Origin of the sequence: Mergibacter septicus (assembly GCF_003265225.1) — a bacterium.
Taxonomy (GTDB): Bacteria; Pseudomonadota; Gammaproteobacteria; order Enterobacterales; family Pasteurellaceae; genus Mergibacter; species Mergibacter septicus.
On the sequence record NZ_CP022013.1, the window covers coordinates 1,443,090 to 1,673,775 of the forward strand.

The window sequence follows — 230,686 nt, forward strand, 5'->3', positions numbered from 1 at the left end:
TGGTGGTAAGCGGATTCGTCCTTTAATTGCTGTACTTGCTGCAAAAGCACTAGGCATTGCAGGTACAGAACATATCACTTGTGCTACCTTTATTGAGTTTATTCATACCGCAACCTTATTACATGATGATGTAGTAGATGAATCAACACTAAGACGAGGAAAAGAAACAGCAAATGCATTATTTGGTAATGCTGCGAGTGTTTTAGTAGGTGATTTTATCTATACCCGAGCTTTCCAATTAATGACAAAATTAAATTCCTTGGAAATCTTAGCCGTTATGTCAGATGCAGTAAATGTCATTTCTGAAGGTGAGGTCTTACAATTAATGAACTGTAACGATCCTAATACCACTGAAGCGAGTTATTTACAGGTAATTTATAGTAAAACAGCACGTTTATTTGAAGTTTCTACGCAATGTGCTGCAATTTTAGCTAAAGCGGATATCGCACTCCAAACTGGATTAAGAGATTATGGACGTTACTTAGGCACCGCATTTCAGTTAGTCGATGATGTCTTAGACTATAGTGCAAATGCTCAACAGCTAGGAAAAAATCGAGGTGATGATCTTGCTGAAGGAAAGCCGACCTTACCGCTATTACATGCAATGCACAACGGTAATCCAGAACAAGCTAAATTAATTCGCCAAGTGATTGAACAGGGTAATGGTCGAGAAGTCTTAGAGCAAGTCTTAGCCATTATGCAAGAACACGGTTCTTTAGACTATGCAATGCAAAAAGCACGAGAAGAAGCACAAAAAGCCGTTGATGCCATTAGTATTCTACCTGAAAGCGAATATAAACAAGCCCTAATCTCTTTAGCCTACTTATCCGTTGAGAGAACATATTAAGAGTAAATTATGCAACAATCTAAATTAGATCAACAAAATAGTCCTGCACCAGTGGAACCCCAAAATCACCATAGATCACTTCAAGCCAACGGCAAAAGACGAAAACAGAAAAAAGATCCCAATGCACCTTTTGTACGTCCTAAATTAACCTTACCCAACGGGCATAATAAATTACTCCTCCATTCTTGTTGTGCTCCCTGCTCAGGTGAGGTAATGGAAGCTATTTTAGCCTCTGGAATTGAGTTTACTATCTATTTCTATAACCCTAATATTCACCCATTAAAAGAATATATTTTACGCAAAGAAGAAAATATTGCATTTGCAAAGAAATTTAATATTCCATTTATTGATGCTGATTATGATCGTGCAGAATGGTTTGAACGTGCGAAAGGAATGGAAAATGAACCTGAACGTGGAATTCGTTGTACAATGTGTTTTGATATGCGTTTTGAAAAAGCTGCACAATATGCGTATGAAAACGGCTTTCCTGTTTTTACCAGTTGTTTAGGTATTTCACGTTGGAAAGATATGAATCAAATTAATGGATGTGGTCATCGTGCGGCTGAAAAATACGATAATCTGATTTATTGGGATTATAACTGGCGTAAAGGCGGTGGATCACAACGTATGATTGAAATCAGCAAACGTGAACGTTTCTATCAACAAGAATATTGCGGTTGTGTTTACTCTTTACGTGATACAAATCGGTGGCGAGAATCACAAGGCCGAGCAAAGATCGAGATTGGAAAATTATATTACACGCCAGATTGATAGTTTTTAGTCTTTCTATTTCAACCTAAAAAGCGTAGAATAATCAAGATAACTCTTTTTAAAATAGACTATTAAAGGAAAAGGATAAGAAATGAAACGTATTAGTCAAATTTTTACACTTTGTGTTTTAGGCTCAATGTTAGTTGCTTGTGGAGATAAACCCGAAGAAAACAAAACTGAAACAACAAAAGCACCAGAAGTAGCTCAAGTTGAAACAGTTAATCAGGAAAATTTAATCCAAACAGAAGCAACTCAATTAAAAGATATTACAGAAAAACAAATTCAAAGTGATAATTTTAAACAACTCTTTACTGCCATTTCAGAGGCAAAAACAGTTGAAGAACAACGCCAAGTATTTGCTAACTTTGTTGCTCTATTTAAAGCCAATAAACAACAAATCTTAACGTTAGAATTAAAAACTAAAGAAGTACAAGATATTAGAAATAAACTTGTTGATGGTTTAGATGATTTTATTCAATTAATGCAATTTGTTGCAGAGAATGCTGGTAAACAATTAACGGAAGAGCAACAAGCTCAAATTGGTCAGTTACAACAAAGCTCCCAAGAAAAAATTAACGCAGCGACAGCAGAATTAACGACTATCTTAGCACCAGCGACAACCCCTGCTGAAGCACAATAAAAATAATCTTTTCATTATTATAAAAACACCTACTATATAGTAGGTGTTTTTTTATCATCAATATTAAGCTAACATTAATAAGACTTACATAAAAGGAAGCTATTGTAAGAGGCAAATATTAACATCTCCTATTAACTTCAATTTTAAAATGACTCATTAATTTTATAGCGTATTTCCTAATCTTTATTTGTCAAAAAGGGGAAGCATTATCTCCCCCTTCTGATTTTATTATTGTGCTGCTTTCAATTTCTGATAGTAATTTTCATAATATTGAATCGCATCTCCGACATCATCTTGCCAGTAACTATTTTGTAATACTTCTGCTGGCGGATAGATTGCTGGATCTTCTGTGATTTCTTTTGGTAAAAGTGCTTTAGCCTTTAAATTTGAAGTTGGATAGCCAATTTCAGTTGCTAAACGTGCTGCCACTTTTTCACTTAAAAGATAGTTAATTAATTTATGTGCCGCATCAGGATTTTTCGCTGTTGCTGGAATTGCAAGCGTATCAACCCATAATACTGGGCCTTCTTTTGGATAGATCGCATCAAGTGGTACACCTTCTTTTTTTGCAATGCGGATTGATCCATTCCAAAGTTGTCCCACTTCCGTTTCACCTGAAATAAAAGAATTAGCCGGATTATCTGATGTGAAAGCTAAAACATTTGGGCGTAATTTTAATAATTCTTCATAAGCTTGCTTAATTTCAGCAGGATCGGTGGTATTAGGATTTTTACCTAATTTTAAGAGAGCAATATTAAATACTTCACGTGCATCATCAAGTAATTGTACTTTTCCTTTAAATTCAGGTTTCCATAAATCTGCCCATGAATTAAATTGTTTTGCATTGTAACTATCTGTATTAAAGGCAATCTCAGGTGCACCAAGCAGTTGGGGTAAAGAATATTTATTACCTTTATCATAAGGTTTATCCAACATATTTGGGTCAAGATCTTTCATTACTGGTAATTTACTGTGATCTAATGGCATTAACATCCCTTCTTTTGCCATTTTTGATACAAAGTAATTAGATGGTGCAATAACATCATAACCTGCACTATTACCTAACGTTTTTAATTTAGCATACATTGTTTCGTTAGACTCAAGACTGGAAACATTTACTTTAATGCCCGTTTCTTTCGTAAAATCATCTAATAAACCATCAGGCACATATTCTGTCCAAGTGTAAAGATAAACAGTATCTCCTTCTGCATGAGCTGTTTGTAACGTTGTCATCATCATTCCCGCAAGTAATAAAGCGGCAAATTTTTTCATAATTAGACTCCTTTAGTCCAAAATATTAAGTTATAAGCTAACGATTTAAACGCCCTTTTTGGGCGTTTGTGAGGTATCAGGTCTAGTTATTCTTTTTACCGATCAACTGGCTAAGAATGACTAAACTTAATGAAAATACAATCATTATTGAAGCAAGTGCATTAACTTCTGGTGTTACACCTGTTTTTACTAAAGAGAAAATTTTCAATGGTAAAATTTCATAGCTTACTCCCGTTACAAATGATGATACAACCACATCATCAAGTGAAATAGTAAAGCTAAGTAGCCAACCAGAGATAATTGCAGGTAATGCTAATGGAAAAATAATTTTGCGTAAAATCGTTACTTCACTAGCCCCTAAATCTCTGGCGGCTTCAAGCATTTTGATATCAAAACCTTTCAAACGTGAGAAAACGGCAACCACAACATAAGGTAAACAGAAAGTAACATGCGAAAAGAGTAACGACCAAAAACCAAGAGAAATTCCTACAATTAAGAAAAGTGAAAGGAGCGATACCGCCATCACAATATCGGGAGACATCATGACAACAAAAAGCATACCACTTACAAATTGTTTTCCCTTAAAACGATAACGATATAATGCAATTGCCGTTAAACTACCAATTAAGGTTGCCATTGTGGCAGAAAAAAATGCAATGGTAACTGAATGCCCCGCTGCTTGAATAAGGGTATCGTTATTAAATAAACGCCCATACCAATTTAAACTAAACCCCTTCCAAGTTAAGCCATAACGATCTGCATTGAAAGAATTAACAATTAAAATGACAATCGGGATATATAGATAGGCATATACCACAAACATAAAAATATTACGTAAAGAACGTGCCATTATTACTCCAACTCCGATTTTTTATTAAGCAGCTTTCCTGCTCGATAATAAACAAAAATTAGCAATGCCATTAAAATGGTTAAAGTAACACTGATACTTGAACCAAATGGCCAGTTGCGTGAAATTAAAAACTCACTTTTAATGACATTACCAACTAATAAAACTTTCGCACCACCGAGTAGATCGGCAACATAAAACATTCCCATTGCAGGTAATAATACTAATAAGCATCCTGCTATAATGCCCGGCATAGTGAGTGGAATAATGATTTTAATAAAACGTTGCAGTGCATTTGCACCTAAATCTTTTGCTGCCTCAAGCAAACGATAATCTAGTTTCTCAATTGCAGAATAGAGCGGTAAAATCATAAATGGTAATAAAATATAGACTAAGCCAATTATAACAGCCACTTCCGTATTTAAGATACGGATTGGTTTATCAATCACACCCAACCAGAGTAAGCTGGAGTTAAGAATACCACGAACTCCTAAAAAGATTTTTAAACCATAGATGCGAATTAAAGAGTTGGTCCAAAATGGCAAAATCACCAAAAAAAGCATTATTGGACGATATTTTGCTTTCATTTTGGCAATCATAAATGCAAAGGGATAGCCAATTAATAAGCAAAACAAAGTTGCCAGACCTGCCATATAAAGTGAATTCCAAAACACTTGAGCGTAAAGCGGTTCAATTAAGCGTTTATAGCTCTCAAGTGAAAAGGTAAATTCAATTAAATTGCTACTATCTCGGGTCAAAAAACTTGTACCTAATACCAGTAAATTTGGAATTAGAATAAAAAAGATTAACCAAGCAAAGATAACAGCAACAGTAAAGTTCTGAAACTTACGAGTTGTCATCTTCATCTTTTAACACCACTTCCCAACTTTCAACCCAAGTTACGGCAACTTTTTGATCAAGTGAATGATCAACATCAGGATCATCTTCATTAAAAAATTCACTTACCAAAACTTTTTTGCCACTTTCTAATTCAATTGTTGATTCAAGGGTCATACCTTTATAGTTACGTTCACGCACATACCCTATAAAGCCTTCCGCACTTTCATTGCCGTGTACTTCAACAATACGAACATCTTCAGGACGTAACAATACTTTCAACACCATATCAGCAGTAACTGGTAAAGTAGTTGCAATATCACATTCTCGTCCTTCAATCACTACTCGCACTCGTTTTTCATCAATACGATGTAATACCGTTGCATCAAAAATGTTAATCTCACCAATAAATTTTGCGACAAAAAGATTGGTTGGTTCTTCGTAAATTTCTCGTGGTGTACCATCTTGCTCAATATTGCCTTTTTTCAGCACGATAATTCGATCTGACATTGTTAAGGCTTCTTCTTGATCGTGAGTAACAAAAATAAAGGTAATACCTAATTGTCGTTGTAATGCTTTTAATTCATTCTGCATTGTTTGGCGTAATTTATAATCTAATGCAGAAAGGGATTCATCTAATAATAAAACCTTAGGTTTATTGACAACCGCTCGAGCAATAGCAACACGTTGTTGTTGTCCACCCGAAAGTTGTGTTGGCTTACGATCGGCAAAATCTTCTAATTGCACCATACGTAATGCCTCTAATACACGAGGTTTAATTTCTTCTTTTGCTACTTTTTGCATTCGCAATCCAAAAGCAACATTTTCGAAAATGGTCATATGAGGGAAAAGAGCATAACTTTGGAAAACAGTATTAATATGGCGTTGCTCGGCTGGAACTTGAGTAATATCCTGCCCATCTAAAATAATCTGTCCGCCATTTACTTCTTCAAAGCCTGCAATTAAACGTAAAATTGTCGTTTTACCACAACCCGAAGGGCCTAAAATTGTTAAAAACTCACCATTGTTAATCGTTAGATTAATATTTTCAATAATGGTCTTACCGTCATAAGCTTTAGTCAACGAACGTAGCTCTATAATCGGTTTTTTTGGCACTGGCTTTTCCACTAGCTTTGGTTTTCTCCCTAAATACTAAAATCACGATAAATAAAAAAGCAGGTAGTTTTATCTTTAATAAAAAGAGTTGCTACCAGCTTGAATTGAACCGTGAATGATATAATCAACTTAACAAAATTGAAAGAAATTAATGTAAATTTTTTTTGTAAAGAGAAAAGAATAATAGCTGTAATTTCATAAATTAGACCTATAATACCTTTCAATCTAAGTCGATTCATTGAGGTAAATAATATGAAAAAATTTTCTCTTATTCGCCCTTCTTTTTTACTCATTTCAATCTTAGTCATCACTAGTTGTGGGAGTAAAATAGAAACACAGTCTGTTGAAAATCAAATTGATCCCACCCCACCATCGGAAAAAGTCGGCGTATTATTAGGTGCTGTGCCGACTCCCCTACCAGAGAAGCAAGTAAAAGCCACAGTAAAACGAAGAACCCCACCGACAGTAAGTATTATGAGTCCAACCTCAGGCATCATCACCGTATGGGCATTAGAAGAAGGTAACTGGTTATGGGGCTATTCCCCTTATGACTCAAAAAACTTTGGTGATTCTCGTAATTGGAGAGTCATTGATAATCCAAATGGTTCTGTTACCTTCCGTAACAAACGTACGGATACCTGTATGGCGGCTCACGGTAACGGGATTATTCATCGCTATTGTGATCCCAATAATTTAGATCAGCAATTTGACTTAGTCCCACTAACAAATGGTGCAATGCTAATAAAAAGTGCTTCACAATCACGCTGTTTACGCACAGATTTATTCCGTAAAACAACCTATATGTCCTTAGTCTTTGCAAATTGCATCACAGAAGGTCAAACAACCCTAGACCAGCAATGGTTTATCGCACCACCCATTTCACAAGCTTATCCACGTTAGTAAAGGGAGAAAGTAATATGTTACATAAAGCATTCACGAAAAGTTTATTGATACTTTTAAGCTGTATCTTGTTAACACAAACTGCTTCGGCTAACTTAGAAAATTATTTGATTACCACTTGGAACTTACAAGGCTCTGGTGCTACCAGTGAAAATAAATGGTCGGTCAGTATTCGCCAATTAATTACTGGGGAAGGTGCTGCCGATATTTTAATGGTTCAAGAAGCGGGAAGCCTGCCTGATACAGCAGTAATGACCCAACGAATGGTTCAACCTGGTGGTATTCCAATTCACGAGTATATCTGGAATCTAGGATCAATGTCTCGTCCTGATAATGTTTACATCTATTATTCACGTGTTGATGTCGGTGCAAATAGAGTAAATTTAGCGATTGTTAGTCGCCAGCAAGCAGAAGAAGTTATTGTTATACCACCACCAACAACAGTATCTCGCCCTATTATTGGCATTCGTATTGGTAATGATGCTTTTTTCACAACACACGCAATCGCTAACCGAGGATCTGATTCCCCAGCAATCGTAAATGCCGTTTTTGAGTATTTTAATCAACACCCAACACAACGGGATACTAATTGGATTATTGCCGGTGACTTTAATCGTTCTCCGGCAAGATTGCAAAGCACGTTAGAACCGGGTGTTCAACGCCATGTTGCGATTTTAGCCCCAACAGCCCCAACCCAACAAAGCGGTGGCGTATTAGATTATGCGGTAGTAGGAAATTCAAACAACTTCTTAGGCACTGCACTACTTGCCTCCCTGTTATTTGGACAAGTTCGTAGCCAATTACTTTCAGACCACCGCCCAGTTGGTTTCTTTGTACCCTAGTTTGTAACGTCTCAAGGATCTGATTATGCAAAAAATTATAGGCTTATTTATCGCATTGTTTAGTCTAGTTTGCCATTATGCTTTCGCAGCAAACAAACAAGATATACTCTTAATTGATGACAGTGTGCAATTTAACCCAGCTATTTCATTACGTAGCTTAGAAACAGGCGTACCTCTGAGTAATCAACAATACCAAGATAACCGACAATTTGTCTGGCATATTGAAGAAATTGATGCAAAGAAAACTCCTTTTAAGCTATCTCACGGTTTAAGCCAATTTAAAGCGCTCGGTTTTGATCATTGCCTTTATACATTTAAAACCCGATTAATCGTCAGCCACTGCGATCCGCTAGATAGTAATACCTTATGGGCATTATTACCAACCGATACAGGGGCATTACAAATTGAATCAATTGGAAGCGGAAAATGCTTAACTGCGGGAAATAGCTATTCTGATTTTCGTTTAGGTGACTGTGTAAAAAATCAAAACACAAGTATTAGTGTCAAAAATTTGTGGTTCTTAGCACCACCTTTTACACCAGCAAAAATTTCTCCCGCTTTTGCTCCAAATAGCCCAGAAAATTAATCAACCATTATAGGGCGGTTAAATAGGACTTTAACCGCCTATCTTTTTTTGCTAGAATACCAACCTCTTATGGGGCTGATTCTGGATTCGACGGGATTAGCGAAGCCCAAGGTGCATGTCGAGGGGCGGTAGGCCTCGTAAATAAACCGCAAAAAAATAGTCGCAAACGACGAACAATTTGCTTTAGCAGCTTAATAACCTGCTCATAGCCTTCTCTCCCCAGCTTTCGCTCGTAAGACGGGGATCAAGAGGAGTCAAGCCGAAACGAGATCGTGTGGAAGCCGCTGCTTGAGGATCGAAGCACTAAATTAAACCAAGCTAGCTTAGTTATCGCGTGTCTGTCCGCAGTAATTAAGTGAAATAAAAGACGAGACTAAACATGTAGGACTGAAGGTAGAGTAATTTCGGACGCGGGTTCAACTCCCGCCAGCTCCACCAAATCTAACTTTCTATAAATCTCCCGAATCATCAAATTTTAACTGTTTAATTCTTATCTCTTTTATTCATACCACACAAAGCAGAATACTTTGAAAGTATAATCAAATTCCTCAATACAGTGCCAAAATAATCACAAGAGATTGGTATAATCCGAAAACTTACCCTTTAAATAAGATACAAATCAGAAATAACGACTAAAACTTACTGTTTAGATACTGGTACGACCACTCATACGATTTTACTATTGCTAAATGTACTACTTAAAAATTTATCGCTATTTTGTGGTGTTTTCTGTTTGATGGATAAAAAATATTTAGGCGGTAAATTTACCGCCTAAATATCAAACTTAATTATTGATGGTTTTGAACATAATCAATCGCTGATTGAACAGTAGTGATTTTTTCAGCTTCTTCATCAGGAATTTCAATATCAAATTCTTCTTCTAAAGCCATCACTAATTCTACTGTATCTAAAGAATCAGCACCTAAATCTTCTACAAAAGAAGATTCTGGTTTTACTTCATCTTCTTTAACACCTAACTGTTCAACGATAATTTTTTTTACGCGATCTTCAATACTCATTTCTAGTTTCCTATTTGCTAATTGTCTATGCGATAAGGATAAATGTATACATATAAATAAGTTGCAACTCCTATCAGAAAATCTAATAAGGCTGGTCATTCTATGTATACCTGACCAAGTTACATACTCGGCTTAATTTTACCATTAAGCTTATATACTTGCCATTATTTTATCCCCTATTTATCTGTATATTAGATAAAATCTTATTTTTACCAACCAAAGGTTGACAAAAATTAATTCATATACATACCACCATTTACATGTAAGGTTTCCCCAGTGATATAACTTGCATCATCAGATGCTAAAAAAGCAACTGCTTTGGCTATCTCTGCGGGTTCTCCCAAACGCCCTGCTGGTACTTGTGCTAAAGTCACTGCCTTTTGTTCATCAGTTAGAGACTCTGTCATATCTGTTGCAATAAATCCAGGTGCAACAACATTAACAGTAATCCCACGTGAAGCTACTTCTTTTGCAAGTGCTTTTGAAAAACCAATCAATCCCGCTTTAGCTGCACAGTAGTTTGCCTGTCCTGCATTTCCCATTGAACCTACTACTGATCCGATGGTAATAATCCGCCCAAAACGTTTTTTCATCATACTGCGTAACATTGCTTTGGATAAATGAAATACAGAAGTTAGATTCGTCTGCAAAATAATATCCCAATCTTCTTCTTTCATTCGCATCATTAAATTATCACGTGTAATACCAGCATTATTCACTAATACATCAATATCACCAAATTCAGCTTTAATCTGAGCTAATGTCGCATCAATCGATTCAACAGAAGTAACATTTAGGACTAATCCTTTCCCATTCTCACCTAAATAAGCTGAAATGGCTTCAGCACCTTTCTCTGATGTTGCTGTACCAATAACCATCATACCTTTTGCAACTAATTCTTGAGCTATCGCTTTTCCAATCCCACGACTAGCACCAGTCACTAATGCAATTTTTTTCATCTTAATCTTCCTTATAAAATCCAAATAAAACTTAGTCTTCCAATAAACTTGTGACTTTCGCTAAAGAGCTAGGATCATTGACAGCTTGAGCTTGTAAATCAGCAACAATCCGTTTTGTTAAACCTGTTAATACTTTATTCGGTCCAATTTCAAATAAAGTCGTTATGCCATTATTTGCCATTTTTTCAACAGTTTCTGTCCAACGAACAGGGCTGTATAATTGACGTACTAATGCACTTCGCACAGCTTCCACAGAATTTTCAGTTTTAACATCAACATTATTTATCACTGGTATTTTTGGTTCTTTTAATGTGGTAGATTCCAAAGCTATTGCGAGTTGATCTGCCGCTGGTTTCATCAAAGCACAATGAGAAGGTACACTTACAGCTAAAGGCAATACGCGTTTTGCACCTGCTTCTTTACATAAAACTGCCGCACGTTCCACCGCTGCTTTTGTACCTGCAATCACAACTTGTCCCGGTGAATTAAAGTTTACTGCAGATACTACTTCACCTTGTTCCGCCGCTTTACAAGCATCCATAATACTCTGGTTATCTAAGCCAATAATGGCATACATCGTACCTGTACCTTCAGGCACGGCTTTCTGCATTAATTTACCACGCAATTCAACCAAGCGAACTGCATCTTGAAAATCTAACACCCCAGCACACACTAAAGCAGAATATTCACCTAAACTATGTCCAGCCATGATAGTTGGTACTAATGTTGGGTATTGCTGTTGCCAAACTCGATAAATTGAAACAGAGGCAGCAAGCAATGCAGGTTGAGTCCGCCAAGTTTGGTTTAACTCCGCCGCTTCTCCACTTTGCACTAACTGCCATAAATCATACCCAAGAACATCGGAAGCTTGTGCAAAAGTCTCCTCAACAATTGAAAATTCCTGAGCTAATTCTGCTAGCATACCTATCGCTTGCGAACCCTGTCCCGGAAATACCATTGCAAATTTTTTCATTTTTATTCCCTTTTTCAAAATCACACTAGTAACGGATCAATGCAGATCCCCAAGTTAAACCACCACCAAAAGCTTCTAATAACAATAATTGCCCTCGTTGAATTCGTCCATCTCTAATTGCTTCATCTAATGCAGTTGGAATACTTCCAGCAGAAGTATTGCCATGCCGATCTAAGGTGATCACCACTTGAGATAAATCCATATCTAACTTTTTGGCTGTCGCACTGATAATACGTAAATTAGCTTGATGAGGAACTAACCAATCAATTGCTTTCTTATCTAATTGATTGGCTTCTAATGTTTCTTCTACCACATTAGCTAACTCTCGAACAGCAATCTTAAATGTTTCATTGCCCTGCATAGTTAAAAATGCAGGATCTGCCATTTCACGGCTCGGTATTGCATTCGCTAAACTTAAAACCTCTGCTTTTTCACCACTTGCGTGTAAATGGGTAGAAATAATTCCTGCTTGTTCTGAGGCTTCTAAAATCACAGCACCAGCACCATCACCAAAAAGAATAACGGTTCCTCGATCTTGATTATCTAAACTGCGAGAAAAGAGATCTGCACCAATCACTAATGCTTTTTTCACTTTTCCTGCTCGAATAAATTGATCAGCGGTACTCAATGCATAAACAAACCCAGAACACGCCGCCGCAAGATCAAAACTAATCGCATCTTGAATACCTAATAAATGTTGAATCTGACAAGCTGCACTAGGAAAAGCGTGGGAATTTGTTGTCGTTGCAACTAAAACTAACTCGATCTCATTAGGATCTAACCCTGCCATTTCTAAGCTTTTTTTAGCCGCTTCAAATCCCATTGTTGCGACAGTTTCATTCTCAGCCGCAATACGTCTTTCCTTAATGCCAGTACGAACGGTAATCCACTCATCAGAAGTATCAACCATTTTTTCTAGATCTGCATTCGTACGAATTGTTTGTGGTAAATAGCTTCCTGTGGCTAAAATTTTACTATACATAATATTTCCATTTATTAAATTATTTTGAAATAATACCGCAATTTTAGCGATTATTAAAATGTCCTTGCTGTAACCCAGTAAGAATTTTATTTGGTATTTGTTGCCGAACTTGCCAAGCTGCCTGTTCTATTGCTCGGGTAAAAGCAACCGCACTTGCACTACCATGGCTTTTAACCACAACTGAACGTAAACCTAACAAAGATGCGCCATTATAATCATCAGGGTTTAATATTTGCAGTTGTCGATGATATGGTTTTAATAAAGGTCTAGCGAGTAATTTTAATCCTTTTTCCCACCAAGAAGGATTAGATAACGGTTGTTTAATTAGCGTAACAATATTTTTTAATGCACCTTCTAAGGTTTTAAGTGCAATATTTCCAGAAAAACCATCACAAACAATAACATCAGCATAATGATTTAATAACTTATTTCCTTCCACAAAACCGATGTAATTCAGCATATTTTGTTGGCGTAAAAAATGATCAGTCTCCCGTATCACAGGCAAACCTTTAGTTTTCTCAATACCAATATTTAATAACGCAACTCTTGGATAAACCAAATTAAACTGATTCTCAGCTAATACCGTTCCCATTAAGGCAAATTGGCTTAAAATTTCAGATGTCACACTTACATTTGCTCCGAGATCCAACATAATTGAATATTTTCCATTTATTGTTGGTAATATAGAAACTAATGCTGGACGTTGTATCCCCATTAAAGGTTGAACTAAAACTTTTGCCAATCCCATTAAAGCGGCGGTATTCCCACCACTAACACAAGCTGCAGCATCACCTTTCTGCACAGCTTCTAATGCAAGTCGCATTGATGTCCCTTTACTGTAACGTAGAGCTTGAGTAACACCTGTATCGGATGAAATATATCTATCAGTATGGACTAATGTAAAACGTGAAGTTATAGAAGAAGAAAGAGAAGGAATGAGTGGTTGTATTTGTCGTCTATCACCAAATAAAAGCAAACTCAGCCTTGAATCATTTTTCAATGCTTGCAAAGCTGCTGGGATAGTAATACGGGGACCTACGTCCCCGCCCATTACATCTAACGCAAGGGTTAGATTCAACGAATGACCTCTAAATCAAAAATTATTTGATTTTACGACCACGGTAATAACCGTCAGCAGTAACATGGTGACGTAAGTGAGTTGCACCAGTTTCTTTATCAATAGATACTGCTGCAGTAGTTAAAGCATCGTGAGAACGACGCATATCACGTCTAGAACGAGATTTTTTATTCTGTTGAACAGCCATTGGCTATACTCCTAAATTATTTTTGCTTTTTCAAATTAGCTAATACAGCGAACGGGTTTGGTTTTTTTGCCAACTCTTCTGGCAATTCACCAAAGACCTGCACCGCCACGGACACTTCACAGTGTTCAGCTTGATGAATCGGAACTAATGGTAACGATAAAATCAATTCATCTTCTATCAATGCCAACAAATCTATTTCACCAAATTGATCAACTTCAATCGGCTCATAAATGTCAGGTAGTACATCAGCTTGATCCATATTAGACACTGGACTGTAACAAAAAGTGCAATCCAACGCATATACAAACGGCTTTCCACATCGCTGACAAATCAATTCTACTTCTGTTTTAGCAGAACCCTTGATTACCGCTAACTTTTGTGAATCAATTGAAAACGAAAGTGAAACTTGTATATCGCTTAGCACTTTACTGACCGCTTCCGCCAAACGCTCAACTTGACTAATAGTGTAATAGCCAACATAGTCTGATCGTCGTTGGGCATCTTTGACTGGGTCAACAGTCAGGGGTAGTTTTACCTTTTGCATAGGGTGCAAATATTAACGTTAGATGCAACAATAGTCAAAGGGAATACAAACTTTTTTTCTAAGTTTTTTTACTTCATAGGCTTAACAAATCTGAAATAAGCTAAGCCTATAATTGCACTCTAAGTACAAGTTGTTATAATCGCCTTCCGTTTCTTTCTCAGGAACGCCGCATTGCAGAAAAGTTTTTAATCAATTTGAAAGGATAACTCTTTGAATATACAAACAAATCAATATTTACAAAAAGTAAAAGTTGCTTGCCATTATTTACTACCGCATTTATTACTTACTCGCCTTGCTGGCTGGTTTGCGGAAAAAGAATGGGGAATTGTTACTCACACAGTTATTAAAGCTTTTGTCAAAAAATATCAAATCAATATGGCTGAAGCCAAAGAACCTGAAATTGAAAACTATCAGAGCTTTAATCAATTCTTCATTCGTCCACTTGCAGATCATGCAAGACCAATCAATCAAGATCCTAATGCACTCTCTTTACCTGCTGACGGACAAATTAGTCAATTTGGTGCTATTAATCAAAATCTGCTGATTCAAGCTAAAGGGCATTATTTTGAATTAGAGGCATTAATCGCTAACGATCCTCAGATGAACACACTATTTCGTGATGGTCAGTTTATCACGACCTATCTCTCACCAAGAGATTATCATCGAGTGCATATGCCTTGTGATGCCACCTTACGTAAAATGATCTATGTTCCGGGCGATCTTTTTTCAGTCAATCCTTTTCTTGCTGCAGAAATTCCAAACCTTTTTGCCCGCAACGAGCGTGTCATCTGCTTATTTGAAACCGAATTTGGTTATATGGCACAAATACTGGTTGGAGCAACAATTACTGCCAGTATCAGTACGAACTGGGCTGGGGTAATCAATCCGCCACGTTCAGGTCAAATTCAAACTTGGAGTTACCCAGCAAAAGGTGAAGCTGGTAGTATTAGTTTAACTAAAGGGCAAGAAATGGGGGCTTTCCAATTAGGTTCAACAGTTATTAATTTATTCCAAAATAATAAAATCCAGTTTGCAACCTATTTAGAACAAGGCAGTATGGTAAAAGTAGGAGAAATCCTTGCCCATAAAATTGAAAAAAAACACGATTCACTTTAATCACTCAATAATAGGAAACAATATGAGTAAGACATTTTTTGAACAAGTAAAACTTGAAAGTACCGAAGCGAAAGGTAGCTATGGTATTGGATTACAAATCGGACAACAACTACTTGGTAGTCAATTAGCAGTTGAAATTGACAGTGTAGCAAAAGGGATTTTCGATGCGTTACATCAAAACCCACCCGCAATTGAACAAACTGAAATTGCACAAGCAGTACAACAACTTTATCAACAAGTTGAAGAATTAAAAAAAGCCCAATACAAAGAAATTGAAGAAGCAGGTAAAGCTTTCCTAGCTGAAAATAAAAAACACGAAAATGTGGTTGAAACCGAAAGCGGTTTACAATACGAAATTTTAATCAAAGGTGAAGGAAAAATTCCAACCAAAACAGATAAAGTACGTGTACATTACACAGGCTCTTTAATTGATGGCACCGTTTTTGACAGCTCTATCCAACGTGGGCAACCAGCCGAATTCCCTGTAAATGGTGTTATTGCAGGTTGGACTGAAGCACTAACGGCAATGCCTGTCGGTTCAAAATGGCGTTTAGTTATTCCACACCACCTAGCTTATGGTGAACGTGGTGCAGGCAATGCCATACCACCATTTAGTACATTAGTATTTGAAGTTGAACTATTAGATTCTTTATAATATTGATTCTAACTATAAATAATCGCCGAAGCTTATTGCTTTGGCGATTATTTATCTTGGGATAACATTTATTGTAATGAGGTTCATAATGACTCAAATAGCCACCCCTTATTATTTGATTGATAAAAGCAAACTATTAAAAAACTTACAAAAAATTGCCTATTTACGCCAACGTTCAGGTGCTAAAGCCTTATTAGCCTTAAAATGCTTTGCCACTTGGAGTTTGTTTGATTTTATGCATGAATATATGGATGGCACAACCTCATCTTCGCTGTATGAAGTGAAATTAGGCAGAACTAAGTTTGGTGGTGAAACCCACGCTTACAGTGTCGCTTATAGCGATGCTGAAATAGATGAAGTGATTGAACAAGCAGATAAAATTATTTTTAATTCAATAAGCCAACTCAATCGCTATGCAGAGAAAGCGAAAAATATCCAACGAGGTTTACGTCTAAACCCTCAAATCAGTAGTTCTGATTTTGATCTCGCCGATCCAGCCCGCCCCTTTAGCCGTTTGGGTGAAACAGATCTGGATAAAATCCGTCAAATTATGCCATTAATCAATGGTTTTATGATCCACAATAATTGTGAAAATGCCGATTTTGACCGTTTTAATCAACTCCTCACTCAAATAGAACAGCAATACGCTGAAGTTCTCGCTCAAGTTGATTGGATTAGTTTAGGAGGAGGAATCCATTTTACCGCCGATAACTACCCACTGGATCAACTAGCAGATCGCTTAAAACAATTTGCTGAAACTTATCAAGTACAAGTTTATTTAGAACCGGGTGAAGCCGCTATTACACTAAGTACTAGCCTAGAAGTGACGGTATTAGATACCCTTTATAACAAAAAAAATCTTGCGATTGTCGATAGTTCAATCGAAGCCCATATGCTCGATCTCTTAATCTATCGCCAAAATGCAAAATTATCCCCAAATCAAGGCGATTACCAATATATGATCTGCGGTAAATCCTGCCTCGCTGGTGATATTTTTGGTGAATACAACTTTCCTAAACCACTACAAGTAGGCGATCGCTTATCTTTCAATGATGCAGGCGGCTACACAATGGTGAAAAAGAATTGGTTCAATGGCGTCAATATGCCGTCTATTGCAATCAAAGAATTGAATGGTGAGATTAAATTAATCAAACAATTCAATTTTAACGATTACGTTGACAGCCTATCTTAATAGGTCAAGCAACGAATCAAATTCGTTTTGTACTAGCTGTTTTTAAAGTAACAAAACATATCGACTATGCCAATTATGATAGACAAAGTACTACCATAATTTGACATTAAGGAGGACTATGCAAAAATGAAAAAAAACATCTTAATTATTGGTGCTGGTGGTGTAGCACAAGTAGTTGCTCACAAATGTGCCCAACACAATGATATTCTCGGTTCTATTGCTATTGCATCTCGTAGCCTAGAAAAATGTCAAGCTATCGCACAAAGTGTGATTGAAAAAAAAGCCTTTAAACTTCCTGCCAAAATTGATTGCTACGCATTAAATGCACTCAATCTTGATGAGATCAAACAACTGATTCAACACACAAACTCACAAATTGTGATTAATGTTGCTTCAGCATTCGTTAATATGACCGTACTACAAGCTTGTATTGAAACTGGAGCAGCTTATTTGGATACGGCAATTCACGAAGAACCGCATAAAATTTGTGAAACCCCACCTTGGTACAATAATTACGAATGGCAACGCCGTGAAGCCTGCGAAAAAAATAAAATTACCGCCATTTTAGGTGTAGGCTTTGATCCCGGTGTCGTCAATGCCTATGCTGCATTACTCGTTAACGACTATCTAGATCAAACGGATAGCCTAGATATCATCGATATCAATGCGGGCAATCACCATCACTATTTTGCCACTAACTTCGATCCTGAAATTAACTTCCGTGAATTTACAGGCCAAGTATGGAGCTGGCAAAACCGCCAATGGGTAAGCAATAAAATGTTTGAAATTAAACGAACAGATGATCTACCTATTGTAGGAAAACAAACTTCCTATATGACAGGACATGATGAAATTCATTCCCTATCCCAACATCTCAATGTACCAAATATCCGCTTTTGGATGGGATTCGGCGAACATTATATTAACGTTTTCACCGTACTAAAAAACCTAGGGCTACTTTCTGAACAACCTGTTAAAACAGCCGAAGGACTCGAAGTTGTCCCATTAAAAGTGGTGAAAGCCATATTGCCAGATCCGTCCTCTCTTGCACCAAATTACACAGGAAAAACCTGTATTGGCACACTAGCAAAAGGCATCAAAGACGGCAAAGAAAAAGAAATCTTTATTTACAACGTTGCAGATCATGCCGAAGCTTATGCAGAAGTTGGTAGTCAAGGCATTTCCTATACCGCTGGCGTACCACCCGTTGCTGCAGCAATACTAGTGGCACAAGGTATCTGGGACGTAGAAAAAATGGTGAATGTTGAACAACTCGATCCAAAACCATTTATTAACCTTCTCAATCAAATCGGCTTACCAAACCGCATAAAAGAAGGTGATAACGATCAAGCATTAAGCTTTGAATAACAAAAAGTAAGTGCAGTGGCAACCACTGCACTTTATCTTTTTATACACTGTAATTCAGTTCAATAGCTCTAATAAGCCAATACCCTCTCGCTAAAATATCATTTAAAAACTTGAACCACTTCACACTTTAAAAAAAAGCACATTGTTTTTTAGATTTTCTTACATAAACTAACATTAAATCCCTATCGAAACGTTTCGATATACCTAAAAACTGATGTATTAAATAATACTAAGGTAAATAAAATGAAAAAAACCGCAGTTTTAAATGCCCCACTTTCAAATCTTATTGCCAGTTTAGGGCATACTCAAAGCCTTGTGATCTGTGATGCTGGTCTACCAATTTCTCGACAAACCCCCTCTATCGATCTCGCTTTAACCTCTGGCGTTCCTGATTTTATAACGACCTTAAAAACAATAATCAGCGAACTATTTGTAGAAAAAGCCTTACTAGCTGAAGAAATTAAACAACATAATCCACTTATTCATACAACCCTATTAACCATTTTAAAACAATTAGAACAGCAGCAAGGCAATAAAATCAGCATTGAATACACACCTCACACAGATTTTAAATTCCATACTGGGCAAAGCCAAGGAATTGTGCGCACAGGTGAATGTAGTCCTTATGCAAATGTAATCTTATATTCAGGTGTCCCCTTTTAATTAATAACCTTTAGGTAACTATAATGGCTGAAAATCTCCAAACACTGCTACAACTTTCAGGAATTGAGAAAAGTTTTCCCGGAGTTAAAGCACTTAATCAAGCAGGACTAAACGTCTATGCTGGGCGGGCAATGGCATTAATGGGGGAAAATGGTGCAGGAAAATCCACCTTAATGAAAGTCCTAACAGGAATTTATTCTCAAGATGCGGGGGAAATTTATTATTTAGGTAAGTCAGTCAAATTTAATAATCCCAAAGAATCCCAACTTGCAGGTATCAGCATTATCCATCAAGAACTCAATCTCTTAGGTAATCTGACCATTGCCGAAAATATTTTTTTAGGGCGAGAATTCACGAATAAATTTGGTGGTATTGATTGGCAAAAAATGCAACAAGAAGCGGATAAACTGCTTGCGAAACTCGGTGTAAAGCATAGTAGTTTAACACTCGCTAACCAACTCTCGATTGGTGAATTGCAAATGGTTGAGATAGCAAAAGCATTAAGTTTTCAATCTCAAGTCATCATTATGGACGAACCAACAGATGCGTTGACCGATACCGAAACAGCCTCTCTTTTTAACGTCATTCGAGAATTAAAAGCAGAAGGAAAAGGTATTGTTTATATTTCCCATCGTTTACCAGAAATTTTTGCTATTTGCGATGATGTTACCGTTCTCCGTGATGGTCAATTTATTGCTGAAAATAACATCAGTCATTTGACTGAGGATCAACTGATAGAAATGATGGTTGGACGTAAATTAGATGAGCAATATCCTCATTTAGACAAACAACGTGGCAAACTTATTCTGGAAGTAGATAACGTAGCAGGAACAGGCGTAAACAATGCGAGTTTTAAACTTTATGCGGGTGAAATTCTAGGGATTTCAGGCTTAATGGGTGCTGGACGAACAGAATTAATGAAACTGCTATATGGTGCTAATCCTAAACAAAGTGGGCATATTTACTTACACGGTAAAGAAATTGATATTCGTACTCCGCAACAAGGCTTAAACGCAGGCATCGTTTATATTTCTGAAGATCGCAAAGGTGATGGTTTAATTCTTGGTATGTCAGTAAAAGAGAATATGTCACTTACCGCCCTCAATTATTTTTCAAGATTAGGACAGATCAATCAAGCGGCAGAAACAATGGCGGTTGATGATTTTATCTTATTATTCAACATTAAAACGCCTCACCGAGAACAAGCCATTGGTTTATTATCTGGCGGTAATCAACAAAAAGTAGCCATTGCCAAAGGCTTAATGACCCGTCCTACAATTCTCATACTAGATGAACCTACACGAGGCGTAGATGTTGGTGCTAAAAAAGAAATTTACCACCTAATTAATAAATTTAAAGATGAGGGTATGAGCATTATCCTAGTCTCATCCGATATGCCTGAAGTATTAGGTATGAGCGATCGCATCATTGTGATCCAAGAAGGAAAAATTAGTGCTGAATTTGAGCGAAACCAAGCAACTCAAGAACAACTTCTTGCTGCTGCAATTAATAACCATAATCACAATTAAGGAACGAAACAATGAAAAAGCATTTGCCAAATCACTTTCAATTAAAAACATTCTTAATCGAACAGCGTTCATTAATTGCCCTCTTAATATTAATTTTTATTGTTTCCGTCATTAATCCTAACTTTTTTAGCCTTGATAACCTTTTAAATATCTTAAGACAAACCTCAGTCAATGCAATTATCGCCGTTGGAATGACCTTTGTTATTTTAACCGCAGGGATTGATCTCTCAGTTGGTTCGGTGCTAGCCCTCACTGGTGCAATTGCAGCCACTCTAGTTAGCTTAGAACTTCCAATCAGTCTTGTGGTAATAACAACCTTATTCTGTGGTCTTTTATTAGGGAGTATCAGTGGTTTAATTGTGGCAAAAGGAAAAGTACAGGCCTTTATTGCAACGTTAGTTACAATGACCCTATTAAGAGGGATAACTCTGGTGTACACCGATGGACGCCCAATTAATACTGGTTTTTCAGATAGTGCCGATACTTTCGCTGAAATTGGTTCAGGTTATCTTTTCTCTATACCAACCCCAATTTGGCTAATGGCACTGGTATTTACTATTGCTTGGTATATCCTCAAACACACCCCGATTGGACGCTATATCTATGCCTTAGGTGGTAACGAAGCAGCCACTGCACTTTCTGGTATAAATGTCAATAAAATCAAAATTTTCGTATATGCAATTAGTGGCTTACTCTCTGCCTTAGCTGGTTTAATCGTTACTTCTCGCCTTTCCTCTGCTCAACCAACTGCTGGTATGTCATATGAATTAGATGCTATCGCCGCTGTTGTCGTAGGTGGAACAAGTTTAATGGGAGGTAAAGGACGAGTAATGGGAACATTAATTGGTGCATTAATCATTGGTTTTCTTAACAATGCACTAAATTTATTAGATATTTCATCATATTACCAAATGATTGCTAAAGCTTTGGTAATTCTAACTGCTGTTTTAGCGGATCACTATTTAGGCAACCAAAAACGTTTATCTTAACCTAGAAGGAAACTAATAATGAAAAAACTCTCTCATTTAGCAACCAGTCTTTTACTTGCATTGAATATAGCAAGCGTAGCTCAAGCAAAAGAAACTATCGCCTTAGCGATTTCAACTTTAGACAATCCATTTTTTGTTACCTTAAAAGAAGGGGCAGAAAAAGAAGCAACTCGGTTAGGTTATCAATTATTAGTACTCAATGCCCAAAATGATCCAACCAAAGAATTAGCTAATGTCGAAGATATTAGTGTGCGAGGTGCTAAAATACTGTTGATCAATCCAACTGATTCAGATGCCGTAGGCAACGCAGTAAAAATAGCCAATCAAAAAAATATCCCTGTTATCACCTTAGATCGAGGTGCATCACAAGGTTATGTAGTCAGTCATATTGCCTCTGATAACATTGCAGGTGGTAAAGCTGCTGGCGACTATATCGCTGAGAAATTAGGCGATGGTGCAAAAGTTATTCAACTTGAAGGCATTGCGGGGACATCTGCTGCAAGAGAACGAGGAGAAGGATTTCTTCAAGCAGCCAAAGCACATCATTTTGATATTTTAGCTAGCCAACCTGCTGATTTTGACCGAAGTAAAGGTTTAAATGTAATGGAAAACTTACTTACCTCTCATCCAGATGTTCAAGCTGTTTTTGCACAAAACGATGAAATGGCTTTAGGTGCATTACGAGCAGTCAAAGCCGCAAACAAAAAAGTATTAGTAGTTGGTTTTGATGGAACGGATAATGGAATTAAAGCCGTTAAAAGCGGTAAAATGGCTGCAACTATTGCTCAACAACCTGAAAAAATTGGAGAATTAGGTGTTCAAACTGCAGATAAAATCATTAAAAAAGAGTCTGTTCCTGCTAAAATTCCTGTCGATCTCAAAGTGATTACTCAATAACAAAAACAGGGGGAAAATCCCCCTGTTATCTTTCAAGTAATCTAATCAAGTTTATCTATACCAAAAAGTTATGGTGAAATTATGGTGATAACTAATCAAACAAAAAAAAATTTAGTCGTTTTAGGTAGTATCAACGCAGATCATGTTATCCAAGTTCCAAATTTTCCCCGAGCAGGAGAAACCTTATTCGGAGAAAATTATCGTATTGCTTATGGTGGTAAAGGTGCTAATCAAGCTGTTGCAGTGGCGAGATCTGTAGATAAAAATCAAATTCAACCTCACTTTATCGGCTGTATTGGACAAGATCCTATTGGACAAGAAATGTGTCAAGCCTTTACTAAAGATGGGATAGATACTTCTTATATCTTTGTTGAACCTAACCAAACTACAGGCATTGCAATGATCCAAGTCAGCCAAAGTGGAGAAAATAGCATTGTGATTTCCGCTGGTGCAAATGGTGATTTAACACCTAAAAAAGTAGAACAAGCCACCGATCTACTCTGTCAAGCTGACTGGTTATTAATCCAACTAGAAACACCACTTAATAGCCTTATCCACGCCAGCAAGATTGCGAAAAAAGCAGGGGCAAAAATTGCTCTCAACCCAGCACCAGCACAAAAACTCCCCCCTGAATTGCTTAGCTTAATTGACTTAATTACCCCAAATGAAACAGAAACAGAATTACTGACACAAATCAAAGTCTGTGATTATACCTCTACCTGCCAAGCTGCAAATATTTTTCACCAACAAGGTATTCCACAAGTTATCATCACCTTAGGTGCAAAAGGCGTGTTTTTCAGCCAACAACAAGGAGAGCAAATTTATCAACAACAATTTGATGGCTTCAAAGTAATTGCTAAAGATACCACTGCCGCAGGCGATACCTTTAATGGTGCCTTACTTAGCCAATTATTAGAACAAGATGATTGGCAAAAAGCGATCCGCTTTGCTCAAGCCGCCGCTGCAATTTCTGTTACCCGTCATCAAGCACAGCCATCTATTCCGCAACGAGAAGAAATTTTCGCTTTTTTAGCACAACAAGATTAAAATTTAGCGAAAAATTTTTATTCTTAAGGAAGTCATAATGGCAACGATGAAAGATATTGCTCGGCTAGCAAAAGTTTCTACTTCAACCGTTTCGCATGTGATCAATAACAGTCGATTTGTTAGCGAAGAAATTCGAGAAAAAGTCCTTAAAATCGTTGCCGAACTCAACTATACTCCTTCTGCCCTTGCTCGCAGTTTAAAGGTACGAGAAACACGCACTTTAGGTATGCTTGTTACCGCAAGTAATAACCCTTTTTTTGCTGAAGTGATTCGCAGTGTAGAACGCTACTGCAATCAACATAACTACAATTTACTGCTTTCATATACAGACGGAGATAGCCAACGTTTACATAAAAATCTGCAAACATTAATCCAAAAACAAATTGATGGTTTGCTACTAATGTGTACTGAATCCGATTGGCAACTTAGTCATAATTTACCTGCATTAGAGCCTATTCCCAAAGTAGTTATGGACTGGTGGCCATTAGATATAAATGCAGATAAAGTCTTTGATAATTCTGAATTAGGGGGCTATTTAGCAACTAAAACCTTGTTAGAACAAGGACATCGACAAATCGCCATTATAACAGGTAGTCTAACAAAATCACTTGCTACACAACGCCTAACTGGCTACCAAAAAGCGTTAGATGAAGCAAAAATTACGCTCAACCCTGATTGGATTATCCAATCACAATTTAATTTCAACGGTGGTTTAGCTGGTATGCAACAATTGCTCACGCTAAAAAATCGTCCAACGGCAGTATTTGCCAGTTCAGATACTATTGCTGTGGGAGCATATCAAGCTTTATGGCAAGCAGGTTTAAGTGCCGGGAAAGATCTTTCTATTATTGGCTATGATAATATTGATATTGCTCAATATTTAAGTCCACCACTTGCTACTATTCACCAATCTAAAAATCGTTTAGCAAAACTTGCGGTACAACAATTGATTAAGCGGATTAAAAATCCAAATACCCCAACTGAAAATATTATTCTAACTCCAGAAGTCTATCTTAGAGATTCAATTCAACCATTTCTGACTAGTGAACAAAATAAAAAAACTGTGGAATAAAAATATTCCACAGGCTTTCTTATTTCTGTTTTGAACCTTGCAGATAAAGCATTTCTAGTGCAATCGTTGCTCCTGCTAAAGCGGTGATATCTGCTTTATCATAAGCGGGGGATACCTCGACTAAATCCATACCGACAATATTGAGATCTTTTAATCCTCGTAAGATTTTTAATGCCTTATCGGTGCTAAGCCCACCACAAACTGGTGTGCCTGTACCGGGAGCATAGGCAGGATCGAGGCAATCAATATCAAAGGTGAGATAGATCGGTAATTCATTGCCAACCACTGCTTTAATTTGTTCAACTGTTGCCTGTACGCTTTGTTCATTGACTAAAGGTGCATCTAAAACCGTAAAATCTAGATCCCGATCATATTCAGTCCGAATACCTATTTGCACTGAATGTGCAGGATCGATTAAGCCTTCTTTTGGTGCGTGATAAAACATTGTGCCGTGATCAAAACAACTTCCGTTTTGATAAGTATCTGTATGGGCATCAAAATGGATCATCGCCAGTTTACCAAAATGCTTAGCGTGGGCTCGCAATAACGGCAAGGTAATAAAATGATCACCACCTAAAGTTAAACAACGCTTTCCTTGTTGTAATAATTCAAAAGTATGGGCTTCTAATTTCTCGACAAAGTCTTGGTTATCACCATATGCATAAACCAGATCACCGCAATCGACTATTTTTAGCTTTTCTCGAACATCGAAATCCCACGGAAAACGGCAATGTTCCCAAGCTAAATTGACTGAAGCACGGCGGATAGCTTCTGCACCAAAGCGAGTACCTGCTCGTCCTGAAACAGAGGCATCAAAAGGGACACCTGTTATTACCCAATCAGCATCACTGTTTTGAGGCATAAAATGCAGTGGTAAACGTAAAAAACCAAAATTATTTGCAACTAATGAAATATCTTCTTGATGTCTAAGTGTGTTATACATAATCAATCCTTTTCAAACAGCGTTATTCTTCTTCCAAATAAGTATAGCCATTTAAGCCTGCTTCTAACTCTTTTAAGAAATGTATCGCCTCTGAAGCAGGTAAATTGGAATGCTCAATCTGTTCCCGATAGCGGTCAAGTAATTTATTAGGATCGAGATAAACATAATGCAACATATCTGCAACCGTATTCCCTTCGTCATAATCTAAAATCTGTACTTGGCCGTTTTCATCTAACTCAATATCAATCGTGGTAGTATCACCAAACAGATTGTGCATATTGCCTAAAATCTCTTGATATGCCCCGACCATAAAAAAGCCAAGTAATGGTGGTTGATCCGCTGGATAATCTGGCATTGGCATCGTTGTTGCAATCCCATCACCATCAATATAATGTTCAACCGCACCATCAGAATCACAGGTAATATCTAGCAAGACGGCTCGCCGTGCCACAGGTTGATTCAGATGGGTAATTGGAAAGACAGGAAACAGTTGATCAATCCCCCACGCATCGGGTAAAGATTGAAAGAGAGAAAAATTAACATATAATTTGTCGGCAAAACGTTCTTGCAATTCATCAATAATACTACGGTGAGAACGGTGTTTCTCACTAAATAATTCTCCGACTTCATGGCAAATATTGAGATATAACTGCTCTGCCCACGCTCGTTGGGTTAAATTCAATAAGCCAACATTGTATTGATTATGGACATCAGCTAAGTCAAATTGACTTTCGTGAATCCAACTACGAAGGGAACGTTTTTCTCGTGAGGTCTGAATATCCGTCCAAGTTTCCCACATACTATGTAACACGGTCGGATCGTCTTCTTTCGGTGGAGATAAACGAATTGGTAAACAGCGTTCAACCCCGATTACATTCGAGATTAACACAGCGTGATGAGCCGTTACCGCCCGTCCAGATTCAGTAATAATGGTTGGATAAGGTAAGTCATACTCTCGACATACTTGCCCAATACCCCAAACCACCGTTTCAGCATATTCATTTAAACCATAATTAACCGAGCAATCAGATTGGGTACGGTTACCATCGTAATCAACCCCTAAACCACCACCAACATCAAAGCATTGAATGTTGACGCCTAAGCGATGCAACTCAACATAAAATCTAGCACTTTCACGCACCCCAGTTGCAACATCACGAATATTGCCAAGCTGTGAACCCAAATGAAAATGAAGAAGTTGCAAACAATCAAGGCTATTATGTTGGCGTAAACGCTCGATCAACTCCAATACTTGTGAGGCGGAAAGCCCAAATTTTGATTTTTCACCACCCGAGGATTGCCATTTACCTGACCCTTGCGAAGCAAGTCTAGCTCGTACGCCCAAACGTGGCGTAACCCCAAGTTTAGCCGCTTCATCTAAAACCAATTCAATTTCAGATAGTTTTTCAATCACCAAATAGACTTTATGCCCCAGTTTCTCGCCCATTAAAGCAAAACGGATATATTCTCGGTCTTTATAGCCATTACAAACTATCACCGTTTGTGTTAGCCCTGCATGAGCTAATACCGCCATCAATTCCGCTTTTGAACCAGCCTCTAACCCTAATGGCTGACCAGAATTAATTAACGCCTCAATCACACGGCGATGCTGATTTACTTTAATCGGATAAACTAAAAAATAATCTCCATCATAGCCAAAACCTTCTTTGGCTTTAGAAAAAGCGTGATTAATCGAATATAAACGGTGTTGAACAATTTGTGGAAAACAAAAAAGAGCGGGTAATTTAGCGTGTTTTTTCTGCATTTGTTGGGTCAGTGCAGATAACGAAATGCGATTCTGTGGCTGTTCTGGATTAGGGCAAACATAAATTTCCCCATTCTCATCGACATCGTAATAACGCATTCCCCAGTATTGAATATTACTTATCTCTTTTAAACTATCCACTGGTGGTACTATTCCTGATGGTTGACAAGTTGTCTCAACAGTTGCAACTGTTTCATTGTCGAGTGGGATCATTTCCAACGTTGGTATCCTCTAAATAAATATAAAAATTGTCTCTTCAAATCCCTGATTTATCGCAAAACAACAGAATCACTTTCGCAATAAAGCGGCTATTGTATAGATGAAACCTAGAGAACAAAAGAATTTTTAATTCGGTTTTGCCTATAACTTCAGCAAAGTAATTTCTAATGCAAACGATTAAATAATCATCAATATTATTGTGAATGATAATAATTCTTATTGCTAACAAATTTAATTTAAAATACAATACCCACTCTTTTATTACCCTTTTTTAATTACTCCATTCTAATTAGTGTGAGTTTTAAGGAGAATTCCGTGAAATTACATAAGCATTACTTAGCTATTCTATTATCAGCCAGTTTAACTGGTTGTCTTTCTGGTGGCGGTAGTTTCGATGTAGAAGAAGTGGAACCAACAAAAGTTATTAATAATCCAGCCGATAAAAAAGTTACCTATAAACAAGCTGAAAAACCTGATCCGCAAAATTTTAGTGAAATGGGTGCAACCTTTAATAGTCCGATTCCAATTAATTTGCTAAGGATAGGTGAAACGGGGGAATTATATACAGTAAACCCAGCTGAACAGCATATCCATATAGATGAAAACTATGATCAATTAATTATTCGCTACCCAGCTAAAGAAAATAATCAAAAAGTAATTAAAGAAGAAAAAATTAACATAAATATCAAACCTGAAGGTACAACAAATGGTAAATGGGGTTATTTAACAGAGAAAGGAAAAACACAATATGGTGTTATTGAAATAAAACACAATCAAAAATTAGTAGGTAAATATTATGCTGACAGTAGCTTTGAAGAAGCACGATTAAAACTTTTTACATTTGATAACACTAAAGTCGGCTTTGTACGAATCAAAAATCCTACATCTAATAATTCATGGATAAGCTCAATTTTCTACCGAGGAAAAGATAAAACCACTGATGTTCCTATTTCAGGAACTCTCACCTATAAAGGTTACTGGGCATTTGCAACCCAATTAGCAACTAACGATTATGAAAAAACTATGGGGGGAAATGGACAAGACTTAACAATTTATACTGCTGATTTCAAGGCTGATTTTTCTACTAAACAACTCACTGGTGAGCTAAAAGGATCTGATGAAGATTTTAATTTTGACTACAAGATTAATGCTAATATAAAAGGCAATGGCTTTACAGGAAATGCCACAGGTGAATATGAGTATAAATTTAATCGAGAGAAATATAAATCTCCTGCCACAGTATCTGGTTCATTCTTTGGTAAAGGAGCAGCAGAATTAGCAGGAAAAGCGATTGCAAATGATAATGCTTGGGCTGGGGTCTTCGCTGCGAAGAAAGAAAATGGTGGAACAGACATTAAAACTGATGGCGATCTCTTCCAAGCTGGGGTGATGACCTTTACTGCCGTTCCTTCTAACTCCGCCGCCAGCACCCAACCAGCCTCAATGGATAGTTCCTCTGCTTCTAATTCTAAATCACCTAATTATCAATTAGGGAAATATCAAAAAGTTAACTACTCAGGCGATATCGAAAAATTACAAGTTGACGGTATGTTAATCGACCTCACCAAAAATTCTGACTTAAACAAAGCTTGTTGTTCTGCAAAAGAAGGCGAAGAAAATGGTTTAACCACTCAATCAGTTAAATTCGGCAAATATGGTTACACCAAACAAGCTCAAAATGGTTCTAATACTAGTAACGAAGATAATAAAGTTGGTGGTTATTTTGTTCAAGGTGTCTTAACCCCTACCTCAGAAGTTCCTACAACAGGTACCAGTAAGTACGATGGGCGTTGGTATGGTTATGCTAGCAGTGATAAAGGTGTATTTAGTGGTGAAGCATTAGATGCAAAATTTACGGCTAAATGGCAAGAGAAACAATTAGAAGGAAAACTGTTTAATAAAAATCAAACAGGCGATGGTTCCTTAAATTTTACAGCAACAATTTCTGGTAATTCTTTCACTGCCAATAATTCAAAACTTGAAGTTGCTACAGATACATCAAAAGATAGCCTAAATGATACAAAAATTACAGTAAATGATATCAAAGTTGAAGGGCATTTTTACGGCAAAAATGCAAATGAATTAGGTGGGCATTTTTATTCTGAAGATAAAAAAGCTGGCGGTGTCTTTGGGGCAAAACAAATTGAAACCCAATCTAAGTAAATTTTATCATTAAAGGAATTTTGACTATGTATAAGCATACTTTTCATTCTCGTTTTTTATTAAACATCATAACGTTTTCTTTACTTGGATTGGCACTACCAGCAATGGCAGAAGATAGCGAAAAAAATCAAGAAACGCCCTTAAATACCATTCAAGTTTTCGGTTCAAAAAAAACTCAACCTCTGAATTATGACGTAACAGGTTTAGCTGAATTGAAAAAAACAGCAGAAAAACTACAAGCCGATCAAGTAGAAAATATCCGTGATTTAACCCGTTATGATCCAACCATTGGTGTCAATGAATCTGGTGGACGAGGCACCTCTCGTGGCTTTTCAATGCGTGGGGTAGATAAAGAAAGGGTTGGAATTACAGTTGACGGGTTTTCTTCTGCCCCTATTTTACGCCGTTACGATCGTAAATATCTACATTCTGCCTCAACCCAAAGTTCATCTATCGGCGAAGTTGAATACGAAAACTTAAAATTGGTGGATATTCGTAAAGGTTCTGCCTCAACAGAAACAGGAAGTGGTGCGTTAGGTGGTTCTGTCAGTATGACAACAAAAGATACCGCTGATTTCTTCTCAAATGATACAGATAAATTAGCTGGGCGTGTAAAACTCGGCTATACCTCAAAAGATTTACGTAAAGTATCTTCCTTTGCTTTAGCTGGCAGAGAAGGAAAATTTGAAGGGTTTATTCAATATACCATTCGTGATGGGCATGAAATTAAAGCACACGGGGATTTATATGATACGGGCAATTTAGTTCGATATTATGATCCAAATGGTACAGGTAATATTTTAGAAAGCTATTTCAAAGCGAATGAAGTTAGTGGTTCAACCAGAAAAATCCCTAATCCATTAGACTATCATAGTGAAGCCTTACTCAGTAAATTTGGCGTCCATTTAACCCCAGAACACTATCTTGGTTTAATTCTTGATCATAGTAAACAACGTTATTTCATTCGTGAAATGAGCTTGCCAAACTACCATACTGATCAAAACACCCCTAAAATCTTCGATGATCAAGTTACAGATAGTCAGATTGTTAAATATACACCAACCTTATTTTATACCGATAAACATTCCAATAATCGGATAGGGTTAGAATATAAATTTACACCAGTCAATAATACTTATCTTGATTCTGCAATCGTACATTTAGATTACCGTAAATTAAAACTGAGAAGTAATGTTGCAAGATTAAACTGTGCGACATTCCCTAATGTTAATTCAAATTGTTCAGTTGTAAATGATGTCAATATCTACGGTCAACGGAAGTCGGTTGATGACGCCTTACTATCAGAAAATGATATAAAAATTGATTTCTACACAAATAAAAAAATGCAAATTATGAATCGCAATCATAATGTGTCATTTTTTGGTGGTACGATTTACTCAACTTATATGGTTGACGATAATTCGCATTACTCATTAAATAAAGTTGAAAGCAGCCAACCAAAACCAAATGAATGTACCTATACTACACCTATAGACTCGGAAAAATTTGGCAAGGCTCATTACTGCTATAAAAATCAAAATGAATTCTATTCGACTGGGAAGCTGAAAAGTAAAAATTACTTTGTTGGCTTAAGTGATAAGTTTGATTTTAACCAATACTTACGCTTAAGTTTAGCGGGTCGATTTGATAGTACTCGTTTCTTTGCCAATCCAACGGAACAACAAAAATTAAGAGGTAATCATAATATTAATTCTTCTTATAATAATTATTCCTATGATATTGGGATTGCAATTAAACCGATACGATCTTTTTCAATTAACTATCGCCTAAGTTCTGGCTTCCGTGTTCCAAGTATTATTGAGCAGATTGGACCATTCTTTAACACTGATGAAACGGTAAAAGGTTTTGAACAAGGCAAATTGAAAGCAGAACAATCCTTTAATCAGGAGATTGGTTTCAATTATATTGCCCCTGCGTTTAAGTTATCTGTAAGCTATTTTAATACCGATTATAAAAACTTAATTGATTGGGCAGCAAAACCAGCGGCAGATCGTGTAGGGGATCATTATGCGTTTTATAATATCCATAATTTTAAAACACACGGTATTGATGCAAAATTATCACTTGATGCCTATTCATTGTGGAATAAATTACCTGAGGGCTTAGAATATTCTATTAATGTCGGTGTGAATAAATTAAAAAAACTGTACTTACCAAGTGCAGAGTTTAGTTCCTTCAAGACTTATCCTTTTGATGCGATTTCTCCACTAAAAGTGGTTCAGGTATTAAGTTATAACAGTAGCGATGAAAAGTATGGTTTCAACATTATTCATACTTATTCAAAAGGTAAAGATCCAAAAGAATTAATCAGTTATACACGAACAGGTGGCTATGAAGCAGAAGGGGCTCGCTTTGCGAATATCCGTACCCGTAGCTGGTTCACCACCGATTTAACTGGCTATTATCGCTATAACAAAAACATAACGGTACGTGCTGGTGTATATAACCTGTTTAACTATCGCTATATCACTTGGGAATCCGCCCGCCAAACAAGTTTTAGCCCTGAAGCACGAATCAGTACCAATAATTACAGCATACTTGCTGCTCCGGGTAGAAACTTCCTTATCAACTTAGAAGTGAAATTTTAGTTAACACAAAACAGGCAGGTTAAGTTTGTTAAACCTGCCTTAGGTATCAATAATGAAAAAAAGTTGTAGTATTATTTTACTCACTCTCATTGCCAAATCAGGGGTAGCAAATGGCAACTTAACGCCTTTACCTCCACCAAATAATTATTTAACGACACCTATTTGGTCGTCTGATAAGCAAATTAAAAAACCTAATTTAGCTTTTGATCGTGAAAGCAAAACCTTAACGCTTGATAGCCAAACATTAAGCAATGATCCAGCACTTTTACGCCAAGCGATGATTGCAGTTATTCGACAACGTTATTTAGCTGGGATTGAAAAAATATTACCGTTATATCGACAAAGTCCCATCGCCAACCCTGAATTGATTGCCTATGCACAAGGACTATTATTTTTAGGGCAAAATAAAGCCAGTGAAAGTGCGGCTGAATTTGCTAAGATATTACAAAAATATCCTCAAGCACAAACTGCACGCTTTTATTATGCGGTTGCTACTTTTGAGAATAACCATTTTTATCAAGCAAAACAGTTATTTGAGCAATTATTGCAACAAGATCCACCGCCTTCTATTCAACAAGAAATTAACCAATTTTTAGCGGCGATTGATGGGCAACAAGCTTGGCGTTTTCGAGCTAATCTAAATTGGAGCTATGATCGCAATATTAATAACGCTCCAGATGAACGTTACTCAGGTGGTTTTACTTTTCCAGAAAAAGTGAGTGATACAGGGATTTTCTATCAATTTGGGTTAGAAAAAAAACTGGTTGCTAATAAAGGGGTCTATTTTCAACCTGCTTTTGAGTTATTCGGTAAATACTATCTGAAAGAAAAAGCCTATAACGATACTAAAGCTAATCTTAGTTTTGGAATTGGGCTAGAAAATCAAACTCAAGATTTTCTCTTACAACCTTTTGCACTAAAACGTTGGTATGGCAACAAACTTTATAGTAATACCAGTGGCTTACGCTTAGGTTGGTTACAACAATGGCAACCTCAATTTTCTACCTATGCAGGCTTAGGCTATGAAACAGAAAGGTACTTAACCTCCTCTTTTCTCAATGGGCATAAGCAAAGCTTTAGTTTAAGAGAAAATTACCGCTTAACCCCAAATCAGACGATTAGTTTTGGCCAAGATTTTAGTCGTAAATATGGTACCAGAGATCTTGATGATAGTTATCGAGAGTGGGGATTAATCGTTAATTGGTATCAACAATGGCACAATGGGTTAGCGTCACGGCTGGGATTAAACTATTTAAAAACAAATTATCAAGGTGCTACTCTCTTAACAGGAAATCAGAAACGCCGAGATCAGGAGTGGGGAGTCACCACCACTTTCCATCACCAGAAAGTAGCAATTTATGGTATTCGTCCTAAATTAACCTTGCGTTATCTCCGCCACAATAGTAACAGTGCGTTACATCGTTTTAGTAAAAAAGAACTCTTTCTAACTTTTGAACGTACATTTTAGATGAGGCGTGAATTGTGAATGATCTGAATTCAGAAAAAAATGGTTGGTTAGCGATAACTCTATTTTGTGTAGTCATTGCACTACATAGTTTGGCTATCTATGCCATCTTAAGTACACGTACCCCACAACTGCAAATTGCTTCAATGTCAACCTCGGATTCAACTGAAGGGGCTTCAGTCAATGAATTACTAGAGATTGTTGCGATTGAAGATTTCGTCCCAGAAGTGAGTCAACAACCGCCTGAACCACCGAAAGAAACTTTTTCTGTTACCGCAACTGAACCAGAACAAGCGGATTTAGTTGAACCCTCAATAGAAAATACCACCGAACAGGTGGTTGAAAAACCTATTGAGCCTGTTCAAGCTGTAACAAAACCACAAAAAATTGAAAACAAAAAAGAGGAGCCACAAAAGATAACCAAAACACCTCGTCAGCCTGAAAAAACAGTAAAAACAAAACCTAAGAAGGAGGTAAAACCTTCTCAACAAAAACCACAAGAGGGAAATAGTAACCAAACGGTGAAAGGTGAGAGTGGTAATTCTCGCTTAGCTCGGGGTAAACAAGGGGAAGGTGTTGCGAGTGAAACCTCTGCTTCACACCGTGGTAGTTACCTACACAACCCAAAACCACCTTATCCAGCAGTTTCGATTGAAAAAGAGGAAGAAGGTACTGTTACTTTGCGTGCTATCGTTGAACCTAATGGACGTCCATCAAAAGTTGAAATCGTCCATTCGAGTGGATACCGCCGTTTAGATCAAGCCGCCCTCAAAGTGGTAACCGAAAAATATCAATTTATTCCAGCGACTAGACTAGGTAAACCTGTACAATCTAGTTATGTTTTTAATATCCAATTTTCATTAACAGATAGGTAAGTAGTTATGAATGAAAATACACAACAAAGCCAAAATACACTTTCAGATATCGCTACTCAGCAAGTTATACCAGAAACTAATATTGCTGAAACAGCAATTACGCCAGATCCTGCTTTAGCCTCTCCCCCTATAACAGGTGCTGAAAACAATACTCCACCTGATGTACTTGATTTACTCTTTGGACACGGTGATCTTGTTTTGCAAGGAACATTTTTATTAATGTTAACTATGAGTATAGTCAGTTGGACTATTCTGCTCTATCGCACTTTTTATGCGATTCAAGTGCGTGTACAAATAAAACGGCATTTAGCGATTTTCTTTAACCAACAAGAACTCTCTTTTAAAGAAAGATTAGCACTGATGAACGGAAAATCGCCGATAAAAACGCTCTTAACTTTAGCCATTAATAGCCGAGAAGAATTATTAAATAGTTCAAATAAAGAAGATCTTAATTATGCAGATTATTTAATGAGTAATATTCGCCACGGTTTAGACAATACGATAAATGCCCAAGATGGAGGATTAACCGTATTAGCCTCAGTCGGTGCGACCGCACCATTTGTTGGCTTATTTGGTACAGTATGGGGAATTTATCACGCTTTAATTAATATTTCAGTGATGGGAAGTGTGAATATTGCAACAATTTCAGGCCCGATTGGAGAAGCATTGATTGCAACCGCATTTGGGCTTTTTGTTGCGATTCCTGCAGTATTAGCCTATAACGCTTTAAACCGCAGTAATCGGGTTTTAGGACGAAAATTAGATAGTTTTGCACACAATTTATATCGACTCTTTTTACACCAAATAAAATAAGGAAAAACAATGGCATTTGGTAATTTTAATCAAAATGATAATGAAATGGCGGATATGAATGTAACGCCATTGGTCGATGTTATGCTGGTATTGTTAATTGTATTTATGATCGCAATGCCTGTTTTTACTTCATCAATTCAAATTCAACTGCCACAATCAACAACCGTCAGTGAAAACGTGAAATCCCCTAATATCATTCGGGTGATTATTGATGCTGATGGCAAATATTATATTGCCGATCAACCTTATCATTTAGATGAATTAAAACAAGAATTACAACGACTTTATCAACAACAAAAAGAAAGTGTAATTGCTATTCGTGCTGATCAAAAAACTAATTATCAGTTTGTAGCAGGCTTATTAGATCTCGCACGCCAAGTTGGTATTAGTAAAATTGGTTTTGTAACCGAAGTTACCCCAACTAAGTAGTCTATTCATTATTACCAAAGCTTAGCCAAATTAGGTTAAGCTTTTAATCAAATAAAAAAACGTACAGACAAAGCTGTACGTTTTTTAATGAATCAAATTAATTAGCCCTGATATCGCTTAAATACTAATGTTGCATTAGTACCACCAAAGCCGAAACTATTTGACATTACTGTCTGTAAGCCTGCTTTGTGACGTGTTTCAGTGATAATGTTGCAACCTTCCGCCTGCTCGTCAAGGGTTTCAATATTGATACTTGGCGCAATAAAATCATTATCTAACATAATTAAAGTATAAATGGCTTCATGCACCCCTGCTGCACCAAGTGAATGCCCAGTCATTGATTTAGTCGAAGAAATTGCTGGCATTTTATCGCCAAAAACAGTTTTAATTGCACTTAACTCTTTTACATCACCAACTGGTGTTGAAGTACCGTGAACATTTAGATAATCCACTGGGGTATCAACATCTTTTAATGCTTGTTGCATACAACGAATAGCCCCTTCACCACTTGGTGCCACCATATCATAACCATCAGACGTTGCACCATAGCCAACAATCTCAGCATAAATTTTGGCACCACGTGCTAATGCGTGTTCTAACTCTTCAACAACAACGACACCGCCACCACCAGCGATAACAAAGCCATCACGAGCGGCATCATAAGCTCGAGATGCTTTAGTTGGCGTATCATTATATTTGGTGGATACTGCTCCCATTGCATCAAATTCACAAGTACATTCCCAAGAAAGCTCCTCTGCTCCCCCAGCAAAAACAATATCTTGTTTACCTAATTGAATTAATTCCCAAGCATGCCCAATACAATGTGCTGAAGTTGCACAGGCAGAACTTAAGCTATAGTTTACCCCTTTAATTTTATACGGTGTTGCAAGACAAGCAGAAACACTTGATGCCATTGTTTTCGTTACAGCATAAGGACCAATCGCCTTCACACCACGTGGACCACGCATTGCATCGCAAGCAACAATCTGATTATGTGCAGAACCTGTCCCTGCTCCGATTACTAAGCCAGTACGCTCATTTGAAACCATCTCTTCGGTTAATCCTGCATCTTCAATTGCTTCACGCATTGAAAGATAAGCATAGGCAGCAGCATCTCCCATAAAACGATAAATTTTGCGTTCAATATGTTCAGCTGGATTAATTTTTAATGTTCCAGCTACTTGTGATCTTAAACCCACTTCTGCAAATTCTGGTACGTATTCAATCCCTGACTTCCCTTCAGCCAACGCTGCTAATACTTCTTCTTTATTGTTACCAATACTGGAAATAACACCTAATCCAGTAATAACCGCTCTTTTCATACTCAATCCTTATTATGTAGTTTAGAATTCGGGTTATGAGCAATATCAATAAAACTCGCCCTACATTATAATATGATAAAAATCCTCAATAAAGTAGCGATATACAGATCAGACCACATAAGTAACACAATGAAAAAGAAAAGTTTAACCGTAATTAAACCTGCAAACCTGACGTTTAATGAAAAAAACACCCCAATTTCAACCCTTTTTGATGATGTTTATTTTTGTCAGCAAAATGGTTTAGAAGAAAGTTATTATGTTTTTTTTGTAGGTAATGATTTATGGCAACGCTGGCAACAATGCCAGAAATCGCATTTTGTGATTGCTGAAACTGGCTTTGGAACAGGGCTTAACTTTCTTTTGATAGCAGAACAGTTTAAGCGTTTTCGCCAACATTATCCCAATGCGACCTTACAACAGCTTTTTTTTATTAGTTTTGAAAAATACCCTTTAACACCTGAAGATTTAGCAAAAGCCCACCAAGCATATCCGCAATTTTCAGCTCTCTCAGAAAAATTAGTTCAACAGCTCGACCAACCTATTTCAGGTTGTCAACGTGTTATCTTTGATCACCTTTATTTAGATCTTTGGTTTGGTGATATACAAGAAAATCTCCCTCAACTTGGGGATTATATGCACAATAAAATTGATGCTTGGTTGCTTGATGGTTTTGCACCTAGCAAAAATCCAGCAATGTGGCAGGAAAGTTTATATCAGCAAATGTATCGTTATACTCGCCCTGATGGTACATTTGCGACTTTCACCGCTGCATCTAGTGTTCGGAAAGGATTATTACAAGCTGGCTTTGAAGTGAAGAAACGTAAAGGCTATGGTAAAAAACGAGAATGCTTACACGGTTACAAAGATCAACAGAAAAACAACTCAGATACCACCTATACTGCACCTTGGTATTTGGCACAACCTGCTAATTTTTCTCACTCTCCTGCGGATATTGCCATTATTGGTGGTGGTATTGCTTCACTTTGTACCGCTGCATCACTCTTACAACGAGGGGCTAAAGTAACACTCTATTGTAAAGATGCTGAAACCGCATTAAATGCGTCAGGAAATAAGCAAGGGGCTTTTTATCCTCAACTTAGTGATGATGATTTACACATTTGTCAATTTTATGCTCAGGCGTTTATTTTTGGACAACATTACTACCGTCAACTAGCACAACAAGGGGTTGAGTTTGAACACCAATGGTGTGGTGTAACGCTATGTGGTTATAACCTCAAAGCACAGCAAAAATTAGATAAAATCGCAGCATTAGGCTTACCACCCACTATTTTTGCCCGTTATTCGGCACAACAACTGAGTAAACTAGCTGGCTTGCCATTAGCTTGTGATGGCGGATTCATTCCCAATGGGGCTTGGATTAATCCACGTCAATTAGTACAAAATTTCTTTACTGCATTACAAAAACAGGGGCTAATCCTCAAAACTGAAACCCAGATCGTTGAATTGCAACAACAAGAGGAAGATTGGCTGCTACGAGATCAACAACAAAATACCTATTCTCATCGTTGTGTTATTCTTGCCAATGGGCATTTATTAACCCAGTTTAAACAAACTGAAAATTTACCGCTTTATCCCGTACGAGGGCAAGTCAGTCAAATTCCAACAACCCCTCAATTAAGTCAATTACGCACGGTACTCTGTTATGATGGTTACCTCACACCCGTTGATCTGGCTAAACAATCGCATTGTATTGGCGCAAGTCATATACGAGATAATAGTGATACGGATTTTTCACCTCTTGAACAACAGCAAAATCAACAAAAAATCCAACAAAATCTTAACCCTGATAGTACGATCCAGTGGGTTAAAGAGGTGGATACCAGTGCAAATCTTGCAAGAATGGGGGTGCGTAGCAGTGCCCGAGATAGGGCGCCATTAATAGGTAATGTTGCTGATATTGAACAACAATACCTTGATTACCATAATCTCTATAATTTACGGCGGCGACGTCAAACGGTTCCGATTGCAAAATCTTTTCCAAATTTATTCTTAATCGGTGGCTTAGGCTCTCGTGGTTTAACCTCTGCACCTTTGCTTGGAGAAACGCTAGCCTCTTTAATTTTCAATCACCCGTTACCTTTAGGGAAAGATATTTTGCATACATTAAGCCCTAACCGTAATTGGATCAGAAAATTACTCAAAGGTATGGCAATTAAAGATCTTAAACAAACAAAAACACCTTCAGAAAATTAAGTGGTATTTATGCATAACACTCAACCAATCCAATCAGAGATCTCTCGCCCACAAATTATGGGTATTTTAAATGTTACGCCTGATTCTTTCTCGGATAATGGAAAATTCTTCAATTTAGATTCTGCTCTTTTTCACGTTGAAGAAATGTTAAATGCAGGGGCAGATATTATTGATGTTGGAGGAGAATCCACTCGTCCACAAGCAAATGTTATTTCACTACAACAAGAGTTAGATCGTGTTCTCCCTATTATTGAAGCCATAACACAACGCTTTGATTGTCTTATTTCAATAGACACCTCAAAAGCTGAAGTTATGCAACAAGCAATTGCTTTAGGTGCGGATATGATTAATGATATTCGAGCATTACAACAACCTAATGCGTTAGAGACAGCCGCTAGATTAAATGTTCCTGTATGTTTAATGCATATGCAGGGAACACCACAAACAATGCAGCATAATCCACAGTATCAAGACGTGGTAACGGAAGTAGAAACTTGGCTAATAACACGAGCTACACAATGTATTGCCGCAGGCATCAAGCCAGACAACATTATTCTTGATCCGGGCTTAGGCTTTGGTAAAACGGTACAACATAACTACCAACTCTTAAAACATTGTCAACGTTTTGCCGCCTTAGGTTTTCCTGTCCTCATCGGCTTATCTAGAAAATCTATGCTAGGTGCAGTATTAAATAAAACCGTTGAACAACGCTTGATTGGTAGTGTCGGTGGTGCATTATTAGCCGCAGTTAATGGTGCAAAAATCTTACGTGTTCACGATGTTGCAGAAACAGTCGAAGCAATCAAAATCTTTGAAGCGATGACACTTGCCGATCAAAGTAACTTTCCCTATTAAAGTGGAAATTTAGTAAGATACGCATAAAACATCATTAAAATAAATATATTGGCAAATTCAAAATAGTTAAAAATGTATTAAACAGAGAAGGATTTTTTCTTATGACAACAGAACGCAAATATTTTGGTACTGATGGGGTTCGTGGCAAAGTCGGGGCTTATCCTATCACACCAGATTTTGCCCTAAAATTAGGTTGGGCTGCAGGCAAAGTATTAGCCGGACAAGGAACAGGCAAAGTTTTAATTGGTAAAGATACTCGAATCTCTGGCTATATGTTGGAATCCGCTTTAGAAGCAGGCTTAGCTGCTGCTGGACTTTCTGCCGCTTTTGTTGGCCCAATGCCTACCCCTGCTATTGCTTATCTTACACGCACTTTTCGTGCCGAAGCAGGAATTGTTATTTCAGCCTCACACAACCCATTTGATGATAACGGCATTAAATTCTTTTCCTCTCAAGGCACAAAATTACCTGATGAAATTGAGTTAGCAATTGAAGCAATGTTAGAACAACCTATGACCTGTGTTGAATCCGCCCAATTAGGAAAAGCAAGCCGTATCAACGATGCAGCAGGACGTTATATCGAATTTTGTAAAAGTACCTTTCCAACAGAAATGAGCCTTGAAGGATATAAAATTGTTGTCGATTGTGCCAATGGTGCAACTTATCATATCGCTCCAAACGTCTTACGAGAACTCGGTGCAGAGGTAATTGAAATTGCGACTAAGCCTAATGGTATGAATATCAATGATCATTGTGGTGCAACTGATATCACTGCATTACAAAATGCCGTTATCCAAAACAAAGCAGATGTCGGTTTGGCTTACGATGGAGATGGTGATCGGATCATTATGGTTGACCATTTAGGTAATAAGATCGATGGTGATCAGATTCTATTTATTATTGCACGAGAAGATCTCCGTTCAGGCAAACTTTCTGGTGGTGTGGTTGGAACACAAATGAGTAATATGAGCCTAGAACTTGCTTTAAAAATGTTAGGTATTCCATTTGTGCGAGCCAAAGTAGGGGATCGCTATGTATTAGAGTTAATGCAAGAAAAAGGCTGGAAACTAGGGGGGGAAAATTCAGGGCATATTATCACCGATAAAAATACCACTGGTGATGGTATCATTGCCTCATTACAAGTGCTAGCGGCAATGGTACGGCATAATATGTGCTTAAACGATTTAGCGAGTGCCGTCCAACTCTTTCCACAAGTGTTAATTAATGTCCGTCTTGAACAGGGAACAACTGCTAATAATTTAGAAAGCGAAGCAGTAAAACGTGCTACCGCTGAAGCAGAGCAATGGTTACAAGGTAAAGGACGAATTTTATTACGCAAATCAGGCACAGAACCACTAATCAGAGTGATGGTTGAATGCCAAGATCACGCCTTAGCAGAAAAAAGTGCACAACATATCGCCGCCGCAGTAAAACATTGTTAAAAAGAAAAAGCTGGAAATATTCCAGCTTTTTTCATTAAAACAACTCATTCTGACTAAAAAAATAGGCGATTTCACGTTCTGCTGATGCTTGGCTATCCGAACCGTGAACACTATTTTGACGTCCATTGAGGGCATAATCATGCCGAATAGTGCCGACTGCCGCTTCAGTAGGATCGGTTTTTCCTATCAGTTCTCGATAAGCTAAAATCGCATTTTCTCGTTCTAATACAACCACCACGACTGGGCTAGATGTCATAAACTCGACTAATTGGGGAAAAAATGGCTTATCTTGATGCTCAGCATAAAAGCCTTCCGCTTGTTCTTGGGTTAAATGTACCATTTTTAAACCAACAATACGGAATTTTGCCGTTTCAAAACGTGCTAAAATCGTACCGATTAACTGTCGTTGGACAATATCAGGTTTTAAAATCGATAAAGTTCGTTCTAATGCCATTACTTTGCTCTCAATATTCACTCAGAATGTGGTAATCCCTTTTCTTCATTAGGATAAATTAAGCGGTGAATAATAAATTTGCTAATGTTTTCACCCCTATACCCGTTGCACCAACTGCCCATAACGCATTTCCTGTTTTACGGAATGTTGCAGAACAATCAATATGTAACCAATTTTGCTGATAATTTTCCACAAAATAAGATAAAAATGCGGTTGCTGTGCTTGCTCCTGCTGGTGTGGAAATACTTGCTGTATTTGAAATATCTGCAAATGAAGATTTAATTTGATCACGATGAAAGGCTTCAAAAGGTAAACGCCAGAACGCTTCATTTTCTTCTTTCGCTGCATTCAACAGTGCATTAACAAGATGATCGTCCATAGAGAGAATTGAGTGGTAATCATTCCCGACAGCTGCTTTTGCTGCACCTGTTAAAGTTGCACAATCCACAATAAATTGTGGGTTTTGTTTTGACGCCTCGATCAAGCCATCAGCCAGCACTAATCGCCCTTCGGCATCTGTATTCAACACTTCAACTGTAACACCGTTACGATAAGTAATAATATCCCCTAATTTAAAGGCGTTATGGCTGACCATATTCTCAGCACAACACAGATATAATTTAACACGATGTTGTAAACCTCGTGCAATGGCAAACCCTAATGCACCAGTAACTAACGCTGCACCACCCATATCACTACGCATACTGTCCATATACTCACTTGGTTTCAAGCTATATCCACCTGTATCAAAGGTAATGCCTTTCCCAACAAGGCAAGCTCTGACTGGTGCATCAGGATCACCACTTGGATTAAAATCAAGTTGCAACATTGCAGGCGGATTTTCTGAACCTTTTCCTACCGTCCAGATCCCTTGATAACCTAACTGTGCTAATTCTTCCCCAGTAATAATGTTAAAAGTAACTGCATTTTTTTCAGCATAAGTTTCAGCTTGTTCGCTAATAAATGCTGCGGCACGTTGTGCTAAAGCTAACGGTGTAATCACATCTGAAGGTAAATTAATTATTTCACGGACAAAATCGCCACAACGCATTCGCTCGTAAAGTTCAGCTTCATCATCACCTTCTAAATGCGGAAATTCAATCGCATAGGTATTCTTAGCCGAATAAAAACCTTGATAAAACGCCCAACATTGTTCTAAGTCCCAATCACCGACAAGTTCAACATCATCTATCCCTTGACCACGTAATTTACGAGCTGCCTGCTGTACTCGTTGATAATCATTTGCTTGCTGAAGATGAATAATCGCCTCATCAGCAGAAAAACTTAATATGGCTGCTTTTCCCCACTGTTGTGGTGCAGCTTGAGTAGAAAGACGAACGATCATAGTCATAATCTATCCTTTTGGTTAATTGTTGTGATGCATAGTCATTCTGCTTGAACGACTTGTTCTATACTATAAGGATGGATTTTAATACATAAATTAAGATCCGCTCCTTGCTTAAATTTACTTTTTTCAATCGTTAAAGGGTTAAAACGTATCGCTATTGATGGGTTAGGTAATTGTTCTCCCTTCACCTTAGGCTGGCTAACTTTAAAACAGAGGTATTCTTTTTCGGTTAACTGAAATAAAGTATCAATTCGTTGTTGCCATTCAAAAATCGTTTCATCAGGTAAAAAAGGCAAAACAACTTCAAAATGTTCCCAGCCTTCCTCAGGGTAGGTTTTATCATTCGGATAAGGTAATTCAACAATATCAATTAATTGTTGACAAAAATCGATGGCTTGATCAAGTTTAAAAAGATAAATAGGTCTGCCATTGACTTGATTCTGGCTTAATATTTTTGCGTTTTGACAAAATACTGCTCGCCATTTATCTGCTTGAGATTGATGATTAGTGCGTAATGCTAGGTGATCAATTTGAACTTGCTTGAGATCTAATCCAATCGCTTCCGCCAAATGAATAAAAGCACGTTTTTTCTGTTCTAATTGTTGTAATAAAGTAGCAATACTTACTGGAAAGTTGTCACTGGTTATCATAAAGAGAACTTCATACTTATCTTGATGAGTTATACCCATTAATCCTAATATTTATTTTTTAATCTTATACTTTATCTTGGCTTTTAGCTTTTCTCAACACAAGATCCCTTGTATTATAAGCAAATTAAGAAGAAACAGTAGAATTTTATGCTACTAATATATTGAAATAATAATCAAAGGATATTTTGTGAATATTCAAGCTATTTTATCTGAAAAAATTAAAGCGGCAATGCTCGCTGCTGGTGCAAATACCGATTGTGAAGCCTTAGTACGTCAATCTGGAAAAGTACAATTTGGCGATTATCAAGCCAATGGTATTATGGCAGCAGCAAAAAAATTAGGTCTTCCACCACGTGAACTCGCACAAAAAGTAGTCGAAAAATTAGATTTAGCAGATTTAATTGAGAAAGTTGAAATTGCAGGACCGGGATTTATCAATATTTTCCTAAAACCAAGCTGGCTTGCCCAACAAACTAACCTCGCATTAACAGATGAGAAATTAGGCTTAACCCAAGTTCCCCCTCAAACAATCGTGGCAGATTATTCGGCTCCTAATGTTGCCAAAGAAATGCACGTCGGGCATTTACGTTCTACCATCATTGGCGATGCGGTTGTTCGGGTTTTAGAATTCTTAGGGCATAAAGTGATTCGAGCCAATCACGTTGGAGATTGGGGAACGCAATTTGGTATGTTAATTGCTTACTTAGAAAAAATGCAAAATGAAAATGCCTCAGCAATGGAATTAGCTGATCTAGAAAGTTTCTATCGTGAAGCCAAAAAACATTATGATGAAGATCCTGCCTTTGCCGAAAAAGCACGTGGTTATGTGGTAAAACTCCAAAGTGGTGATGAATATTGCCGTCAAATGTGGCGGAAATTGGTTGATATTACAATGCAGCAAAATCAACGGAACTATGATCGTCTAAACGTTACCTTAAGCGAAAAAGACGTTATGGGCGAAAGTTTATATAACCCAATGTTGCCTGAAATTGTTGCTGATTTAAAAGCAAAAGGCTTAGCCGTTGAAGATCAAGGTGCAGTGGTAGTCTTCCTTGATGAATTTAAAAATAAAGATGGTGAACCAATGGGAGTCATTGTACAGAAAAAAGATGGCGGCTATCTTTATACCACCACCGATATTGCCTGTGCAAAATACCGTTATGAAACCTTAAATGCCGATCGTGCTTTATATTTTATTGATACTCGTCAAAGCCAACACTTACAACAAGCGTGGACGATTGTCCGCAAAGCAGGTTATATACCTCAAGAGATGAGTCTTGAGCATTTCAACTTCGGTATGATGTTAGGGAAAGATAACAAACCTTTCAAAACACGTTCTGGCGGAACAGTTAAACTCTCCGATCTTTTAGATGAAGCGGTAAAACGTGCTACCACCTTAATTAGTGAAAAGGCTACCGATTTAACCGAGCAAGAACTTACAGATGTTGCGGAAGCCGTCGCAATTGGTGCGGTTAAATATGCGGATCTATCAAAAAACCGTACCACCGATTATGTCTTTGATTGGGATAATATGCTGACCTTTGAAGGCAATACCGCACCTTATATGCAGTATGCTTATACTCGAATTCATTCGATTTTCTCTCGTAGTGGGATTGATCCTACACAACTAGAAGGCGATATTTGCCTAACAGACGAAAAAGAGCGTACCTTAGCCCTTAAACTCTTACAATTTGAAGAAGCAGTAAATAGTGTTGCAAAAGATGGGACACCACATATCTTGTGTAGTTATCTCTATGAATTAGCAGGTATTTTCTCATCGTTCTATGAAAGCTGTCCAATTCTTAATAATGATAATCTAGCCGTAAAACAAAGTCGTCTGAAACTGGCGGCACTCACTGCTAAAACCTTAAAACAAGGGTTGGATCTACTTGGAATTAGAACCGTAGAAAAAATGTAATTACCTCTCAAAAGTATAAAAAGTACAGTGACTAGATCACTGTACTTTTTTTAATAAAATAACCTCTTAGGCGATACTCTTTTAAAACTTCATTTATTCATTCTCCTAAAATAAAAATAAGCCGATAATTTTAGATAAATTACGATTATTCTAAGCAACAAAATTTCTATTTTGTGATCAATCTCTCAGCAATGAAAAAATACTTCATTTATAATCAAAAAAAGATAGTTTTACTTTAAAATGGATTTAAGTAAAACCTCTTTTTCTTTATCTAATGGCATAATCACAACATTATGGGAGAAAAGTATGAAATTTAAAAAATTACTACTTGCAACGCTATGCTTAGGTCTATCTTGCGTAGCTTATTCTGCTGAATATGACTTAAAATTTGGTATGGTTGCAGGTTCAACCTCAAACGAATACAAAGCAGCAGAATATTTTGCTAACGAAGTCAAACAAAAATCCCACGGAAAAATTGATATTACCCTTTATCCTAGCGCACAATTAGGCGATGATCGTTCAATGATCAAACAACTAAGTGATGGTGCATTAGATTTTACCTTTGCTGAATCTGCTCGTTTCCAACTTTTCTTCCCTGAAGCTGAAGCATTTGCTTTACCTTATTTAATCACTAACTTCGATGCAGCTAAAAAAGCCTTATTCGAAACGAAATTTGGGCAACAATTATTAGATAAAATCTATAATCAATTAAACATTACCGTGCTTGCTGATGCATATAATGGAACACGTCAAACCACTTCCAACCGTCCAATTAACAATATTGACGATATGAAAGGTTTAAAATTACGTGTACCTAATGCAGCCTCAAACTTAGCTTTTGCGAAATATGTTGGGGCTTCACCAACACCAATGGCATTCTCTGAAGTTTATCTCGCATTACAAACAAATGCCGTTGATGGACAAGAAAATCCACTGCCTACCATTCAAGCACAAAAATTCTATGAAGTACAAAAATATCTCGCCTTAACTAATCATATTCTCAACGATCAACTTTATTTAGTTAGTAACGATACAATGAATGAGTTACCAAAAGATTTACAAGAGGTGGTAAAACAGGCAGCGGTTGATGCGGCTAAGTATCATACGAAATTATTTGAAGATGGTGAAAAAAATCTTATTGCAGAGTTTACCAAGAAAGGCGTTACCATTACCAAACCTGATTTAACGGCATTTAAAACCGCAATGAAACCATTCTATCAAGAATATATCAAGAAAAATGGCACCACTGGAGAAAAAGCAATCCAAGAAATTCAAGCGATCAATCAATAATGTTTTAACCTTAACCTTGGCTTAAAAGGTTAAGGTTTTTTTATCTATCTCGAGATTTTTATGAAAAGATTTAATCAACTAGAAGAATGGCTAGGTGGTACATTATTTTTGGTTACTTTTGCCATTCTTATTACACAAATTGTCGCACGTCAACTTTTTAACTCCCCATTAATTTGGAGTGAAGAATTAGCCAGATTACTGTTTGTCTATGTTGGAATGCTTGGTATCAGCATAGCTATTCGTCAACAACAACACGTCTATATTGATTTTATCACTAATTTAATGTCGCCAAAGGTAAAAAAAATTGCCTTTAGCTGTGTACAAATTTTAATTTTTATTTCATTAATTCTTTTTATTCACTTTGGTATTCGCCTTTTTAATAAGGCAACCTTTCAGTTAGTTTCGCTTGGGATCTCAGAAAAATGGCTTTATGCGTCACTTCCTCTGATTGCTGGGTTAATGCTAATCCGTTTTTTCCAAGCACAACATCATAATTATCAAAATCAAATTAGCTACCTTCCCGCAACATTTTTCATCATTGCTAGCGTTATATTGTTAGCCATCTTATTGATTGAACCTGATTGGTATAAAACTCTTAGAATCACTAATTATGTCAAATTTGGTCAAAATGCTGTCTATATTTCTCTGGTCGCTTGGCTCGTGATTATGTTTATTGGTACTCCTGTGGGGTGGTCATTATTCATTGCAACCATTCTTTACTTTTCTATGACTCGTTGGAATATCGTCAATCCAGCGTCTGAAAAATTGGTCGCAAGCCTCAATAGCTTTTCACTCCTAAGCGTACCTTTCTTTATTCTCACTGGTATCTTGATGAATACTGGTGGTATCACCACCCGAATTTTTGATTTTGCAAAAGCGATGCTCGGCCATTATCGTGGAGGAATGGGGCAAGTTAACATTGGTGCTAGTTTAATTTTTTCTGGAATGTCAGGTTCAGCCTTAGCTGATGCTGGTGGTTTAGGTCAGCTTGAAATTAAAGCTATGCGAGATGCGGGTTATGATGATGAAATTTGTGGTGGAATTACTGCAGCTTCTTGTATTATCGGTCCTTTAGTCCCGCCAAGTATTGCTATGATTATTTATGGCGTTATTGCCAATCAATCTATTGCTAAACTCTTTGTTGCTGGTTTTGTTCCGGGAGTCTTAATTACTGCTGCATTAATGACAATGAATTGGTATATATCCAAAAAACGGGGTTACCCTCGTTCCCCTAAAGCAACCTTACAACAACGCTGTACTGCATTTAAAAATGCAATTTGGGCAATCCTTACTCCGCTATTAATCATCGGTGGTATTTTTTCTGGACTATTTACCCCAACAGAAGCAGCAGCAATTGCTGCACTCTATTCCATTATTATTGGTATGTTTGTCTATAAGGAGCTTGATGTAAAAGGCTTATTTAAAAGCTGTATTGAAGCCGTAGCAATCACTGGTGTAACTGTATTAATGGTAATGACCGTTACTTTTTTTGGCGATATGATCGCTCGAGAACAAGTGGCAATTCGCATTGCAGATTTCTTTATTACCTTTGCTAACTCACCATTAATGGTGCTGGTTATGATCAACCTGCTGCTACTGTTTTTAGGTATGTTTATCGATGCTTTAGCACTACAATTTTTGGTTTTACCAGTCTTAATTCCAATTGCAATTCATTTCAATATTGATTTAATTTTCTTTGGTGTGATGACTACTTTAAATATGATGATAGGGATTCTCACTCCGCCAATGGGAATGGCATTATTTGTTGTTGCTCGAGTTGGAAATATGTCAGTAAGCACGGTAACAAAAGGGATATTACCTTTCTTAATTCCAATCTTTATGACATTGGTTTTAATTACCCTCTTTCCTGAAATTATCACTTTTGTCCCAAATTTATTACTGCCTTAAGTATAAATATCTTGTATTAAGCCTACCATTTGTAGGCTTTTCTTTTGAGTAGTACTCAATATATCGGTGATATTCTTGCAATAAATACTGGGTTAAAACAGAGAATTCAAGAAAAAAAGCCTAGAACCACAAGGCATTTTAATGCAAAATATCTGCCATTTACTGAACTATCACAAGGAAAAAAGAAGTTAATGAATACTCAAGACTATTTAGATTTTGAACTTCCAATTGCAGAGCTTGAAGCAAAAATTGAAGCCCTACAAACTGTATCTGGGGACGATACCAAAATTAATCTTGATGAAGAGATCGCACGCTTACGGCAGAAAAGTGAAGAATTAACTAAAAAAATCTTTGCTGATCTCACACCTTGGCAAGTCTCAAAAATGTCTCGCCACTCACTACGACCTTATACACTCGACTATATCAAACATATTTTCACTGAGTTTGAAGAATTAGCAGGTGATCGTGCCTTTGCTGATGATAAAGCGATTATTGGTGGTCTTGCCCGTTTAGATGGTAAACCCGTGATGGTTATAGGGCATCAAAAAGGACGTAGTGTAAAAGAAAAAGTATTACGCAACTTTGGTATGCCTGCCCCTGAAGGATATCGGAAAGCCTTACGCTTAATGCAAATGGCAGAAAGATTTAAACTACCAATTATTACTTTTATTGATACCCCCGGTGCCTATCCCGGTGTGGGAGCTGAAGAACGAGGACAATCTGAAGCGATTGCACGTAACTTGCGAGAGATGTCAATGTTAAAAGTGCCAATTATCTGTACTGTAATTGGAGAAGGTGGTTCAGGTGGTGCATTAGCCATTGGCGTTGGTGATAAAGTCAATATGTTACAATATAGTACTTACTCTGTTATTTCGCCCGAAGGCTGTGCCTCTATTTTATGGAAAAGTGCAGAGAAAGCGTCAACTGCTGCAGAAGTAATGGGATTAACAGCCGATCGTCTGAAAAAATTAGAATTAATTGATAATATTGTTGATGAACCTTTGGGTGGTGCACACCGAGATGTTAAGGCAATGTCGGCTAATTTAAAACAACGCTTACTCATAGATCTAAATACACTAGAAAATTTAGACACAGAAACACTCCTCAATCGCCGTTATCAACGCTTAATGAATTACGGTTACTGCTAATTTTGACTATAAAAGGCAAACACAAGATGAAAAACGTTCTTTCAATCCAATCTCACGTTGTTTATGGTTACGCTGGCAATAAAGCTGCAATCTTACCAATGCAATTACTCGGGGTTGATGCTTGGGCATTAAATACCGTCCAGTTTTCAAACCATACTCAATACCAAAAATGGAAAGGAATGGTTATTCCTAAAGAACAAATCGCTGAAATTACGCAAGGAATAGAAGAGATTAACGCTTTACACGAATGTGATGCTGTATTATCAGGTTATATTGGTGCCGCAGAACAAGGACAAGAAATTCTCAATACCGTTGCAAAAGTCAAAGCGGCTAATCCTCAAGCAATTTATTTTTGCGATCCTGTAATGGGACACCCAGACAAAGGTTGTATCGTTGCACCGGGGGTGGCGGAATTTCTGGTCGATCAAGCGATGGAAAAAGCCGATATTATTGCGCCAAATTTAGTTGAATTACGTGAATTATCACAATTACCCGTAGAAAATTTTGCACAGGCATTAAAAGCAATAGAAGTAATTTTATCCAAAGGTCCTAAAAAAGTATTAGTGAAACATTTAAGCAAAGTTGGCAAAGATCCTGACAAATTTGAGATGCTATTAGCTACAAATGCAGGTATTTGGCATATTAGCCGTCCATTACATCAATTTATTGGACGAGATCCAGTCGGAGTCGGTGATCTTACCAGTGCAGTTTTTTTAGCCAACTTACTCAATGGTAAAGATGATCTGAGTGCTTTTGAGCATACTGCCAATGCGGTAAATGATGTGATGAGTGTTACCTGTGAGAGTGGTAAATACGAATTACAAATTATCAAAGCAAGAAATTTAATTGTTAATCCTCAGAGCCAATTTAAAGCTGTAAAAATTGCCTAATCATAGGCACTTAAAACAATTATTCTCTTGTGAGATCAAACCGAGCTATGTCAAACCTCGTTGCATATTTACGACAACAAATCGAACAAAATGCTTTAACTGATAAAGCCTTTTTAATCGCATTTAGCGGTGGTGCAGATTCCACCGCTCTACTTGCTCTTTTTGCACAACTACGACAAACCTTACCAAGCCTAAAAGTAAGGGCAATACATATCCATCACGGTTTAAGTCCTAATGCAGATGATTGGGCACAACACTGTGCTACCCTTTGTCAACAGCTAAACATTGACTTTCTATGTCAAAAAATACAGCTACAACAGTCCAAAAATTTGGAAGAAAATGCTCGTATAGCCCGCTACCAAGCGATTGCACAAATACGGTACAACAATGAAATTGTGGTTACGGCACATCATTTAGATGATCAAAGTGAAACTTTCTTCCTTGCCTTAAAACGTGGAAGTGGTGTTCAAGGATTAGCAGCAATACCAACCCTAAGTAAGGTATTTGATCTGCCTCTATTTCGCCCATTATTGGCTTTTGATAAACAAAGACTAGAACAGTATTTAACCGAAAAAAAATTGCCCTTTATTTATGATGAAAGTAACCATAATCCTCACTTTGATCGTAACTTTTTACGCCAACAAATCTTGCCTTTACTTCGACAACGTTGGCATAACTTTGATCGAGCTGTACAACGCTCGGCTGAACATTGCCTAGAACAGCAACAACTCATTAATGAATTATTGGCAGATTGTCTTGCTTCGCATCTTGATACCCAATTCAACTTTAAATTAGCGAATTTTTCTCACTATTCGATCGCTAAACAAAAACAATTATTGAGATTATGGCTAGCGAAACAACAACAAATGATGCCAACGCAAACTCAACTTGAACAAATTCTCAAGAATGTTATTCAAGCACGCCTTGACGCAAAGCCACAATTTAGATTGGGTGATAAAATGATTCGCCGCTTTCAACAAAAATTGTATTTAACCGAAATCTTTGCTGAAACAAGATCCTTTTCCTGCCAATTAAATTATGGGGAAACAATACAATTACCTGATAATTTGGGCGAACTCTCTTGTTTGTTACAACAACAAAAAGTAGCTATCCATTGGCAACAACAACACCTTCTTTTAGACCGACCTAAAGCACAAGAAAGTATTTACCTACGCTTTCATTACAGCGGAAAAGTCCGCTTAACCCCCAAAAGTAAAAATAAAGATATTAAAAAAATTTGGCAAGAATATAATATCCCACCTTGGCAAAGATACCGTATCCCATTGATCTTTTATGCAGAACAACTGCAAGCTGCCGTTGGTATTTTTCAATGCCAATAGGACTTTAACAAAAAAAACCGTATATAAAGTTCACTTTATATACGGTTTTATCACAAAATTAATCAACTATTTTTTTAACTTCTCTGCATGAGCAAGCGTTTGAGACTTCATCGCCTTACTAATTTCTTTCCGCTGTTTTGATGCTTCTGCATTACGAATCATATAATCATCAACCCGAGCTTCATAATCATCACGCATATTCGCAATAATAGCTCGAATATCCGCAACACTCATTTCATCGGTAATATATTGATTCAGATTATCTAATAATAAAACACGTTTCTTATTATCACGAATTTTACGATCATTATCGGCAATTTCTCGTAATAATTTATTTTTTAAGCGGTACATACGAACATATTCCAAAACGTCTTGGAAACTCTGTTTATTTACATTTTCCATACTTTTTTCTCTTAAATAAAATTAAACATTCTGTTGATAGAGTAGCCTGTTTTTTCTAGCTCGTCAAAGTTTGCTAACCGCTAAAATGAGATTAATCAAAATAATTCTCAGATAATTGATGAAAACACCATAAAATTCATTGCGTCAATAAAACTGAAGTGATAAAACTACTTGAATGAATCTCAGTAAAAAGGTCAAATTATGTCAAATATTTTTAATTTTAGTGCAGGTCCAGCAATGTTACCGCCAAAAGTATTAAAACAAGCACAAACAGAACTTTTGGATTGGGAAGAACTAGGCACATCGGTTATGGAAGTAAGCCATCGAAGTAAACACTTTATGGATCTTGCACAACGCTCGATTGAAAATTTACGTAAACTCTATGCTATCCCTGATAATTACCAAATTCTTTTTACCCAAGGCGGTGCGAGAGGCCAATTTTCAGCCATTCCAATGAATCTACTTGGCGATAAAGGTAAAGCCCTCTATCTTACTAGTGGTTACTGGTCTCATTCTGCCGCTAAAGAGGCAAGATTATTTGCGGAGATTGATGAAATCAATATCCTCACAGAACAAAATGGGCAAACAACGATTAAACTTCCCGACCTCAGCACAGCCAGCGAACAATATGATTATGTTCACTACTGTCCGAATGAAACCATTAGTGGTATTGAAATTTTTGACATACCTGATGTTGGTGATGCTGTATTAGTGGCGGATATGTCTTCTAATATCCTTTCTCGTCAAATTGATATCAGTCGTTTTGGAATGATTTATGCTGGTGCTCAAAAAAATTTAGGCCCTTCAGGAATTACCTTAATCATCATTCGTGACGATTTGATCGGTAAAGCAAAAATGGCTGTCCCTTCAATCTGGAATTATCAAATCTTAAAAGATTTTGATTCTATGTTTAACACACCACCTACTTTTGCGTGGTATTTATGTGCCTTAGTTTTTGAACAATTATTAGCTGATGGTGGGTTAGAACCTGTCGCACAACATAATCAAACCAAAGCACAATTATTATATCAAGCGATAGATGATAGTGATTTTTATCATAATACAGTAGCACCACAATATCGTTCTTTAATGAATGTTACCTTTACCACCAATAATGATGAACTCAACGCACTTTTTGTTGCAGAAGCAGATAAAGCTGGATTACGAGCATTAAAAGGGCATAAAGTTATCGGCGGAATGAGAGCATCAATTTATAATGCAATGCCACTTGAAGGGGTCAAAGCATTAATTGATTTTATGCATCACTTTGAACAAAAATATAAAACAAAATAAACAAACTTATTATCAACTCAACTAAGTGCAAACACAAAAGAGTAAAAGATGAAATTTATTGATGTTGTCAATACAGGAGTAAAACAACTTTCTCCTTATCAAGCAGGTAAACCTACCGAAGAATTAGAACGAGAATTAGGCATTACTAATATTGTTAAATTAGCCTCAAATGAAAATCCTTTAGGTTTTCCTGAGAGTGCCAAAAAAGCCATTTTAGCAGAGCTCGATCATCTAACACGCTATCCTGATTCAAATGGCTTTTACCTCAAACAAAAAATTGCTGAAAAATTTGTGGTGAAACCTGACCAAATTACCCTAGGAAATGGATCAAATGATTTATTAGAATTAATTGCCCACACTTTTGCCAGTGAAGGTGATGAAATTATCTATTCTGAATATGCTTTTATTGTCTATCCACTGGTAACCCAAGCTATTAACGCTACTCCTGTTGTTGTACCAGCAAAAAATTGGGGGCATGATCTTGTTGCCTTTGCTCAACATTTAACGGATAAAACTAAACTGATTTATATTGCAAACCCTAATAATCCAACAGGCACTTTCTTAAATTGTAGTGAAATTGAAACCTTTCTCGCTAAAGTTCCACCTCAAGTGATCGTTGTACTTGATGAAGCTTATACTGAATTTACACCACCAGAAGAAAGAATCCCGTCATTTGAACTGCTAAAAAAATATCCAAATCTTGTCATTTGTCGCACTATGTCAAAAGCCTATGGCTTAGCAGGACTGCGTATTGGCTATGCTATTTCTAGCAGTGAAATTGCCGATTTATTTAACCGAGTGCGTCAACCCTTTAACTGTAACAGTTTGGCATTAGCCGCTGCTACAGCCGTAATCAATGATCAAGATTTTTTAGCTAAAACAGCAGAAAATAACCGTCAAGGATTAGCACAACTTTGCCAATTCTTTGAACAATACGGACTTGACTATATTCCATCAAAAGCAAACTTTATTACTTTAGATTTAAAACAACCGGCACTCCCTATCTATCAAGCCCTATTGCAAAAAGGTGTGATTGTTCGCCCTATTGCTGGTTATGGAATGCCAAATCATCTACGTATCAGTATTGGATTAAAGGAAGAAAACCAAAAGTTTATCCAAGCATTAACTGAAATACTCGGACTATAATATAAAGTTACACAGAAAAAATAAAAACAGAGTTGATTATGATGGAAATTACACTTAACCCAGTCACCAAAGTTGCTGGTAATATCACTTTACCGGGTTCAAAAAGCTTATCAAACCGTGCCTTACTCTTAGCCGCTTTGGCTGAAGGTACAACTAAAGTTACTAACTTATTAGATAGTGATGATATTCGGCATATGCTCACTGCATTAAAAAGTTTAGGAGTTAAATACCACCTATCCGAAAATAATACTGTTTGTGAGATTGAAGGTTTAGGTAAAGCCTTTCAAGCCCCAACTGGATTAGCACTCTTTCTTGGCAATGCTGGCACCGCAATGCGTCCCTTAACTGCCGCACTCTGTTTATCCAATCCTGAAAATCAAAACACACAAGAAATTGTTCTAACTGGTGAACCAAGAATGAAAGAACGCCCAATCGGGCATTTAGTCGATGCTTTACGTCAAGCTGGTGCAGAAATTGACTATTTAGAACAAGAAGGCTATCCCCCTCTTGCGATCCGTAACAGTGGTTTACACGGTGGTAAAATAAAAATTGACGGCTCTATTTCCTCACAATTTCTCACTGCCTTTTTACTTGCTTCCCCAATGGCAACCGCTGATACAGAAATAGAAATTATCGGTGATTTAGTCTCTAAACCTTATATTGATATTACGCTTAACATAATGAAGATCTTTGGCGTTGAAGTAACCCATAACAACTACCAAACCTTCCAAATCAAAGGTCAACAACATTATCGCTCACCGCAACACTTTATGGTTGAAGGCGATGCCTCATCAGCCTCTTATTTCCTTGCTGCTGCAGCAATTAAAGGAAAAATTCGAGTAAATGGTATCGGTAAAAATAGCGTACAAGGTGATCGATTATTTGCAGAGGTATTAGCTAAAATGGGTGCAAAGGTTACTTGGGCAGATGATTACATTGAAGTAGAACAAGCTAAACTCAATGGGATTGATATGGATATGAACCATATCCCTGATGCTGCAATGACAATAGCAACAACCGCACTATTTGCTCAAGGCGAAACCATCATTCGTAATATCTATAACTGGCGAGTGAAAGAAACCGACAGACTCCACGCTATGGCAACAGAATTACGCAAAATAGGTGCAGAGGTTGAAGAAGGAGAAGACTATATTCGGATCCAACCCCTCAACTTAGATCAATTCCAACACGCAAAAATCGAAACCTATAACGACCATCGTATTGCAATGTGTTTTGCTCTAATAGCACTTTCAAATACTGCCATTACGATTTTAGATCCCAAATGTACTGCAAAAACCTTCCCTACATTCTTTGAACAATTTTCTCAGATTTGTTACCAAGAATAGTTTTCGAACTTACTACCATAAAAATTAAATTATTTCTAAAAAGCAGCAATTTCAAACTGCTTTTTAGAATTTTCTTTTTAGAAAAATTTATTTTGATAAAAAAGTGAGAATTGCTGCAGAGGCTTGATCTAGCATTTGATAGCGGCGGCGGTACATTGCACGTTTTTTACTACTAATTTCATCAAACGCTTTACGAGTTGCAGATAGTGGTAAGATAAAAAATGGACGTATTGGATTATGTTGTTTTTTACCCGCAAATTCTTGCCAAAAATCATCGTAGCTAAACAACACGTGATTACGTTTAAAACGTCTTAATTTAACCTGTAAATTTTGTGGAATACCATATAATGCTGTACAACCTAAATGGGAAGCAAAAAGTTGCATAATATTAACCATCAACTGCATAGGGCGTAAACCATGTAATTGTTTAGTGAGATCCCTTACTTCCTCTTTACTCCCTCCTCCTTGCACTGAGGTAAGTAAGATTTCTGATTGACTAAGAAAAACAAACGTACAGTTGTATAAACGATTCATTTCTTTATCACGTAAACTTACCGACCATAAGGCTTCTAATAAACAAAGATCATTTTTATGCAAATATAATGCAATGTCATCGGTTAATTGTGCTAATTTTAAGGGTTTATTCTGGCAAAATACTTGTTCGCAAGATGTCTCACCAAAATGGATTAACGCACTGCTTAAATCTGTTTCTAGCGCTTCAACTCGCTGTTGTGGGGTGAAATGTTTACTTGCATAACTGTGTAAAACGGTATAACAAGCATATGGGTTGTGCCGAAAAAACATTTTCCATAATTCTTGTTGATTCACCATCGTTTCAAATTTTTGCACCGCCTTTCTATGCAAAAATTTGCGAGTAGAATATTTTAAATTTTCTAAACTGAAAAAAGTGGAATGATGAAATAATTGTTGGCGTTCAGGATAAATGAAAATAGGTGTTTTTGGAAGGTTCATAATTATATCTTTATAATCACAAATTTTAACTACTCAATAATATAGCTTGTTTTTTCTATTTTATTAAAGGATATTTCAAATAATAAAAATTCAATAAAAAAACCAAGCCCAATTTGAGCTTGGTTGTTTAATCTCTGTTCTAAGCTAAATAATAAACTAGCAATTAGAACAAACAACAAATTATTTTGAACTTGGGATACTGAAACGTTTGTTGAAACGTTCAACACGACCACCAGTATCAACAACACGTTGTTTACCTGTGTAGAATGGGTGGCATTTACCACATACATCTAAAGAAATATCACGGCCAATAGTTGAACGTGTTTTAATTACATTACCACAAGAACAAGTTGCGGTAATTTCTGTGTACTCTGGATGAATACCTTGTTTCATAGAAAACCTCTGTTTGGAAGCCATACCGCCATCGGAGCTACTTTACCGATACCGTATGTATTTTTTTATTGTGAATTTGCCGACTGGATACGGCACCTTTAAAGGGTTGGAATAATATATAAAAAAGCACCATTTTTCAAGATGTTTGTCTGAACTTTAACGCTTAACTATTTTCAACACTAAGGGGGAAAAATCAAAATACGCCACAAATATACTTGGCGATTTTCACCATTTACTCTAGTTTAAATTTCGTCTTAATACCCCAAATTTTTTCTTTAATTTTGTTATACTGTGTCTCATTTACCACATAAAAAATGAGTTATTATGAATATTGTCCGAGTAGCACTTGCAATTCCCTTGAAAACCACCTTTGACTATCTTGTACCACCTCAAGATTTTCCTTCGCTCCAAGTTGGAATGCGTGTCATGGTGCCATTTGGACCGCATGAAAAAATAGGGATTATCGTTGAGCTTGCTACCACCTCTGAATATCAGATTGAGCAACTTAAAACAATTAAAACTGTATTAGATCAACAACCTATTTTCGATCAAAAAACTTGGGCATTATTACAATGGTCTGCAAACTATTACCACCATCCACTTGGAGATGTTCTTTTTCAAGCTTTACCACAGAAATTACGCCAAGGTAAAGATAACCAAATGCAAACTGAAACTGGCTATCGTTTAACAGAAAAAGGTCAACAAGCACTCTCTGATGGCAGTTTAGCAAGGTCTAAAAAACAACTTGAAGCCTTACAACGCCTTTCTATCACCACCGAGCAATACACAAATACCTTGAAACTATCTTCAACAATAAAAAAAAATCTATTAGCCAAAGAATTAATTGAAGAATATGACATTTCTACTCCGATAACTCAGTGGCAAACCCAGAAAGAACAGATCATTAAAACGAAAAATAAATTAACCTTAAATAAAGAACAAGCCCTTGCAGTGAATCTAATGGTTTTTCAGCAAACATTTAAAGTTTGGTTACTACAAGGAATCACAGGTTCTGGTAAAACTGAAGTCTATCTCCAAGTTATCGAAGAAGTTGTGAAACAAGGAAAACAGGTGTTAGTTTTAGTACCAGAAATCAGTCTCACGCCACAAACTATCCGCCGTTTTGAAGCACGCTTTAATCTGCCTATTGATGTTCTTCATTCTAATTTAAATGATAGCCAACGCCTTGCTGTCTGGCAGCGTAGTAGTCTAGGGCAGAATGCGATTGTGATTGGTACTCGCTCTGCGCTTTTCACACGTTTTCAGCATTTAGGTCTTATTGTGCTGGATGAAGAGCATGATCAATCTTTTAAACAACAAGAAGGCTGGCGATATAATGCGAGAGATTTAGCAGTGATGTTGGCTCAACAACATCAAATTCCGATTATTTTAGGTTCAGCAACACCCAGTTTAGAAAGCCTCAATAATGTTGAACAAGGTAAATATCAGTTACTCCAATTAAAACAACGAGCAGAAAGCCAACAAAAAACGAATTATCGGCTACTCGATCTCAAACGACAACGGGTTTATCACGGATTATCTGAGCAATTACTCCACCTTATGCAACAACATTTGTCGCAAGGAAACCAAGTGATGCTCTTTCTAAATCGACGTGGATTCGCACCTATTTTAATGTGCCATGAATGTGGTTGGATTGCAGAATGTCAACATTGTGATAAGCCCTACACCTACCACCAACACCGCTCTGCTTTACATTGTCATCACTGTTCTGCACAAGTTAAGTTACCTCATCAATGCAAAAATTGTGGTTCTACGCATTTAATTACAAGTGGTATTGGGACAGAACAATTAGAAAAAAGTTTAATTCAACATTTCCCACAATATCAAATTTCTCGTTTAGATCGAGATACCACCACCAGAAAAGGACAACTAGAAAAACACCTAGAACAAATTAATCAAGGACATAGTCAAATTTTGATTGGTACACAATTACTTGCCAAAGGGCATCACTTTCCGAATGTCACCCTAGTCGGTATTATCAATATTGATAATGCTTTATTTTCTCTTGATTTTCGTGCAGAAGAACGTCTTGCCCAAATCTATACGCAAGTTGCAGGACGGACGGGACGTTCTGAAAAAGCGGGGGAAGTGGTATTGCAAACCTACTATCCCGATCACCCTTTATTACAATTACTTTTAAACCATGGATATAGTGCATTTGCACAACAAGCACTCAACCAAAGGCAAACTATGGGCTTACCACCCGCAAGTTATCAAGCATTATTTAAAGCTCGCAGCAAGCAAAGTGATAAAGCACAAAATGTTTTAGAGCAAATTGCACAAAAAATTATGGCATTCACTCAAAATCCTACTTTTTCAAGCATTCAATGCCTACCACCAATGCCCGCCTTGCAAGCCAAAAAAGCAGGGTTCTTTCGTTGGCAATTACTTATTCAAACCCCTCATCGAGCAAGTTTACAAAAACTACTTTCCGTACTTGAGTTAGAAATTGCCACTTTAACTTCAACCAACGTTCATTTAACACTAGATGTTGATCCATACGACTTTAGCTAATCGCAAAATATCTAGGCAATAGCACTTTTTTTAAGTAAAATTGTAACTATTTAACAACATTTTACTCTTATTTAGGCGGCTTTCAGGTGGCAAAAAAGGATTACGTAAACCGACGACCAGCTCCCAAAAAGAAAAAAAAGGGACGTAAATCCCATACTAAAGCAAATTCTAATCATTTATGGTGCTATTTGTTTCTTTTTTTCTTCATTATTATTATAGGTATTATTGTATGGGGAAAATTCCATACCACTACCTCTCAAAGAACTGAAGTAATCCCTGCTAAACCCGAACATTCAAAAGTGGAGCTACCGAGTCGTCCAGAAATTGAATGGAGTTATATCAAACAATTAGAAACCAGAGAAGTGCCTATTGATAATACGCACTCTCTAACTAAAAATAGTCAGCTTAGACCAGAACAACAAAAGATCTTGCAACAGTTAATGCAAGATGGTGGTAAAGCATTTCAGACAGAAAAGAAAACAAATACCCAAAAAAATGTTCGTTATACTTTACAATGTGGTGCATTTAAAAACAAAGAACAAGCAGAAAGCCTGCAAGCTCAACTTGCATTCAATGGGTTAGTGAGTAAGGTAAAAAACAGTGCTAATTGGTATCGTGTTTTTGCTGGTCCCTATGAAAGTAAAAGCCAAGCTGAAACTAAACAAGCTCAAGTAAAAAATCTCGCCAACTGTGTGATTGTAGGCATCTAGCTTCGACTTAATCTTAATGCGGTAGATTATTAACTAATTTTCTCTACTGCATTAATTTCGCCATTTGCACCAATAAATCTCACTTCAGGCTCTAACCAAACATCAAAGTGATACGCCACTTTTTGACGAATATGATGAGCTAATTCAACAATATCAGTAGAAGTCGCATTATTATAATTCACCAAAACTAACGCTTGTTGCTGATGAACTGCCGCACCACCTAATTGAAACCCTTTTAACCCACATTGATCGATAAGCCACCCAGCAGCTAGCTTCACGCTACCATCAGGTTGTGGATAATATGGAATATTTGGATATTGCTCGAATAACCTATCAAAATGCTGTGATGGGACAATAGGATTTTTGAAAAAACTCCCTGCATTTCCTAATTGTTTTGGATGAGGTAATTTTGTCTGACGGATCGCACAAACCTGATCAAAAATTTGTTGTGGTGTAACAGAGTGAGGATCAAGTTGATCAAGTGGTGCATATTTTAAATTTGGCTGCCAATGTTTCGTCAGTTTAAAAGTAACTGCAACTACTGCATAATGTTCTTTATACTGCTGTTTAAATATACTATCACGATAATCAAACTGACATTGATCTTGCTGTAAGGTAACTATTTCCCCATTCTGTAAATTTAACACTTTAACATTTAGACAGACCTGTTGAAATTCAACACCATAAGCCCCTATATTTTGAATTGGTGCAGAACCTACACACCCCGGTATTAATGCTAAATTTTCTAGACCACCTATCCCCTGTGCTACGACATTTTCAACAAATTGATGCCAATTCTCTCCACCTTTGACTTCAAAATAATGGTTATCTTCATCTTGCCATTGGGTAATTCCTTTGATCTGATTTAATAATATTCTTCCCTGAAAATCTTCGACAAATAAAACATTACTCCCACCACCTAACAGCAAAACTGGTTGTTGTATTGCCCTTGCTTGTTGCCAGTATTGATACAATTGGTCAATTGTAGTAACAACTTGAATTTGTTGTGCTTTAACATCAATACCAAATGTATGATATGAGGCTAAATTTATTTCAGTGTTGCCTTTCATCTTCGTTAAACTACCCCAATAAAATAATTGCCCACACAATAATACAATTTAACACTGCAACAAATACGGCAGCAGAACCAAGATCTTTGGCTCGCCCTGATAATTCGTGATACTCTTTGCCTACTCGATCCACTATTGCTTCTAAGCCACTATTGAGTAATTCCACAACTAATACCGCCAATACAGATCCCACCATTAATGCAATTTCAATATTACTTTTACCTAACCAAAAAGCTAAAGGTAATAAAATAATCGCTGCAACTAACTCTTGTCGAAAAGCGGCTTCATACTTAACCGCACTCTTTAACCCTTGGATTGAATACCCTGCTGCCTTAAAAAAATGCGTCAATCCCGTATATTTCTGCATATTTTGCTTTACCTTCTCTCTCAATAATCAATAAAATTAACTAGTTAAACGTTTTGCTTCAATCACATCATCAAGTTTAGCTAAACGTGAAAGAAGTTTGCTTAAAATCTGGACGTTGTTTAATTCGATTTGCATATCAATTACCGCAATTTGGCGTTTAGTATCAGTGCGACTATTTATCCCTAGCACACTCACCTTTTCATTTGCTAGAACTGTCGTAATATCTCGTAACAAACCGTTACGATCACCAGCTATAATTTGAATGCCTAGATGAAAACCACTGCTATAATGTTCTCCCCATATTGCCTCGACGACACGTTCAGGGCTATGAATTTGTAACTCTGCAAGCTGTTCGCAATCAGAACGATGAATTGAAATTCCACGTCCTTGAGTAATATAGCCGACGATATCATCTCCCGGAATAGGCTGGCAGCAACGTGCTATGTGGTGCATTAAATTACCCACTCCCTCGACTACCACCTGTCCTTTATTCTTACGTTCTTTTTGTTGACGCTCAACTTGCTGACTTCTTGCGGTAATATGACGCAAAATATCTTCATCTACCGCTTGAATATCTGGTTTAATCAATTTGCTTTGTAAGAAATTAATCAAATGGTTAAGACGAATATCACCACCACCAATACCCGCATAGAGATCATTTAAATAACGTAACTGATAACGAGGCAAAGCATATTGTTCAACTTGTTTTAAACTAAGTCCTATTCGAGCCAGTTCATTTTCTAACATCTCTTTTCCAGCAGGAATATTTTTATCACGATCTAATTTCTTAAACCAAGCATGAATTTTTGCTCTTGTCCGTGCGGTATGCACAAAACCTAAATTTGGATTCAACCAATCACGACTGGGATTAGGATTTTTTTGGGTGATCACCTCAATTTGATCTCCCATTTGTAGCTGATAGGTAAAAGGCACAATTCGCCCTGCCACTTTCGCACCAATACAGCGATGACCTATTTCACTATGAATCGAATAAGCAAAATCAAGTGGTGTTGAGCCTGTCGGTAAATCAATTACATCACCTTTCGGGGTAAAGACATAAACACGATCATCAAAAACTTGGCTTCGCATTTCAGCTAACATTTCACCCGAATCAGCCAAGTCATCTTGCCAAGCTAATAACTTCCGTAACCAAGTAATTTTTTCTTCATATCCACTACGAGTGGTATTATTACCTTCTTTATATTTCCAGTGTGCTGCCACTCCCAACTCAGCATTATCATGCATTTGTTGAGTGCGGATTTGAACTTCAACAGGTTTTCCACCTTGCCCCAATACCACCGTATGGATAGATTGATAGCCATTTGGTTTAGGGTTAGCAATATAATCATCAAATTCTTTTGGTAAATGCTTAAAATAAGTATGGACTATCCCTAAAGCTACATAACAATCTTGTAATTTATTGACGATGACTCGCACGGCTCTAACATCATATAAGCCATTGAACTCCAAATGTTTTTTCTGCATTTTTCGCCAAATGCTATAAATATGTTTAGGGCGACCATAAACTTCAACCTGTTCAAGATTCTCTTGTAAATAACCCTTTAATTCAGTAACAAAATCTAAAATATAATGTTCCCGATCTAAACGACGTTCATGTAACAATTTTGCAATTAAGCGGTATTGATCTGGATATAAATAACGAAAACTATAATCTTCTAATTCCCATTTTAACTGTCCGATACCTAAACGATTTGCCAATGGTGCATAAATATTGGCACACTCTTTTGCCGCTAAAACTTTATCTTCTTCACTGATCCGACTATCAGCTGCCCGCAAAAAAGCAATACGTTCCGCTAACTTTATGATGACACAACGAAAATCATCAACCATAGCTAATAACATACGTCGTACATTATCAACTTGCAGACTATTTGCACTTTGCCCCGCATTCAACTGGCGGATATTATCCATTTCCAAAACACCTTTAACCAATTTACCAATTTGAGAACCAAAGTCTTCGGTTAAAGTGTCAAGATCCAAATATTTTTCTTCCACTAGAGGGAAAAGCAAAGCGGCATGTAAGGTACTTTCATCCATATTTAAGCCATGCAAAATATCAACCATTTCAACACCATCAGCAAGAATATCACTGATATGTGCGGAATCAGATAATTTGTGCATAACATACTGATAGGTTTTTGCGAGTGCCTGATGAATATCAGGATTCACGGATAAACTATTCAGCCACTGTTCGACATTAAAATTATCTGGGGTCGTTAAATGTGTACCTCTGACTGCAACCATAGTAATTCCCTACATACTGCTTAAAGAAAAAGCTTATTTAGAAAATAAATTAATTGATTCTAAATGCCCGGTTTGTGGAAACATATCAATCATCGCGGTTTGGATTAAATGATAGCCATTCTGTAACAAAATTTCTGTATCCCTAATTAAAGTAGCAGGATTACAAGAAACATACAAAATCTTTTCTGGCTGTAAAGCACAAATATGCGGTAAGACAAAAGCCGCCCCACTACGAGGAGGATCTAACAATACTTTGTTAAAAGCTAATTCTGCCCAAACTTGCCCCTTAAAAGGCTGAGATAAATCAGCTTGATAAAAAGTAGCATTATCAATCTGGTTTAATTTTGCATTCCGCTTGGCTTTTTCAACCATTGCCATAACGCCCTCAACGCCAACCACCGACTCAACTTGCTGTGCTAGTGGTAAGGTGAAATTTCCCATACCACAAAAGAGATCTAAAACCCGATCTTGCGGACTTAGATCTAACCAAGTTAAAGCTTGCTCAACCATTTTCTGGTTTAAAAGTGCATTTACTTGAATGAAATCTCGTACATCAAAATAAAGTTTTAAGTTATTCAACCGATAATAAGGTTGCTCTCCCAACCACTGTTCAATCGTTTCTTCTTGTTCCTGTACAAATAAAATTAATTGATATTGATGGGCAAAAGCCAACAATGCTTGTCTATCTGCATCACTCACTTTTCCTTGATGACGCAATAACATCACCACGCCATTTTCTGCCAACACTAATTCAATATGCCCAAATTGTTTCACACGTTGCCAATGTCTTACTAATTGTTGCAAAGGCTGAAGTAACTGCTCTAATCTCGTTTCTAATACGGGGCATTGTGTTAGTGAAACAATTTGATTTGAGCCACGTTGGCGTAGTCCTAATGTTAATTTACCACTTTTTTTTCCCACAACTGCACTTAGGCGTAATCGCCGACGATAGTGCCATTCATTTCCACTTAACATTGGCTTTTCAGTAAATGTCTTCGTTAATCGACCTAATGGATATAACAAAGCTTGCTGTTTGGTAGAACGTTGTAATGCCAAATCAACATGTTGCATTTGACAACCACCACACAAATGGTAATGCTGACACTTAGGTTCTCGCCGCTGGGAAGATTGTTGTAAGTAACGCACAACTTTACCTCGACCATAACGAGCTTTTTCTTCAAGCACCTCTATTTCCACGACTTCATTCGGTAATGCGTTGTCGATAAACCAACATTTTCCACCTTGCTTATTGCCTTGCCGAGCAAGACCAAAACCTTGATAATCTAAACTTTCAATATTCAAAGTGAAATATCGTTGCTTAGGTTGAATTTTTTTAGGTTGGTTATAGAGTAAAACCATAATTTTATCTTTTCTTTAAATACAATAAATGTTGTTGAAATAACTCTCTACTTTTTAATGGTTTACCACCTAAGTAAGGCTTTAATGCTATACGTGTAAAACGTTTTGCGGCTTGTAATACTTGTTTATCTGTAAATTGTAACCGTTCAAAAGCTAATAATTCTCGACCATAAAAAGTTAAATTATCTACAATTAAAGAGGCAATAAACCCTTTTTCTTCTCGATAGCGATACGTCATATCATCATCAACTAATAGCCCTGTGCCAGCACAATGACAAAAATCAATGCCATAACCTAAAGCAGTTAATAAACGAAATTCAAAACGACGTAAGTGAGGTTCTACTGACTGACTAGTGGCTAAATTTGTTAGACAAAAAAGATAATCTTGAAACAAGCTAGGATAAGGCGTTTCGTTTTCCAAAACTCTCACTAATAATTCATTCAAATAAAAACCACTCAATAGTGCGATTTGGCTAAGCGGTAAGGCTAATGCTGCAGGCTCTGCTTTTGTTAAGATCTTTAATTCTCCACGTCCTCCCCAACGTAACAACAAAGGTGTAAAAGGTTGTAAAACCCCTTTCCATGGGGAACGCTTTGCCCTCGCACCTTTTGCTAGGACAGTTAATCGTCCATACTCTTCAGTAAAAAGATCCACCAATAAACTAGTTTCACTATACTCCCGACGATGCAAGACAAAACCACGTTGCCAAGTTTCGATCATATCCTCACTTTGTGGATAAATTAAAAATTGACGTTAATTTTAACAAAAATTTATGATTATGCTATAAATGAAAGGAAAAATGCCTATAATTAGATATTAAATTTATCAATTAAAATAATGTTGAAAAGAAATGGAACAATACAATAAATTAAGTCTTGAATGGGATTGCCGACGTGGTATGTTAGAATTAGATAACATCATTATGCCATTTTATAAAGAAGAATTTGAACAATTACCACCACAGCAAAAAGCACTGTTTGTTGAACTTTTAAGCTATACCGACCCACAACTTTTCTCTTGGTTTATGAATCAAAGTAAAGCTCCAACAGAAGAGTTACAACACTTAATCGAGCAAATAAAAACCAAATTAATCACTAAGAAATAATCAATTTTAAAAAAATTTTGAACTTTTTGCTTAAAACAGACTCTAAATAAAAGAAAAAAGCGATCTTATTTTGCCTTAACCCTGATAATACTGTTAGCAAAAAGAATAAGGTAAGGAGATTCACTTTCGATGAGTGAGCAACTAACAGATCAATCCTTGATTGAAAAAGTAAAACAGGGAAATAAACAGGCATTTAACTTGTTAGTCTCTCGTTACCAAAATCGTGTAGCTGGTATAGTCAATCGGTTTGTATCACCTTCTGATGTTCCCGATTTGGTACAAGAAACTTTTTTACGAGTTTATCGTTCATTACATACTTTTCGTAACGATAGTGCTTTTTCCACTTGGTTGTATGCAATTGCAACTAATGTCGCTAAAGCACATTTAATGAATGAAAAAAAACGGTTTTCATCAGAAGTTATTCCGATTGAAGAGACTGAAGGTTTTGATGACGATAAACTAAAAGAAATTGAGACCCCTGAAAATATATTTTTAAGTAATGAAATTAAACGTACCGTGATGGAGACTCTAGAAAACTTACCCGAAGATTTACGCAAAGCCTTCTTGCTAAGGGAAGTTGAAGGATTAAATTATGAAGAAATAGCGAAACAACTCAATTGCCCTATCGGCACTGTCCGTTCTCGTTTATTTCGAGCAAGGGAAATAATTGAAGGAAAAATTGCCCCTTTACGTCAAATTCATTTGAGAAAACAGAATTAAAAAATATTGTGTCATTGATAGAAAACAATCAAAGACAAATACCGCAGAATCGGAGCAAATTGATTATGCAATATAAAGAGTTACTTTCTGCTTACATTGATGGTGAAGAAGTTAGTCAGGAATTTACGGCTAAACTTTGCCAAGATCAAGACCTACAACAGTCTTGGCATACCTTACATTTAATACGTTCAGTGGTAAGACAAGAAAGTGAAATAGTATTAGGCGATGATTTCACTGCCAAGATGGCAAGTTTAATTGAACAAGAAACAAAAGTGTTAGATGAACAACCTACACCGCCAACAGTTCCAATTATAACAACGCTTAAACGCTATTTTGCACCTGTTCTCCAACTTGCTGTTGCTGCAAGTGTGTGTTTCGTTGCGATTATTGGTGTACAATCTCTCAATCAAGCAGATCGAGAACGTAACTCAGCAGATGTACCAATTTTACAAACATTACCATTTACTCGTTCCGTAGAAGAAGTAAGTTATAATGTTGCAGATAAAAATACCCCAAGTCGTGAAGAACTTGAACAACAAAATCGAAAAATCAATCAAATGTTCCAAGACTACGAATTACAACGTCGGATATACCAGAAATAGAAAATAAACAAAAATAATTTCACCACCACTAGGTGGTGAAATTATTTTTAATTACAATAGATTACAAGTAGTGTGACGTAAGGAAATATCAAATGAGAATAAAACTGACTGTCTCTTTAATTATCACTTCATTTATCAGTCTCTTCTCTCAAATCGTTCAAGCAGATAAAACTATACCGCTTAACTCCCCTGCACTTACTCGTTTACAACAAATGACTGAAGCAAGTGAGAAAAGTAATTATGAAATCTATTTTTCACGTAATACAGATCTTGCTGATACTTCTGTCCGTTATCGTTATGTTAATGATAATGGTAAAAAATATGCACAATTACTTTATCTTGATGGGGTACGACAAGAAATTTTACAACGTGATAATATCATCAGCTATTTCACGCCTCACTATCCTCCTTTCAGTATCCAAGGATCACATATTATTGATGAACTACCTGCGGTGTTATATGCCGATTGGAACCAATTAGCTAAATATTACGATTTTATTCAAGGAGGAAAAGATCGCGTAGCAGATCATATTGCTTATGTCATTCGTATCCTGCCAAAAGATGATTTCCGTTATCAATATGTTGTCTGGCTTGATGAAAATAGTGGTTTACTGCTCCGTAGTGAAATTCTCGATCGGAATGGTAATATTCTTGATCAATTTAAAGTGATTGATCTTACCTTAAGCGATCACTTAAAACAGATTATTACACCATTAAATAGCCTTACATTACCACCGATTTTATCGCTAGAAGAAGAAAGAGTGGATAATAAAAATACCCACTCAACCACCACAACCTCTAACCCAACACCAACATTTAACTGGACACCATCTTGGCTACCTAAGGGGTTTATCGAACTTAACCACGCTTATCTACCGGGACAAGACTTGCAAGAAAGCCGCCTATATAGCGATGGTCTGTTCTCTTTTTCTATCTATGTTACCAATAAGCCTATTCCATCGGCTTTTAGTGGTATTGCCCGTACAGGTCTAAATACAATTTATACAGACAACGTAAATGGTCATGCTGTTACTATCATTGGACAAATCCCTGCGACGACTGCCCGCCGTGTAGTACAAGATATTAAATTTAAAGCCAATGCCAAAGGAGAGGAAAAGCAATGATGATTGAAAATGCGACCGTAATTGACTATCAAAATGGCATTGCCACCGTAAAATGCCAAAGTAAAACCAGTTGCGGTCATTGCCAAGCCAAAGCAAATTGTGGTGTCTCTGTATTATCAGAATTAGGTCAACTCACTGGTAAAGCGGAGGAACATCACTTTACTATTACCAGTTCAATTCCTCTAACCCCAGGGCAAAAAATCTTAGTTGGTTTAGATGAAAAAGCACTCATTCATTCGGTATTACTCGTCTATATCCTTCCATTAATCACTTTATTAACTACTGCAATAATCACCTCATTTTTTACCTCCAATGAAAGTATCATAGCCTTACTTACCTTAGTAATGACACTACTATCTTTTTTAATTGTGCGTCATTTTGACAAAAAATTAAAAAAACAACCTTACTATCAACCAAAATTCCTCAAAACACTTTAAACCTAAAAAAATAGGTAAGAATTTCTCTTACCTATTTTCGATTAAAACCAGATCATTCCTTTTTATCTTTGCGAGGTTGGCATACGACGTTTACCAATATTTTTAGTATCCCGATGGCGAACCTTCACTTTTTTCTTACTTGCCTCTTTTTTCTCTTCCTTTCGTTGTTTAATTTTTGCCTTTTGTTTTTTCGTTACCCGTTTAATATCCCCATCTTTCGGGGCTTTTGTTCTTGGTTCTAATCCTTCTATTACTCTTGCTTTAAGCAATTCACCAGTATAACGTCTAATTTTACCTAATAATTTATAATCATGTGCTTCAACAAAAGAAATTGCAGTCCCTTTTTTCCCTGCTCTTGCCGTCCGTCCAATTCGATGTAAATAAATATCCGCACTATATGGCAAATCAAAATTAAAGACATGTGAAATATCTTCAACATCAATACCTCTTGCAGCAACATTAGTCGCAACTAAGATTGTCACCACGCCATTTTTTAATTTATCCAGTGCATTATTACGTTGATTTTGAGCCATATCACCTTCTAAATAGGTGCTTCGAATACCACGTTTACGCAAGGTTTCTGCTACATCTCTAACATCTTCTCTCCGACGTACAAATACGATTCCTCTCGTAACTTGTTCAGTTGTGATCGCCCGTACCAACAACTTGATTTTATGCTCTAAATTATCTGCATGGTAATACCACTGATTAATTTTTTTCCGTTCACGTCGGCTAGGTTCAGCTTCAACCCTAACAGGATCTGTCAACAAGCGAGTTGCAAAATCTTCTAACAGTTCACCTTCTAGCGTTGCTGAAAATAGTAAAGTTTGTTTCCGCCAACGTGTTTCTGCTGCAATTTTCTCTGCATCTTGCCCAAATCCCATTTGTAACATACGATCAGCTTCATCAAAAATCAAAATTTCAACTGCACGGCAGTCAAAATTTTCTTCTTTTATATATTGTAATAAGCGTCCCGGTGTTGCGACGACAATATCCTGATTTTTATTAAATACATCACCATGATTTTGATAGGCTACACCACCAGTAATAGTCGCAATACTCAAATGCGTAAAACAAGCTAACTCTGTTGCTTGTTCTGCAACTTGAATGGCTAACTCTCTCGTTGGTGTAAGAATTAAAACTCTTGGTGCACCTGGCTTGCGTCTAGGATAATCTAATAAATGTTGAATCGCTGGTAGTAAGAATGCGGCTGTTTTTCCTGTACCCGTTGGAGCAGAACCTAACACATCACTACCATTCATTGCAGCAGGAATAGCTTCAGTTTGAATAGCTGTCGGACGAAGATAGCCTTTCCGCTGTAATGCTTTTAATAGGGCTGGATCTAACTCAAATTCCACAAATTGAGACTGTAACATAATACCTTTTACTCATTTGATTAAATTCATTAATTAAAAGTAATTATAACGAATTTTGAGGCAAAAGTGGGCTTAGTTTGCCACCTTTTAGCTTAAATTCTATTTATTCCTACATTTTCTAACTTGAAATAAGATGTATTGTCCCCATTTGCTAGAAGTAAAAAATTATTGGATACATAATGGAGAAAAGCATGTCTATAAATCAAGAAACTCGTGGTTTTCAGTCTGAAGTAAAACAATTATTACAATTAATGATCCACTCTCTTTACTCTAATAAAGAGATTTTTCTACGTGAATTAATTTCTAACGCTTCTGATGCTGCAGATAAATTACGTTTTAAAGCACTTTCTCAACCTGAATTATATGAAGGTGATGGAGAATTAAAAGTTCGCATTCATTTTGATGAGAAAAAAGGTACTCTCACTATTAGCGATAACGGGATCGGCATGACCCGCGATCAAATTATTGAACATCTAGGTACAATTGCTAAATCTGGTACAAAAGAGTTTTTATCCACCATTGGTGCTGAACAAGCAAAAGATAGCCAACTTATTGGACAATTTGGAGTGGGATTCTATTCTGCCTTTATTGTTGCTGACAAAGTGACAGTAAAAAGCCGTGCTGCGGGCGTTCCAGCAGATCAAGCTGTTTTATGGGAATCTGCAGGTGAGGGCGAGTTTACTGTTGCAGATATTTCTAAACCAGAACGTGGTACAGAAATTACTTTACATTTACGAGAAGATGAAAAAGAATTTTTAAACGAATGGCGTTTAAGAGAAATTATCAGTAAATATTCCGATCACATTGCATTACCTGTTGAAATCTTAACCAAAGAATTTGATGAAGAAGGCAAAGAAACAGGAACAAAATGGGAAAAAATCAATAAAGCACAAGCATTGTGGACTCGCTCAAAAGGTGAAATTAGTGATGATGAATATAAAGAATTTTATAAACATTTAAGTCATGATTTTGCTGAACCTATCTTATGGGCTCATAATAAAGTTGAAGGAAATCAAGAATATACAAGCCTACTTTATGTTCCAGCTAAAGCACCTTGGGATCTGTTTAATCGTGAACAAAAACATGGTTTAAAACTTTATGTTCAACGTGTTTTTATTATGGACGATGCTGAACAATTTATGCCTAACTATTTACGTTTCATTAAAGGCTTAATTGATTCTAACGATTTACCATTAAACGTTTCACGTGAAATTTTACAAGATAATAAAGTTACTGCAGCACTACGCAAAGCATTAACTAAACGTGCTTTATCTATGCTAGAAAAACTTGCTAAAGATGAAGATAAAACGAAATATCAACAATTCTGGCAAGAATTTGGTTTGGTGCTGAAAGAAGGTCCAGCAGAAGATCCTAGCAACAAAGAAAAAATTGCGAAACTACTTCGTTTTGCGTCAACACACAATGATAGCAGCGAACAAAGCGTATCCTTAGAAGATTATGTTGCCCGCATGAAAGAAGGGCAAAAAGCGATCTACTATATTACAGCGGATAGCTACATTGCAGCTAAAAATAGCCCACATTTAGAGATCTTCAATAAAAAAGGAATTGAAGTATTATTACTTTCTGATCGCATTGATGAATGGTTAATTAGTTACTTAACTGAATTTGATGGAAAACCACTACAAACCATCAGTAAATCAGATCTCGATCTCGGCGATCTAGACGATAAAGCAGATGAAGAAAAGCATAAAGAAGAAGATCAATCCTTCGCCTCGTTTATTGAAAGAGTAAAAACATTATTAGGTGAACGAGTAAAAGATGTTCGCTTAACCCATCGTTTAAGCGAAACACCTGCTGTTGTTTCAACTGATAATGATCAAATGACGACCCAAATGGCAAAACTTTTCGCTGCTGCAGGACAAAAAATGCCAGAAGTAAAATATACTTTTGAATTAAATCCTGAACATCATTTAGTGAAAAAAGTGGCTGATATTGCTGATGAACAAGAATTTGCTGAATGGATTGAATTACTCCTTGATCAAGCAATGCTTGCAGAACGCGGTACTTTAGAAAATCCTAGCGCATTTATTAAACGTGTGAATCGTTTATTGCAATAATAAACGATATTAATTATCCAACCGCACGCATTTAGTGCGGTTTTTTATCCTCTTGGATGAAATCTTTCGTGGATACGTTTCAAACGTTCTTGAGCAACATGCGTATAAATCTGAGTTGTCGATAAATCACTATGCCCGAGTAACATCTGTACAACTCTTAAATCCGCTCCATGATTCAGCAGATGAGTAGCAAAAGCGTGGCGGACAACATGTGGTGAAAGAGAATTACTATCAATACCTGCTTGCAATGCATAGTATTTTATTCTGTGCCAGAATGTTTGGCGAGTCATCTTATTACCTCGCCGACTAGGAAACACGATATCACTGCTTTGCCCTGATAGTAAGATAACACGTGCATACTGAATAAATTCTGTTATCCAATAAGTCGCTTCTTCTCCCATTGGAACTAAACGTTCTTTATCACCTTTTCCCATCACTCTTACCACACCTTGATTAAGGCTGATATTATTCATCGTTAAGCCCACTAATTCACTAACTCGCAACCCTGTTGCATATAACAGCTCTAACATAGCTTTATCACGCAATTCTAGCGGATCTTCCACTCGAGGGGCATTAAGCAAATCCATAACTTGATCTTCACTCAGAGATTTTGGCAATCTATTTGGTAACTTCGGCGAAGTTAAAAGGGAACAAGGATTATCTGCTCTATATTTTTCTTGATATAAATAGTAAAACAGCTTTCGCATTGCACTCAAAAGGCGAGCCGAGCTAGTTACTTTATAGCCTTGCTCTAAGCGTTGTCCTAAGAATTGTTGTAAACCAAGGTAATCAACTGTCAAAAAAGTAAGCTGCTTTTCGCTTAGCCATTGACTCAATATTTTTAAATCTAAGCGATAAGATGAAATTGTATTTTCTGATAGTCCTTTTTCTAGCCATAAATCATCTAAAAAAAGGGTAATTAGGCTATTATCGTTCATTAGTTGTTACTCATTGTACTAATCTGTATAATTGTCCGCTTTCAGAAAAGAAAGGAAAAGAATTGTATTGCATACTTTTCTCCTATCTTACTTATTTTTATTCAATTTTTCAGGCTGTTTTCAACCATAACAGCAACTTTTCATTATATAGAGGTTTTTTATGTCTCGTTCCCAGTGGGGATCCCGCATTGGTTTTATTTTGGCTTCAGCCGGTTCTGCTATCGGTTTAGGTGCTATTTGGAAATTCCCTTATGTTACTGCAACACAAGGTGGAGGTGCATTCTTATTTATTTACTTAGTGATTAGTTTAACTATCGGCTTAATCCTAATGTCAACTGAAATGGCTCTTGGACGTACAGCTCATGCTGGACCTATCGGTGCATTTCGCCGCTTAGGAGGTAAAGCTTGGGCAAGTATTGGTATTATGAGTGTTGTTGTCGCATTCCTCATTTTATCTTTTTACAGTGTTGTTGGTGGCTGGACTGTAGCTTATTTAGTCAAATCTATAACAGGTTCTTTGGTCACTTCAACCGATTCTACCCTGAATCAAGCCCAATTTACGAATTTTATTACCGATGACTATTCACCAATCTTTTATCATTTTATTTTTGCGTTCTTAACACTCTTTACTGTCATGTCAGGCGTTGAAAAAGGTATAGAACGTATGGCGAAATATTTAATGCCATTATTACTCTTATTAATCTTAGTATTAATTGCCAGAGTCATTACCTTACCGGGTGCAGAAGAAGGTATCCGTTTCTTTCTCACCCCCGATTTTAGTAAAGTAACCAGTAATACTTGGCTAGAAGCATTGGGACTCGCCTTTTTTTCTCTTTCATTAGGACTCGGAGCAATGATTACCTATGGTTCCTATGTTGGACCTGAAACTAAATTACTTAACTCCTCAGCTTGGGTAATTATTTTAACACTCATCACCTGTATCTTAGCAGGTTTAATGGTATTACCTGCGATGTCAGCCTTTGGTTTTAAAGCAGAAGCTGGTCCCGGACTAACCTTTATCACTATGCCTGCCGTCTTTGCAAGTATGCCATTTAGTGCTCTTTTTTCTTCTCTATTTTTTGCTCTTTTATTAGTTGCAGCCTTAACCTCTTCTATTTCATTATTAGAAGTATTAGTCAGTTTCTTCATTGATGAATTTAAAATGCGAAGAGTAAAAGCAGGTATTCTCTCTTTTATCCTCTTTTTCCTAGTCGGTGCAGTAGCTTCATTGTCACTTGGCTCTTGGAGTGAATATACTATCTTCGGTTATAACTTCTTTGATGCTCTAGATAAACTGACTCAAAATATTCTGATGCCATTAGGCGAAATATGCCTAGCAATCTTTGTTGCTTGGTTCTCTTGGAAACCAATTAAAATCAGTTTAGCTGGGCATAATAACCACTCTTTGGGCTTTAAATTATTTTATTTTGGCTTAGCGGTTATCGTTCCCATTGTTATTTTTACGATTTTCTGGAGTGGCTTATTTAATTAAGCCTCAAGATTTCATTTAGCTAATTTAAAAGTGTGATTACATAACTATAATAGTTAAAATCACACTTTTTTCTTACTAGCAATAGTTAAAAACTATTATCTTTTCTTATTATAACACTTTATACTTCCTCGCTAGTGTTTATCAAACTCATACCATAGAAAGAAAATGTTTAATTGGCGAATAATCCCATCTCAATCAAAAATTCATTTACGATCACTGATCGTATTATTTTTCATTTTTCTTTCTAAAATTAAATCCTCATTTGAGGATTTTTTTTTACCTGTCGTTTTACTTTCCCCCGATACTGATACCTAATTAAGGAGCTTATAATGAACCATATTCGTACGTTTAAATCCTATATTCGTGATCAAATTATCAAACAAGGGGGATGGGTAAATGCACACGCTCATGCAGATCGTGCATTCACTATGACCCCAGAGAAAATTCATATCTACCACAATAGCAACTTACAGCAAAAATGGGATTTAGTGGATGAAATTAAACGCAATTCAAGTATTGATGATTATTATGCTCGCTTTAGTCAAGCAATAGAACTTATGATTTCACAAGGGGTAACAGCCTTTGGTACCTTTGTTGATATTGATCCAATTTGTCGAGATCGAGCTATTCTTGCCGCACATAAAGCCCGTGAAGTATATAAAAATGATATTGAACTTAAATTTGCCAACCAAACCTTAAAAGGTGTTATTGATCCTATTGCAAAACAATGGTTTGACATAGGTGCAGAAATGGTGGATATCATCGGTGGTTTACCATATCGAGATGAAGTTGATCACGGTAAAGGATTAGAAGCGATGGATATTTTAATGGATAAAGCAAAATCCTTAGGAAAAATGCTACATGTTCATGTTGATCAATTTAATACACCGCAAGAAAAAGAAACGGAACAACTTTGCGATAAAACCATTGAACATCAAATGGAAGGAAAAGTAGTCGCTATCCATGGAATTTCGATTGGGGCTCATTCAAAACAATACCGTTACAATCTATATAAAAAAATGAGAAAAGCCAAAATGATGATGATTGCATGCCCTATGGCATGGATCGATAGTGAACGTAAAGAAGAACTAATGCCATTCCATAACGCATTAACACCTGTCGATGAAATGATTCCAGAAGGAATTACTGTGGCTATCGGTACTGATAATATCTGTGATTATATGGTACCGCTATGCGAGGGAGATATGTGGCAAGAATTAAGCCTTCTTTCAGCTGGCTGTCGTTTCCCACACTTAGAAACGATGGTTGATATTGCAAGTCATAATGGCAGAAAAGTTTTAGGATTAGAAAAATATTAATCTCATTATGGTATTTAACTCTAAGAACAATAAATATTGATTCTATTAATAAACAACAATAGGAATATTCTCCACTTAGAGTTTAAATACACTAAATATTATTCTTTATAAATCAATAATATATAAAAATATCACTTTGAATTACTGATAATTCATGTATTAAATTTATATAAAAAAGTCAAAAACAGCTGATTAAGTAAAAAATGTGTAGTCTTCTAAGGAAAGAAATAAAAGAAGTAGACTCTTAATGGCAGGGGCGGAGAGGCTCGAACTCCCAACACCCGGTTTTGGAGACCGGTGCTCTACCAATTGAACTACGCCCCTAAAGATAGGATTTTAGATAAAAAAATGGCGGAATGGACGGGACTCGAACCCGCGACCCCCTGCGTGACAGGCAGGTATTCTAACCAGCTGAACTACCACTCCGCAAATTAGGTATCTAGCGATGCCTTACTCTCACATAGGGAAGCCCTACACTACCATCAGCATTACAGCGTTTCACTTCTGAGTTCGGCAAGGTATCAGGTGGTACCACTGCACTATTATCGCTAGAAAATTTTTATTTTTTAAGAATACTTTAATCAAATATACTTAAAAAATAACCCCGGCGGTACCCTACTCTCACATAGGGAGACCCTACACTACCATCGGCATCACAGCGTTTCACTTCTGAGTTCGGCAAGGTATCAGGTGGTACCACTGCATTATGACCGCCGGGAAAATTCTTTTTATCTTGTTGTTTGTTATTCGTTGTTCTCTGTTTGTTTCGTTCTGTCGTGAGTTTGTTAATTTTCTTTATTTATTGATAAAGATAACGTTAAACTCACCAGTTAACGGCTTAACATTCGTTAAGTTATTTAGCCACAAGCTACTCAAGAGTACCCACTCCCCAAAACATTTGAGCGTTGTATGGTTAAGCCTCTCGGGCAATTAGTACGGGTTAGCTCAATGTATCACTACACTTACACACCCCGCCTATCTACGTCTTAGTCTTAAACAACCCTTACAGTCTTATAGACTGGGAGAACTCATCTCTTGGCAAGTTTCGTGCTTAGATGCTTTCAGCACTTATCTCTTCCGCACTTAGCTACCGGGCAATGCGTCTGGCGACACAACCCGAACACCAGCGGTGCGTTCACTCCGGTCCTCTCGTACTAGGAGCAACCCCAATCAATTCTCCAACGCCCACGGCAGATAGGGACCGAACTGTCTCACGACGTTCTAAACCCAGCTCGCGTACCACTTTAAATGGCGAACAGCCATACCCTTGGGACCTACTTCAGCCCCAGGATGTGATGAGCCGACATCGAGGTGCCAAACACCGCCGTCGATATGAACTCTTGGGCGGTATCAGCCTGTTATCCCCGGAGTACCTTTTATCCGTTGAGCGATGGCCCTTCCATGCAGAACCACCGGATCACTATGACCTGCTTTCGCACCTGCTCGACGTGTCTGTCTCGCAGTCAAGCTTGCTTATACCATTGTACTAACCTCACGATGTCCGACCGTGATTAGCAAACCTTCGTACTCCTCCGTTACACTTTGGGAGGAGACCGCCCCAGTCAAACTACCCACCAGACACTGTCCGAGCACCTGTGCGGGTGCTTCGTTAGAACATCAAACGTTAAAGGGTGGTATTTCAAGGTTGACTCCAACAAGACTGGCGTCTCATCTTCATTGTCTCCCACCTATCCTACACATTAAAATTCAATGTTCAGTGTCAAGCTATAGTAAAGGTTCACGGGGTCTTTCCGTCTAGCCGCGGGTACACCGCATCTTCACGGCGATTTCAATTTCACTGAGTCTCGGGTGGAGACAGCCTGGCCATCATTACGCCATTCGTGCAGGTCGGAACTTACCCGACAAGGAATTTCGCTACCTTAGGACCGTTATAGTTACGGCCGCCGTTTACTGGGGCTTCGATCAGATGCGTCTCTTGCGATAACATCATCAATTAACCTTCCAGCACCGGGCAGGCGTCACACCCTATACGTCCACTTTCGTGTTTGCAGAGTGCTGTGTTTTTAATAAACAGTTGCAGCCAGCTGGTCACTTCGACTGGTTCATGCTCCATTCGCGAAGAACTTCACACTACGCCAGCGCACCTTCTCCCGAAGTTACGGTGCTATTTTGCCTAGTTCCTTCACCCGAGTTCTCTCAAGCGCCTGAGTATTCTCTACCTGACCACCTGTGTCGGTTTTCAGTACGGTTTAGATAAACCTGAAGCTTAGTGGCTTTTCCTGGAAGTGTGGTATCAGTTACTTCAACACCTTAGTGTCTCGTCATCATTTCTCAGTGTTAGCGGTGAACCGGATTTGCCTAGTTCACCCACCTACCAACTTAAACGTACATATCCAGCAGTACGCTAACCTAACCTACTCCGTCCCCACATCGCAGTTTATCCAAGTACGGGAATATTAACCCGTTTCCCATCGACTACGCTTTTCAGCCTCGCCTTAGGGGCCGACTCACCCTGCCCCGATTAACGTTGGACAGGAACCCTTGGTCTTCCGGCGAGGGGGTTTTTCACCCCCTTTATCGTTACTTATGTCAGCATTCGCACTTGTGATACCTCCAGCAAACCTCTCGATTCACCTTCAACGGCTTACACAACGCTCCCCTACCCAACAGACAGACGTCTGATGCCGCAGCTTCGGTGCTATATTTAGCCCCGTTACATCTTCCGCGCAGGCCGACTCGACTAGTGAGCTATTACGCTTTCTTTAAATGGTGGCTGCTTCTAAGCCAACATCCTAGCTGTCTAAGCCTTCCCACTTCGTTTCCCACTTAATATAGACTTGGGGACCTTAGCTGGCGGTCTGGGTTGTTTCCCTCTCCACGACGGACGTTAGCACCCGCCGTGTGTCTCCTGAACATTACTCTTTGGTATTCGGAGTTTGCATCGGGTTGGTAAGCCGGGATGGCCCCCTAGCCGAAACAGTGCTCTACCCCCAAAGGTATTCATTCAAGGCTCTACCTAAATAGATTTCGGGGAGAACCAGCTATCTCCCGGTTTGATTGGCCTTTCACCCCCAGCCACAAGTCATCCGCTACTTTTTCAACAGTAGTCGGTTCGGTCCTCCAGTTAGTGTTACCCAACCTTCAACCTGCCCATGGCTAGATCACCGGGTTTCGGGTCTATACCTTGCAACTTATCGCCCAGTTAAGACTCGGTTTCCCTTCGGCTCCCTTATTCAGTTAACCTTGCTACAAAATATAAGTCGCTGACCCATTATACAAAAGGTACGCAGTCACCCCTAAAAGGGGCTCCCACTGCTTGTACGTACACGGTTTCAGGTTCTATTTCACTCCGTTCGCCACGGTTCTTTTCGCCTTTCCCTCACGGTACTGGTTCACTATCGGTCAATCAGGAGTATTTAGCCTTGGAGGATGGTCCCCCCATCTTCAAACAGGATATCACGTGTCCCGCTCTACTTGTTGTTAGCTTAGTACCATAATAACGCTTTCAAATACGGGACTATCACCCTCTTTGGTTTGGCTTTCCAGCCACTTCTTTTAGCTTTATTATTATCTCTAACGGCTCTTCCGCGTTCGCTCGCCGCTACTGACGGAATCTCGGTTGATTTCTTTTCCTCGGGGTACTTAGATGTTTCAGTTCTCCCGGTTTGCCTTCCTTTGCTATGGATTCACAAAGGAATGATAGATTCTTCATCTATCGGGTTTCCCCATTCGGATATCGTGGGATGATAGCGCCTCTTATCGACTCTCCCACGCTTTTCGCAGATTTGCACGTCCTTCTTCGCCTCTGATTGCCTAGGCATCCACCGTGTACGCTTTGTCACTTAACCATACAACCTCAAATGCTTTGATTTACTTTGCCTTTGTGGTTGATGCTTATCAGAAGTATCGCCTTTCGCTTCAACACTTCTTCTCTCAAATACTTCACAACCTCTCGGTCGCTTGAGTACTCTTCTCGTTTCTTTGCTTGTGTCTAAATTTTTAAAGAACAATGTATCGTAAAGATACCGTCAAATGGCGTCCCCACGGGGATTCGAACCCCGGTTACCGCCGTGAAAGGGCGATGTCCTAGGCCTCTAGACGATGGGGACACATTTGACGATACCCTTCTTTACTTCCCATCAAACAATCTGTGTGAGCACCCAAAGACCTCTTTTCGGTAAGGAGGTGATCCAACCGCAGGTTCCCCTACGGTTACCTTGTTACGACTTCACCCCAGTCATGAATCATACCGTGGTAAACGCCCCCCTCGCAGTTAAGCTATCTACTTCTGGTACAACCCACTCCCATGGTGTGACGGGCGGTGTGTACAAGGCCCGGGAACGTATTCACCGCGACATTCTGATTCGCGATTACTAGCGATTCCGACTTCATGGAGTCGAGTTGCAGACTCCAATCCGGACTACGACGCACTTTCTGGGGTTCGCTCCACTTCGCAGCTTCGCCTCCCTCTGTATACGCCATTGTAGCACGTGTGTAGCCCTACTCGTAAGGGCCATGATGACTTGACGTCATCCCCACCTTCCTCCGGTTTGTCACCGGCAGTCTCCTTTGAGTTCCCGACCTAATCGCTGGCAACAAAGGATAAGGGTTGCGCTCGTTGCGGGACTTAACCCAACATTTCACAACACGAGCTGACGACAGCCATGCAGCACCTGTCTCTAAGCTCCCGAAGGCACAGTCTTATCTCTAAGACCTTCTTAGGATGTCAAGAGTAGGTAAGGTTCTTCGCGTTGCATCGAATTAAACCACATGCTCCACCGCTTGTGCGGGCCCCCGTCAATTCATTTGAGTTTTAACCTTGCGGCCGTACTCCCCAGGCGGTCGATTTATCACGTTAGCTACGAGAGCCAGAACTATGTCCAACCCCCAAATCGACATCGTTTACAGCGTGGACTACCAGGGTATCTAATCCTGTTTGCTCCCCACGCTTTCGCACATGAGCGTCAGTTCTTGTCCAAGGGGCCGCCTTCGCCTCCGGTATTCCTCCACATCTCTACGCATTTCACCGCTACACGTGGAATTCTACCCCTCTCTACAAAACTCTAGATGAACAGTCTGAAATGCAGTTCCCAGGTTAAGCCCAGGGCTTTCACATCTCACTTATCCATCCGCCTGCGTGCCCTTTACGCCCAGTTATTCCGATTAACGCTCGCACCCTCCGTATTACCGCGGCTGCTGGCACGGAGTTAGCCGGTGCTTCTTCTGTGACTAACGTCAATTGCATTATCTATTAAACAATACACCTTCCTCATCACCGAAAGAACTTTACAACCCGAAGGCCTTCTTCATTCACGCGGCATGGCTGCGTCAGGGTTCCCCCCATTGCGCAATATTCCCCACTGCTGCCTCCCGTAGGAGTCTGGGCCGTGTCTCAGTCCCAGTGTGGCTGGCCATCCTCTCAGACCAGCTAGAGATCGTCGGCTTGGTAGGCCCTTACCCCACCAACTACCTAATCTCACTTGGGCTCATCTTATGGCAGGTGGCTAAAAGTCCCACCCTTTAATCTCTCGATACTATGCGGTATTAGCCATCGTTTCCAATGGTTATCCCCCTCCATAAGCCAGATTCCCAAGCTTTACTCACCCGTCCGCCACTCGTCAGCGTAAGTACAAGTACTTACCTGCTACCGTTCGACTTGCATGTGTTAAGCCTGCCGCCAGCGTTCAATCTGAGCCATGATCAAACTCTTCAATTTAATCTTTTTAATCTTTCAATTCTTGAATCGACATCCGCTCTTACTGACTTCTTCTTCAGCACTCTCGGACGCCTTAACGTCTCCAAGTGCCCACACAGATTGTCTGATGACTTTTTAAAGAACAAAAATGGTCGGCGAGATAGGATTTGAACCTACGACCCACTGGTCCCAAACCAGTTGCGCTACCAAGCTGCGCTACTCGCCGATTTAATCTGTATTAGATTGGGGTGGCTAATGGGACTTGAACCCACGACAACCGGAATCACAATCCGGGGCTCTACCAACTGAGCTATAGCCACCATATATTATATTAAGTTTTCTAAGCGTTAGCTTTGAATCACAGTGAACGCAAATGGCGCGCTCGACAGGATTCGAACCTGAGACCTTTGGCTCCGGAGGCCAACGCTCTATCCAACTGAGCTACGAGCGCTCTCGCGTCGTTGCGGGGCGTATATTAATGACTTTCCCTAAACCTGTCTAGCACTTTTTTCATATTTTTTTTCACTTGTTGTTATTTTAGCCGTTAATTAGATTTTTTAATCATTTTTTGTTGTTTTTAGCACAAAAATAGCAAATTAGATGACTATTCAGTATAAATTTGAATAACTATTATGTACTTTTTTAGTGACTATCTATTTTAAATAAGCATTTTATTACTCTTAATATTAGAGAACTTTAATGAATAAAATAATAAATTTTTTACTAACCCGAGATCTAAAGCTCAGTTTCCAGTAAAATATCTACCTTTATTGATTAAGTATTTACTTTTATAGGATCAAATTATGACTATTTCTGGTCTAACACATTCAAACGAACTTTTTTTTCAAGCACAAAAATCAATTCCAGGTGGTGTAAATTCACCGGTACGTGCATTTAATGGCGTTGGCAGTACACCTATTTTTATTGAAAAAGCAGAAGGTGCTTATCTTTTTGATAGTGATGGAAACCACTATATTGATTATGTTGGTTCTTGGGGACCAATGATTTTAGGTCATAACCATCCAACAATCCGAGAAGCCGTTATTAAAACAGCAGAAAAAGGATTAAGTTTCGGTGCTCCAACTGCTTTAGAAATTACGTTAGCCGAAAAAGTTTGTGAATTAATTCCTTCAATTGAAATGGTAAGAATGGTTAGCTCTGGTACCGAAGCTACAATGTCTGCTATTCGTTTAGCTCGTGGCTATACTCAGCGAGATAAAATTATTAAATTTGAAGGGTGTTATCACGGGCACGCTGATTCATTGTTAGTTAAAGCAGGTTCTGGAGCTTTAACACTAGGTCAACCTAGTTCCCCCGGTATTCCTGCTGACTTTGCAAAACATACGCTGACTTGTACTTATAATGATTTAAATTCTGTAAAACAGGCTTTTGAACAATATCCAACAGATATTGCTTGTATTATTGTTGAACCTGTTGCTGGGAATATGAATTGTATCCCTCCACAAGAAGGTTTCCTACTTGGATTACGTCAATTATGCGATCAATATGGTGCTTTATTAATTATTGATGAAGTGATGACTGGTTTTCGAGTCGCATTAGCAGGTGCTCAATCTTATTATAATGTCACTCCAGATTTAACCTGCTTAGGTAAAATCATTGGTGGTGGTATGCCAGTTGGTGCTTTTGGTGGTAAAAAAGACATTATGCAATATATTGCTCCTACTGGTCCCGTTTACCAAGCAGGTACTTTATCAGGTAACCCTATTGCAATGGCAGCAGGGCTGGCTTGTTTAACTGAACTCTCTAAAGCTGGCAATGAAGCAAAATTAGCAGAAAAAACTGAAAAATTAGCCTTAGGCCTAAAAGCATTAGCAGACAAACATCAAATTCCATTTGCTGTCAATTATGTTGGAGGTATGTTCGGTTTCTTCTTTACTGAAAACACCCAAGTGACTTGTTATGCAGATGTAATGAAATGTAATATTGAACGGTTTAAAGCCTTTTTCCAAGCTATGTTAAAAGAAGGTATTTATCTTGCACCATCAGCATTTGAAGCTGGGTTTATGTCACTTGCTCATACCGATGAAGATATTGAAAAAACACTACAAGCCGCTGACCGAGCATTTGCTTGTTTAACTCGCTAAGATAAAAAGGAAAACCAGAAAGGTTTTCCTTTATTTACTCTTTATTAAAATAAATACTATGTGCTTAACTCCAATTTTTCATACACTTTTATCATATAGTTGCACACTATCATATCGCATAAGTCGATATCGCACTGCTATTTTACTAATAACTAGTCTGATCCTAACGGCTTGTAGTAGCCAAATATCTCAATCAATACCACCTACTCAAGCTAAAATAGATCAAACACTGGCGTGGCAAAAACACAGACAACAACTCGAAAATATTCGTGCTTATCAAGTTAATGGTCAATTAGGCTATATTGGTAAAAAACGGTTTTCCACTCATTTTAATTGGCAATATCATAATCCTGAAAATTATCAATTAATTTTATCTATTGCCCTAATTGGCAAAGAAATACGTCTTATTCGTACTCAATCAGAATTAACCATTATTGATGATAATGGGAAAAGCTACACAGATCGTGATTCTCATCGTCTAATTCAACGAGTTTTAGGGTTCGATTTTCCATTAGAAGCATTTCCTGATTGGTTAAAAGGTTTACCACAACAAACTAAAAATTATCGCTTAACAAATAATGGATTATTGGATAGTTTCGACTATCAATTAAATGGACAACAATGGAAAATCAAATATCTTAACTATGATCTCTTTGTTCAACCTGCTCTACCTAAGCAAATCCTGATAGAAAATAGTGAACAAAGTCTCAAAATACTATTAAAACACTGGACATTACAATGAATCCTAACTTCTGTTTTTCCTCTATTTTAGCAACGGAAAGTCCAATCAATCGCTTTCCTTGCCCAGCTAAATTAAACCTTTTTCTTTATATTAATAACCGTCGTACTGATGGCTATCATGAATTACAAACTTTATTTCAATTCTTAGATTATGGCGATTGGCTTACTGTTAATCTTCAAGATGATTCAAAAATTAATTTGTTCCCCGAATTGCCAAATATTCCAACCGAACAAAATCTTATTTTTCGAGCGGCAACACTCTTACAACAAACAACTCAATGCCATTTAGGGGCTGATCTCTACTTAGAAAAAATCTTACCTCAAGGTGGAGGATTAGGTGGTGGATCATCCAACGCTGCCACAACTTTGGTCGCTTTAAATCATTTATGGCAAACAGGACTCTCACTTGAAAATCTCGCTGAGTTAGGTTTAACCTTAGGTGCAGATGTTCCCGTTTTTATTCAAGGATATGCTGCTTTTGCCGAAGGTATTGGGGAAAAATTAATACAATGCGAACCAGCTGAAAAATATTATCTTGTTTTAAAGCCAAATGTTTCAATTTCTACAGTGGATATATTCCAAGCGGAACACTTACCTCGCAATACGCCGAAACGTTCTCTAACAGATCTTTTATGCCAAAAATATTCAAATGATTGTGAAAAAATTGTACGAGAAAAGTATTCTGAGGTTGAACTCGCCATTAAGTGGTTGATACAATATGCACCAACACGCTTAACTGGAACGGGAGCGTGTGTTTTTGCCGAATTTGATACACAAGAGAAAGCAAAATTTGTCTATCAACAAAAACCTTCATATTGGGAAGGTTTTATCGCTCAAGGACTAAACCGTTCTCCGCTTCATCAATACCTTGATAAGCGATAATTGTACTTGAGAAAAATGAATACTCAGATTGCTTTTGCAATCCTACTTTACAATATCCATAACACACTGGGGTTAAAATGCCTGATATCAAGCTCTTTGCTGGTAACGCAACGCCAGAATTAGCCAAACGTATTTCTGAGCGTCTTTATACATCACTTAGTGATGCAACTGTTGGTCGTTTTAGTGATGGCGAAGTGCAAGTTCAAATTAATGATAATGTCCGTGGTTCTGATGTTTTCATCATTCAATCTACTTGTGCACCTACTAATGATAATTTAATGGAACTTGTCGTCATGATTGACGCATTACGCCGTGCTTCTGCTGGTCGTATCACTGCCGTCATTCCATATTTTGGCTATGCACGTCAAGATCGTCGAGTTCGTTCAGCTCGTGTGCCAATTACAGCAAAAGTAGTCGCTGATTTTCTCTCTGGCGTTGGTGTTGATCGTGTTCTCACCTGTGATCTACACGCTGAACAAATCCAAGGTTTCTTTGATGTTCCTGTGGATAATGTCTTTGGTTCACCAGTTTTAATTGATGATATCTTGAAAAAAACAGATTTAGAAAATCCGATTGTTGTTTCACCAGATATCGGAGGGGTAGTCCGTGCGAGAGCTGTTGCAAAACTGTTAAATGATACAGATATGGCGATTATCGATAAACGCCGTCCTCGTGCAAATGTATCACAAGTAATGCACATTATTGGCGATGTTTCTAATCGTGATTGTATTCTCGTTGACGATATGATCGATACAGGTGGTACACTATGTAAAGCTGCTGAAGCCTTAAAAGAACGTGGAGCAAAACGTGTTTTTGCTTATGCAACTCACGCCGTCTTCTCTGGTGCTGCAGCAAAAAATTTAGCACATGATGTATTAGATGAAATTGTCGTTACCGATACAATTCCACTTAGTCAGGAAATTATCGCACTGAATAAAGTTAGAGTATTAACTCTTTCGGGAATGTTAGCTGAAGCTATTCGCCGCATCAGCAACGAAGAATCTATTTCAACCATGTTCAATAATTAAGCAATGAAATTCCTCTCTTTTAACATTAACGGATTACGAGCAAGACCTCACCAATTACAAGCAGTGGTTGAACAATATCAACCTGATGTCATTGGCTTGCAAGAAATTAAAGTTGCCGATGAAATGTTTCCACATGAAATCGTGCAAGATTTAGGTTATCACGTCTATTATCATGGTCAAAAAGGACACTATGGGGTTGCTTTATTAACCAAACAAGCACCATTAGATGTGAGAAAAGGCTTTCCAACAGATGATGCTGATGCCCAACGGCGGATTATTATGGTGGATCTTGAAACTCAATTTGGTCAACTCACCGTAATAAATGGTTATTTTCCTCAGGGAGAAAATCGAAATCACGCCACAAAATTTCCTGCAAAAGAGAAATTCTATGCTGATCTGCAACGTTATATCGAAGAAGATCATAATCCAGAAAATCCTTTAATCATTATGGGTGATATGAATATTAGCCCAACAGATCTTGACATAGGGATTGGAGAAACTAACCGTAAACGTTGGTTACAAACTGGAAAATGTTCTTTCTTACCAGAAGAAAGAGAATGGCTGGGTCGATTACATGCCTATGGATTAGTCGATACTTTCCGTCAACTTAATCCTGAGACTAACGATAAATTCTCCTGGTTTGACTATCGTTCAAAAGGGTTTGATGATAATCGAGGCTTAAGAATCGATCTTATTTTAGCAAATACTAAATTAGCTCAAAGATGTACTAAAACAGGTATTGCTTACGATATACGATCAATGGAAAAACCTTCAGATCACGCACCTGTTTGGGCTGAATTTGAATAACTATAAGGGATTGAGAATGAAAGACACCACTACTAACTTCCAATCGTATCGCTCTCTTCTCAATGATAAGATTGCTCTTTTTTCTGTTAACTTATCTCTTGCGAATCGTTACGAAGAAGGAAAAAATGTAACTTGTGTTCATTTTTCAATCCCCTATACTGCGAATGAAAGTGGTTTACCAAACAAAGATATTTATCAAGAACACCTAGAAACATTATTCAGAATTCTTATTCAGCTAGAAGCACTTGATGATATCTTCTATGCTGGACACGTTATTAATAACGGTAAAACTAACATTTATTTTTACAGTGATGATCCTAGTTATCTTGTTGAATCACTTGCTTTTTTTGAACAAGTTGAACAGATTGAACAACAGTTTGATCATGACTGGGATATTTACTATAACTTTTTACTTCCTTCCCCTTTAGAATTAAATATTCATTCAACCTTAGAAAATTTAGAGATATTACAACAACAAGGCGAAGATTTAAGTCTTCCACATGTAATTGAACATAGTTTTCAATTTGAAAATGAAGAAGATATGTACCTCTTTATCCAAAATAATGAATTAACACAACTTGCTGATTTTCAAATTCATTATACCGAACAGCCCGTCTATTTAGAGTACCAACAACAATATCTCTATTTGGTAATGCTAAAACACAAAATTTCACTTCATGACAATGCAATATTTAAATTGGTCGAAGAATTAGATTATCTTGCTTACCAACACAATGGGCTATATCAAAGTTGGAAAACTATTCCATCAGTTCATACTAAACACATTATTCACTAATAGACTATTGCTACTAATAATTTAAACACTAGCGGTGCTAATAAAGAACTACTAATACCACATAAAACTAACGCCATTGAGCTATATACCCCAGCTTTAGGATCTCGTTCCATACATACTGCCGTGCCTAACGCATGCGAAGCCGAACCAATGGCTAATCCTATCGCTTCACTACGTTTTACGCCCACCAAACGTAAAATAGGATAGCCTAAAATTGAGCCTGTCAAGCCTGCAACAACAATCAAAACAGCTGTAACTGCTGGCACACCACCAACATTATTCGCAATTTCAACTGCAATAGGTGTTGTTACTGATTTAGGTAACATCGTTGCCATAATTTCAAGATCACCACCCAAACATAAGGCTAAAACGGTACCACTGATCATTGCAGATACAGAAGCGACAATAATCACTAATAAAATTAATCGCCAATAATGTTTAATTTGAGGTAATTGCTGATATAAAGGCAATGCGAGTGCGACAACAACTGGACTAAGTAATAAATTTAATGGCTGATTACCTGCATAATAGTCAGCATAAGGTTGCCCGCTTATCAAAAGAAATGCTATCAACAATAATAAGCTAATAACAAAAGAATTAAAAATTAATGATCTCACACGCTTATTGATCCAAACTGCTATACTAAAAGCTAAAATAGTCAATAAACTATATAAATACATCATACTTTTTCCCCAAAATTTTTTAGCTGTTTTTTCTGTTTATACTTTTCTTTTTTAGTTCGTTTTAACACTTTCTGGCGTAAACGGCTAAATTGACGGCGTGAAAAGAGATATTCAGCTAATATCCCTGTTATCACCACCGTAATACAAGTGCTTAAAATATTAGGTAATAATAATGATTTTGCCTGTTCAACTAATAGATCAAAGTAATTTATAATGCCAACACTCACTGGGATAAAAAGCACTGACATATATTTCATTAGAGGTAGTGCAGCAGGTGCAATCCATTGGGGTTGAATGAGCCTTAATGTTAAAGCAATAAAGAGTAATAATAATCCCCAAATAGAAGCAGGGACACCTATTGGCAGGAAATATCTAATCCAATCTCCTAGATAAAGCATACCACCAATAATCAAAATCGCTCTAGATAACTCAATGATTTTACGTAACAACATAATTTTTCGATAATCTCACCAAAAACGGTATAATTCTACTCTGATTTTGATTCAAAATCTTATTTTTTAAAATTTATTTTAATTTTTATCAAAAAAGTAACATTTGACTGATAAAAATTAAGCAAATAAGTAAAATTAGGCACACAAAATTAAAAAACAATCTACTGTAAATATATAGCAATGGATAAAATACAATCTCAACCTTTTGATTTTTCTAATTTTCGTCAGCAATTTCCTTTTTTTAAAGAAAGTCAAATTGTCTATTTAGATTCAACTGCCACCACCCTTAAACCTCAAGTACTACTCGACAGTACCTTATCATTTTATCGTTCTGCTGGTTCTGTTCACCGTAGCCAATATGACTATCAACAAACCCAACAATACGAACAGGCTCGTCAAAACGTTGCTTCTTGGCTAAATGCAGAAAGTAAAGAATGTATTATCTGGACAAGTGGTACTACAGCAAGTATTAATCTTGTAGGATATGGTTTACTTCCTAACTTAACCGCTGATGATCATATTATTATTACTCAAGCAGAACACCATGCTAATTATGTTAGTTGGATTGAGTTCGCAAAGAAAAATCATTCTAAATTACATATTGTCGAGTTAGATCAAAAACATAAAATATCAACACCGCATTTAATTCAATCTTTAAACTCACACACTAAGCTCGTTGCACTCAATTTAATCTCCAATGTTACAGGCATAAGACAACCGATTGAACAATTAATCCCTCTTATTCGTCAAGCTGCACCTCAAGCCCTTATTTTATTAGATGTTGCTCAGGCAATACTACACCACCCCATAGATCTACAACAGCTTGATATTGATTTTTGTACTTTTTCCTGCCACAAAATTTATGGACCAACAGGTTTAGGGATCTTAGCAGGGAAACGTGCTGCATTAGAGCAACTTTCTCCAATGTTTTTTGGTGGGAAAATGGTTGAAAAGATTGAAAATCAACACGTTACTTTTACACAACTTCCATACCGCCTAGAAGCGGGTACGCCTAATATTGCAGCTGTAATTGGCTTTGGTGCTGTACTAGATTGGTTACAACAATTTGATGTTAAACAAATGGCATACCATAGTCTCGCCCTTGCACAACAATGTCGTCAAAGACTCAGTACTTACCCAACTTGCCGTATCTTCAGCGAACCAACAAGTACAATTATCAGTTTTATTTTTATAGGAATTGAAAACAGTGATCTTGCAACATTACTAAGTGAACAAAATATTGCTTTACGTAGTGGTGAACATTGTGCCAAACCCTATTTACATCATTTAGCACTAACTGGTACTCTGCGAGTTTCATTTTCAGCTTATAATAATCAAAACGATTTAGATCGCTTTTTTACAGCATTAGATGCTGCCTTATCACTTTTAACAGATTAATTACATTTATTTATATGGCTACACTTAGTTTAGAACAAATCACATTATTATTTCCGCAACAAGTGAGTTGGGAAGAACGCTATCGTCAACTGATTTTACTTGGCAAACAATTAGAAAAGCCCAAAGATTTAACTGATATTCCTTTAATTCCCGGCTGTGAAAGTGCATTATGGTTCCAAATTTTGCCACAATCTGATGGGTCATTGCAGTTTAAAGCATATAGTGAAGCACGAATTTTAAAAGGACTACTTGTCATTCTCCTTGCAGTAATTGAAGGGAAAACAGCCGAACAACTAAAAAGTTTAGACTTTAATGCACTTTTAACACAATTAGGTTTAGATCAACGTCTCAGTAATACTCGTTTAAATGGATTTAAAACTATTGAGCAACAACTCCGTAATCTTTAATTACTTTACTTAATTCCTTATTCGTTTTTCAACGAATAAGGAAAAAGAGCTCAAGCCTAAAAAACACTATCTATTCTCGACTGATTCATCACTATTATCACCTAAAAAACTGGCATAATTTCTTGTTTTAGGATTTGCTTCTAATCCAACTTTAACTGCCACAGTAAGAGGAACTGAAAGTAACATACCAGTTGTACCTAATAGCCATCCCCAGAAGATTAAAGAAATAAAAATCATTAAAGTGGATAATCCGAGTGTTTTTCCCATTAAACGTGGTTCAATGAAATTACCAATAATCATATTAATGACAATAAAAGCAAATAAAATTAAGACAGCTTCTGACACACCATTTAATAGTAGGACCTGTATAATGACTGGTACTGCCGCTAAAATTGAACCTATATTAGGAATATAATTTAATAGAAAAGTGACTGTTCCCCATAACACCGCATATTGGATATCCAATAAAGTTAACACTAACCAAACTGAAAACCCTGTTAAAAAGCTCACAAATGTTTTTACTGCAAGATAACTAATGACACTATTTAATACCCGTTGTAAGCTATTCATTTGATGTGGTGGTAATATTTTTTTTAGTTTTTGTTTTGCAGATTGTGCTTCAAATAGCATAAAAACAACGATCAGAACCAAGACAAAAATATTCGCTATTGCACCAGATAAACCGCTTAATAAACTGCGGATTATCCCCATTACAATATTTGGGTCAAAGTGTTTAATTAAACTTTCTTTCGGCAAGGTTAAATGAATATTCCAATGTTGCAATAAAGTTGCTAAATCCGTAATTCTTTCAACTAATAACTTTTTATACAAAGGAATTGAATTTGAAAACTCATTTACGGCAGCGCCAACTAACCCAGCAAAAAACGTTAAACCGATAAAAATCAACGCAAATAAAAAGATTACCGCAAGCCAAAGTGGAATCCGATACTTCAACATAAAATTGACTATCGGTGTACAAATAATCGCTAAAAAAAGTGCCAGCAATAACTGGACGACAATTACTGCTGCGGCTTTAATGCCTGCAAAAATAATCACTAAGCAAGCTAAAATAATTAAGCTATTACGAAAAGTTGATGGTGATGAATTATTAATCGCCATAATTGATTCCATTTTTTATCTGTTATCCAATCGGGTTATAATAACAAAAATTTAAGTTTTTATATCTTTTTTAACTCAGAAATAAGGACCATCATTATGCCAATCCTTCAACCCGCAGTAATTCGCATTGAAAACCTCCGACTTCGTACTTTTATTGGAATTAAAGAAGAAGAAATTCAAAACAAACAAGATGTCGTCATTCAAGTTAAAATTGGCTACAACAGTAGCCAAGCAGGTAACTCAGATAATGTTGATGATGCATTAAACTATCGTACTATTACAAAAAAAATTATTCAGCACGTTGAGAATAATCAATTTGCACTCCTAGAAAGAATGGTCAAAGAAGTACTCGAAATTGCAAGTGAACATTCATCTGTTGAATGGGCGGAAGTAGAAATAGCCAAACCATACGCTTTACGTTACGCTGATGCTGTTTCCTTAACATTAAGCTATAAAAAGTAATTTACTAATAATTGCTATCTATTAATATAAACATAATATTCGTATTGAATAACAAAATCATAATAAAATTAGTTATTATTCAATAGTGTCTTTTAAAGATTTTAAAATAAAAGAAAGATAGCAATTTTATTTTCTTATTAAGAAAAATATTATAAAATTATTAATGTACAACAATATAATTTTTATAAAAGTTTTTTATCTATTCTAATAATTCTCTCAATAAAAAGACTAATGAAAAAAATATTAATATTTAAAGTAACTTAACTTTGCTACTGAATTCTTCTTGATTAATTATCTTAGCTTGATATAATTTTGCCCTACTGTTCAAATCCTAACAACTATGGAAGCATTATGAAATTTAATAGTACCATACTTTCAATTCTAAGCTTGATTTTTAGTATTGCATTAGTTGCCTACATTGTATTGAATAACTCTGAAGATCAGGCTTACACTCAAGATCATATCGTAACCTTAAAAGATGAAGTCGTTAAACTACAACAACAAGTTGAAACCTTAGCTGAAAAATACACTGGTTTAGAAACAGAAATCAATAATCTTACTAAACATAAGAAAGCTAAAAAAGTAGTAACTACGCAAGATGTATCAAATGATGATCTTGATCTAGATGAAGAAATTAAAAAACTTTCAGCAGAAATTAATAAAATGAAAACTGTGATTAATAAATTAAATCGCCGTATGAATAAAATTGATGACTCTAGCGATAGCACCTGCCCATTTAAAATTTCAGATCGCAATACAGGTCGTCTTTCTTGTGTACAATAATATTTTAGATCTTTAATTTAAAAAATAAGTTGCTATAAAATATCTATCTTTATAATAAAGATAGATATTTTTTTAACTAAGAAATACCAATCTTAATTATTTTTAGAAAATCCTCAATATAAGAATTATTTTTTGCTAAGAACCATATTTTAATTAAATAGTATTAGTTACTTAAATATAAAAAAACACCTTTTAGCTTAGCTAAAAGGTGTTTTTATTTTTAAATTACTAGTTAAAAACTAAATATCTAAATTTGCATATAAGGCATTAGTCTCAATAAAATCACGACGAGGTTCAACTTCATCTCCCATTAAAGTAGTAAAGAGCTGATCTGCCGCTACCGCATCTTTAATAGAAACTTTAAGCATACGACGTACTTGAGGATCCATTGTTGTTTCCCATAATTGCTCTGGGTTCATTTCACCTAATCCTTTATAGCGTTGAATAGTTAGCCCACGTCGAGATTCTTTCACTAACCACTCTATCGCTTGCTCAAAACAATTTACTGATAAACGACGTTCACCTCGTGTAACATACGCTCCATCTTCAATTAAATGGCGTAATTGTTCCCCTAATTTCACAATACGAGTATAATCACCGCCCTCAATAAAATTCAAATCAAGATTATAATCCGTGTCAATCCCGTGGGTACGGACAACAATAACAGCCTCATATAAATGCCGTTCACTATTATATTCAATGCGATAGGAATAATAGTTACTTTGAGTTTCTTTTTGTATTAAGCTATCCACTAACACTTTGGTCCAACTTTCAACCTTTTCCTGATTTTTTAAATCATCTTGACTTAAAGTTGGCTGATAAATTAACGCTTTTAATAATGAACTTGGATACCGTCTAGATAAACGAGAAATTAACTTATGAACTTGATTATATTCAACAACTAAATTTTCTAAAGCAACGCCAGACATTGCTGGTGCATCAGCATTGATATATAAAGCAGCTCCATCAAGTGCAATAGCTAACTCATATTCTTCCATTGCTTCATCATCTTTAATATATTGTTCTTGCTTGCCTTTTTTAACTTTATAAAGTGGTGGTTGTGCAATATAAACATATCCCCTTTCTATCAACTCAGGCATTTGACGATAGAAAAAAGTTAATAATAAAGTACGAATATGCGAACCATCTACATCCGCATCTGTCATAATAATAATACTGTGGTAACGTAATTTATCAGGATTGTATTCATCTCGACCAATCCCGCACCCTAAGGCAGTTATTAATGTTGCCACCTCTTTTGACGATAACATTTTGTCAAAACGTGCTTTTTCAACGTTTAAAATTTTTCCTTTCAACGGCAAAATAGCCTGTGTTTTACGATCACGTCCTTGTTTTGCCGAGCCACCTGCTGAATCTCCCTCAACAATATACAATTCAGATAATGCAGGATCTCTTTCTTGGCAATCTGCTAACTTACCGGGTAATCCCCCCAAATCTAATGCACTTTTACGGCGAGTCATTTCTCTTGCTTTTCGTGCTGCCTCTCTTGCTCTTGCCGCATCAATAATTTTACTGACAATAATCTTAGCATCGCTTGGATTCTCTAATAGATACTCTTGTAAGCGTTCACCCATCAAAGATTCCACTGCACTTTTTACTTCGGAAGAAACTAATTTATCTTTTGTTTGAGATGAAAACTTAGGATCTGGCACTTTTACTGATACGATAGCAACCAATCCCTCTCTTGAATCATCACCAGAAGTCGCTACTTTTGATTTTTTGTTGTAGCCTTCTTTTTCCATATAATTATTTAATGTTCGTGTAATTGCAGCACGAAAACCAGCTAAATGCGTTCCACCATCTCGTTGCGGAATATTATTCGTAAAACAATAGAGATTTTCTTGAAATCCATCATTCCATTGCAATGCAATTTCTACACCAATTCCCTCTTTTTCTGCTGAAAAATAAAAGGGTTTTGCATGAATAGGATTTTTATTTTTATTCAAGTATTCAACAAAAGCTTGTATTCCACCTTCATAGTGAAAATGATCTGATTTATCACTACGTTTATCAAATAACTTGATTGATACTCCTGAATTTAAGAAAGACAACTCTCTTAAACGTTTAGCTAAAATTTCATATTGAAATTCAATATTGCTAAAAATAGTTGGGCTTGGCCAAAAACGAACAGAAGTACCTGTTTTAGTACTCTCACCAATAACAGTTAATGGTGCTTGTGGCACACCTAAATGATAAAATTGTTCATGTACTTGCCCTTCTCGGCGGATAGTAAGTTGTAATTTATCCGATAATGCATTTACAACTGATACGCCAACACCGTGCAAACCACCTGATACTTTATAAGAATTATCATCAAATTTACCGCCTGCATGTAATACCGTCATAATAACTTCTGCGGCAGAAACGCCTTCCTCGGGGTGAATCCCCACTGGAATACCACGACCATCATCTTGCACTGAAACCGAGTTATCTTCGTGAATAGTAACAATAATATCGGAACAATGTCCTGCCAATGCTTCGTCAATAGCATTATCGACTACTTCAAATACCATATGATGTAAGCCTGTACCGTCATCGGTATCACCTATATACATACCCGGACGTTTACGTACTGCATCAAGCCCTTTTAATACTTTAATACTTGATGAATCATAAGTAGTGTTCGACATAAATTTTTCTCTGTTTTAATAGCCCAAAATTAATAAAATTATAGCAGAAAAGAAGTGGAATTAACAGGTAAAAGCCCCCATTGACAAGCTTATCTCCCTATTACTGTTATTTTTTTAATGTTGATTTTCTAACTTCCTGACACACAGAAAACATCAAATCCATTCCTTGTTCTAAATAAGCATCATCTTCTCTTAGTTTTCCTCGTTGTAAATCCCGCATCGCCTCACCAATTCCCTGACGTAAACTGAGAAAATCAACCTTTTCACAGCCCATATAATTTAAATTTTGGCTTAATTCAGCCGCAAAAATTACCCCACTATAATAGCTAAATACAGTTTTAGTATAACCAATACCTTTAGCATAAAGATCCTGTTTTAACTGTGCTATACCATCAGGATAACGCCCAGCAAACCAATCTGCGACACCTTGATTAAAATCTTTGATGGGGTAATTAAAATCAATTTGCCCTCGATAAGTCTGTAAAGTAACTTGATAACCCGTTGCAAAAGATTTTTGATCCAAGGCTTGTTGAGATAATTGTGGAATAATTGGTGCTATATTTGATTGATTAGAACAAGCGGAGAGCCATAACTGTGATACAACAAACAACAAGATTAATCGCATAAATAATCCTTAAAATTCAACTAAATATCTTTAAAAATAAAGATATATTATAGTCTTATCTCAAGAATAGATGGAAGGTATTTCTAACTACTGAAAAAACTATTTAAAGATAGCCACAGTAAAGAGAATAGTTTTTTAAATTTATATTCTCTTTGTTAAAATCATCAACTACTGTCATCAGAAAAATATTGAGTAAAAAATGGTAACTACAACTCCACTTGAGCCAATTAGCCTTCCACTAGCTAGCACTAGCTTAATTGAAGCATCTGCTGGTACAGGTAAAACCTATACAATGGTATCGCTATATTTACGTCTATTATTACAAGCAGGTGAAAATCCTTTTCCACAGCTACTCACCGTTGAACAAATTTTAGTGGTTACTTTCACCAAAGATGCCACTCAAGAGCTACGAGAAAGAATTCGTTGTCGAATTAAAGAGGTCAAACATTATTTTCAACTTTATCAACAACAAGATCATTGTCTAGAAATAGAACAAGATCCCTTTTTACAGGCTTTAGTTAACAGTCTTAAACACCAGTTACCACAAGCGATTGCTCGATTACAACTCGCAGAACAATCTATGGATCGTGCCGCTATTTTTACAATTCACGGTTTTTGCCAACGAATGTTACTTCAATTTGCGTTTGATTCTGGCATTCATTTTAATTTAGAAATGAATCCTGATAACCAAAGTTTATTACAACGTTTAAGTAAGCAATTATGGCGAGAGCAATTTTATGCCTTATCTCCAGAACAAGCGGAAATTATTTATACCTATTTTTCAAGCCCTGATAAGATGGTTGAACGCCTAAAAACTTTATTAACTGGTGAGCTACCTAAATTATCGGAGCAAGCCTCAATTACTTCACTAACAGAGCTTATCCAACATATTTCAACCCAAACAACAATCTTAAAAAAATTATGGCAAGAACAAAAAGAGAGCTTAACACAATGGTTTGAACAACATTCTAGTCAGCTAAAATACACCCTAGGTAACAAAAATAAAATTTTTACACAAATTTTTCCTCAACTAGATCAATGGGCAGAAAGCAACAGCCCCACTCTACCTAAAGGCTTATTAGATTATTTCACCCAAGAAAAACTTGATAGCAGCATTAAAAAAAATGCTAGTGTACCATCACACCCATTTTTTACCCAGATATCACAACTACAACAAAATTATAACGAACATAAAAATCAACAGCTTGCCAACTATTTCTATGCTAAATTACTGCGTCAAAAATTATTTGCATACCGTGCTAACCATAGTGATAAAGGCTTTGATGATCTATTACGTTTACTGAAAGACAGCCTATCACAACCTCAAGGAAAACGCTTAGCTGAATTAATCCATCATCAATATCCTTTTGCAATGATTGATGAATTTCAAGATACCGATCCTCAACAATTTGCCATTTTTAATCAAATTTATTTAAGTTATCAGGCAGATCACGCTCACCATACTGCTAATGGCTTTATTATGATCGGTGATCCGAAACAAGCAATTTATCGTTTTCGTGGGGCTGATATTTTTACCTATTTTCAAGCCTCTAGTTTGGTTAAACACCGTTTTACATTAGATAAAAACTGGCGATCCAATGCTGAATTAGTAAAAGGGATTAATCAACTTTTTCAAGTTGCTCCGCAGTCATTTAAATTTGATAAAATTGATTTTCAACCAGTCAAATATCGAGATGATATCTTGCCTTTTAAATTAAAAGATCAAATTCAAGCCCCTCTTGTGATCTATCAAAGCCCAGCTGAAAAACTCTCTGCGGATAACTATCGCCATTTAATGGCTGAGAATTGTGCCAACAGTATCCAGCAATGGCTAAAATTAGCAGAAAATAATCAAGCCTTTTTGGGTGAAAAAAAGTTACAAGCAAAGGATATCGCTATCTTAGTTCGTACCAGCAAAGAAGCTGATATTATCCGTGCCTCATTATTACGACGTGGCATCGCTTCAGTTTATCTTTCTGAACGAACCAATATTTTTCAAACTAATACTGCCAAAGAATTACTCTTACTCTTACAAGCTTGCCTCAATCCATTTAATGAGCGAGCAATGCTTTCAGCCCTAGCAACTTCATTCTTCTGCTTAACAAGTGCCGAATTACACCAACTACATCAAGATGAAAAATGCTGGGATCTCCAAGTTGAACGTTTTTTACGTTACCAACAAATTTGGCACTGGCAAGGGGTTTTACCAATGTTGTATCAATTATTCAACAATGAACAGATCCCAACTAAATTGCAAAGCCGTCAAACCTCAACTGTGTTAGTCGAAAATGAACGAACATTAACTGATTTACTCCATTTAGCTGAATTATTACAACAAGCCGCACGTCTAAATAGAAATGAAACAGCCTTAGTCCGCTGGTATCAACAACAGTTATTACAAGCCGAAAAAGGTGAAACTGATGGAAAAGAAGAACAACAACTACGTCTAGAAAGTGAATTAGAATTAGTCAAAGTAGTAACTATTCATAAATCAAAGGGATTAGAATATGGCATCGTTTGGCTACCATTTATCGGCTTAGATAGTGATAAAAAACATACTCAAGCTATCCCACTCTATCACGATAATAATGATAATATTATTTGGAGTTTAAATGATGCAGCAAGTGATGCACAACAAAATGAAATACTGGCTGAAAATCTACGCTTACTTTATGTTGCCCTCACTCGAGCAAAATACCAAATCGCTTTAGGATTACCGCATAAATTCCCAGATAAAACTAATTGTTCAGCATTAGCCTACTTGCTTCGTGCCCAAACTGAAGAAAATTATGCTACACGACTGGCAAATAGCTTATCCGATATCAGGATTGAAATACACGCTGCTGAGCAACAACTTCCTGATCCTTGGCGACCACAACATTTTCCTCAACAACAATTACAAGCAAAAGATTTTCATAATGACATTGATCGAAACTGGCAAGTAAGTAGTTTTACCCAATTACAACAACTTAATCAGCGCCACCATCAACAGCTGGAAACAACTCGCCTTTCCTTCAATTTTCTTGATGAAGCAAAAGAATATGACACGCTATTTATGCCATCAATGAGTGAAAATATCAGTGAAACTTCTCCACTATCTTATCCTCAAGGTTATTCACCTTTAGATTTACCTAGTAATCAACATATCGGGATTACATTACATACTTTCTTAGAAAAATGTGATTTTCAACGCCCTCTTGAACAAAAACAGCTACAACAACTTGCTTTAAGCCTGAATTTAATCACAACCGAAAATCTTGCAGATAATGATGAAAATATACTGTGGCTAACCAGTTTAGAACAGTGGCTGAATCATATTTTATCAACACCACTGACACCAACAACGATCAGCCTTAATCAGATTACGAAAACAGATCGATTAAATGAATTAGATTTTTTCTTGAAAATACCTAATTCACTCTTTTTAGATCAATTTAATCACTTATTACAGCAACATCACCGTATAGCCGATTTAACTAAGCCTTTAGTCTTAGAAGATTTAAATGGTTTCATTCGAGGCTTCATTGATCTGATCTTCCGCCATCAAGGAAAATATTATCTAATTGATTACAAATCAAATTTTCTTGGAAAGCAAGCTAACGATTATAGTCCGCTTCAGCTTGATCAGGTTATTGCAGAGTACCGTTATGATTTACAATATTTAATTTATACACTCGCTCTTCATCGCTATCTCCGCCAACGTGATCCAAATTATCAATATCAACGTGACTTTGGTGGTGTTTTTTATCTGTTTTTACGAGGAATGGATCCTAATAATCCCGGACAAGGTATCTTCTTTGATAAACCGAGTGCCACGCTAATTGAAGCCTTAGATCAATTATGGGGAGATAATTAATGCTAACATTGCTATACCAACTAAGAAACGAGAATATTATTAGCTCTTTAGATTACTACTTTGCACAGTTCATCACTGAACAGGGAAAAGCCTGCTCAACCGCCACTCAAGATCTGGTGGCATTCCTTGCCTGCTTATCCAGTTACTACCACCAGCAAGGATACAGTTGCCTATACTTAAATGCAGAACTATGGAAAAATCCTTTTGATTTAGCCTACCGACAAGATAAATGTGAAATTTTGTCTGCAATCCAACAAAAAATGACAGAAGTGATGCCAACAACCTTAAATTTTCAACAATGGCAACACCAACTGCAATCACACCCTGCATTTAGCACTGCTCCTACTACTAACGCCCCTTTTCTATTACAACAATATTCAACTCAAACGGCATTATATCTACAACGTGTTTGGCAAGATGAACATCAAATTGCTACTTTTTTAGCTCAATCTAAAACTAACTCAAAGTTAAATAAAGAACAGATTGCCACCATTTTAGATAAGCTTTTTCCTGAACAAGATTCCAATCCAACCAATGAAATTAATTGGCAAAAAGTCGCTATTGCTACGGCGATAAAACAACAAATCTGTCTTATTTCAGGTGGTCCGGGTACAGGAAAAACTCGCACTGTTTCTCGATTGTTAATTGGTTTGCAATGGCTACAATTACTTAATCATCAAGCACCACTCTGCATAAAACTTGTCGCGCCTACAGGAAAGGCAGCAGCACGCTTAAACGAATCCATCTCTGATGCAATTCAATCTATGCCACTTGCAGATGAACTAAAAAATCTTATTCCTCAGCAAGCCTCAACAATTCATCGTTTACTCGGTCTCTCTGCTGATCGTTTAGCCAAATATAATCAAAATAATCCGTTAAACGTTGATGTATTAGTCATTGATGAAGCATCAATGATCGATTTATCTCTCCTTGCAACGCTTTTTCGAGCCTTACCCACCTCAACCAAAGTCATTTTACTTGGTGATAAAGATCAACTTGCTTCTGTAGAAGCAGGTGCCATTTTAGGTGAATTAGGGCGATTCTTAGACGAAGGATATAGCCTCCAACACGCTGAATATCTGCAACAAGTTTGCCAGCAGCAAGTCAATACCAATCATCATCAAACTCCGTTGCGAGATAGTCTATGTCATCTTTCAAAAAGTTATCGTTTTGATAGTCAGTCAGGTATATGGCATTTAGCACGTGCTATTAATCAAAATAATGCACATCAAAGTTGGCAATGCTTTACACGTTATGCAGATCTTGAATTAATCAATTATCAAAATTCACCTGCCCAACAAGTCGCAAACTATGCTGTTACTCAATATTCTCGCTATTTAGAACAAATTCTTGCTAAAAAAAACTTAACCCAAACTCAAATTAAACAAATATTCACCTTGTTTAAACAAATTCGCTTTTTAAGTGCATTAAGGATTGGGCATTTAGGTGTAGAAAATTTAAATGATCTGATAGCAGAACAACTACGTATAGCAAAATTAGTCTATTTTCGACAACCACACGAATGGTACAGTGGAAAAGCGATTATGGTGACACAAAATGATCCCAATATTCAACTGTTCAATGGTGATATTGGTTTAGCATTACCCAATGAAGACGGACGATTGAAAATCTGGTTTGAAAGTGAAAACGGTCAATTTCGTGCAATTTCTCCAAGCCGTGTTCCAGCGAATGAACCCGCTTATGTGATGACAATCCATAAATCTCAAGGATCAGAATTTGAACATTGTATTATGTTACTCCCTCAAGAGTTTAATCCTATCCTTACCAATGAACTTATTTATACAGGCATCACCCGTGCGAAAAAACGTTTGACCGTTTTTGCTGATGAACAGATCTGGAAAACAGCCGTCTATACCCATACCACCCGCCAAAGTGGGCTGGCAGAACAACTCAGAATGCTTTATGCCACTCATTAAAATACTTCACAAAAAGAAAAGCACTTTCATATAGAAAGTGCTTTCTGATACTGTATAGCTAAAAAGTTATAACCGATGTTGTTGACGCTCTTGCTCAGCTTGATCTAATAACCATTGACAAGGTTGAAAACGCTCACCGTAAAGTTTAACGTGTTGGTTTAATGCGTTTACAATTGAAATTGCACCAATATGCTGCATATAAGCATAAATTCCTCCTCTAAATTCAGGGAAAAATACACCTAATACAGATGCCATATTCCCTTCATCAATATGACGAATGACACCATCTTGTAAACAAGATGCCGCTTCGTTTAACATCATTAAAATACAACGACGAACAATTTGTTCTGCCTCTAAATTATTCTCTGCTATCGTTTTCATTGTATGGTAAATACTTTTATCCACCATTGTTCTTTCGTCTGTTTTAGAATTATAGAGATAAAATCCACGATGGTTTTTTCGTCCTTTACGATTATCTAAAATTAAATCGACAATTTTGGCAGGTAATTTAAAACGTACTCCATAATGCTGTTCTAATGTTGGTGCTGTTTTTGCAATCAGATCTAAACCAAAATCATCTAGCATAGCTAATGGCCCTATACTAAAACCAAACTCCTGTAATGCTCGATCGATAAATTCAACTGTTTCTCCTTCTTGCAAACAATAAATAGCTTCAAGTAAATAAGGGATCAAAATTCGATTAACAAAAAATCCTGGTTTATCCGCTACTAATAATGGGATTTTTCCTTGTTGATTAGCAAAATGAATCGCCGTTGCTATCGTTTTTTCTGATGTATGTGAATGTGGAATAATTTCCAATATTTTACGTTGGGTTATCGGTGAAAAATAGTGAAAACCAATGACATTCTCTGGTCTTGTAGCAACTGAGGCAATATCTGCAATACTCAAAGTAGAGGTATTACTAGCAAAAATAGTATCTGGTCGATATAAAGCTTCACTTTCTTGCAATACTTTTTGTTTTAAGGCTAAATCTTCATCAACCGCTTCAATAACAAAATCAGCTTTGGTGGTATTTGTAAACCGTTCTCCGCCACTAATTAAATACATTTTTTGTTGCATTTGCCCTAGCGTCAACTGACCTTTGGTGACTTCCTTTTGGAGTAAATGATAACTTAAATGTAAGGCATTACAGATCCCATCTGGATGAATATTTTTAATTCGGACAGGAATCCCCGCTCGATGTGCAGTAATATAAGCAATTCCTGCTCCCATAAAACCACCACCGATTACCGCCAAACATTTAACATCTCGCACTTGCGATCTCGCTGCATATTGAGATCGCATTAAACGCTTAGTCCGTTCTAATTGGCGTAAAACTTTTGAATTATCACTTTCAAATAAAGTTAAGAATGCTTGTTTTTCTGCCTTGATAGCTGGTGCCATTGAGGTCTGTTCCAGCACTTGAATAAGTGATGTGATGGCGGGGTAATTTGTAGAAGGACCTAACCACTCTTTGCTTTCTGCAACAGTTAAGAGCTGACGACGAGTAAAACTATTCTGTTCAAAAAAAACTCTAACTTTCTCTAATCCTTTTGTAATCTTGAAAAAAGGTTTAGCCAAATTTGCTGACTTTTGAATATATTGTATAGCGGTTTGTTGCAATAAACTCTCTGGCACAACATCATCAACTAAATTTATCTGTTTTGCCATTTTTGCATCAATTTTCTCTCCTGTTAATAACAAAGGTAATGCATTTTTTAATCCCACTGTTTGCGACAGCATAAAAGTACCACCAGCAAAGGGTAATAATCCTGAACGTACTTGTGGCATTGCAAACTTTGTCATCGGAGAAAGTGTCGCCACTCGGATATCACAAGCTAAAGCCAATTCCAATCCTAAACCAAAACAGTGTCCGTGAATTGCAGCAAGAGTAGGGATCGATAAACGCTTAATTTTCAACATTAATTGTTGAGCTTGTTCAATCATTGCAGCAAGTTGAGTTAAATCCTGCTGCTCTAATGCGAGTAGATCGAAACCTTGAATAAAATTCTCTACTTTAGCTGATCGAAAAATAAGGGCTTGTACTGGTAGTTGAACAACCTCATCTATAATTCGATCCAACTGTTGAATAAAATTAAAATCTAATATATTGTTTTTTTTCCCAACGACATCAATAGTGATAAAAGCAATATTATGTTGATCGACTTGTAATTTAACTTGTTCATTCTCAATATATTCTTTCTGTTCCATACTACTATTCTCGCTCTAAGATCATTGCTCCACCTAACCCACCAAGACTAGAAGAAGCAATTAAAGATAAATGTCCACCACGACGTTTTAATTCATATAAAGATTGAATAGCCAAACGTAAACTACTGACTGCTCGAGGATTACCATAAGCTAATGAGCCACCCCAAACATTAAATTTATCCATATCAACTTCCCCTACTTTTTCAGTACGATTGAGGGTTTGTTGTGTAAATTGTTGATCATCTAAAAGACGTAAATTAGTCAGTACTTGAGCTGCTGAGGTTTCATGCAAATCAATTAAATCTAAATCTTGTAAACTAATACCTGCTTGCTCTAACACCATCGCAATTGCTGGTACTGCACCACACAACATATTCTGCCAAACATCGGTTGCAACAGTAGCATAGCTTCGAATATAACCTAATGGCGTGAGTCCCTCCGCTTTCGCTTGTTGCTCATTCATCAATAAAATGGCAGCTGCACCATCACAACTACAAGAAGTATTCCATTCCGTTGCCGTAGCATAATAAGCCGAATTAAACGGTTTAAACTTTTGATAGAATTGAGGTTTTATATTTTTAGTAAAATGATTATCTGAAATCACAAACTGAGTGTAAGGTGGTGGAAAAGAGACCATAACTTGTTCTCGCAACACGCCACTTTGCCAAGCTTGTTTTGCCAATAAATGGGAACGTGCAGCATATTGATCTAACTCTTCTCGACTTAGATGAAAATCATAAGCTAGCTGTTCTGAAACATCAGAAAGTGATAATCCTGTTAGTGGATCACGTAAATTTGTCGCATTAAATTTAATATCTTGTAATTTTATTTGTCGCAATAAATGGTATTTATCAGTGTAAGTTTTTGCTTTCAAGATATCTTTTAATTGTTGGATTAAGCGTGAATTTAAACGAATAGGTGCGTTAGAAAAAGAATCCGCCGCACCAGCAATCCCACAATCAATAGCACCAATTGCGATACTACTTGCCATATTGGCTAATACTTGAATCCCTGTAATACAAGCATTACTGACTGTATATGCAGGTAAATGAGGCATATTTAATAATAAAGCAATTTCACGGGAGATATTAGGTACATCGGGATCATGCATCACTTGCCCAAAAATGAGCTGATCAATCTTGGTGCGTTCTATAGGTAGGCGATTCAATAATTCATTGGTTACCATAGCCCCTAAATCTTTTGCATATACATCTTTAAAATCAGTATTTTTTTTCACAAAAGGGGTTCTTAAACCATCAATAATTGCCACCCTAGCACCCTGTGTTGTTTTTAGCTGTGGATAATTGTTTGCTTTCAACATTCATCTTCCCTATTTTGCGGCTATGCTTTTCAAATAATTTACTTTTATAGCCGTATTGTATCTTATTCCCCCTTTAGGAGCGAGTATTGAGATCGTCCTTTGTAATTCCATTCGCTATTCGGTAAAATAAGGCGAATTGTTTATACTCACTACACTAATGATTATGTCGAAAAAGAAAACAAATAATACGATTGCTTTAAATAAAAGAGCAAAACACGATTATTTTATTGAAAATGAAATTGAAGCAGGTTTAGCCTTACAAGGCTGGGAAGTAAAAGCTTTGCGTGCAGGGAAAGCAAACATCGGTGATAGTTATGTTATTTTTAAAAATGGAGAAGCATTTCTCTTTGGTGCTAATATCACACCGTTGACCGTAGCTTCAACCCATATTGTTTGTGATCCTACCCGTACCCGCAAATTATTACTCAGCAAAAGAGAACTAGATTCGCTGTTTGGTAAATCCAATCGTGATGGTTATACCATAGTAGCACTTTCACTTTACTGGAAAAATGCTTGGGCAAAAGTCAAAATTGGTATCGCTAAAGGGAAAAAACAACACGATAAACGCCAAGATATTAAAGATCGTGAATGGAAACTTACTAAAGATCGTATTATGAAAAACGCAACACGTTAATTATCTTTTTCTGTTTCTAAAAATTATCCCTGTTAACAGGGATAATTTTCAATTAATAACCACTTACATTTACATTTGGTAAAAATAATTTTTCTTCAATTCTTTTCACAGTTGTAACTATCTCACCATTTGGATATAAACTTATCTCTCGCCACCCCGGCTGAAGATTATCTAAAGTAAATTGTGCACAATCTGGTTTAAACTGAATACCAGTCGAAGGTGTTGCTAAAACTCTATATCCATACCAATTCGTATCCACAGCCTGATGAATATGTCCATACATTAAAACTTTAACCTGTTGATGACGTTGTAAAATTTCAAGTAACTGGTAACTGTTGCGTAAATTATGCTGATCCAACCACGCAGAATTTGTTGGCACTAAATGATGATGGAATGCAATTAAAGCGTGACGTTGAGGATATAAAGCTAGTTGTTGATCTAACCACTGTAACTGTTCTTGGCTTAACTTGCCATAAACCGCACCCGCTACCTGACTATCTAACAACAATACTTGCCAATACTCCCCTAATAAAAGATGCTTCTCTGGATAAATCTCTTTACTGTATTGGAATACTTCTAACAAATTAGGCTGAAAATCGTGATTACCAGGTAACCAAAAAAGCGGTTTTAGATCCGTTTGTTGTATTAATGGTGAAACCTGCTGAACAAAATGTTGATATGCCTCTCGGCTATCATCTTGAACAAAATCACCTGTTGCAAGAATTAACTCATAAGCAAAATTACTCTTAATAACTTCTCTTACTACCTGTTTAAAACTCTCTAAGGTATTTACCCCAAGTAGCTCACCTTTAGAATCTGCAAATAGGTGTGGATCAGTGAGTTGTAATACTTTCACAACATCACTAACTGAAGTATGTTGATAGATACCCGACACAATTGACCCCTCAAATAAAATTAAATTGATAACTAACTACTTTAATTTGTTCTCTGAAAAAGTCAGCAACAAATTGTTCAAAATGTTAATTCCCGCACATTTTTACCAATCTTTTAGTATAAAGTGTCGCCTTAATCACATTTTTTCCATTGCTGTTGCAAACGAGGATAATTTAATTCTAACCATTGTAGCCCTATAATGGTAATCGCATTATCTATCTTCCCTTCCAATAGCCAATGATAAGCAATTTTTCGTGGAATAATATGTACTTTTATATCCTCATGTTCTTCGGCTAAACCATAAACGCCACCGACATGGCGACTATCTAATAACCCCACAAAAAGGTGAATACGTTCAACCATACCTCCGGGACTATCCCAAAAACTGATAATATGTTGTAGAGATCTCAACGTAATCCCTGCTTCTTCTCGACTTTCTCGAATTGCAACATCTTCAGCCTGTTCTCCATCTTCGATCATTCCAGCAATTAATTCCAATAACCAAGGTGAGGATGCTGATTTTGACGACACCGCTCCAATCCGAATTTGCTCTATCAAAACAACACTATCAGCCTTCGGATCATAAGCCAAAACAGCCGCAGCAGATTTTTTAATCAGTAATTCCCGAGTTACTACATCACTCATCTCACCACTAAAAAGACGATGACGAAATTTAACGCTTTGCATTTGATAAAAACCATCAAAAACTATATCTCGATCAATTACTTCAACATCTTGTTGTGTATATTGTTGAATAAACTGTTTCTGCATTATTTTTCCATCTCCTCTTGTTTAATTTCATCAGGACGAACTATCCGCAATGCAATTACCATAATTAAAACTGCAGCTGAAAAAAGTAAGGTATTAGCTGAATTTGAGTGGTCAACAATAATTAAACGAATCATTGCAGTAATACCGATATACAGGAAATATCTTAACGGAAAATGAAAACCCGCTTTAAAATACTTTAAAATTAATTCTAAAAACTCAAAATAAAGGAAAAATACTAAGATTTGTTCAGCTAAGATATAAGCAATTTTGTCATCAGCATTTTTTATTAATACAATATTGACTAACTCAACAATTTGTTTACCAAGTAAAATTAATAAAACCCCAGCTAAAATAATCAAAGCAAAATTCAAGACCCATTGTAATAATTTTGTTATGCCCTTAATTAAAAGGGTTACTTCACTATTTTTTTCTATATTCTTAAAATAAGAGGTTATTAAATTATTCTTTTCCATTTTATCCTCCATTACCACTTAAAACGGAAATATTTCTAAAATGCAATTCTCAAATCGTTAATGAAAAAAATTTAGCCTCTAAATGCTCTTTTATCGTTAATTCACCATTCCATTCAAAACAACTAATCTCATTTTCTTGACTAAAACAAGCTAAATAAAAAGGTAGTTTTGAGAAAAAAATAACGTTGCCTATCGGACAATGCTGAGTAATAAATTTATTATTTTCAGCCTCAAAGATAACATCTGACAATCCAACAATACCTATTCCACTACTTTTTAATATCGCTTCTCGGCAGCACCAACTCTGATAAAAAGCCTTCTCTTGATCAACTTGTTTTTGCCACCATCTAATTTCATTTTCAGTTGCATAATAGTGTAATAAACGTAAAAAATTACGTTTTTTTTGTGGACTCTCAATATCAATTCCTACTTTTAAAATACCAGAATATAGATTATTAGTATTAATGCTTACAATTACTGCAACCCAATCACCTGAATGACTTAAATTAAAATCTATTTTGGGAATGATATTTTCAGGAATTAAGAAAGAAGGTCGTCCTTTTTCACTCTTGATGAAAGGATAATTAAAATAATGTTCCAGCTGATGGCGATGTAATAACCTCCACAATAAAAAATAACCAATTTTACGTAATAATCTTTTATTTTGAACTGATTGATTAATAAAATTATTGGCTGGATCACTTATTTTAGTTTCTAACCAAGCTAATATTGGCTGAGGCATTTTTTCAAATGGATAATTTTGGTGAACGTTTCCCCACGCTATCAATGTTGGCATTATTGACTTCCCACACTATCTCAGGAAATTAAGTAAATAGGCTACCTATGAAGGTAGCCAAATTCATCTTAGAAGATTTCTTCATCTTCACCTAAACTATTTTTTATTTGCAATCCTTGTTGCTGAATATATTTTTGCGTTGGTTCTGTTCCCTGAATAAAATATTCATCAATCCCTTCATCACTTAATAAACCATTTTGTGGGGAAATTTTTAATTCAATGATACCTTCAGGTATTGGATCTTGACGATAAGGCACCTCTTTCAAGCGGGTTTGTAAATATTCTATCCAAGCTGGAATAGCTGTTTTACCACCGCCTTCATTCTTGCCTAAATTTAACGCTCCGCTATCAAAACTGAGATAAGTCGCAGCAACATAATCTCCCGCATATCCAACATACCAAGCAGCTTTATTACTATTAGTTGTCCCCGTTTTTCCACCAATATCAGGTCGATTTAACCCTCTCGCTCGCCAGCTTGTGCCAATCCAAGATTTACTTTCATCACCATAAATCCCCGAATTTAAAGCACTTCGTATCAAAAATGCAACTTTACCGCTAATCACTCTAGGAGCATACCCTCCCTGATTATCCTGATCTAACAATTCAGGTGCATTCTCTAACTGTTTATTTTCTGTTTCTAATTCAGGAACATCTGGGACAGCATCAACTGTATTATCCACGCCATCTAAAATACTATCAGCCTTTAATCGCTGTTCACCACTCCCTGCCGTTGCAGAATTATCAACTTTTTGCTGTAAAAAATCTAATGGTTGTACCGCACCATAAATAACTGGAATTTGGCTATCACTACAACTAAAACACGCCAATTTTGGTTTTGCTTCAAAAACAGTGGCATCATTATCGACAATCTTACTAATTAAATAAGGATTAATTAAAAAACCACCATTATCAAAAACCGCATATCCTCTTGCCATCTCTAAAGGGGTAAAAGAGGCGGCTCCCAAAGCAAGCGCTTCGGTTGCAACATATTGCTCTGGCTTAAAACCAAAGCGTTGTAAATAATCAGCAATATAATTGACGCCTATTAACTGTACAACCCGTACCATTGCAGCATTTTTTGATAAACCAAAACCTTGACGTAACCGCATTGGCCCATCATACCGATTAGGTGAGTTTTTAGGTTGCCAAGGCGGCTGTCCAACTTTTCTAATCGTTACTGGTGCATCATTAATTATTGTCGCTAAAGTTAATCCTTTATTTAAAGCTGCTGCATAGATAAAAGGCTTAATTGAAGAACCAACTTGAACTAAAGATTGAGTCGCTCGATTAAATTTACTACGTTGAAAACTAAATCCTCCGACCATTGCTTCAATCGCACCATTAATACTATTTAAGGAAACAAAACCTGAGTTAGCTAATGGGATCTGACGTAACTGCCACTGTTGTTTATCATTTTGCTCTAACCATATCATATCCCCAACGTGCAAGATTTTTTGAATTTGTCCCGCCCATTTTGCCCCTTCTGCCAGTAACTGGGTTTGTTCTCCAGAAGCTAATAGTATGGTTGCCGCTTTACTATCCACTGCTAATACAGCTGCTGGCTGTAATGGATCTGAATTAGGACGACTGCGTAAAAAACCAATGATCCGTTGCTTATCCCAAGCTTCTTCTCCTTTTTTCCACAGTGGCTGCCCACCACGATAGCCGTGTCTAATGTCATAGGCAATTAAATTATCTCGCAATGCTTTTTGGGCTGCTTGCTGTGCATCAGATAAAATAGTGGTATAGACTTTAAAACCTTTCGTATATGCTATTTCTTCGCCATAGCGTTTAACCATTTCTTGGCGTACTGATTCCACTACATAATCTGCTTGTAAATCTAGCATTGAGCCGTGATAAGCAGCTGTTAGTGAGGAATTAATCGCCTGTTCATATTCTGCTTGGCTAATGTAATGTAAATCTAACATTCTCCCAAGTACAACGTTACGGCGTTCAGTCGCCCGTTTTAAAGAATAAAGTGGATTCAAGGTTGACGGTGCTTTGGGTAAACCAGCAATCATAGCCATTTCACTTAAACTTAATTGATCTAAAGACTTACCAAAATAAGTTTGAGCTGCAGCCGCAACGCCATAAGAACGATAGCCTAAATAAATTTTGTTTAGGTATAAACTTAAAATCTGTTGTTTGCTTAGCGTACGTTCAATTTCAATGGCTAAAACCGCTTCTTTAATTTTTCGAATTAAGGTTTTTTGCGAAGATAGAAAAAAATTTCGTGCTACCTGTTGAGTAATGGTACTTGCACCTTGAGAAACCCCACCATTTATAATAGCGACTTTTAATGCTCGCATAATACCAATGGGATCAATACCATAATGCTCATAAAAACGGCTATCTTCAGTAGCAATTACAGCATCAATCAAAGGTTGTGGTACTTGATCTAAGGTAACAGGGATACGCCGTTGTTCTCCAACTTCACCAATTAATTTTCCATCAGCAGTAAAAATCTGCATTGGTTGTTGTAACTCAATATTTGTTAATGAACTGACATCTGGAAGTTTAGATTTAATATAGAAATAGCCACTCCCTGCAATCGCTATTCCTAATAAAGTAACGGTTAGTAAGGTACTAAATATTAATTTTGCGATCTTCACCGATAAATTCTCTCTCTGTTTACACTAAAACATATTTCTAATGAATACTTTATATTCCTAATAACCACTAAGTATAGAACTTATCGTATGAAAGCAAAAGGTAAAGCCGAAAAAAAAGTCCAAACTTTTCCGATTGGCGTAATCTACAAGCAACAATGCTTTTATGCTGCTTGGTTTGAAGCTGAAAAAATCCGATTTTTTCAAACAAATGATATAACAGTATTACAACAACATCTTAATGAGGTGCTAAAAAAACTCAAAATAGCATATAAAAACTGTTGCTTAATAACCTCTATTCCATCACATCTTTGTTGGCATACTCAAAAAAGTATTCCTTACCAATTCAATAATTATGAAATTTATCTTCATGTAATGAATCTACTTAAGCAAGAATTACCTCAGGATAATGAAGAGATTTGGTTTGATTATAATATTAATGGCCAACGCCTTGATCTTTATGCTATTAAAAAAAATTATGCTACTGATATTACAGAACAATTTTTACCACTAGCAATCAATGTGTTAGATATTTTTCCTCATGTTTTATTACGTGCTTTTAAATATTTTTCAACCTCTAATCAAACAGATACTTTATTTTGTTACTATACCGAACAACAGCTTTATTTTTTACTAGAAACAGCTGAAAATTTATTCTCATTTTCATCATCTTTAGCGACAAAATCTAGTTTTTCTCAAATAACACAACAAATTAGCCCAAAATTAACCCCATCATTATCCCATTGCATAATCTACCAAAATGTCAATCTTCCGACACTCAACTTTGACTTCTTACCACCACAATGCCGTATTGAATATCTTCAAAGTGAGATCGGTTGTGAAAAATTTCTGGCACTTGGCTGTGCTTTATGGGGAATAGATAGAAAATAAGACTTTAAGGAAAATAGTATGAAATTCAACAAACCATATCCAAACCAAATTAATTTATTACCTTGGCGACAACATTTATATCGCTCTCAAATTCGATTATTTCTCTGCCAAGTATTATGTATCTTAACTATCACCCTACCACTTACTGGCTGGGTACTTCAGAGTAATCAATACAGAAAAAATCAACTAGAACAATTACAACAAAAAAAGCAACAGTTAATTGCAACACAACAAAATTTAGAAAAAATGATACAACAGCAACGCCAACAATTAGCGGGTAAACTAGAGTTAAATGCTCTCTCCCTCACAACCCTTAATAAATTTTTCCCATTTCTAACCCTATTACCGTTAACCAAAGGCAATCTTCAACAAGTACAACTTTCAATTAACCCATTAAATAAAAAACAATTCCCTTTATTTCAATTAGAAGGTATTGCTGGTAATCAACTTGAACTAGAACAACTCCAACAACAAATCCCAACGTTTTGGTATAGCGAAAAACAATCTCAACATAAGCCTAAACTTATCTCTTTCACTTCGCTTACAGATAAACGTTACCATTTTGTCCTTGAATTTAATATCGCTTTTGAACCTTCACCATAAAATAGGATCAAACAATGTTTCAATTTCATCACCCATCAGCTATTCTTTGGTTTTTATTAGAATTATCTCATTTATCACGTTATTTAATCTTACTTTTGATTGCTTTATTACCACTAGCCTACCCACTTTTTCAATTTAGCCAGTTACATCTACAACAACAGCAATTAGAGCAAACTTTGCACCATCTGGAACAAAAAAATCAAATTCAAAACCGTCTTTATCAAGCCCTAAAACAAAAAACTGAACAACAAAATCGACATCAAATCACCCGAAATGTTACCGAACTAGAAACTCGACTTGAACAATTAACACTTAGCTATCCAAATCTAAAATTAAGCAGGGAATGGCAATTCTCTGGACTAGCACAAGCTGAAATCAACATCATATCTACTTATGTTGAACTCTATCATGCTCTAACTGAATTATTCCAAACCTTACCACAAGGCTGGCAAATAGAAAAAATTTCGCTACAAAAAAATAAAGACAAACAGAAGTTAACTGCACAATTACATCTTTTTCATTCTGCTTTTAATTAAAGGAGATTTTTTTATGTACTATTGTCTAAGCATCATTCTAATATATTCTTTTTTCATTTCATTTAGTTATGCTACTTCACCAAAAGGGCAATTAAAAGATCCTTTTTTTACTTCAATCATTGATGATACTAATCATGATAATAACGATGCTTTAATGACATCTCCAAAACTTGAATTAGCAGTAATTAAATTAAAATATGCTAATGCAAACGATCTCACTAAAGCATTAAACCATCTGGTTAAAAGCAGTAGCTATGATGAAAGAACAAATAGTGTAATCCTACAAGCTGAAAAAAACGAATTAAGCCAAATAAAACAAATCATCGAACAATTAGATCAACCGATCACTCAAATTGCTATTGAAGCAAGAATCGTTACCATCAGTAATGATAGCCTTGATGAATTAGGAGTTCGTTGGGGTATTTTTGAGCCTACTCAAAACTCACGTAAAATAAATGGTAGTTTTGAAGCAAATAGCTTTAATAATTTAGCTGATCAACTTATTGTCAATTTTGATAATGATAATAAAATAACCGCTTCCCTAGCACTACAAGTTGCAAAATTACATGGACGCTTACTTGATTTAGAGTTACGTGCATTAGAACAAGAAAATAATGTTGAAATTATTGCTAGCCCACATCTTTTAACCACTAATCATCGTAGTGCAAGCATTAAACAAGGTACTGAATTACCTTATCTGATCCACAATAGCAAAAATGACTCATACAAAGTTGAATTTCGGGAAGCTGTGTTAGGTTTAGAAGTTACTCCACACTTACTTCATCAAGACACTATTTTATTAGATCTCACCGTCAGTCAAAATTCACCCGGACGTCCTATTTTAGCCGCTCAAGGTATTGTCAGTATTGATAAACAAGAAATTAAATCACAAGTTGCCAGTAAGAATGGTGAAACGATTGTATTAGGTGGTATTCTACAAAATATCCTCAATAAAGGAATAAATAAAGTCCCTGTGCTAGGCGATATCCCATTACTTGGTAAAGTATTTCAAAGTAAAAGTGAACATCATAAACAACGTGAGTTAGTGATCTTCATCACACCACATATTATCAGATCAAACCAACAGCGATTAGAAAATTACCAACAATATAAAATGAAAGAAAATAATTATAAAAGTGAGAAATATAAATAGAAGTGAGTAATATATGGCTGGGGTGCTAGGATTCGAACCTAGGAATGCTGAGATCAAAACCCAGTGCCTTACCGCTTGGCGACACCCCAATCTAAGATTTAGCGGGATTAGAATTTATATGGCTGGGGTACTAGGATTCGAACCTAGGAATGCTGAGATCAAAACCCAGTGCCTTACCGCTTGGCGATACCCCATCTTAAAATTCTTATCTCTTAAATGGTGCGGGAAGAGGGACTTGAACCCACACACCTCTCGGAACCAGAGCCTAAATCTGGCGCGTCTACCAATTTCGCCATTCCCGCAAATGGTGGCTATGACGGGATTCGAACCTGTGACCCCAACATTATGAGTGTTGTGCTCTAACCAACTGAGCTACATAGCCTCCGTGCATTCGCCTCAATGGCGTTTGCGGGGCTAATTATGCTGATAAGAGACTATCTCGTCAACTCTTTTTTAACAAAAAAAAGCTTTTTTCGCTTGTTCGAATATAGATTAAGCAATTTAATGAAAAAAACATCAATTTAAGCTCACTATTATCACACTTTTTTGTTATTTAATTCCTTCTCACAGTACTGCTGTAATAAATCTCCTTCCCATAAAGCCCTTTTAATTAAAGCAAAACCACCAATTACCTCCTCATTTTTTAATTGGGAAGATTCAATTGAAGTATTTTCGGCTAAATTAGATAAAGCATAACAAGATAAAGCTTTTTTTATTGCAGGAAAAAGCACCGCAGCAGCTTGAGTAATTTCACCTGAAATAACAATCTTTTCAGGATTAAATAGATTAACACTCATTGCTAATACTTTCCCTAACTGCTCACCAACATAGTTCATTAATTGTTTTGCATTTTGATTATGTTCAATATCTTGATAAAGATTACTAATACTATAAGAGTGAGGCTCTAATTTCCCCTGATTATCTAATATCTGTTGCATTTGTTGTTCGATGGCCCGATTACTCACCACCGTTTCCAAACAACCGATATTACCACACAGACACGGTTTCCCATCGGGTTCAACCTGAATATGGCCTAATTCTCCAGCAGTATATTGATGCCCCGCTAAAAGCTGATGATTAAATACAATACCTGCCCCAACTCGAGTATGATGAATACGCAAGAACAGTAAATCATTGCATGCTTTAGCTCCACCTAAATAACATTCAGCCAACGCTAAACTACGAATATAATGACCTAAATAAACAGGCATTGATAATATTTTTTTTAAAGCGCTTATTGGATTCCAAGGATTAGCAAATGATAAATTAGGTAACTGATATACAATGGAATTTTTTTCATCAACAATACCATTTACCACAAAAGCACTGGCTAAAAATAATTGAGATAACGTAACCTGCTCCTGATAAAAAGCCTGTATTTCAGCCAATAATTGTTGTTCTAATTCATTAATAGAATGAAATGCCTGTAATACCACTTGCTGGTGTGTTAATAATTCCCCAGCTAAATTCATTACCGCCAATGTCAATCGCCTATGATCTAAAGAAATTAATAAAGTTAACCAATTTTGTTGCTCCAACACCAAAGAAACAGCTCGCCGTCCACCAGTTGATTGTTGGTACTCCACTTCTTTAATCAATTTTTTAGCTAATAATTGTCGGCAAACCTTAGTCACACTTGCTGGTGCTAATTGACTTAATGTTGCTAATTGAATTCTTGATATAGGGGAATGTTGTTCAATTAAACGATAAAGTAAAGCACTATTATTTGACTTTCCCAAAGTATAATGAGTCATTGACGTTATTCCATTTGATAACAGGAAATTTTATGATAACTATCTAATCATTTTCCCACTGAATAAATGTAAACGGATTTTATTCTAGTTTATAGTGAAGAATAAAAGAATAAGAAATATTTCACGAAAAACTGGCTATTTCTTCTGAGGTTAAAGGACGATATTCTCCTTCATCTAAACTAGCATCTAAAACAATATCTCCTATTTTCCAACGATGTAACGCAATTACCTTATTTCCTAATGCAGCAAACATTCGTTTTACTTGGTGGTATCGCCCTTCGGTGATAGTAAGATTAAGATTATAATCATCTAAAATTTCAATTCGACTTGGACGAGTTGGCATTTTTTCACCTCGTAACAAAATCCCTTCTTCACAGGCTTGTTGATAATGCTCTTCAATGGGATCTGCCAAACTCACTAAATATGTTTTTTCACACTGTCGTTTTGGAGAGGTAACTCGATGTGACCATTGTCCATCATCGGTTAATAGAACCAATCCAGTTGTATCAACATCTAAACGCCCTGCAGTATGTAAACGCTCTGCTAATGGATAATCAAAAAATTGATAGACTGTCGGATACTCACCATCATCGTGCGAACAAATATACCCCTGAGGTTTATATAATAAAAAATATTGCCCTTCCTCTACCCAAGATAATAATTCTCCTTCTAAAAGAATCTGATCTTCAGCGCCAATTTTGATCGAACCATCTTTAACGACAATCCCATTTACCTCAACCAAATTTTTTCTTAAAACTTTAGTCGCCTGAGAACGTGTCATTCCAGTTTGCTCGGCTAAAAATTTATCTAAACGCATAAGTTAAATATCCTACTTTTCACAATTAAGTATCATCTCTTTAAAATTCTGTATCTATTTCATCAAAATTTTAACATTCTTTTATAAAAATGTGGGGAATCTCACAACATCAAAATAAGAATTGACTATAATATGCCTCGTTATCTTAACCTTAAAGGATTATGTTATGGACGAAAAATTACGTAAAGCCGCTCTTGATTTCCACGAATTTCCTGTACCGGGAAAAATCCAAGTTGTGCCAACAAAGTCTCTCGCAACGCAACAAGATTTAGCTTTAGCTTATTCTCCGGGGGTCGCCGAACCTTGTTTAGAAATTCAAAACAACCCAAATGCAGCTTATAAATATACAGCAAGAGGTAATCTCGTTGCTGTAATATCTAACGGCACAGCAGTCTTAGGTCTAGGAAATATTGGTGCTTTAGCAGGAAAACCTGTGATGGAAGGAAAAGGGGTGCTTTTCAAAAAATTTGCAGGGATTGATGTTTTCGATATTGAAATTAATGAACATGATCCAGATAAATTGATTGAAATCATCGCCTCTCTTGAACCTACTTTTGGTGGAATTAATCTTGAAGATATTAAAGCACCTGAGTGTTTCTATATTGAAAAAAAATTACGTGAAAAAATGAATATTCCAGTATTCCATGACGATCAACACGGTACAGCGATAATCTGTGCTGCTGCCGTTCTCAATGGTTTACGTGTGGTGAAAAAAGAGATAAAAGAAGTGAAAGTCGTTGCCTCTGGAGCAGGTGCTTCTGCGATCGCTTGTTTAAATTTATTAGTATCTTTAGGCGTTGAACGAAAAAATATTACAATTTGTGACTCTAAAGGTGTTGTCTATAAAGGACGTGGGGCTTTAGATGAAACCAAACAAGCCTATGCGATTGAGGATGATGGCAAACGTACTCTAGCGGATGCACTGCCTAATGCTGATATTTTCTTAGGTTGTTCAAAGGCAGGGGTACTTACACCCGAAATGCTGAAAACAATGGCAGTTAATCCTTTAATTCTTGCTTTAGCTAATCCTGTACCTGAAATTCTACCTGATGTTGCCAAAGCAACTCGAGCAGATGCAATTATTTGTACTGGTCGTTCTGATTATCCAAATCAAGTCAATAACGTACTTTGTTTTCCTTTCATCTTCCGTGGTGCATTAGATGTTCATGCGACCACAATTAACGAAGAAATGAAACTTGCTGCAGTGCGAGCAATCGCTGATCTTGCTTTGGCTGAACAAAGTGATGTAGTAACTTCAGCTTATGGTGAAACAGAAGTAAGTTTTGGTCCAGATTACCTCATTCCAAAACCTTTTGATCCACGATTAATTATTCAAATTGCTCCTGCTGTTGCCAAAGCGGCTATGGATACTGGTGTTGCTCAAAGACCGATTCCCGATTTCTCTGCGTATATCGACCAACTTACTCAATTTGTTTATAAAAGCACCTTATTTATGAAACCATTATTTACTCGGGCAAAAGCAAATAAAAAACGAGTAATATTAACGGATGGTGAAGACAATCGTGTCCTACATGCGGTACAAGAAATATCGACTCTTGGTATTGCAAATCCAATTTTAATTGGACGATCAAATATTATTAATCAGCAAATCAAAAAATTAGGTCTAAAAATCATCGAAAATAAAGATTTTGAGATCATCAATCTTGATCAAGCCGAATTATTTGAACAATGTTGGCACACTTACTACCAACTATCAAAACGTAAAGGGGTAACACCTGCTTTAGCACGTCACGAAATGTTAAATAATCCAACGGCATTAGCCGCAACCCTTGTTCATCTAGATAAAGCTGATGCGATGATTTGTGGTTTAGTTAGCCCATATCACCACCATTTAGAAATTCTACGCAATATTATTGGATTAGCAGATAATGTTAAAACCTTAGGTTCTGTCAATAGTTTAAATCTACCAACAGGCAATATCTTTATCAGTGATGCCTTCGTTAATGAAAATCCAACGGCAGAAGAATTAGCAGAAATTACTTTAATGGCAGCAGAGGAAGTACGCAGTTTTGGAATCGTGCCACAGGTAGCCCTTCTTTCCCATTCTCACTATGGATCGCATAACAGCCCAAGTGCCATAAAAATGCAACAAGTGTTAGAATTAGTACAAAAAGCAGATCCAGCACTGATCATTGATGGTGAAATTCACGGTGACTTAGCACTCTCACCAGAACTCCGAGATAACGTTATGCCTGATAGCCCATTAAAAGGTGCTGCAAACCTATTAATAATGCCAAGTATGGAATCTGCCCGTATTAGCTATAACCTCTTGCGAGCAACCGCTACGGCAATTACTGTTGGTCCAATGTTATTAGGTTTACGCAAGTCAGCTCATATACTAACTCCGGTTTCATCTGTTCGCCGTATTATTAATATGGTAGCAGTTGCCACAGTACAAGCTCAAAAAAGCAAATAATTCTTATTCTGACTGCCCACTAAGTATGGTGGGTAGTTATCACTCAAAAATTACTCTCCGTAATAGTTAATTAATATTATGAAATAGATCAAATAACCAAAATAAATTCCTTTTATTTGTCTTGAATAAGTGATAATTTGAAACATATTTTATTCAATCTTGAACCCATCTTTTTTGATGAAATCTTGATTAAATAAAATAGTTCTACCTTTAAAATTCATTCCTATTAAGCGAGGATAATATGCACAACAAACAAATGAAAGCAATGGTCTATTATGGTGCAAACGATATTCGTTTTGAAAACAGAACTGTTCCAACAATTTTACAACCGACTGATGCGGTAGTAAAAATGCTGAAAACCACAATTTGTGGTACAGATCTGGGTATTTGGAAAGGAAAAAACCCTGAAATTGAAGCAGTCGCTAGAGAAAAGACTGGGGATTGGCAAGGACGTATTTTAGGGCATGAAGGAATCGGAATAATTGAAGAAGTAGGCGAAGGCGTTCGTAACTTTAAAAAAGGCGATAAGGTTATCGTTTCTTGTGTAAGCCGTTGCGGTTCTTGTGAAAACTGCCAAAAACAACTTTATGCACACTGTGAAAATGAAGGTGGTTGGATTATGGGATATATGATTGATGGTACTCAAGCAGAATATGTCCGTACGCCATTTGCAGATAACTCATTATATAAACTACCTGAAGATCTCAATGAAGATGTTGCCGTTTTTCTTTCCGATGTACTACCAACAGGACACGAAATTGGTGTGCAATACGGTAATGTAAAACCGGGAGATACTATCGCAATCGTGGGGGCTGGTCCCGTAGGTATGGGCGTATTACTGACTGCACAATTCTACTCACCAGCAAATATCATTATGATTGATCTTGATGATAACCGCCTAGCAATGGCAAAGGAAATGGGAGCAACTCATATCATTAATTCACGTGAAGGCGATGCAGTGGCTAAAGTCTTAGAATTAACAGGTGGTAAAGGGGTTGATAGTGCAATTGAAGCGGTTGGAATTCCTGCAACTTGGGATATTTGTCAAAAAATTACTAAAGCAGGAGGAAATATTGCCAATGTAGGTGTGCACGGACAACCTGTAGAATTTGAAATCCAAAAACTTTGGATTAAAAACCTGACGATTACCACTGGCTTAGTCAATGCAAATACCACTGGTATGTTATTAAAATCTTGTTGTTCGGGTAAATTACCATTGGAGAAAATGGCAACTCATCATTTCAAATTTGCTGAAATGGAAAAAGCCTATGATGTGTTTAAACACGCCTCTGAAGAAAATGCAATGAAAGTTATTATTGAGTTTGATCGCTAATCATAAGAGCAAAGAAAAAAGGGGGAAATCTTCCCTTTAATAATTTAAATATAAAAAAGCCCGAAAATCGGGCTTTTTAAGTTTATATTCCTGCTAAATTAGAAGAATACACGGAAACCAGCACCAATTTTATTTTGGTTTTTACGACTTTCTATTCCATCAAATACAACTTTATTTTGACGACCATATTCAACAAAAGTTTCTACATTTTTGTGTAATAAGTAGCCTGCACCAACAGTGAAAGAGTTTAAGTTATGTGCACTATTTTCTCTTTCTTCAAATGAGTTATGTTGGTATTGAGTATAAACTTTAGCAACATCAGTCACTTGGTATTTAGCACCAACAACAAATTTCTTAAGTTTAACTGTATATGCTGTATTTTTAACTTGACCATAGCTTACTGCTAAAGAAACAGGACCAGTTACTACTTCAGCAGCAGTTAACCAAGCTTTTTCTTTGTTACCACTACCAGTAACTTTTTTTTCAACTTTCTCTTGAGTATAACCAGCGTTAACGTTAAGAGTCACGTTATCTGCAAAGTTATTAGTATAGAATACAGCTACACCAAAATTATTAGTATTTTCTTTTTTAAGTGGTTTAGATTTCGAAACGTTTTCACTGAAACCATAATCAGCCCCAAAGCTAAAGCCTGCAAATTCAGCAGAACGGAATTTGATTCCTTTCTCATTTTCAGTTTTTAGTGTGCTTTTACCATAGTAATTGCCATCATCACCATAATGATAAGTATAATCCGCTAATTGTACTTCATCAGCGTTAGTATCTTGACGACCAAAAGTTAAGGTACCGATACCTTCTTGTGCTAATCCAGCATAAAGTTTATTAACTTTTAATTCGTTGAAATTTTCACCTTCAACTTTTAAACGTAAATAACCAACTGCAGATAACCCGTTACCTAAATCTTGGCTTGCTGCAAAGTTGATACGTGAACCATCATTTTTTAAATCAGTACGTTTGTCAGTGTTTTTATCTAATAAAACACGTACAGAACCGTTGATGTCTAATTTAGTGCCGTCTTGGTTATATACCACTGCAGCATTTGCTGAAGTTGCAGTTAATGCTGCAACTGCTAAAGCAACTAATGTTTTTTTCATAATAGTACCTTTACTACTTAAAAATATTCCAGAAAATATCTGGATAGATAAAAGTCAACTTTTCAACCATGAAAAATCAACACCTCTTTTATTTGCGATACGGATTTTACTCAAGAAAACTATGTTGTCAAATTTACTTGATATTTGGTAGTACAAATAAAAAATCTATATAAATTTTCCCTTATCTTTTCTCTAAAACAGGCAATAATTCAGTTCAAAAAACAAACAAATTCAGCATAAAAGTTCAAATTTTAAACAAACAAGCTAATTTAATAGGATTAAATGTATTTTTTAGATAATTTTTGGGAAACTAGATTACCAAATTATTCTTACTTTTATTTTTAAATAAAAAACCTTATAAAACAATTAGTTATTTAATATCTATTTATTTTTTTAAATAAAATTAAAAAATATATTTTTTAAAGTAAAAAATTTACATTAATAATTATAATCACAATTAAGAAAATAAATAATTGATTTTTATCAAAATTTATTGAATTTATTAAAATCCAAGTAAATTTGACAACATAGTTTTCTTGAGTAAAATCCGTATCGCAAATAAAAGAGGTGTTGATTTTTCATGGTTGAAAAGTTGACTTTTATCTATCCAGATATTTTCTGGAATATTTTTAAGTAGTAAAGGTACTATTATGAAAAAAACATTAGTTGCTTTAGCAGTTGCAGCATTAACTGCAACTTCAGCAAATGCTGCAGTGGTATATAACCAAGACGGCACTAAATTAGACATCAACGGTTCTGTACGTGTTTTATTAGATAAAAACACTGACAAACGTACTGATTTAAAAAATGATGGTTCACGTATCAACTTTGCAGCAAGCCAAGATTTAGGTAACGGGTTATCTGCAGTTGGTTATTTACGTTTAAAAGTTGAAGGTGAAAATTTCAACGAATTAAAAGTTAATAAACTTTATGCTGGATTAGCACAAGAAGGTATCGGTACCTTAACTTTTGGTCGTCAAGATACTAACGCTGATGAAGTACAATTAGCGGATTATACTTATCATTATGGTGATGATGGCAATTACTATGGTAAAAGCACACTAAAAACTGAAAATGAGAAAGGAATCAAATTCCGTTCTGCTGAATTTGCAGGCTTTAGCTTTGGGGCTGATTATGGTTTTAGCCAAAATGTTTCTAAAACAAATGGTAAACAAAATCTTAATAACTTTGGCGTAGCGATGTTCTATACTGCTAACTTTGCTGATAATGTTACTCTTAACGTCAATGCTGGTTATACTCAAGAAAAAGTGGTTGATGTTAGAAAAACAGCTGAAATTAATGGTAAAGAAAAAGCTTGGTTAACTGCTGCTGAAGTAGTAACTGGTCCTGTTTCTTTAGCAGTAAGCTATGGTCAAGTTAAAAACACAGCTGTAGATAAAAAACTTAAAAAATTAGTTGTTGGTGCTAAATACCAAGTGACTGATGTTGCTAAAGTTTATACTCAATACCAACATAATTCTTATGATAAAAGAAATTCTCGTAATGCACATAACTTAAATTCTTTCACTGTTGGTGCAGGCTACTTATTACACAAAAACGTAGAAACTTTTGTTGAATTTGGTCGCCAAAACAAAATCGTATTTAATGGCGTAGAAAAACGTCAAAACCAAAACAAAGTTGGTGCTGGTTTCCGTGTATTCTTCTAATTTAGCGAGAATATAAACTTAAAAAGTCCGATTTTTCGGACTTTTTTATTACTTAGATAATTGATTTACTTAAATTTTTAAGAATTAAACTAATAATTGACCAACTTTAACCCCTATTTGCCCTAATGATACGGGGTCTAAAAAATCGCCTAAAAATTTAAATAGATCATCTAATTGAGTAAATTCTTGGTATTGTTCTATTTTATCTTCAATTTGACGGGTAAAGTAGTAATGCCAATTTGAGCTATTTGTCTCTTTCTTTGCAATTAAATTGACTTTAGTGGTTTCAAATAGATGATTAAATGTACCTTCTTCTCCTGGGTCACTAATGCGCACTGTCCAAGTATTGCTATAAAGTAATTGGGTTTGTAATGACATACTATTTCCTTTATTAATTAATGTTTAGTTACTGTTTCTGCTTGAAGTTGCTTTACTTCTAACATAAATTCTCCTTTTATTAGTAACTTATTATTACTATTACAATTTCTAATTTTTATTCTTTGAATTATGCCAAAAAAACAGTTTAAGTACCAGTTAAAATCTGATCAAACCTCCCCTCTCAAAGCTTAATTAACTTCATCTCATTATTTTTAGAGATTATCCTCAAATCCAAGATTATTCTTGTTATAATTATTAAGACTTAGTTTAATTTTTATGGAGAGTTGTATGTTTGAAATGCTTAAGGAGTGGTATCAGCGACGTTTAAGTGATCCACAAACAATCGGTTTAATGACTATTCTCTTCTTCAGTTTTTTATCTCTTTACTTTTTTAGCGATTTAATTACCCCACTTTTAATTGCTGTTGTTTTAGCCTATTTACTTGAATTACCCATTCATTTTTTACATCAGAAACTGCATTTTCCTCGTGCTTTATCTATTTTTGCTGTTTTAGGCTTTTTCATTTTACTCATTATATTCACTGCACTTTTTATTATTCCTAGTTTATGGAACCAAAGTATCAATTTACTACAAGATCTACCTCGTATGAGCAACAAACTCCATCAATGGGTGATGGCATTACCAGAAAATTATCCTGAGTATATTGATTACAATATGATTGATTCACTGTTTGAAGTATTAAAAACAAAAATTCTTATTTTTGGTGAATCTGCATTAAAATATTCTTTGACCTCAATTATCAGTATTGTCACTTTAGGTATTTACGCATTCCTCGTACCTTTAATGGTTTTCTTTTTAGTCAAAGATAAAGATTATCTGGTAAATACAGCGGTAAAATTCTTGCCTCGAAACCGACGCTTAGCTGATAAAGTATGGGTAGAAATGAAACAACAAATTGCAAATTATATTCGAGGAAAATTTACAGAAATAATGGTCGTTGGTGCTATCAGTTATATTACCTTTCTGCTTTTTAAATTAAATTATCCGTTACTTTTAGCGGTATTAATCGGTTTTTCTGTCTTAGTTCCCTATGTTGGTGCAGTCTTAGTTACCATTCCTCTTGCGTTAGTTGCACTCTTTCAATTTGGAGTATCCCCTACTTTTTGGTATTTAATGATTGCTTATACAATTACGCAACTACTTGATGGTAATTTATTAGTTCCTCTCCTTTTTTCTGAAGCAGTAAATCTACATCCGCTTGCAATTATTGTTGCAGTTCTCTTTTTTGGTGGACTATGGGGATTTTGGGGAGTCTTTTTTGCAATCCCATTAGCTACCTTAATCAAAGCAATATTTACAGCACTTCCACCTTATGATCAAACTGATAACAATCAAGCATAATAATAAATAAGGCAAAACTAAGTTTTGCCTTATTACTTTTTCTTTTCTATTACTACTCTTGCTCTATTTTATAATGAAATCGACGCAATCTATTTGCATTTAAAACTACCGTCAGAGAACTACACGCCATCGCCATAGCACCTAAAATTGGGTTCAACAATCCAAATGCCGCTACGGGAATCAGCACGATATTATAAATAAACGCAAAAAATAAGCTTAATTTCATATTATTTAACACTGCTTTGGATAATTTAATACCGCCAATTAAGCTTGCAAGCATTGGGTTTAATAAAGTTAAATCCGCACTTTCAATCGCAACTCTTGTACCTGTTCCTATTGCAATTGAAACATCAGCATTTGCAAAAGCTTGAGCATCATTTAAACCATCACCAATCATCGCCACCATACCTTGATGCCGATACTTTTCGACATTTTTTGCTTTATCCTCAGGCTTAGCTTGAGCAATAACATTGTGTAACTGTAATTTTTTCGCAAAAGCTAATGCCGTTTGTTGATTGTCTCCTGTTAGCATTACCGTTTGAATGCCAAGTTGTTTTAAACGAGATAACGTTACCCCTGCATCTGGTTTTTCTTGATCACTCACCGCATAGACATTGATCAACTGCTGTTTAGTTGCAACAAAAATTAAACTTGCAGCATTTTCTACTTGTTCTTGGATAAATGGTTGACAAGCGGTAAGATCAATTTGTTGTTGCTGCATTAACTCAATATTCCCAAGATACCATTCCTGTTGATTAACAATCGCTTTTACACCAAAACCTTGCAAAATATTTAACTGTTCAACAGGATAAGAAGAAAGTTGACGTTGTGTGGCTAATTTAACCATTGCAGTCGCTAATGGATGAGTAACTTGCTGTTCTATTGATGCCACTATCGCTAAACTAGGATCATTAACTCGCCATTCAGCACGCACTTCAGTTTGCCCTAAAGTCAAAGTTCCTGTTTTATCAAAAATCATTGTTTTAACTTGAGAAAGCCGTTGCAATCCTTCTGCATCACGCACCAAAATACCTAATTTTGCTGCCTGTGTTGTTCCCGCAATAACTGACATTGGAACAGCTAATCCCAATGCACAAGGGCAAGAAATCAATACCACTGTAGTTGCCGCTAAAATTGCTTCTGTCGTATCTTTTCCTGCCATTATCCAACTAATTAAAGTAATAAAAGCAATGAATAAAACAATGGGAACAAAAACAGCCACGACTTTATCAGTCAAAGTTGCCAATTTAGGTTTCGAGCTCTGAGCATGAGCTATCGCTTTTACCATACGTGCTAAAGTTGTTGTTTCACCTGTACTGGTGGCGATCACTTCACCACTACCATCAGTAACAGGTGTTCCAGCAATAACATTACTTCCTACTTCTTTTTTGATTGGTTTAGCTTCCCCTGTGATTAAGCTTTCATCAATCCAAACAGTGCCTTGTTTAACAACCCCATCAACAGGTACTTTTTCTCCTGCTTGTAAAACAACCCGCATTTGAGGCTGTAATTGATTAAGAGGAATAATTTTTGTGATTCCCTCTTCTACAATGGTTGCCGTATTAGGCATTAAATCCATCAAAGCCGCTAATGCACCACTAGCGGATTTCTTACCTTTTTCTTCCAATGCTTTTCCTATATTGACTAATCCAACCACCATCAAACTTGCATCAAGATAGAGATGATGGTTACTAAAAGCGGTTGGAAATAAAATAATGGCTATGGATAAAAATAGACTACTACTCGCCCCTAAACTGACTAAAGTATCCATACTTGCCGTTTTTTGCTTTAAACTCTTCCATACACCAGCAAAAAAATGCCCACCACAAAAATATAATGTTATTGTAACTATTGATGCTACCCCTAAATAGACTATTTGATAGAGATTAGGATCTGTTTGCCCTAGTTGTTGATAACTCGGTAATATACCTATCCAGTGGGATAGCATAATTAAACTACCAACACTTAAAGCTCCAATAGCTTGCTGGAATTTACGCTGAATTGAATGTTGAAAAGCTGATTGAATTTTTTCATTCCGTTCAGTTTGATCCAATAAATATTCGGCAGTATAACCTGCTTGTTGAATGGCTTGAATAATTTGAGTGGTATCTCCTCCAACAACTTTAGCCGTATTTTCCGCTAAATTAATCCTAACTTCATGCACGCCCTGCACTTGCTTAATTGCCTTTTCAACTTTTAACACGCAAGCAGAGCAAGAAAGCCCTTCTAATAAAAATTGTTGAGTTGGAATGTGTTGTGCTATGTCGGTTGCTATTGAAGATTGAGTAAACTGCTCCGAAAATACTTCATTCTCAACATAATCGGCTGAAAACTTCTCGGAGTGGTGATTTTCAGCCTTTATTGATGATGTCGTTGGATTATGTTGAGAAATTACTTTGCGTGATACCCCGCCTTCTCTACTGCTTCAATTAAAGCAGTTCTCTCCGCTAACCCATAAATTTGAGCAACTGTTTTTTCCACTTCAACCCAAAACACTTGCTCTACTTCAATTAATGCCTTTTCGACTCTCGCAACACAATGTCCACAACTTAATCCTTCCAAAGCCAAAACGTGATCCGCTTGAGAAACCTCAGCTTGGTAACCTACTTTTTCAATAGCTTCCATTATATTTTGTGCCGAAATATCCGCTTTCACCACCAAATATTGAGTTGATAGTTTAAGCTGTTCAGGCTCAACTAATGATGTGAGGGCTTGCTCAACCTGATTAACGCAATGCTGGCAAGAAAGCCCTGATAATTTAAAGATCAACGCCATTGCTATTCCTCCATTACTCTCTTTGAAAGCACCATCTTATGCTTTTCTGATGTAAATTTCTGTCATTAAATGTTTTCTTAACTCACTACTAGCATACCTAAACAACCTTTATCTGCTAATAGTAGATCTGTGACACCAAATAAGAAAGGGTAACTATTAGTTGAACGATGTGTAAAACGAACCAAAATTTCAGTTTCACCATCAATCAAGACGGTATCCTGCCAACTCTGTTGTGTTAGATCCAATACTTTCCCTCGTTGTTTCTCAACCATAAATTTTGCACCTTGCAAATAAAAACCGACTGCCCGATCAGCGGTAATGATCCAACGCTCGAAACTATTCAAACTGGCAGAGATATCTATTCGATTAGAATCAAATCGGCGTTGATTGATCAACGCATTTTCTGTATCTAGCACGAATCGGCGGTTCTGCTTAATGTTAATTGCTAAATGAGGTAACTCAGCAGGTGCTGGGGCTTGCGGTACGGTATCAAAAACTGTCGCAACGCCTTCAGGACGAAATTCAACTAAACGATTACTTTCTGGTTGATGCCCTATACCAAAGAAAGTCTTCGCTTGTTCCCATAACGATCCTGTATTTCCACCTAATAAATATACCTTATCTCCCTGATTAAAATTTACCAAGACTTCCGCTCGTTCTCCCGGTGCTAAAGTCAGTTCGGTTAAAGTTTGAGGTTTAGGTAAAAAGTCCTGTCCAGTAGCGATTTTTAACATTTGACGCTGATCAGAAAATCTTAAATGATAGATCCGAGAAATAGATCCATTCAGCAATCGTAGTCTTACCCAACCTCTTGGTACATTCATAAAGCTGTTATAGCAACCATTGACAAACAATTTATTCCCATAAAAGCTATTTTTATCCAGATTAATTAATTGCTTTCCTGCATAATTTAAACTCATATCTTGCAGGATCAATGGAATATCATTTATTCCATACTGATGGGGTAACAAAAAAGGATTATTTTTTGCACCTTTGCTACTTCTTCGCTCTTCTATCAACCATAGACCACAAAGACCACGGTAAGTTTGGTAAGCCGATCGCCCGATTGTATCCGCATGATACCAACAAGTCGCAGGATTTTGAGTAATTGATACCACTGGTGACCAAACTGATTTTGGTGGTAGTTCTCTCCCCATACCACTTGGGGAAGCACCATCAGCCAACAGTCCTTGTATATTCAAGGAAACAGCTTCAGGCAAATTATTACGATAATTTATTCGAACAAAATCTCCTCGCCGTACTCGGATTGTCGGTCCTAAATAGTGATCATTAAATCCCCATACTGTTACCTTTTTTCCACCTTCAAAACTGGTTTCAGTTGGTTGTAAAGTCAGATATAGCGGTTTTCCTCGTCCAATTTCTAATAAAGGAGGAATATAAAGAGGAGTCATAGCACTAGCCATACTCTTAATCGGTAAAGAAAGAGAAGCTGTTGCAAATGATGCAGCTAAAAACTGGCGACGAGAATAATATCTCATTGGTTATTCCTACACATTTTTATGACTATCTGTTTGTATTTCAGCATCTAATTCAGTCAGTTTATTTTGCATTAGCTGATAACAATGTTGAGCAAATTCTCGGATATTTTCACGGCTATATCCTTCACTTGAAATCGGCGGTAACATCTCACAAATCACCTTTCCATTATTCCAACGATTCAAATCCACTTGATTATGAGTTGTTGAACAAACTATCGGCACAATTGGCACACCTGCTTCAATTGCCGCATGAAATGCCCCCATTTTAAATGGTAACAATCCTCTACCACGACTACGTGTTCCTTCAGGAAACATCCATACAGAAACATTTTTTTGCTTAATTCGTTGAGCAATCGTTGCCATTGTACTATGTGCTTTAGAACGATTTTCCCGATCAATAAAAATATTACCTGTTGCCCAATAAACCAAGCCAAAAAATGGAATCCAAATTAAACTTTTTTTCCCGACACTTACTGTTCGAGGCATCACCATACGTGAAATAGTTACCATATCATAATTATTTTGGTGATTGCCGATATAGATACAATTCCCAAATTTTTCTACATTTTCAGGATAACGGTACTCAACTTTTAAACCGAATAAGGGATGCAAACGTGCAAACCAATGTGCGATAACACCAACATTATTTGGATTACCAAAACGAATCAATGAATAAACTGTGCCTAATAGACTAATAAGAATACAACAAAAAGTTATGATTAAAATACGCAATAACTTAAGCATAAATTTTTCTCCTCTAAAAAAGAGCTAAAGTATAACTGAAATTCAGCCACAATTAAAAATCTGTTGAGAAATCTACTGACAATAAGCAACAAGATCGTTATCCTTACTCTTTAAGTTGTAAACAATAACAAGAGCAATCATATGCCAAAAACTTTTTTTATTGCCGATCTCCATTTAAGTGAAAATGCCCCGCACCTTCTCAAACTATTTCATCATTTTATGAAACAATTGGCCCCTCAAGCCAAGGCGTTATATATTTTAGGAGATCTATTTGATTTTTGGGTTGGCGATGATGAACAATCTCCCTTAATTGATGAAGTTAAACTTTTAATTAAACAATTAGTTGAACAAGGGGTGCCTTGTTATTTTTGTGGTGGGAACCGAGATTTTTTGCTCGGAAAAGGCTTTGCAAAAGAGTGCGGTTTACAGTTATTACCCGATTATCAAGTGCTAGACCTTTATGGAATACCAACCCTAGTCTGTCATGGCGATACACTTTGTACCGATGATATTCGTTACCAGCGTTTTCGCAAAATTGTTCATCAACCTTGGCTACAACGGTTATTTCAATCCTTACCACTGCGATATAGAGTAAAATTAGCCACCAAAATTCGCCAAAAAACAGTTAAGGATAAAAGCAATAAATCTGCTGTCATTATGGATATAAATCAAAAGAGTATGCTAAAAATTTGTCAACAATATCAGGTTACCCAACTAATTCATGGGCATACTCACCGCCCAGCACTCCACCAAGATGTCTTAACACCAGAAGGCGTTGTAATTAAACGCTTAGTTGTTGGAGATTGGGGAGAAAAACTCTCTCTCGGCATTGCCTCTCAGGAAGGATTAAGGTTAATAAATTTGGGACTTGACGAGTTAAAAATAGTTTAAATTAAAACTAAAAAACCGAATAGAAAACATTCTATTCGGCTAATCTGTTATTTACACTAAATGTAAAATTTATAAATTATCAAAGAATTTTTTCACTTTATTCAAAAATCCATCTGATTGAGGACGATGCTTACTTTTTCCTTCCAAACTTTGTTCTAATTGAATGAGTAACTCTTTTTGTTCATCATTTAATTTAACTGGGGTTTCAATAATCACCCGACAAATTAAATCACCAGCTATATGAGCATGAATACCTTTACCACGTAAACGGAATAATCGTCCAGTTTGAGTTTCAGCAGGAATTTTTAGCTTAACTCGACCATCTAAAGTCGGGACTTCGATCTCTCCCCCTAAAGCAGCCATAGTAAAGCTAACTGGTACTTCACAATAAAGATTATTACCATCACGTTGGAAAATATCATGTGGACGAACATGAATTACAACATATAAATCCCCAGCTTCAGCACCATGTTCTCCTGCTTCCCCTTCGCCTCTTAAACGAAGTTGGTTACCTGTATCAACCCCTGCTGGAATTTTTACGGATAAATTTTTAACTTTTTCAACTCGTCCATCACCATGGCATTTATCACAAGGTTGTTCAATTTTTTTACCTCGGCCATGGCAAGCTGGGCAAGTTTGTTCGGTTACAAAAAAGCCTTGCTGACGACGAATTCGTCCTGCGCCACCACAAGTCGAACAGGTTTCCACTTTAGAACCTGCTTTTGCTCCACTTCCATGACAACTATCGCATTCAGCCAAAGTTTTTAATCGAATATCTTTTGTTGTACCTTTTGCGGCTTCTTCTAGGCTAATTTCAATATCATAGCGTAAATCATCACCCCGATATGAACGTTGACGGCTACCACCACCGCCACCAAACATACTATTAAATATATCTCCGAACATATCGCCAAAATCAGCTCTACCGCCAAAACCACCAGCACCACCAAAACCGCCTTGTTCAAAGGCGGAATGCCCATACTGATCATAAGCTGATCGTTTTTGTGCATCACCTAAGACTTCATATGCTTCTTGAACTTCTTTAAATTTCTCAGCTGCGTCTTTATCTCCCTGATTACGATCTGGGTGGAGCTTCATTGCTAGGCGTTTATAAGCTTTTTTTATCTCTTTTTCATCCGCATTTCTACTTATACCTAGCACTTCATAATAATCACGTTTTGACATAATTTGTTCCATTAAATTAGGCAGACACTCACTGCCTGCTTTAACTTTTCAATCTATTGTGTAGTAACTTTTTACTATCTGAATCTAGTCTTCCAAGTGTTTTACACTCAAAAGGGCGTAGTACATACTACGCCCATAGGTTATATGTAGAGTAATTATTACTTGGCATTTACTCTACAATCAGGAGGATAATTACTTATCTTTCACTTCTTCAAATTCAGCATCAACGACATTGTCGCCACTGTTTTTGCTTTGTGCCTGTTGAGCATCAGCTTGAGCTTGTTGTTGACCTGCTTGGATCAATTTTTCTGAAACTTTAATTAAAGCTTCAATTTTCGCATCAATGGCTTCTTTACTTTCACCTTTGGCTGCTTCTTCTAGCTCTTTCACTGCATTTTCAATGGCAGTTTTATCTTCTGCTGGGATTTTATCCCCTGCTTCAGTCAACTGTTTGCGTGTTGAGTGAACTAAATGATCCGCTTGGTTACGAGCTTGAACTAATTCCTCAAATTTACGATCCGCTTCTGCGTTCGCTTCTGCATCACGTACCATTTGTTGAATTTCTTCTTCGCTTAAACCTGATGACGCTTTAATCGTAATTTGTTGTTCTTTACCTGTTCCTTTATCTTTCGCCGAAACATGGATAATACCATCAGCATCAATATCAAAAGTTACTTCGATTTGAGGTAAACCACGTGGTGCAGGTTGAATCCCTTCTAAATTAAATTGCCCTAAAGATTTGTTATCGGCAGCACGTTTACGTTCACCTTGTAAAACATGGATAGTTACCGCACTTTGATTATCTTCTGCTGTTGAGAATACTTGGCTTTTCTTGGTTGGGATAGTGGTATTTTTCTCAATTAATGATGTCATTACACCACCCATAGTTTCAATCCCTAGTGAAAGCGGTGTTACATCAAGTAATAAAACATCTTTAACATCACCAGCTAATACCCCACCTTGTACCGCTGCACCAATAGCAACCGCTTCATCAGGGTTCACATCTTTACGAGGTTCTTTTCCGAAAAACTCAGCCACTTTTTGTTGCACTAATGGCATACGAGTTTGACCACCAACTAAAATAACATCGTCAATCTCAGAAACGCTTAAGTCAGCATCTTTTAATGCAACACGGATTGGTTCCATAGACTTCGAAACAAGATCTTCAACTAAAGACTCTAATTTCGCACGTGTTAATTTGATATTTAAATGTTTTGGACCTGTTGCATCAGCAGTGATATACGGTAAGTTAACATCCGTTTGTTGTGATGATGATAATTCTACTTTTGCTTTTTCTGCTGCTTCTTTTAAGCGTTGCATTGCTAATGAATCATTACGTAAATCAATGCCTTGTTCTTTGTTAAATTCATTAACTAAATAATTGATCACTCGATTATCAAAGTCTTCACCACCTAAGTGAGTATCACCATTAGTTGCTAATACTTCAAAGGTTTTTTCACCATCAACTTCATCAATTTCGATGATAGATAAGTCAAATGTACCACCACCTAAATCGTAAACTGCGATAGTGCGGTTTCCTTTTCCTTTATCTAAACCATAAGCTAATGCTGCTGCAGTAGGTTCATTGATGATACGTTTAACTTCTAAACCAGCAATACGACCAGCATCTTTCGTTGCTTGACGTTGAGCATCATTAAAATATGCAGGAACAGTAATTACCGCTTCAGTAACAGTTTCACCAAGGAAATCTTCTGCAGTTTTTTTCATTTTTTTCAAGACTTCTGCAGAAACTTGTGGTGGAGCCATTTTTTCATCTTTAGCTGCAACCCACGCATCGCCATTATCTGCTTTAATAATTTCAAATGGCATAATGCTTACATCACGTTGTACTTCTTCATCAGTAAAACGACGACCGATTAAACGCTTGATAGCAAATAATGTATTTTTTGGATTAGTTACAGCTTGACGTTTTGCAGCTTGTCCGACCAAAACTTCATTATCATTTGTATAAGCAATAATAGAAGGGGTTGTACGATCACCTTCTGCATTTTCAATTACACGTGGTTTGTCGCCATCCATTACAGCAACACAAGAATTAGTTGTACCTAAGTCAATACCAATAATTTTTCCCATTTTTTCTCTCCTGATTAAATTTATTTTAATGCTGTTTAAAGTGTGGTTATTCAATCGATTTTCAAGCCTTGATGATAACTTTTTTTCTACCGTCTTAAACTCAACACTTTAATGATGTCAAACTAAATAAGGACAAAAACAAAAGGTTCAAGGGTAAACTTCAACTTTTTTTGCAATTTTTTAAAAATAAAGCGATTAACTATAACTCTTGACAACCAATAAACGAAAAAACCGCAAGTTATCCTTGCGGTTTTTCGATAAATTCAGTGAGTCGGTCGATAAGCCGAGTTCTGTCGTGGACAATCATTCCTCTAGGCGTGCATTCACACACACGCTCAAGCAACCTACCCGAATCCGATGCGGGCCACACCAAGGATCCCTATTTGGTCTTGCTACGAGTGGAGTTTACCTTGCAACGAACTGTTACCAGTCGCCCGGTGTGCTCTTACCACACCCTTTCACCCTTACCTGTGCTAATTAGCCATCGGCGGTCTGCTCTCTGTTGCACTTGTCGTAGGCTCACGCCTCCCAGACGTTATCTGGCACTCTGCCCTATGTAGCTCGGACTTTCCTCTCGTTTACTTGTCCCCTAGGTCGTTCAATTCAACGGTTGAGGGCTTCAATAAACCAGCGATTGCCTAACCAACTCGGGCGGCAGTATAGCGGATATCGGTTGGATAAGATAGTAAAAATCGGCTTTTTTAAAGATATTGTCTATTTTATCTTCACTTTTTTAGAGAAATCAAAATGCAGGGTTAAGTGCAAAATGTTAAAATCACACCATTTCTATCCTATAAAAATAAGGAGTTTCATAATGAATAACCTAGTCTATTCAACAGAATATGGTCGAATACCAGCAGAAAAAAACACAGTTACACCACCTAAGGGTGATGGCATCGTCCGTATTCAACGACAAACAGCTGGGCGAAAAGGCAAAGGCGTTTGTGTTATTTCAGGGTTAGAGCTTGATGAGAAAGCCTTAACAAAACTTGCTTCTGAATTAAAAAAACGGTGTGGTTGTGGTGGTGCAGTGAAAGACTTTAAGATTGAGATTCAAGGCGATAATCGAGACTTACTTAAACAACTATTAGAACAAAAAGGGTTTTGTGTAAAATTTTCTGGTGGTTAAAACTCTTCATTTTTGCTAACAACTAAGTGCATACTTTTACTTAGTTGTTAGTTTCGTTAAAGAAAATTTTAACTAATTCAATATAATTTATATTTTTATATGGATTTTATGTGATTAAATATTAATTTTTATTTATTTTAGATAAATTAAGTGTGATAAAAATCACAATTCTTCATAATTCTGACTTAAATAATTTGAAGTTGCTCAAACTTTTCAAAAATTTAACTTTTATTTTCCTCCCTATTTCTCTAAATTCGCTACCAATTTTGGTTGTTTTAGAAAATTTTTTCTTTGAATTATTTTTATCACTCAAAATAGGGGGAGAGAAAATATGGCGTTAGAACGTAGTCTGAAAGGACAATGTATTGCTGAAGCTCTAGGCACGGGGTTATTTATTTTTTTTGGGTGTGGTTGTGTTGCTGCCGCTAAAGTTGCAGGGGCACAGTTTGGCTTATGGGAAATTAGCATTGTCTGGGGAATAGGGGTTGCCTTAGCAATTTATTTAACCGCTGGGGTTTCAGGTGCTCATTTAAACCCTGCTGTTACTATTGCTCTATGGAAATACTCAACTTTTGAACGAAAAAAAGTATTACCTTATATTCTCTCTCAATTCACTGGTGCTTTTTGTGGAGCCGCTCTCGTTTATCTGCTCTATCGTAACATCTGGTTAGATTATGAAAGTGCTCACCAAATTGTGCGTGGGACAACCGAAAGCTTATATACCGCCAGTATCTTCTCAACTTATCCGAATCCACATCTTGGTTTACTTTCAGCCTTTATCGTTGAATTTACTATTACAGCGATCTTAATGTGTTTAGTGCTTGGATTAACCGATGATGGCAATGGTTTACCCAAAGGTCCTCTTGCACCATTATTAATCGGTTTTCTTATCGCTGTTATTGGCGGTTCAATGGGACCATTAACTGGATTTGCAATGAATCCTGCTCGGGATTTCGCCCCTAAACTTTTTGCCAGTTTCAATGGTTGGGGAACATTTGCTTTCAGTGGTGGCGAACTTATACCTTACTGCCTCATTCCAATTATAGCACCAATCTTAGGCGCACTAGTTGGGGCTTGGGGATATCAAAAATTAATCGGCGTACATCTTAAACCTAATACTCACCATCAATAATAGGGAAACAAAAATGTCTGAGAAAAAATATATTATTGCTTTAGATCAAGGTACAACAAGTTCACGTGCCGTTCTCTTAGATCACGATGCAAATGTAGTTGGTATTGCTCAACGAGAATTTACTCAAATCTACCCTCAAGCAGGTTGGGTAGAACATAATCCGATGGAAATTTGGGCGACTCAAAGTTCTACACTCAATGAAGTCGTTGCACAAACAGGTATCACCTCTGATCAAATTGCAGCAATTGGGATCACGAACCAACGTGAAACAACTATTGTCTGGGAAAAAGCCACAGGAAAACCTATCTATAATGCGATTGTCTGGCAATGTCGCCGAACAGCTGATTATTGTCAGCAACTCAAAGAACAAGGCTATGCTGATTATATTCGTCAAACTACTGGGCTTGTTGTCGATCCTTATTTCTCAGGTACAAAACTCAAATGGATTTTAGATAATGTTGAAGGGGCAAGAGAACGAGCAAAACGTGGAGAGCTACTTTTCGGTACCGTAGATACTTGGCTTGTATGGAAACTTACTCAAGGTCGTGCCCATGTTACTGACTATACAAACGCATCTCGCACTATGATATTTAACATTCATACCAAACAATGGGATGATAAAATGTTAGAAATCTTAGATATACCAAAAGAGATGCTACCAGAAGTACGTAACTCCTCTGAAATTTACGGTCAAACTAATATCGGTGGAAAAGGGGGAGTGCGAATTCCCGTTGCAGGGATCGCGGGAGACCAACAAGCGGCACTTTATGGTCATTTATGTGTCAATGCTGGACAAACCAAAAATACCTATGGCACGGGTTGTTTTATGCTGATGAATACGGGCGATAAAGCTATCCTGTCAAAGAATGGGTTACTAACAACAATCTGTTGTAACGCTAAAGGCGAACCGGCTTATGCCCTAGAAGGATCAGTCTTTATTGGTGGTGCTTCTATTCAATGGTTACGTGATGAATTACGCATAGTTCACGATAGTTTTGATTCAGAATACTTTGCCCAAAAAGTTCCCGATAGCAACGGAGTTTACGTCGTTCCAGCCTTTACTGGCTTAGGCGCTCCTTACTGGGATCCTTATGCAAGAGGTGCAATTTTTGGTTTATCTCGTGGAGCGAATCGCAATCACTTAGTTCGAGCTACCCTTGAATCAATTGCTTATCAAACACGAGATGTCCTAGAAGCAATGCAATCAGATGCACAACAAAAACTTGAAACCTTAAGAGTCGATGGCGGTGCTACTGGAAATAATTTCTTAATGCAATTCCAAGCAGACATTTTAGATACTTCGGTAGAACGTCCAAAAGTAAAAGAAGTTACTGCTTTAGGTGCTGCTTATCTCGCAGGGCTTGCAACTGGCTTTTGGCAAGATCTAGACGAATTAAAAGATAAAGCAACTATTGAAAAAACGTTTATTCCTGATGGTGATCAAGAAAAACGAACTAAACGTTATCAAGGCTGGAAAAAAGCAGTAAAACGTTCTTTAGAATGGGCAAAAGAGGATAGCGAATAATATTTAAAAAAATGCGGTTAAAAATAGTTTAACCGCATTTTTATTAAAATTTTATAAGGTAATTCTCTCAATACGATTTTTTTACTTCTCAAGTATTATACTTTTAATATTTCTTTCAAATTATCTACAACTAAAACAAATAAGTTTTATATATCAAAAAAATCAAATTATTTTTAAATAAAAATAATTTTAACGTTTATTTTCTCATTTTATTCCCTTCTTTTTAGTTATTACAAGTAATTATCATTTCCTAAATTTACATTAAATAAAAATAAATTGACCTAGCTCAATAAAAATTAATATAGAACTAGAATTATTAATATAATTTGCTAAATTTACCCCAAATAAAATGATTTAGTTTCATTTTAATGTGTTAAAAAATCAACTTTTTATTTACATTTTTATAACTTTGTGTGGGAGTCTATCGTGGAAAAGCTAAAAACCCTTTCTCTATTAGTGGCACTATTCTTAAGCTCTAATAGTTTGGCTAATACTAATAGCCAAATAGAGAATAAAAACGACAATATTAATCAAACTACTATCGATCTTAATCAAAAATATCGAGATCAAAAATTTGATATTGATAAAAAAGCTGTTCGCAATGATCTCTATGCAAAAAAATACCCTTTACAATATCAATCTTGGGCAAGCACTAAAAATTCAGAAAAAATAGGTGATGCTTTAGCTGAAGATCCTCGCTTAGTTGTACTTTGGGGAGGATACCTATTTTCATCAGAATATAATCACCCGAGAGGACACAATTATGCAGTAACAGATGTACGCAATATCCTCCGTACTGGTGCCCCAAAAGATGATAATTCTGGTCCTCAACCAGCAGCTTGTTGGACCTGTAAAAGTCCTGATGTTGCTCGTTTAATTACCGAAAAAGGAGAAGATGGTTATTTTGGCGTTAAATGGGCAAAATGGGGATCAGAAATCGTTAATCCTATCGGCTGTGCTGACTGCCATGATACCAATTCAAAAGATTTTGCTGAAGGAAAACCTGCTTTACGCATTGCACGTCCTCATGTTTTAAGAGCCTTAGACAAAGCCCACAAAAACTTTGCTCATTCAGATCAAACCGATAAACGTGCCGCAGTATGTGCTAATTGCCATGTTGAATACTACTTTGCTGGCAAAACTAAAGAAGTAACTTTCCCTTGGGATAAAGGTTTAAGTGTTGAACAGATGGAAAAATACTACGATGAACAAGATTTTAAAGACTGGACACACTCACTCTCTAAAGCCCCAATGTTAAAAGCACAACACCCTGATTTTGAAATTTGGTCAATGGGTATTCACGGTAAAAATGGCGTTACCTGTGTTGATTGCCATATGGCTAAAGTTCAAGCTCCTGATGGTCGAGTATATACCGATCATAATATAGGAAATCCATTTGATAACTTCCAAAATACTTGTGCAAACTGCCACGATCAAAGCAAACAAAAACTTGAAAACTTAGTTGATGCTCGCAAAAAACAAGTAAATTCCTTGTTAATTAAATTAGAAGATCAATTAGTTCACGCACACTTTGAAGCGAAAGCCGCTTGGGATGCCGGTGCAACTGAAAAAGAAATGCAGGCAGCTTTACAAGATATCCGCCATGCTCAATGGCGTTGGGATTATGCAGCAGCAAGCCATGGTGCTTACGTACACGCTCCTGAAGTTGCATTAAGTGTTATTGGAACAGGCCTTGATAAAGTCGCAGACGCAAGACGTAAATTAGCAATTATTCTTACTCAATATAAAGTAGCTCAACCTGTTGCAATTCCTGATATTTCAACTAAAGCAAAAGCTCAAGCTGCGATGGGCATTAAAATTGAAAAACAAATCAAAGAAAAAGAAGAATTCCTCAAAACAGTCATTCCTCAATGGGATAAAGAAGCAAAAGAAAAAGGCTTATTACCTAACGAGAACTCAAATCAGGACAATTAATTATTTTAAGCAAGATTGTGCTAGCTAATTAGATATTGAATTAACTAGCACAATAACTACTATCATCGAGGAATTAAAAATGCGTTTACCTTCTTTTTATTATCGCAATATTCTCGCTCTAAGCTGGGCTTTGTTAGGAATATTACTACTTGCGACTCATGTACAAGCATTCCCTGATATGATAAATGATGAAAATACCCTAACGTATCAGCCAAAATTAGAGCATCAACGTGATCCAAATCACTATTGTGCAAAATGTCATAAGTTCAATAATCAACAGTTTCATGGAATCCATCTAAGCAAAACTAATCCTAATACAGGAAAAAGGATTAATTGTGTGAGTTGTCATGGACATATATCAGAAAATCACCGACGTGGTGTTAAAGATGTTATGCGTTTTCATTCTGATATTTTCTCGAATAAAAAACCATTGTTTACGGTTCAAGAACAAAATCAAATCTGTTTTTCTTGTCATAATCCAGATCAACTCCGCCAAAAATTCTGGGTACATGATGTTCATGCAGTAAAACTATCTTGTGCAAACTGCCATACTTTACATTCAGCCCAAGATCGTATGAAACAACTTAACGAAAAACAACGTATTAAGTTATGTGTTAATTGTCATTCTAAATTACAACAACTGCAAAATTTAAAAACAGAAAAACCACTACAAAAGGATAAGTAATGAACTACTCACGCCGAAATTTTGTTTCTGGTATGGGGGCTTTAATCCTATTAACAGGAACAGCTAATGCCAGCAAAGCTAATGCTGAAAAGAAAAATATTCGCTATGCAATGTTACATGACGAAAAACGTTGTATCGGCTGTACAGCCTGTATGGATGCTTGTCGTGAGGTGAATAACGTGCCTGAGGGAGTCAGCCGTTTAGAAATTATCCGTACTCAAGTTGAAGGAACTGAATTTCCTGATGTAATTTATAAATTCTTCCGTCATTCTTGCCAGCATTGTAGTAACGCACCTTGCGTTCAAGTTTGCCCAACAGGGGCTTCATTTATTGATGAGAAAACAGGTATCGTTGATGTGAATCCCGATCTCTGTGTTGGCTGTCAATATTGCATTGCAGTATGCCCTTATCGAGTACGTTATATCAATCCACTTAATAAAGCCGCTGATAAATGTAATTTTTGCCGTGACACAAATTTAGCGAAAGGAAAATTACCTGCTTGCGTTGAAAGCTGTCCGACAAAAGCCTTAACCTTCGGTGATTTAAATGATCCTAATAGCGAGATCGTACAAAAATTAACACAAAATTTAGTTTACCGAACTAAAGTTGAATTAGGAACAGATCCTAATTTATACCATATTCCAGCTAAAGGAGGAGAGATAAAACGATGACTAGTCCATTCCATTTTCCGTCTCTTGTCTGGGATGAAATAATTGCAATTTATTTATTTTTACTCGGCATTTCTGCGGGCGTTACTTTTCTTGCGGTACTGTATAAACGGTCGGGGCTAACCACTGAGCCTAGCCAAAGTGCTCTAATTAGAAACAGTGCCATTATTGCTCCATTAAGCCTAGTTGTTGGTCTAACTATCTTGATCTTTCACCTAACTAAACCTTGGGCATTTTGGTATCTGATGTTTAATTACCATCACACCTCAATTATGTCGATGGGCGTTATGCTATTTCAGTTCTATATGCTGTTTCTATGTTTATGGTTAGCTATTATTTTTAAGCAAGATATCGCCAATCTGATTGTAAAATTTCTTCCTAAATTAAGTTTTATTAATCCAATAATAACTTGGTTAGTACGTTTTAGTGCTAAAATTGAAATTATACTCCTCCTCTTTTCAATCTTACTTGGTGCTTATACAGGATTCCTTTTATCAGCTTTAATTAGTTATCCGATGTTGAATAATCCTGTCTTACCTGTCCTATTTTTAGTTTCAGGTATTTCATCAGGTGTTGCAACATTAACCTTAGCCTTACTATTGGTGAGTAAAACAAATCCAACAGCAACTGAATTAACTTTTATTCATAAATTTGAATTTCCACTAATTTTAATTGAATCATTCCTTTTATTTGCCTTCTGTATTGGTTTATATTTAGGTGGTGGTCAAAAAACTGTTGCGATTATGAATGCGATTGGTGGTGGTTTTTGGGCAAATGTTTTCTGGGTAGGTATTGTAATCATTGGCTTAATAGTACCAGCACTCTTCAATGGCTTAGCGACTAAAAAACTCAAACATAAACGTGGATTAATCTTATTAATCGCTAGTTTTAGTCTCTTTGGGATTTTATGTTTACGCTTTTTTATTCTGTACGCAGGCCAAATGACCCTTGCTTAAATTTTGTTCCCCCCATCTATATTCCAATATGGATGGGGAAAATATAAATAATTGAATGATTTATTATGATTCCTGAAATTGGTTTAATTGCACTTTTCTTTGCAACCGCAACAACCTTTCTAATTACTTTAATAGCAAGTTATGGGCTATGGAAAAAAAGGTTATTTTTACTTAAAATTTCTCATTCTTTAAGTTACTTATATAGCATCTTTATTTTTATTACTCTCGCCTGCCTTATTTTTTCATTTATCCAAGATGATTTTTCTGTCGCCTATGTGGCACAGCATTCAAATACCGAATTACCGTTATTTTATAAAATTGCGGCTACTTGGGGAGGCCATGAAGGCTCCATTCTATTTTGGCTCTTTTCACTTGCTCTATTTAGTAGCCTCTTTACCTACTTCAGTCGCCGACTTGAACTGCTATTTGCTACTCGCACTGTAACAATTTTAGCCAGTATTAATCTTGCATTCTGCCTATTTATCCTATTATTTTCTTCCCCATTCGAACGCCTTTTTCCTGTTCCTCCACAAGGGCAAGATCTCAATCCAATGTTACAAGATCTGGGATTAGTCCTTCATCCACCCTTGTTATATCTAGGCTATGTTGGACTTGCGATCAATTTTGCTATGGTTATTTCCGCATTACTTGGAAATAACTTTGATGCGAGTTTTGCTCGTTATAGTCGAATTTGGATCTTAATTTCGTGGGTATTACTCACTGCTGGTATTAGTTTAGGATCTTGGTGGGCTTATTATGAACTAGGCTGGGGAGGTTGGTGGTTCTGGGATCCCGTTGAAAACGCAGCCTTAATGCCTTGGTTATTAACCACTGCACTACTACACACCTTAATTGTGAGTGAACAACGTGGTATTCTCTTTCATTGGGTTATTTTACTTTCAATCTTTAGCTTTTCTCTAAGCTTATTAGGTACATTTATTGTCCGTTCAGGAATACTAACTTCCGTTCACGCCTTTGCTGTCGATCCAACCCGTGGCGAAGCATTACTGACTATCTTTAGTCTTTTTACACTAGCAAGCTTAATACTCTATGTATGGAAAATAAACTTAATCAAACTCCCTGTAAGTTTCACTCTCTTTAGCAAAGAAAGTGCTATTCTCTTTGCTAATACACTTTTCACACTTGCCTCCGTAACAATTTTTATTGGTACCTTTTATCCACTATTTTTTACATTATTTGGTTTAGGCTCTATTTCAGTCGGTGCTCCCTATTTTAATAAATTCTTTTTACCATTGTTATTCTTAGCTTGTGTATTAATGTCTTTAACAGCCGGATTACATTGGAAACAAAATAAAATTAATCACCTGTACGCTAAATTAGCCTTACTCTTTCCTGCTGGATTAGTAGCATTATTACTAATCTATCTCATTAAACCTAACTATGACTGGCAACAACTCTCTCCTTATTCGTTGCTCTTACTCATAGTCGCATCTTGGTTAATTTTGAGTTGTATCCCATTAAAACTTGCTCATTTTTCTGGTAAAAGATTGGCTATGATTTTGGCACACTGTGGTATTGGATTAACGATCATTGGTGCAGTGTTTAATAGCTATTATGGCACTGATGTTGCAGTCCGTTTACACCCACAACAGCAAATCAATTTAGCTGATTATCAACTCAAATACCAAGGATCCGATTACCAAATTGGAAAAAATTATACCACTGAACGTGCTATTTTTACGTTAAATCAAGATCAACCAAATATCACAACAATTATTCCAGAAAAACGTTATTATGATCTCAGACAACGGAGTATGAATGAAGTAGGTATCACAACCATAGGTCTATCAGATATTTATATCGTGATGGGAGATAAAAACGAAAATCAACAAGTTGCTTTTCATTTTTATTATAATCCACTCGTGCGTTTAATCTGGTTAGGAGCTATTTTGGCACTTATCGGTGGATTATTTGCTTTTTATCGCATAACTTATCATTTTAAACAAACAATGAGAAACTAATATGCCAAAGCGTTTACTGCTACTCTTGCCATTACTATTGGTCTCAATCATTATTGGTTTACTTTTCTCTCGCTTATATCAAAGTTCACTTTATCAAGAAACCAGCCAATTAAGACTATCTATACCACAATTTTCTTTGACAAAATTAGAAGCTCCTCAACAAAAACTAACCAATGCGGATTTACCTCAAAACCAGATATACCTATTAAATATTTGGGGAAGTTGGTGTGGATATTGTCGAGAAGAAATGCCTCTTTTAGTAAAAATTAGTCAACAATACCACCTACCTATTATTGGGGTTAACTATTTAGATCAACGTCAATCTGCTTTACAGAGTTTAAAAGAATTAGGTAATCCATATCAATTTAACCTCTTTGATAATGAAGGGAATTTAACCTCTCATTTAGGGTTAAATGGTGCACCTTTTACCTTTTTGGTCGATAAAAAAGGGATTATTCGCTATTATTACCCTGAAGGAAAATTAACCGAAACTATCTGGCAAAAACACTTTGTGCCTAAATTACAACAATTACTAGGAGAATAACAATGTCTAAGCTTTATCACATTTGTCATCTGCTTTTTTGCCTAGTATTGCTGCAATTCAACCTCGCTTTTGCCATAGTAGATACTTATCAATTTCACGATCAAGCAACAAAAGAGCGAGCAGTTGAACTTGCCAAAACATTACGTTGCCCACAATGCCAAAATCAAAATTTACTTGAGTCAACTTCCCCCATTGCCTATAACCTACGCTTAGAAGTCTATCAACTTGCAAATGAAGGAAAAACCAATCAGCAAATTATTACAATTATGACGGAACGTTTTGGCAATTTTGTGCTTTATGATCCGCCATTTATTCCATCAACCTATTTCTTATGGCTCTTACCTTTACTATTATTAAGTATTGCTGGATTCAGTATTAAAATATATTTACGTCAACGTAATACGCTGCAATTAAATTCAGAACAACAGCAACAATTAGATATCTATTTACAACAAAAAGGAAAATAAAATGATCCTGTCAATGATCTTTTTTTGGATTTGTATAATTAGTTTTGCTTTTTGTCTTCTCTTTACCCTTTTTTATCCTCGTTCTACGATTAAAAATCGTTCAGAAAATACCCTAAATCAACAACTGTACCAGCAGCAACTTACCAATATCGCTCATTTAGCCTATCCTTTAAAACAGCACCTAGAAAAAGAAATTCATTATCGTTTTTTCTTGCAAGACACTCAAAATAAAACGAATCTTTTATCACTCAAAAAACCTAATGCTTGGTTGCTTCTCAGCGTTGGGATAATAATTATTGGTACAATTCTAAGTGGCTACCTAATCAGCGGACGTTATCAACTTGTTCTGAACGAAGAACAAAAATTTCAACAAGCAATGGAAACACGACAGCAACAAAATCGTCAGCATACTGATTACATTTTAGCGATTCAAAATAAGCTCAGAACAAATCCAAATGATGGGGATAGTTGGTTTGAATTAGGGCAGGCATATACCCAAAATAATGAATATCCTGAAGCATTAGAATGCTACTCTCGGGCATTAAAACTCAATGGACGTAAAGCCTATTTACTCAGTGCAATTGCAAATACACTCTATTATCAAGCAAATTCGACCCTCACAGATGAAGTTAGACAATATTTAGCAGAAACGCTAGCACTCAATCCACAAGATACCACTGCATTATTGTTACTTGCTTCTGAAGCATTCCAACAACAACATTATACTCAAGCAATAACCTACTGGAAAAAAGTTTTAGATAATGCTCAATCAGTCGATCGGGTTGCGATTATTCAAAATATTCAAATTGCAGAAGAGTTAGAAAAACATTTACTTACCCCAGTAAAGTAAAAATGCAGAGTTAGCCAAATAAGCTATTTTCAAAACATAAAAAAATAGTTGATTAATCAAAAGATTCTTTTAATTAATCAACTTATCTCGGTATGATCTGCATCGCTTTATAGCTTGAAAAAGCAGATCATAATGTTGAATCAGTAGAATAAATTATTATTCATCTAAAAAACTACGTAAGGTTTCAGAACGACTTGGATGGCGAAGTTTACGCAACGCTTTTGCCTCAATCTGACGAATACGTTCACGAGTAACATCAAACTGTTTACCGACTTCTTCCAAGGTATGATCGGTATTCATATCAATACCAAAGCGCATTCTTAATACTTTCGCTTCTCTTGGCGTTAAACCTTCTAACACCTCATTAGTCGCAACTTTGAGGCTTTGTGCTGTTGCTGAATCAAGTGGTAGTTCAAGTGTACTATCTTCAATAAAATCGCCTAAATGTGAATCATCATCATCGCCAATCGGCGTCTCCATTGATATTGGTTCTTTCGCAATTTTTAATACCTTACGAATTTTTTCCTCAGGCATTCCCATTCGTTCGGCAAGTTCTTCTGGTGATGCTTCTCTTCCCATTTCTTGTAACATTTGGCGAGAAATTCGGTTTAATTTATTGATTGTCTCAATCATATGCACAGGAATACGAATTGTTCTTGCTTGATCTGCGATAGAACGGGTTATTGCCTGACGAATCCACCAAGTCGCATAAGTTGAGAATTTATAGCCACGGCGATATTCAAATTTATCCACCGCTTTCATTAAACCAATATTTCCTTCTTGAATAAGATCCAAAAATTGCAAGCCACGATTAGTATATTTTTTCGCAATTGAAATTACTAAACGCAAGTTTGCTTCAACCATTTCTTTTTTAGCCTGACGTGCTTTGCGTTCACCTTGGGAAATTTTACTTCCAATAGTCCGAATCTGACTGATTGTTAATCCGCATTCATCTTCAATCGCCTTCAACTCTTGAATAGCACTTCTAATTTCATCTTGATGACGGGCTAATCTTTCAGACCAAGCTTTACCTGCTGCTAAGCCTTTTTCTAACCAAGCATCACTCGTTTCATGCCCAATAAAGGCTTTACGAAACATTGCTTCTGGCATTTTAGAATTTTCAGTTGCTAAGCGTTTAATTTGGCGTTCAGGTTTGCGAATTTTATCCATCATATCACGCATCACTTGAACTAATAGATCAAATTGTTTTGGCACTAAACGAAACTGTTGAAAAATTTCTGATAATACAAGAATTTGCTCTTTTGCCTTTTTATTATTTCGCCCATATTTTCCGATTACTTCAAGCGTTTTCTGATGTTGTGATTTAAGGGCGGTAAACTTCTCTCGAGCAACTTCAGGATCGATGCTATTATCAGTATCGGTATTATCATCACCACCCTCTTCATCTTCTTCATCCTCATCGATATCAGTTGTTGAAAGATCAATCTCTTCATCATCAAGGATTTCCGATAAATTCTCATCTTCAGTAAGACAATTCGGATCAGAAAAACCAGTAACTAGATCAGCTAAACGAGCTTCACCTTGTTCAACCAACTCATATTGCATTAATAACCCATTTAAAGCTTCAGGATATTCTGCAAGTGCACATTGCACCTCATAGATCCCATCTTCAATACGTTTTGCAATATCAATTTCACCTTCACGTGTCAATAACTCGACACACCCCATTTCACGCATATACATTCGCACAGGATCTGTCGTACGACCAAGTTCAGATTCAACACTAGATAATACTTGTGTAACTTCTTCTACTGCATCTTCATCGGTAAGATCTTCATTCAACATTAAATCATCAGCATCTGGGGCGGCATCCAAAACTTGGATTCCCATATCTTTGATCATTTGAATGATATCATCAATCTGATCTGCATCAACCAAATCTTCTGGCAAGCTATCATTAACTTCAGCAAAAGTTAAATACCCTTGCTCTTTACCTTGAGCAATTAACTGTTTTAATTGAGATTGTGGATTTTGATCCATATAACCTATCCGCTTATTTATGTTATACAAAAGACTAAAAAATCTATTATTTTATGATTAATAACTATTGTAACACGATTAAATTATTATGTACCCTGTTTCAATAGCTCGACTAACTCCCGCTTTTCCTCAATTGATAACATATCACTACGATCTTTCGCAATTAATGTTGCAATTCTCTGTTCAACGAGACGGGTATAAAAAAATATTAAAGTATCTCGAAAAGTTATTTCAATATTATCTTCGCTTATTAAATGATCCCAACAAGACAAAATTTCAAGCGACTTTTCAAATTTCGTTCCTCGCCAATATTCTAATAATTGTCCTGTGGTTATTCCCACCCGTTCTTGGCATAGTGAAACAAGTTGTAAAAACAAATCCATTCCCGCTTCATTCAAACGAGTTAAACTCTGCAAATCAGGAATACTTTTTGTAATTTCAACTAATTCTGGATTTTGTAACAATAACCCTACCAATAATCGCATCGGGGTTACCGCTAACTTGCCTTTTTCTGTATTCGTTTGAGTAGGTGGTGGGGTGTGTAATAATTTATCTAATTGACTAGGCTCTAATATACCTAACTTTTGGGCTAAAATATTACGTAAATAAAGTTGTAACATTTCACCCGGTATTTTTGCTAATAATGGTTGTGCTAACGCCAATAATTTTGCTTTACCTTCCTTACTAGACAAATCAACTTGTTCAAGTAAATGACGGAAAAAAAAGTCACTTAATGATTGAGCTTGCTCTAAATATTGTTCGAAACCATCTTTTCCTGATTTTCGGATAAAAGTATCAGGATCTTCACCATCTGGTAGAAAAATAAACTTTAACTGACGCCCATCATATAAATGAGGTAGTGCATTTTCTAATGCACGCCAAGCAGCTGCCCGCCCTGCTCTATCACCATCATAACAACAAATAATCTGCTCGGTTGCACGAAATGCTAATTGAAGCTGTTCTCCCGTGGTAGCTGTACCTAATGAAGCTACTGCGTTATATACTCCGAATTGTGCTAAAGCAACAACATCCATATATCCTTCAACAACTAATAAATAATCAGGATTTTTATTCTGTTCTAACGCTTCAAATAAACCGTATAATTCGCTGCCTTTATGATAAATTCCCGTTTCAGGTGAATTGAGATATTTAGGTTTTTCATCTCCTAAAACCCTTCCTCCAAATGCAATAGTACGTCCTCGACGATCTCGAATTGGGAACATTATTCGATTACGAAAACGATCATAGACTTTTCCACGTTCATTTTTCGATAACATTCCACTTTCTTGTAATTTTTCTCGTTCTTCTTGATTTGTACCAAAATGATGCAAAATACTTTCTGAACTATTAATGACACTATTGCTTGCAAACCCCAAGTTGAAACGTTGAATCACTTCCGCTGATAAGCCTCGTTCTTGTAAATACGCTTGAGCTGGAATATTGCTAGATAAATTTTGATGATAAAAATCAGCAACAGCTTGCAACAACTGATATAAATCTCGTTTATAAGACAGCGGTTTATACTTATTATTCTTTTGATCAAAATTGGAACGGCTTTCTCTAGGTACCTCTAAGCCTTTCATTGAAGCTAATTCTTCAATAGCTTCAACATAATCCAAATTATCATACGCCATCAAAAAGCCGATCGCATTACCATGTGCACCACAACCAAAACAATGATAAAACTGTTTTTTCTGACTAACTGTAAATGAAGGTGTTTTTTCGTTATGAAAAGGGCAACAGGCGTGGAATTCTGATCCAGCTTTTTTAGTTTTTATCCTAGAATTCACAACATCAACAATATCTGTTTTCGCTAACAGATCATCAATAAATGTTCTTGGGATTAAACCTTTCATCGAGAATTCCTCTCAGCCCGATTAGATTCTTATGATGGAAAAAATACCAAAAATAAAACCGTGATTCCTTTTAGGCTTCACGGTTTTATTTAATAATGGATCGTATTTTACACGTTTTGCCTAACTCGATGAATTGAGTATAGAACAACTAATTAGTACAAACGGGTATGACGAGCGTTTTCACGTGCTAATTTTTTAGCGTGGCGTTTTGCAGCTGATGCTTTTTCACGTTTACGAACAGTTGTTGGTTTTTCGTAAAACTCACGGCTACGAACTTCAGCTAAAATACCAGCTTTTTCGCAAGAACGTTTGAAACGACGTAATGCTACGTCAAAAGATTCGTTTTCTCGTACTTTAATTACAGGCATATGCCCTCACCTCAATGAATTTATCAACATATTTGCCGCAGTAAAAACACCTACGGCAGGACTTAATAAAGGCTCCAATTCTAATCTATTTCAGGTCTAAAAGCAAAGGGAAGTTTTACTTTTCAACAAATTTATCTTTCAGCTTAAACTACTTAAATAAATTACATTTAGTGCACCTTCCATTAAACAATCACTTATTTACTAAATCTACATACATAGGGATTAACACTATCTCAGTAAATCATATAACTAAAAAGGATTAAACTAGAGATAAGTGAATAAAACAGGTAAAATCTCATCTAAATTTTATTATGGAACAAATATTATTATGCGTATTTTAGGAATTGAAACCTCTTGCGATGAAACAGGTGTCGCAATTTATGATACAGAAAAAGGATTAGTAGCCAATCAACTTTATACTCAAATTGCACTGCATGCGGATTATGGTGGTGTTGTACCTGAACTCGCTTCTCGAGATCATATCCGCAAAACAACACCATTAATTCAAGCGGCTTTACAACAAGCTCAATTAACAGCAAATCAAATTGATGGTATTGCTTATACTGCAGGTCCCGGATTAGTTGGTGCATTATTAGTAGGTTCAACTATTGCACGTTCTCTAGCTTATGCTTGGAATGTACCCGCCTTAGGGGTACATCATATGGAAGGGCATTTGCTTGCCCCAATGTTAGAAGAGCCAGCCCCCAAATTTCCTTTTATCGCACTTCTTGTATCAGGTGGTCATACACAACTAGTCCGTGTTGATGATGTTGGAAAATACCAGTTACTCGGTGAATCTGTTGATGATGCTGCAGGAGAAGCTTTTGATAAAACAGCAAAACTACTAGGATTAGATTATCCGGGTGGTGCTGCTCTTGCTCGTTTAGCTGAAAAAGGGACGCCAAACCGTTTTATCTTTCCTCGTCCAATGACTGATCGTCCGGGATTAGATTTCAGTTTTTCAGGATTAAAAACCTTTACAGCTAATACCATTGCACAAAATGGGCAAGATCCCCAAACTCATGCTGATATTGCTTATGCTTTTCAAGAAGCAGTAGTTGAGACCTTAGCGATTAAATGTCGTCGAGCCTTAGAACAAACTGGCTTAAAACGTTTAGTGATTGCTGGTGGCGTCAGTGCCAACCAAAGATTACGTTCACGTCTTGCAGAAATGATGCAAAAAAATAAAGGAGAAGTCTTTTATCCATCACCACAATTTTGTACTGATAATGGTGCAATGATTGCTTATGCTGGAGCTTTACGTTTACAACACGGGGAACATACAGGATTAAGCATTAAAGTCCAGCCTCGTTGGCCAATGGATCAATTATTACCATTACAATAAAAATATTCTGTTATTGTAATCTATAAAAAACCGCATTTATATCATGCGGTTTTTGCTTATTAAGCTAAATAATCTCTAACTAAATAATTTTATTACATCCAAGCATTATTACGAATAATACCAACAGCAATCCCCTCGATCTCAACCTGCTCTTGCGTTAAATCAATGACAATGCTATTAAATTCTCTATTTTCTGCGTGTAAATAAAGGAGGGAGCCTTTACGTTCTAAACGTTTAACCGTCACATCATCACCAATTCTAGCCACAACAACCTGCCCATTTCGAACATCTTTTGTGCAATGCACAGCTAATAGATCACCATCTAAAATGCCAATATCTTGCATTGATGAACCATGTACTCTTAATAAAAAATCAGCACTAGGTTTAAACATATTTGCATCAACTTGATAGGTTGTTTCAATATGTTGTTCAGCTAAAATAGGCTCGCCAGCTGCCACCCTTCCAATTAAGGGTAAACCTAATTCTTCTTTTTCTTCTTCATCTTCGACCAATAAACGGATACCTCTTGAAGTACCAGATTTCACTTCAATCACTCTTTTCCGAGCTAATGCTTTTAAATGTTCTTCCGCTGCATTTGGTGAACGAAACCCCAATTCTTTTGAAATTTCTGCACGAGTCGGTGGCATTCCTGTCATTTCAATATGCTGTTTAAGAAAATCAAAAACTTGCTGTTGTCTTGGGGTTAAAGTTTGCAAACTATTCATTGGACTAGTCATATCCGCTCCATTATCAGTTATCAAGTTGTGAGAACATCTCTCAACCATAACAACCTGTTTTTTTATACAGATAACATGTTATTATATACAGGCAACTTAAACTTGCAATCCTTATTTCTAACCACTTTGATAAAAAACCACAGCATATTGCTAAATTAAACGCAAATTCACGCTATTATCAGCAAAATATGATAAACTCTTGCAATTCCAACTGTAATGAAAACAAGATCTGAAGAATCTTAGTTACAGTTATTCACTTAAATAATCGAATTAAAAACGGAACTGAAAGATGTCTTATCTTACTTTTTATCGCAAATTATTACATTTACCTCTTTCAATTTTAGTTAAAACAAATTCAATTCCCAATAATCCTATCCAGGAATTAAATTTAGATATTACACAACCGATAATCTATGTTTTGCCTTACGCATCACAAGCTGATTTACTTATTTTTCAAAAAAATTGTCTTTCATTAGGCTTGCCTGATCCGCTTAAACCAAATGAAATTCAAGGTAAAACTTTACCTCGCTATGTTTTCTTAGAAGAAGGGCGGTGTTTATTTAAAACTAAAAATAGTAAAAAAGAAAGTGAAAAACTTTTTTACCAATATTTAGAACTACATCGCTTAGATCAAGAATTAAACGTACAAATTATTCCTGTATCCGTTTTATGGGGACGTGCACCCGGTTATGAAAATAAAACTGCTTTGCCTAAATTGAGAGTATTGAATACCGTACAAAAACTTTGGGCTATTTTATGGTTTGGACGGGATAATTTTGTGCGATTTTCACAAGCCGTTTCATTAAGGTATATGATCGAACACTATTCAAATGATCGCAAGCTTGCCGATAAACTGACCCGAGTGGCTCGTATTCATTTTTCTAAACAAAGACTATCGGCGACTGGACCTCGACTACCTAACCGCCAAGCAATGTTTAGTAAATTATTAAACTCTCCTGTGATCAAAACAGCCATTGAGGACGAAGCCAAAAGTAAAAAAATTAGCATCGAAAAAGCAACTGAAGAGGCCAGAAAAATTCTTAATGAAATCGCCGCCAACTCAAATTATAGTAGTTTGCGGATTGCAGATCGCTTCCTAAGATGGCTATGGAATAGACTTTACCAAGGGATTAACGTGCAACATGCCGATCGGGTACGCAAACTTGCACTTGAAGGGCATGAACTCGTTTATGTTCCTTGTCATCGTAGCCATATTGATTACTTACTCCTCTCTTATGTCCTCTATCACCAAGGTTTAGTCCCACCACATATTGCAGCGGGGATCAACCTTAACTTTTTCCCTGTGGGTGCTATCTTCCGTAGCTGGGGTGCCTTTTTTATTCGACGAACATTCAAAGGAAATCGACTCTATTCAACCATTTTTCGTGAATATCTGGCAGAACTTTTCCATCGTGGATATTCAGTAGAATTTTTTATTGAAGGGGGACGTTCTCGCACTGGACGTTTACTCACCCCTAAAACAGGGATGTTATCTATGACCTTACAAGCCTTACAACAAGGTTTAAATCGTCCTCTAAGTATTGTTCCTGTCTATATTGGTTATGAACATGTTCTTGAAGTTGATACCTATGCAAAAGAGTTACGTGGTGCTGAAAAAGAAAAAGAAAATGCTGGTTTAGTCTTACGTGTAATAAAAAAACTGCGTAATTTGGGAAAAGGCTATGTTAACTTTGGTGAGCCAATCACCTTAAATAGCTACCTAAATCAACATTACCCTGAATGGAAAATCGACCAAGAGCAAACGAAACCCGAGTGGTTTAATAATGCTATCAATGATCTATCCACTCAAATTATGACAAATATCAATAAAGCTGCTGCGGTGAATGCCCTTAATCTAACCGTAACCGCACTTCTTGCTTCTCGCCAAAGAGCATTATCACGTGAACAATTAATTAAACAACTTGATAGCTATCGTGAGCTCTTACAAAATGTGCCTTATTCAGAAGATGTTATTCTACCTGAAGAAAATGGCGAACAAATGTTAGAACATGTTCTCAATCTAACTCGTGTTGGTATTTTAGTTGAAAAAGACAATTTTGGCGAAATTATTCGTTTGCAACGACAACCTGCGGTATTAATGACTTATTATCGTAACAATATCCAACATCTATTTGTCTTACCATCATTAGTCGCATCAATCGTTCTGCACTATGAAGCAATGGAGATCAATCTAGTTATTGATTCTGTTAAGAAATTTTATCCTTTCTTACATAAGGAACTATTCTTACATATTCAACCTGAATTGCTTGATACTCATCTCCGTCAAATTATTACTGAACTTTGTCGCCAAGAATTGATCAAACGCCATGAAAATATGGTCAGTATTAATAAAAAACGTGTCCGTGGTTTGCAATTACTCTCCTCAAGTATCAGAGAGATTTTACAGCGTTATTATATCACCCTAACTTTATTGCAACTCCACCCAACCATTTCACGTACTACATTAGAAAAAGAGAGTCAATCTGTTGCACAACGCCTTTCTGTCTTACATGGCATTAATGCACCTGAATTTTTTGATAAAGCAGTATTCTCTGTCTTTATTAATAGTCTAAGAGAAAATGGGTATTTCGACCAAGACCTCAACGCTATCAAAGAAAAAATTGAGGAGCTTCAATCAATTTTAGAACGAGTTATTTCCTATGAAGTCATACTCACCATTCAAAGTGCAGCAGAAAAACAAGCTTCCAAAGAAAAATAATTTGTAGCAAAAAACCGTCTTCTAGACGGTTTTTTATTATTAGGAAAGCTAGACAGAACGATATTTTTTCCATAATCGTATTAACCGTTGGTAATTCTTAGAAACGTCAGTGATCAGTTGTTGATCATCAATTTCTCCTTTTAACCATTTTTCAGATGGTGAGGCAAAAATCGTTCTACCTACAGCAAACCCTTTTACCAATGGTATGTCTTTTGCGGCTGCAAACACGTTATCAAAAACCTCTTCAGGAGCATCTAAACCTAAAATTAAAATACCACGGCAATAGCTATCATTTTTTGCTATCACTTCACTCAAGGATAACCAACTAGCTTGAGTTAATCCCGGTAATTTCCACCAATCTGGCTTGATGCCTAATTGATAAAGATGGCTAATAATCTGACTATAATATTTCTCATCTTGTTCCATCTCTGCTGGCAAAATAATTTCTAGCAATAACTCATGCCCACTACGGCAACAAGTTTGATATACTTCTAGTAACTTCTGATCTTGTTGATGGCGTATAGTTTCATCATCGTTTGGGTGATAAAAAGATAAACATTTAACAACATGTTCTTTAGGCCAAGTAACCAACTGACTGCCTAAATCACCGTATTCTAATTCCAATGGGCGAGAAGAAGGTTTCTCAATAGGACGACCAATCCACCAATTTTTTCCTGTTATGTGGTTTAGCGTTGCTTGAGCATAAGTCGTATCAGCCAAAATACCACAATGCCCATTCTCAATATTTTCAATTTTAGCGGTTTGTTCAGCCGCTTGCAGTAATAACGCTTTTAAAGGTGAAAGACGTGCAAGATCCGCATGGCATTTTTTTGCAATTTCTTCTAATTGTTTACGATGATCAAAAGCAAAAATACACAAATTATCCCACTGTTTTTTTCTCGTTGTTACTCGATGTAAATGATTCAATCTTTCATCTAAATCAGGTCTAGGAACGCTTTCTGCTCGTGCAAGATAATCATCTAATTCAGCTTTTGTTGGCATTGCTGGTGCACAACCATGACGTGATACCACTAAGGCACCACAAGCATTCGCATAACGGCAAGCTTGTTCCCAGCCTTCACCATTTAAGTAACCACGTAACAATCCTGACATAAACGCATCACCTGCACCAAGGACATTCAACACAGCAACTTTCACACCATATACATTTACCCCACCATCTAAAGTATCAGGAATATCACCTTCAAATACTGAACACCCTAATGCTCCTCGTTTGCACACTAATACGGCATTCGTGAAAGTTCTAACCGTTTTCAATGCACTTAACGTGTCTGTCGAACCACCAGCAATATGAAACTCTTCTTCTGTTCCCACCAATACATCAAAATGGTGTAAAACTTCTTGAAGTGATTGAGTTACAATTGCAGAATCAATATAACGTGTTTCACCATCACCTAATGAAGTCAATCCCCACAACACAGGTCGATAGTCAATATCCAACACACGTTTCACTTGATTACGCCCTGCATATTCTAATGCGGTTAAAACTGTTTGACGGGTTTTAGGGTGAGAAAGGTGCGTTCCTGTAATGGCTAATGCTTTTGCTGAAGCAATATAAGCTTCACTAAAATCTTCTGGACTAATTGCCATATCCGCACAGTTTTCACGATAAAAAATAAGTGGGAAGGTTTCATCATCCTTAATCCCTAAAATTACTAAAGCGGTCAAACGTTCTTTATCGGTAATTAAATGACTGGTATCTACGCCAACGCTAGCTAATTCTTGTCGCAAAAAACGCCCCATATGCTCATCACCAACCCGTGCTAACATAGACGATTTTAATCCTTGAATAGCAGTACCATAGGCAACATTCCCAGAAGATCCACCGAGATATTTAGCAAAGGTTGTTTCATCTTCTAAATGAGAACCTATTTGTTGCCCATAGAGATCTACTGCTACCCTTCCAAGACAAATCAAATCTAATGATTTATTCATCACGCCTCCTATAAAGTCATAATCCTTATTCAATAATACCTACCTTTCATTTTAGAATAAATATTTCACTTTTATACTAAATTTAATCTTTTTTGTGATTTTAATCACAAAAATTTTATTTTATTCCACTAAAAATCCAATAAACAGCTATAAAAATAGTGAATAGAATATATTTTTTTATCAAATAAATTGATCCAGCTCGCAAAAATGAAATTTATATTTCAATTTTTATATCTCTGCTTTAATTTTTCAGTACAATATAAACAACGCCAATGAAGTCGAGGAATAAAGTATGAAAACGTTAAGATTGACTGTAGCACAAGCATTAGTGAAATTTTTAGACAATCAATATCTTGAAGTTGATGGACAAGAAATAAAATTTATCAAAGGAATTTTCGGTATCTTTGGTCATGGTAATGTACTTGGGTTAGGGCAAGCACTAGAACAAGATAGTGGTCAGTTAATCTTACATCAAGGGCGGAATGAACAAGGTATGGCGCATACTGCGATAGGCTTTGCCAAACAAAAATTACGTCAGCAAATCTATGCTTGTACCTCCTCAGTTGGTCCGGGTGCCGCAAATATGATTACAGCTGCAGCAACCGCAACCGCAAACCGAATCCCGTTGTTGCTCCTACCCGGTGATGTTTTTGCCACTCGTCAACCCGATCCTGTTCTACAACAAATTGAACAGCCATACGATCTTAATATTAGTACCAATGATGCTTTTAAAGCGGTGAGTAAATATTGGGATCGCATTAACCGACCTGAACAATTAATGTCTGCTTGTATTAATGCAATGCGAGTATTAACCGATCCTGCCGAAACAGGGGCGGTAACCTTATCTCTACCACAAGATGTCCAAGCGGAAGCTTATGATTATCCTGAAACTTTTTTCCAACATCGTGTTCATCGGTTAGAACGCATTGCAGCGACTGAGGCAATGTTAAACCAAGCAATTCAACTAATAAAGCTGAAGAAAAAACCTTTAATCATCTGTGGAGGTGGTGTGAAATATTCTGAAGCAGCAGAAGAATTAAAATGCTTTGCCGAAAGATTTCAAATTCCATTTGCCGAAACTCAAGCGGGTAAAAGTGCTATTATTGCGTCTCATCCACTTAATCTTGGTGGTATCGGAGAAACAGGCTGCCTTTCTGCTAATTTACTTGCAAAAGAAGCCGATTTAATCATCGGCATCGGAACACGTTATACCGATTTCACGACTTCATCTAAATGGATTTTTCAAAATCCTGACGTTTCGTTTTTAAATATCAATATCGCACGTTTTGATAGCTATAAATTGGATGGTGTCCAAATTACTGCTGATGCTAAAACTGTTTTACAACAACTCAATCAAGCAATAACCGAAAACGATTCTTACCAAAGTGAATGGCAACAACGCATTACAGAAGCGAAACAAGCTTTAACCCAAGAATTAGAGCGTATCTATAACATTAATTACACACCTCAAAACTTTATTCCTGAAATAAATGATGAATTAGATACCGCAAAAGTATTCGCTGAATTCCAGCAAATTACAGGTTCTTGCTTAACACAAACTCAAGTACTAGGTCTGCTTAATCAAACACTAGGTGAGCAAGATATTATTGTTGCCGCCGCAGGTAGCTTACCCGGAGATTTACAACGTACTTGGCAAGCAAAAGGAGTGAATACCTATCATCTAGAATATGGGTATTCTTGTATGGGATATGAAGTCAATGCAGCTTTAGGTGTCAAATTGGCGGAACCTGAAAAAGAAGTCTATTCCCTATTAGGCGATGGTTCTTATTTAATGTTGCACTCTGAATTAATTACCTCCATTCAAGAACGGAAAAAAATTAATATTATTCTCTTTGATAATATGGCCAATGGTTGTATCAATAATTTACAAATAGGGCATGGCATGGATAGTTTTTGTACGGAATTTCGTTTTAGAGATCCAAAAACCAATCTCCTAAATGGTGGATTAATACCAATGGATTTTGCCATGAACGCCGCCTCTTATGGCTGTAAAACCTATAAAGTCCGAACATTAGAACAATTAAAAAATGCTCTTACCGATGCAAAACATCAATCGGTTTCAACCTTAATAGATATTAAAGTATTACCAAAAACAATGGCTCACGGCTATGGTAGTTGGTGGCATGTTGGCGTTGCTGAAGTTTCTGAAAAAGAACGTGTTCGCCAAGCTTTTCAACGTACTCAATTACACATTCAACAAGCACGCTATTATTAACCAGTTTCCCTTACAATTATTTTCTCAAGGAGAAAAATATGAAAGCTGAAAATATAAAGCTAGGTATCGCACCTATCGGTTGGACTAATGATGATTTACCTGAACTAGGTAAAGAAAATACCTTCGAGCAATGTATCAGTGAAATGGCACTAGCAGGTTATCAAGGCTGTGAAGTAGGTAACAAATATCCACGAGATATTCAATTACTGAAACATCAATTAGATCTTCGTGGCATCCAAATTTGCAATGCTTGGTTTAGCACCTTTTTTGTTGATGGTAAGAAACAAGAAACAATAGATGCCTTTATTGAACATATGAATTTTCTACACCAAATGGGTGCTAAAGTAATAGGCTGTTCCGAACAAAGCCGTAGTATTCAAGGGTTAAATAAAGCAATTTTAAAAGAAAAAACTATTTTTAATGATCAAGAATGGCGATTACTGGCTGCAGGCTACAATGAATTAGCCCGTATTGCAGCAGAAAAGGGAATGAAAGTGTGTTTACATCACCATATGGGAACAGGGATTCAAACACCAGAAGAAATCGATCGATATATGGCTGAAGTGAATGAGAATGTTTATCTACTCTTTGATTCAGGGCATCTTTATTATTCAGAAGGCTCACAACAAGCGATGCTTGACGTTTTAGAAAAATATATCGATCGCATTATTCATGTTCATTTAAAAGACGTCCGTGACAACATTGTCGCCGAAGTAAGAGATAACAACTTGAGTTTTCTTGATGGCGTCAAAAAAGGTACATTTACAGTACCCGGTGATGGCGTTATTGATTTTAAACCTATTTTTGATTTATTAGATCAACATAACTATCAAGGCTGGATTGTAGTTGAAGCAGAACAAAATCCTGCTATTGCAAACCCATTTGAATATGCTGTTAAAGGTCGCCAATATATTAAACAAGTCGCTGGAGTCTAAAATGATCAAAGTAGGAATTATCGGAGCAGGTCGTATTGGGCGTGTTCATTCAGAAAGCATTCAAAAATATGTTAAAGGCGCTGAAGTTAAAGCGATTTCAGATATAAAAGTTACCACTGAATTACAAACATGGGCAAAAAATCTTGGTATTCTTCACATTTATGATGATTATCAACATATTCTGCAAGATCCTGAAATTGATGCTGTATTAGTCTGCTCATCAACCAATACTCACGCTCCAATCTCTATCCAAGCACTTCAAGCTGGAAAACATGTTTTTTGTGAAAAACCAATTGATGCTGATGTCAATAAAATTAAGTCCGTTCTGACTGAAGTAGAAAAATCTGGTTTAAAATTCCAAGTCGGATTTAATCGACGCTTTGATCACAATTTCAAAGCCATTAAACAACAAGTCTTAGCGGGTAAAATTGGGATACCACATATTATTAAAGTTACTTCAAGAGATCCTGATGCACCACCAATTGACTATGTTAAAGTTTCAGGTGGTATGTTCTTTGATATGACAATTCATGATTTTGATATGATTCGATATTTATCAGGTAGCGATGTTACTGAAGTTTTTGCTGTCGGTAGCGTATTGGTTGATCCAGAAATTGGTAAAGCGGGAGATATAGATACTGCCGTGATTACATTAAAACTGGCTAATGGAGCTATTGGTGTTATTGATAATAGTCGTAAAGCGGTTTATGGTTATGATCAACGTGCTGAAGTTTTCGGTTCTAAAGGTGCAATCCACATTAATAATGATACCCCTTCAACAGCTATTTTTTCAGGAGAAGATGGTATTATCGCTGAAAAACCAAAATATTTCTTTCTTGAACGTTATATGCAATCTTTTGCAGATGAAATTTCATCTTTTGTTGATGCAATCATTAATGATCGCCCAACATTAGTCAGTGGTGATGATGGCTTACAACCCGTCTTAATCGCTCTCGCAGCTCAACGTTCAATGCAACAACAACGCCCTGTTAGCTTAAATGAAATCAAGGCGGAATATAACCTCTAATTTTCTACACCTTTCAGTTTTCACCTGAAAGGTGTAAAACAATTCAGATTGTTGCTTGCTATTTTTAGTTATACGGTAAATAATAGTTCTGATTTTAACAACATTTATTTTATCTCAGTCAATTACCTAAGTAATTGAAAAATAAATTTAATGAATGAAATAAACTACAATAGACACTTACCTATTGTGGTTTCTTTTCGTTTTCAAAAGAAGGAGAAAAGCTAATGCAACAAATTCCAATGACTGTGCGTGGTGCCGCCCAATTAAGAGAAGAACTTGATTTTCTAAAAAATGTCCGTCGCCCTGAAATTATCAAAGCGATTGCTGAAGCAAGAGAACACGGTGATTTAAAAGAAAATGCTGAATACCATGCAGCTCGTGAACAACAAGGTTTCTGTGAAGGTCGCATTCAAGAAATTGAAGGAAAATTAGCAAACTGCCAAATTATTGATGTCACCAAAATTCCAAATAACGGTAAAGTTATTTTTGGCGCAACCGTTGTTCTAGTTAATGCTGATACCGAAGAAGAAACCCGTTATACCATTGTTGGTGATGATGAAGCAGATATCAAACAAGGGCTAATTTCTGTTAACTCACCAATTGCAAGAGGGCTTATCGGTAAAGAAGTTGATGATAATGTTATTATTACCACCCCGGGTGGAAAAGTTGAGTTTGATATTATTGCGGTAGAATATTGCTAATATCCTAAATCTAATTAATAAAGTGTCTGTATGGCACTTTATTTTATCAAATCTTTTTCCTTTAAATTCGATAAATACCACTCTACTGTTTTCTTTAAACCTGTTGCAAAATTCTCTCTAGGTTTCCAACCTAATTCTCTTTCAATTTTTTGGGTACTCAGTACATATTTAAAGTCATGCCCGGGACGATCTTCAACATGTTTAATCAACTGTTGGTACTGCTTAATTTTTCCTTGTTTTAATGGAACGAATTCATCTAATAAAGCACAAATCATCTTTACTACTTCTATATTTGTTTTAGGGCTATTTCCCCCAATATTATAAGTTTCACCTATTTTGCCTTTTGTCAGTACTGTATATAAAGCAATAGCATGATCTTCTACATATAGCCAATCTCGAATTTGCAATCCACTACCATATATAGGCAAATCTTTTCCTTCCAATGCTCTTGTAATCATCAAAGGAATTAACTTTTCTGTATTTTGATATGGTCCATAATTATTTGAACTATTAGTAATAATAATGGGTAAACCATAAGTTCTACCCCATGCCCTAACTAAATGATCGCTTGAGGCTTTAGAGGCTGAATAAGGACTTGAAGGTGCATAAGCTGTTTTTTCAGTAAATTTTTCTAAACAATCAGATAAATCACCATAAACTTCATCCGTTGAAATATGATGAAATCGAAACTGTTCTTTTTTCTTTTTCTCTAATTTTTGCCAATAATGACGGCTAACCTCCAATAAATGGTAAGTTCCAATAATATTAGTTTGTATAAATAATGTAGGATCATCAATCGATCTATCTACATGGCTTTCTGCCGCTAAATTCATAATTAAATCGGGTTGATATTGCTCAAACACCCTCTCTAATTCATAACGATCGCAAATATCTACCAATTCAAACCGATATTTAGGATGATTCTCAACCGAAGTTAATGTACGTAAATTACCAGCATAAGTTAATTTATCGACATTAACTACTTCATATTGCGTTTGCATAATAAGATACCGAATGACAGCTGAACCTATGAATCCTGCTCCTCCAGTTACTAATATTTTCACTTTTATTTCCCTATTAGATAAATAAAATAACAATAATAAAAAAGGCTTAACTATAAAAAATAGTAAGCCTTTATTTACAATATATAATTCGTTAAATCAAGCCAACCACCCCGCTTGGTAGATAATAAATAAGCCTGTAAAAGCGGTTAGGTAGAATAAACCAATTAACGATAGCCATAATAATCCGCCCTTGACTTTATGTTTGCCATTTAAGACTAATAATAAATTCAACGCACCAAAAATAGGTGTGGTGACAAAAGATGCTATCATTGCGAATCTTAACATTGGGCCTAAAGCATTATTAAAGAAGAAAATAACACTAATACCACCAATTGTAGCAAATAACATCGCTAAATTAAGGTAACTTAAGCGAGTAGATTTTCTATTTAAAATCAAACGTATACTTTCAACATTTGTTCTAGAATAACCATCTACAACAGTAATTGTTGTGCCAAACATACACATAAATGCAATAAAGGCAATTAGTACTCTCGCCCATTCGCCAATGGTTGAGGAATACATACCAATTAATTGAGCAACATATTTACCACCAACTAATTCAACCTTAATCCCAGATCCATATTGCACTAATGCTCCTAATGCGAGAAAAACTAATGCTAAAATAGCGGTACCGATATAACCAACATTAAAATCAAAAATTCCATCTTTATATGAAATAGGAGTTAAACGGCGCTTTGCCACCACCCACATTGAATTTATAGCTGAAATCTCAATTGGTGCAGGCATCCAGCCCATTAAAGCAACAATAAAACCTAATGAAGCTAAACTCCAAGGTGTTGCACTAATATAATCAGGTGGTGCAACAGCGCCTCTTGATGCTGCAATAACTACGGCGGTTACAGTTGCAATAGTAAGTGAAAGCATCACCACTTTTGATAAAGAATCTAATACACGATATTTTCCGAAGAGTAAAATTGCTAAACTTATCCCTAACACGAGTAAACTTAAAGTTGGGATAGGCACAGCAAAAGGTAGTACAAAAGATAAAATAACCGCAGATAATAGAGCGACAGCAGCTGTATTCACCACAGTAGCAAATAAATTTAAAATAAAGAAAATCCAAAGATACCCTTTCCCTTTTTTGAGGTAACCTTCGAGTAAGGTATGTCCACTATCTAAAGTATATTGTGCCCCAAAACGGAAAAAAGGGTATTTAAAGAGATTCGCTAAAATAATAATAATCGCTAATTGCCAACCATAAATTGCACCAGCCTGTGTTGAGGCAATTAAATGTGATCCACCCACAGCAGCAGAAGCCATTAAAATGCCGGGACCTAATGCCTTAAATTTACTTTTCCAGTTGCTCTGCTCCACTGGGGAGGTTGCACTATTTTCTATTATTGGTGTGTTGCTCTTCATTTACTTCTCCTGATTTTCAATTAACCTTAAAATACACCACTCAATTGACGAGTGTTAAGCATTCTAATCAGATTTGATTACGTATTCAAACTTTCAGTTTAAATCCAATGTTTAAAAATCACTTTTAAAACAACAACTTAAAATCCAAGTATGTTAATTCTAATTTTATTTAATTTCGTATATTTTTAATTTAAAGTATTTTTATCTGAATAAATAGGATTTTTTCAGATATTACTCTAATTTAAAGCAACTCTATGCTATTTCATCTATCCCTAGAAAATCTTTTTTATTTTGGATTGTTATTGCTTAATTTTTCATATTTATGAATAAAAAATAACATAATTGGAATAACTAATAACAAAGCAAGCACACCTATAATCATTAGGTTCCAACCATAATTTCGCCAAAGAGGAATAACATAAAAACCAATAAAACTTGCTCCTAGATAATAAAATGAAAGATAAAGTGCCGATGCTAATGCTCTTGCTTGCGTAGCCTTACGACTTACCCAACCACTCGCTAAAGCGTGGGTTGTAAAAAAGCCAATACTGCAAACTAGCAATCCAACAATCATTAAGGATAACCAAGTGGAAAACAGTAATAAAACACCGATTACAAGCACTGCCCAACCATAAAACATTCCTCTTAGTGGTGAAAAACGGCGAGTTAATTTTCCAGTTAAACTAGCTGACAATGTTCCACTCAAATAACACAAAAAAAGTAAAGAAATTTGTGTGGTGGATAAATTCCACGGGGCGTGTTGCAAACGTAAGCCTATCACTGTAAAAAGGTTAACAAACACACCGAAACAGACCGCACCTATACAAAATGTTGGGAATATTACTAAGTTACGAATATTACTACAAAGATTAGCTCTCAAGGTCGTGATAGTGAGAGGGTGAGATTTAAAATATCTTTCTGTTGGTAAATAAAACCAAGCAATAACCACACCAATAAAAGTTACTATTCCACAAAATAACATCGGTGCATTTAAACCAAAGTATTCTGCTAAAACACCACCTATTAAGCGTCCTGAAATTCCACCTAATGAATTAGCGGCAATATATGTACCTACTGCACCAGCTATTGATTTAGATTCAAATTCTTCTGTTATATAAGCAACAGCGACTGAGGGCAAGCCAGCTAATGCAACTCCTTGAATAATTCGCCCTAAAATCCAAGCAAATACTGAATCGACAAAAAACATCAATATTGCGATCAATGAGGAACATAATAAGCTGATCAAAATAATCTTACGCCGACCAAAACGATCTGATAATAATGCCCAAGGAATCAGAGAACAACTCAACCCTAAAGATCCTCCTGCAAAAATCCAATTAGCTGTAGAAATTGATACTTGATAATACTCAGAAAATACAGAAAGTATCGGTTGTACCGCATAAAGATTACAGAAAATTAAAAATGAAGAAATTGCTAATACTAAAGTCGCAAAATAATATTCTCGGGAACGAAATAAGATCATTGTGTTTACTCAAAAATTAATTATTTTTTATCATAAAACAATTATCATAAAGCAAGTAAGAAAAAGATAACAAATAAAATTTTAGGATAATCTACTTTATTTTCACTTTCGTTCCCTCTATATTTTGTCAGATAATTTACTGATCAGATTTCGCAAAAGCAGGTATTTTATGTTATTAACCATACTATATATTATCGGGATCACTGCCGAAGCAATTACTGGAGCTTTAGCGGCAGGACGTGAGAAAATGGATATTTTTGGTGTCATTATTATTGCCTCAATGACGGCAATTGGTGGTGGCTCGGTAAGAGATGTTTTACTCGGTCATTACCCTCTTGGCTGGGTAAAACACCCTGAATATCTTCTCATTGTGACTAGTGCGGCAATACTCACGGTTTTTATCGCTCCATTAATGCGATACCTTAAAACAGTTTTTTTGGTTCTTGATGCCTTAGGGTTAATTGTCTTTTCAATTATTGGTGCACAAGTTGCCTTAGATATGGGACACGGTTTTATCATCGCTTGTGTTGCTGCTGTTATCACTGGGGCATTCGGTGGGGTATTGCGTGATCTGTTATGTAATCGTATTCCCTTAGTATTTCAAAAAGAACTGTATGCCAGTGTTGCTTTTTCGGCTACCTGTGTTTACATCAGTGCACAATATTTGGGTATGTCACATAATATTGCGGTTCTTACCACTTTGGGGATAGGTTTTAGTTTTCGCCTACTCGCCATTCGATTTAAGCTAAGTTTGCCTGTCTTTGATTATCAAGAAGAAAAATATACTCATTTTCGTTGGCTAGAAAAATTACCTAGTAGAAAAAAATAATAAATAAAAAGTGCGATAATATCGCACTTTTTATTTATATTCTGAAATAGCTATGCTTAACCTAAAATCTCAACTAATTTTTGGCTAACCGCTTCAACACTTTGAGTACCATCTAAACGGTGGTATTTAGTCTTACCTAATTCAGCTTCTTTACGATAATATTCAACAAGTGGTTTTGTTGTTGAATGGTAAACTTTCAAACGATCTAATACGGTTTCTGCTTTATCATCTGCACGAATAATCAGATCTTCCCCAGTTTCATCATCTTTTCCTTCAACTTTAGGTGGATTATACACAATATGATAAGTACGACCTGAAGCTGGATGAACTCTACGACCACTCATACGTTCAACGATGATCTCATCTGGTACATCAAATTCTAAGACAAAATCAATAGCAATGCCTGCAGCTTTTAAGGCATCTGCTTGTGGTAAAGTACGTGGGAAGCCATCTAATAAAAAACCATTTTTACAATCTGCTTGAGAAACTCGATCTTTTACAAGTGCAATAATTAAGTCATCTGGCACTAATTGCCCTGCATCCATTAAACCTTTTGCTTTTTGCCCTAATTCAGAACCTGATTTAATCGCTGCTCTCAACATATCACCCGTTGAAATTTGTGGAATACCATACTTATTCATCATAAATTGTGCTTGTGTACCTTTACCAGCACCGGGTGCTCCCAAAAGAATAATTTTCATTAAAAAAACCTCTGTAAATAAAATTAAATAAAGTAAAACTGTATAAAATACCTTGTTAAAGAAATAAACTCAAGTTTAACCCTTCTCAGTTATGTTTTTCACAACTTTTCATTCCAAGGTGCAACCTTTAATAATAGTAACATTCCCGGAATAGCTAGGAAAAAACAGAGCCAATAGAAATGGTAATACCCCATATTATCAACTAAAACACCAGCAGATGAACCTAATAATGTTCTTGGTAACGCGGTTAAACTGGTAAAAAGTGCAAACTGTGTTGCGGTATATAATGGATTAGTTTCTCGAGTAATAAACGCAACAAAAGCGGTAGTGCCTAAGCCTACACCAATATACTCTCCAGCTAAAACCCCCGCTAAAGCCATTAATTCAAAGGTACCGATCTGCCCAAACTTGCCAAAGTGCGAAAGCCATACAAAACCTAAAATTGTCGTGATCTGAACAAAACCAAAAAGCCACAATGCTCGATTAATACCAATTCTGAGCATAATAATGCCGCCAATCACGCTTGAAATTAATAAAGGCCATAAGGTGGCATTTTTTGCAACTAACGCAATATCCGTACTGCTATATCCCATATCAACATAAAATGGTGTCATCAAAGTAGTTGCCATCGCATCACCTAATTTATATAAACATAAAAAAGCTAATACCAATAACATTTCTGTTTTTCCTTTACGTTGATAATACTCCATAAATGGGTTGATAATAGTATCTTTTAATGTTTTCGGTGTACCGATTGGCTGTGGCTTTTCAAAAAAGAGCATTAAAGTTGCGAAAATTCCAGGCAACATAAATAAAGCAGTGATGATAAAAACGGACGACCACGCATAGTAACCACTTAAGAAAATGGATAGAGAGCCCGGAATTAATCCTGATAAGCGGTAAGCATTCACATAGATTGAATTACCTAATCCCATTTCATTATCATCTAGAATTTCTCGGCGATAGGCATCTAAAACGATATCTTGTGTTGCCGAAAAAAAGGCAAGCATTACAGCTAATACTGCAATTAAGGTAATATTCTGTTGAGGATTTAAACCTGAAAAAGCAATTATACCAATAAAGATCAATAACTGAGCGACAATAATCCAACCTCTTCGTCTTCCCAACCAAGGAATACTAAAACGATCAAATAATGGTGCCCAAACAAATTTCCAAGTGTAAGGAAAACCAATTAAAGTGAACAATCCTATTGTTGCCAGATCAACCTGTTCTTTACGTAACCAGTAGGGCAAAAATGTGAATAAAACATAAAGAGGCAATCCTGAACTAAAGCCTATAAAAATACAGATTAACATTTTTCGACTAAAAATCTGTCGTATTACCCCTGAAGTTAGCATACTCACTCCTTATATCCGTTTGGATTATTTTTCTGCCAATGCCAAGTATCTCTCATCATTTGTGTAAGATCTCGTTCAGTTTTCCAACCTAACTGCTGTAACGCTTTTGTCGGATCAGAATAGCAAATTGCAATATCTCCAGCCCGACGATCAACTACTTGATAAGGGATCTCAATCTGGTTAGCTTTTTCAAACGCTTTTAGCATATCTAACACGGAATATCCTTTTCCAGTCCCAAGATTGTAAATATATAGCCCTGCTTGATCTTGGTGTTTTTCTAATGCTTTTAAATGCCCAATTGCTAAATCGACAACATGGATATAATCTCTTACCCCCGTGCCATCATGAGTAGGGTAATCACTACCAAAAACAGATAATTTAGCTAATTTTCCGATTGCAACTTGGCTAATATAAGGGAGCAAATTATTAGGAATACCATTTGGATCTTCACCGATTAAACCACTTTCATGAGCACCAACTGGATTAAAATAACGCAAGATTGTTGCACTAAAACCTTTATCCGCTTTAGTCATATCCATTAAGATCTGTTCAACCATTAACTTAGATGTGCCATAAGGATTTGTTGTACCACCCACCTTACAAGTTTCAGTAATAGGTACAGATTCAGGATCACCATATACCGTTGCCGAAGAGCTAAAAACAAAATTCGATACACCTGCTTTTCGCATTTCTTCTAACAATGTAAGAGAACCTGTAACATTATTTTGATAATACGCAAGTGGTTTATTAACACTTTCCCCCACTGCTTTTAACCCAGCAAAATGGATCACAGCTTGGATTTTATGTTGTGTAAAAATCCGTTGTAATAATTCTCGATCTAAAATATCACCTTGGTAGAAAATGACCTCCCTACCAGTAATTTGTTTCACTCTCTCTAATGACTTAGCAGATGAATTACTTAAATTATCTAATACGATAACCTTTTTACCACTATTTAACAGTTCCACTACAGTATGAGAACCGATATAACCCGCTCCACCTGTTACCAATACAGTCATTATTTCTTCCTCTCTTAGATCTTCAGCTCTTTTCCTAAAAAGTTACATTCTTTAAACCATAACTTACTAACAAGGCTTGAATATGTTCCATTTTTTCTTTCGTTGGTGGTTTGACCCTTTCCAACTCATATTTCAATCCCATTTCTTCCCATTTATGCTTGCCTAACTGATGATAGGGTAATAATTCTACTTTCTCGATATTTTTCATATTCTGAATAAATTCACCTAACAAATGAATGGAGTGATCATCATCAGTATAACCGGGGACAACAACATAACGAATCCAAGTTTTTTGTTGTCTTTTTTCAAGATATTTTGCAAATTCAAGGGTTCGCTTATTAGGAACTCCTATTAAATTTTGGTGGATACTGTCATCTAACTCTTTTAAATCCAGTAAAACTAGATCTGTAACATCAAGTAATTCATCAATAACATTATCATAATGACGTACAAAGCCATTTGTATCTAAACAGGTATTAATCCCTTCTTTTTTACAAGCTCGAAACCAATCTCTCACAAATTCTGCTTGTAGAATAGCTTCTCCGCCAGAAGCAGTTACACCACCACCCGAAGCATTCATAAAATGTCGATAAGTGACAACTTCTTTCATAACTTCTTCAACTGTTATCTCTCGTCCACCATGCAAATCCCAAGTATCTCGATTATGACAATACTTACAACGCATCAAACAACCTTGCATAAAAAGAATAAAACGAATTCCGGGACCATCCACCGTTCCACAAGATTCAAATGAATGAATTCTGCCAATTACAGACATACACTAACAGCCTTTTAAATTAAATTGAGAATAGAAAATTTAAGGCAATGATTTTACCTGAAATGGAATTAAAAAACGAATAGAAAGCTGAATTTTGAATTTTGATTATAGAAAAGATCTATTTGAGTAACACTACCTGTGGATAAAACTGTGAATACTTTTTTAAGTCTCCGTTAGTATTTTTCAAAAAATGAATCATTTCATATTGATTTTATTGCAATTTTTTATTTTGAAATTATCATTTACACTAAAATATTACCATTTATTCTCAGTGGATAAAAAAACTCTAAAATGAATAAGTTTTCAACAGAAAAAATATCTATAGTCAATTAAATGGAAAAAGCAATACTGAATTTTTATCCAGCCTCTAAGTTATCCAAGATTTCTGTGGATAAATGTGTGATTGAATTTAAGGATAACTGGGTATAAACCTATTTTGTAGTTTTTATATACAGTACATTTTTTATAAAAATTTATATAAAACAATAGTTTAATTAAAGAAAATAATGCCATATAAAGCTTAAAATTTTTTCTACAGCAATTGTCTATTTTTACAGCAACTTAGCTATTTTCCTATTTAACAAGCCTAATTTGAAAAGTTAGCGTAAAATATCCGTTATACTTGAGTTAAATTTATAGTGATATTAAATAATGCCAATTTCTCTCTCTCATACCATCATAAAAAATGAAACCGAGCTATTAACTAAAGCTAAACATCTCGCTGGGCTAACTTTTGCCGAAGTCGCACACATCTTCCATCTACCAATACCACCTAATTTAAAACGAGATAAAGGCTGGGTTGGCATGCTATTAGAAACTGCATTAGGGGCAAAAGCAGGCAGTAAGCCCGAACAAGATTTTGTTGAATTGGGGATTGAATTAAAAACAATTCCAGTGAATAGTCAAGGATACCCATTGGAAACCACTTTTGTTAGCCTTGCACCTTTAATCGAAAATAGTGGGATTATCTGGCAACATTCCCATGTCCGTTATAAATTATCAAAAGTACTTTGGATTCCAGTTGAAGGGGAACGCTCAATTCCTTTAGCACAACGAAAAATAGGTATGCCTATTTTATGGCAACCAACTAGCGAGCAAGAAGCACGATTACAAAAAGATTGGGAAGAACTAATGGATTTAATTGTTCTTGGAAAAGTAAAAAGCATCACAGCAACAATAGGTGAAGTATTACAATTACGTCCTAAAGGTAGAAATGCACAAGCCCTAACACGAGCAATCGGACAAAGTGGTGAAATAATAGAAACCTTGCCTCTTGGTTTCTATTTGCGTAAATCCTTTACTGCTGAAATATTACAAAACTTCACAAACATAACTTAAATTAATAGTTTTTATTATTGCGTTATTACTACAAGCAACATCTTAATACTCATAAAAAAATAGGTGCTAATCATAATTAGCACCTATTAATTAGAGTTAAGTTTTATTATTTAGCAAGCGGCGGATAATTATTCCAAACCGTGGTTAGGCTTGTAAAAATAGGATTAATTTGATGCTTAAATACCGCACTGTGAAGAATATCTGTTGGATATTCAAACCCATTTTTACCATCTTGAGGTGTCACTGATTCATTTTTCAAACGAAAAACCTTCACATTTTTTGGTAATTTATTTTCAAGACCAGAGGCTTTAAATTTTGCCCAACTACGATCTCCATAAGGTTCTGGTGCTTTATCATCGTCCATAATAAACAAATACAGATGCTGAGTTGTTGCGGCTAACTGCGGCAAATATTTCTGTAATTCATCTATCCGTGGCATAATTAACAAAATTTCAGCACTCTTTTTCATCTGAACCAATTTACCTGTATCTGGTAATACAAAACCTTGGGCAGCAAACTCTAATGTTGCATCAGCTTCATAACGATCAAACATATACACAATTGGCACCCAAGGATTTTCTGTTGCTGTCTCATATTTTGACTTTGATTTAATAAAATTAACATCAATAGCCGCATGAGCTACACTAGAGATACCTAAGAATAAAACTAAGCAGAATAATTTAATAACTTTCATTTAACTTCCTTAATTCTGATAAAGTAAATAAACTAACTTCGATTGGATAAAGTATATAGCAACGCCCATTCCAAGATCAAATTTACCACCTATGTTGTTGTGTAAAACAAAAAGTCAGCAAATGCAAAATTAGTGAGATTAATGCGCTTCATCCCAATTATCGCCAACGCCAACATCAACAATCAAAGGGACATTTAAGGTTGCTGCATTTTGCATAGCGTGCTTAATTAATGCAGTATAATGTTCAACCTGCTCTTCTTTAACCTCAAACACCAACTCATCATGCACTTGCATTACCATTCTAATATCAGTTTTATTACATAATTGCTTATCCAACTCTATCATTGCTCGCTTAATAATATCAGCGGCTGTGCCTTGCATTGGTGCATTAATTGCAACACGTTCAGCGGCTTTACGTCTAATCGCATTACTTGATTGAATATCGGGTAAATACAATCTGCGACCAAATAAAGTTTCAACATAACCTTTCTCTTTCGCTTTCTCACGAATATCAACCATAAACTGCTGTACCCCTGGATAACGTTGAAAATAGCGATCAATATATTCCTGTGCTTGATTACGTCCAATCCCTAATTGTTGAGCTAAACCAAATGAACTCATACCATAAATTAAACCAAAATTAATCGCTTTTGCACTACGGCGTTGTTCATTACTAACCTGTTCTAAAGGAAGATCAAAAATCTCTGCAGCCGTTGCTTGATGGATATCTTTCCCTTGAGCAAAAGCCTCTAATAACCCTTGATCACCAGATAACTGTGCCATAATACGCAATTCAATTTGTGAATAATCTGCCGCCACAATTTTATACCCTTTTTCTGCGATAAAGGCTTGACGAATCCGACGCCCTTCCTGATTTCGAATAGGGATATTTTGTAAATTTGGATCTGAAGAAGAAAGACGCCCTGTCGCTGTTACCGCTTGATGATAAGAGGTATGCACTCTTTGTGTATTCGGATCAACCATTAAAGGCAATTTATCGGTATAAGTTGACTTTAACTTACTCAATCCTCGATATTCAACTAGTACTCTTGGCAATTCATGCTCTAAAGCTAATTCTTCTAATACTTCTTCACTGGTAGAAGGTGCACCTTTTGGCGTTTTCTTAATAACAGGCAATCCTAATTGAGTAAATAAAATGTCTTGTAATTGTTTGGTTGACGCTAAATTAAAAGTTTGTCCTGCTAATTGGTGTGCTTTTTGCTCTAATTCAGTTAAACGTACCGCCAACTCATTTGAATGTTGTTCAAGTAAATCTGTGTCAATTTTTACGCCATAACGCTCCATTCTTGATAGTACGCTAACTAATGGCATTTCCATTTGATGGAATAATTCACTCAATTTAGGTTCTTGTTCTAAACGTTTCGATAACGTTTGATGCAGTTTCATAGTAATATCCGCATCTTCTGCTGCATATTCTGTCGCTTGACTTAACTCAATTTGATCGAAAGTTAATTGATTTTTACCTTTACCTGCAATCTCCTCAAAAGTAATGGTTTTATATCCTAAATAGCGTAAAGCTAAATCATCCATATTATGACGACCAGTACTCTCTAACAAATAAGACTCTAACATTGTATCAAAAGCAATGCCTTGTAATATGATCCCATAACGAGCAAAAATCGTCTGATCATATTTAATATTCTGCCCAACTTTTTTAATTTCTGTATTTTCTAAAATAGGTCTTAGCTGCTCTAGGGTTTCAGTAATGGGCAGCTGTACAGGCACATCTAAATAACGGTGTTGTAAAGGTAAATAACTTGCCTCACCATTTTCTAATGCAAAAGAAATCCCCACTAACTCCGCTTGCATATAATTCAAACTGGTCGTTTCAGTATCAATTGCTATTAATTTAGCTTGCTTTAACTTCTCTAACCATAACGCTAAATCTTCTGCTGTTAAAATCATCTGATATTGACTGCGATCTAACTGAAGAGAAACTGGCTTAACCTCACTTACATTATTAGTTTCAGTTTCAGCTTGAATGGCAGATTTTAGGGAATGATTTGTTATATCCCCTGTTAAAATTTCATTTAACCAGCGTTTAAACTGATAACGTCCATAATATTCTATTAAAAGATCATTATTTGCTGGTGATAACACTAACTCTTGTGTTGTTACTCCTAATTCAACATCAGTCTTAATTGTCGCTAACTGATAGGATAATTCCGCATCCGCCTTAGCCGCTAATAACTTCTCCCCTAATTTTTTTGCCCCTCGAATTGGTAGCCTTGCTACTTTATCTAAGTTTGCATAAATTTCTGCTACCCCACCAATTCCTTGCAATAATCCTAATGCTGTTTTTTCTCCAACACCTGCAACTCCCGGAATATTATCCGAACTATCTCCCATTAATGCGAGAAAATCGATCACTAATTCAGGCGGTATACCATATTTATCATTCACACCTTGCTGATCTAATAAAGTATCCGTCATTGTATTGATAAGCATAATATGTTGATCTACTAGCTGTGCCATATCTTTATCGCCTGTACTGATCAATACATTCTGCCCCTTCGCTGACGCTTGTTTTGCTAAAGTACCAATCACATCATCTGCTTCTACGCCTTCAACAACGAGTAAAGGCAATCCCATTGCCCGAATAATCTGATGTAAAGGCTCTATCTGTTGACGTAACTCAGAAGGCATTGGTGGGCGATGCGACTTATATTCTGCATACATTTTATCTCGAAAAGTTTTTCCTTTCGCATCAAACACCACTGCCATATGAGTGGGCTGTACTTGGGCAATCAAACTTTTCAACATATTTAACACCCCATACATTGCCCCAGTAGGCTCGCCAGCAGAATTTGTTAAAGAAGGAAAAACATTAAAAGCCCGATAAAGATAGGAAGAACCATCCACTAACACTAATGGATTTTCTGCAATTTTAGCCATAATTAAATTCTCAACTAGTCAAATAAAATAGATATGATGATAACAAAAAATCTAAAGGAGGTGCTAGTTTCTGCTGATACTATGAAAAACCAACTAAAATTTAAACTAATCCATCAATTTAATGAATTAAATTGATCTAAAAAATTGATAAAACTACGCCGTTGATCATTAGTTAAACTTTGCCAATGCTGCTCTAATCTCAATTTTAAATCATCTGTTTGCAATGGTACAGGTTGCTTCTGTTGAATCCATAAATCTTCAGATTCACAATCTAAAAAAACCAGCTAATTGGCGTTTCTATTGGGAAATATTGAATTTTTTCCTAAAAAATAATATAATTCAAAGAATAAATTATGAAAAGTTAAAATTTTATATAAAATTCAATAACAAATATTATAAATAACAATTCAAAGCATTTTTATAAAAATTGCAAGCCACCATCAACTAACATTTCTAACATTAAACCTAAATTATAATATCGAATAAATATCTTTAATCTTAATTTTTAAAGATATTTATTAATGTTATTTTTAATTTAAAAATATCCTATTCAAGGTAATATAGAAAAACTATGAAGAAAAAAATACAAATATTCTTATCCTCTGCACTATTAATAACATCTCCAGAAATTGTCATAAGTGCAAATACTTTTGAAGTAAAAATTCCGGGAAAATCTGGGGAATTTAATCAAGAAGAAGCGTTAAATACAATTAATCAATGGCGTAAACTAGCAATTGAAAATGATTATTTTGGGCTAAGAACCTTATATGGGAATAATTTTGTAGAAATTAAATATAGCTCTCATTTAGAAGACGCAGCAAAAGAACGTGCAGCAGAAGCTTCTATTTTTCCTGAACATTGGAAGTTAGATGGAAGTAGCCCTAAATATGGAGAAATATTAGCTTGGAATGCTGGAAGTGGAATCAATGATAGTGCTAGTGTGATTGGTGGTCTTAACTCTTGGATTAAAGAGAAGAATAATTATGAAAAGAATAAAGCAAAATATGATAAAGAAGGAAAACAAGGCAAACTCTTTACTACCGATCCTGAGGTAGGGCATTTTTATTCATTAATCGATCCTAAAAATAAATCTATCGGTTTAGCTAGTTACAAAGCAGATTTAGCTATAACAAAAAATCCTGGTAGTAGTGCAGGTATAGAATATACTTGGGGAGCGGTAGCTGGAGCACTTTCTAGAGAAGATACAACAAAATTAGCCAAAGCAACAGAAGCAAAAAATATTAATGATTTGATTTTTAAAGTCAAAACAACAGGGATTAAAAATCTTAAATTAGATAAATTAACCTTAGAATTACCTGATGCATTGGGAACAAAAGATCAAGGAAGTGCAAATGCTACTATAAATATTAATGGAGAATATGGTGGTTCTTGGATTACAACAGTTCCGATAATTTTTAATAGTAAAGAGTGGACTTCATCTGATGCAAAAATTATTACTATCGGAAATAATGGAGAATTAAAACCATTAAAAGCAGGAACAGCAACGATAACCCTTAATTTAGGTGATGGATTAACTGCCAGTAAGGAAATCACCGTAAAAGATGGAAATGTAACCGTTGATGAAATGTATCCATTTTTAAAGCCAGAGAAGAAAAAAGCAGAAGAAAAAATTGAGCAAATAGGTGAAGTATCTTTTAGTTATGAGCTAATAGATAAATATAAACAAAAAATTGCCAATGCAAAAAGTATAGGTGCAATACAAAGTATTGTTACAGAAGCTGAAGTAGAGGCAAAAAATTTAAATATAATTGCTAAAGATAAAGAGAAAGTTCTGCAAGCTTTAAATAATTACTATACAACAAAATACCCTGGATTTTTATTTAATACGGATCCTAATCAATTTCAAGATGCATATAAAGCCATTCATGAAATGGAAGCTGCAAAATCTTTAGCTGAAATGAAAGCATTATATGAAAAACATACAAAAAAACCATTTTCAGACACGGGCGTGGAGATACCAGTAGAAACACCAGAATTACCAACTGAAGCAGATAAAAATTTAAAACCTGATCCAACAGAAGAAAAAGATACGAATGATAATACTAATGGTGATATTGAAAATGAAAATTCAAACAATCAAGCAGATAAAGTAACAGATGGAGACAACACAACACCAGTTCCAGATGATGAAAAAGAAAATGATAGTTCTAATTCAAATTCTTCAACAGAAACAGAAGAGGTAAAATCAAACTTTATTAAAAAACTAGAGCAAATAGATAGAGAAAGCAAAGATTTTACTATTAGTAGATTATTACTTCTGCAAAATTTTGAGATTGACAATAGTCGCCTTAATAAATTAATCAAGAAAACAGAAACAGGTATTTGGGTAACATTAGATAATAATCAATTTAAATATAAAAATAACTCTGTTAATTCAAATGGCATCACTGTTGGATATGACAAAAAAATAAAATCTACTACTATTGGTATTTTAGCTTCTTATAAAATAGGAAAAGTTAAAAGTTTATTACCTTATAATCCCTATAATATCTTTAATGAGAAAAATAATAGTTTTTCTACAGGTATTTACGGAATACATAGAATAGGAAATTTCTATGCAGGTGGATTATTAAATTATCAAGTAATAAAAATTAAAGGTATAAAAAAATTCTATAGTGGGAATGCTACATTACAAGGTGGTTATACAATTAATATAAAAAATAATATTAGTATTTCACCACAAATAAATGTAGCAGTATCTAGAATAAAATCTGGAATTTTAAATAAATATACAAATGCTAATAGTATTGGAACAAGCTTAAATATTAATTATACGCCTTCAAATACCTTTATGTTTGGTATCAGCACTGGAATACATAGAGTAAAAATTGGAGAGATGAAAGGATATTATCCAGAAAGTATAGATAAAAATATGAGTTCAAATTTAGATATACGTTATGACAATAATATATCTACCAGTATTCAAATCACGCCTTTATTCAATATAGAAGGAACTTTAGGATATACAAAATATCAAAAATCAAAACTTGCTGGAATATCTTACGGTATTCAGGTCAATTATAAGTTTTAAAGTTGATACTATAAAATATAAAAAAACCTGTATTTAAAAATACAGGTTTTTTTCTAATGTATTTATTTAATCAATACTATCTAATTCTTTCGTATCAAATTGAATAGCTGGTGTAACTTGTGTGGCTTTTCCATCACTCACTTTAAATTTTAAATTTTGAAAATAAGCTTCTCGGAAAATGATATAAGGATCTTGTGCTTGAGACAATAAAGCATCTTGTTCTAACAATTCTGCACGCTTATTAATACTTTGAATACCACCTTTTAATAAACTCCAAGGTCCCAACAAAGATAAAGCTGGATAAGTATAGTCAACTAATCGACCTAGATCTTGACGTGGTGTGAAGGCACCATAACCTGGCAACATAATATAAGAACCTGTACCAACTCCATAATAGCCCAACGTATCACCAAAACTTCTTTCTCCATCAATTTTTAAGGAATCAACATAATCAGACCAATTAATTAAACCGCCCAAACCAAATACAGTATCTAAAATAAAACGATTTAAATGAATAACTGATAATCTTACATTCCCTTCTAGAAGGCGATTAACCATACTTGCTGGTTCATCAAGATTATTCGCTACATTGAGCAAGCCAGTTTTAATTGGCGATGGAACATAATTTCGCCAGCCTTGAGCAACTGGACGTAAAACATAAGGATCTAATAAATAATAATTCACATTCCACATTGAACGATTAAACCGTTCTAACTGTGAGTTATTATTAGTATTTGAATTATCAGGAGTAATAGAAGAACAAGCTGTCAATCCAAATATACTGACCAGAAAGATAAAAAGCGTATATAACCTTGCTGTTTTATTCATAAATAAACTACCATTTTCGTTACTTAGGCTGAAATAAAGGAATATTCTAATAAAAACTGATTTTAACTACAAAAAAATTATCTTTCCCTATTTCCTACTTTTTATTCTTCTTCAGCAAAAAACACTTGCTTTCAATTGCATAAATATTCATATTATTAGCATATTTTTTCATTTTAACTTTAAACTTGTTTTTCAGTTTTTGCTTAATTAGAATACTACGATTTTATTTAGCTACGGCTAAATAACTATTCAGACACGATTTAGCTAGTTAAATGCAATAACATTTTGCTAAGTTGTGGTTAATGAACATTCGTAAGTGTTCAACCCGTAAAATTATTACTAGGAGTAATGTATGTCTGAACCTGCCATTTTAGTCCTTGCTGATGGTTCTATTTTCTATGGAAAATCAATTGGTTATTCTGGTGATACAGTTGGAGAAGTTGTTTTTAATACTTCAATGACTGGTTATCAAGAAATTTTAACTGATCCTTCTTATACTAAACAAATCGTTACACTCACTTACCCTCATATTGGCAATACTGGTGTCAATACTGAAGATTGTGAATCACATCAAGTTTCTGCTGCGGGATTAATTATTCGAGATTTACCATTAATTTATAGTAACTTTCGTAGCCAACAAAGCCTCAGTGATTATTTAAAACAACATAAAATTGTAGCCATAGCCGATATTGATACCCGTCGCCTTACCCGACTGTTACGGGATAAAGGGACACAAGCAGGGTGTATTATGGCTGGTCACATCGATCCTGAAAAAGCATTAAAACTCGCTCAACGTTTTGGTAATATGTCTGGCAAAGATTTAGCAAAAGAAATAAGCTGTCATGAACCTTACCAGTGGCAACAAGGGGAATGGCAATTAGGAATTGGCTATCACCAACAAACTACTCCTCACTTACATGTTGTTGCATATGATTTTGGCGTAAAACACAATATTTTACGTATGCTCGCACAACGTGGTTGCCGTTTAACCGTTGTTCCGGCAACAACACCCGCTGAAGAGGTTTTAAAACTCAATCCAGATGGTATTTTCCTCTCTAATGGTCCAGGTGACCCTGAACCTTGTACTTATGCAATTAACAATATTCAACAACTATTAACAACTAAAAAACCGATTTTTGGTATTTGTCTTGGACATCAACTCTTAGGCTTAGCGGTAGGGGCTAAAACTAAAAAAATGCCTTTTGGACACCACGGAGCTAACCATCCTGTTGAAGATCTCAGTAACAAAAAAGTATTAATTACCAGTCAAAATCATGGTTTTGAAGTAGATGAAAAGAGTTTACCTGCAACAGTTCAAGTTACTCATCGCTCTCTATTTGATGGTTCAGTTCAGGGAATAGAATTAATTCATCAACCCGCATTTTCATTCCAAGGGCATCCTGAAGCGAGTCCGGGTCCCCAAGATATTGATTATCTGTTTGATAAATTTATTCACTATATGGAACAAAACCAAATTACGCAAAAAAACTAAAACTAGACAACATCAGTAAATCTTAAAGAGAGAAAATACTATGCCAAAACGTACAGATATAAAAAGTATTTTAATTATTGGTGCTGGTCCAATCGTTATTGGGCAAGCTTGTGAATTCGATTATTCAGGGGCTCAAGCTTGTAAAGCGTTGCGTGAAGAAGGGTATAAAGTAATACTCGTTAACTCAAATCCTGCAACCATTATGACCGATCCAAATATGGCAGATGTCACTTATATAGAACCTATTCGTTGGCAAACTGTCGCACAAATTATTGAAAAAGAACGCCCAGATGCAATTCTGCCAACAATGGGTGGACAAACTGCCCTAAATTGTGCTCTTGATCTATCGCAACAAGGTATTTTAAAAAAATATCAAGTTGAGCTTATTGGAGCAACCGAAGACGCTATTGATAAAGCCGAAGATCGTGGACGTTTTAAGCAAGCAATGGAAAAAATTGGCTTAAATACCCCAAAATCTTTTGTCTGCCATAGCTTAGAGGAAGCTTGGCAAGCCCAACAACAAATTGGCTTTCCAACGTTGATCCGTCCATCTTTTACAATGGGAGGCAGTGGTGGTGGAATTGCCTATAATCGTGAAGAATTTCAAGCAATCTGTGAACGTGGCTTTGAAATATCACCAACACACGAATTATTAATTGAACAATCAGTGCTAGGTTGGAAAGAATATGAAATGGAAGTTGTGCGAGATAAAGCAGATAACTGCATTATCGTTTGTTCAATTGAAAATCTTGATCCAATGGGCGTACATACAGGGGATTCCATCACGGTAGCACCAGCTCAAACATTAACAGATAAAGAATATCAAATAATGCGAAATGCCTCTTTAGCGGTATTAAGAGAAATCGGTGTTGACACTGGTGGTTCTAATGTTCAATTTGCGATTAATCCAGATAATGGAGAAATGATTGTGATTGAAATGAATCCTCGGGTTAGTCGTTCTTCAGCATTAGCATCAAAAGCGACAGGTTTTCCTATTGCAAAAGTTGCAGCAAAATTAGCCGTTGGTTATACACTCAACGAACTTCGTAATGATATCACTGGTGGTGTAATTCCTGCTTCTTTTGAACCTGCAATTGATTATGTTGTCACCAAAATTCCTCGTTTTGCTTTTGAAAAATTCCCACAAGCAGATAATCGTCTCACCACCCAAATGAAATCAGTCGGTGAAGTAATGGCTATGGGACGCACTTTTCAGGAATCATTACAAAAAGCTCTACGTAGCTTAGAAACAGGTCTTTGTGGTTTCCAGATGAAAAGTAATAATATTGAACAACTTCGTCACGAAATAGCAAATCCAGGACCTGAACGCTTATTGTTTGTTGCAGATGCTTTTGCCCAAGGTTGGTCGGTAGAAGAAGTCCATCGTTATTCTAAAATAGATCGCTGGTTTTTAGTTCAAATTCAAGATTTAGTTCTTGAAGAATTAGCACTTGAACAAAAAAATATCACTGATCTTGATCATTTTGAATTACGCCGCTTAAAACGTAAAGGCTTTTCAGATAAACGAATTGCACAATTAATAAATGTACAAGAAAATGAAATTCGTCAATTAAGATTTGCCTTAAACTTGCACCCTGTTTACAAAAGAGTTGATACCTGTGCAGGTGAATTTCATTCAGATATAGCCTACCTTTATTCTTGTTATGAAGAAGAATGTGAAGCCCAACCTAGCCAAAATAAAAAAATTATGATTTTAGGTGGAGGGCCAAATCGAATAGGGCAAGGCATTGAATTTGATTACTGCTGTGTTCATGCTGCTTTAGCCTTAAAAGAATCTGGTTTTGAAACTATTATGGTTAATTGTAACCCAGAGACCGTTTCTACCGACTTTGATACCTCTGATCGCCTTTATTTTGAACCTCTTACTTTAGAAGATGTTCTCGAAATAGTACATGTAGAACAACCTTATGGTGTGATAGTTCATTACGGTGGACAAACCCCATTAAAACTTGCAAATGCTCTCCAGCAAAATGGTGTGAAAATTATCGGTACATCGGCAAATAGTATCGATCTCGCAGAAGATCGCGAACGTTTTCAACACGTTTTACATCAATTAAATTTAAAACAACCCGCCAATTGCATTGCACGTAATACCGACGAAGCTTGCAAACTCGCTCAACAAGTTGGTTATCCTCTGGTTGTTCGCCCTTCTTATGTTCTAGGCGGACGGGCGATGCAAATTGTGTATAATGATCAACAACTACAACAATATATGCGAGAAGCCGTTCAAGTTTCTGAAGATAGCCCAATCTTACTTGATCACTTTCTTAATAATGCAATCGAAGTGGATGTTGACTGCATTTGTGATGGTGAACAAGTTTTCATTGGTGGTATTATGCAACATATTGAACAAGCTGGAATTCATAGCGGAGATTCCGCCTGTTCACTCCCTCCATATTCCCTTAATGAGACACTACAACAGGAAATTCGCCGCCAAACTATTACAATGGCAAAAGCATTAAATGTTATTGGATTAATGAATGTTCAATTTGCAGTACAAAATCAACAAGTCTATGTTCTAGAAGTTAATCCAAGAGCCTCTCGTACTGTACCATTCGTTAGTAAAGCAACGGGAATTCCACTTGCTAAGATTGCGGCTCGTGTGATGGCAGGAATCTCTTTACAACAACAAGCTGTCACTGAAACAACGCCTACTCTCTATTATGTTAAAGAAGCCGTATTTCCATTTATTAAATTCCCTGGCATAGATCCAATTTTAAGCCCAGAAATGCGCTCAACTGGTGAAGTAATGGGAATTGGAAAAACCTTCTCCGAAGCTTACTTAAAAGCACAATTAAGTGCAGGTGAAAAAATTCCAAATGGTGGTAAAGTCTTTATTTCTGTTGATGATCAAGATAAAGCCGAAATAGTCCCTTTAGTTCAACAACTACAAAGTTTTGGATATGGTATTTGTGCTACTTTTGGTACAGCAAATTATTTAAAAAGCCAAGGCATTAATGTTCAAACAATAAATAAAGTTCGAGAAGGGCGACCGCACATTATTGATGCGATCAAAAATAATGATATTGCTATTATCATCAATACAATTGATGGCAAACCTGAATCTGTAATAGATAGCCAATCTATCCGCAGTAAAGCATTGCAATATCGAATTCCAATTTACACCACACTTGCTGGTGGTAAAGCAATTGTTGAAGGGATCAAAAGTCTAAATAAAATGGCAATTTATCCTCTACAAGAAATTCATTAAAGATATTTTATATAAGAGCAAATCTATATTTGCTCTTTTTTATATCATCAATTAGAGCATTTAGATAACTTGTTTCGTGCATTCAAAAAAGTAGCAAAAAATAAAAAAGACTATTTCTAATAAAATTAGAAATAGTCTAAAAAACTAACATAATTTTTCTAAATTAAAGAAAAAACCTGATAATAATACAACTATTTGAAAAAACCAGATTCTTTTTTAACTCTCGCTTCCCCTTCTTTAATCAGAAGCGTTTCTGTTCCTTTTGAAATATTTCGTCGAGCATCTGCATCTGATTGAATTACATCAGTTTTAGCAGCTTCTCTTTTCAATTCTTGCTCAATAAAATCATCTTCTCTTTTAACTCTTGCTTTTTTTCTTTCTAACTCTAATTTCATAGCTTCAAGTTGTAAAAGCCTTAATAGATCTTCATAAGCTTGATCTCTTCTTTTATCAGCTATATATTCCTTATAGGCTCTTTCCTCTTTTTCTTTTGCTTCACGTTTTGCTTTTTCTTTAGCTTGTTCTATTGCTTTTTTTCCTGCCTCTTCTGCAGCAACAACCGCTGATAAATCAGCGGTAGCAATATTAGATATAAAAAGAGATAGTGCTAATACATTATTAAATTTCATAATTTATCCTAATTTTATATATTACTTACTCTTAGGGCTAGGGCATTCAGCATTTGGCTGAATTCTTGTTTCATTTTTCTTGGTTGTAATCACCAATGCAATCCCTTCTTTAAATTGACATCTTTTACCAGCTTGAGTAGAGGTATAAACTTTATTTCCTTCTCGATAAGTTAAACTCACACCTTCAACTATAACTTTATCTTTAACTAAAGCAGTACCTAAAGCTCCTGCAGCTGTACCAGCTATAGCACCAGCTACTGCCCCTGCATCACTAGACTGATAACCAATAACAGCACCTGTAACACCACTTAAAATAGCACCAAAAGTTTGAACTGCTTGCTTCTGTTCCTTATTATCTACTGCTACTTTTGCTTTAATTATAGAAAGAATACGAACTGTTCTTGTCTCTTGTTTAGTATTTAGTTGAGTTGCATCATATACATCTGCACCAAGATCTTCCCCACTCGTCACACAACCAGCTAATATTAAACTAGCAAACAAAGTAATGATAAATTTTTTCATAAAATCCTCTTAAAAAATAAATTAAGATAAAAAATTTTAATAGAGTATAAATAAAGATCAATTATATTTTTCATTAAATTAAATATAACTATTTTAAAATACACTAAATACTTTCTATTATATTCACTAGCTATAAAAAAAGCACAAACTTATGTTTGTGCTTTTCTCTCTAATTTGATTAACCCCGGCGGTACCCTACTCTCACATAGGGAGACCCTACACTACCATCGGCATCACAGCGTTTCACTTCTGAGTTCGGCAAGGTATCAGGTGGTACCACTGCATTATGACCACCGGGAAAATTCTTTTTATCTTGTTGTTTTTTGTTTATTATTTGTTGTTTCGTTATTTTTTGTTCTTTGTTTTTTTAGCCACAAGCTTCAAGAGTACCCACTCCCCAAAACATTTGAGCGTTGTATGGTTAAGCCTCTCGGGCAATTAGTACGGGTTAGCTCAATGTATCACTACACTTACACACCCCGCCTATCTACGTCTTAGTCTTAAACAACCCTTACAGTCTTATAGACTGGGAGAACTCATCTCTTGGCAAGTTTCGTGCTTAGATGCTTTCAGCACTTATCTCTTCCGCACTTAGCTACCGGGCAATGCGTCTGGCGACACAACCCGAACACCAGCGGTGCGTTCACTCCGGTCCTCTCGTACTAGGAGCAACCCCAATCAATTCTCCAACGCCCACGGCAGATAGGGACCGAACTGTCTCACGACGTTCTAAACCCAGCTCGCGTACCACTTTAAATGGCGAACAGCCATACCCTTGGGACCTACTTCAGCCCCAGGATGTGATGAGCCGACATCGAGGTGCCAAACACCGCCGTCGATATGAACTCTTGGGCGGTATCAGCCTGTTATCCCCGGAGTACCTTTTATCCGTTGAGCGATGGCCCTTCCATGCAGAACCACCGGATCACTATGACCTGCTTTCGCACCTGCTCGACGTGTCTGTCTCGCAGTCAAGCTTGCTTATACCATTGTACTAACCTCACGATGTCCGACCGTGATTAGCAAACCTTCGTACTCCTCCGTTACACTTTGGGAGGAGACCGCCCCAGTCAAACTACCCACCAGACACTGTCCGAGCACCTGTGCGGGTGCTTCGTTAGAACATCAAACGTTAAAGGGTGGTATTTCAAGGTTGACTCCAACAAGACTGGCGTCTCATCTTCATTGTCTCCCACCTATCCTACACATTAAAATTCAATGTTCAGTGTCAAGCTATAGTAAAGGTTCACGGGGTCTTTCCGTCTAGCCGCGGGTACACCGCATCTTCACGGCGATTTCAATTTCACTGAGTCTCGGGTGGAGACAGCCTGGCCATCATTACGCCATTCGTGCAGGTCGGAACTTACCCGACAAGGAATTTCGCTACCTTAGGACCGTTATAGTTACGGCCGCCGTTTACTGGGGCTTCGATCAGATGCGTCTCTTGCGATAACATCATCAATTAACCTTCCAGCACCGGGCAGGCGTCACACCCTATACGTCCACTTTCGTGTTTGCAGAGTGCTGTGTTTTTAATAAACAGTTGCAGCCAGCTGGTCACTTCGACTGGTTCATGCTCCATTCGCGAAGAACTTCACACTACGCCAGCGCACCTTCTCCCGAAGTTACGGTGCTATTTTGCCTAGTTCCTTCACCCGAGTTCTCTCAAGCGCCTGAGTATTCTCTACCTGACCACCTGTGTCGGTTTTCAGTACGGTTTAGATAAACCTGAAGCTTAGTGGCTTTTCCTGGAAGTGTGGTATCAGTTACTTCAACACCTTAGTGTCTCGTCATCATTTCTCAGTGTTAGCGGTGAACCGGATTTGCCTAGTTCACCCACCTACCAACTTAAACGTACATATCCAGCAGTACGCTAACCTAACCTACTCCGTCCCCACATCGCAGTTTATCCAAGTACGGGAATATTAACCCGTTTCCCATCGACTACGCTTTTCAGCCTCGCCTTAGGGGCCGACTCACCCTGCCCCGATTAACGTTGGACAGGAACCCTTGGTCTTCCGGCGAGGGGGTTTTTCACCCCCTTTATCGTTACTTATGTCAGCATTCGCACTTGTGATACCTCCAGCAAACCTCTCGATTCACCTTCAACGGCTTACACAACGCTCCCCTACCCAACAGACAGATGTCTGATGCCGCAGCTTCGGTGCTATATTTAGCCCCGTTACATCTTCCGCGCAGGCCGACTCGACTAGTGAGCTATTACGCTTTCTTTAAATGGTGGCTGCTTCTAAGCCAACATCCTAGCTGTCTAAGCCTTCCCACTTCGTTTCCCACTTAATATAGACTTGGGGACCTTAGCTGGCGGTCTGGGTTGTTTCCCTCTCCACGACGGACGTTAGCACCCGCCGTGTGTCTCCTGAACATTACTCTTTGGTATTCGGAGTTTGCATCGGGTTGGTAAGCCGGGATGGCCCCCTAGCCGAAACAGTGCTCTACCCCCAAAGGTATTCATTCAAGGCTCTACCTAAATAGATTTCGGGGAGAACCAGCTATCTCCCGGTTTGATTGGCCTTTCACCCCCAGCCACAAGTCATCCGCTACTTTTTCAACAGTAGTCGGTTCGGTCCTCCAGTTAGTGTTACCCAACCTTCAACCTGCCCATGGCTAGATCACCGGGTTTCGGGTCTATACCTTGCAACTTATCGCCCAGTTAAGACTCGGTTTCCCTTCGGCTCCCTTATTCAGTTAACCTTGCTACAAAATATAAGTCGCTGACCCATTATACAAAAGGTACGCAGTCACCCCTAAAAGGGGCTCCCACTGCTTGTACGTACACGGTTTCAGGTTCTATTTCACTCCGTTCGCCACGGTTCTTTTCGCCTTTCCCTCACGGTACTGGTTCACTATCGGTCAATCAGGAGTATTTAGCCTTGGAGGATGGTCCCCCCATCTTCAAACAGGATATCACGTGTCCCGCTCTACTTGTTGTTAGCTTAGTACCATAATAACGCTTTCAAATACGGGACTATCACCCTCTTTGGTTTGGCTTTCCAGCCACTTCTTTTAGCTTTATTATTATCTCTAACGGCTCTTCCGCGTTCGCTCGCCGCTACTGACGGAATCTCGGTTGATTTCTTTTCCTCGGGGTACTTAGATGTTTCAGTTCTCCCGGTTTGCCTTCCTTTGCTATGGATTCACAAAGGAATGATAGATTCTTCATCTATCGGGTTTCCCCATTCGGATATCGTGGGATGATAGCGCCTCTTATCGACTCTCCCACGCTTTTCGCAGATTTGCACGTCCTTCTTCGCCTCTGATTGCCTAGGCATCCACCGTGTACGCTTTGTCACTTAACCATACAACCTCAAATGCTTTGATTTACTTTGCCTTTGTGGTTGATGCTTATCAGAAGTATCGCCTTTCGCTTCAACACTTCTTCTCTCAAATACTTCACAACCTCTCGGTCGCTTGAGTACTCTTCTCGTTTCTTTGCTTGTGTCTAAATTTTTAAAGAACAATGTATCGTAAAGATACCGTCAAATGGCGTCCCCACGGGGATTCGAACCCCGGTTACCGCCGTGAAAGGGCGATGTCCTAGGCCTCTAGACGATGGGGACACATTTGACGATACCCTTCTTTACTTCCCATCAAACAATCTGTGTGAGCACCCAAAGACCTCTTTTCGGTAAGGAGGTGATCCAACCGCAGGTTCCCCTACGGTTACCTTGTTACGACTTCACCCCAGTCATGAATCATACCGTGGTAAACGCCCCCCTCGCAGTTAAGCTATCTACTTCTGGTACAACCCACTCCCATGGTGTGACGGGCGGTGTGTACAAGGCCCGGGAACGTATTCACCGCGACATTCTGATTCGCGATTACTAGCGATTCCGACTTCATGGAGTCGAGTTGCAGACTCCAATCCGGACTACGACGCACTTTCTGGGGTTCGCTCCACTTCGCAGCTTCGCCTCCCTCTGTATACGCCATTGTAGCACGTGTGTAGCCCTACTCGTAAGGGCCATGATGACTTGACGTCATCCCCACCTTCCTCCGGTTTGTCACCGGCAGTCTCCTTTGAGTTCCCGACCTAATCGCTGGCAACAAAGGATAAGGGTTGCGCTCGTTGCGGGACTTAACCCAACATTTCACAACACGAGCTGACGACAGCCATGCAGCACCTGTCTCTAAGCTCCCGAAGGCACAGTCTTATCTCTAAGACCTTCTTAGGATGTCAAGAGTAGGTAAGGTTCTTCGCGTTGCATCGAATTAAACCACATGCTCCACCGCTTGTGCGGGCCCCCGTCAATTCATTTGAGTTTTAACCTTGCGGCCGTACTCCCCAGGCGGTCGATTTATCACGTTAGCTACGAGAGCCAGAACTATGTCCAACCCCCAAATCGACATCGTTTACAGCGTGGACTACCAGGGTATCTAATCCTGTTTGCTCCCCACGCTTTCGCACATGAGCGTCAGTTCTTGTCCAAGGGGCCGCCTTCGCCTCCGGTATTCCTCCACATCTCTACGCATTTCACCGCTACACGTGGAATTCTACCCCTCTCTACAAAACTCTAGATGAACAGTCTGAAATGCAGTTCCCAGGTTAAGCCCAGGGCTTTCACATCTCACTTATCCATCCGCCTGCGTGCCCTTTACGCCCAGTTATTCCGATTAACGCTCGCACCCTCCGTATTACCGCGGCTGCTGGCACGGAGTTAGCCGGTGCTTCTTCTGTGACTAACGTCAATTGCATTATCTATTAAACAATACACCTTCCTCATCACCGAAAGAACTTTACAACCCGAAGGCCTTCTTCATTCACGCGGCATGGCTGCGTCAGGGTTCCCCCCATTGCGCAATATTCCCCACTGCTGCCTCCCGTAGGAGTCTGGGCCGTGTCTCAGTCCCAGTGTGGCTGGCCATCCTCTCAGACCAGCTAGAGATCGTCGGCTTGGTAGGCCCTTACCCCACCAACTACCTAATCTCACTTGGGCTCATCTTATGGCAAGTGGCAAAAAGTCCCACCCTTTAATCTCTCGATACTATGCGGTATTAGCCATCGTTTCCAATGGTTATCCCCCTCCATAAGCCAGATTCCCAAGCTTTACTCACCCGTCCGCCACTCGTCAGCATAAGTACAAGTACTTACCTGCTACCGTTCGACTTGCATGTGTTAAGCCTGCCGCCAGCGTTCAATCTGAGCCATGATCAAACTCTTCAATTTAATCTTTTTAATCTTTCAATTCTTGAATCGACATCCGCTCTTACTGACTTCTTCTTCAGCACTCTCGGACGCCTCAACGCCTCCAAGTGCCCACACAGATTGTCTGATGATTTTTTAAAGAACATTATCTCAAGCCTCGCTTGAGAGAGCGAGGTCGCATATTCTACTTACTTACCTTACCACTGTCAACAACGTTTAATTAAAAAAATAAAAACTTTTTCTAATTTAAACAATAATCAAGATTTTTCAATTAATCTTTTTTACTGTTTTCCTGCCGTCGTTGCGTGAGGCGGCATTATAGAGATTTTTATTTGTCTTGCAAGGCTTTTTTATAATTTTTTTTATTTTTTTTCGTGTTTGATGTTTTTTATAACAACTTGTTCTTTTTATAAACTTTTTATTAAGAAAGCCACACTGATTTAATAAACAATGTGTGGCTTCAGAATAAATTATTGTTATTTTTGTAATAGATGTCTAATTGCCAAAATCAGCCCACCCCAGATGATGATTAACGCAACCATCATCATTAAAATTGCACTTGCACTCATTATTATTCTCCTTCTACTTTTGTAATTTGAGCCACTGGTCCATCTTGTAATGCAACAATTAAACCTTCTGCTTCTCTTTCTTCAATTACCGCTTGATCTAATTGTCGATCTAAAATAGGTGGTGAAATAGGTGAACCATCAATATCATGTTCATTCAATGCAGAATGTGCTGACCATTTAACTTTAGACAACAAATAAGCGATTACAATCAATCCTATCGCCATTCCCCAACCAAAAGTATTAACAAACCAACTTGGGTAACCACCATATCCTTCAGAAATACGCTTAACTGCTTCTGTAATTAAAATATATCCCAAAATAACAGGTGTAATACCACCAATAAATAACTGCCATTTTCTACCCAACTTGAAAGATCCTGTTGCATTTAAATGATTACGCAAACTTGGTAACGCACTTAATCCAGCAACCAAGACTATTGTTGACACTAAAGTAGCAGCTACAATACCAAAATTATTTACAAAAGAATCTGCAACATCTAATAATGATAATCCTGTTGTTGTTGGGAATAACAAAATTGAAATAATTGCCATTGGAATACAAGTAACTAAAGTTGCTTTTACTCGTTTCATTCCTAATTTATCTTGAACAGAGGAAATCACTACTTCAAGAATTGAAATTAAAGAACTTAAACCTGCAAAAACCAAAGAACCGAAGAATAAAATTCCGATTATCTGACCAGCTGGTGCTTGAGATATAATAGTTGGAAATGCAATAAAGGCTAAACCGATACCAGAAGTGGCTACTTCAGATACACCTTTTCCAGAGATTGAAGCCATAAAACCTAAAGCAGCAAAAACACCTATACCAGCAAGAATTTCAAAACTACTATTCGCAAAAGCAACGACTAATCCAGAGCCTGTTAAATCCTCTTTTTTCTTTAAATAAGAGGCGTAGGTTAACATAATTCCAAAGCCAACGGATAAAGAGAAGAAAATCTGCCCGTAAGCCGCTACCCAAACTGATGCATCTGTTAATTTTGACCAATTTGGTGTGAAGAGTGTATTTAATCCATTTGCCGCACCCGGTAATGTTAACGAAATAGCAACTAAAACTAAGAACATTACAATTAACAATGGAATAAAAATAGACGATGATCTCGCTAATCCTTTTTGAATACCTAAAGCAAGAATACCAATTACAATAACCCAAACAGCAACCAAAGGTAATGTAACCCCTTGTACAAAATCAAACGATACTCCCGCATCTTGTGACATTTTCAAATATTGCCCAAAGAAAAATCCAGATGGATCACTTCCCCACGCCTGATCAATAGAAAAATAGGTGTAACAAATTGCCCATCCAATGATTACAGCATAATAACAACCTATAACAACATTAATCAGTACTTGCCACCAACCAATCGTCTCCATACCACTAAATAAACGACGATATGCTAAAGGTGGGGAGCCACGGAATTTATGCCCAATCGCATAATCTAAAAATAGTAGCGGAATACCTGCAGTCAATAATGCCACAACATAAGGAATAATAAATGCACCACCACCATTATCATAAGCAACATATGGAAAACGCCAAATATTTCCTAATCCAACCGCAGATCCTACTGCAGCAAAAATAAATGCTCGACGACTAGAAAAAGTCTCTCGAACACTAGTAACTGGCTTGCTCATATCTCTATCCTCTTTTTTATTTTTATAATTTACCCAAACCTAACAATAAAGGTTCTATATCAACTATAATTAATCTTAATTTACAGTCAATATAAAAATAACAGATCATATTGATAAATAAGGATTTTTTGAGGATTTTAAAGAATTTTTTCAGTATATAATTCTAGAAAATTAATATTTTTCAGATTTTTAAATTGCTAAATTTTAGCTAATCTAGATATAAAAAATGATAAACTTACACTCTTTAGAATTCTTAACTTTTTCACATAAAAACTCTATCATTATGGTAAAAAAATTAAAATCTGTTAATTTTTTAAGCATTTTTGATTAAAAAATTCAATTTTAAGTAAAAATAATAATTTACAACTTAAAATCACGACATATTTTTAGCAAGAGCTGATCACAACAACGATCTAACAAACGATATGTTTCATCAAAATCTTTTGTGTACCAAGGATCAGGAATATGATCTTTAGGTAAATCTTGACATAATGTTGTTATTTTAAAAATTTTCTGATGTTGTCCGAATAATTGTTCTAAATCCTTGAGATTACTCTCATCCATTGCGATTAGATAATGGTATTTTTGAATATCTTCTTTACTTACCTGACGACTACGAAAACCATTACTCTCAATTTGATGGCGTTCTAATAACTCTGCCGTACCACAATGCATTGTTTCGCCATTATGCCAACCTGATGTACCCGCACTACTAATAGAAAAATATTTGCTTAACCCCGCTTTTTTCACCTTATCTTTAAAAATAAATTCTGCCATCGGCGAACGGCAAATATTACCAAGACAAACAAATAACACCGCTATCTGCTGCATATATCCTCCTTATTTCATTATTGACAATCCGTGATCTTAGCAAATTGATCAGCAAATTCTTCTACCTGCTGCCAGTTTGTATATTCTACTTCCTTAGTAGGATTCGTTTCACCACCAGTTAACCACATAATAAAACGGATCATCGTCCGATCAAATAAACTATATCTTGGGTAAAATAATGCTCCCGCAAAAACAGCAACTAATTTTGGCTGCCAAGCGATCTTTGCCAATAATTTTCGTGTATAAACATTGGTTTCTGGACTATTTTTTCCTGCTTTACGTGCAGTTAGATTAACACTAAAAAAAGCACTAATTTTTTGATTTAAGATCTCACTATTTTGTTGAATAAAATAACTTAACTGTGGATGAAATTTCCCATAACGAATAGAAGCACCAATCAAAATTCGATCAAAAATAGCAAGCTCTGAATCGGTTACATCAATCAAATTTCGCAATGTCACTTGCTCTGTCTTTTCCAATTGTGTAGCAATCTTTTCTGCAATCTTTTTAGTTTGTCCATCATAACTAAGATATAAAATTAAGGTTTTCATACTTCAAACTCTATTAAGGTTCAATTTTTGTTAAAGTAAGCTGTCCTGCAGACATATTTTGTAATGTAAGTTCAAAACTTGGGCGTTGTTGTTCTATTATCCCAAGTGTTAGCCTAACCACCTCAGTAAAATCTTGGTGATACAGTTCAACTTGATACTGTGGAATAATCGCCAAAATCCGATTTAACTGTTCATAAGAACAAACCAGTTGGTAATCACTTCTTTCAATTTTGATCTCTGTTTGAGCCAGTTTTAATGCCTGTTGTACGCCATTTCCATAAGCTCTCACTAAGCCACCTGTTCCGAGTAGAACACCACCAAAATAACGTACACTCACCACACTAATTTCTCCAATACCACTCCCAATTAAGGCGTTTAGCATTGGTTTTCCTGCTGTACCAGTTGGCTCTCCATCATCAGAAAAACCATATTGTCCACTGTCTTGCGGTCGCCCTGCAACGGTTGCCCAACAATGATGACGAGCTGTTGGATAAGTCTCTCGCATCTCTTGCCAAAAAGCTCTAGCTTCTGCCAAGCCATTTACTCGCCGCAGATAAGTAATAAAGCGACTTTTTTTAATTTCTTCTTCAAAAACAACAGGATTTTTTAAAACAGGGTATTGCATAATAATTTTTTAATTCATTATAAGTTAACATCGCATATTATTGGTTAGGTAATTGATCAATCGCTAATGCTGCCTGTTCTGTGAGATTTTCCGCACCAGTTTCTCGCATCACAATATTATCTTCCGTTCTAATTCCACCGTATTGTTTAAACTGTTCAATTTGTTGCCAATTAAATTTGGCACTTAATGCAGAATTTCGCCAAGGTTCAAGCAGCATATCAATAAAATAAAATCCCGGTTCAATCGTTAAAACCATATTTGGTACCAAATCTCGAGTACAACGTAAACTAGGATAAATGGTAGGTGGGGCTTTGTGTGTACCTCGCTCATTTTGTAAAAATCCACCAACATCATGTACTTGCAAGCCTAAACAATGCCCTAAACCATGAGGAAAAAAACTGCGACTAATACCTTGATCAAAAATTTGATCGACTGAAAGTTTAACTAAACCACTTTCATACAATAATTCCGCAATATTTTGCTGCATTTGAGTATGGTAACTTAAATAGTTATAACCAACTTGCATTTCAGCAATAATCTCTCGCTTATATTTCTCCATTTTCTGGATTAATTCAGCAAACTCACTTGCTGAATCAAAAGCATAAGTGCGAGTCAAATCTGAGGCATAGCCATTTACTTGTGTACCCGCATCAAATAAAAAACTCAAGGATTGCTTCGGTGGTTCACGCTGTAAACGGTTATAATGCAAAATTGCCGCATGTTGATTGATTGCAACAATACTTTGATAAGGCACCTCATAATCCGTCTGTTGCGTAGCATATAAATACGCAAGATTAATCTCAAATTCACTTTTCCCCTCTAAAAAGGCTTGTTTAGCCGCATAATGTCCAACCAACGCACTTTCTTGAGCTTGACGAATACAAGCAATTTCATATTCAGTCTTGATAGCACGATGATAGTCTATATAATTCAATAATTTCCGCTGATTGATCGCTGTAAACCCAAGTTCAGTTGCAAGAGAAATATCTTCACCAATGTAAGCAAAATGTTCTACATCTTTGATCTGATTTTTAATTTCTGATAACTCAGTTATAATAATCCATTCAAAACAATCACACCAAAATAGCTCTGGTTTTGACTCAAAACAATGCCAATAATCTTGAGGTGTATAATAATAGAGTTTTGGTTTATTTATCCCATCAACAAAAAGCCAACTTTCCACGGCATTAGTAAGTGGAACAAAATACTTAAAATACGGATTTATTTTAAAAGGTTGAACTTGGTCATCAAGAAAATGATTGTGTTCAATCCCTGCATGAATCCAAACACCATCTAGATGACAACGAGAAAGTGCTTGTTGAAAATATTGTTGTACTTGATCGAGATGCTGTTGAAATAATTTTTTCATCAAAACGACCTTTAAGGTATGATAAATTGATAACGAATTAACGAGATATTATGATATGACCGAATTTATGATTACGCAAACGTTAGATACTTGTGGATTACGTTGTCCCGAACCCGTTATGTTAGTTAGAAAAGCGGTGAGATCCTTACAAGACGGCGATATTTTATTAGTTATTGCTGATGATCCTGCAACAACTCGAGATATTCCAGGATTTTGTAAATTTATGGATCATACTTTATTACAACAAGAAAATACCACTCCACCATATCGTTATTGGCTACAAAAAGGAAAAAGCTAATCTATTTAATCAGATCTTTCTCAGAGAGACTTTAAAAAAGATTTGGCGGAAGGTAATGGGAGTCGAACCCACCCAAGATTGCTGGCAACCTTAACAGGATTTGAAGTCCTGCCGTTTCACCGGAAACGCCGACCTTCCTTCAATATGAAAAGAATGGCTATTTTACTCAAAAATCTCAAGAAAAAAAGTACTATTTCTTAATGAAAACAGCAGAATAATGGGTTAAAACATCTTCTTAATCATACAGTGGAGCAACAGTATGTCCTCACTCTATCAACAATTACCATCAGTTGATAAATTATTATCGCAAGAAAAAGGAATTGAGTTAATTAATATTTTTGGTAGAACAGCCGTTTTAGAACAGTGCCGTTATCTTCTGAAACAGGCTCGAGATAACATCAAACAACAGCAACAATTACCCAATTTTTGTTTAGATGAAAACCAATTCTATTTAATGTTAAGCAATCAGTTATCTCAACAACGCCAAGTTAAAATGCAAAAAGTACAAAATCTAACTGGTACAATTCTACATACAAATTTAGGCAGAGCCGTTTGGGCAGAAACAGCTCAACAAGCTGCTTTACAAGCAATGCAACACCCCGTTGCATTAGAATTTGATCTTAAAAATGGACAACGTGGTCATCGAGATCAAGCTGTTAGTCATCTACTAGCCAGATTAACTGGTGCTGAAGCCGCTTGCATTGTCAATAACAATGCAGCTGCCGTATTGCTCTTACTTGCTACTTTTGCGAAAGGAAAAGAAGTGATTATTTCACGTGGTGAATTAATTGAGATTGGTGGTTCTTTTCGTATTCCCGATATTATGGCACAAGCTGGATGTACGTTAGTGGAAGTTGGCACAACTAATCGTACCCACTTAACCGATTATGCTAATGCAATTAATGAAAATACTGCCTTTTTATTTAAAGTCCACACAAGTAATTACCAAATTATGGGCTTTACTCATAGTGTCGAAGAACAAGATCTCGTTGCCTTAGGTCAAGAAAAAGGTATCCCTGTTGTTAGTGATTTAGGCAGTGGAGCATTAATTGATTTAACGCAATATCATTTACCCGCTGAACCCACTGTCCAAAGCCGAGTGAAACAGGGGGTTGATTTAATCTGTTTTTCAGGAGATAAATTATTAGGTGGTCCACAAGCAGGGATTATTGTAGGTAAACAACATTTAATCGATCAATTACAAGTTCACCCTCTAAAACGGGTCTTACGCTGTGATAAGGTAATCTTAAGTGGGCTAGAAGCGACCTTACGTCTGTATCTAGAACCTGAAAACTTAGCCCAAACGCTCCCGACATTAAACCGACTTACCACCCCAATCTTTGCATTAGAACAAAATGCCATTCAGTTACAACGCCAATTACACCACAAACTGTCAGAAAAATTTGAGATTAAAATAGAACCTAGTGAAGCACAAATTGGCAGTGGTTCACAACCAATGGCAAGGCTTGAATCTCTTGCAGTTACATTACAACCCAAAGTTGCAAAAAGTCAGGATTTACGCAAACTGGTAGATCGTTTAAAACAGCTACCAACACCACTGATTGGACGTATAGAAGCGGATAAATTATGGCTAGATTGTCGCAGTTGGCAGACAAATCCCCATACTTTTAGCCAAATATTAGAGGAATTAGCACAACTATGATTATTGTTACCGCAGGGCATGTTGATCACGGTAAAACAACATTAATTCAAGCACTAACTGGAACGAATACAGATCGTTTACCCGAAGAAAAAAAACGAGGTATGACGATCGATTTAGGTTATGCCTATCTGCCTTTAGCTGAAAAAACATTAGGCTTTATCGATGTTCCCGGACATGAAAAATTCTTAGCTAATATGTTGGCTGGTGTGGGTGGCATAGAATATGCAATGTTAGTTATCGCCGCAGATGAGGGTATCAAACCACAAACAATTGAACATTTACAAATCCTACGCTTATTACAAATACAACACATTATATTAGTTATCACCAAAGCAGATCGAGTAAGCACCAGTCAAATACAACAACGCCTATTACAGATCCAAAATACCTTCCCATATTTAACAACTCACCCCTATTTTATTACTGCCGCTTATACAGGTGAAGGAATTGCAAACCTAAAAGAATATTTAACCCAATTATCAAGTAACAAAATTCAATTCAAACTTACACAACCTTTTCGTTACGCTATCGATCGTGTATTTAGTGTCAAAGGTGCTGGTACGGTGGTAACAGGTACAGCTTATACAGGAAAAGTGCAACCAGAACAAACGCTATATCTTTCTAATGGTAAACAAGTTCGTGTCAAAGCTATCCACGCTCAAAACCAACCTAGTCAACTAGGGATAGCAGAACAACGCCTTGCCTTAAATATTGCAACGGAACTGAGTAAAGAACAACTAAAACGAGGGGAATGGCTATCTGAATATCCGCCACATTTAACCGACAGAGTTAGCTTATCAATCACCGCTCAACACCCTTTAAAAGAATATCAAGTTGTGCATATTTACCATTCTTGTAGTCGCTGTGTTGCAAAACTCACTTTACTCAGCTGTAATAATCTAATCGCTGGTGAAACAGCACTGGCAGAATTATTATTAGATACTCCGCTTGCTTTAACTTTTAATGACAAAATAATCATTCGAAGTGGAGACGACAAACAAACTATTGCAGGTGGAACTGTTTTAGAAATTGACTCCCCTAAACGCTATAAACGAAGTGTAGAACGCCTAACCTATCTCGATCAGTTAAGACAAACTCAATCTGTTAGCCAACGTTTATCGCTTTACCTTCAACATATCCCTCGGTCGAAAGATTATATCCTCTGGATTGAACAACTATTGCCAGAAAAACTCGATCAACTATTACATTCATCTACAATACTCTCCTATCGAAATTGGTTATTCTCAACCGAATATCAAAAAATATATCAACAGAAAATCGTACACAGTTTACAAAGTTTCCATCAAACTAACCCAGACCAACTAGGCGTTAGTCGAGCAAGATTGGCAAGAATAGCAGCAGTCAATCAACCTACTGAATTAATCTATCACTTTATCGATCAATTAATTCAACAACGTATAGTGAGCCAAACAAGAGGCTGGCTACACCTAGCGGATTATCAACTTAGTTTTGAAAAAGAGGAATTGGATTATTGGCAATTAGTACAACGGCAATTTACCCAAACTAACCAACCAATTTGGGTAAGAGATATGGCTAACCTCTTAGAGGTTGATGAAACATTTATGCGAAATTTACTCTATAAAGCAGGAAAATTAGGCTATGCAATTCCTATTGTTAAAGATCGCTTCTATTTAACCGAAGATATCCACAAATTAGCTCAAATTATCCGCCAACATATTCAACAAAAGGGAGCAATATCCGTCAATCAACTAAGAGATCAACTTAACTATGGGCGTAAATTAACAGTACAATTAATCGAATTTTTTGATCGTATTGGTTTTTTACGACGTAAAGGAAACCAACATTTCCTACGAGATGATGAACTTTTCTAGATCAACCCTAATGGCAGACTAATCTGCCATCATAATTTCTAACTGTTCTTGCGTCTCAAGCCATAATGCTTCCACATTATCTAACGCTTGTTTACAGTTTACCTGTTCTGCTAATAAAGCGGTTAATTTCACTTTATTCTCAGCAAGATATAACTCACTATCCGCTAAACTATGCTCAATTTGCTGCAACTGCATCGATAGCGTTTCTAATTGCTGTTCATACTGAGTTAGTTGCTTACGCAAGGGTGCCGTTTGTTGACGTTGTTCTGCCTCCCTACGTTTCTGTTCTTTACGATTACTTGCACTATGTTGAGATTCTGTTTTAACTGATGTTGAGTTCTGATTTACCACCGCTTGTTCATTCAGCCATTTTTGATAGTCCTCTAGATCACCATCAAAATTCTCGACTTTCTGATCATGCACTAAATAAAACTCATTAACCGTATTACGTAACAAATGCCGATCATGCGACACCACCACTAACGATCCTTCATAATCCATTAATGCTTCAGTTAATGCTTGTCGCATATCCAAATCTAAGTGGTTGGTCGGTTCATCAAGTAATAATAAATTCGGGCGTTGCCAAACAATTAATGCTAAGACTAAACGTGCTTTTTCCCCACCCGAAAATTGCCCTACCGCCTGTTTCACCTTATCCCCTTGAAAAGAAAAACCACCAAGATAATCTCGTAACTCTTGCTCTGTCTGATGAGGCGCTAATTTTTGTAAATGCCACAGGGCGGTTTCTTCAGCTCGTAAAGTATCTAATTGATGCTGCGCAAAATAACCTAATTGTACGCCTTTTGCTAACTGAACCTGCCCTGATAAAGGGGATAACTCACCTGCCAATAATTTAATTAATGTAGATTTTCCTGCACCATTTTTCCCTAGCAAACCGATCCTAGAACCCGGGACAAGATTCAATTTTACCGAAGATAAAATTATCTCCTCACTATAACCAGCACTCACTTTTTCCATTGATAACAAAGGATTAGGTAAAGATAAAGGTGGACGGAAAGAAAAAGAAAAAGGATTATCAACGTGAGCAGGAGCAATTAATTCCATACGCTGCAATGCTTTAATCCGACTTTGTGCTTGTTTTGCCTTAGTTGCTTTTGCTTTAAAACGATCAATAAACTGCTGTAAATGGGCTATTTTCTGTTGCTGTTGATGATAAAGCGCATTTTGCTGGGCAAGTTTCGTTGCACGCTGAACTTCAAAAGAGGAATAATCACCGCTATATTCATTCAATTTAGCTTGTTCAATATGAATAATCTTATTCACAATAGGGTCAAGAAAATCCCTATCGTGAGAAATTAGCACCAAAGTACCTCGATAATTCATAAGCCAACGTTCTAGCCAGATTACCGCATCTAAATCTAAATGGTTAGTTGGTTCATCTAGTAACAATAAATCAGAACGACATAATAAGGCTTGGGCGAGGTTTAATCTCATTCGCCAACCACCAGAAAACGCTTTCACTGGTTGTGTCAATTGAGAGGTGTCAAAGCTTAATCCATGTAATAAGGTTGCAGCTCTTGCTTGAATCGTCCAAGCATCAATTGTGTCTAATTGAGTATGCAAAGTCGCTATTTTATGCCCATCATTTTTCTCCATAGCAATGCTTAATTCAGCATTTAAACGACAATACTCTCGATCACCTTGAATAACATACTCCAAAGCTGATATTTCTAAAGCAGGGGTTTCTTGATTAACCCAGCTTATCGCCCAATTAGCTGGAAATTTAATTTCTCCACTTTCAGCATTGGTTTCCCCCTTTAATAAGGCTAATAGAGAGGACTTACCACACCCATTCTTGCCTACTAGCCCAACTTTCTGCCCCGGGGCAATACTTGCATTTGCTTGATCTAATAATATATTTTGCCCACGTTTAAGGGTTAAATTCGTAAAAAGTAACATTCTTTTAATTGTCTTTTAAAAATATTTGATTTAATACCAAAGATACGTCTAGCTATTATAACTGATCATTAGCATTAAATAGGCAATATCTTTATCAATGATACCTAAGATGCAGTTTTACTGCCTATATGCTACACTTTTCAGTAATTTTTGATCGAAATAACCTATTTTGAGAGGACCTAATGACAAATTTACCTTTCAGTGCCGTAATCTTAGCTGCAGGCAAAGGCACCAGAATGTATTCAGATTTACCAAAAGTTTTACATCACATTGCAGGAAAACCAATGGTAAAACACGTTATTGATACAGCAAAGCAATTAGGTGCTGAAAATATCCATCTAATTTATGGTCATGGTGCCGACATACTCCAACAACGCTTGGCAAATGAAAAAGTAAATTGGATTTTACAAGCCGAACAACTGGGAACAGGACACGCAATGCAACAAGCCACTCCCTATTTTCAAGATAATGAAAACATTGTGATGCTTTATGGTGATACCCCATTAATTACCCCCGAAACAATACAACGTTTACTTGCAGCCAAACCAGATCACGGAATTGCTTTATTAACTGTCGAACTAGATGATCCCACTGGATATGGGCGTATTTTAAGAAAACAAAATACGATTGTTGGTATTGTTGAACAAAAAGATGCCTCTCCTGAACAATTAAAAATCAATGAAGTCAATACAGGTGTGATGGTGGCAAGTGGTGCTGACTTCAAACGCTGGCTAGCTCGCTTAGACAATAATAATGCACAACAAGAATACTACATTACCGATATTATTGGTTTTGCATATCAAGATGGCTGCCCAGTGGTATCGGTAAAAGCAGCCAATCTTTTGGAAGTAGAAGGTGCAAATAACCGCTTACAACTAGCTCGCTTAGAACGTTACTACCAAATCCAACAAGCGGAAAAATTATTATTAGCGGGCGTGATGCTTGCTGATCCACAACGTTTTGATCTGCGTGGTGAATTAGAACATGGTAAAGATGTGGAAATTGATCCAAACGTCGTGATTGAAGGTAAAGTCAAATTAGGCAACCGTGTAAAAATCGGTATGGGCTGCCTATTAAAAAACGTTGAAATTAGTGATGATGTAGAAATTAAACCATATTCGATCTTAGAAGATACCACCATTGGACAAGCAGCCAAAATTGGGCCATTCTCTCGTCTCCGTCCCGGGGCGAAACTCGCTGCCGACACTCATATTGGTAATTTTGTTGAAATCAAAAAAGCTGTGATTGGTAAAGGTTCCAAAATTAATCACTTAGCCTATGTTGGCGATGCAAAAGTAGGAGAAAAATGTAATTTAGGGGCTGGAGTCATTACCTGTAATTATGATGGTGCGAATAAATCAGAAACACTTATCGGTGATAATGTTTTTGTTGGCTCAGATGTACAACTCATCGCCCCCGTTAAAGTTGAGAATGGTGCCACCATAGGGGCAGGTTCAACCATTACAAAAAATATTGGTGAAAATGAACTTGTCATCACTCGAGTACCACAACGCCACATTCAAAATTGGCAACGGCCACAGAAAAAGAAATAAACGCTCTTCAAGTGGTATCCACAACTAATTCAAAAGACGAGTAAAATATTCAAACCATTTAGGAAGAAAATATGTTCAAAACATTACAAAAAATTGGTAAATCTTTTATGTTACCGATAGCGATTCTACCTGCAGCTGGATTGTTATTGGGAATTGGTGGTGCTTTATCAAACACTGCCACTTTACAAGCCTATCCAATGTTAAATAATCCGACACTACAAGCCATTTTTCAGGTAATGACCTCTGCAGGTGAGGTTGTGTTTGCCAACTTATTTTTATTACTCACTGTTGGATTATGTATTGGCTTAGCGCAACGAGATAAAGGTACTGCTGCTTTGGCGGGCGTCGTGGGCTACCTAGTAATGAATGCAACGATTAAAAGTTTACTCACCATTTTTACTCCTGAGGGACAACCCATTGTTGCGATTGATACAGGAGCAATTGGTGCCTTAATTATTGGCGCAATTACCGTATGGCTCCACAATCGCTACCATAATATTGAACTCCCTCAATTTTTAGGCTTTTTCGGCGGTTCTCGCTTTGTTCCAATTGCAACTGCCTTTGCGGCTATTGCAGTGGGTGCATTCTTTTTTGTCATCTGGCCACCAGTACAACATTGGCTGGTAGCATCAGGAAAAGTGATCGCTGAAGCTGGACCTTTTGGCACATTCTTATATGGTATGATTATGCGACTTTCTGGTGCGTTGGGCTTACATCACGTGATCTATCCACTTTTTTGGTACACCCCTTTAGGTGGTGTTGAGCAAGTAGCTGGTGTTACTTATGAAGGGGCACAAAAAATCTTCTTCGCCGAACTTGCTGATCCTAACTTCACTGGTATGTTTACTCACGGAACACGTTATTTTGCAGGTCGTTTTGATACTATGATGTTTGGCTTACCCGGTGCAGCATTAGCAATGTACCACTGCGTACCCAAATCTCGGCGAAAAAAATATGCTGGTTTATTTTTTGGGGTTGCCTTAACGTCATTTGTAACAGGTATTACCGAACCACTGGAATATATGTTTCTCTTTGTTTCTCCCCTACTTTATGTTTGGCACGCCTTTTTAGACGGTCTTTCATTTTTAATTGCCGATATTTTAAATATCCGCATTGGAAACACTTTCTCTGGTGGAGTGATTGATTTTACCTTATTTGGTATTTTACAAGGCGAAAGTCGCACCCATTGGCTATATGTTATTCCTGTTGGAATTGTTTGGTTCTTTCTGTATTACTTTAGCTTCCGCTTTGCAATCCAAAAATTCAATATCGCCACACCAGGGCATTTAGATGATAACGCAGATAAAAACTCAGCAACGCTAGGTAATCCCTCTATCCAACAAATCGCTAAAAAAATTATTACTGCCTTTGGCGGTGCTGAAAACTTAGAAGATGTTGATGCCTGTGCAACACGCTTACGAGTGGCAGTTAAAGACCCTAAATTAGTCGATAAAGAAAGCCTCAAACAATTAGGTGCAACGGCAGTCTTTGATGTCGCTGGTGGAGTTCAAGCAATCTTTGGCGGAAAAGCCATTCTCTATAAAACAGAAATAAATAGCCTATTAGGCATTAACGATTAATTTCTTAAAAACCCGATTTATAGCAATCAACTTCTCTTTAATCTTTCAATTAAAGAGAAGTTTTTTTATTAGATTAAAAGGAGATGACACCTTAAAGTTTAAAACATAAAGGGGTACACTAACTAAAATCTCGTTCTACTCAAATAAAGAATTATTGCAGGCAAACACTAGCATTCTACGATCTGATGCAATACGCATACAATGATAAACATAATATGATTAATCAGAAGCCTGATAATTTTTTATTTTATTGCTGAATCTATCTATAATAAGTAACTTAAACAAGAAAACATAAATTTATAGAAATATAGTGAATTTCAAATGTTTAGGCATAAAATATCAACATTATCCTAATATCTTTTATTCATTATTAAATATTTAAGGTGATCAATATGCAGCCCTATTTAATTGCACCATCGATTTTATCTGCCAATTTAGCCCGTCTAGGTGATGATGTTAAAGCCGTATTGACCGCTGGTGCAGATGTTATTCATTTTGATGTAATGGATAATCACTATGTACCAAATCTTACTTTTGGTCCAGCGGTATGCCAATCTCTACGAGATTACGGTATTAACGCACCGATTGATGTCCATTTAATGGTAAAACCCGTTGATCGGATTATTCCTGATTTTGCCAAAGCAGGTGCAAACTCAATTACATTTCACCCAGAAGCGAGTGAACATATTGATCGCACTTTACAACTAATTAAAGAGCAAGGTTGCCAATCTGGATTAGTATTCAATCCAGCTACGCCATTACACTACCTTGATTATGTGATGGATAAGGTCGATATTATTTTATTAATGTCAGTCAACCCGGGGTTTGGCGGACAAAAATTCATTCCACACACCTTAGAAAAAATTGCTGCTGTAAGACGTAGAATTGATGAAAGTGGCAGACAAATCCGTTTAGAAGTAGATGGAGGTGTTAAAATTGACAATATCGCTGAGATTGCAAAAGCTGGGGCAGATATGTTTGTAGCAGGTTCAGCTATTTTTGGGCAACCAGACTATCGAAAAGTGATTGAATCAATGCGACAAGAGTTAGCTAAAGTAAAAAATAAAAGTGAATTAAAGGTTTAATATTATGCAAAAATTTAAAGTTATTGGTTTTGATCTTGATGGCACATTGGTAAATAGCTTGCCAGATCTTGCTCTATCGGTTAATTCCGCACTCGCTGAGTTTAATTTACCACCAGCAGATGAAAGTTTAGTACTCACTTGGATTGGAAATGGGGCTGATATTTTAATTGAACGTGCCATTGAATGGACAGGACAAGTCTTTGATCAAACCACTAAAGATCAGATTAAAGAGCGTTTCAATCACCACTATGCACAAAATTTATGCAATGTTAGTCGTTTATATCCACAGGTAAAAGAAACCTTAACGATACTCAAACAACAAGGTTATACCCTCGCTGTGGTAACCAATAAACCAACTCGCCACGTCCAACCTGTCTTATCCGCATTTGGTATTGATCACCTATTCTCAGAAACATTAGGCGGGCAATCATTACCAGCAATCAAGCCACACCCTGCACCACTATATTATTTATGTGGTAAATTCGGTATTCTGCCACAAGAGTTATTATTTGTTGGTGATTCTAAAAATGATATTCTTGCAGCGAAAGCCGCAGGTTGTCCTGTCGTTGGCTTAACTTATGGATATAACTACAACATACCTATTGCCGAAGCTAAACCAGACTGGGTATTTGATAACTTTGAGCAACTTTTAACCATCATATAAAATGAATAAACCTTAGGAATAAACAATGAGTAAAAAACCAATCGTATTTAGTGGTGTACAACCATCGGGTGAATTAACAATAGGTAATTATCTAGGGGCATTACGCCAGTGGGTTAAGATGCAAGAGGATTATGATTGCTTATTTTGTGTGGTTGATTTACACGCTATTACAGTTCGCCAAGATCCCGTTGCATTACGCAAAGCAACCTTAGATGTGTTAGCACTCTATCTCGCTTGCGGTATAGATCCAGAAAAAAGCACTATCTTTGTCCAATCCCACGTTCCTGAGCATACTCAATTAGCTTGGGTATTAAACTGTTACACTTACTTTGGTGAAATGGGACGTATGACCCAATTTAAAGATAAATCAACACGTTATGAAGGAAGTGTGAGTGTAGGCTTATTTACCTATCCTGTATTAATGGCAGCAGATATTTTGTTATATCAAACTACTCTCGTACCTGTTGGAGATGATCAAAAACAGCACTTAGAAATTACACGAGATATTGCCCAACGTTTTAATGCGTTATACGGTGATATTTTCCAAACCCCTGAAGTATTCATTCCAAAATCTGGAGCAAGAGTTATGTCATTACTTGAACCAGAGAAAAAAATGTCTAAATCTGATGATAACCGTAATAATGTCATTGGCTTATTAGAAGATCCAAAAGCTGTTGCAAAAAAAATTAAACGTGCAGTAACTGATTCTGATGAACCACCAGTGGTACGCTATGATCAAAAAAATAAGCCGGGTGTCTCAAACCTATTAGATATTCTCTCTGCGGTTTCAGAAAAAAGTATTGCTGAATTAGAAGAAGAATTTGCAGGAAAAATGTATGGTCATCTGAAAACAGCCGTTGCAGAAGAAGTATCAACTATGTTGACTGAATTACAACAACGCTACCACCACTTCCGTAACAATGAAGCCCTTTTAGATCAAATTATTCAAGAAGGTGCCAAAAAAGCCAGAGCTAAAGCAAAAGAAACGCTAGAAGCTGTATATAAAGCAGTAGGTTTTGTTGCTTAATAGAATAAATATAAAAAAACCCTCAATTTTGAGGGTTTTAATTTACTTTAGCTTAACACTTATTTCCAAATATCACTTTTAATTCTTTTCATTAATTCTGGATATTTATTAAGCTTAAATTCAGGATCTTTTGTCGTTTTTAATTGACTTTGATAATCTTTTAAAATCGTAATCACGATTGGTGAAAGTAATAAAATCGCAGTCAAGTTGATTAAGGCTAAGGTTCCCATAAAGGTATCCCCCATATCCCACACTAATTCAACTTTTTGCACAGCACCAAAATAGACCATAGCTAAGACTAAAGTACGTACAATAGTCATTAAGGTACGGTTATTTTTTAAGAAAGAGATGTTACTTTCAGCATAAGCATAGTTACCAATAATACTAGAGAAAGCAAACATAAAGATAACAATAGCTAAGAAATCTTTACCCCATTCTCCAACTTGTGCAGCAATCGCAAATTGGGTTAATTCAGCCCCTTTATGTGAAGAAACAACATTATCCCCAGATAATAAAATAATAATTGCAGTACAAGAACAAATAATAATGGTATCAACAAAAACGCCTAACATTTGAATTAAGCCTTGACTCGCTGGGTGTTTAACATCAGCGGTTGCAGCCGCATTCGGTGCAGACCCCATACCTGCTTCATTTGAAAATAAACCTCGTTTAATTCCATATAGCATTGCTTGTGAGAAAAATCCGCCTAAAAAACCACCAGCAGCAGCTTGGAAATTAAATGCTTCACGGAAAATTTTGCTAAACATCGCTGGCACTAAACTAATATTAGTTACTAAAATATACAGTGCAAGCAGTAAATAAAGCAGTGCCATTATCGGTACTAACACTTCTGCAATACGTGAAATACGGCGAATACCACCAAAAATCATAGGTGCCGTAATTAAGACTAAAGCAATCCCTACCGCTTCTGGCGACCAATCCCAAGCAGTTTTTGCCGCATCTGCAATCGTATTTGATTGAATTGCATTAAAGACAAAACCGTAAGTTGCGATTAATGAAATTGCAAAGATATACGCAAACCAACGTTGTTTTAACCCATAAGTAATATAATAAGCGGGACCACCACGAAAGATACCTGTTTTATCTTTTACTTTGAAAAGCTGTGCAAGCGAAGATTCTGCAAAAGCACTACTCATACCAACTAATGCGGTAATCCACATCCAAAAAACAGCACCTGCACCACCCAAACTAATTGCAATCGCTACCCCAGCAATATTACCCGTTCCGACACGGCTTGCTAATCCCGTTACAAAAGCTTGAAATGGCGTAATCGCGTGTTTAGTATCTCCGCTACGCCCATTAAGCATTTCTCGAAAGCTTTGAGGAAGTAAACGAATTTGTACAAAAAATGTTGTAAGAGTAAAATAAATACCAGTCCCCAATAACACAATAACAACTATGTTCCATAAAGGATCGTTAATTGCATTAATATACATATGAAACTTCTCAATAAAGCTCATAAGCCCCTCCTTTTTTATTAAATTAATTACAATGACGAGCTACCTTATTCAATTTAGCATTATTTCTTCGTTAGCTAGGATAATAAAGGCAGGTATTTGAAAATATCACAATTTCTAACAAAAATACAAGGTTATTGCTTTTTATAATAAAGAAAATGCCAAAAATTTAGAGAAAATCTAAACTTTTGGCATGAAAATTTTTTATTTACAAAAAAATAATAAAAATTAGATAGTTACTCATTCCATAATGGGAAAAGAAGTTCAATCCTTAATCCTCCAAGTGGGCTTTTACTTGCTTTCACTTTTCCTTGATGTTGACGAACTGCATTATCGACAATTGCCAACCCTAAACCTGTACCACCAGTTTGCCAATCTCGATCACTATTAACACGATAAAAAGGTTTAAAAATTTGTTGATACTGGCTTTCATCTACACCATCTCCATCATCATCAACAACTATCTTAATCTGATTTTTATGGCTTAATCGAATAGTAATGACAATACGGTTCTTCGCATATTTCTCCGCATTACGAATTAAATTTTCTACTGCACTAGAAAGAATACTCAAATTCCCATTAATTAATAATGCTTTATTAGTCGCAATATGATTATGGACGATTAACTCTAACCCCCGTTGCTCACATTCAAAATGTGCATCAGCAATAACATCGTCCCAAATTTCATGAATGGGAAAAATATTATGGAGCAAATGACTATTTAATTGCTGTCTTGAAAGCAACAATAAACTATTAATCATCTTATCTAAACGTTCTGTTTCTGTTTCAATTCTAATCAATTCAGCAGAATCGCCACTACGACGTCGAATCAACGCAGAAGCCAACTGTAAACGTGTTAATGGTGTTCTCAATTCATGTGAAATATCTGAAAAAAGGCGTTGTTGTGAATTATTAATTTCTTGTAACGAACGAATCATATCGTTGAAACTTCGACCAATTAAACGAAATTCATAAGCCCCTGTATTTTCCAGATTTTTATTTACACTCAAATTTCCTCTCGCTACTTCATTTGCAGAACGCTGTAATGCTTTGAGTGGTTTAGCAATTTTTCGGGATAAAACGAGTAATAAAGGTGAAGTTACCAGCATAATCAATAAAACCATCAGCAAAGGATGATCAAAAAGTAAATTTACAAACTCCCGCTGTGGGTTCACACGATGGACAAAATATGCTTGATATTCATCATTTGTTTTTGGTATCTCAATCGTGAAAGGACCAATAATTTCCTTATCATAAAAGCGTTTTTTCTGTGGCATACTAGCTTGGTATGTATTAAAAACAAATTGTTGTAAATCTTTTTTTTCTTCATCATAGGTGCCAATCAGATTATTGTGTTTATCCACCAGAATAGGATAATAGTGGTAATTATTATCAAAACGATTTTTGGAAGGAATTCTCTTTGAGCTATTTAATAATTCATTAAAACGCCCTTCTTTAGATATTTTATCTATTTCACTTAAATAGCTATGCAGCTCATTATCCTCAATATTATTATAACTCCTCGCATCAAAATTAAATAAAAGCTCAACAAAAAAGTATAAAGAGAAAAAGGAAAGCCATACAAATAAAAAGATTTGGCTGGTAAGGGAATTTGTTTTTTTTAGAAATTTAGGATATTTCATATTTCTACTATCTAATAATAAATGGAAAAAAGCTAAGTTCGCTTTTTTCCATTATAAAGATGATGTTGTGTGATCAAGCTAATTTATTTTTCACTCACTAATAAATACCCTCGCCCTCTCAATGTTTTAAACCAAGGCTGATTATCATCACGTGCAGGTAATTTTTTGCGAAGATTAGACATATGCATATCAATTGCACGATCAAAAGGGGTTAAACGTTTTCCAAGAATTTCAAGGCTTAACAATTCTCTGGATAAAATCTGCCCGGGATTACGCATTAATATTTGTAATAATGCAAATTCTGTTCCTGTTAAATCCAGATCCTGATCGTGATAAGTTGCCTGCTGTCTGCCCGGATAAAGCACAATACCATTGAACTCTACTTGCTTACGCTCCTCACAATTATTAATTTCAAAATCTGACACAGGAGAGTTCATTTTCATTGAACTACGGCGTAAAACAGCTTTGATACGTGCAACTAATTCTCTATCATTAAAAGGTTTAGGAAGATAATCATCTGCTCCCAATTCTAATCCTAAAACTCGATCAATATCATCACCACGAGCGGTTAACATCAAAACTGGAGTAGAATATTTCTGACGAATCCGTTTTAATGTTTCAACCCCATTTAAAACGGGCATCATAATATCCAGCAAAATCAGATCATAGCTAATATCTAATTTAGTTAAAGCTTCTTCACCATTGCGAACAATATCAATCTCAAAACCTTCCATTGACAAAACTTCAGCAAGTAATTCTGTCAATTCAATATCATCGTCAACTAAGAGAATTTTAGACATAGGCATATTCCTTATTAATAAAACTTCTCATTTATACTAAAACAAATTTAGTATTAATAAAATATAGAAAATAGAATTATTACCAAAATTTATTATATAAGTGATAAAAAGATAACAATTTCAATGTGATATTTTATATTTTAGCTGGTTCTACCATTAGAGAAATCCGATACTAACGAACCTTTTATAAGGAGAAAAAAATAAAAATTGGACAAGAAAAATAAGTTTCAGATTAAAAAAAATTAGAGTAAGTTTAACAGTAGTTATTATCAAACAAATATCTTTTTAAAAAAATAATAAGAGACTAAATTATGCAAAAAAATATCAAACACACCAGTACAAAACTTATCCATGTCGCAAGACAAAAACGATATACCCAAGGCTCGGTTAATCCAATTATTCAACGAGCCTCTTCATTAGTCTTTGAAACAATTGCAGACAAGCAAACAGCGATATTAAATCGTGCGAATGGTACACTTTTTTATGGGCGGAGAGGCACTCTAACGCATTTTGCCTTACAAGAATTAATGTGCGAATTAGAACATGGCACTGGCTGTTATCTTTATCCTTGTGGTAGTGCAGCAATTAGCAATACAATTTTAGCGTTTATTGAACAAGGTGATCATCTTTTAATGACAGGTGCCGCCTATGAGCCAAGCCAAAATTTTTGCCAACAAGTTTTGACCCGATTGGGTGTAACCACAACATTTTACGATCCAATGTTAGGTGAAAAAATTGCAGAATTAATCACAGAAAATACCAAAATTCTATTTTTAGAAGCCCCTAGTTCACTCACAATGGAAGTAGCAGATATTCCTGCGATAGTAAAAGCTGCTAGAGCTAAAAAACCAGAAATCATTATCATCATTGATAATACTTGGTCAGGTGGTATTTTATTTAATGCGTTAGATCACGATATTGATATTTCTATTCAAGCAGGCACTAAATATTTAGTTGGACATTCAGATGCAATGATTGGCACTGCTGTTGCAAATGCTCGCACTTGGGATCGCTTAAGAGAACAATCTTATCTGATGGGGCAAATGGTTGATGCTGATACCGCTTATATAACAGCTCGTGGCATTCGTACTTTACCATTACGTTTAAAACAACAAGGGGAAAATGCACTAAAAATTGCCCAATGGTTAAGCCAGCGTCCAGAAATAAAAGCAGTGTACCACCCAGCCCTCCCTTCTTGCTTAGGACACCAATTTTTTATCAGGGATTTTAAAGGGGCTAGTGGCTTATTCTCATTTGAATTAACCCGACGTTTAACTTCTGATGAATTAACCTCTTTTTTAGAAGCTTTTCAGCTATTTAGTATGGCATATTCTTGGGGAGGATTTGAGTCGTTGGTGCTAGGATTTCAGCCCGAAGAAATTGAAAAAATTCGACCAAATATCCAGCGAAAATTAACGGGAACATTAATCCGGTTACATATTGGCTTAGAAGATCCACAAGACTTAATAACGGATCTAGAATACGCATTTTCTCAATTACAATAACAAAAAATGGCAGGTTTATCCTGCCATTTCACACCTTAAGCTTTACTTATTTTTCGGTGGCATCATTCTAATTAAAGTATTATCTTTTAGAATATAATGATGATATAACGAAGCAATCGCATGAACCGCAATGAGAATATAACCTAAGGTAGCTAAGGTTTCATGTGCATCTTTAAATCTTCCTCCCCAGACTGAACGTGGAAAAGCATCAACTAAAGGGATACCAAAAAAGGTCCAATCACCACCACGGTTCAATACTGTCAATACGCCTAGAACAGGTAACGCAAGAAAAATAATATACAGTAAAATATGCAAATAATGAGATAATTTTTCTTGCCATTTAGATAATGGTGGAATAATCTCAGGACGTTTTTTCCACAAGGCATGACGAATTCCAATACGAGCAAAAACTACAATCCAAACTAAAACACCTAAGGTAAAATGGGTTTGTCTCATCATATTTCGCCACTCAATACCACCTAACCCTTTTAAATTAATACTCAGATAAGTTAAAAGAATCAGGAACAAAGATAACCAATGAAAATAGATTTGCACTTTAGGATAACGTGTGGACATAGAACACTCCAACAAGGTTAAAAAAATAGTAAACAAAAATAAATATAAACGACAATATTATTCTAAAGACAAATTTTATATTTACAAGTTTCAGCTAAAAAATGCATTGATAACTTGTTTTTAAGCGGAAAGGCTTGTTATCCTTTCAATTCTAAGACAGGAGAAAAAAATGAAAACAGTTGCAATTGTTGGATTAGGTTGGTTAGGTTTTCCCCTCGCTCGCTACTTAAAAAGTATTGGTTGGCAAATCAAAGGAAGCAAAAGAACCCATCAAGGTGTTGAAAGTATGCGATTACGCCGTCTTGAATGCTATCGTTTGGAACTAACGCCTCATCTCAATGCAGAACCAGATGAATTAGAAGCACTTTTCGATGCCAATGCATTAATTATTAATATTCCACCAAGTCGCTATTTTTTCGATTTAGAACAATATGTTCAAGGGGTACAAAATCTCGTAAATGAAGCCCTATTACATCGAATAGAACATATTATTTTCATTAGCTCTACGTCCATTTATCCCCAACAATCTGGTTATTTTGATGAAAGTACGCCTATTTTAAGTGATAGTGATGTAGGAAAAGCGTTATTTGAAATTGAACAAGGTTTACAACAATTAGTCGATATTGATGTTGATATTTTACGCTTAGCAGGCTTAATCGGTAATGATCGCCACCCCGTTTACCACCTTAGCGGCAAACATCTACAACAAGGAAACCAACCTGTGAACCTCGTCCATCTTACGGACTGCCTTCGAGCAATTCAACTCTTATTAGAAACCCCTTCGGGGCATCGTCTATATAATCTTACGGCTCCACAACGCCCTACAAGAGCTGAATATTATCCTTATATGGCAACACAATTCGCACTGACACCACCTACATTTGATAAAACTATCAATGATCTGCAACGCCATATTCTTGCCAATAAAATTTGTGAAGAAATAGGCTTTGTTTATCAATATCCCGATCCATATTTAATGCTACCCGAGCAAGAACAAGATTATATGGTTGAAGTTTAGTTACCATAGTAAAATTTAATCAGCATATCCCCTTTGATAAAAAGGGATAATTTGATCGTAAATTATTATTTTTTTAATAATCCAGTATAAGAGTATTGAATGACCAAGTTAGAACAACATACCCCAATGATGCAACAATATCTAAAAATCAAAGCAGAAAACCCAGATATTTTGCTTTTTTATCGAATGGGAGATTTTTACGAACTCTTTTTTGATGATGCCAAAAAAGCAGCAGCATTATTAGATATTTCTTTAACTAAACGAGGAAGTTCAGGAGGATTAGCTATCCCAATGGCTGGTGTACCTTATCATTCCGTTGAGGGGTATTTAGCAAAATTAATCCAACTAGGGGAATCTGTGGCAATTTGCGAACAAATTGGCGATCCCGCAACTAGCAAAGGCCCTGTTGAACGTAAAATTGTACGCATTGTTACTCCCGGGACAATCAGTGATGAGGCGTTATTGCCAGAACGGCAAGATAATTTGATTGCAGCAGTTTATCAAGAAAAAGACCATTTTGGACTTGCAACCCTAGATATGACCTCAGGTCGTTTTCAAATTAGCGAACACCAAGAGCGTGAAAGTCTGCAAGCAGAATTACAACGTATTTCACCAGTTGAATTACTTTATGCGGAAGATTTTAGTGATGGTCAATTATTAGCAAATTACAAAGGATTACGCCGCCGTCCCCAATGGGAGTTTGAACTCACGACCGCAATAAAATTACTTAATCGCCAATTCGGTACCAAAGATTTAAAAGGGTTTGGAGTAGAAAAAACATTGCTCGGCTTATGTGCAGCAGGTTGTTTGTTACAATACGCCCAAGAAACTCAACGAACATCCTTACCGCATATCAATTCAATTTCTCTTTCACAAAACGACAATTATGTGCAACTAGATATTGCAACTCGGCGTAACCTTGAACTCACACAAAATCTCAGTGGTGGTACAGAAAATACGGTTGCAGCTATTTTAGATCGCTGTGTTACGCCAATGGGAAGCCGCCTATTTAAACGCTGGTTACATCAACCAATTCGACAAGTTTCAATCTTACAAGCACGCCAACAAGCTATTTCTGCCCTGTTAGATCAGGATCTCACCGCAGAATTAAAACCAATGCTACAACAGGTCGGCGATATGGAAAGAATCTTAACTCGGGTGGCATTACGCACAGCTCGCCCAAGAGATCTGACACGTTTACGCAACGCATTGGCACAAATTCCAGCGATCAAACAAAATCTCAAAGATTTACATTCGCCTAAAATTTCTGAATTATTACAACAAATCGGTGATTTTAGCGACTTATACCAGTTGCTTGAACAAGCGATTATCGATTCTCCACCGTTGCTAATCCGTGACGGTGGTGTGATTGCAACGGGTTATAATGCCGAATTAGATGAATGGCGAACATTAGCCGAAGGGGCTAGTCGTTATTTAGAAGAATTAGAATTACGGGAACGCCAAAATACAGGCATTGAGAGTTTAAAAATTGGTTATAACGCTGTTCACGGCTATTATATTCAAATAAGCCGTGGACAAGCTGAAAATGCCCCAATGCACTATGTTCGCCGTCAAACGTTAAAAAATGCAGAACGTTTCATTATTCCTGAACTCAAAACCTATGAAGATAAGGTATTAAAAGCCAAAGGTGCAGCATTAGCATTAGAAAAACAGTTATATGAAGCGTTATTCGATCAATTATTACCTCAATTAGGTGCATTACAAATGGCAGGTTTAGCATTAGCCGAATTAGATGTTTTATCTAATTTAGCTGAACGAGCCGAAACGCTGAACTATGTTGCACCAACTTTTTCTCCAAAAATCGGCATTGAAATTGTTGGTGGTCGCCATCCCGTTGTTGAACGGGTAATCCAAGATCCTTTCATCGCAAATCCCGTACAGCTACACCCTGATCGCCGTTTATTGATCGTTACAGGACCTAATATGGGCGGAAAAAGTACCTATATGCGACAAACCGCTTTGATTACTTTGTTAGCCTATGTCGGAAGTTTTGTACCAGCCGAAAAAGCCACTATCGGTCCCATTGATCGCATCTTTACTCGTATTGGTGCTTCAGACGATCTCGCCTCTGGGCGTTCCACCTTTATGGTTGAAATGAGTGAAATGGCAAATATCCTCCATCAAGCGACTGCAAAAAGCTTGGTATTAATTGATGAAATCGGACGTGGTACGTCAACTTATGATGGACTTTCATTAGCTTGGGCTTGTGCTGAATGGTTAGCCAATAAATTGCGTTCCCTCACACTTTTCGCTACCCACTACTTTGAATTAACTGTATTGCCACAACAAATTCAAGGTACAGCTAATATCCATCTTGATGCGGTAGAACATAACGACACAATCGCATTTATGCATAGTGTTCAAGATGGTGCAGCAAACAAGAGTTATGGGCTTGCAGTAGCTGCATTAGCGGGGGTTCCGAAAGCGGTTATCCAACTCGCTCAACAAAAACTGACCCAATTAGAACGCTTATCTCAACGACAAGATATCCACCAAGCACCATTACAACAACAAGGTGAGTTAGCTTTAATGAATGAAGATGAAGGTAAAAATACTATTCTTGAATTATTAGAGCAGTTAGATCCTGATGAACTCACACCAAAACAAGCCTTGGCGTATTTATATCAATTAAAAAAATTAATTTAACTTTTCGCTCGCTCACCAGTAAAAGTCTCTTTTCTTTATACTGGTGAGATCTACATAGCTGTAATTTTTGCTATTTCATTGTTTAAAAAAAGATAAATTTGCTTAAATTTTCTGATCTTGTTCACATATCTGTAAAAATTTTACAGGGATTCATTAATTCAAAACCCCCTTTTTGTTATAGTGCAGCTTATCTGATTGGCAAATAAAAGAGGAGGTAACTAATTATGCATACAACCGCTCAGAACAGAGCATCACTCTTACATCGTAAGAATTTAATCGTGATGATTGCCATCATTCTATTTTTCATTTTGCTACAAGTTTTACCTTTTAGTGAAAAAGAAAATAAAGGATTAGCATTATTAGTTTTTGTTGGGATTTTATGGTTAACTGAAGCCTTACACGTTACCGTTACTGCTTTAATTATTCCTATTTTAGTGGTGTTATTGGGGCTATCAAATACTAAAACCGCATTAGCCACTTTCTCACATCCAATTATATTCTTATTCTTTGGTGGCTTTGCCTTAGCAACCGCTTTACATATTCAAAAACTAGATCGCCTTATTGCGAATAAAATAATGTCAATGGCAAACGGGAATTTATTTCGTGCTGTTCTTTACTTATTTGGCATTACAGCTTTTCTTTCAATGTGGATGAGTAACACCGCAACCACGGCAATGATGCTCCCGCTAGCAATGGGAATTTTAAGCCATATGGATCGAGAAAAAGAACATAATACCTATGTATTTGTACTGCTTGGTATTGCTTATAGTGCCAGCATAGGTGGTATGGGAACACCAGTTGGTAGCCCACCTAATGCCATTGTAGTCTCTCAACTAAATTTAACTTTCTATGAATGGATGCAATATGGTATCCCAACATTATTGCTCTTATTACCTTTTATGGTCGCAACACTGTATATCGTCTTTAAACCTAAATTTAATCAAAATTTTAAGCGTAACTTTGAACAAATTGAATTAACAAGCGATCGTAAAGTTACCTTATTTATCTTTACCATTACCGTTATTTGCTGGATTCTTAGCGGATATATTAATCCTCTTTTATCCGCAACTTTAGGCATACAAGGACAAATAGCAAGCCTAGACAGTATCATCGCCGTAACGGCAGCACTTATATTGTGTATCAGTCGAGTAGTAGAATGGAAACAAATCCAAGACAATACCAACTGGGGCGTATTAATTTTATTCGGCGGTGGTATTACTCTAAGTTCGGTATTATCAAGCTCAGGTGCAAGTAAAATAATGGCTGATGCGATCGTTTTTATGATTAGAGATGGACACTTCTATTTAATTGGTCTGGTAGTCGCTACCTTTGTTATTTTCTTAACAGAATTTACCTCTAATACCGCCACCACTGCTCTTTTAGTCCCAATCTTTATTTCAATTGCTCAAGCCTTAGGATTACCACCACTTGGGCTATCCTTAATTATTGGCTTAGGTGCATCTTGTGCCTTTATGTTGCCAGTTGCAACCCCACCCAATGCGATTGTATTTGGTACAGGACAAATAAAACAACAAGAGATGATCCGTATTGGAATAATACTAAATATTATTAGTATATTTTTAATTACAACAATAGGATATATTTTCTGGTTTAAATAAAAATCAATAATTCTCCTGATTTTTTAATTAAATAATCACTAGATGTAAATAAATACTCTGGTGATTATTTTTTTTCACAAAAATTATCTAATATAGTAATAAAAAGCAAACTATTATATAATTTGTAAATTAACTATCGGATATAACTAGAAGTAAAACAGATAGTATTAAGTCAATTTTAGGGAATTATTTAGAGACAATTATGAGAAAGAATCTACTCGCATTGCTAATATCCTTAGCACTTATCAATAAAAATACCTATGCAACTTTAGCAAGACACGATATTGATTGGAGTGAATATGAAGATTTTGCACTGAATATCGGTCGTTATGAAGCTGGTAGAAAAGGAATTATTGTCTATAAAAAAGATGGAACTATATCAGGTACGATCGATGTCCCTATGCCGACTTTTTATGGGGTTAGTGATTCAGGAAACGGTACCTTATATGCCGATCCACAAATTATTGCCACCGTAGCTCACGTAGGTAACGGTGTTGGTAATCATCAAGTTCAACGGTTTATGCGTGGCGATGTTGAATTATCTAAGGATTTCAAAAAAAAATCAAAATGGAACAAATTATTAGAATATAGTGAAGCCTATTCCCCTAATGAACATAAAACGCCGATGCAAAACCTAGATCATAAGCTAGTTCGCCTCAATCAAGTTATGTTTGACTTCACTCCCTTTGAAGCAATACCCGAAGGCGAAAAAAATACTTTAGGAAAAGTAGGTGATTTACTTGCACGTGTTGGAAATGGTTCCCCTAAAATAGCAACTGCAGTCAATCAAGAAGTATGGTCTCGATGGGGATTATCTGGTGGTTTGAATAAAGTAAAGTGGGAACATAAAAATAAACCCGGACTTGCAATTGAATTCAATCCTAAAACCCCTATAGACACAGGTACCAAAGCTGGAGATAGCGGATCGCCCGTATTTATTTGGAGTGAAAAATCACAAAAATGGTATTTATTTGCCACTAACGCCGCTGGATCAGGATTTGGCTATGGTAAGAACTCTCATTTAACCAAAGATTTAGACGGCTTACATAGAATACTTAAAGAATATAATAAGGAAATAGATAAAACCGGAGATACCGATTTATCTACAGACAAAAGTAACGAAAAGAAAAATTTAGTATATACAAAAGGTGTTAATGTAAAAATAAATAGTGATGTAAATTTAGGTCCTGCACGATTAATCTTCAGAGATAATGCAACAATAGATGGGACAGGAACTCTCACTACCGCTGGGATTGAAGTTGATAAAGGAAAAACATTAACCTTTAAGTCTAATATTGGTCAAAACACTATTATTCGTAAAGTAGGCAAAGGGGATTTAAAACTAGAAGGAAATAAAAACAATAAGAAACAAGGCTCAATCCATCTAGGCGATGGTACTTTGGAAATAGCTGAAGGTAGTTCTATTGGAAAAATTAAAATTGGTAGTGGACGTGCAACGATTAAAGTAACCAAAGACAATCAATTCGACGGCAATCAAATTTATTTCGGCGTACAAGGCGGTACCTTAGATCTTAACGGACATAATTTAGAATTTAATGATATTTTTCACGTTGATAAAGGGACTAGGATTGTCAATCAACCACTCTCCAAAACAATAACTTCTCATAACACTACCGATAGTAATTCGACTACCTCTACTAGCGAAACAGCTAACACTGTCAGCACACCCCCTACGGCTACAAGTACTTCTGCCACTAACAACACGCCAACCTTTACCTTTAAACCAGATGGTGATCGGGTATTTCTCGGTAGTTTCAATGGTAATCTCAATGTTAATTATGATGCCAACCATCTATGGGAATTACGTGGCAATTCTTCAATTAAAGATTTAAATGTCAAACAAGGAACAGTTAAACTTGTCGGCGATAATGTCCTCCACACCCAATATTTAACGCCTTCTCAAACTGAATATCATACTGTTACATTTAACGCCAATAATATTAATGTTGAAAATGGAGCTACTTTAGTTTTAGGACGAGCAAGTAAAACTAAAGCGGATATCAAAATTAATGGAACTTTAAAAGTTGTAGCAACAGGCAAAGTAGATACTTCCATTCCAAAAGCATACGAAGATGAGCCAGCTAACTATCAGCAAGATACTAATAAAATAGTAGTTGAAGGAAATATTACACTAAATAATGGTAACAAGGTTTTAATTGACTTAGAAAATAATAATATCGCTGAAATAAAATCTAAGATTTCTGCTAAAAATGCTATTTCATTACACAAAAAAGGGGATGGTGAACTTTTATTAAGTGGAACTAATAGTTTTACTAACGGTAACTTTGAGATCGAAAAAGGGATTGTTCGAATTACAGATAAAGAGAATGCTAAAAAGCTAAGTTATACCGTTAAAAATGGCTCAACCTTGGAAGTACAAGGAATTGAAACTGACGAATTAAAGGGGTTATTAGAGAAATTTAATAATAGCTTTGATGGAATTTTAAGTTTAGATAAAGATATAACAAAATTAGATAGTAAATTAGGTGAATTTAATCAGCTCTATTTAGGGACTAAAGGAAACATTACTTTAGGTACAGAAAATCAAAATTTATTAGAACATTTAAGTTTTCTTAATTTAGGGGGTGATGGCGGTACAATCACTGTTCAAGGACTAAAAACTACTGGTAGCAGTAACAGTAAAAAGACCCTAAATATCGGCAACGGTACCTATCGTGGTAAGGTAATTATTGAAGAACTAACAAAAGACTCACATCTCGATTTAAATGTTCATACTGGAGTCGATTTAGAGGTTAAGAAAAATAGTAATACCGATAAATTTCTCGATCTAGGTTATGGCTCAACCGCAAAAGTTGATCTATTAAACAATTTAAAAACAAATTCTAAAGGGATTGTTTTAATTGATAGCGATGACAACTTATCTAAGTTAACTGATCCCACATATAGTAATTTACACGATATCTATATTGGTACCAGCAAAAATAAAACGTTAAATATTAATGCAGAAAAAATCAGTGGCAATACCTATAGATTTTCAGGTGAAGGAGAGACTCATCTAAAATTCAATTTAAGTAATAAAGACTTAATTGTCGATGCACAAGGTCTAACTGGAGGGGTTGTTTCACTTGATAAGGATAATACAAATTATAAAGGAAAAATTACTGTTCAAGGGCATAAAGAGCAGAATTTGGGTAGTATCACCCTTAAAGCATCTACAGGTAACTCATTAGGTCAGGGTAACGAAATTGTAATTAAAAATGGCGGTATCTTAGATGTAAATGGAAAAAGTATTAATATAAAACTTTCAACTGAGAGTAATCAATTAGGAACTATTTTTAGTACAGAAAAAGGTAGTGTAACACTTGCAAATACAGATAATACTGAGATTAAAAATAAAATAAGTGGAAATTTAGATATTACCTATAATGGTAGCGGTGAACTATCTTTATCCAACACTCAAAATCATTTTACCGGTAATATTAATCTAAATAATGGAACATTAAAATATTCTATTGAAGGTGTAACCAATCAAAATAACAAAATAAATATTAGCAATAATGCTAAAATAGATATCACTAAAAATGTTAATTCTGAAATTGTTGCCAATGTAAATAATAATGCCGATGCATCTATCCTATTTACAGAATTAAATACCAATACTAATATCAGTACCAAGAAATTAACTTTAACTTCTAATGTTACTAGCAAAGGTAACAACAATGGTTCAAATTTTAATCGAAATAGAGAAATTAATTATCAAAATTTAAACCTCAACAATCATACCTTAATAACAGAAAATCAATTTTTATCTATTAACTCAGTCTCAAGCAAAGGTAACCTAATTCTAAAAAATTCAACCTTAAAATTACATGGTGGGAACCACACTTTATTATCTGAAAAAAACTTTGAAAATATTGAATTAAACAACTCTACACTAGATTTACGTGATTACAATTTTAAAAACTCCGAAAAACGTCAAAAAGTAGTAGTAAAAGGAGATAGTACTATCTCTACTGGTACCTATGGCAGTGATGGTGGCGGAGCTTCTACTGGCTTTAATAATCCATTGGAACTCACCACTGGCTCTACATTAAATATAGTCCAAGCAAATAGCCGCTGGTATGTTAATATGCAGATTGATTCTGATATTAAAGGTGATGGAAATATTATTATTTCTCAAGCAAAATCTGGTAATTTAAAAATTACCAATAATTTTAAAGAATTTAATGGTAGCTTAAAATTAGTATATAAGAATAATAGAAGACCTGAACTAGGATATTATCTTAATGGAGATAATGAAGCAGATAGAACTCTTAATTTTGAAATACTATCTGAACAATTTGTTAATCAAAGACCTTCAGTAACATTAAAAAATATTGCATCAAAAAGTTTAATCTTAAAGAACGTTAATGGCTATTCAGGTACTCTTATTGCTGATAAAGGTGATATTATTTTAGATGGTAACAATGCAGTTTCCACCAAAGCGGTACTTCAAGAAGTAGATAGCCATAAAATTATCTTTAAAGTTGATGAAGGTCAAACTGGAAATGCAGGTGGATTCTATTACTCTCACTCTGGCAAAGCAAATAACGATGGACTGCATAAAAAAGGAAAAGGGGAATTAGTCTTTACCAGTAATTATATGACCACAAATTCACCTAAATTTTATGTTGACGAAGGTACAGTCACTATCGCAACCTCATCAGAGTTTAAATCAACACAATCTCAAAACCGTTCTTCCAGTGAAGTATATTTAGACTATAACGTCGCTCAAGATGCAAATTTAAATTTTAAAGTCAGTGGAAATTATACGGTAAAAAATACCGTTTCAGGTGCAGGCAATGTTTCATTTAGTCAAGCTGATGATAGCACTAAATACACCACTGACTATTCAAAATTAGGCCATAGTGGCGATCTGACGATTAATGCCAAAGTTGATCTTAATTTAGATAGTAACGATCAAAATCCAATTACTCTTAGACATAACTTAAAAGGAGAACAGAAAGGGTATCTAACGATTAAAGGTGATAATAAAACACTAAATATCAATAAAAGCCTAGATAATTATGCTGGTAGTTTAGAAATTAGTAACAAAACCAATTTAGATCTTAATTTGAATGATGCAACCCTTGATAATGCACTATATGGCTCTGGCACTATTACAAATAAAAATAGCAGTAATTTAAACCTAAATAATACAGCCCATTTTGTTGGTACATTATATGCAAAAACAGGGGATATTAGTATTAATAACCAATTTGATGCAAGTAATACAGATGTAATCAAATTAAAATCTGAAAATAATCATTATATTAATATCACTACCACTGATAATAATTCAGTAGCTAAATTTAATTTTATTGAAGGAAACCTTAGAAAAAAAGGTACTGGCACATTAATTATTAATGATAATGTGAGTGTAGATAATATTAAACATCTTGATTTAAATGAAGGAAATCTACAACTCAACCACGATATTAATGTTGAAGAATTAAAACTAGGTTCAGATACAAAATTAATTCTAAATAGCAATAACATTGATCGTAATATTACTGGTACTGGCGATGTTGAGTTAATGAAAACAAATACATTAACCAATGATAAATTACAACATACAGGAAATTTAATTGTTAATGCTGATAGTACATTATTAATTAATACCAAAGATACTTTAAGTTATAACCTAACAGGTAATCACAAGTTAACCATTAATTCTAATAATGAAAAATCTGATACCGTATTAAAGTTAAATAATGATAATATTCAGCATTTCACTGGTGGTTTAGCGATTAATAATACTACTGAACTTAATAATATTACCAACTTAGATAATCAATTATCAGGCAATGGGATTATTATTAATAAAAATAGCAGTAATTTAAACTTAAATAATACCGCTAATTTCACTGGTACTTTAAATGCTAAAGTTGGGGATATTAGTATTAATAACCAATTTAATACTAATAATACTGGTGCAATTCAATTAAAATCTGAAAACGATCATTATATTAATATTACCACCACAGATGATTCTGCTGCCAAATTTAACTTTATTGATGGGAACCTTAGAAAAAAAGGTACTGGTACATTAATTATTAATGATGATGTTACTGTCAAAAATATGAACCACCTCGATCTAGCTGAAGGCAATCTACAACTCAATCACGATATTAATGTTGAAAAATTAAAACTAGGTTCAGATACAAAATTAATTCTAAATAGCAATAACATTGATCGTAATATTACTGGTACTGGCGATATTGAGTTAAAAGCCACTAACACATTAACCAATGATAAATTACAACATACAGGAAATTTAATTGTTAATGCCGATAGTACATTATTAATTAATACAAAAGATACTTTAAGTTATAACCTAACAGGTAATCACAAGTTAACCATTAATTCTGATAAAGATAATAATAATTCATTACTAAAACTAAATAATGATAATATTCAGCATTTCACTGGTGGTTTAGCGATTAACAATACTACTGAACTTAATAATATTACCAACTTAGATAATCAATTATCAGGCAATGGAATTATTATTAATAAAAACAATAGTAATTTAACTTTAAATAATACCGCTAATTTCACTGGTACTTTAAATGCTAAAGAAGGGGATATTAGTATTAATAACCAATTTAATACTAATAATACTGGTACAATTCAATTAAAATCTGAAAATAATCATTATATTAATATCACTACCACTGATAATAATTCAGTAGCTAAATTTAATTTTATTGAAGGAAACCTTAGAAAGAAAGGTACTGGTACATTAATTATTAATGATAATGTGAGTGTAGGTAATATTAAACATCTTGATTTAGATGAAGGAAATCTACAATTAGATCACAGTATTAAAGCACAAAATATTACTTTAGGTGAAAATACAAAATTAACCTTAAATAATACCAGTGGTAATATTGATCACAATATTACTGGTACTGGTAATGTTGAGTTAAAAGCTACTAACACATTAACCAATGATAAATTACAACACACAGGAAATTTAATTGTTAATGCCGATAGTACATTATTAATTAATACAAAAGATACTTTAAGTTATAACCTAACAGGTAATCATAAGTTAACCATTAATTCTGGTAAAGATAATAATAATTCATTACTAAAATTAAATAATGATAATATTCAGCATTTCACTGGTGGTTTAGCGATTAATAATACCACCGAGCTTAATAATATTACCAATTTAAATAATCAATTATCAGGCAACGGGATTATTATTAATACAAATAGCAGCAATTTAAACCTCAATAATACCGCCGATTTTGTCGGTACCTTAAATGCTAAAGAAGGCGATATTAGTATTAATAACCAATTTGCTGCAAATAATGCTAACGGGACGATTAAACTAAAATCTGAAAACGGTCATTATATTAATTTCACCACTACTGATAATAACTCTTCTGCTAAATTTGACTTTGCAGGTGGTAATTTTAGAAAGAAAGGTACTGGCACATTAGTGGTTAATAATGATGTTACTGTTACAAATATGAACCACTTCGATCTTGCTGAAGGCAATCTACAATTAGATCGTGGTATTAATGCACAAAATATTGATTTAAGTAAAAACACAAAATTAATCTTAAATAATACCAGTGGTAATATCAATTCTAATATCACTGGTGAGGGCGATGTTGAGTTAATGAAACCTAACACATTAGCCAATAATAAATTAAAACACACAGGCGATTTAATTGTTAATGCCGACACAAATTTAACGATTAGTGGTAACGAAAATCTCGCTTATCACCTTAAAGGAAAGAATACTGTAACCTTCTCAGGTGAAAATAGCTCCGTTCAATTACATGGCAGCCATATCAATGATTTCTCTGGGACATTAGCGATTAATAATACCGCTGAATTGTATGATGTTGGGAACTCACTCACCAATGTTACAGGCTCTGGTACCATTGTGAGTAAATCCGGTGAGTTTAGTTTTGATAATACCCGTTTCACAGGGGAGATTGTCGCCGATAATGCCAATATCAAGGTAATTGATGCCAAGGCAAAAAAATATACCGCTAAAAATGCGGATATTACCTTACCTTATCATCTCGCTAAAGATAACCCTTCTGCTACTTTCTCGGCAATTAATGGTGCTTTTGTCAAAGCCGATGAAAAACAATGGGTCTTAAATCGTGAGAATTTAGATAAGCTCGGTAAATTAAAAATTCAATCTGGGGAAGTGATTATCTCTGACCTTCTGCCATCTGAGAAAGAAAAAGACAAAGAGAATGAAAATAACTCAAATTCAATGTTAACTGTCCCTGCTGAATTTATCGCAGATAACGCTCCTCGTCCTCACCCTCGTTCTCCTCGTAGAGGACGTAGCCTGTTATCAGCCACTACTCCTGCAGCCATTACGGTCAATGATGACACCATTTTGCCAGCAAATGAGAAGGAAGTAGAGATTAAACAAGGAGCAAAACTCATTTTAGACACTAACCATCAAGTCGATAAAATTAAAAATGAAGGTACGGTGAATCTCAATACCCATACCTTATCGATTGATGATTATAGTAGCGA

The 230,686-nt window shown here is 36.3% G+C and carries 178 protein-coding genes, 12 tRNA genes, 7 rRNA genes and 2 other RNA genes (2 of these 199 only partly in view); 102 read left to right on the forward strand and 97 right to left on the reverse strand.

Annotation, left to right across the window (positions count from 1 at the left end):
* The 3 genes from ispB to CEP47_RS06800 form a co-directional block, all read left to right on the forward strand.
* Nucleotides 1–847, forward strand: partial view of an octaprenyl diphosphate synthase gene (gene ispB, locus CEP47_RS06790; RefSeq protein WP_261920337.1) — the 3' portion only. It extends 125 nt beyond the left edge of the window; the window shows 847 of its 972 coding nt (coding positions 126–972); its start codon lies beyond the left edge, outside the window; it ends in the stop codon at nucleotides 845–847.
* Between the two features lie 9 nt (nucleotides 848–856).
* A complete protein-coding gene (locus CEP47_RS06795; protein WP_261920336.1) occupies nucleotides 857–1,618 on the forward strand; it encodes an epoxyqueuosine reductase QueH in 762 nt (253 codons plus the stop codon).
* A gap of 91 nt (nucleotides 1,619–1,709) precedes the next feature.
* Complete coding sequence (locus CEP47_RS06800) at nucleotides 1,710–2,258, forward strand: hypothetical protein (protein WP_261920335.1); 549 nt, start codon at nucleotides 1,710–1,712, stop codon at nucleotides 2,256–2,258.
* Nucleotides 2,259–2,486: 228 nt separating this feature from the next.
* On the opposite strand, the gene CEP47_RS06805 is transcribed toward CEP47_RS06800, so the two are convergent.
* From CEP47_RS06805 to potA, 4 genes are all read right to left on the reverse strand, one after another.
* The gene (locus tag CEP47_RS06805; protein WP_261920334.1) at nucleotides 2,487–3,530 is read right to left on the reverse strand and encodes an extracellular solute-binding protein; all 1,044 of its coding nucleotides are present in this window, start codon (nucleotides 3,528–3,530) and stop codon (nucleotides 2,487–2,489) included.
* An 82-nt stretch (nucleotides 3,531–3,612) separates the two neighbouring features.
* Nucleotides 3,613–4,380: a spermidine/putrescine ABC transporter permease PotC gene (gene potC / locus CEP47_RS06810; protein WP_261920333.1), complete on the reverse strand. Its 768-nt coding sequence runs from the start codon at nucleotides 4,378–4,380 to the stop codon at nucleotides 3,613–3,615.
* Nucleotides 4,381–4,382: 2 nt separating this feature from the next.
* Nucleotides 4,383–5,243 carry a spermidine/putrescine ABC transporter permease PotB gene (gene potB, locus CEP47_RS06815; protein ID WP_261920332.1) on the reverse strand — a complete coding sequence of 287 codons (861 nt, stop codon included), beginning with the start codon at nucleotides 5,241–5,243 and terminating at the stop codon, nucleotides 4,383–4,385.
* Nucleotides 5,224–6,342 (reverse strand): spermidine/putrescine ABC transporter ATP-binding protein PotA, encoded by a 1,119-nt coding sequence (potA, locus tag CEP47_RS06820; RefSeq protein WP_261920331.1) that lies wholly within the window; start codon nucleotides 6,340–6,342, stop codon nucleotides 5,224–5,226. Before potA ends, potB begins: the two co-directional genes overlap by 20 nt.
* 240 nt (nucleotides 6,343–6,582) lie before the next feature.
* Between potA and CEP47_RS06825 the strand changes: the two genes are divergently transcribed.
* From CEP47_RS06825 to ssrA, 4 genes are all read left to right on the forward strand, one after another.
* Nucleotides 6,583–7,230 (forward strand): RICIN domain-containing protein, encoded by a 648-nt coding sequence (locus CEP47_RS06825; protein ID WP_261920330.1) that lies wholly within the window; start codon nucleotides 6,583–6,585, stop codon nucleotides 7,228–7,230.
* 17 nt (nucleotides 7,231–7,247) lie between these two features.
* Nucleotides 7,248–8,072 carry a cytolethal distending toxin subunit B family protein gene (locus CEP47_RS06830; protein ID WP_261920329.1) on the forward strand — a complete coding sequence of 275 codons (825 nt, stop codon included), beginning with the start codon at nucleotides 7,248–7,250 and terminating at the stop codon, nucleotides 8,070–8,072.
* Between the two features lie 25 nt (nucleotides 8,073–8,097).
* The gene (locus CEP47_RS06835; RefSeq protein WP_261920328.1) at nucleotides 8,098–8,658 is read left to right on the forward strand and encodes an RICIN domain-containing protein; all 561 of its coding nucleotides are present in this window, start codon (nucleotides 8,098–8,100) and stop codon (nucleotides 8,656–8,658) included.
* A 71-nt stretch (nucleotides 8,659–8,729) separates the two neighbouring features.
* Nucleotides 8,730–9,096: a transfer-messenger RNA gene (ssrA, locus tag CEP47_RS06840) on the forward strand.
* A gap of 350 nt (nucleotides 9,097–9,446) precedes the next feature.
* Here the strand turns inward: ssrA and acpP are convergent.
* The 7 genes from acpP to yceD form a co-directional block, all read right to left on the reverse strand.
* Nucleotides 9,447–9,677: an acyl carrier protein gene (acpP, locus tag CEP47_RS06845; RefSeq protein ID WP_261920327.1), complete on the reverse strand. Its 231-nt coding sequence runs from the start codon at nucleotides 9,675–9,677 to the stop codon at nucleotides 9,447–9,449.
* A gap of 233 nt (nucleotides 9,678–9,910) precedes the next feature.
* Complete coding sequence (fabG, locus tag CEP47_RS06850) at nucleotides 9,911–10,636, reverse strand: 3-oxoacyl-ACP reductase FabG (RefSeq protein WP_261920326.1); 726 nt, start codon at nucleotides 10,634–10,636, stop codon at nucleotides 9,911–9,913.
* A 31-nt stretch (nucleotides 10,637–10,667) separates the two neighbouring features.
* Complete coding sequence (gene fabD / locus CEP47_RS06855; RefSeq protein WP_261920325.1) at nucleotides 10,668–11,609, reverse strand: ACP S-malonyltransferase; 942 nt, start codon at nucleotides 11,607–11,609, stop codon at nucleotides 10,668–10,670.
* A gap of 25 nt (nucleotides 11,610–11,634) precedes the next feature.
* Complete coding sequence (locus tag CEP47_RS06860; RefSeq protein WP_261920324.1) at nucleotides 11,635–12,591, reverse strand: beta-ketoacyl-ACP synthase III; 957 nt, start codon at nucleotides 12,589–12,591, stop codon at nucleotides 11,635–11,637.
* Between the two features lie 43 nt (nucleotides 12,592–12,634).
* The gene (plsX, locus tag CEP47_RS06865; protein WP_407657799.1) at nucleotides 12,635–13,642 is read right to left on the reverse strand and encodes a phosphate acyltransferase PlsX; all 1,008 of its coding nucleotides are present in this window, start codon (nucleotides 13,640–13,642) and stop codon (nucleotides 12,635–12,637) included.
* Between the two features lie 49 nt (nucleotides 13,643–13,691).
* Nucleotides 13,692–13,856, reverse strand: a complete 165-nt coding sequence (rpmF, locus tag CEP47_RS06870) for a 50S ribosomal protein L32 (RefSeq protein ID WP_013745784.1) — start codon at nucleotides 13,854–13,856, stop codon at nucleotides 13,692–13,694.
* 16 nt (nucleotides 13,857–13,872) lie between these two features.
* Nucleotides 13,873–14,400, reverse strand: a complete 528-nt coding sequence (yceD, locus tag CEP47_RS06875; protein ID WP_261920322.1) for a 23S rRNA accumulation protein YceD — start codon at nucleotides 14,398–14,400, stop codon at nucleotides 13,873–13,875.
* Between the two features lie 216 nt (nucleotides 14,401–14,616).
* Between yceD and asd the strand changes: the two genes are divergently transcribed.
* The 10 genes from asd (at nucleotide 14,617) to CEP47_RS06925 (ending at nucleotide 24,928) form a co-directional block, all read left to right on the forward strand.
* Complete coding sequence (asd, locus tag CEP47_RS06880) at nucleotides 14,617–15,516, forward strand: archaetidylserine decarboxylase (protein WP_261920965.1); 900 nt, start codon at nucleotides 14,617–14,619, stop codon at nucleotides 15,514–15,516.
* A 22-nt stretch (nucleotides 15,517–15,538) separates the two neighbouring features.
* Nucleotides 15,539–16,171 (forward strand): FKBP-type peptidyl-prolyl cis-trans isomerase, encoded by a 633-nt coding sequence (locus CEP47_RS06885; RefSeq protein ID WP_261920321.1) that lies wholly within the window; start codon nucleotides 15,539–15,541, stop codon nucleotides 16,169–16,171.
* Between the two features lie 88 nt (nucleotides 16,172–16,259).
* Nucleotides 16,260–17,363: a carboxynorspermidine decarboxylase gene (nspC, locus tag CEP47_RS06890; protein ID WP_265482616.1), complete on the forward strand. Its 1,104-nt coding sequence runs from the start codon at nucleotides 16,260–16,262 to the stop codon at nucleotides 17,361–17,363.
* A 126-nt stretch (nucleotides 17,364–17,489) separates the two neighbouring features.
* Nucleotides 17,490–18,731 carry a saccharopine dehydrogenase family protein gene (locus tag CEP47_RS06895; protein WP_265482617.1) on the forward strand — a complete coding sequence of 414 codons (1,242 nt, stop codon included), beginning with the start codon at nucleotides 17,490–17,492 and terminating at the stop codon, nucleotides 18,729–18,731.
* Between the two features lie 243 nt (nucleotides 18,732–18,974).
* The gene (rbsD, locus tag CEP47_RS06900; protein WP_261920318.1) at nucleotides 18,975–19,394 is read left to right on the forward strand and encodes a D-ribose pyranase; all 420 of its coding nucleotides are present in this window, start codon (nucleotides 18,975–18,977) and stop codon (nucleotides 19,392–19,394) included.
* 23 nt (nucleotides 19,395–19,417) lie between these two features.
* Nucleotides 19,418–20,923 carry a ribose ABC transporter ATP-binding protein RbsA gene (gene rbsA, locus CEP47_RS06905; RefSeq protein ID WP_265482618.1) on the forward strand — a complete coding sequence of 502 codons (1,506 nt, stop codon included), beginning with the start codon at nucleotides 19,418–19,420 and terminating at the stop codon, nucleotides 20,921–20,923.
* An 11-nt stretch (nucleotides 20,924–20,934) separates the two neighbouring features.
* Nucleotides 20,935–21,912 (forward strand): ribose ABC transporter permease, encoded by a 978-nt coding sequence (rbsC, locus tag CEP47_RS06910; protein WP_265482619.1) that lies wholly within the window; start codon nucleotides 20,935–20,937, stop codon nucleotides 21,910–21,912.
* Nucleotides 21,913–21,930: 18 nt separating this feature from the next.
* Nucleotides 21,931–22,809, forward strand: a complete 879-nt coding sequence (gene rbsB, locus CEP47_RS06915; protein ID WP_261920315.1) for a ribose ABC transporter substrate-binding protein RbsB — start codon at nucleotides 21,931–21,933, stop codon at nucleotides 22,807–22,809.
* A gap of 81 nt (nucleotides 22,810–22,890) precedes the next feature.
* Nucleotides 22,891–23,856 (forward strand): ribokinase, encoded by a 966-nt coding sequence (rbsK, locus tag CEP47_RS06920; RefSeq protein ID WP_265482620.1) that lies wholly within the window; start codon nucleotides 22,891–22,893, stop codon nucleotides 23,854–23,856.
* 37 nt (nucleotides 23,857–23,893) lie between these two features.
* A complete protein-coding gene (locus tag CEP47_RS06925; RefSeq protein ID WP_265482621.1) occupies nucleotides 23,894–24,928 on the forward strand; it encodes a substrate-binding domain-containing protein in 1,035 nt (344 codons plus the stop codon).
* Between the two features lie 19 nt (nucleotides 24,929–24,947).
* Here CEP47_RS06925 and speB read toward each other — a convergent pair whose 3' ends face one another.
* Nucleotides 24,948–25,871 carry an agmatinase gene (speB, locus tag CEP47_RS06930; RefSeq protein ID WP_261920312.1) on the reverse strand — a complete coding sequence of 308 codons (924 nt, stop codon included), beginning with the start codon at nucleotides 25,869–25,871 and terminating at the stop codon, nucleotides 24,948–24,950.
* A 22-nt stretch (nucleotides 25,872–25,893) separates the two neighbouring features.
* Nucleotides 25,894–27,849 carry a biosynthetic arginine decarboxylase gene (gene speA, locus CEP47_RS06935; protein WP_265482622.1) on the reverse strand — a complete coding sequence of 652 codons (1,956 nt, stop codon included), beginning with the start codon at nucleotides 27,847–27,849 and terminating at the stop codon, nucleotides 25,894–25,896.
* A 321-nt stretch (nucleotides 27,850–28,170) separates the two neighbouring features.
* Here speA and CEP47_RS06940 point away from each other — a divergent pair, with 321 nt between their 5' ends.
* The 6 genes from CEP47_RS06940 to CEP47_RS06965 are packed head-to-tail and all read left to right on the forward strand — an operon-like array spanning nucleotide 28,171 to nucleotide 36,209.
* The gene (locus tag CEP47_RS06940; protein ID WP_265482623.1) at nucleotides 28,171–30,018 is read left to right on the forward strand and encodes a transferrin-binding protein-like solute binding protein; all 1,848 of its coding nucleotides are present in this window, start codon (nucleotides 28,171–28,173) and stop codon (nucleotides 30,016–30,018) included.
* Nucleotides 30,019–30,044: 26 nt separating this feature from the next.
* Complete coding sequence (locus CEP47_RS06945) at nucleotides 30,045–32,627, forward strand: TonB-dependent hemoglobin/transferrin/lactoferrin family receptor (protein ID WP_265482624.1); 2,583 nt, start codon at nucleotides 30,045–30,047, stop codon at nucleotides 32,625–32,627.
* Between the two features lie 52 nt (nucleotides 32,628–32,679).
* Nucleotides 32,680–34,095, forward strand: a complete 1,416-nt coding sequence (locus tag CEP47_RS06950) for a surface lipoprotein assembly modifier (RefSeq protein WP_265482625.1) — start codon at nucleotides 32,680–32,682, stop codon at nucleotides 34,093–34,095.
* A gap of 14 nt (nucleotides 34,096–34,109) precedes the next feature.
* A complete protein-coding gene (locus tag CEP47_RS06955) occupies nucleotides 34,110–34,967 on the forward strand; it encodes an energy transducer TonB (protein WP_265482626.1) in 858 nt (285 codons plus the stop codon).
* Nucleotides 34,968–34,973: 6 nt separating this feature from the next.
* The gene (locus CEP47_RS08880) at nucleotides 34,974–35,780 is read left to right on the forward strand and encodes a MotA/TolQ/ExbB proton channel family protein (protein ID WP_322597384.1); all 807 of its coding nucleotides are present in this window, start codon (nucleotides 34,974–34,976) and stop codon (nucleotides 35,778–35,780) included.
* A gap of 9 nt (nucleotides 35,781–35,789) precedes the next feature.
* Nucleotides 35,790–36,209 (forward strand): ExbD/TolR family protein, encoded by a 420-nt coding sequence (locus CEP47_RS06965; RefSeq protein ID WP_265482627.1) that lies wholly within the window; start codon nucleotides 35,790–35,792, stop codon nucleotides 36,207–36,209.
* Between the two features lie 101 nt (nucleotides 36,210–36,310).
* Here the strand turns inward: CEP47_RS06965 and fabB are convergent, their stop codons facing one another.
* Complete coding sequence (fabB, locus tag CEP47_RS06970) at nucleotides 36,311–37,531, reverse strand: beta-ketoacyl-ACP synthase I (RefSeq protein ID WP_265482628.1); 1,221 nt, start codon at nucleotides 37,529–37,531, stop codon at nucleotides 36,311–36,313.
* A gap of 129 nt (nucleotides 37,532–37,660) precedes the next feature.
* Between fabB and mnmC the strand changes: the two genes are divergently transcribed.
* From mnmC to glmM, 3 genes are all read left to right on the forward strand, one after another.
* Entirely contained in the window at nucleotides 37,661–39,745 is a 2,085-nt protein-coding gene (mnmC, locus tag CEP47_RS06975) for a bifunctional tRNA (5-methylaminomethyl-2-thiouridine)(34)-methyltransferase MnmD/FAD-dependent 5-carboxymethylaminomethyl-2-thiouridine(34) oxidoreductase MnmC (RefSeq protein WP_265482629.1), read from the forward strand.
* 9 nt (nucleotides 39,746–39,754) lie between these two features.
* A complete protein-coding gene (gene folP, locus CEP47_RS06980) occupies nucleotides 39,755–40,600 on the forward strand; it encodes a dihydropteroate synthase (RefSeq protein ID WP_265482630.1) in 846 nt (281 codons plus the stop codon).
* A 101-nt stretch (nucleotides 40,601–40,701) separates the two neighbouring features.
* Nucleotides 40,702–42,042 (forward strand): phosphoglucosamine mutase, encoded by a 1,341-nt coding sequence (gene glmM, locus CEP47_RS06985; protein WP_265482631.1) that lies wholly within the window; start codon nucleotides 40,702–40,704, stop codon nucleotides 42,040–42,042.
* Between the two features lie 34 nt (nucleotides 42,043–42,076).
* Here glmM and ndk read toward each other — a convergent pair whose 3' ends face one another.
* The 3 genes from ndk to CEP47_RS07000 are packed head-to-tail and all read right to left on the reverse strand — an operon-like array spanning nucleotide 42,077 to nucleotide 44,494.
* A complete protein-coding gene (ndk, locus tag CEP47_RS06990) occupies nucleotides 42,077–42,496 on the reverse strand; it encodes a nucleoside-diphosphate kinase (RefSeq protein WP_261920301.1) in 420 nt (139 codons plus the stop codon).
* 58 nt (nucleotides 42,497–42,554) lie between these two features.
* Complete coding sequence (pepB, locus tag CEP47_RS06995) at nucleotides 42,555–43,841, reverse strand: aminopeptidase PepB (protein ID WP_265475101.1); 1,287 nt, start codon at nucleotides 43,839–43,841, stop codon at nucleotides 42,555–42,557.
* A gap of 41 nt (nucleotides 43,842–43,882) precedes the next feature.
* Nucleotides 43,883–44,494, reverse strand: coding sequence for a VOC family protein (locus CEP47_RS07000; protein ID WP_265482632.1), 612 nt, complete (start codon nucleotides 44,492–44,494; stop codon nucleotides 43,883–43,885).
* A 187-nt stretch (nucleotides 44,495–44,681) separates the two neighbouring features.
* Here CEP47_RS07000 and argS point away from each other — a divergent pair, with 187 nt between their 5' ends.
* The 6 genes from argS to tilS all read left to right on the forward strand — a co-directional run bounded on the left by argS (nucleotide 44,682) and on the right by tilS (nucleotide 52,988).
* The gene (gene argS, locus CEP47_RS07005; protein WP_265482633.1) at nucleotides 44,682–46,412 is read left to right on the forward strand and encodes an arginine--tRNA ligase; all 1,731 of its coding nucleotides are present in this window, start codon (nucleotides 44,682–44,684) and stop codon (nucleotides 46,410–46,412) included.
* A 306-nt stretch (nucleotides 46,413–46,718) separates the two neighbouring features.
* Nucleotides 46,719–47,702, forward strand: a complete 984-nt coding sequence (locus tag CEP47_RS07010) for a sialic acid TRAP transporter substrate-binding protein SiaP (protein WP_265482634.1) — start codon at nucleotides 46,719–46,721, stop codon at nucleotides 47,700–47,702.
* Nucleotides 47,703–47,762: 60 nt separating this feature from the next.
* Nucleotides 47,763–49,610: a TRAP transporter large permease gene (locus CEP47_RS07015; protein WP_265482635.1), complete on the forward strand. Its 1,848-nt coding sequence runs from the start codon at nucleotides 47,763–47,765 to the stop codon at nucleotides 49,608–49,610.
* Between the two features lie 191 nt (nucleotides 49,611–49,801).
* Nucleotides 49,802–50,758, forward strand: a complete 957-nt coding sequence (gene accA, locus CEP47_RS07020) for an acetyl-CoA carboxylase carboxyl transferase subunit alpha (RefSeq protein WP_261920962.1) — start codon at nucleotides 49,802–49,804, stop codon at nucleotides 50,756–50,758.
* A gap of 26 nt (nucleotides 50,759–50,784) precedes the next feature.
* Nucleotides 50,785–51,648, forward strand: coding sequence for a pyridoxal kinase PdxY (gene pdxY / locus CEP47_RS07025; RefSeq protein ID WP_261920296.1), 864 nt, complete (start codon nucleotides 50,785–50,787; stop codon nucleotides 51,646–51,648).
* A 47-nt stretch (nucleotides 51,649–51,695) separates the two neighbouring features.
* The gene (gene tilS, locus CEP47_RS07030; protein ID WP_265482636.1) at nucleotides 51,696–52,988 is read left to right on the forward strand and encodes a tRNA lysidine(34) synthetase TilS; all 1,293 of its coding nucleotides are present in this window, start codon (nucleotides 51,696–51,698) and stop codon (nucleotides 52,986–52,988) included.
* 66 nt (nucleotides 52,989–53,054) lie between these two features.
* Here tilS and CEP47_RS07035 read toward each other — a convergent pair whose 3' ends face one another.
* A complete protein-coding gene (locus CEP47_RS07035; protein WP_261920295.1) occupies nucleotides 53,055–53,390 on the reverse strand; it encodes a DUF496 family protein in 336 nt (111 codons plus the stop codon).
* 201 nt (nucleotides 53,391–53,591) lie between these two features.
* On the opposite strand from CEP47_RS07035, the gene serC reads away from it, so the two are divergent.
* From serC to aroA, 3 genes are read left to right on the forward strand one after another with little or no spacing between them, the layout of a single operon-like run.
* Nucleotides 53,592–54,683, forward strand: coding sequence for a 3-phosphoserine/phosphohydroxythreonine transaminase (serC, locus tag CEP47_RS07040; RefSeq protein ID WP_265482637.1), 1,092 nt, complete (start codon nucleotides 53,592–53,594; stop codon nucleotides 54,681–54,683).
* Between the two features lie 48 nt (nucleotides 54,684–54,731).
* Nucleotides 54,732–55,829: a histidinol-phosphate transaminase gene (gene hisC, locus CEP47_RS07045; protein WP_265482638.1), complete on the forward strand. Its 1,098-nt coding sequence runs from the start codon at nucleotides 54,732–54,734 to the stop codon at nucleotides 55,827–55,829.
* A gap of 38 nt (nucleotides 55,830–55,867) precedes the next feature.
* On the forward strand, nucleotides 55,868–57,175 hold the full coding sequence (aroA, locus tag CEP47_RS07050; RefSeq protein WP_265482639.1) for a 3-phosphoshikimate 1-carboxyvinyltransferase: 1,308 nt from the start codon (nucleotides 55,868–55,870) through the stop codon (nucleotides 57,173–57,175).
* An 87-nt stretch (nucleotides 57,176–57,262) separates the two neighbouring features.
* On the opposite strand, the gene CEP47_RS07055 is transcribed toward aroA, so the two are convergent.
* Together CEP47_RS07055 and rpmE are read right to left on the reverse strand one after the other, a co-directional pair.
* Nucleotides 57,263–58,147, reverse strand: coding sequence for a VirK/YbjX family protein (locus CEP47_RS07055; protein WP_265482640.1), 885 nt, complete (start codon nucleotides 58,145–58,147; stop codon nucleotides 57,263–57,265).
* Between the two features lie 180 nt (nucleotides 58,148–58,327).
* Nucleotides 58,328–58,540, reverse strand: a complete 213-nt coding sequence (gene rpmE / locus CEP47_RS07060) for a 50S ribosomal protein L31 (protein ID WP_261920290.1) — start codon at nucleotides 58,538–58,540, stop codon at nucleotides 58,328–58,330.
* A gap of 324 nt (nucleotides 58,541–58,864) precedes the next feature.
* Between rpmE and priA the strand changes: the two genes are divergently transcribed.
* Together priA and CEP47_RS07070 are read left to right on the forward strand one after the other, a co-directional pair.
* Nucleotides 58,865–61,075, forward strand: a complete 2,211-nt coding sequence (priA, locus tag CEP47_RS07065; RefSeq protein ID WP_265482641.1) for a primosomal protein N' — start codon at nucleotides 58,865–58,867, stop codon at nucleotides 61,073–61,075.
* A gap of 188 nt (nucleotides 61,076–61,263) precedes the next feature.
* Nucleotides 61,264–61,785 (forward strand): SPOR domain-containing protein, encoded by a 522-nt coding sequence (locus CEP47_RS07070; protein WP_265482642.1) that lies wholly within the window; start codon nucleotides 61,264–61,266, stop codon nucleotides 61,783–61,785.
* 29 nt (nucleotides 61,786–61,814) lie between these two features.
* On the opposite strand, the gene murB is transcribed toward CEP47_RS07070, so the two are convergent.
* From murB to recO, 5 genes are read right to left on the reverse strand one after another with little or no spacing between them, the layout of a single operon-like run.
* Entirely contained in the window at nucleotides 61,815–62,855 is a 1,041-nt protein-coding gene (gene murB, locus CEP47_RS07075) for a UDP-N-acetylmuramate dehydrogenase (protein ID WP_265482643.1), read from the reverse strand.
* Nucleotides 62,856–62,865: 10 nt separating this feature from the next.
* Nucleotides 62,866–63,222 (reverse strand): diacylglycerol kinase, encoded by a 357-nt coding sequence (locus CEP47_RS07080; protein ID WP_261920286.1) that lies wholly within the window; start codon nucleotides 63,220–63,222, stop codon nucleotides 62,866–62,868.
* Nucleotides 63,223–63,258: 36 nt separating this feature from the next.
* Nucleotides 63,259–65,487 (reverse strand): GTP diphosphokinase, encoded by a 2,229-nt coding sequence (relA, locus tag CEP47_RS07085; protein WP_261920285.1) that lies wholly within the window; start codon nucleotides 65,485–65,487, stop codon nucleotides 63,259–63,261.
* A gap of 33 nt (nucleotides 65,488–65,520) precedes the next feature.
* Nucleotides 65,521–66,846, reverse strand: a complete 1,326-nt coding sequence (gene rlmD / locus CEP47_RS07090; RefSeq protein ID WP_261920284.1) for a 23S rRNA (uracil(1939)-C(5))-methyltransferase RlmD — start codon at nucleotides 66,844–66,846, stop codon at nucleotides 65,521–65,523.
* A gap of 4 nt (nucleotides 66,847–66,850) precedes the next feature.
* Nucleotides 66,851–67,567 (reverse strand): DNA repair protein RecO, encoded by a 717-nt coding sequence (gene recO, locus CEP47_RS07095; protein WP_261920283.1) that lies wholly within the window; start codon nucleotides 67,565–67,567, stop codon nucleotides 66,851–66,853.
* 130 nt (nucleotides 67,568–67,697) lie between these two features.
* On the opposite strand from recO, the gene CEP47_RS07100 reads away from it, so the two are divergent.
* The 5 genes from CEP47_RS07100 (at nucleotide 67,698) to CEP47_RS07120 (ending at nucleotide 70,835) form a co-directional block, all read left to right on the forward strand.
* Complete coding sequence (locus tag CEP47_RS07100; protein ID WP_261920282.1) at nucleotides 67,698–67,952, forward strand: FAD assembly factor SdhE; 255 nt, start codon at nucleotides 67,698–67,700, stop codon at nucleotides 67,950–67,952.
* A gap of 129 nt (nucleotides 67,953–68,081) precedes the next feature.
* A complete protein-coding gene (gene rpoE / locus CEP47_RS07105; RefSeq protein ID WP_261920281.1) occupies nucleotides 68,082–68,672 on the forward strand; it encodes an RNA polymerase sigma factor RpoE in 591 nt (196 codons plus the stop codon).
* Nucleotides 68,673–68,737: 65 nt separating this feature from the next.
* A complete protein-coding gene (locus CEP47_RS07110) occupies nucleotides 68,738–69,274 on the forward strand; it encodes a sigma-E factor negative regulatory protein (protein WP_261920280.1) in 537 nt (178 codons plus the stop codon).
* 92 nt (nucleotides 69,275–69,366) lie between these two features.
* Nucleotides 69,367–70,398, forward strand: a complete 1,032-nt coding sequence (locus CEP47_RS07115) for a MucB/RseB C-terminal domain-containing protein (protein WP_261920279.1) — start codon at nucleotides 69,367–69,369, stop codon at nucleotides 70,396–70,398.
* Nucleotides 70,395–70,835 carry a SoxR reducing system RseC family protein gene (locus CEP47_RS07120; protein ID WP_261920278.1) on the forward strand — a complete coding sequence of 147 codons (441 nt, stop codon included), beginning with the start codon at nucleotides 70,395–70,397 and terminating at the stop codon, nucleotides 70,833–70,835. Before CEP47_RS07115 ends, CEP47_RS07120 begins: the two co-directional genes overlap by 4 nt.
* 62 nt (nucleotides 70,836–70,897) lie before the next feature.
* Here the strand turns inward: CEP47_RS07120 and srmB are convergent, their stop codons facing one another.
* A complete protein-coding gene (srmB, locus tag CEP47_RS07125) occupies nucleotides 70,898–72,211 on the reverse strand; it encodes an ATP-dependent RNA helicase SrmB (protein ID WP_261920277.1) in 1,314 nt (437 codons plus the stop codon).
* Nucleotides 72,212–72,402: 191 nt separating this feature from the next.
* Here srmB and htpG point away from each other — a divergent pair, with 191 nt between their 5' ends.
* Nucleotides 72,403–74,289, forward strand: a complete 1,887-nt coding sequence (htpG, locus tag CEP47_RS07130) for a molecular chaperone HtpG (protein WP_261920276.1) — start codon at nucleotides 72,403–72,405, stop codon at nucleotides 74,287–74,289.
* Nucleotides 74,290–74,333: 44 nt separating this feature from the next.
* On the opposite strand, the gene xerD is transcribed toward htpG, so the two are convergent.
* Entirely contained in the window at nucleotides 74,334–75,227 is an 894-nt protein-coding gene (gene xerD / locus CEP47_RS07135) for a site-specific tyrosine recombinase XerD (protein ID WP_261920275.1), read from the reverse strand.
* A 160-nt stretch (nucleotides 75,228–75,387) separates the two neighbouring features.
* Between xerD and CEP47_RS07140 the strand changes: the two genes are divergently transcribed.
* Together CEP47_RS07140 and CEP47_RS07145 are read left to right on the forward strand one after the other, a co-directional pair.
* On the forward strand, nucleotides 75,388–76,719 hold the full coding sequence (locus tag CEP47_RS07140) for a sodium-dependent transporter (RefSeq protein WP_261920274.1): 1,332 nt from the start codon (nucleotides 75,388–75,390) through the stop codon (nucleotides 76,717–76,719).
* A gap of 329 nt (nucleotides 76,720–77,048) precedes the next feature.
* Nucleotides 77,049–78,038, forward strand: a complete 990-nt coding sequence (locus CEP47_RS07145; RefSeq protein WP_373463088.1) for an amidohydrolase family protein — start codon at nucleotides 77,049–77,051, stop codon at nucleotides 78,036–78,038.
* Nucleotides 78,039–78,286: 248 nt separating this feature from the next.
* On the opposite strand, the gene CEP47_RS07150 is transcribed toward CEP47_RS07145, so the two are convergent.
* The 10 genes from CEP47_RS07150 to CEP47_RS07195 all read right to left on the reverse strand — a co-directional run bounded on the left by CEP47_RS07150 (nucleotide 78,287) and on the right by CEP47_RS07195 (nucleotide 84,145).
* A tRNA-Trp gene (locus CEP47_RS07150) sits at nucleotides 78,287–78,362 on the reverse strand.
* A gap of 25 nt (nucleotides 78,363–78,387) precedes the next feature.
* Nucleotides 78,388–78,464 (reverse strand) — tRNA-Asp (locus tag CEP47_RS07155).
* 11 nt (nucleotides 78,465–78,475) lie between these two features.
* A 5S ribosomal RNA gene (gene rrf / locus CEP47_RS07160) occupies nucleotides 78,476–78,591 on the reverse strand.
* 49 nt (nucleotides 78,592–78,640) lie between these two features.
* Nucleotides 78,641–78,756: ribosomal RNA gene (gene rrf, locus CEP47_RS07165) — 5S ribosomal RNA — on the reverse strand.
* A 191-nt stretch (nucleotides 78,757–78,947) separates the two neighbouring features.
* A 23S ribosomal RNA gene (locus tag CEP47_RS07170) occupies nucleotides 78,948–81,847 on the reverse strand.
* A 185-nt stretch (nucleotides 81,848–82,032) separates the two neighbouring features.
* Nucleotides 82,033–82,108: transfer RNA gene (locus tag CEP47_RS07175), tRNA-Glu, on the reverse strand.
* A gap of 69 nt (nucleotides 82,109–82,177) precedes the next feature.
* A 16S ribosomal RNA gene (locus CEP47_RS07180) occupies nucleotides 82,178–83,715 on the reverse strand.
* The 16S, 23S and 5S rRNA genes sit together here with 6 tRNA genes alongside, the layout of an rRNA operon.
* A 128-nt stretch (nucleotides 83,716–83,843) precedes the next feature.
* Nucleotides 83,844–83,920: transfer RNA gene (locus CEP47_RS07185), tRNA-Pro, on the reverse strand.
* Between the two features lie 18 nt (nucleotides 83,921–83,938).
* Nucleotides 83,939–84,014: transfer RNA gene (locus CEP47_RS07190), tRNA-His, on the reverse strand.
* 54 nt (nucleotides 84,015–84,068) lie between these two features.
* A tRNA-Arg gene (locus CEP47_RS07195) sits at nucleotides 84,069–84,145 on the reverse strand.
* Nucleotides 84,146–84,497: 352 nt separating this feature from the next.
* Between CEP47_RS07195 and hemL the strand changes: the two genes are divergently transcribed.
* From hemL to CEP47_RS07225, 6 genes are all read left to right on the forward strand, one after another.
* The gene (hemL, locus tag CEP47_RS07200) at nucleotides 84,498–85,799 is read left to right on the forward strand and encodes a glutamate-1-semialdehyde 2,1-aminomutase (protein ID WP_261920273.1); all 1,302 of its coding nucleotides are present in this window, start codon (nucleotides 84,498–84,500) and stop codon (nucleotides 85,797–85,799) included.
* 58 nt (nucleotides 85,800–85,857) lie between these two features.
* The gene (gene lolB, locus CEP47_RS07205) at nucleotides 85,858–86,541 is read left to right on the forward strand and encodes a lipoprotein insertase outer membrane protein LolB (protein ID WP_261920272.1); all 684 of its coding nucleotides are present in this window, start codon (nucleotides 85,858–85,860) and stop codon (nucleotides 86,539–86,541) included.
* A complete protein-coding gene (gene ispE / locus CEP47_RS07210) occupies nucleotides 86,538–87,422 on the forward strand; it encodes a 4-(cytidine 5'-diphospho)-2-C-methyl-D-erythritol kinase (RefSeq protein WP_261920271.1) in 885 nt (294 codons plus the stop codon). The genes lolB and ispE overlap by 4 nt, the downstream gene beginning before the upstream one ends.
* 77 nt (nucleotides 87,423–87,499) lie before the next feature.
* Nucleotides 87,500–88,450 carry a ribose-phosphate pyrophosphokinase gene (locus tag CEP47_RS07215; RefSeq protein WP_261920270.1) on the forward strand — a complete coding sequence of 317 codons (951 nt, stop codon included), beginning with the start codon at nucleotides 87,500–87,502 and terminating at the stop codon, nucleotides 88,448–88,450.
* Nucleotides 88,451–88,453: 3 nt separating this feature from the next.
* The gene (xthA, locus tag CEP47_RS07220; RefSeq protein ID WP_261920269.1) at nucleotides 88,454–89,257 is read left to right on the forward strand and encodes an exodeoxyribonuclease III; all 804 of its coding nucleotides are present in this window, start codon (nucleotides 88,454–88,456) and stop codon (nucleotides 89,255–89,257) included.
* A gap of 16 nt (nucleotides 89,258–89,273) precedes the next feature.
* A complete protein-coding gene (locus CEP47_RS07225) occupies nucleotides 89,274–90,053 on the forward strand; it encodes a TIGR01619 family protein (protein ID WP_261920268.1) in 780 nt (259 codons plus the stop codon).
* Here the strand turns inward: CEP47_RS07225 and CEP47_RS07230 are convergent.
* Nucleotides 90,050–90,736, reverse strand: a complete 687-nt coding sequence (locus CEP47_RS07230) for a CidB/LrgB family autolysis modulator (RefSeq protein WP_261920267.1) — start codon at nucleotides 90,734–90,736, stop codon at nucleotides 90,050–90,052. The two genes, CEP47_RS07225 and CEP47_RS07230, sit on opposite strands and share 4 nt — an antisense overlap.
* Entirely contained in the window at nucleotides 90,733–91,185 is a 453-nt protein-coding gene (locus CEP47_RS07235) for a CidA/LrgA family protein (protein ID WP_261920960.1), read from the reverse strand. Before CEP47_RS07235 ends, CEP47_RS07230 begins: the two co-directional genes overlap by 4 nt.
* Before the next feature lie 183 nt (nucleotides 91,186–91,368).
* Between CEP47_RS07235 and CEP47_RS07240 the strand changes: the two genes are divergently transcribed.
* Nucleotides 91,369–92,586 carry an aminotransferase class V-fold PLP-dependent enzyme gene (locus CEP47_RS07240; RefSeq protein ID WP_261920266.1) on the forward strand — a complete coding sequence of 406 codons (1,218 nt, stop codon included), beginning with the start codon at nucleotides 91,369–91,371 and terminating at the stop codon, nucleotides 92,584–92,586.
* A gap of 14 nt (nucleotides 92,587–92,600) precedes the next feature.
* Entirely contained in the window at nucleotides 92,601–92,993 is a 393-nt protein-coding gene (locus tag CEP47_RS07245; RefSeq protein ID WP_261920265.1) for a SufE family protein, read from the forward strand.
* A gap of 66 nt (nucleotides 92,994–93,059) precedes the next feature.
* Here the strand turns inward: CEP47_RS07245 and CEP47_RS07250 are convergent, their stop codons facing one another.
* A complete protein-coding gene (locus CEP47_RS07250) occupies nucleotides 93,060–94,112 on the reverse strand; it encodes an AI-2E family transporter (protein WP_261920264.1) in 1,053 nt (350 codons plus the stop codon).
* A 96-nt stretch (nucleotides 94,113–94,208) separates the two neighbouring features.
* On the opposite strand from CEP47_RS07250, the gene folX reads away from it, so the two are divergent.
* Nucleotides 94,209–94,574, forward strand: a complete 366-nt coding sequence (gene folX / locus CEP47_RS07255; protein WP_261920263.1) for a dihydroneopterin triphosphate 2'-epimerase — start codon at nucleotides 94,209–94,211, stop codon at nucleotides 94,572–94,574.
* A 351-nt stretch (nucleotides 94,575–94,925) separates the two neighbouring features.
* A complete protein-coding gene (locus tag CEP47_RS07260) occupies nucleotides 94,926–95,357 on the forward strand; it encodes a coiled-coil domain-containing protein (protein WP_261920262.1) in 432 nt (143 codons plus the stop codon).
* Between the two features lie 239 nt (nucleotides 95,358–95,596).
* Here the strand turns inward: CEP47_RS07260 and gyrB are convergent, their stop codons facing one another.
* Nucleotides 95,597–98,008 carry a DNA topoisomerase (ATP-hydrolyzing) subunit B gene (gene gyrB, locus CEP47_RS07265; protein ID WP_261920261.1) on the reverse strand — a complete coding sequence of 804 codons (2,412 nt, stop codon included), beginning with the start codon at nucleotides 98,006–98,008 and terminating at the stop codon, nucleotides 95,597–95,599.
* Between the two features lie 106 nt (nucleotides 98,009–98,114).
* On the reverse strand, nucleotides 98,115–98,633 hold the full coding sequence (locus tag CEP47_RS07270; protein ID WP_261920260.1) for a hypothetical protein: 519 nt from the start codon (nucleotides 98,631–98,633) through the stop codon (nucleotides 98,115–98,117).
* 199 nt (nucleotides 98,634–98,832) lie between these two features.
* Here CEP47_RS07270 and recB point away from each other — a divergent pair, with 199 nt between their 5' ends.
* Nucleotides 98,833–102,489, forward strand: coding sequence for an exodeoxyribonuclease V subunit beta (recB, locus tag CEP47_RS07275; RefSeq protein WP_261920259.1), 3,657 nt, complete (start codon nucleotides 98,833–98,835; stop codon nucleotides 102,487–102,489).
* Nucleotides 102,489–104,426 (forward strand): exodeoxyribonuclease V subunit alpha, encoded by a 1,938-nt coding sequence (gene recD, locus CEP47_RS07280; protein WP_261920258.1) that lies wholly within the window; start codon nucleotides 102,489–102,491, stop codon nucleotides 104,424–104,426. The genes recB and recD overlap by 1 nt, the downstream gene beginning before the upstream one ends.
* Nucleotides 104,427–104,492: 66 nt before the next feature.
* Here recD and CEP47_RS07285 read toward each other — a convergent pair whose 3' ends face one another.
* Nucleotides 104,493–106,637, reverse strand: coding sequence for a 3-hydroxyacyl-CoA dehydrogenase NAD-binding domain-containing protein (locus tag CEP47_RS07285; RefSeq protein ID WP_265482644.1), 2,145 nt, complete (start codon nucleotides 106,635–106,637; stop codon nucleotides 104,493–104,495).
* A gap of 4 nt (nucleotides 106,638–106,641) precedes the next feature.
* The gene (locus tag CEP47_RS07290) at nucleotides 106,642–107,958 is read right to left on the reverse strand and encodes an acetyl-CoA C-acyltransferase (RefSeq protein ID WP_265482645.1); all 1,317 of its coding nucleotides are present in this window, start codon (nucleotides 107,956–107,958) and stop codon (nucleotides 106,642–106,644) included.
* A 163-nt stretch (nucleotides 107,959–108,121) separates the two neighbouring features.
* Here CEP47_RS07290 and smpB point away from each other — a divergent pair, with 163 nt between their 5' ends.
* Nucleotides 108,122–108,592, forward strand: coding sequence for an SsrA-binding protein SmpB (gene smpB, locus CEP47_RS07295; protein ID WP_261920257.1), 471 nt, complete (start codon nucleotides 108,122–108,124; stop codon nucleotides 108,590–108,592).
* A gap of 52 nt (nucleotides 108,593–108,644) precedes the next feature.
* Here smpB and cpdA read toward each other — a convergent pair whose 3' ends face one another.
* From cpdA to CEP47_RS07320, 5 genes are all read right to left on the reverse strand, one after another.
* Entirely contained in the window at nucleotides 108,645–109,487 is an 843-nt protein-coding gene (gene cpdA / locus CEP47_RS07300) for a 3',5'-cyclic-AMP phosphodiesterase (RefSeq protein WP_261920256.1), read from the reverse strand.
* Nucleotides 109,488–109,618: 131 nt separating this feature from the next.
* The gene (gene nudF / locus CEP47_RS07305) at nucleotides 109,619–110,257 is read right to left on the reverse strand and encodes an ADP-ribose diphosphatase (protein WP_261920255.1); all 639 of its coding nucleotides are present in this window, start codon (nucleotides 110,255–110,257) and stop codon (nucleotides 109,619–109,621) included.
* Nucleotides 110,257–110,691: a phosphate-starvation-inducible protein PsiE gene (psiE, locus tag CEP47_RS07310; RefSeq protein ID WP_261920959.1), complete on the reverse strand. Its 435-nt coding sequence runs from the start codon at nucleotides 110,689–110,691 to the stop codon at nucleotides 110,257–110,259. Before psiE ends, nudF begins: the two co-directional genes overlap by 1 nt.
* A gap of 88 nt (nucleotides 110,692–110,779) precedes the next feature.
* On the reverse strand, nucleotides 110,780–111,526 hold the full coding sequence (locus CEP47_RS07315) for a 4'-phosphopantetheinyl transferase family protein (protein WP_261920254.1): 747 nt from the start codon (nucleotides 111,524–111,526) through the stop codon (nucleotides 110,780–110,782).
* Nucleotides 111,527–111,594: 68 nt separating this feature from the next.
* Nucleotides 111,595–114,138: a penicillin-binding protein 1A gene (locus tag CEP47_RS07320; RefSeq protein WP_261920253.1), complete on the reverse strand. Its 2,544-nt coding sequence runs from the start codon at nucleotides 114,136–114,138 to the stop codon at nucleotides 111,595–111,597.
* Nucleotides 114,139–114,225: 87 nt separating this feature from the next.
* On the opposite strand from CEP47_RS07320, the gene CEP47_RS07325 reads away from it, so the two are divergent.
* The 4 genes from CEP47_RS07325 to pilQ are packed head-to-tail and all read left to right on the forward strand — an operon-like array spanning nucleotide 114,226 to nucleotide 117,318.
* The gene (locus tag CEP47_RS07325) at nucleotides 114,226–115,026 is read left to right on the forward strand and encodes a hypothetical protein (RefSeq protein ID WP_265482646.1); all 801 of its coding nucleotides are present in this window, start codon (nucleotides 114,226–114,228) and stop codon (nucleotides 115,024–115,026) included.
* Between the two features lie 18 nt (nucleotides 115,027–115,044).
* Nucleotides 115,045–115,629: a hypothetical protein gene (locus CEP47_RS07330; protein WP_261920251.1), complete on the forward strand. Its 585-nt coding sequence runs from the start codon at nucleotides 115,045–115,047 to the stop codon at nucleotides 115,627–115,629.
* Between the two features lie 14 nt (nucleotides 115,630–115,643).
* Nucleotides 115,644–116,165, forward strand: a complete 522-nt coding sequence (locus tag CEP47_RS07335; RefSeq protein ID WP_261920250.1) for a hypothetical protein — start codon at nucleotides 115,644–115,646, stop codon at nucleotides 116,163–116,165.
* A gap of 13 nt (nucleotides 116,166–116,178) precedes the next feature.
* Nucleotides 116,179–117,318 (forward strand): type IV pilus secretin PilQ, encoded by a 1,140-nt coding sequence (gene pilQ, locus CEP47_RS07340; RefSeq protein WP_261920249.1) that lies wholly within the window; start codon nucleotides 116,179–116,181, stop codon nucleotides 117,316–117,318.
* Between the two features lie 14 nt (nucleotides 117,319–117,332).
* Here pilQ and CEP47_RS07345 read toward each other — a convergent pair.
* The 6 genes from CEP47_RS07345 to rsuA form a co-directional block, all read right to left on the reverse strand.
* Nucleotides 117,333–117,407, reverse strand: a tRNA-Gln gene (locus CEP47_RS07345).
* A gap of 30 nt (nucleotides 117,408–117,437) precedes the next feature.
* Nucleotides 117,438–117,512 (reverse strand) — tRNA-Gln (locus CEP47_RS07350).
* Nucleotides 117,513–117,535: 23 nt separating this feature from the next.
* Nucleotides 117,536–117,620: transfer RNA gene (locus CEP47_RS07355), tRNA-Leu, on the reverse strand.
* A gap of 3 nt (nucleotides 117,621–117,623) precedes the next feature.
* A tRNA-Met gene (locus CEP47_RS07360) sits at nucleotides 117,624–117,700 on the reverse strand.
* A gap of 154 nt (nucleotides 117,701–117,854) precedes the next feature.
* Nucleotides 117,855–119,072, reverse strand: coding sequence for an ROK family transcriptional regulator (locus tag CEP47_RS07365; RefSeq protein WP_261920248.1), 1,218 nt, complete (start codon nucleotides 119,070–119,072; stop codon nucleotides 117,855–117,857).
* Between the two features lie 121 nt (nucleotides 119,073–119,193).
* Nucleotides 119,194–119,889 (reverse strand): 16S rRNA pseudouridine(516) synthase RsuA, encoded by a 696-nt coding sequence (rsuA, locus tag CEP47_RS07370; protein ID WP_261920247.1) that lies wholly within the window; start codon nucleotides 119,887–119,889, stop codon nucleotides 119,194–119,196.
* Nucleotides 119,890–120,055: 166 nt separating this feature from the next.
* On the opposite strand from rsuA, the gene CEP47_RS07375 reads away from it, so the two are divergent.
* A complete protein-coding gene (locus CEP47_RS07375) occupies nucleotides 120,056–122,326 on the forward strand; it encodes an NADP-dependent malic enzyme (protein ID WP_261920246.1) in 2,271 nt (756 codons plus the stop codon).
* Between the two features lie 241 nt (nucleotides 122,327–122,567).
* Nucleotides 122,568–123,659, forward strand: a complete 1,092-nt coding sequence (locus CEP47_RS07380) for a zinc-dependent alcohol dehydrogenase family protein (RefSeq protein WP_261920245.1) — start codon at nucleotides 122,568–122,570, stop codon at nucleotides 123,657–123,659.
* 98 nt (nucleotides 123,660–123,757) lie between these two features.
* Here CEP47_RS07380 and CEP47_RS07385 read toward each other — a convergent pair whose 3' ends face one another.
* Complete coding sequence (locus tag CEP47_RS07385; RefSeq protein ID WP_261920244.1) at nucleotides 123,758–124,771, reverse strand: porin; 1,014 nt, start codon at nucleotides 124,769–124,771, stop codon at nucleotides 123,758–123,760.
* A 650-nt stretch (nucleotides 124,772–125,421) separates the two neighbouring features.
* Here CEP47_RS07385 and CEP47_RS07390 point away from each other — a divergent pair.
* A complete protein-coding gene (locus tag CEP47_RS07390; protein WP_261920243.1) occupies nucleotides 125,422–126,438 on the forward strand; it encodes a porin in 1,017 nt (338 codons plus the stop codon).
* Between the two features lie 84 nt (nucleotides 126,439–126,522).
* Here CEP47_RS07390 and CEP47_RS07395 read toward each other — a convergent pair whose 3' ends face one another.
* Entirely contained in the window at nucleotides 126,523–126,816 is a 294-nt protein-coding gene (locus CEP47_RS07395; RefSeq protein WP_261920242.1) for a DUF5377 domain-containing protein, read from the reverse strand.
* 288 nt (nucleotides 126,817–127,104) lie between these two features.
* On the opposite strand from CEP47_RS07395, the gene CEP47_RS07400 reads away from it, so the two are divergent.
* The gene (locus tag CEP47_RS07400) at nucleotides 127,105–128,178 is read left to right on the forward strand and encodes an AI-2E family transporter (RefSeq protein WP_261920241.1); all 1,074 of its coding nucleotides are present in this window, start codon (nucleotides 127,105–127,107) and stop codon (nucleotides 128,176–128,178) included.
* Between the two features lie 52 nt (nucleotides 128,179–128,230).
* Here the strand turns inward: CEP47_RS07400 and CEP47_RS07405 are convergent, their stop codons facing one another.
* From CEP47_RS07405 to CEP47_RS07420, 4 genes are all read right to left on the reverse strand, one after another.
* Nucleotides 128,231–130,570 carry a heavy metal translocating P-type ATPase gene (locus CEP47_RS07405; protein WP_322597387.1) on the reverse strand — a complete coding sequence of 780 codons (2,340 nt, stop codon included), beginning with the start codon at nucleotides 130,568–130,570 and terminating at the stop codon, nucleotides 128,231–128,233.
* Nucleotides 130,570–130,953 carry a copper ion binding protein gene (locus CEP47_RS07410; protein WP_261920240.1) on the reverse strand — a complete coding sequence of 128 codons (384 nt, stop codon included), beginning with the start codon at nucleotides 130,951–130,953 and terminating at the stop codon, nucleotides 130,570–130,572. Before CEP47_RS07410 ends, CEP47_RS07405 begins: the two co-directional genes overlap by 1 nt.
* A 77-nt stretch (nucleotides 130,954–131,030) precedes the next feature.
* A complete protein-coding gene (locus CEP47_RS07415) occupies nucleotides 131,031–132,452 on the reverse strand; it encodes a multicopper oxidase domain-containing protein (RefSeq protein ID WP_265482647.1) in 1,422 nt (473 codons plus the stop codon).
* Between the two features lie 9 nt (nucleotides 132,453–132,461).
* Nucleotides 132,462–133,196, reverse strand: a complete 735-nt coding sequence (locus CEP47_RS07420; protein WP_261920237.1) for a 1-acylglycerol-3-phosphate O-acyltransferase — start codon at nucleotides 133,194–133,196, stop codon at nucleotides 132,462–132,464.
* Nucleotides 133,197–133,337: 141 nt separating this feature from the next.
* On the opposite strand from CEP47_RS07420, the gene lpxH reads away from it, so the two are divergent.
* Nucleotides 133,338–134,087: a UDP-2,3-diacylglucosamine diphosphatase gene (gene lpxH, locus CEP47_RS07425; RefSeq protein WP_261920236.1), complete on the forward strand. Its 750-nt coding sequence runs from the start codon at nucleotides 133,338–133,340 to the stop codon at nucleotides 134,085–134,087.
* A 69-nt stretch (nucleotides 134,088–134,156) separates the two neighbouring features.
* Here lpxH and dnaJ read toward each other — a convergent pair whose 3' ends face one another.
* From dnaJ to rnpB, 3 genes are all read right to left on the reverse strand, one after another.
* A complete protein-coding gene (gene dnaJ, locus CEP47_RS07430; protein ID WP_261920235.1) occupies nucleotides 134,157–135,272 on the reverse strand; it encodes a molecular chaperone DnaJ in 1,116 nt (371 codons plus the stop codon).
* Nucleotides 135,273–135,464: 192 nt separating this feature from the next.
* Entirely contained in the window at nucleotides 135,465–137,366 is a 1,902-nt protein-coding gene (gene dnaK / locus CEP47_RS07435) for a molecular chaperone DnaK (RefSeq protein ID WP_261920234.1), read from the reverse strand.
* Nucleotides 137,367–137,629: 263 nt separating this feature from the next.
* Nucleotides 137,630–138,016: RNase P RNA component class A (gene rnpB, locus CEP47_RS07440), an RNA gene on the reverse strand.
* 164 nt (nucleotides 138,017–138,180) lie between these two features.
* Here rnpB and yciH point away from each other — a divergent pair.
* From yciH to CEP47_RS07495, 11 genes are all read left to right on the forward strand, one after another.
* Nucleotides 138,181–138,495, forward strand: coding sequence for a stress response translation initiation inhibitor YciH (yciH, locus tag CEP47_RS07445; protein ID WP_261920233.1), 315 nt, complete (start codon nucleotides 138,181–138,183; stop codon nucleotides 138,493–138,495).
* A gap of 331 nt (nucleotides 138,496–138,826) precedes the next feature.
* Nucleotides 138,827–139,627 carry an MIP/aquaporin family protein gene (locus CEP47_RS07450; protein ID WP_261920232.1) on the forward strand — a complete coding sequence of 267 codons (801 nt, stop codon included), beginning with the start codon at nucleotides 138,827–138,829 and terminating at the stop codon, nucleotides 139,625–139,627.
* Nucleotides 139,628–139,640: 13 nt separating this feature from the next.
* Nucleotides 139,641–141,152 (forward strand): glycerol kinase GlpK, encoded by a 1,512-nt coding sequence (glpK, locus tag CEP47_RS07455; protein WP_261920231.1) that lies wholly within the window; start codon nucleotides 139,641–139,643, stop codon nucleotides 141,150–141,152.
* Between the two features lie 504 nt (nucleotides 141,153–141,656).
* Nucleotides 141,657–143,087, forward strand: a complete 1,431-nt coding sequence (nrfA, locus tag CEP47_RS07460; RefSeq protein WP_407657801.1) for an ammonia-forming nitrite reductase cytochrome c552 subunit — start codon at nucleotides 141,657–141,659, stop codon at nucleotides 143,085–143,087.
* Between the two features lie 79 nt (nucleotides 143,088–143,166).
* A complete protein-coding gene (gene nrfB / locus CEP47_RS07465) occupies nucleotides 143,167–143,772 on the forward strand; it encodes a cytochrome c nitrite reductase pentaheme subunit (RefSeq protein WP_261920229.1) in 606 nt (201 codons plus the stop codon).
* The gene (gene nrfC / locus CEP47_RS07470; RefSeq protein WP_261920228.1) at nucleotides 143,772–144,443 is read left to right on the forward strand and encodes a cytochrome c nitrite reductase Fe-S protein; all 672 of its coding nucleotides are present in this window, start codon (nucleotides 143,772–143,774) and stop codon (nucleotides 144,441–144,443) included. The genes nrfB and nrfC overlap by 1 nt, the downstream gene beginning before the upstream one ends.
* On the forward strand, nucleotides 144,440–145,396 hold the full coding sequence (nrfD, locus tag CEP47_RS07475) for a cytochrome c nitrite reductase subunit NrfD (RefSeq protein WP_261920227.1): 957 nt from the start codon (nucleotides 144,440–144,442) through the stop codon (nucleotides 145,394–145,396). Before nrfC ends, nrfD begins: the two co-directional genes overlap by 4 nt.
* Nucleotides 145,397–145,461: 65 nt before the next feature.
* Complete coding sequence (locus tag CEP47_RS07480; RefSeq protein ID WP_261920226.1) at nucleotides 145,462–147,378, forward strand: heme lyase CcmF/NrfE family subunit; 1,917 nt, start codon at nucleotides 145,462–145,464, stop codon at nucleotides 147,376–147,378.
* A 1-nt stretch (nucleotide 147,379) separates the two neighbouring features.
* Nucleotides 147,380–147,922: a DsbE family thiol:disulfide interchange protein gene (locus tag CEP47_RS07485; protein WP_261920225.1), complete on the forward strand. Its 543-nt coding sequence runs from the start codon at nucleotides 147,380–147,382 to the stop codon at nucleotides 147,920–147,922.
* 2 nt (nucleotides 147,923–147,924) lie between these two features.
* The gene (gene nrfF, locus CEP47_RS07490; protein ID WP_261920224.1) at nucleotides 147,925–148,389 is read left to right on the forward strand and encodes a heme lyase NrfEFG subunit NrfF; all 465 of its coding nucleotides are present in this window, start codon (nucleotides 147,925–147,927) and stop codon (nucleotides 148,387–148,389) included.
* Nucleotide 148,390: 1 nt separating this feature from the next.
* Entirely contained in the window at nucleotides 148,391–149,239 is an 849-nt protein-coding gene (locus CEP47_RS07495) for a TPR domain-containing protein (RefSeq protein WP_261920223.1), read from the forward strand.
* A gap of 156 nt (nucleotides 149,240–149,395) precedes the next feature.
* Here CEP47_RS07495 and rpoD read toward each other — a convergent pair whose 3' ends face one another.
* From rpoD to rpsU, 3 genes are all read right to left on the reverse strand, one after another.
* Nucleotides 149,396–151,240: an RNA polymerase sigma factor RpoD gene (gene rpoD / locus CEP47_RS07500; protein ID WP_261920222.1), complete on the reverse strand. Its 1,845-nt coding sequence runs from the start codon at nucleotides 151,238–151,240 to the stop codon at nucleotides 149,396–149,398.
* A gap of 86 nt (nucleotides 151,241–151,326) precedes the next feature.
* Nucleotides 151,327–153,096, reverse strand: coding sequence for a DNA primase (dnaG, locus tag CEP47_RS07505; protein ID WP_261920221.1), 1,770 nt, complete (start codon nucleotides 153,094–153,096; stop codon nucleotides 151,327–151,329).
* A gap of 152 nt (nucleotides 153,097–153,248) precedes the next feature.
* On the reverse strand, nucleotides 153,249–153,464 hold the full coding sequence (gene rpsU / locus CEP47_RS07510) for a 30S ribosomal protein S21 (protein WP_039140406.1): 216 nt from the start codon (nucleotides 153,462–153,464) through the stop codon (nucleotides 153,249–153,251).
* A 328-nt stretch (nucleotides 153,465–153,792) separates the two neighbouring features.
* On the opposite strand from rpsU, the gene tsaD reads away from it, so the two are divergent.
* Nucleotides 153,793–154,809, forward strand: coding sequence for a tRNA (adenosine(37)-N6)-threonylcarbamoyltransferase complex transferase subunit TsaD (gene tsaD / locus CEP47_RS07515; RefSeq protein ID WP_261921044.1), 1,017 nt, complete (start codon nucleotides 153,793–153,795; stop codon nucleotides 154,807–154,809).
* A 92-nt stretch (nucleotides 154,810–154,901) separates the two neighbouring features.
* On the opposite strand, the gene lexA is transcribed toward tsaD, so the two are convergent.
* Nucleotides 154,902–155,534 carry a transcriptional repressor LexA gene (gene lexA / locus CEP47_RS07520; RefSeq protein WP_261921043.1) on the reverse strand — a complete coding sequence of 211 codons (633 nt, stop codon included), beginning with the start codon at nucleotides 155,532–155,534 and terminating at the stop codon, nucleotides 154,902–154,904.
* Nucleotides 155,535–155,835: 301 nt separating this feature from the next.
* Here lexA and plsB point away from each other — a divergent pair, with 301 nt between their 5' ends.
* The gene (gene plsB, locus CEP47_RS07525) at nucleotides 155,836–158,265 is read left to right on the forward strand and encodes a glycerol-3-phosphate 1-O-acyltransferase PlsB (protein ID WP_261920220.1); all 2,430 of its coding nucleotides are present in this window, start codon (nucleotides 155,836–155,838) and stop codon (nucleotides 158,263–158,265) included.
* A gap of 48 nt (nucleotides 158,266–158,313) precedes the next feature.
* Here the strand turns inward: plsB and CEP47_RS07530 are convergent, their stop codons facing one another.
* Nucleotides 158,314–160,221, reverse strand: a complete 1,908-nt coding sequence (locus CEP47_RS07530; RefSeq protein WP_261920219.1) for a bifunctional 5-dehydro-2-deoxygluconokinase/5-dehydro-2-deoxyphosphogluconate aldolase — start codon at nucleotides 160,219–160,221, stop codon at nucleotides 158,314–158,316.
* Nucleotides 160,222–160,513: 292 nt separating this feature from the next.
* Between CEP47_RS07530 and iolD the strand changes: the two genes are divergently transcribed.
* From iolD to greA, 4 genes are all read left to right on the forward strand, one after another.
* Nucleotides 160,514–162,457 carry a 3D-(3,5/4)-trihydroxycyclohexane-1,2-dione acylhydrolase (decyclizing) gene (iolD, locus tag CEP47_RS07535; RefSeq protein WP_261920218.1) on the forward strand — a complete coding sequence of 648 codons (1,944 nt, stop codon included), beginning with the start codon at nucleotides 160,514–160,516 and terminating at the stop codon, nucleotides 162,455–162,457.
* 38 nt (nucleotides 162,458–162,495) lie between these two features.
* Nucleotides 162,496–163,392, forward strand: a complete 897-nt coding sequence (gene iolE, locus CEP47_RS07540; RefSeq protein ID WP_261920217.1) for a myo-inosose-2 dehydratase — start codon at nucleotides 162,496–162,498, stop codon at nucleotides 163,390–163,392.
* A 1-nt stretch (nucleotide 163,393) separates the two neighbouring features.
* A complete protein-coding gene (gene iolG / locus CEP47_RS07545; RefSeq protein WP_261920216.1) occupies nucleotides 163,394–164,419 on the forward strand; it encodes an inositol 2-dehydrogenase in 1,026 nt (341 codons plus the stop codon).
* 224 nt (nucleotides 164,420–164,643) lie between these two features.
* Nucleotides 164,644–165,120 carry a transcription elongation factor GreA gene (gene greA / locus CEP47_RS07550; RefSeq protein ID WP_261920215.1) on the forward strand — a complete coding sequence of 159 codons (477 nt, stop codon included), beginning with the start codon at nucleotides 164,644–164,646 and terminating at the stop codon, nucleotides 165,118–165,120.
* A gap of 38 nt (nucleotides 165,121–165,158) precedes the next feature.
* On the opposite strand, the gene rfbB is transcribed toward greA, so the two are convergent.
* From rfbB to CEP47_RS07565, 3 genes are all read right to left on the reverse strand, one after another.
* On the reverse strand, nucleotides 165,159–166,190 hold the full coding sequence (gene rfbB, locus CEP47_RS07555; protein WP_261921042.1) for a dTDP-glucose 4,6-dehydratase: 1,032 nt from the start codon (nucleotides 166,188–166,190) through the stop codon (nucleotides 165,159–165,161).
* Between the two features lie 90 nt (nucleotides 166,191–166,280).
* Complete coding sequence (locus CEP47_RS07560) at nucleotides 166,281–167,564, reverse strand: NRAMP family divalent metal transporter (protein WP_261920214.1); 1,284 nt, start codon at nucleotides 167,562–167,564, stop codon at nucleotides 166,281–166,283.
* 286 nt (nucleotides 167,565–167,850) lie between these two features.
* The gene (locus tag CEP47_RS07565; protein ID WP_261920213.1) at nucleotides 167,851–169,047 is read right to left on the reverse strand and encodes an MFS transporter; all 1,197 of its coding nucleotides are present in this window, start codon (nucleotides 169,045–169,047) and stop codon (nucleotides 167,851–167,853) included.
* 169 nt (nucleotides 169,048–169,216) lie between these two features.
* On the opposite strand from CEP47_RS07565, the gene CEP47_RS07570 reads away from it, so the two are divergent.
* A complete protein-coding gene (locus tag CEP47_RS07570; protein ID WP_261920212.1) occupies nucleotides 169,217–169,876 on the forward strand; it encodes a trimeric intracellular cation channel family protein in 660 nt (219 codons plus the stop codon).
* 56 nt (nucleotides 169,877–169,932) lie between these two features.
* Here CEP47_RS07570 and adk read toward each other — a convergent pair whose 3' ends face one another.
* The 4 genes from adk to pflA all read right to left on the reverse strand — a co-directional run bounded on the left by adk (nucleotide 169,933) and on the right by pflA (nucleotide 173,732).
* Nucleotides 169,933–170,577 carry an adenylate kinase gene (adk, locus tag CEP47_RS07575; protein ID WP_261920211.1) on the reverse strand — a complete coding sequence of 215 codons (645 nt, stop codon included), beginning with the start codon at nucleotides 170,575–170,577 and terminating at the stop codon, nucleotides 169,933–169,935.
* A 98-nt stretch (nucleotides 170,578–170,675) separates the two neighbouring features.
* On the reverse strand, nucleotides 170,676–171,935 hold the full coding sequence (locus CEP47_RS07580; RefSeq protein WP_261920210.1) for an AmpG family muropeptide MFS transporter: 1,260 nt from the start codon (nucleotides 171,933–171,935) through the stop codon (nucleotides 170,676–170,678).
* A 2-nt stretch (nucleotides 171,936–171,937) separates the two neighbouring features.
* Entirely contained in the window at nucleotides 171,938–172,954 is a 1,017-nt protein-coding gene (gene galE, locus CEP47_RS07585) for a UDP-glucose 4-epimerase GalE (protein WP_261920209.1), read from the reverse strand.
* Nucleotides 172,955–172,988: 34 nt separating this feature from the next.
* On the reverse strand, nucleotides 172,989–173,732 hold the full coding sequence (gene pflA / locus CEP47_RS07590; RefSeq protein WP_261920208.1) for a pyruvate formate lyase 1-activating protein: 744 nt from the start codon (nucleotides 173,730–173,732) through the stop codon (nucleotides 172,989–172,991).
* A 651-nt stretch (nucleotides 173,733–174,383) separates the two neighbouring features.
* Here pflA and mutH point away from each other — a divergent pair.
* A complete protein-coding gene (gene mutH / locus CEP47_RS07595) occupies nucleotides 174,384–175,070 on the forward strand; it encodes a DNA mismatch repair endonuclease MutH (protein ID WP_261920207.1) in 687 nt (228 codons plus the stop codon).
* A 106-nt stretch (nucleotides 175,071–175,176) separates the two neighbouring features.
* On the opposite strand, the gene CEP47_RS07600 is transcribed toward mutH, so the two are convergent.
* Together CEP47_RS07600 and polA are read right to left on the reverse strand one after the other, a co-directional pair.
* On the reverse strand, nucleotides 175,177–175,764 hold the full coding sequence (locus tag CEP47_RS07600) for a hypothetical protein (protein ID WP_261920206.1): 588 nt from the start codon (nucleotides 175,762–175,764) through the stop codon (nucleotides 175,177–175,179).
* Between the two features lie 138 nt (nucleotides 175,765–175,902).
* Nucleotides 175,903–178,680, reverse strand: coding sequence for a DNA polymerase I (gene polA / locus CEP47_RS07605; protein WP_261920205.1), 2,778 nt, complete (start codon nucleotides 178,678–178,680; stop codon nucleotides 175,903–175,905).
* 571 nt (nucleotides 178,681–179,251) lie between these two features.
* Between polA and CEP47_RS07610 the strand changes: the two genes are divergently transcribed.
* Nucleotides 179,252–181,732 carry an autotransporter domain-containing protein gene (locus CEP47_RS07610; protein ID WP_261920204.1) on the forward strand — a complete coding sequence of 827 codons (2,481 nt, stop codon included), beginning with the start codon at nucleotides 179,252–179,254 and terminating at the stop codon, nucleotides 181,730–181,732.
* A gap of 66 nt (nucleotides 181,733–181,798) precedes the next feature.
* Here the strand turns inward: CEP47_RS07610 and CEP47_RS07615 are convergent, their stop codons facing one another.
* Entirely contained in the window at nucleotides 181,799–182,560 is a 762-nt protein-coding gene (locus CEP47_RS07615; protein WP_261920203.1) for an MlaA family lipoprotein, read from the reverse strand.
* Nucleotides 182,561–182,912: 352 nt separating this feature from the next.
* Between CEP47_RS07615 and carA the strand changes: the two genes are divergently transcribed.
* Together carA and carB are read left to right on the forward strand one after the other, a co-directional pair.
* Complete coding sequence (gene carA / locus CEP47_RS07620; RefSeq protein WP_261920202.1) at nucleotides 182,913–184,052, forward strand: glutamine-hydrolyzing carbamoyl-phosphate synthase small subunit; 1,140 nt, start codon at nucleotides 182,913–182,915, stop codon at nucleotides 184,050–184,052.
* Between the two features lie 40 nt (nucleotides 184,053–184,092).
* Complete coding sequence (carB, locus tag CEP47_RS07625) at nucleotides 184,093–187,284, forward strand: carbamoyl-phosphate synthase large subunit (protein WP_261920201.1); 3,192 nt, start codon at nucleotides 184,093–184,095, stop codon at nucleotides 187,282–187,284.
* Nucleotides 187,285–187,475: 191 nt separating this feature from the next.
* On the opposite strand, the gene CEP47_RS07630 is transcribed toward carB, so the two are convergent.
* From CEP47_RS07630 to pepQ, 12 genes are all read right to left on the reverse strand, one after another.
* A complete protein-coding gene (locus CEP47_RS07630) occupies nucleotides 187,476–187,913 on the reverse strand; it encodes a DUF5384 family protein (RefSeq protein ID WP_261920200.1) in 438 nt (145 codons plus the stop codon).
* 21 nt (nucleotides 187,914–187,934) lie between these two features.
* A complete protein-coding gene (locus CEP47_RS07635; RefSeq protein ID WP_261920199.1) occupies nucleotides 187,935–188,435 on the reverse strand; it encodes a hypothetical protein in 501 nt (166 codons plus the stop codon).
* A 182-nt stretch (nucleotides 188,436–188,617) separates the two neighbouring features.
* A 5S ribosomal RNA gene (gene rrf / locus CEP47_RS07640) occupies nucleotides 188,618–188,733 on the reverse strand.
* A gap of 119 nt (nucleotides 188,734–188,852) precedes the next feature.
* A 23S ribosomal RNA gene (locus CEP47_RS07645) occupies nucleotides 188,853–191,752 on the reverse strand.
* A gap of 185 nt (nucleotides 191,753–191,937) precedes the next feature.
* Nucleotides 191,938–192,013: transfer RNA gene (locus CEP47_RS07650), tRNA-Glu, on the reverse strand.
* A 69-nt stretch (nucleotides 192,014–192,082) separates the two neighbouring features.
* Nucleotides 192,083–193,620, reverse strand: a 16S ribosomal RNA gene (locus tag CEP47_RS07655).
* Nucleotides 193,621–194,075: 455 nt separating this feature from the next.
* Nucleotides 194,076–194,168, reverse strand: a complete 93-nt coding sequence (locus CEP47_RS07660) for a methionine/alanine import family NSS transporter small subunit (RefSeq protein ID WP_261920198.1) — start codon at nucleotides 194,166–194,168, stop codon at nucleotides 194,076–194,078.
* 2 nt (nucleotides 194,169–194,170) lie between these two features.
* On the reverse strand, nucleotides 194,171–195,820 hold the full coding sequence (locus CEP47_RS07665) for a sodium-dependent transporter (protein ID WP_261920197.1): 1,650 nt from the start codon (nucleotides 195,818–195,820) through the stop codon (nucleotides 194,171–194,173).
* A gap of 360 nt (nucleotides 195,821–196,180) precedes the next feature.
* Entirely contained in the window at nucleotides 196,181–196,651 is a 471-nt protein-coding gene (locus CEP47_RS07670) for a low molecular weight protein-tyrosine-phosphatase (protein ID WP_261920196.1), read from the reverse strand.
* A gap of 17 nt (nucleotides 196,652–196,668) precedes the next feature.
* The gene (hemG, locus tag CEP47_RS07675; protein WP_261920195.1) at nucleotides 196,669–197,202 is read right to left on the reverse strand and encodes a menaquinone-dependent protoporphyrinogen IX dehydrogenase; all 534 of its coding nucleotides are present in this window, start codon (nucleotides 197,200–197,202) and stop codon (nucleotides 196,669–196,671) included.
* 13 nt (nucleotides 197,203–197,215) lie between these two features.
* Nucleotides 197,216–197,830 carry a YigZ family protein gene (locus CEP47_RS07680; RefSeq protein ID WP_261921041.1) on the reverse strand — a complete coding sequence of 205 codons (615 nt, stop codon included), beginning with the start codon at nucleotides 197,828–197,830 and terminating at the stop codon, nucleotides 197,216–197,218.
* Between the two features lie 34 nt (nucleotides 197,831–197,864).
* The gene (pepQ, locus tag CEP47_RS07685; protein ID WP_261920194.1) at nucleotides 197,865–199,196 is read right to left on the reverse strand and encodes a Xaa-Pro dipeptidase; all 1,332 of its coding nucleotides are present in this window, start codon (nucleotides 199,194–199,196) and stop codon (nucleotides 197,865–197,867) included.
* 55 nt (nucleotides 199,197–199,251) lie between these two features.
* On the opposite strand from pepQ, the gene tusA reads away from it, so the two are divergent.
* Nucleotides 199,252–199,494 (forward strand): sulfurtransferase TusA, encoded by a 243-nt coding sequence (gene tusA, locus CEP47_RS07690; protein ID WP_261920193.1) that lies wholly within the window; start codon nucleotides 199,252–199,254, stop codon nucleotides 199,492–199,494.
* Between the two features lie 43 nt (nucleotides 199,495–199,537).
* Here tusA and CEP47_RS07695 read toward each other — a convergent pair.
* A tRNA-Sec gene (locus tag CEP47_RS07695) sits at nucleotides 199,538–199,632 on the reverse strand.
* Nucleotides 199,633–199,753: 121 nt separating this feature from the next.
* Between CEP47_RS07695 and selA the strand changes: the two genes are divergently transcribed.
* Nucleotides 199,754–201,157: an L-seryl-tRNA(Sec) selenium transferase gene (gene selA / locus CEP47_RS07700; RefSeq protein WP_261920192.1), complete on the forward strand. Its 1,404-nt coding sequence runs from the start codon at nucleotides 199,754–199,756 to the stop codon at nucleotides 201,155–201,157.
* Nucleotides 201,154–203,010: a selenocysteine-specific translation elongation factor gene (selB, locus tag CEP47_RS07705; protein WP_261920191.1), complete on the forward strand. Its 1,857-nt coding sequence runs from the start codon at nucleotides 201,154–201,156 to the stop codon at nucleotides 203,008–203,010. The genes selA and selB overlap by 4 nt, the downstream gene beginning before the upstream one ends.
* 18 nt (nucleotides 203,011–203,028) lie before the next feature.
* On the opposite strand, the gene CEP47_RS07710 is transcribed toward selB, so the two are convergent.
* Nucleotides 203,029–204,930 (reverse strand): ABC transporter ATP-binding protein, encoded by a 1,902-nt coding sequence (locus tag CEP47_RS07710; RefSeq protein WP_261920190.1) that lies wholly within the window; start codon nucleotides 204,928–204,930, stop codon nucleotides 203,029–203,031.
* 182 nt (nucleotides 204,931–205,112) lie between these two features.
* On the opposite strand from CEP47_RS07710, the gene glmU reads away from it, so the two are divergent.
* The 5 genes from glmU (at nucleotide 205,113) to trpS (ending at nucleotide 210,839) form a co-directional block, all read left to right on the forward strand.
* Complete coding sequence (gene glmU / locus CEP47_RS07715) at nucleotides 205,113–206,483, forward strand: bifunctional UDP-N-acetylglucosamine diphosphorylase/glucosamine-1-phosphate N-acetyltransferase GlmU (RefSeq protein WP_261920189.1); 1,371 nt, start codon at nucleotides 205,113–205,115, stop codon at nucleotides 206,481–206,483.
* A 71-nt stretch (nucleotides 206,484–206,554) separates the two neighbouring features.
* Nucleotides 206,555–208,063 (forward strand): PTS transporter subunit EIIC, encoded by a 1,509-nt coding sequence (locus CEP47_RS07720; protein ID WP_261920188.1) that lies wholly within the window; start codon nucleotides 206,555–206,557, stop codon nucleotides 208,061–208,063.
* Nucleotides 208,064–208,455: 392 nt separating this feature from the next.
* Complete coding sequence (rpe, locus tag CEP47_RS07725; protein WP_261920187.1) at nucleotides 208,456–209,148, forward strand: ribulose-phosphate 3-epimerase; 693 nt, start codon at nucleotides 208,456–208,458, stop codon at nucleotides 209,146–209,148.
* A 4-nt stretch (nucleotides 209,149–209,152) separates the two neighbouring features.
* Nucleotides 209,153–209,812, forward strand: a complete 660-nt coding sequence (locus CEP47_RS07730; protein WP_373463104.1) for a phosphoglycolate phosphatase — start codon at nucleotides 209,153–209,155, stop codon at nucleotides 209,810–209,812.
* 25 nt (nucleotides 209,813–209,837) lie between these two features.
* Nucleotides 209,838–210,839, forward strand: a complete 1,002-nt coding sequence (gene trpS, locus CEP47_RS07735; RefSeq protein ID WP_261920186.1) for a tryptophan--tRNA ligase — start codon at nucleotides 209,838–209,840, stop codon at nucleotides 210,837–210,839.
* A gap of 59 nt (nucleotides 210,840–210,898) precedes the next feature.
* On the opposite strand, the gene CEP47_RS07740 is transcribed toward trpS, so the two are convergent.
* The 3 genes from CEP47_RS07740 to cpxR form a co-directional block, all read right to left on the reverse strand.
* On the reverse strand, nucleotides 210,899–212,320 hold the full coding sequence (locus tag CEP47_RS07740) for an alanine/glycine:cation symporter family protein (RefSeq protein ID WP_261920185.1): 1,422 nt from the start codon (nucleotides 212,318–212,320) through the stop codon (nucleotides 210,899–210,901).
* Between the two features lie 233 nt (nucleotides 212,321–212,553).
* Nucleotides 212,554–213,960 (reverse strand): envelope stress sensor histidine kinase CpxA, encoded by a 1,407-nt coding sequence (cpxA, locus tag CEP47_RS07745; protein WP_261920184.1) that lies wholly within the window; start codon nucleotides 213,958–213,960, stop codon nucleotides 212,554–212,556.
* Between the two features lie 83 nt (nucleotides 213,961–214,043).
* Nucleotides 214,044–214,760, reverse strand: coding sequence for an envelope stress response regulator transcription factor CpxR (gene cpxR / locus CEP47_RS07750; protein ID WP_261920183.1), 717 nt, complete (start codon nucleotides 214,758–214,760; stop codon nucleotides 214,044–214,046).
* A gap of 311 nt (nucleotides 214,761–215,071) precedes the next feature.
* Here cpxR and metC point away from each other — a divergent pair, with 311 nt between their 5' ends.
* Entirely contained in the window at nucleotides 215,072–216,265 is a 1,194-nt protein-coding gene (gene metC / locus CEP47_RS07755; RefSeq protein ID WP_261920182.1) for a cystathionine beta-lyase, read from the forward strand.
* A 42-nt stretch (nucleotides 216,266–216,307) separates the two neighbouring features.
* Here the strand turns inward: metC and CEP47_RS07760 are convergent, their stop codons facing one another.
* Nucleotides 216,308–216,841: a cytochrome b gene (locus CEP47_RS07760; RefSeq protein ID WP_261920181.1), complete on the reverse strand. Its 534-nt coding sequence runs from the start codon at nucleotides 216,839–216,841 to the stop codon at nucleotides 216,308–216,310.
* A gap of 169 nt (nucleotides 216,842–217,010) precedes the next feature.
* On the opposite strand from CEP47_RS07760, the gene CEP47_RS07765 reads away from it, so the two are divergent.
* The 4 genes from CEP47_RS07765 to CEP47_RS07780 all read left to right on the forward strand — a co-directional run.
* Nucleotides 217,011–217,859 (forward strand): NAD-dependent epimerase/dehydratase family protein, encoded by an 849-nt coding sequence (locus CEP47_RS07765; RefSeq protein WP_261920180.1) that lies wholly within the window; start codon nucleotides 217,011–217,013, stop codon nucleotides 217,857–217,859.
* 99 nt (nucleotides 217,860–217,958) lie between these two features.
* Nucleotides 217,959–220,526 carry a DNA mismatch repair protein MutS gene (mutS, locus tag CEP47_RS07770; RefSeq protein WP_261920179.1) on the forward strand — a complete coding sequence of 856 codons (2,568 nt, stop codon included), beginning with the start codon at nucleotides 217,959–217,961 and terminating at the stop codon, nucleotides 220,524–220,526.
* 281 nt (nucleotides 220,527–220,807) lie between these two features.
* Nucleotides 220,808–222,145, forward strand: coding sequence for a DASS family sodium-coupled anion symporter (locus CEP47_RS07775; RefSeq protein ID WP_373463139.1), 1,338 nt, complete (start codon nucleotides 220,808–220,810; stop codon nucleotides 222,143–222,145).
* Between the two features lie 202 nt (nucleotides 222,146–222,347).
* Nucleotides 222,348–230,686 carry the 5' portion of a S6 family peptidase gene (locus tag CEP47_RS07780; protein WP_261920177.1) on the forward strand. Its footprint extends 1,072 nt past the window's final position, so only the first 8,339 of its 9,411 coding nucleotides appear in the window; its start codon is at nucleotides 222,348–222,350; its stop codon lies off the right edge, out of view.

Bases quoted from the DNA above. Each gene is read 5' to 3' on its own strand.
- CEP47_RS07580 (WP_261920210.1), bottom strand. From the start codon at position 171,935: ATGCTAACTTCAGGGGTAATACGACAGATTTTTAGTCGAAAAATGTTA.
- CEP47_RS06800 (WP_261920335.1), top strand. From the start codon at position 1,710: ATGAAACGTATTAGTCAAATTTTTACACTTTGTGTTTTAGGCTCAATG.
- CEP47_RS06860 (WP_261920324.1), bottom strand. From the start codon at position 12,591: ATGTATAGTAAAATTTTAGCCACAGGAAGCTATTTACCACAAACAATT.
- CEP47_RS07290 (WP_265482645.1), bottom strand. From the start codon at position 107,958: ATGTTGAAAGCAAACAATTATCCACAGCTAAAAACAACACAGGGTGCT.
- smpB (WP_261920257.1), top strand. From the start codon at position 108,122: ATGTCGAAAAAGAAAACAAATAATACGATTGCTTTAAATAAAAGAGCA.
- cpxR (WP_261920183.1), bottom strand. From the start codon at position 214,760: ATGTCTAAAATTCTCTTAGTTGACGATGATATTGAATTGACAGAATTA.
- CEP47_RS07710 (WP_261920190.1), bottom strand. From the start codon at position 204,930: ATGTTACTTTTTACGAATTTAACCCTTAAACGTGGGCAAAATATATTA.
- mnmC (WP_265482629.1), top strand. From the start codon at position 37,661: ATGAAAAAGAAAAGTTTAACCGTAATTAAACCTGCAAACCTGACGTTT.
- CEP47_RS07730 (WP_373463104.1), top strand. From the start codon at position 209,153: ATGCAAAAATTTAAAGTTATTGGTTTTGATCTTGATGGCACATTGGTA.
- lexA (WP_261921043.1), bottom strand. From the start codon at position 155,534: ATGAATAGTTTGCAAACTTTAACCCCAAGACAACAGCAAGTTTTTGAT.
- CEP47_RS07765 (WP_261920180.1), top strand. From the start codon at position 217,011: ATGAAAACAGTTGCAATTGTTGGATTAGGTTGGTTAGGTTTTCCCCTC.
- CEP47_RS06825 (WP_261920330.1), top strand. From the start codon at position 6,583: ATGAAAAAATTTTCTCTTATTCGCCCTTCTTTTTTACTCATTTCAATC.
- CEP47_RS06925 (WP_265482621.1), top strand. From the start codon at position 23,894: ATGGCAACGATGAAAGATATTGCTCGGCTAGCAAAAGTTTCTACTTCA.
- CEP47_RS06835 (WP_261920328.1), top strand. From the start codon at position 8,098: ATGCAAAAAATTATAGGCTTATTTATCGCATTGTTTAGTCTAGTTTGC.
- CEP47_RS06950 (WP_265482625.1), top strand. From the start codon at position 32,680: ATGAAAAAAAGTTGTAGTATTATTTTACTCACTCTCATTGCCAAATCA.
- CEP47_RS07775 (WP_373463139.1), top strand. From the start codon at position 220,808: ATGATTGCCATCATTCTATTTTTCATTTTGCTACAAGTTTTACCTTTT.
- accA (WP_261920962.1), top strand. From the start codon at position 49,802: ATGAATACTCAAGACTATTTAGATTTTGAACTTCCAATTGCAGAGCTT.
- CEP47_RS08880 (WP_322597384.1), top strand. From the start codon at position 34,974: ATGAATGAAAATACACAACAAAGCCAAAATACACTTTCAGATATCGCT.
- CEP47_RS07245 (WP_261920265.1), top strand. From the start codon at position 92,601: ATGGCTACACTTAGTTTAGAACAAATCACATTATTATTTCCGCAACAA.
- CEP47_RS07385 (WP_261920244.1), bottom strand. From the start codon at position 124,771: ATGAAAAAAACATTAGTTGCTTTAGCAGTTGCAGCATTAACTGCAACT.
- rpmF (WP_013745784.1), bottom strand. From the start codon at position 13,856: ATGGCTGTTCAACAGAATAAAAAATCTCGTTCTAGACGTGATATGCGT.
- CEP47_RS07315 (WP_261920254.1), bottom strand. From the start codon at position 111,526: ATGCCAACATTGATAGCGTGGGGAAACGTTCACCAAAATTATCCATTT.
- CEP47_RS07120 (WP_261920278.1), top strand. From the start codon at position 70,395: ATGATGATTGAAAATGCGACCGTAATTGACTATCAAAATGGCATTGCC.
- fabB (WP_265482628.1), bottom strand. From the start codon at position 37,531: ATGAAAAGAGCGGTTATTACTGGATTAGGTGTTATTTCCAGTATTGGT.
- CEP47_RS07115 (WP_261920279.1), top strand. From the start codon at position 69,367: ATGAGAATAAAACTGACTGTCTCTTTAATTATCACTTCATTTATCAGT.
- rsuA (WP_261920247.1), bottom strand. From the start codon at position 119,889: ATGCGTTTAGATAAATTTTTAGCCGAGCAAACTGGAATGACACGTTCT.
- CEP47_RS07565 (WP_261920213.1), bottom strand. From the start codon at position 169,047: ATGATCTTATTTCGTTCCCGAGAATATTATTTTGCGACTTTAGTATTA.
- CEP47_RS07630 (WP_261920200.1), bottom strand. From the start codon at position 187,913: ATGAAATTTAATAATGTATTAGCACTATCTCTTTTTATATCTAATATT.
- lolB (WP_261920272.1), top strand. From the start codon at position 85,858: ATGTGCTTAACTCCAATTTTTCATACACTTTTATCATATAGTTGCACA.
- nrfC (WP_261920228.1), top strand. From the start codon at position 143,772: ATGAACTACTCACGCCGAAATTTTGTTTCTGGTATGGGGGCTTTAATC.
- dnaK (WP_261920234.1), bottom strand. From the start codon at position 137,366: ATGGGAAAAATTATTGGTATTGACTTAGGTACAACTAATTCTTGTGTT.
- potC (WP_261920333.1), bottom strand. From the start codon at position 4,380: ATGGCACGTTCTTTACGTAATATTTTTATGTTTGTGGTATATGCCTAT.
- xthA (WP_261920269.1), top strand. From the start codon at position 88,454: ATGAAATTCCTCTCTTTTAACATTAACGGATTACGAGCAAGACCTCAC.
- CEP47_RS07670 (WP_261920196.1), bottom strand. From the start codon at position 196,651: ATGCAGCAGATAGCGGTGTTATTTGTTTGTCTTGGTAATATTTGCCGT.
- mutH (WP_261920207.1), top strand. From the start codon at position 174,384: ATGCCAATTTCTCTCTCTCATACCATCATAAAAAATGAAACCGAGCTA.
- CEP47_RS07530 (WP_261920219.1), bottom strand. From the start codon at position 160,221: ATGAATAAATCATTAGATTTGATTTGTCTTGGAAGGGTAGCAGTAGAT.
- plsB (WP_261920220.1), top strand. From the start codon at position 155,836: ATGTCTTATCTTACTTTTTATCGCAAATTATTACATTTACCTCTTTCA.
- CEP47_RS07570 (WP_261920212.1), top strand. From the start codon at position 169,217: ATGTTATTAACCATACTATATATTATCGGGATCACTGCCGAAGCAATT.
- fabG (WP_261920326.1), bottom strand. From the start codon at position 10,636: ATGAAAAAAATTGCATTAGTGACTGGTGCTAGTCGTGGGATTGGAAAA.
- CEP47_RS07660 (WP_261920198.1), bottom strand. From the start codon at position 194,168: ATGAGTGCAAGTGCAATTTTAATGATGATGGTTGCGTTAATCATCATC.
- CEP47_RS06885 (WP_261920321.1), top strand. From the start codon at position 15,539: ATGAGTAAGACATTTTTTGAACAAGTAAAACTTGAAAGTACCGAAGCG.
- rpoE (WP_261920281.1), top strand. From the start codon at position 68,082: ATGAGTGAGCAACTAACAGATCAATCCTTGATTGAAAAAGTAAAACAG.
- iolD (WP_261920218.1), top strand. From the start codon at position 160,514: ATGAAAACGTTAAGATTGACTGTAGCACAAGCATTAGTGAAATTTTTA.
- rlmD (WP_261920284.1), bottom strand. From the start codon at position 66,846: ATGGTTTTACTCTATAACCAACCTAAAAAAATTCAACCTAAGCAACGA.
- yciH (WP_261920233.1), top strand. From the start codon at position 138,181: ATGAATAACCTAGTCTATTCAACAGAATATGGTCGAATACCAGCAGAA.
- greA (WP_261920215.1), top strand. From the start codon at position 164,644: ATGCAACAAATTCCAATGACTGTGCGTGGTGCCGCCCAATTAAGAGAA.
- CEP47_RS07560 (WP_261920214.1), bottom strand. From the start codon at position 167,564: ATGAAGAGCAACACACCAATAATAGAAAATAGTGCAACCTCCCCAGTG.
- CEP47_RS07720 (WP_261920188.1), top strand. From the start codon at position 206,555: ATGTTCAAAACATTACAAAAAATTGGTAAATCTTTTATGTTACCGATA.
- CEP47_RS07375 (WP_261920246.1), top strand. From the start codon at position 120,056: ATGGACGAAAAATTACGTAAAGCCGCTCTTGATTTCCACGAATTTCCT.
- CEP47_RS06945 (WP_265482624.1), top strand. From the start codon at position 30,045: ATGTATAAGCATACTTTTCATTCTCGTTTTTTATTAAACATCATAACG.
- fabD (WP_261920325.1), bottom strand. From the start codon at position 11,609: ATGAAAAAATTTGCAATGGTATTTCCGGGACAGGGTTCGCAAGCGATA.
- CEP47_RS07365 (WP_261920248.1), bottom strand. From the start codon at position 119,072: ATGACTCATTATACTTTGGGAAAGTCAAATAATAGTGCTTTACTTTAT.
- dnaJ (WP_261920235.1), bottom strand. From the start codon at position 135,272: ATGTCAAAACGTGATTATTATGAAGTGCTAGGTATAAGTAGAAATGCG.
- carA (WP_261920202.1), top strand. From the start codon at position 182,913: ATGTCTGAACCTGCCATTTTAGTCCTTGCTGATGGTTCTATTTTCTAT.
- CEP47_RS07495 (WP_261920223.1), top strand. From the start codon at position 148,391: ATGATCCTGTCAATGATCTTTTTTTGGATTTGTATAATTAGTTTTGCT.
- CEP47_RS07110 (WP_261920280.1), top strand. From the start codon at position 68,738: ATGCAATATAAAGAGTTACTTTCTGCTTACATTGATGGTGAAGAAGTT.
- rpe (WP_261920187.1), top strand. From the start codon at position 208,456: ATGCAGCCCTATTTAATTGCACCATCGATTTTATCTGCCAATTTAGCC.
- glpK (WP_261920231.1), top strand. From the start codon at position 139,641: ATGTCTGAGAAAAAATATATTATTGCTTTAGATCAAGGTACAACAAGT.
- CEP47_RS07035 (WP_261920295.1), bottom strand. From the start codon at position 53,390: ATGGAAAATGTAAATAAACAGAGTTTCCAAGACGTTTTGGAATATGTT.
- CEP47_RS07140 (WP_261920274.1), top strand. From the start codon at position 75,388: ATGTCTCGTTCCCAGTGGGGATCCCGCATTGGTTTTATTTTGGCTTCA.
- CEP47_RS07420 (WP_261920237.1), bottom strand. From the start codon at position 133,196: ATGCTTAAGTTATTGCGTATTTTAATCATAACTTTTTGTTGTATTCTT.
- CEP47_RS06965 (WP_265482627.1), top strand. From the start codon at position 35,790: ATGGCATTTGGTAATTTTAATCAAAATGATAATGAAATGGCGGATATG.
- CEP47_RS07740 (WP_261920185.1), bottom strand. From the start codon at position 212,320: ATGAGCTTTATTGAGAAGTTTCATATGTATATTAATGCAATTAACGAT.
- lpxH (WP_261920236.1), top strand. From the start codon at position 133,338: ATGCCAAAAACTTTTTTTATTGCCGATCTCCATTTAAGTGAAAATGCC.
- CEP47_RS07330 (WP_261920251.1), top strand. From the start codon at position 115,045: ATGAAATTCAACAAACCATATCCAAACCAAATTAATTTATTACCTTGG.
- carB (WP_261920201.1), top strand. From the start codon at position 184,093: ATGCCAAAACGTACAGATATAAAAAGTATTTTAATTATTGGTGCTGGT.
- relA (WP_261920285.1), bottom strand. From the start codon at position 65,487: ATGGTTGCAGTCAGAGGTACACATTTAACGACCCCAGATAATTTTAAT.
- CEP47_RS07325 (WP_265482646.1), top strand. From the start codon at position 114,226: ATGAAAGCAAAAGGTAAAGCCGAAAAAAAAGTCCAAACTTTTCCGATT.
- CEP47_RS07270 (WP_261920260.1), bottom strand. From the start codon at position 98,633: ATGCGATTAATCTTGTTGTTTGTTGTATCACAGTTATGGCTCTCCGCT.
- recO (WP_261920283.1), bottom strand. From the start codon at position 67,567: ATGATCGAAACTTGGCAACGTGGTTTTGTCTTGCATCGTCGGGAGTAT.
- pepQ (WP_261920194.1), bottom strand. From the start codon at position 199,196: ATGAAAAAATTATTTCAACAGCATCTCGATCAAGTACAACAATATTTT.
- mutS (WP_261920179.1), top strand. From the start codon at position 217,959: ATGACCAAGTTAGAACAACATACCCCAATGATGCAACAATATCTAAAA.
- glmU (WP_261920189.1), top strand. From the start codon at position 205,113: ATGACAAATTTACCTTTCAGTGCCGTAATCTTAGCTGCAGGCAAAGGC.
- CEP47_RS06795 (WP_261920336.1), top strand. From the start codon at position 857: ATGCAACAATCTAAATTAGATCAACAAAATAGTCCTGCACCAGTGGAA.
- xerD (WP_261920275.1), bottom strand. From the start codon at position 75,227: ATGAACGATAATAGCCTAATTACCCTTTTTTTAGATGATTTATGGCTA.
- CEP47_RS07145 (WP_373463088.1), top strand. From the start codon at position 77,049: ATGAACCATATTCGTACGTTTAAATCCTATATTCGTGATCAAATTATC.
- nrfD (WP_261920227.1), top strand. From the start codon at position 144,440: ATGACTAGTCCATTCCATTTTCCGTCTCTTGTCTGGGATGAAATAATT.
- pilQ (WP_261920249.1), top strand. From the start codon at position 116,179: ATGTACTATTGTCTAAGCATCATTCTAATATATTCTTTTTTCATTTCA.
- ispE (WP_261920271.1), top strand. From the start codon at position 86,538: ATGAATCCTAACTTCTGTTTTTCCTCTATTTTAGCAACGGAAAGTCCA.
- CEP47_RS07230 (WP_261920267.1), bottom strand. From the start codon at position 90,736: ATGATGTATTTATATAGTTTATTGACTATTTTAGCTTTTAGTATAGCA.
- CEP47_RS07615 (WP_261920203.1), bottom strand. From the start codon at position 182,560: ATGAATAAAACAGCAAGGTTATATACGCTTTTTATCTTTCTGGTCAGT.
- CEP47_RS07395 (WP_261920242.1), bottom strand. From the start codon at position 126,816: ATGTCATTACAAACCCAATTACTTTATAGCAATACTTGGACAGTGCGC.
- CEP47_RS07610 (WP_261920204.1), top strand. From the start codon at position 179,252: ATGAAGAAAAAAATACAAATATTCTTATCCTCTGCACTATTAATAACA.
- adk (WP_261920211.1), bottom strand. From the start codon at position 170,577: ATGAAAATTATTCTTTTGGGAGCACCCGGTGCTGGTAAAGGTACACAA.
- rpoD (WP_261920222.1), bottom strand. From the start codon at position 151,240: ATGGATCAAAATCCACAATCTCAATTAAAACAGTTAATTGCTCAAGGT.
- iolG (WP_261920216.1), top strand. From the start codon at position 163,394: ATGATCAAAGTAGGAATTATCGGAGCAGGTCGTATTGGGCGTGTTCAT.
- rbsA (WP_265482618.1), top strand. From the start codon at position 19,418: ATGGCTGAAAATCTCCAAACACTGCTACAACTTTCAGGAATTGAGAAA.
- recB (WP_261920259.1), top strand. From the start codon at position 98,833: ATGGTAACTACAACTCCACTTGAGCCAATTAGCCTTCCACTAGCTAGC.
- folX (WP_261920263.1), top strand. From the start codon at position 94,209: ATGCCAATCCTTCAACCCGCAGTAATTCGCATTGAAAACCTCCGACTT.
- metC (WP_261920182.1), top strand. From the start codon at position 215,072: ATGCAAAAAAATATCAAACACACCAGTACAAAACTTATCCATGTCGCA.
- CEP47_RS07760 (WP_261920181.1), bottom strand. From the start codon at position 216,841: ATGTCCACACGTTATCCTAAAGTGCAAATCTATTTTCATTGGTTATCT.
- nrfF (WP_261920224.1), top strand. From the start codon at position 147,925: ATGTCTAAGCTTTATCACATTTGTCATCTGCTTTTTTGCCTAGTATTG.
- pflA (WP_261920208.1), bottom strand. From the start codon at position 173,732: ATGTCTGTAATTGGCAGAATTCATTCATTTGAATCTTGTGGAACGGTG.
- selA (WP_261920192.1), top strand. From the start codon at position 199,754: ATGTCCTCACTCTATCAACAATTACCATCAGTTGATAAATTATTATCG.
- CEP47_RS07635 (WP_261920199.1), bottom strand. From the start codon at position 188,435: ATGAAAAAATTTATCATTACTTTGTTTGCTAGTTTAATATTAGCTGGT.
- htpG (WP_261920276.1), top strand. From the start codon at position 72,403: ATGTCTATAAATCAAGAAACTCGTGGTTTTCAGTCTGAAGTAAAACAA.
- rbsD (WP_261920318.1), top strand. From the start codon at position 18,975: ATGAAAAAAACCGCAGTTTTAAATGCCCCACTTTCAAATCTTATTGCC.
- tusA (WP_261920193.1), top strand. From the start codon at position 199,252: ATGACCGAATTTATGATTACGCAAACGTTAGATACTTGTGGATTACGT.
- CEP47_RS07380 (WP_261920245.1), top strand. From the start codon at position 122,568: ATGCACAACAAACAAATGAAAGCAATGGTCTATTATGGTGCAAACGAT.
- CEP47_RS07390 (WP_261920243.1), top strand. From the start codon at position 125,422: ATGAAAAAAACATTAGTTGCTTTAGCAGTTGCAGCATTAACTGCAACT.
- rpmE (WP_261920290.1), bottom strand. From the start codon at position 58,540: ATGAAACAAGGTATTCATCCAGAGTACACAGAAATTACCGCAACTTGT.
- CEP47_RS07450 (WP_261920232.1), top strand. From the start codon at position 138,827: ATGGCGTTAGAACGTAGTCTGAAAGGACAATGTATTGCTGAAGCTCTA.
- rbsK (WP_265482620.1), top strand. From the start codon at position 22,891: ATGGTGATAACTAATCAAACAAAAAAAAATTTAGTCGTTTTAGGTAGT.
- CEP47_RS07600 (WP_261920206.1), bottom strand. From the start codon at position 175,764: ATGAAAGTTATTAAATTATTCTGCTTAGTTTTATTCTTAGGTATCTCT.
- CEP47_RS07665 (WP_261920197.1), bottom strand. From the start codon at position 195,820: ATGAGCAAGCCAGTTACTAGTGTTCGAGAGACTTTTTCTAGTCGTCGA.
- folP (WP_265482630.1), top strand. From the start codon at position 39,755: ATGCATAACACTCAACCAATCCAATCAGAGATCTCTCGCCCACAAATT.
- CEP47_RS06830 (WP_261920329.1), top strand. From the start codon at position 7,248: ATGTTACATAAAGCATTCACGAAAAGTTTATTGATACTTTTAAGCTGT.
- CEP47_RS07000 (WP_265482632.1), bottom strand. From the start codon at position 44,494: ATGATAACCAGTGACAACTTTCCAGTAAGTATTGCTACTTTATTACAA.
- CEP47_RS07100 (WP_261920282.1), top strand. From the start codon at position 67,698: ATGGAACAATACAATAAATTAAGTCTTGAATGGGATTGCCGACGTGGT.
- CEP47_RS07335 (WP_261920250.1), top strand. From the start codon at position 115,644: ATGTTTCAATTTCATCACCCATCAGCTATTCTTTGGTTTTTATTAGAA.
- CEP47_RS06895 (WP_265482617.1), top strand. From the start codon at position 17,490: ATGAAAAAAAACATCTTAATTATTGGTGCTGGTGGTGTAGCACAAGTA.
- nrfB (WP_261920229.1), top strand. From the start codon at position 143,167: ATGCGTTTACCTTCTTTTTATTATCGCAATATTCTCGCTCTAAGCTGG.
- iolE (WP_261920217.1), top strand. From the start codon at position 162,496: ATGAAAGCTGAAAATATAAAGCTAGGTATCGCACCTATCGGTTGGACT.
- rpsU (WP_039140406.1), bottom strand. From the start codon at position 153,464: ATGCCTGTAATTAAAGTACGAGAAAACGAATCTTTTGACGTAGCATTA.
- gyrB (WP_261920261.1), bottom strand. From the start codon at position 98,008: ATGTCGAACACTACTTATGATTCATCAAGTATTAAAGTATTAAAAGGG.
- glmM (WP_265482631.1), top strand. From the start codon at position 40,702: ATGACAACAGAACGCAAATATTTTGGTACTGATGGGGTTCGTGGCAAA.
- CEP47_RS07480 (WP_261920226.1), top strand. From the start codon at position 145,462: ATGATTCCTGAAATTGGTTTAATTGCACTTTTCTTTGCAACCGCAACA.
- CEP47_RS07250 (WP_261920264.1), bottom strand. From the start codon at position 94,112: ATGGCGATTAATAATTCATCACCATCAACTTTTCGTAATAGCTTAATT.
- CEP47_RS07410 (WP_261920240.1), bottom strand. From the start codon at position 130,953: ATGGCGTTGATCTTTAAATTATCAGGGCTTTCTTGCCAGCATTGCGTT.
- CEP47_RS07485 (WP_261920225.1), top strand. From the start codon at position 147,380: ATGCCAAAGCGTTTACTGCTACTCTTGCCATTACTATTGGTCTCAATC.
- CEP47_RS07285 (WP_265482644.1), bottom strand. From the start codon at position 106,637: ATGGAACAGAAAGAATATATTGAGAATGAACAAGTTAAATTACAAGTC.
- ndk (WP_261920301.1), bottom strand. From the start codon at position 42,496: ATGGCATTAGAACGAACTTTATCGATTTTAAAACCTGATATTGTCCAA.
- tilS (WP_265482636.1), top strand. From the start codon at position 51,696: ATGTCAAACCTCGTTGCATATTTACGACAACAAATCGAACAAAATGCT.
- potB (WP_261920332.1), bottom strand. From the start codon at position 5,243: ATGAAGATGACAACTCGTAAGTTTCAGAACTTTACTGTTGCTGTTATC.
- murB (WP_265482643.1), bottom strand. From the start codon at position 62,855: ATGAAAGGCAACACTGAAATAAATTTAGCCTCATATCATACATTTGGT.
- hisC (WP_265482638.1), top strand. From the start codon at position 54,732: ATGAAATTTATTGATGTTGTCAATACAGGAGTAAAACAACTTTCTCCT.
- priA (WP_265482641.1), top strand. From the start codon at position 58,865: ATGAATATTGTCCGAGTAGCACTTGCAATTCCCTTGAAAACCACCTTT.
- selB (WP_261920191.1), top strand. From the start codon at position 201,154: ATGATTATTGTTACCGCAGGGCATGTTGATCACGGTAAAACAACATTA.
- hemG (WP_261920195.1), bottom strand. From the start codon at position 197,202: ATGAAAACCTTAATTTTATATCTTAGTTATGATGGACAAACTAAAAAG.
- CEP47_RS07400 (WP_261920241.1), top strand. From the start codon at position 127,105: ATGTTTGAAATGCTTAAGGAGTGGTATCAGCGACGTTTAAGTGATCCA.
- serC (WP_265482637.1), top strand. From the start codon at position 53,592: ATGTCAAATATTTTTAATTTTAGTGCAGGTCCAGCAATGTTACCGCCA.
- dnaG (WP_261920221.1), bottom strand. From the start codon at position 153,096: ATGAAAGGTTTAATCCCAAGAACATTTATTGATGATCTGTTAGCGAAA.
- CEP47_RS07415 (WP_265482647.1), bottom strand. From the start codon at position 132,452: ATGAGATATTATTCTCGTCGCCAGTTTTTAGCTGCATCATTTGCAACA.
- srmB (WP_261920277.1), bottom strand. From the start codon at position 72,211: ATGTTACAGTCTCAATTTGTGGAATTTGAGTTAGATCCAGCCCTATTA.
- pdxY (WP_261920296.1), top strand. From the start codon at position 50,785: ATGAAAAACGTTCTTTCAATCCAATCTCACGTTGTTTATGGTTACGCT.
- CEP47_RS07225 (WP_261920268.1), top strand. From the start codon at position 89,274: ATGAAAGACACCACTACTAACTTCCAATCGTATCGCTCTCTTCTCAAT.
- rbsB (WP_261920315.1), top strand. From the start codon at position 21,931: ATGAAAAAACTCTCTCATTTAGCAACCAGTCTTTTACTTGCATTGAAT.
- cpxA (WP_261920184.1), bottom strand. From the start codon at position 213,960: ATGAAATATCCTAAATTTCTAAAAAAAACAAATTCCCTTACCAGCCAA.
- nudF (WP_261920255.1), bottom strand. From the start codon at position 110,257: ATGCAGAAACAGTTTATTCAACAATATACACAACAAGATGTTGAAGTA.
- speA (WP_265482622.1), bottom strand. From the start codon at position 27,849: ATGATCCCACTCGACAATGAAACAGTTGCAACTGTTGAGACAACTTGT.
- recD (WP_261920258.1), top strand. From the start codon at position 102,489: ATGCTAACATTGCTATACCAACTAAGAAACGAGAATATTATTAGCTCT.
- CEP47_RS06805 (WP_261920334.1), bottom strand. From the start codon at position 3,530: ATGAAAAAATTTGCCGCTTTATTACTTGCGGGAATGATGATGACAACG.
- trpS (WP_261920186.1), top strand. From the start codon at position 209,838: ATGAGTAAAAAACCAATCGTATTTAGTGGTGTACAACCATCGGGTGAA.
- hemL (WP_261920273.1), top strand. From the start codon at position 84,498: ATGACTATTTCTGGTCTAACACATTCAAACGAACTTTTTTTTCAAGCA.
- CEP47_RS07055 (WP_265482640.1), bottom strand. From the start codon at position 58,147: ATGAACCTTCCAAAAACACCTATTTTCATTTATCCTGAACGCCAACAA.
- CEP47_RS07015 (WP_265482635.1), top strand. From the start codon at position 47,763: ATGAAAAGATTTAATCAACTAGAAGAATGGCTAGGTGGTACATTATTT.
- speB (WP_261920312.1), bottom strand. From the start codon at position 25,871: ATGTATAACACACTTAGACATCAAGAAGATATTTCATTAGTTGCAAAT.
- CEP47_RS07080 (WP_261920286.1), bottom strand. From the start codon at position 63,222: ATGCAGAAATATACGGGATTGACGCATTTTTTTAAGGCAGCAGGGTAT.
- yceD (WP_261920322.1), bottom strand. From the start codon at position 14,400: ATGCAAAAGGTAAAACTACCCCTGACTGTTGACCCAGTCAAAGATGCC.
- acpP (WP_261920327.1), bottom strand. From the start codon at position 9,677: ATGAGTATTGAAGATCGCGTAAAAAAAATTATCGTTGAACAGTTAGGT.
- nspC (WP_265482616.1), top strand. From the start codon at position 16,260: ATGACTCAAATAGCCACCCCTTATTATTTGATTGATAAAAGCAAACTA.
- CEP47_RS07215 (WP_261920270.1), top strand. From the start codon at position 87,500: ATGCCTGATATCAAGCTCTTTGCTGGTAACGCAACGCCAGAATTAGCC.
- aroA (WP_265482639.1), top strand. From the start codon at position 55,868: ATGATGGAAATTACACTTAACCCAGTCACCAAAGTTGCTGGTAATATC.
- galE (WP_261920209.1), bottom strand. From the start codon at position 172,954: ATGACTGTATTGGTAACAGGTGGAGCGGGTTATATCGGTTCTCATACT.
- rbsC (WP_265482619.1), top strand. From the start codon at position 20,935: ATGAAAAAGCATTTGCCAAATCACTTTCAATTAAAAACATTCTTAATC.
- CEP47_RS07240 (WP_261920266.1), top strand. From the start codon at position 91,369: ATGGATAAAATACAATCTCAACCTTTTGATTTTTCTAATTTTCGTCAG.
- CEP47_RS07260 (WP_261920262.1), top strand. From the start codon at position 94,926: ATGAAATTTAATAGTACCATACTTTCAATTCTAAGCTTGATTTTTAGT.
- CEP47_RS07010 (WP_265482634.1), top strand. From the start codon at position 46,719: ATGAAATTTAAAAAATTACTACTTGCAACGCTATGCTTAGGTCTATCT.
- plsX (WP_407657799.1), bottom strand. From the start codon at position 13,642: ATGGGCGGGGACGTAGGTCCCCGTATTACTATCCCAGCAGCTTTGCAA.
- tsaD (WP_261921044.1), top strand. From the start codon at position 153,793: ATGCGTATTTTAGGAATTGAAACCTCTTGCGATGAAACAGGTGTCGCA.
- pepB (WP_265475101.1), bottom strand. From the start codon at position 43,841: ATGATCGTTCGTCTTTCTACTCAAGCTGCACCACAACAGTGGGGAAAA.
- polA (WP_261920205.1), bottom strand. From the start codon at position 178,680: ATGGCTAAAATTGCAGAAAATCCATTAGTGTTAGTGGATGGTTCTTCC.